At 56.0% G+C, this 230,686-nt stretch carries 219 protein-coding genes and 1 other RNA gene (2 of these 220 cut by a window edge); 113 read left to right on the forward strand and 107 right to left on the reverse strand.

The window, feature by feature from the left end:
- The 4 genes from EYC82_RS12165 to EYC82_RS12180 form a co-directional block, all read left to right on the forward strand.
- Positions 1-264 carry the 3' portion of an MmcQ/YjbR family DNA-binding protein gene (locus tag EYC82_RS12165; RefSeq protein WP_279249806.1) on the forward strand. The gene continues 141 nt to the left of window position 1, outside the view, so 264 of the gene's 405 nt are visible here — the last part of the coding sequence; its start codon lies off the left edge, out of view; it ends in the stop codon at positions 262-264.
- Positions 265-431: 167 nt separating this feature from the next.
- Positions 432-1,886, forward strand: a complete 1,455-nt coding sequence (gene pyk / locus EYC82_RS12170) for a pyruvate kinase (protein ID WP_279250695.1) — start codon at positions 432-434, stop codon at positions 1,884-1,886.
- A 2-nt stretch (positions 1,887-1,888) separates the two neighbouring features.
- Positions 1,889-2,842 (forward strand): glucokinase, encoded by a 954-nt coding sequence (glk, locus tag EYC82_RS12175; RefSeq protein WP_279249807.1) that lies wholly within the window; start codon positions 1,889-1,891, stop codon positions 2,840-2,842.
- 256 nt (positions 2,843-3,098) lie between these two features.
- A complete protein-coding gene (locus EYC82_RS12180; RefSeq protein WP_279249808.1) occupies positions 3,099-3,305 on the forward strand; it encodes a cold-shock protein in 207 nt (68 codons plus the stop codon).
- 77 nt (positions 3,306-3,382) lie between these two features.
- Here EYC82_RS12180 and EYC82_RS12185 read toward each other — a convergent pair whose 3' ends face one another.
- The 10 genes from EYC82_RS12185 to lgt form a co-directional block, all read right to left on the reverse strand.
- Positions 3,383-4,828: a tetratricopeptide repeat protein gene (locus EYC82_RS12185; protein WP_279249809.1), complete on the reverse strand. Its 1,446-nt coding sequence runs from the start codon at positions 4,826-4,828 to the stop codon at positions 3,383-3,385.
- A gap of 1 nt (position 4,829) precedes the next feature.
- The gene (locus EYC82_RS12190; protein ID WP_279249810.1) at positions 4,830-5,435 is read right to left on the reverse strand and encodes an energy transducer TonB; all 606 of its coding nucleotides are present in this window, start codon (positions 5,433-5,435) and stop codon (positions 4,830-4,832) included.
- A 5-nt stretch (positions 5,436-5,440) separates the two neighbouring features.
- On the reverse strand, positions 5,441-5,791 hold the full coding sequence (locus EYC82_RS12195) for an ExbD/TolR family protein (protein ID WP_423243920.1): 351 nt from the start codon (positions 5,789-5,791) through the stop codon (positions 5,441-5,443).
- Between the two features lie 71 nt (positions 5,792-5,862).
- Positions 5,863-6,273: an ExbD/TolR family protein gene (locus EYC82_RS12200; RefSeq protein ID WP_279249812.1), complete on the reverse strand. Its 411-nt coding sequence runs from the start codon at positions 6,271-6,273 to the stop codon at positions 5,863-5,865.
- Between the two features lie 14 nt (positions 6,274-6,287).
- Positions 6,288-6,806: a MotA/TolQ/ExbB proton channel family protein gene (locus EYC82_RS12205; protein ID WP_279249813.1), complete on the reverse strand. Its 519-nt coding sequence runs from the start codon at positions 6,804-6,806 to the stop codon at positions 6,288-6,290.
- A gap of 1 nt (position 6,807) precedes the next feature.
- Positions 6,808-8,190 (reverse strand): MotA/TolQ/ExbB proton channel family protein, encoded by a 1,383-nt coding sequence (locus EYC82_RS12210; protein ID WP_279249814.1) that lies wholly within the window; start codon positions 8,188-8,190, stop codon positions 6,808-6,810.
- Positions 8,190-8,975 (reverse strand): DUF3450 domain-containing protein, encoded by a 786-nt coding sequence (locus EYC82_RS12215; protein ID WP_279249815.1) that lies wholly within the window; start codon positions 8,973-8,975, stop codon positions 8,190-8,192. Before EYC82_RS12215 ends, EYC82_RS12210 begins: the two co-directional genes overlap by 1 nt.
- A gap of 234 nt (positions 8,976-9,209) precedes the next feature.
- The gene (locus EYC82_RS12220) at positions 9,210-9,740 is read right to left on the reverse strand and encodes a dihydrofolate reductase (protein ID WP_279249816.1); all 531 of its coding nucleotides are present in this window, start codon (positions 9,738-9,740) and stop codon (positions 9,210-9,212) included.
- Positions 9,737-10,570, reverse strand: coding sequence for a thymidylate synthase (locus EYC82_RS12225; protein WP_279249817.1), 834 nt, complete (start codon positions 10,568-10,570; stop codon positions 9,737-9,739). The genes EYC82_RS12220 and EYC82_RS12225 overlap by 4 nt, the downstream gene beginning before the upstream one ends.
- Complete coding sequence (lgt, locus tag EYC82_RS12230; RefSeq protein WP_279250696.1) at positions 10,567-11,388, reverse strand: prolipoprotein diacylglyceryl transferase; 822 nt, start codon at positions 11,386-11,388, stop codon at positions 10,567-10,569. Before lgt ends, EYC82_RS12225 begins: the two co-directional genes overlap by 4 nt.
- Before the next feature lie 235 nt (positions 11,389-11,623).
- On the opposite strand from lgt, the gene EYC82_RS12235 reads away from it, so the two are divergent.
- Positions 11,624-12,433, forward strand: a complete 810-nt coding sequence (locus EYC82_RS12235; RefSeq protein ID WP_279249818.1) for an NRDE family protein — start codon at positions 11,624-11,626, stop codon at positions 12,431-12,433.
- On the opposite strand, the gene ptsP is transcribed toward EYC82_RS12235, so the two are convergent.
- Positions 12,411-14,675, reverse strand: a complete 2,265-nt coding sequence (ptsP, locus tag EYC82_RS12240; protein ID WP_279249819.1) for a phosphoenolpyruvate--protein phosphotransferase — start codon at positions 14,673-14,675, stop codon at positions 12,411-12,413. The two genes, EYC82_RS12235 and ptsP, sit on opposite strands and share 23 nt — an antisense overlap.
- Before the next feature lie 5 nt (positions 14,676-14,680).
- Positions 14,681-15,181, reverse strand: a complete 501-nt coding sequence (locus EYC82_RS12245; protein WP_279249820.1) for an RNA pyrophosphohydrolase — start codon at positions 15,179-15,181, stop codon at positions 14,681-14,683.
- Between the two features lie 118 nt (positions 15,182-15,299).
- On the opposite strand from EYC82_RS12245, the gene EYC82_RS12250 reads away from it, so the two are divergent.
- Positions 15,300-15,953 carry a histidinol-phosphatase gene (locus EYC82_RS12250; protein WP_279249821.1) on the forward strand — a complete coding sequence of 218 codons (654 nt, stop codon included), beginning with the start codon at positions 15,300-15,302 and terminating at the stop codon, positions 15,951-15,953.
- 108 nt (positions 15,954-16,061) lie between these two features.
- Here EYC82_RS12250 and EYC82_RS12255 read toward each other — a convergent pair whose 3' ends face one another.
- From EYC82_RS12255 to EYC82_RS12280, 6 genes are all read right to left on the reverse strand, one after another.
- Positions 16,062-17,249, reverse strand: coding sequence for a class I SAM-dependent rRNA methyltransferase (locus EYC82_RS12255; protein ID WP_279249822.1), 1,188 nt, complete (start codon positions 17,247-17,249; stop codon positions 16,062-16,064).
- 27 nt (positions 17,250-17,276) lie between these two features.
- Complete coding sequence (gcvH, locus tag EYC82_RS12260) at positions 17,277-17,666, reverse strand: glycine cleavage system protein GcvH (protein WP_279249823.1); 390 nt, start codon at positions 17,664-17,666, stop codon at positions 17,277-17,279.
- 79 nt (positions 17,667-17,745) lie between these two features.
- The gene (locus EYC82_RS12265; RefSeq protein WP_279249824.1) at positions 17,746-18,963 is read right to left on the reverse strand and encodes a UbiH/UbiF/VisC/COQ6 family ubiquinone biosynthesis hydroxylase; all 1,218 of its coding nucleotides are present in this window, start codon (positions 18,961-18,963) and stop codon (positions 17,746-17,748) included.
- Entirely contained in the window at positions 18,956-20,200 is a 1,245-nt protein-coding gene (ubiH, locus tag EYC82_RS12270; protein ID WP_279249825.1) for a 2-octaprenyl-6-methoxyphenyl hydroxylase, read from the reverse strand. Before ubiH ends, EYC82_RS12265 begins: the two co-directional genes overlap by 8 nt.
- A 3-nt stretch (positions 20,201-20,203) precedes the next feature.
- Entirely contained in the window at positions 20,204-21,517 is a 1,314-nt protein-coding gene (pepP, locus tag EYC82_RS12275) for a Xaa-Pro aminopeptidase (protein ID WP_279249826.1), read from the reverse strand.
- A 52-nt stretch (positions 21,518-21,569) separates the two neighbouring features.
- Positions 21,570-22,172: a UPF0149 family protein gene (locus EYC82_RS12280; protein WP_279249827.1), complete on the reverse strand. Its 603-nt coding sequence runs from the start codon at positions 22,170-22,172 to the stop codon at positions 21,570-21,572.
- Positions 22,173-22,334: 162 nt separating this feature from the next.
- Here EYC82_RS12280 and EYC82_RS12285 point away from each other — a divergent pair, with 162 nt between their 5' ends.
- The 4 genes from EYC82_RS12285 to EYC82_RS12300 all read left to right on the forward strand — a co-directional run bounded on the left by EYC82_RS12285 (position 22,335) and on the right by EYC82_RS12300 (position 23,751).
- The gene (locus EYC82_RS12285) at positions 22,335-22,535 is read left to right on the forward strand and encodes a TIGR02449 family protein (RefSeq protein ID WP_279249828.1); all 201 of its coding nucleotides are present in this window, start codon (positions 22,335-22,337) and stop codon (positions 22,533-22,535) included.
- A 5-nt stretch (positions 22,536-22,540) separates the two neighbouring features.
- Positions 22,541-22,852 (forward strand): cell division protein ZapA, encoded by a 312-nt coding sequence (locus EYC82_RS12290; protein WP_279249829.1) that lies wholly within the window; start codon positions 22,541-22,543, stop codon positions 22,850-22,852.
- Positions 22,853-22,972: 120 nt separating this feature from the next.
- Positions 22,973-23,152, forward strand: a non-coding RNA gene (gene ssrS / locus EYC82_RS12295) — 6S RNA.
- Positions 23,153-23,163: 11 nt separating this feature from the next.
- A complete protein-coding gene (locus EYC82_RS12300; protein ID WP_279249830.1) occupies positions 23,164-23,751 on the forward strand; it encodes a 5-formyltetrahydrofolate cyclo-ligase in 588 nt (195 codons plus the stop codon).
- Positions 23,752-24,077: 326 nt separating this feature from the next.
- On the opposite strand, the gene ilvA is transcribed toward EYC82_RS12300, so the two are convergent.
- Entirely contained in the window at positions 24,078-25,604 is a 1,527-nt protein-coding gene (ilvA, locus tag EYC82_RS12305) for a threonine ammonia-lyase, biosynthetic (RefSeq protein ID WP_279249831.1), read from the reverse strand.
- A gap of 177 nt (positions 25,605-25,781) precedes the next feature.
- Here ilvA and rpiA point away from each other — a divergent pair, with 177 nt between their 5' ends.
- On the forward strand, positions 25,782-26,456 hold the full coding sequence (gene rpiA, locus EYC82_RS12310) for a ribose-5-phosphate isomerase RpiA (RefSeq protein WP_279249832.1): 675 nt from the start codon (positions 25,782-25,784) through the stop codon (positions 26,454-26,456).
- 92 nt (positions 26,457-26,548) lie between these two features.
- On the opposite strand, the gene EYC82_RS12315 is transcribed toward rpiA, so the two are convergent.
- A complete protein-coding gene (locus tag EYC82_RS12315) occupies positions 26,549-27,976 on the reverse strand; it encodes an FAD-binding oxidoreductase (protein ID WP_341475071.1) in 1,428 nt (475 codons plus the stop codon).
- A gap of 113 nt (positions 27,977-28,089) precedes the next feature.
- Between EYC82_RS12315 and serA the strand changes: the two genes are divergently transcribed.
- The 3 genes from serA to EYC82_RS12330 all read left to right on the forward strand — a co-directional run bounded on the left by serA (position 28,090) and on the right by EYC82_RS12330 (position 33,676).
- Positions 28,090-29,319 (forward strand): phosphoglycerate dehydrogenase, encoded by a 1,230-nt coding sequence (serA, locus tag EYC82_RS12320; protein ID WP_279249834.1) that lies wholly within the window; start codon positions 28,090-28,092, stop codon positions 29,317-29,319.
- Positions 29,320-29,571: 252 nt separating this feature from the next.
- On the forward strand, positions 29,572-31,950 hold the full coding sequence (locus EYC82_RS12325) for a TonB-dependent receptor (RefSeq protein ID WP_279249835.1): 2,379 nt from the start codon (positions 29,572-29,574) through the stop codon (positions 31,948-31,950).
- 100 nt (positions 31,951-32,050) lie between these two features.
- Positions 32,051-33,676, forward strand: a complete 1,626-nt coding sequence (locus EYC82_RS12330) for a tetratricopeptide repeat-containing sulfotransferase family protein (protein WP_279249836.1) — start codon at positions 32,051-32,053, stop codon at positions 33,674-33,676.
- Here EYC82_RS12330 and EYC82_RS12335 read toward each other — a convergent pair.
- From EYC82_RS12335 to tkt, 5 genes are all read right to left on the reverse strand, one after another.
- Positions 33,673-34,632, reverse strand: coding sequence for an alpha/beta hydrolase (locus EYC82_RS12335; RefSeq protein ID WP_279249837.1), 960 nt, complete (start codon positions 34,630-34,632; stop codon positions 33,673-33,675). The genes EYC82_RS12330 and EYC82_RS12335 overlap by 4 nt on opposite strands.
- Positions 34,632-35,696 (reverse strand): class II fructose-bisphosphate aldolase, encoded by a 1,065-nt coding sequence (gene fba / locus EYC82_RS12340; protein WP_279249838.1) that lies wholly within the window; start codon positions 35,694-35,696, stop codon positions 34,632-34,634. Before fba ends, EYC82_RS12335 begins: the two co-directional genes overlap by 1 nt.
- Before the next feature lie 41 nt (positions 35,697-35,737).
- Entirely contained in the window at positions 35,738-36,907 is a 1,170-nt protein-coding gene (locus tag EYC82_RS12345; RefSeq protein ID WP_279249839.1) for a phosphoglycerate kinase, read from the reverse strand.
- A 61-nt stretch (positions 36,908-36,968) separates the two neighbouring features.
- Positions 36,969-37,982: a glyceraldehyde 3-phosphate dehydrogenase NAD-binding domain-containing protein gene (locus tag EYC82_RS12350; RefSeq protein ID WP_279249840.1), complete on the reverse strand. Its 1,014-nt coding sequence runs from the start codon at positions 37,980-37,982 to the stop codon at positions 36,969-36,971.
- Positions 37,983-37,993: 11 nt separating this feature from the next.
- Entirely contained in the window at positions 37,994-39,991 is a 1,998-nt protein-coding gene (tkt, locus tag EYC82_RS12355) for a transketolase (RefSeq protein ID WP_279249841.1), read from the reverse strand.
- 225 nt (positions 39,992-40,216) lie between these two features.
- On the opposite strand from tkt, the gene EYC82_RS12360 reads away from it, so the two are divergent.
- The 6 genes from EYC82_RS12360 to EYC82_RS12385 all read left to right on the forward strand — a co-directional run bounded on the left by EYC82_RS12360 (position 40,217) and on the right by EYC82_RS12385 (position 46,977).
- Positions 40,217-41,200 carry an ArsR/SmtB family transcription factor gene (locus tag EYC82_RS12360; RefSeq protein WP_279249842.1) on the forward strand — a complete coding sequence of 328 codons (984 nt, stop codon included), beginning with the start codon at positions 40,217-40,219 and terminating at the stop codon, positions 41,198-41,200.
- Between the two features lie 26 nt (positions 41,201-41,226).
- A complete protein-coding gene (gene metK, locus EYC82_RS12365; protein WP_279249843.1) occupies positions 41,227-42,390 on the forward strand; it encodes a methionine adenosyltransferase in 1,164 nt (387 codons plus the stop codon).
- 106 nt (positions 42,391-42,496) lie between these two features.
- Positions 42,497-43,888, forward strand: a complete 1,392-nt coding sequence (gene ahcY / locus EYC82_RS12370) for an adenosylhomocysteinase (RefSeq protein ID WP_279249844.1) — start codon at positions 42,497-42,499, stop codon at positions 43,886-43,888.
- A gap of 10 nt (positions 43,889-43,898) precedes the next feature.
- Positions 43,899-44,750: a methylenetetrahydrofolate reductase [NAD(P)H] gene (gene metF / locus EYC82_RS12375; RefSeq protein WP_279249845.1), complete on the forward strand. Its 852-nt coding sequence runs from the start codon at positions 43,899-43,901 to the stop codon at positions 44,748-44,750.
- 85 nt (positions 44,751-44,835) lie between these two features.
- Positions 44,836-45,963 carry a hypothetical protein gene (locus EYC82_RS12380; protein ID WP_279249846.1) on the forward strand — a complete coding sequence of 376 codons (1,128 nt, stop codon included), beginning with the start codon at positions 44,836-44,838 and terminating at the stop codon, positions 45,961-45,963.
- Positions 45,964-46,239: 276 nt separating this feature from the next.
- Positions 46,240-46,977: a 16S rRNA (uracil(1498)-N(3))-methyltransferase gene (locus tag EYC82_RS12385; protein WP_279249847.1), complete on the forward strand. Its 738-nt coding sequence runs from the start codon at positions 46,240-46,242 to the stop codon at positions 46,975-46,977.
- 7 nt (positions 46,978-46,984) lie between these two features.
- Here EYC82_RS12385 and EYC82_RS12390 read toward each other — a convergent pair whose 3' ends face one another.
- Positions 46,985-48,235: an alpha/beta hydrolase fold domain-containing protein gene (locus EYC82_RS12390; RefSeq protein WP_279249848.1), complete on the reverse strand. Its 1,251-nt coding sequence runs from the start codon at positions 48,233-48,235 to the stop codon at positions 46,985-46,987.
- Between the two features lie 190 nt (positions 48,236-48,425).
- Between EYC82_RS12390 and gshB the strand changes: the two genes are divergently transcribed.
- From gshB to ruvX, 4 genes are read left to right on the forward strand one after another with little or no spacing between them, the layout of a single operon-like run.
- Positions 48,426-49,382 (forward strand): glutathione synthase, encoded by a 957-nt coding sequence (gshB, locus tag EYC82_RS12395; protein WP_279249849.1) that lies wholly within the window; start codon positions 48,426-48,428, stop codon positions 49,380-49,382.
- A gap of 7 nt (positions 49,383-49,389) precedes the next feature.
- Entirely contained in the window at positions 49,390-50,247 is an 858-nt protein-coding gene (locus tag EYC82_RS12400) for an energy transducer TonB (RefSeq protein ID WP_279249850.1), read from the forward strand.
- Between the two features lie 26 nt (positions 50,248-50,273).
- Entirely contained in the window at positions 50,274-50,864 is a 591-nt protein-coding gene (locus EYC82_RS12405) for a YqgE/AlgH family protein (protein ID WP_279249851.1), read from the forward strand.
- A 26-nt stretch (positions 50,865-50,890) separates the two neighbouring features.
- A complete protein-coding gene (gene ruvX, locus EYC82_RS12410) occupies positions 50,891-51,325 on the forward strand; it encodes a Holliday junction resolvase RuvX (RefSeq protein ID WP_279249852.1) in 435 nt (144 codons plus the stop codon).
- A 9-nt stretch (positions 51,326-51,334) separates the two neighbouring features.
- On the opposite strand, the gene EYC82_RS12415 is transcribed toward ruvX, so the two are convergent.
- Together EYC82_RS12415 and EYC82_RS12420 are read right to left on the reverse strand one after the other, a co-directional pair.
- Complete coding sequence (locus tag EYC82_RS12415) at positions 51,335-52,474, reverse strand: PilT/PilU family type 4a pilus ATPase (RefSeq protein WP_279249853.1); 1,140 nt, start codon at positions 52,472-52,474, stop codon at positions 51,335-51,337.
- Between the two features lie 41 nt (positions 52,475-52,515).
- Positions 52,516-53,550, reverse strand: a complete 1,035-nt coding sequence (locus EYC82_RS12420) for a type IV pilus twitching motility protein PilT (protein WP_279249854.1) — start codon at positions 53,548-53,550, stop codon at positions 52,516-52,518.
- A gap of 129 nt (positions 53,551-53,679) precedes the next feature.
- Between EYC82_RS12420 and EYC82_RS12425 the strand changes: the two genes are divergently transcribed.
- The 8 genes from EYC82_RS12425 to hemW are packed head-to-tail and all read left to right on the forward strand — an operon-like array spanning position 53,680 to position 59,787.
- Positions 53,680-54,372: a YggS family pyridoxal phosphate-dependent enzyme gene (locus tag EYC82_RS12425; RefSeq protein ID WP_279249855.1), complete on the forward strand. Its 693-nt coding sequence runs from the start codon at positions 53,680-53,682 to the stop codon at positions 54,370-54,372.
- 54 nt (positions 54,373-54,426) lie between these two features.
- Complete coding sequence (gene proC / locus EYC82_RS12430; RefSeq protein ID WP_279249856.1) at positions 54,427-55,263, forward strand: pyrroline-5-carboxylate reductase; 837 nt, start codon at positions 54,427-54,429, stop codon at positions 55,261-55,263.
- 7 nt (positions 55,264-55,270) lie between these two features.
- On the forward strand, positions 55,271-55,855 hold the full coding sequence (locus tag EYC82_RS12435) for a YggT family protein (RefSeq protein WP_279249857.1): 585 nt from the start codon (positions 55,271-55,273) through the stop codon (positions 55,853-55,855).
- An 8-nt stretch (positions 55,856-55,863) separates the two neighbouring features.
- Complete coding sequence (gene metX / locus EYC82_RS12440) at positions 55,864-57,012, forward strand: homoserine O-succinyltransferase MetX (protein ID WP_279249858.1); 1,149 nt, start codon at positions 55,864-55,866, stop codon at positions 57,010-57,012.
- A complete protein-coding gene (gene metW, locus EYC82_RS12445) occupies positions 57,012-57,602 on the forward strand; it encodes a methionine biosynthesis protein MetW (RefSeq protein WP_279249859.1) in 591 nt (196 codons plus the stop codon). Before metX ends, metW begins: the two co-directional genes overlap by 1 nt.
- 10 nt (positions 57,603-57,612) lie before the next feature.
- A complete protein-coding gene (locus tag EYC82_RS12450) occupies positions 57,613-58,050 on the forward strand; it encodes a DUF4426 domain-containing protein (RefSeq protein ID WP_279249860.1) in 438 nt (145 codons plus the stop codon).
- Positions 58,040-58,654, forward strand: a complete 615-nt coding sequence (gene rdgB, locus EYC82_RS12455) for an RdgB/HAM1 family non-canonical purine NTP pyrophosphatase (protein WP_279249861.1) — start codon at positions 58,040-58,042, stop codon at positions 58,652-58,654. The genes EYC82_RS12450 and rdgB overlap by 11 nt, the downstream gene beginning before the upstream one ends.
- Positions 58,654-59,787 (forward strand): radical SAM family heme chaperone HemW, encoded by a 1,134-nt coding sequence (hemW, locus tag EYC82_RS12460; protein ID WP_279249862.1) that lies wholly within the window; start codon positions 58,654-58,656, stop codon positions 59,785-59,787. The genes rdgB and hemW overlap by 1 nt, the downstream gene beginning before the upstream one ends.
- 21 nt (positions 59,788-59,808) lie before the next feature.
- Here the strand turns inward: hemW and trmB are convergent, their stop codons facing one another.
- The 6 genes from trmB to ftsY all read right to left on the reverse strand — a co-directional run bounded on the left by trmB (position 59,809) and on the right by ftsY (position 64,862).
- Positions 59,809-60,495, reverse strand: coding sequence for a tRNA (guanosine(46)-N7)-methyltransferase TrmB (trmB, locus tag EYC82_RS12465; protein ID WP_279249863.1), 687 nt, complete (start codon positions 60,493-60,495; stop codon positions 59,809-59,811).
- An 18-nt stretch (positions 60,496-60,513) separates the two neighbouring features.
- Positions 60,514-60,891: a DUF423 domain-containing protein gene (locus EYC82_RS12470; protein ID WP_279249864.1), complete on the reverse strand. Its 378-nt coding sequence runs from the start codon at positions 60,889-60,891 to the stop codon at positions 60,514-60,516.
- Between the two features lie 52 nt (positions 60,892-60,943).
- Positions 60,944-61,798: an RNA polymerase sigma factor RpoH gene (gene rpoH, locus EYC82_RS12475; protein WP_279250697.1), complete on the reverse strand. Its 855-nt coding sequence runs from the start codon at positions 61,796-61,798 to the stop codon at positions 60,944-60,946.
- Positions 61,799-61,927: 129 nt separating this feature from the next.
- Positions 61,928-62,908, reverse strand: a complete 981-nt coding sequence (gene ftsX, locus EYC82_RS12480; RefSeq protein ID WP_279249865.1) for a permease-like cell division protein FtsX — start codon at positions 62,906-62,908, stop codon at positions 61,928-61,930.
- The gene (gene ftsE / locus EYC82_RS12485; RefSeq protein WP_279249866.1) at positions 62,905-63,570 is read right to left on the reverse strand and encodes a cell division ATP-binding protein FtsE; all 666 of its coding nucleotides are present in this window, start codon (positions 63,568-63,570) and stop codon (positions 62,905-62,907) included. The genes ftsX and ftsE overlap by 4 nt, the downstream gene beginning before the upstream one ends.
- Positions 63,567-64,862: a signal recognition particle-docking protein FtsY gene (gene ftsY, locus EYC82_RS12490; RefSeq protein WP_423243921.1), complete on the reverse strand. Its 1,296-nt coding sequence runs from the start codon at positions 64,860-64,862 to the stop codon at positions 63,567-63,569. Before ftsY ends, ftsE begins: the two co-directional genes overlap by 4 nt.
- Positions 64,863-65,174: 312 nt before the next feature.
- On the opposite strand from ftsY, the gene rsmD reads away from it, so the two are divergent.
- The gene (gene rsmD / locus EYC82_RS12495; protein WP_279249868.1) at positions 65,175-65,771 is read left to right on the forward strand and encodes a 16S rRNA (guanine(966)-N(2))-methyltransferase RsmD; all 597 of its coding nucleotides are present in this window, start codon (positions 65,175-65,177) and stop codon (positions 65,769-65,771) included.
- 80 nt (positions 65,772-65,851) lie between these two features.
- Positions 65,852-66,340, forward strand: coding sequence for a pantetheine-phosphate adenylyltransferase (gene coaD, locus EYC82_RS12500; RefSeq protein WP_279249869.1), 489 nt, complete (start codon positions 65,852-65,854; stop codon positions 66,338-66,340).
- Positions 66,341-66,348: 8 nt separating this feature from the next.
- Here the strand turns inward: coaD and EYC82_RS12505 are convergent, their stop codons facing one another.
- The 5 genes from EYC82_RS12505 to radC form a co-directional block, all read right to left on the reverse strand.
- Positions 66,349-66,747: a hypothetical protein gene (locus EYC82_RS12505; RefSeq protein ID WP_279249870.1), complete on the reverse strand. Its 399-nt coding sequence runs from the start codon at positions 66,745-66,747 to the stop codon at positions 66,349-66,351.
- A 56-nt stretch (positions 66,748-66,803) separates the two neighbouring features.
- Complete coding sequence (gene mutM / locus EYC82_RS12510; protein WP_279249871.1) at positions 66,804-67,616, reverse strand: bifunctional DNA-formamidopyrimidine glycosylase/DNA-(apurinic or apyrimidinic site) lyase; 813 nt, start codon at positions 67,614-67,616, stop codon at positions 66,804-66,806.
- A 92-nt stretch (positions 67,617-67,708) separates the two neighbouring features.
- On the reverse strand, positions 67,709-67,864 hold the full coding sequence (gene rpmG, locus EYC82_RS12515) for a 50S ribosomal protein L33 (RefSeq protein WP_279249872.1): 156 nt from the start codon (positions 67,862-67,864) through the stop codon (positions 67,709-67,711).
- Positions 67,865-67,876: 12 nt separating this feature from the next.
- Positions 67,877-68,113 carry a 50S ribosomal protein L28 gene (gene rpmB / locus EYC82_RS12520; RefSeq protein WP_279249873.1) on the reverse strand — a complete coding sequence of 79 codons (237 nt, stop codon included), beginning with the start codon at positions 68,111-68,113 and terminating at the stop codon, positions 67,877-67,879.
- A gap of 184 nt (positions 68,114-68,297) precedes the next feature.
- Complete coding sequence (radC, locus tag EYC82_RS12525; RefSeq protein ID WP_279249874.1) at positions 68,298-68,975, reverse strand: RadC family protein; 678 nt, start codon at positions 68,973-68,975, stop codon at positions 68,298-68,300.
- A 94-nt stretch (positions 68,976-69,069) separates the two neighbouring features.
- Here radC and coaBC point away from each other — a divergent pair, with 94 nt between their 5' ends.
- From coaBC to slmA, 4 genes are all read left to right on the forward strand, one after another.
- On the forward strand, positions 69,070-70,272 hold the full coding sequence (gene coaBC / locus EYC82_RS12530; protein ID WP_279249875.1) for a bifunctional phosphopantothenoylcysteine decarboxylase/phosphopantothenate--cysteine ligase CoaBC: 1,203 nt from the start codon (positions 69,070-69,072) through the stop codon (positions 70,270-70,272).
- A 123-nt stretch (positions 70,273-70,395) separates the two neighbouring features.
- The gene (locus EYC82_RS12535; protein ID WP_279249876.1) at positions 70,396-73,032 is read left to right on the forward strand and encodes a phosphomannomutase/phosphoglucomutase; all 2,637 of its coding nucleotides are present in this window, start codon (positions 70,396-70,398) and stop codon (positions 73,030-73,032) included.
- 39 nt (positions 73,033-73,071) lie between these two features.
- Positions 73,072-73,977 (forward strand): acetylglutamate kinase, encoded by a 906-nt coding sequence (gene argB, locus EYC82_RS12540; protein WP_279249877.1) that lies wholly within the window; start codon positions 73,072-73,074, stop codon positions 73,975-73,977.
- A 100-nt stretch (positions 73,978-74,077) separates the two neighbouring features.
- Positions 74,078-74,713: a nucleoid occlusion factor SlmA gene (gene slmA, locus EYC82_RS12545; RefSeq protein WP_279249878.1), complete on the forward strand. Its 636-nt coding sequence runs from the start codon at positions 74,078-74,080 to the stop codon at positions 74,711-74,713.
- Between the two features lie 5 nt (positions 74,714-74,718).
- Here slmA and EYC82_RS12550 read toward each other — a convergent pair whose 3' ends face one another.
- Positions 74,719-75,357: a hypothetical protein gene (locus EYC82_RS12550; RefSeq protein ID WP_279249879.1), complete on the reverse strand. Its 639-nt coding sequence runs from the start codon at positions 75,355-75,357 to the stop codon at positions 74,719-74,721.
- A gap of 143 nt (positions 75,358-75,500) precedes the next feature.
- Positions 75,501-76,157 (reverse strand): orotate phosphoribosyltransferase, encoded by a 657-nt coding sequence (gene pyrE / locus EYC82_RS12555; protein WP_279249880.1) that lies wholly within the window; start codon positions 76,155-76,157, stop codon positions 75,501-75,503.
- 259 nt (positions 76,158-76,416) lie between these two features.
- Between pyrE and EYC82_RS12560 the strand changes: the two genes are divergently transcribed.
- Positions 76,417-77,181, forward strand: coding sequence for an exodeoxyribonuclease III (locus tag EYC82_RS12560; protein WP_279249881.1), 765 nt, complete (start codon positions 76,417-76,419; stop codon positions 77,179-77,181).
- A 15-nt stretch (positions 77,182-77,196) separates the two neighbouring features.
- Here EYC82_RS12560 and rph read toward each other — a convergent pair whose 3' ends face one another.
- Positions 77,197-77,916 (reverse strand): ribonuclease PH, encoded by a 720-nt coding sequence (gene rph / locus EYC82_RS12565; RefSeq protein ID WP_279249882.1) that lies wholly within the window; start codon positions 77,914-77,916, stop codon positions 77,197-77,199.
- Between the two features lie 180 nt (positions 77,917-78,096).
- Between rph and EYC82_RS12570 the strand changes: the two genes are divergently transcribed.
- From EYC82_RS12570 to EYC82_RS12590, 5 genes are all read left to right on the forward strand, one after another.
- Entirely contained in the window at positions 78,097-78,951 is an 855-nt protein-coding gene (locus tag EYC82_RS12570) for a YicC/YloC family endoribonuclease (RefSeq protein ID WP_279249883.1), read from the forward strand.
- Between the two features lie 46 nt (positions 78,952-78,997).
- Complete coding sequence (gene gmk / locus EYC82_RS12575) at positions 78,998-79,615, forward strand: guanylate kinase (protein ID WP_279249884.1); 618 nt, start codon at positions 78,998-79,000, stop codon at positions 79,613-79,615.
- Positions 79,616-79,817: 202 nt separating this feature from the next.
- Positions 79,818-80,117 (forward strand): DNA-directed RNA polymerase subunit omega, encoded by a 300-nt coding sequence (gene rpoZ, locus EYC82_RS12580; protein ID WP_279249885.1) that lies wholly within the window; start codon positions 79,818-79,820, stop codon positions 80,115-80,117.
- 50 nt (positions 80,118-80,167) lie between these two features.
- Positions 80,168-82,285 (forward strand): RelA/SpoT family protein, encoded by a 2,118-nt coding sequence (locus EYC82_RS12585; protein ID WP_279249886.1) that lies wholly within the window; start codon positions 80,168-80,170, stop codon positions 82,283-82,285.
- 79 nt (positions 82,286-82,364) lie between these two features.
- Positions 82,365-82,748 (forward strand): Rid family detoxifying hydrolase, encoded by a 384-nt coding sequence (locus tag EYC82_RS12590; RefSeq protein WP_279249887.1) that lies wholly within the window; start codon positions 82,365-82,367, stop codon positions 82,746-82,748.
- A 32-nt stretch (positions 82,749-82,780) separates the two neighbouring features.
- On the opposite strand, the gene EYC82_RS12595 is transcribed toward EYC82_RS12590, so the two are convergent.
- The gene (locus tag EYC82_RS12595) at positions 82,781-83,683 is read right to left on the reverse strand and encodes a Rossmann-fold NAD(P)-binding domain-containing protein (RefSeq protein ID WP_279249888.1); all 903 of its coding nucleotides are present in this window, start codon (positions 83,681-83,683) and stop codon (positions 82,781-82,783) included.
- A gap of 74 nt (positions 83,684-83,757) precedes the next feature.
- Here EYC82_RS12595 and EYC82_RS12600 point away from each other — a divergent pair, with 74 nt between their 5' ends.
- Both EYC82_RS12600 and recG read left to right on the forward strand, forming a co-directional pair.
- A complete protein-coding gene (locus EYC82_RS12600) occupies positions 83,758-84,669 on the forward strand; it encodes a hydrogen peroxide-inducible genes activator (RefSeq protein WP_279249889.1) in 912 nt (303 codons plus the stop codon).
- Positions 84,666-86,735 carry an ATP-dependent DNA helicase RecG gene (recG, locus tag EYC82_RS12605; RefSeq protein ID WP_279249890.1) on the forward strand — a complete coding sequence of 690 codons (2,070 nt, stop codon included), beginning with the start codon at positions 84,666-84,668 and terminating at the stop codon, positions 86,733-86,735. Before EYC82_RS12600 ends, recG begins: the two co-directional genes overlap by 4 nt.
- Before the next feature lie 43 nt (positions 86,736-86,778).
- On the opposite strand, the gene EYC82_RS12610 is transcribed toward recG, so the two are convergent.
- The 3 genes from EYC82_RS12610 to EYC82_RS12620 all read right to left on the reverse strand — a co-directional run bounded on the left by EYC82_RS12610 (position 86,779) and on the right by EYC82_RS12620 (position 90,870).
- The gene (locus tag EYC82_RS12610; protein WP_279249891.1) at positions 86,779-88,674 is read right to left on the reverse strand and encodes an ATP-binding cassette domain-containing protein; all 1,896 of its coding nucleotides are present in this window, start codon (positions 88,672-88,674) and stop codon (positions 86,779-86,781) included.
- 254 nt (positions 88,675-88,928) lie between these two features.
- A complete protein-coding gene (locus EYC82_RS12615) occupies positions 88,929-89,477 on the reverse strand; it encodes a DUF1415 domain-containing protein (RefSeq protein ID WP_279249892.1) in 549 nt (182 codons plus the stop codon).
- A 22-nt stretch (positions 89,478-89,499) separates the two neighbouring features.
- Complete coding sequence (locus tag EYC82_RS12620) at positions 89,500-90,870, reverse strand: FAD-dependent oxidoreductase (protein WP_279249893.1); 1,371 nt, start codon at positions 90,868-90,870, stop codon at positions 89,500-89,502.
- 209 nt (positions 90,871-91,079) lie between these two features.
- On the opposite strand from EYC82_RS12620, the gene EYC82_RS12625 reads away from it, so the two are divergent.
- From EYC82_RS12625 to EYC82_RS12635, 3 genes are read left to right on the forward strand one after another with little or no spacing between them, the layout of a single operon-like run.
- On the forward strand, positions 91,080-91,733 hold the full coding sequence (locus EYC82_RS12625; RefSeq protein ID WP_279249894.1) for a chorismate--pyruvate lyase family protein: 654 nt from the start codon (positions 91,080-91,082) through the stop codon (positions 91,731-91,733).
- A 33-nt stretch (positions 91,734-91,766) separates the two neighbouring features.
- Positions 91,767-92,636, forward strand: coding sequence for a 4-hydroxybenzoate octaprenyltransferase (gene ubiA, locus EYC82_RS12630; RefSeq protein ID WP_279249895.1), 870 nt, complete (start codon positions 91,767-91,769; stop codon positions 92,634-92,636).
- Positions 92,637-92,640: 4 nt separating this feature from the next.
- Positions 92,641-93,810: a GNAT family N-acetyltransferase gene (locus tag EYC82_RS12635; protein ID WP_279249896.1), complete on the forward strand. Its 1,170-nt coding sequence runs from the start codon at positions 92,641-92,643 to the stop codon at positions 93,808-93,810.
- Between the two features lie 27 nt (positions 93,811-93,837).
- On the opposite strand, the gene yaaA is transcribed toward EYC82_RS12635, so the two are convergent.
- Positions 93,838-94,620, reverse strand: a complete 783-nt coding sequence (gene yaaA, locus EYC82_RS12640) for a peroxide stress protein YaaA (RefSeq protein WP_279249897.1) — start codon at positions 94,618-94,620, stop codon at positions 93,838-93,840.
- Positions 94,621-94,720: 100 nt separating this feature from the next.
- Here yaaA and EYC82_RS12645 point away from each other — a divergent pair, with 100 nt between their 5' ends.
- The 3 genes from EYC82_RS12645 to EYC82_RS12655 are packed head-to-tail and all read left to right on the forward strand — an operon-like array spanning position 94,721 to position 97,025.
- Complete coding sequence (locus tag EYC82_RS12645) at positions 94,721-95,236, forward strand: TRAP transporter small permease subunit (RefSeq protein WP_279249898.1); 516 nt, start codon at positions 94,721-94,723, stop codon at positions 95,234-95,236.
- Entirely contained in the window at positions 95,236-96,594 is a 1,359-nt protein-coding gene (locus tag EYC82_RS12650; protein WP_423243907.1) for a TRAP transporter large permease, read from the forward strand. Before EYC82_RS12645 ends, EYC82_RS12650 begins: the two co-directional genes overlap by 1 nt.
- Positions 96,595-96,632: 38 nt before the next feature.
- Complete coding sequence (locus EYC82_RS12655) at positions 96,633-97,025, forward strand: acyl-CoA thioesterase (RefSeq protein WP_279249899.1); 393 nt, start codon at positions 96,633-96,635, stop codon at positions 97,023-97,025.
- A gap of 21 nt (positions 97,026-97,046) precedes the next feature.
- On the opposite strand, the gene EYC82_RS12660 is transcribed toward EYC82_RS12655, so the two are convergent.
- Positions 97,047-98,216 carry a TRAP transporter substrate-binding protein gene (locus EYC82_RS12660; protein WP_279249900.1) on the reverse strand — a complete coding sequence of 390 codons (1,170 nt, stop codon included), beginning with the start codon at positions 98,214-98,216 and terminating at the stop codon, positions 97,047-97,049.
- 56 nt (positions 98,217-98,272) lie between these two features.
- Complete coding sequence (gene uvrD, locus EYC82_RS12665) at positions 98,273-100,423, reverse strand: DNA helicase II (protein ID WP_279249901.1); 2,151 nt, start codon at positions 100,421-100,423, stop codon at positions 98,273-98,275.
- 211 nt (positions 100,424-100,634) lie between these two features.
- On the opposite strand from uvrD, the gene EYC82_RS12670 reads away from it, so the two are divergent.
- Both EYC82_RS12670 and EYC82_RS12675 read left to right on the forward strand, forming a co-directional pair.
- The gene (locus tag EYC82_RS12670) at positions 100,635-101,657 is read left to right on the forward strand and encodes an SPOR domain-containing protein (RefSeq protein WP_279249902.1); all 1,023 of its coding nucleotides are present in this window, start codon (positions 100,635-100,637) and stop codon (positions 101,655-101,657) included.
- 79 nt (positions 101,658-101,736) lie between these two features.
- Positions 101,737-102,102, forward strand: a complete 366-nt coding sequence (locus EYC82_RS12675) for a hypothetical protein (RefSeq protein ID WP_279249903.1) — start codon at positions 101,737-101,739, stop codon at positions 102,100-102,102.
- A 139-nt stretch (positions 102,103-102,241) separates the two neighbouring features.
- Here the strand turns inward: EYC82_RS12675 and EYC82_RS12680 are convergent, their stop codons facing one another.
- From EYC82_RS12680 to glmU, 3 genes are read right to left on the reverse strand one after another with little or no spacing between them, the layout of a single operon-like run.
- Positions 102,242-102,628 (reverse strand): DoxX family protein, encoded by a 387-nt coding sequence (locus EYC82_RS12680; RefSeq protein ID WP_279249904.1) that lies wholly within the window; start codon positions 102,626-102,628, stop codon positions 102,242-102,244.
- Positions 102,629-102,682: 54 nt separating this feature from the next.
- Positions 102,683-104,512 carry a glutamine--fructose-6-phosphate transaminase (isomerizing) gene (gene glmS, locus EYC82_RS12685; protein WP_279249905.1) on the reverse strand — a complete coding sequence of 610 codons (1,830 nt, stop codon included), beginning with the start codon at positions 104,510-104,512 and terminating at the stop codon, positions 102,683-102,685.
- Between the two features lie 3 nt (positions 104,513-104,515).
- Positions 104,516-105,886, reverse strand: coding sequence for a bifunctional UDP-N-acetylglucosamine diphosphorylase/glucosamine-1-phosphate N-acetyltransferase GlmU (gene glmU / locus EYC82_RS12690; protein WP_279249906.1), 1,371 nt, complete (start codon positions 105,884-105,886; stop codon positions 104,516-104,518).
- Positions 105,887-106,003: 117 nt separating this feature from the next.
- Between glmU and EYC82_RS12695 the strand changes: the two genes are divergently transcribed.
- Positions 106,004-106,753: a TrmB family transcriptional regulator gene (locus tag EYC82_RS12695; protein WP_279249907.1), complete on the forward strand. Its 750-nt coding sequence runs from the start codon at positions 106,004-106,006 to the stop codon at positions 106,751-106,753.
- Between the two features lie 99 nt (positions 106,754-106,852).
- Here EYC82_RS12695 and EYC82_RS12700 read toward each other — a convergent pair whose 3' ends face one another.
- The 16 genes from EYC82_RS12700 to EYC82_RS12775 form a co-directional block, all read right to left on the reverse strand.
- Positions 106,853-107,320, reverse strand: a complete 468-nt coding sequence (locus EYC82_RS12700) for a pyridoxamine 5'-phosphate oxidase family protein (protein WP_279249908.1) — start codon at positions 107,318-107,320, stop codon at positions 106,853-106,855.
- 97 nt (positions 107,321-107,417) lie between these two features.
- Positions 107,418-108,458: a phytanoyl-CoA dioxygenase family protein gene (locus EYC82_RS12705; protein WP_279249909.1), complete on the reverse strand. Its 1,041-nt coding sequence runs from the start codon at positions 108,456-108,458 to the stop codon at positions 107,418-107,420.
- 36 nt (positions 108,459-108,494) lie between these two features.
- Complete coding sequence (locus EYC82_RS12710; RefSeq protein WP_279249910.1) at positions 108,495-108,923, reverse strand: F0F1 ATP synthase subunit epsilon; 429 nt, start codon at positions 108,921-108,923, stop codon at positions 108,495-108,497.
- 25 nt (positions 108,924-108,948) lie between these two features.
- The gene (atpD, locus tag EYC82_RS12715; protein WP_279249911.1) at positions 108,949-110,346 is read right to left on the reverse strand and encodes a F0F1 ATP synthase subunit beta; all 1,398 of its coding nucleotides are present in this window, start codon (positions 110,344-110,346) and stop codon (positions 108,949-108,951) included.
- A gap of 100 nt (positions 110,347-110,446) precedes the next feature.
- Positions 110,447-111,310 carry a F0F1 ATP synthase subunit gamma gene (gene atpG / locus EYC82_RS12720; RefSeq protein WP_279249912.1) on the reverse strand — a complete coding sequence of 288 codons (864 nt, stop codon included), beginning with the start codon at positions 111,308-111,310 and terminating at the stop codon, positions 110,447-110,449.
- A gap of 15 nt (positions 111,311-111,325) precedes the next feature.
- Complete coding sequence (gene atpA / locus EYC82_RS12725; RefSeq protein WP_279249913.1) at positions 111,326-112,870, reverse strand: F0F1 ATP synthase subunit alpha; 1,545 nt, start codon at positions 112,868-112,870, stop codon at positions 111,326-111,328.
- A gap of 31 nt (positions 112,871-112,901) precedes the next feature.
- A complete protein-coding gene (locus EYC82_RS12730) occupies positions 112,902-113,438 on the reverse strand; it encodes a F0F1 ATP synthase subunit delta (RefSeq protein ID WP_279249914.1) in 537 nt (178 codons plus the stop codon).
- Positions 113,439-113,450: 12 nt separating this feature from the next.
- Positions 113,451-113,921 (reverse strand): F0F1 ATP synthase subunit B, encoded by a 471-nt coding sequence (locus tag EYC82_RS12735; protein WP_279249915.1) that lies wholly within the window; start codon positions 113,919-113,921, stop codon positions 113,451-113,453.
- Between the two features lie 66 nt (positions 113,922-113,987).
- Entirely contained in the window at positions 113,988-114,218 is a 231-nt protein-coding gene (gene atpE / locus EYC82_RS12740; RefSeq protein WP_279249916.1) for a F0F1 ATP synthase subunit C, read from the reverse strand.
- Between the two features lie 36 nt (positions 114,219-114,254).
- Entirely contained in the window at positions 114,255-115,142 is an 888-nt protein-coding gene (atpB, locus tag EYC82_RS12745) for a F0F1 ATP synthase subunit A (protein WP_279249917.1), read from the reverse strand.
- 24 nt (positions 115,143-115,166) lie between these two features.
- On the reverse strand, positions 115,167-115,556 hold the full coding sequence (locus EYC82_RS12750; RefSeq protein WP_279249918.1) for an ATP synthase subunit I: 390 nt from the start codon (positions 115,554-115,556) through the stop codon (positions 115,167-115,169).
- A 377-nt stretch (positions 115,557-115,933) separates the two neighbouring features.
- Positions 115,934-116,836 (reverse strand): ParB/RepB/Spo0J family partition protein, encoded by a 903-nt coding sequence (locus EYC82_RS12755; RefSeq protein WP_279249919.1) that lies wholly within the window; start codon positions 116,834-116,836, stop codon positions 115,934-115,936.
- Positions 116,837-116,853: 17 nt separating this feature from the next.
- On the reverse strand, positions 116,854-117,657 hold the full coding sequence (locus EYC82_RS12760) for a ParA family protein (protein ID WP_279249920.1): 804 nt from the start codon (positions 117,655-117,657) through the stop codon (positions 116,854-116,856).
- Between the two features lie 34 nt (positions 117,658-117,691).
- Positions 117,692-118,327 carry a 16S rRNA (guanine(527)-N(7))-methyltransferase RsmG gene (rsmG, locus tag EYC82_RS12765; protein WP_279249921.1) on the reverse strand — a complete coding sequence of 212 codons (636 nt, stop codon included), beginning with the start codon at positions 118,325-118,327 and terminating at the stop codon, positions 117,692-117,694.
- 1 nt (position 118,328) lies between these two features.
- Entirely contained in the window at positions 118,329-120,236 is a 1,908-nt protein-coding gene (gene mnmG / locus EYC82_RS12770; RefSeq protein ID WP_279249922.1) for a tRNA uridine-5-carboxymethylaminomethyl(34) synthesis enzyme MnmG, read from the reverse strand.
- Between the two features lie 79 nt (positions 120,237-120,315).
- Positions 120,316-121,185, reverse strand: coding sequence for an alpha/beta hydrolase (locus tag EYC82_RS12775; RefSeq protein ID WP_279249923.1), 870 nt, complete (start codon positions 121,183-121,185; stop codon positions 120,316-120,318).
- 216 nt (positions 121,186-121,401) lie between these two features.
- On the opposite strand from EYC82_RS12775, the gene EYC82_RS12780 reads away from it, so the two are divergent.
- The 4 genes from EYC82_RS12780 (at position 121,402) to EYC82_RS12795 (ending at position 124,915) form a co-directional block, all read left to right on the forward strand.
- Positions 121,402-123,393 (forward strand): sodium-translocating pyrophosphatase, encoded by a 1,992-nt coding sequence (locus tag EYC82_RS12780; RefSeq protein ID WP_279249924.1) that lies wholly within the window; start codon positions 121,402-121,404, stop codon positions 123,391-123,393.
- Between the two features lie 124 nt (positions 123,394-123,517).
- The gene (locus tag EYC82_RS12785) at positions 123,518-123,997 is read left to right on the forward strand and encodes a PaaI family thioesterase (RefSeq protein ID WP_279249925.1); all 480 of its coding nucleotides are present in this window, start codon (positions 123,518-123,520) and stop codon (positions 123,995-123,997) included.
- Positions 123,994-124,470, forward strand: a complete 477-nt coding sequence (locus tag EYC82_RS12790; RefSeq protein ID WP_279249926.1) for a PaaI family thioesterase — start codon at positions 123,994-123,996, stop codon at positions 124,468-124,470. Before EYC82_RS12785 ends, EYC82_RS12790 begins: the two co-directional genes overlap by 4 nt.
- The gene (locus tag EYC82_RS12795; protein WP_279249927.1) at positions 124,451-124,915 is read left to right on the forward strand and encodes a nuclear transport factor 2 family protein; all 465 of its coding nucleotides are present in this window, start codon (positions 124,451-124,453) and stop codon (positions 124,913-124,915) included. The genes EYC82_RS12790 and EYC82_RS12795 overlap by 20 nt, the downstream gene beginning before the upstream one ends.
- Before the next feature lie 421 nt (positions 124,916-125,336).
- Here EYC82_RS12795 and mnmE read toward each other — a convergent pair whose 3' ends face one another.
- The 5 genes from mnmE to rpmH are packed head-to-tail and all read right to left on the reverse strand — an operon-like array spanning position 125,337 to position 129,238.
- Positions 125,337-126,680, reverse strand: coding sequence for a tRNA uridine-5-carboxymethylaminomethyl(34) synthesis GTPase MnmE (gene mnmE / locus EYC82_RS12800; protein WP_279249928.1), 1,344 nt, complete (start codon positions 126,678-126,680; stop codon positions 125,337-125,339).
- Between the two features lie 41 nt (positions 126,681-126,721).
- Positions 126,722-128,440, reverse strand: coding sequence for a membrane protein insertase YidC (gene yidC, locus EYC82_RS12805; RefSeq protein ID WP_279249929.1), 1,719 nt, complete (start codon positions 128,438-128,440; stop codon positions 126,722-126,724).
- A gap of 17 nt (positions 128,441-128,457) precedes the next feature.
- The gene (gene yidD, locus EYC82_RS12810; RefSeq protein ID WP_279249930.1) at positions 128,458-128,685 is read right to left on the reverse strand and encodes a membrane protein insertion efficiency factor YidD; all 228 of its coding nucleotides are present in this window, start codon (positions 128,683-128,685) and stop codon (positions 128,458-128,460) included.
- The gene (rnpA, locus tag EYC82_RS12815) at positions 128,685-129,083 is read right to left on the reverse strand and encodes a ribonuclease P protein component (RefSeq protein ID WP_279249931.1); all 399 of its coding nucleotides are present in this window, start codon (positions 129,081-129,083) and stop codon (positions 128,685-128,687) included. The genes yidD and rnpA overlap by 1 nt, the downstream gene beginning before the upstream one ends.
- Before the next feature lie 20 nt (positions 129,084-129,103).
- Positions 129,104-129,238, reverse strand: a complete 135-nt coding sequence (rpmH, locus tag EYC82_RS12820) for a 50S ribosomal protein L34 (protein ID WP_279249932.1) — start codon at positions 129,236-129,238, stop codon at positions 129,104-129,106.
- Positions 129,239-129,770: 532 nt separating this feature from the next.
- Here rpmH and dnaA point away from each other — a divergent pair.
- The 5 genes from dnaA (at position 129,771) to EYC82_RS12845 (ending at position 136,518) form a co-directional block, all read left to right on the forward strand.
- Positions 129,771-131,255 carry a chromosomal replication initiator protein DnaA gene (gene dnaA, locus EYC82_RS12825; RefSeq protein ID WP_279249933.1) on the forward strand — a complete coding sequence of 495 codons (1,485 nt, stop codon included), beginning with the start codon at positions 129,771-129,773 and terminating at the stop codon, positions 131,253-131,255.
- An 86-nt stretch (positions 131,256-131,341) separates the two neighbouring features.
- A complete protein-coding gene (dnaN, locus tag EYC82_RS12830; protein ID WP_279249934.1) occupies positions 131,342-132,460 on the forward strand; it encodes a DNA polymerase III subunit beta in 1,119 nt (372 codons plus the stop codon).
- A gap of 71 nt (positions 132,461-132,531) precedes the next feature.
- Complete coding sequence (gene recF / locus EYC82_RS12835; RefSeq protein ID WP_279249935.1) at positions 132,532-133,638, forward strand: DNA replication/repair protein RecF; 1,107 nt, start codon at positions 132,532-132,534, stop codon at positions 133,636-133,638.
- Between the two features lie 48 nt (positions 133,639-133,686).
- The gene (gene gyrB / locus EYC82_RS12840) at positions 133,687-136,104 is read left to right on the forward strand and encodes a DNA topoisomerase (ATP-hydrolyzing) subunit B (protein WP_279249936.1); all 2,418 of its coding nucleotides are present in this window, start codon (positions 133,687-133,689) and stop codon (positions 136,102-136,104) included.
- A gap of 162 nt (positions 136,105-136,266) precedes the next feature.
- The gene (locus EYC82_RS12845) at positions 136,267-136,518 is read left to right on the forward strand and encodes a hypothetical protein (protein WP_279249937.1); all 252 of its coding nucleotides are present in this window, start codon (positions 136,267-136,269) and stop codon (positions 136,516-136,518) included.
- Between the two features lie 82 nt (positions 136,519-136,600).
- On the opposite strand, the gene EYC82_RS12850 is transcribed toward EYC82_RS12845, so the two are convergent.
- The 3 genes from EYC82_RS12850 to glyQ all read right to left on the reverse strand — a co-directional run bounded on the left by EYC82_RS12850 (position 136,601) and on the right by glyQ (position 141,263).
- A complete protein-coding gene (locus tag EYC82_RS12850; protein WP_279249938.1) occupies positions 136,601-138,127 on the reverse strand; it encodes a DNA recombination protein RmuC in 1,527 nt (508 codons plus the stop codon).
- 102 nt (positions 138,128-138,229) lie between these two features.
- Positions 138,230-140,308: a glycine--tRNA ligase subunit beta gene (gene glyS, locus EYC82_RS12855; protein ID WP_279249939.1), complete on the reverse strand. Its 2,079-nt coding sequence runs from the start codon at positions 140,306-140,308 to the stop codon at positions 138,230-138,232.
- 4 nt (positions 140,309-140,312) lie between these two features.
- Positions 140,313-141,263, reverse strand: coding sequence for a glycine--tRNA ligase subunit alpha (gene glyQ, locus EYC82_RS12860; RefSeq protein WP_279249940.1), 951 nt, complete (start codon positions 141,261-141,263; stop codon positions 140,313-140,315).
- A 172-nt stretch (positions 141,264-141,435) separates the two neighbouring features.
- Between glyQ and djlA the strand changes: the two genes are divergently transcribed.
- Positions 141,436-142,224 (forward strand): co-chaperone DjlA, encoded by a 789-nt coding sequence (gene djlA / locus EYC82_RS12865; protein ID WP_279249941.1) that lies wholly within the window; start codon positions 141,436-141,438, stop codon positions 142,222-142,224.
- A gap of 13 nt (positions 142,225-142,237) precedes the next feature.
- Here djlA and EYC82_RS12870 read toward each other — a convergent pair whose 3' ends face one another.
- From EYC82_RS12870 to def, 5 genes are all read right to left on the reverse strand, one after another.
- A complete protein-coding gene (locus EYC82_RS12870; RefSeq protein ID WP_279249942.1) occupies positions 142,238-143,686 on the reverse strand; it encodes a TrkH family potassium uptake protein in 1,449 nt (482 codons plus the stop codon).
- 1 nt (position 143,687) lies between these two features.
- Complete coding sequence (gene trkA / locus EYC82_RS12875) at positions 143,688-145,064, reverse strand: Trk system potassium transporter TrkA (protein ID WP_279249943.1); 1,377 nt, start codon at positions 145,062-145,064, stop codon at positions 143,688-143,690.
- Between the two features lie 133 nt (positions 145,065-145,197).
- Positions 145,198-146,496: a 16S rRNA (cytosine(967)-C(5))-methyltransferase RsmB gene (rsmB, locus tag EYC82_RS12880; RefSeq protein WP_279249944.1), complete on the reverse strand. Its 1,299-nt coding sequence runs from the start codon at positions 146,494-146,496 to the stop codon at positions 145,198-145,200.
- Complete coding sequence (gene fmt, locus EYC82_RS12885) at positions 146,493-147,470, reverse strand: methionyl-tRNA formyltransferase (RefSeq protein ID WP_279249945.1); 978 nt, start codon at positions 147,468-147,470, stop codon at positions 146,493-146,495. Before fmt ends, rsmB begins: the two co-directional genes overlap by 4 nt.
- 4 nt (positions 147,471-147,474) lie before the next feature.
- Positions 147,475-147,981, reverse strand: coding sequence for a peptide deformylase (gene def / locus EYC82_RS12890; RefSeq protein WP_279249946.1), 507 nt, complete (start codon positions 147,979-147,981; stop codon positions 147,475-147,477).
- A 307-nt stretch (positions 147,982-148,288) separates the two neighbouring features.
- On the opposite strand from def, the gene EYC82_RS12895 reads away from it, so the two are divergent.
- From EYC82_RS12895 to aroE, 6 genes are all read left to right on the forward strand, one after another.
- On the forward strand, positions 148,289-149,320 hold the full coding sequence (locus tag EYC82_RS12895) for a LysM peptidoglycan-binding domain-containing protein (protein ID WP_279249947.1): 1,032 nt from the start codon (positions 148,289-148,291) through the stop codon (positions 149,318-149,320).
- A 61-nt stretch (positions 149,321-149,381) separates the two neighbouring features.
- Complete coding sequence (gene dprA, locus EYC82_RS12900; RefSeq protein ID WP_279249948.1) at positions 149,382-150,275, forward strand: DNA-processing protein DprA; 894 nt, start codon at positions 149,382-149,384, stop codon at positions 150,273-150,275.
- An 85-nt stretch (positions 150,276-150,360) separates the two neighbouring features.
- Positions 150,361-150,864, forward strand: a complete 504-nt coding sequence (gene purE, locus EYC82_RS12905; RefSeq protein WP_279249949.1) for a 5-(carboxyamino)imidazole ribonucleotide mutase — start codon at positions 150,361-150,363, stop codon at positions 150,862-150,864.
- Positions 150,865-150,866: 2 nt separating this feature from the next.
- Complete coding sequence (gene tsaC / locus EYC82_RS12910; RefSeq protein WP_279249950.1) at positions 150,867-151,433, forward strand: L-threonylcarbamoyladenylate synthase type 1 TsaC; 567 nt, start codon at positions 150,867-150,869, stop codon at positions 151,431-151,433.
- Positions 151,434-151,517: 84 nt separating this feature from the next.
- A complete protein-coding gene (gene hemF, locus EYC82_RS12915) occupies positions 151,518-152,426 on the forward strand; it encodes an oxygen-dependent coproporphyrinogen oxidase (RefSeq protein WP_279249951.1) in 909 nt (302 codons plus the stop codon).
- A 4-nt stretch (positions 152,427-152,430) separates the two neighbouring features.
- Complete coding sequence (gene aroE, locus EYC82_RS12920; RefSeq protein ID WP_279249952.1) at positions 152,431-153,267, forward strand: shikimate dehydrogenase; 837 nt, start codon at positions 152,431-152,433, stop codon at positions 153,265-153,267.
- Between the two features lie 19 nt (positions 153,268-153,286).
- Here aroE and EYC82_RS12925 read toward each other — a convergent pair whose 3' ends face one another.
- A complete protein-coding gene (locus EYC82_RS12925; protein WP_279249953.1) occupies positions 153,287-153,859 on the reverse strand; it encodes a gamma carbonic anhydrase family protein in 573 nt (190 codons plus the stop codon).
- Between the two features lie 85 nt (positions 153,860-153,944).
- Between EYC82_RS12925 and EYC82_RS12930 the strand changes: the two genes are divergently transcribed.
- The gene (locus EYC82_RS12930) at positions 153,945-154,187 is read left to right on the forward strand and encodes a YheV family putative metal-binding protein (RefSeq protein WP_279249954.1); all 243 of its coding nucleotides are present in this window, start codon (positions 153,945-153,947) and stop codon (positions 154,185-154,187) included.
- Positions 154,188-154,189: 2 nt separating this feature from the next.
- Here EYC82_RS12930 and EYC82_RS12935 read toward each other — a convergent pair whose 3' ends face one another.
- The gene (locus EYC82_RS12935; protein WP_279249955.1) at positions 154,190-154,789 is read right to left on the reverse strand and encodes a hypothetical protein; all 600 of its coding nucleotides are present in this window, start codon (positions 154,787-154,789) and stop codon (positions 154,190-154,192) included.
- 390 nt (positions 154,790-155,179) lie between these two features.
- Here EYC82_RS12935 and coxB point away from each other — a divergent pair, with 390 nt between their 5' ends.
- The 4 genes from coxB to EYC82_RS12955 are packed head-to-tail and all read left to right on the forward strand — an operon-like array spanning position 155,180 to position 159,489.
- Complete coding sequence (coxB, locus tag EYC82_RS12940) at positions 155,180-156,328, forward strand: cytochrome c oxidase subunit II (protein ID WP_279249956.1); 1,149 nt, start codon at positions 155,180-155,182, stop codon at positions 156,326-156,328.
- Between the two features lie 12 nt (positions 156,329-156,340).
- Positions 156,341-157,903, forward strand: a complete 1,563-nt coding sequence (gene ctaD / locus EYC82_RS12945) for a cytochrome c oxidase subunit I (RefSeq protein WP_279249957.1) — start codon at positions 156,341-156,343, stop codon at positions 157,901-157,903.
- Positions 157,904-157,911: 8 nt separating this feature from the next.
- Positions 157,912-158,472, forward strand: coding sequence for a cytochrome c oxidase assembly protein (locus tag EYC82_RS12950; RefSeq protein ID WP_279249958.1), 561 nt, complete (start codon positions 157,912-157,914; stop codon positions 158,470-158,472).
- 42 nt (positions 158,473-158,514) lie between these two features.
- Positions 158,515-159,489, forward strand: coding sequence for a cytochrome c oxidase subunit 3 (locus tag EYC82_RS12955; protein ID WP_279249959.1), 975 nt, complete (start codon positions 158,515-158,517; stop codon positions 159,487-159,489).
- A 180-nt stretch (positions 159,490-159,669) separates the two neighbouring features.
- Here the strand turns inward: EYC82_RS12955 and EYC82_RS12960 are convergent, their stop codons facing one another.
- Positions 159,670-159,924: a DUF2909 domain-containing protein gene (locus EYC82_RS12960; protein ID WP_279249960.1), complete on the reverse strand. Its 255-nt coding sequence runs from the start codon at positions 159,922-159,924 to the stop codon at positions 159,670-159,672.
- A gap of 79 nt (positions 159,925-160,003) precedes the next feature.
- On the opposite strand from EYC82_RS12960, the gene EYC82_RS12965 reads away from it, so the two are divergent.
- The 5 genes from EYC82_RS12965 to polA all read left to right on the forward strand — a co-directional run bounded on the left by EYC82_RS12965 (position 160,004) and on the right by polA (position 165,767).
- The gene (locus EYC82_RS12965; protein ID WP_279249961.1) at positions 160,004-160,756 is read left to right on the forward strand and encodes an SURF1 family protein; all 753 of its coding nucleotides are present in this window, start codon (positions 160,004-160,006) and stop codon (positions 160,754-160,756) included.
- Between the two features lie 4 nt (positions 160,757-160,760).
- Positions 160,761-161,411 (forward strand): hypothetical protein, encoded by a 651-nt coding sequence (locus EYC82_RS12970; RefSeq protein WP_279249962.1) that lies wholly within the window; start codon positions 160,761-160,763, stop codon positions 161,409-161,411.
- Between the two features lie 6 nt (positions 161,412-161,417).
- Positions 161,418-162,317 carry a heme o synthase gene (gene cyoE, locus EYC82_RS12975; RefSeq protein ID WP_279249963.1) on the forward strand — a complete coding sequence of 300 codons (900 nt, stop codon included), beginning with the start codon at positions 161,418-161,420 and terminating at the stop codon, positions 162,315-162,317.
- A complete protein-coding gene (locus EYC82_RS12980) occupies positions 162,314-162,958 on the forward strand; it encodes an SCO family protein (RefSeq protein WP_279249964.1) in 645 nt (214 codons plus the stop codon). The genes cyoE and EYC82_RS12980 overlap by 4 nt, the downstream gene beginning before the upstream one ends.
- Before the next feature lie 85 nt (positions 162,959-163,043).
- Positions 163,044-165,767 (forward strand): DNA polymerase I, encoded by a 2,724-nt coding sequence (polA, locus tag EYC82_RS12985; protein ID WP_279249965.1) that lies wholly within the window; start codon positions 163,044-163,046, stop codon positions 165,765-165,767.
- A gap of 224 nt (positions 165,768-165,991) precedes the next feature.
- On the opposite strand, the gene EYC82_RS12990 is transcribed toward polA, so the two are convergent.
- Together EYC82_RS12990 and yihA are read right to left on the reverse strand one after the other, a co-directional pair.
- A complete protein-coding gene (locus EYC82_RS12990) occupies positions 165,992-168,445 on the reverse strand; it encodes a TonB-dependent receptor (protein WP_279249966.1) in 2,454 nt (817 codons plus the stop codon).
- Positions 168,446-168,762: 317 nt separating this feature from the next.
- On the reverse strand, positions 168,763-169,389 hold the full coding sequence (gene yihA / locus EYC82_RS12995; RefSeq protein ID WP_279249967.1) for a ribosome biogenesis GTP-binding protein YihA/YsxC: 627 nt from the start codon (positions 169,387-169,389) through the stop codon (positions 168,763-168,765).
- Positions 169,390-169,508: 119 nt separating this feature from the next.
- Here yihA and EYC82_RS13000 point away from each other — a divergent pair, with 119 nt between their 5' ends.
- From EYC82_RS13000 to EYC82_RS13020, 5 genes are all read left to right on the forward strand, one after another.
- The gene (locus EYC82_RS13000) at positions 169,509-169,805 is read left to right on the forward strand and encodes a c-type cytochrome (RefSeq protein ID WP_279249968.1); all 297 of its coding nucleotides are present in this window, start codon (positions 169,509-169,511) and stop codon (positions 169,803-169,805) included.
- A gap of 35 nt (positions 169,806-169,840) precedes the next feature.
- Positions 169,841-170,470 (forward strand): c-type cytochrome, encoded by a 630-nt coding sequence (locus EYC82_RS13005; protein ID WP_279249969.1) that lies wholly within the window; start codon positions 169,841-169,843, stop codon positions 170,468-170,470.
- 88 nt (positions 170,471-170,558) lie between these two features.
- A complete protein-coding gene (locus tag EYC82_RS13010) occupies positions 170,559-171,197 on the forward strand; it encodes a thiol:disulfide interchange protein DsbA/DsbL (RefSeq protein WP_279249970.1) in 639 nt (212 codons plus the stop codon).
- Between the two features lie 197 nt (positions 171,198-171,394).
- A complete protein-coding gene (locus tag EYC82_RS13015; RefSeq protein ID WP_279249971.1) occupies positions 171,395-172,303 on the forward strand; it encodes an SPFH domain-containing protein in 909 nt (302 codons plus the stop codon).
- A 1-nt stretch (position 172,304) separates the two neighbouring features.
- Positions 172,305-172,751, forward strand: coding sequence for an NfeD family protein (locus EYC82_RS13020; protein WP_279249972.1), 447 nt, complete (start codon positions 172,305-172,307; stop codon positions 172,749-172,751).
- A 23-nt stretch (positions 172,752-172,774) separates the two neighbouring features.
- Here the strand turns inward: EYC82_RS13020 and EYC82_RS13025 are convergent, their stop codons facing one another.
- From EYC82_RS13025 to EYC82_RS13050, 6 genes are all read right to left on the reverse strand, one after another.
- Positions 172,775-173,395 (reverse strand): NADPH-dependent FMN reductase, encoded by a 621-nt coding sequence (locus EYC82_RS13025; protein WP_279249973.1) that lies wholly within the window; start codon positions 173,393-173,395, stop codon positions 172,775-172,777.
- Positions 173,396-173,414: 19 nt separating this feature from the next.
- A complete protein-coding gene (locus EYC82_RS13030) occupies positions 173,415-174,422 on the reverse strand; it encodes a cysteine synthase A (protein ID WP_279249974.1) in 1,008 nt (335 codons plus the stop codon).
- Between the two features lie 51 nt (positions 174,423-174,473).
- Positions 174,474-175,679 carry a multidrug effflux MFS transporter gene (locus tag EYC82_RS13035; RefSeq protein ID WP_279249975.1) on the reverse strand — a complete coding sequence of 402 codons (1,206 nt, stop codon included), beginning with the start codon at positions 175,677-175,679 and terminating at the stop codon, positions 174,474-174,476.
- Between the two features lie 173 nt (positions 175,680-175,852).
- Positions 175,853-176,578 (reverse strand): 3-keto-disaccharide hydrolase, encoded by a 726-nt coding sequence (locus tag EYC82_RS13040; RefSeq protein WP_279249976.1) that lies wholly within the window; start codon positions 176,576-176,578, stop codon positions 175,853-175,855.
- A gap of 77 nt (positions 176,579-176,655) precedes the next feature.
- On the reverse strand, positions 176,656-177,435 hold the full coding sequence (locus EYC82_RS13045; protein WP_279249977.1) for an SDR family NAD(P)-dependent oxidoreductase: 780 nt from the start codon (positions 177,433-177,435) through the stop codon (positions 176,656-176,658).
- A 510-nt stretch (positions 177,436-177,945) separates the two neighbouring features.
- On the reverse strand, positions 177,946-178,422 hold the full coding sequence (locus EYC82_RS13050; RefSeq protein WP_479722998.1) for an Lrp/AsnC family transcriptional regulator: 477 nt from the start codon (positions 178,420-178,422) through the stop codon (positions 177,946-177,948).
- Positions 178,423-178,708: 286 nt separating this feature from the next.
- Between EYC82_RS13050 and leuA the strand changes: the two genes are divergently transcribed.
- The 3 genes from leuA to EYC82_RS13065 all read left to right on the forward strand — a co-directional run bounded on the left by leuA (position 178,709) and on the right by EYC82_RS13065 (position 182,124).
- A complete protein-coding gene (leuA, locus tag EYC82_RS13055; RefSeq protein ID WP_279249978.1) occupies positions 178,709-180,382 on the forward strand; it encodes a 2-isopropylmalate synthase in 1,674 nt (557 codons plus the stop codon).
- 133 nt (positions 180,383-180,515) lie between these two features.
- On the forward strand, positions 180,516-181,361 hold the full coding sequence (locus EYC82_RS13060) for a DUF6279 family lipoprotein (protein WP_279249979.1): 846 nt from the start codon (positions 180,516-180,518) through the stop codon (positions 181,359-181,361).
- A 4-nt stretch (positions 181,362-181,365) separates the two neighbouring features.
- The gene (locus EYC82_RS13065; protein ID WP_279249980.1) at positions 181,366-182,124 is read left to right on the forward strand and encodes a sterol desaturase family protein; all 759 of its coding nucleotides are present in this window, start codon (positions 181,366-181,368) and stop codon (positions 182,122-182,124) included.
- A gap of 129 nt (positions 182,125-182,253) precedes the next feature.
- Here EYC82_RS13065 and ilvD read toward each other — a convergent pair whose 3' ends face one another.
- Positions 182,254-184,098 carry a dihydroxy-acid dehydratase gene (gene ilvD / locus EYC82_RS13070; RefSeq protein ID WP_279249981.1) on the reverse strand — a complete coding sequence of 615 codons (1,845 nt, stop codon included), beginning with the start codon at positions 184,096-184,098 and terminating at the stop codon, positions 182,254-182,256.
- 452 nt (positions 184,099-184,550) lie between these two features.
- Between ilvD and EYC82_RS13075 the strand changes: the two genes are divergently transcribed.
- Positions 184,551-184,958, forward strand: a complete 408-nt coding sequence (locus tag EYC82_RS13075; protein ID WP_279249982.1) for a septal ring lytic transglycosylase RlpA family protein — start codon at positions 184,551-184,553, stop codon at positions 184,956-184,958.
- A gap of 157 nt (positions 184,959-185,115) precedes the next feature.
- Here EYC82_RS13075 and argA read toward each other — a convergent pair whose 3' ends face one another.
- Together argA and argE are read right to left on the reverse strand one after the other, a co-directional pair.
- On the reverse strand, positions 185,116-186,420 hold the full coding sequence (gene argA, locus EYC82_RS13080; protein ID WP_279249983.1) for an amino-acid N-acetyltransferase: 1,305 nt from the start codon (positions 186,418-186,420) through the stop codon (positions 185,116-185,118).
- A gap of 118 nt (positions 186,421-186,538) precedes the next feature.
- Positions 186,539-187,690 carry an acetylornithine deacetylase gene (argE, locus tag EYC82_RS13085; RefSeq protein ID WP_279249984.1) on the reverse strand — a complete coding sequence of 384 codons (1,152 nt, stop codon included), beginning with the start codon at positions 187,688-187,690 and terminating at the stop codon, positions 186,539-186,541.
- Between the two features lie 127 nt (positions 187,691-187,817).
- Here argE and tfpB point away from each other — a divergent pair, with 127 nt between their 5' ends.
- From tfpB to rfbB, 5 genes are all read left to right on the forward strand, one after another.
- A complete protein-coding gene (tfpB, locus tag EYC82_RS13090) occupies positions 187,818-189,611 on the forward strand; it encodes a type IV pilus assembly ATPase TfpB (protein ID WP_279249985.1) in 1,794 nt (597 codons plus the stop codon).
- A 28-nt stretch (positions 189,612-189,639) separates the two neighbouring features.
- Entirely contained in the window at positions 189,640-192,522 is a 2,883-nt protein-coding gene (gene glnE / locus EYC82_RS13095; RefSeq protein ID WP_279249986.1) for a bifunctional [glutamate--ammonia ligase]-adenylyl-L-tyrosine phosphorylase/[glutamate--ammonia-ligase] adenylyltransferase, read from the forward strand.
- A 27-nt stretch (positions 192,523-192,549) separates the two neighbouring features.
- Positions 192,550-193,476: a branched-chain amino acid transaminase gene (locus EYC82_RS13100; RefSeq protein ID WP_279249987.1), complete on the forward strand. Its 927-nt coding sequence runs from the start codon at positions 192,550-192,552 to the stop codon at positions 193,474-193,476.
- Between the two features lie 149 nt (positions 193,477-193,625).
- Positions 193,626-194,507: a dTDP-4-dehydrorhamnose reductase gene (gene rfbD / locus EYC82_RS13105; protein WP_279249988.1), complete on the forward strand. Its 882-nt coding sequence runs from the start codon at positions 193,626-193,628 to the stop codon at positions 194,505-194,507.
- Positions 194,500-195,558 (forward strand): dTDP-glucose 4,6-dehydratase, encoded by a 1,059-nt coding sequence (gene rfbB / locus EYC82_RS13110; RefSeq protein WP_279249989.1) that lies wholly within the window; start codon positions 194,500-194,502, stop codon positions 195,556-195,558. The genes rfbD and rfbB overlap by 8 nt, the downstream gene beginning before the upstream one ends.
- 116 nt (positions 195,559-195,674) lie before the next feature.
- On the opposite strand, the gene rfbC is transcribed toward rfbB, so the two are convergent.
- Together rfbC and rfbA are read right to left on the reverse strand one after the other, a co-directional pair.
- The gene (gene rfbC / locus EYC82_RS13115; RefSeq protein ID WP_279249990.1) at positions 195,675-196,223 is read right to left on the reverse strand and encodes a dTDP-4-dehydrorhamnose 3,5-epimerase; all 549 of its coding nucleotides are present in this window, start codon (positions 196,221-196,223) and stop codon (positions 195,675-195,677) included.
- Positions 196,220-197,119, reverse strand: coding sequence for a glucose-1-phosphate thymidylyltransferase RfbA (rfbA, locus tag EYC82_RS13120; protein ID WP_279249991.1), 900 nt, complete (start codon positions 197,117-197,119; stop codon positions 196,220-196,222). Before rfbA ends, rfbC begins: the two co-directional genes overlap by 4 nt.
- 267 nt (positions 197,120-197,386) lie before the next feature.
- On the opposite strand from rfbA, the gene EYC82_RS13125 reads away from it, so the two are divergent.
- The 3 genes from EYC82_RS13125 to EYC82_RS13135 are packed head-to-tail and all read left to right on the forward strand — an operon-like array spanning position 197,387 to position 200,461.
- A complete protein-coding gene (locus EYC82_RS13125; protein ID WP_279249992.1) occupies positions 197,387-198,685 on the forward strand; it encodes a glycosyltransferase family 4 protein in 1,299 nt (432 codons plus the stop codon).
- Positions 198,672-199,388 carry a class I SAM-dependent methyltransferase gene (locus tag EYC82_RS13130; protein WP_279249993.1) on the forward strand — a complete coding sequence of 239 codons (717 nt, stop codon included), beginning with the start codon at positions 198,672-198,674 and terminating at the stop codon, positions 199,386-199,388. Before EYC82_RS13125 ends, EYC82_RS13130 begins: the two co-directional genes overlap by 14 nt.
- A complete protein-coding gene (locus tag EYC82_RS13135) occupies positions 199,385-200,461 on the forward strand; it encodes a prenyltransferase/squalene oxidase repeat-containing protein (protein ID WP_279249994.1) in 1,077 nt (358 codons plus the stop codon). The genes EYC82_RS13130 and EYC82_RS13135 overlap by 4 nt, the downstream gene beginning before the upstream one ends.
- Positions 200,462-200,473: 12 nt before the next feature.
- Here the strand turns inward: EYC82_RS13135 and EYC82_RS13140 are convergent, their stop codons facing one another.
- The gene (locus tag EYC82_RS13140; RefSeq protein ID WP_279249995.1) at positions 200,474-201,091 is read right to left on the reverse strand and encodes a class I SAM-dependent methyltransferase; all 618 of its coding nucleotides are present in this window, start codon (positions 201,089-201,091) and stop codon (positions 200,474-200,476) included.
- A 55-nt stretch (positions 201,092-201,146) separates the two neighbouring features.
- The gene (locus EYC82_RS13145; RefSeq protein ID WP_279249996.1) at positions 201,147-202,577 is read right to left on the reverse strand and encodes a TolC family outer membrane protein; all 1,431 of its coding nucleotides are present in this window, start codon (positions 202,575-202,577) and stop codon (positions 201,147-201,149) included.
- A gap of 152 nt (positions 202,578-202,729) precedes the next feature.
- On the opposite strand from EYC82_RS13145, the gene EYC82_RS13150 reads away from it, so the two are divergent.
- From EYC82_RS13150 to EYC82_RS13165, 4 genes are all read left to right on the forward strand, one after another.
- Positions 202,730-203,236, forward strand: a complete 507-nt coding sequence (locus tag EYC82_RS13150; protein WP_279249997.1) for a DUF1249 domain-containing protein — start codon at positions 202,730-202,732, stop codon at positions 203,234-203,236.
- Positions 203,237-203,257: 21 nt separating this feature from the next.
- Entirely contained in the window at positions 203,258-204,091 is an 834-nt protein-coding gene (cpdA, locus tag EYC82_RS13155; RefSeq protein ID WP_279249998.1) for a 3',5'-cyclic-AMP phosphodiesterase, read from the forward strand.
- Between the two features lie 125 nt (positions 204,092-204,216).
- Positions 204,217-206,103: a DNA topoisomerase IV subunit B gene (gene parE / locus EYC82_RS13160; protein ID WP_279249999.1), complete on the forward strand. Its 1,887-nt coding sequence runs from the start codon at positions 204,217-204,219 to the stop codon at positions 206,101-206,103.
- Between the two features lie 292 nt (positions 206,104-206,395).
- Positions 206,396-206,869: a DUF1643 domain-containing protein gene (locus EYC82_RS13165; protein ID WP_279250000.1), complete on the forward strand. Its 474-nt coding sequence runs from the start codon at positions 206,396-206,398 to the stop codon at positions 206,867-206,869.
- Positions 206,870-206,993: 124 nt separating this feature from the next.
- On the opposite strand, the gene EYC82_RS13170 is transcribed toward EYC82_RS13165, so the two are convergent.
- Positions 206,994-207,470: an NUDIX hydrolase gene (locus EYC82_RS13170; RefSeq protein ID WP_279250001.1), complete on the reverse strand. Its 477-nt coding sequence runs from the start codon at positions 207,468-207,470 to the stop codon at positions 206,994-206,996.
- Between the two features lie 540 nt (positions 207,471-208,010).
- Between EYC82_RS13170 and EYC82_RS13175 the strand changes: the two genes are divergently transcribed.
- From EYC82_RS13175 to EYC82_RS13185, 3 genes are all read left to right on the forward strand, one after another.
- Positions 208,011-208,652, forward strand: a complete 642-nt coding sequence (locus EYC82_RS13175; protein WP_279250002.1) for an alpha-ketoglutarate-dependent dioxygenase AlkB family protein — start codon at positions 208,011-208,013, stop codon at positions 208,650-208,652.
- Positions 208,639-209,067: a cupin domain-containing protein gene (locus tag EYC82_RS13180; RefSeq protein WP_279250003.1), complete on the forward strand. Its 429-nt coding sequence runs from the start codon at positions 208,639-208,641 to the stop codon at positions 209,065-209,067. The genes EYC82_RS13175 and EYC82_RS13180 overlap by 14 nt, the downstream gene beginning before the upstream one ends.
- Positions 209,068-209,216: 149 nt before the next feature.
- Entirely contained in the window at positions 209,217-209,813 is a 597-nt protein-coding gene (locus tag EYC82_RS13185; RefSeq protein WP_279250004.1) for a YceI family protein, read from the forward strand.
- A 265-nt stretch (positions 209,814-210,078) separates the two neighbouring features.
- On the opposite strand, the gene EYC82_RS13190 is transcribed toward EYC82_RS13185, so the two are convergent.
- Entirely contained in the window at positions 210,079-212,334 is a 2,256-nt protein-coding gene (locus tag EYC82_RS13190) for a HEAT repeat domain-containing protein (RefSeq protein WP_279250005.1), read from the reverse strand.
- A 120-nt stretch (positions 212,335-212,454) separates the two neighbouring features.
- On the opposite strand from EYC82_RS13190, the gene EYC82_RS13195 reads away from it, so the two are divergent.
- Together EYC82_RS13195 and EYC82_RS13200 are read left to right on the forward strand one after the other, a co-directional pair.
- The gene (locus tag EYC82_RS13195; RefSeq protein WP_279250006.1) at positions 212,455-213,162 is read left to right on the forward strand and encodes a glutamine amidotransferase-related protein; all 708 of its coding nucleotides are present in this window, start codon (positions 212,455-212,457) and stop codon (positions 213,160-213,162) included.
- Positions 213,163-213,192: 30 nt separating this feature from the next.
- Positions 213,193-214,641, forward strand: coding sequence for a class I adenylate-forming enzyme family protein (locus tag EYC82_RS13200; RefSeq protein ID WP_279250007.1), 1,449 nt, complete (start codon positions 213,193-213,195; stop codon positions 214,639-214,641).
- A gap of 78 nt (positions 214,642-214,719) precedes the next feature.
- Here the strand turns inward: EYC82_RS13200 and EYC82_RS13205 are convergent, their stop codons facing one another.
- Both EYC82_RS13205 and EYC82_RS13210 read right to left on the reverse strand, forming a co-directional pair.
- Positions 214,720-215,160: a VOC family protein gene (locus tag EYC82_RS13205; protein ID WP_279250008.1), complete on the reverse strand. Its 441-nt coding sequence runs from the start codon at positions 215,158-215,160 to the stop codon at positions 214,720-214,722.
- Positions 215,161-215,263: 103 nt separating this feature from the next.
- Positions 215,264-216,751: an FAD-dependent oxidoreductase gene (locus EYC82_RS13210; RefSeq protein WP_279250009.1), complete on the reverse strand. Its 1,488-nt coding sequence runs from the start codon at positions 216,749-216,751 to the stop codon at positions 215,264-215,266.
- Positions 216,752-216,992: 241 nt separating this feature from the next.
- Between EYC82_RS13210 and rdgC the strand changes: the two genes are divergently transcribed.
- From rdgC to selD, 3 genes are read left to right on the forward strand one after another with little or no spacing between them, the layout of a single operon-like run.
- Entirely contained in the window at positions 216,993-217,898 is a 906-nt protein-coding gene (gene rdgC / locus EYC82_RS13215) for a recombination-associated protein RdgC (protein ID WP_279250010.1), read from the forward strand.
- A gap of 7 nt (positions 217,899-217,905) precedes the next feature.
- A complete protein-coding gene (gene mnmH, locus EYC82_RS13220; RefSeq protein ID WP_279250011.1) occupies positions 217,906-219,000 on the forward strand; it encodes a tRNA 2-selenouridine(34) synthase MnmH in 1,095 nt (364 codons plus the stop codon).
- Between the two features lies 1 nt (position 219,001).
- Positions 219,002-221,209 (forward strand): selenide, water dikinase SelD, encoded by a 2,208-nt coding sequence (selD, locus tag EYC82_RS13225; protein WP_279250012.1) that lies wholly within the window; start codon positions 219,002-219,004, stop codon positions 221,207-221,209.
- Here the strand turns inward: selD and EYC82_RS13230 are convergent.
- Positions 221,206-222,627, reverse strand: a complete 1,422-nt coding sequence (locus EYC82_RS13230; protein WP_279250013.1) for a sulfatase — start codon at positions 222,625-222,627, stop codon at positions 221,206-221,208. The two genes, selD and EYC82_RS13230, sit on opposite strands and share 4 nt — an antisense overlap.
- 90 nt (positions 222,628-222,717) lie before the next feature.
- Positions 222,718-223,143 (reverse strand): potassium channel family protein, encoded by a 426-nt coding sequence (locus EYC82_RS13235; RefSeq protein ID WP_279250014.1) that lies wholly within the window; start codon positions 223,141-223,143, stop codon positions 222,718-222,720.
- Positions 223,144-223,309: 166 nt separating this feature from the next.
- On the opposite strand from EYC82_RS13235, the gene EYC82_RS13240 reads away from it, so the two are divergent.
- A complete protein-coding gene (locus EYC82_RS13240; protein WP_279250015.1) occupies positions 223,310-224,572 on the forward strand; it encodes a mechanosensitive ion channel family protein in 1,263 nt (420 codons plus the stop codon).
- 201 nt (positions 224,573-224,773) lie between these two features.
- Here EYC82_RS13240 and EYC82_RS13245 read toward each other — a convergent pair whose 3' ends face one another.
- Together EYC82_RS13245 and EYC82_RS13250 are read right to left on the reverse strand one after the other, a co-directional pair.
- Positions 224,774-225,646, reverse strand: a complete 873-nt coding sequence (locus tag EYC82_RS13245; protein ID WP_279250016.1) for a carboxylesterase family protein — start codon at positions 225,644-225,646, stop codon at positions 224,774-224,776.
- 330 nt (positions 225,647-225,976) lie between these two features.
- Positions 225,977-227,014, reverse strand: coding sequence for a DUF3080 family protein (locus EYC82_RS13250; RefSeq protein WP_279250017.1), 1,038 nt, complete (start codon positions 227,012-227,014; stop codon positions 225,977-225,979).
- Positions 227,015-227,501: 487 nt separating this feature from the next.
- Between EYC82_RS13250 and EYC82_RS13255 the strand changes: the two genes are divergently transcribed.
- Together EYC82_RS13255 and EYC82_RS13260 are read left to right on the forward strand one after the other, a co-directional pair.
- Positions 227,502-229,244: a haloalkane dehalogenase gene (locus tag EYC82_RS13255; RefSeq protein WP_279250018.1), complete on the forward strand. Its 1,743-nt coding sequence runs from the start codon at positions 227,502-227,504 to the stop codon at positions 229,242-229,244.
- Between the two features lie 139 nt (positions 229,245-229,383).
- A protein-coding gene (locus EYC82_RS13260; RefSeq protein ID WP_279250019.1) for a DUF1330 domain-containing protein crosses the window boundary here: on the forward strand, positions 229,384-230,686 show its 5' portion. Its footprint extends 323 nt past the window's final position; 1,303 of the gene's 1,626 nt are visible here — the first part of the coding sequence; its start codon is at positions 229,384-229,386; its stop codon lies beyond the right edge, outside the window.

Genomic DNA, 230,686 nt, shown 5'->3' on the forward strand with positions numbered 1-230,686 from the left:
ATGAACCTCAAGTGCGACCCCCACGAGGCAATGATCTTACGAGATATCTTTGCATCGGTGGGCCCCGGCTATCACATGAACAAGCGACATTGGAATACAGTGATTGTCGATGGCAGCATTCCCGACGGAGAGATTCAACGCATGATTGATAGCTCCTACGGACTGGTGGTCAGCGCGTTGAAAAGTTCGCAGCGCAAAGCCCTGGAAGTACAGCACGGGAAAGCGGCCCTCTACCCGGCTCCGGTTCCGGTTCCGGTTCCGTAGCTTTGTAAGGCGCAAGGGCGCGTCCGCCTGTAAATACTTCGCCCTATCGCCTCTCTGCTGAGCCAACGCTGGCAGTTACTCCTCTAACAAGGCATTATCTTGCCTGACAGTTTCTCGCCAACCCACAGCACATGCAGAACCTGTGGCCAGCGATAACAACAACGGGGATGGAAGTGAACCCAAAGGTCATAAGACGTACAAAAATTGTCGCTACGGTTGGTCCGGCCAGCGAGTCAGAAGACCTGATCGCCCGACTGATCGGCGCCGGGGTGAATGTTTTTCGCCTGAATTTCAGTCACGGCACTACGGAGAAGCACGTAAAAGTAGCTGAACGCATCCGCAAACAGGCAAGCATTGCCGGTCAATACGTGGGCATTCTGGCGGATTTGCAAGGGCCCAAAATTCGTGTCGGCGCTTTCCGCAACGGCTCCATTGAACTGGATGTGGGTGACCGCTTCCGCCTGGACCTAGAGCTGGAGGACGACGCAGGCGACATCCGCGGCGTCGGTGTGGATTATGCAGAACTATGCGACAACGTAGTGCGCGGCGATACGCTGCTCCTTGATGACGGCCGCATCCGTCTGCGCGCAGACGATGTTGAGGCCAGCGCCGTGGAGTGCACCGTGCTGGTCGGCGGCCAACTGAGTTCCCGTAAGGGCATTAATCGGCTTGGCGGCGGGCTGGCGGCTCCGGCGCTAACAGCCAAAGACTTAACCGATATTGACAGCCTCGTAGAGGTAAACCCGGATTTTGTAGCCATCTCTTTTGTGTCCGACGCGGAGGATATTTTTCAGGCCCGCGGACGCCTCGAGCAGCTCAATTTGAAGCCGGCCATTATCGCCAAAATCGAAAGGGCGGAAGTCGTAGGTGACGAATCGATTCTCCATGCTGTTCTCACCGCTGCCGACGGCGTCATGGTAGCCAGAGGGGATCTTGGCGTCGAAGTCGGTGATGCACAGCTGATCGGCATCCAGAAGGAACTGATCACCCAGGCACGCAAGCTGGACAGGGTGGTCATTACCGCAACCCAGATGATGGAGTCGATGATTAATAGCCCTATGCCAACCCGGGCAGAGGTATTCGACGTTGCCAATGCAGTACTCGACGGTACCGATGCGGTCATGCTCTCCGCCGAGACGGCGGTAGGCAACTATCCGGTAGAAGTTGTATCCGCTATGGCCGACGCGGCGCTGGGGGCCGAGCGGCAACGAGTGGCAAAAACCTCGAAGTACCGACTCGACACGGCGTTTTCCAACGCCCAGGAAACTATCGCAATGTCGGCCATTTATGCCGCGAATCATTATGATAATGTGCGCGGTATCGCCTGCCTGACAGAATCGGGCACCACACCCCGACTGATGTCGCGCCTGAGTTCCGGCCTGCCCATTTTTGCCCTCAGCCACCTCAGCACAACACTGCAGCAACTCGCCCTTTGTCGCGGCGTGGTGCCCTTGTTTTTTGACGCCGACGCCTTCGATCCAAACAGTGTCGACAGCCGAGCCATCGAGTTCCTGCTGGATGGTGGTTTTCTGAGCAAGGGCGACTCCATCCTTTTAACCAAGGGCACTGTTCTGGGCACTGCCGGTTCTACCAACATCATGAAAATCCTGCCGGCTTACTGAGCATGGTAGCGACGGCCGACCGCATGGTTGGGGATATTGGCGGCACCAATACACGCCTCGCACTGTTCGATGCGCACGCCAAGCAACTGCGGTTTCAGCGCAACTATCGCAACCGGGACTACGGCAGCCTCGCCGACATTATCCTCGCCTGGCGGCGCGACCTCGGTGACAAACTCCCGGAGGAAGCGTGCCTTGCAGTGGCAGCGCCGCCCTTCGATGACGAGGTACGACTGCTGAATATCGACTGGCGCTTTTCGCCTCGCGAACTGGCGAAGCAATTCGGTTTTTCCCAATTTGGCTGCATAAACGACTTTGAAGGTAACGCCTATGCCCTGCCCCACCTGGGCGCTCATGAACTGGTGACCCTGCAGGCCGGTAAACCCGCGCTGCACGGACGATTGGCAACACTTGGGCCTGGCACTGGTCTGGGCGGAGCCACACTGGATACCCGGGGACCGGAACCCCTTGCCTGCGCCAGTGAACCCGGCCATATGGGTCTTGCCCCGGCCACGGCACTGGAGTTTGCACTGTTCGAAAGGCTCAGGGGTGAAAACGGCGAGATATACGCAGAACGCCTGCTATCCGGTCCCGGCCTGCTGTGCCTTTACCAGGTATTGGCCAGGGAGCGCCGCGTCGATGCAACTCTGCAAGAGCCGGAAGCGATTTCTGCAAAGGGCCTGCGCGGGGAGTGCACACTGTGTGCAGAAGCACTGGAGCTCTTCTGCGGCCTATTGGGTTCCGCCTGCGGCGATTTTGTGCTCGCCAACGGCGCCTATGGAGGCCTTTACCTGGCCGGCGGCATATTGCCGACCATGACGGATTTCCTGCGCAAAAGCACATTCTCCCGGCGGTTCGCGGCGAAAGGGAAGATGAAAAAACACCTGTCCGACGTGCCTCTGTATCTTGTCTGCGGCGATTCCATCGGTCTTGTGGGTGCCGCACACGCGCCTATCTAGCAGGATGCGTGGCGCACTCGCGTCACCGAAAACACCACAATGGACTCACCAATGGCCACAATTCCCCTAAAAATTGTTTTCTTCAATTTATGCCAAGTGCCCAATATAGTGCTACACTTATCGGTGCTGATAGGTTTCAGCGATGTTTATGCTCACGGTCGAAGTTCCATTCAGTTCCTCGGTACGTAACCCATAAATACATTTCTTAATGATAAAGGCGCCTGGACATGGCGCTGCAGCAATACAGGTAAACACTATGTCTAAGACAAACGGTACCGTTAAGTGGTTTAACGAGACGAAAGGATTCGGCTTTATCGAGCGTGAAGACGGCCCTGACGTATTTGTACATTTCAGTTCCATTGAAGCAGAAGGATTCAAAACCCTGGCCGATGGTCAAAAGGTTGAGTTCAACGTGACGGACAGCCAGAAAGGCCCTCAGGCCGAGAACGTAGTCCCGCTCTAAAGCGTAAAACAGTTTAGAGTGAACACAAAAAAGGAGCTCATCGAGCTCCTTTTTTTATTCCCGGAAATTAAGTGTACTCAATCACTTTTCTTGTTCACAACGTCCTCGGGAGACACTTCGACTTCCAGTTCCTCATCCGTATCAGGCTGGGTCAGCGCCTCGGTCATTTGCTGCAGTGCCGCATCTTCCTCTTGCAGGGCCTTCTGTCGCGAAAGCTCAGACTCCATATAGGCCATCCACTGCTTGGCATACTCTTCCGAACGCTCATCCTCAGCCGCGGCCTCAAACGCATCGCGCGCTTTGTCATACTGCTGCGAGTTGAAATAGGCCATACCCAGCACCAGTCGTGCGCTGTCCGGACGCTTCACCCCACCGCGAGACAACCCTTTGTTGATCGCTGACACCGCCTTTTTATACTCGTCATTGTCGAGATACACATTGCCAAGACGGGCGTATAGCTCACCCTTGTTGGATTTCGCCGCTGCCTTTTCCATCGCCGGTATTGCTTTCTTCAGCTCCTGCGACTGCCGCCATGACGCACCGACAAGCTCCCAGTTTTTCGATGTTCCCTCGATCGAATCATTGTTCAGGCCCTTGTCCATTACCTTGGCCGCCTTGTAAGGCACATCACCGTTAAGATACAGGTAGGCCATATTGACCTGCTCGCTGTCTTTTTCCAGCATGCTCTGTACATAGGCCGTTTCCATCGCCGCAAGCTGGTCCGCTTCCTTTTTCTGCTCACCGTACATGTGCGAGACCTGCACCCAGTACTCTTTTTTCGGATAGTAGGTCAGCAGCGCTTCCAACGTGCGCACCGTGTTCTTCACGTCATTTTTTTCGAAGTAAAGAAAGCGCGCCAGGTTATACCATTGCTCCTTCGGAATCTTGCCCTTCTCGAGCTGCATGCTGATCGCTTTTTCAACATTGATCAGCGCCTTGTTGTAGTCTTTCACTTGGTAGTAACCCTGAGCCAGCAGCACGTAGGCGTTGGCATTAGGGGTGTCGGTCATGTTGAACCACAGCTCCAGTGCATCAATACCCTTCTGCCATTCTTCCTGAACGAAGTACAACTGGGCAATGGTGAAGCGTGTGTTGATCTCCATAGCCAGCGGGATATCGGGCTGCGACACCACCTGCTCATAGGAGCGAAGAGCGCCGGCGTAGTCTTCTCTGGAGTACTGTATAAACGCATACAGGTTGTAAACATTAGCCAGTTCATAGCTATTGAGGGCTTTTTTGCCTCCTTCGGCGATCATGGCATCGAGGATGCTTTTCGCCATGGCGAGATCCTTGGCCTCAGCTGCCGCCTGCGCCTCCGAGAGTTTCTCGTACACCTTGTTGCGCAGCGCAGGTGTCCTGCGTGTTTCCCGCTCAGGTTTTTTCGCGTCTTTCTGTGCGTGGGCCGCAGAGAATACAGGCAAACCCAGATCGCGCTGCACCTGGGTGATGGCAACCTGAACAACCAGAACCAGTGCAGCCGGGATGGCAACGCGGGTCAAGAAGGTGCTCTCAAACCATGTCATATCAGTTTTCCAGCTCATAGGTAAACTTGTTCTGCACTCCCGCCACTTCGATGGGTTCACCATCCACCACGCGAGGCTTATATTTAAACTTGGTTGCAGCTTTCACCGACGCGCGGTCGAATACGCCCGATGGCTTACAATCTACCGCGACGGGATCCCGGATAGCACCCGTGGTGGTCACCGTGTACTCGACGATACAGTAACCCGTGATACCGCGTGTCTGGGCGCGACGGGGATAAATAGGCGCCACCTTCACAATCGGCAGGTACTCACCGTCACCTCCCAGATTCCCGCCAACACCGATCTCAACATTCACACCCACCGTGGGTGCGAAATTGTTCGCATCGACATCCATATCCACGTCGAGCTCAACCATTTCCATCTCGGGTGGCGGCTCTTCGGGGTCCTCTACCTTGTCAGGCTTGGGCGTACTGGTCTCCAACTCGATTTCTTCATCGGGTTGAACCAGGTCAGCAATTTTGCGGTTTTCCAGCTCGGGGTTCTCATAGTTGCTGTCGATCAGGCTGTGCATGATCCCGAACAGGCCTACCACCACCGGGATAGCAAGCAGTATCGAGATAACCATTCTCAGCGGGCTGTTCTCCATATCAACTACCCCCGCTCATCCGTGGAGGCACACAGCGGTGCATCCATCAGTGGCTTGATCAGGGACAATAACTCGCTAAGAACGGCCGTCGGTGCTTCTTTATCGGCTTGGACAACAAAGTTCGCCCTGGGCGCTTCCTTCTTGGCCGCCTCGGCAAGGCGATAGGCGCGATCGAGAGGGATTTCCTTTTTGTCATAGTGAATCTTGCCGACGGAATCTATCGCAAAAATAATAGTTCCGCGCAAGCAAGGATCCGTGGTCACCGCCTCGTACTTGGTGAGGTCAGCGCCGGGTTCTTTCACGAAAGAGGACGTCACAATAAAAAAGATGAGCATAATGAATACGACATCAAGCATCGGTGTCAGATCGATATCACCCTGATCGCCACCCTCCTGCGCGCGCCCGCCCGCCGATAATCCACGCCTGCTCACTGCTTTTTCTCCGCTGGCCAATTCACTTGATTAACGCCTGCCTCTCGGGCAGCGTCGCCCACGGCGAGGAGCGTACCAGCGCTAGCGCCAGTCTCCGTCTTAACCGTAAATGCCTGCTCCGGATCCGACGCCAGTAGTCGAGCGATGTTGGCTCGTACCGCGCGGATATCAATGCGCCGGTTCTCCATCCAGATCTGGTCGTCACCGGTAATCGTCACCACGATGCTGGTAGCGTCCGCTTCCGGGGGGTTCTGGTTGCTGTCCGGCCGATTCATCTCAATGCCGGCCTCCTTGAGAAAGGACGCCACCACAATGAAAAAGATCAGCATGATGAACACCACGTCCAGCATAGGCGTCAGATCGATCTCCGCCTCATCGGCTTCCGCTTGTCGGTTTCTCTTACGCATCTAACATGGCTCTATTAATGATCCGTTGTCAGGTTGTCCTGCAGGAATTCACTTTCCCGCTGGGCAATTCGCGTGACATACGTATTGGCAAAAACGCCGGACAACGCGGCCACCATGCCCGCCATGGTGGGGATAGTGGCCTGCTGCACACCGCCGGCCATGGATTTGGCATCGCCGCCACCTGTTACCGCCATAATATTGAACACCTCAATCATGCCCCACACCGTGCCCAGTAAGCCGAGCAGGGGACACAGTGCTACCAGCGTTTTTATCATCGGCAGATACTGGTTTATCTGCATACGGGCTTGGGAAATCAGCATGTTGCGCACCTGACGCGCCTCCCAGGATTTTCTTTCCCCGCGCCCTTCCCACTGGGTGATTACCTTGGCAACGTCATTTTTCCAACCAAACTTGAGATACCACACCCGCTCAAAGATGAGGGTCCACATCACGAACAACAGCGCGGCAATCAGCCAAAGGACCTCGCCGCCCTTGTCCATGAAAGCGAGCAGTACCTCACTAAAACCACCCATCTCAAGACCTCAGGTTGGCTTCTGTGTGTTCTGCAACCATACCGGTGGTCTGCTCGTCCAATATGTGGATGATCCGTTGCGCACGGCCATTCACAATGGTGTGGAGCAATACAGTCGGGATTGCGACCAGCAGGCCGAGTACGGTTGTGATCAAGGCGCTGGAAATACCACCCGCCATGGCCTTGGGATCGCCCGCGCCAAAAATCGTAATCGCCTGGAAGGTTAAAATCATGCCGGTCACAGTACCCAGCAGACCCATCAGGGGAGCCACCGCCGCGATGATCTTCAGTATTGTAAGACCACTCTCCAGTTTCGGCGTTTCCTTCAGCACGCCCTCGGACAACTTCAACTCGAGCGTCTCGGTATCCATGTTGGGGTTGTCCTCGTGAATCTTCAGCACACGGCCCAGTGGATTGTTCTCATTGGCCGTGTTGCTCTTGAGCTGCGCATTGACCTTGCCACCAATGGCGGTCAGCGCAACCATGCGGTACACCGCCAAAAACAGGGCAAAAATACCCACCGCGGTAATGGCGTAACCCACGTATCCGCCCTGGTGCCAGCGCTCGGTCAGTGTCGGCGTGTCGATAATCGCCGCCAGGAACGACCCGCCTGTAGGGCCGGTGGGGTCTATGCCGAACGTATGCAACCCACTGGTGGCACCGGCAAGCTCTTCCGCCCAACCGGTGTAGGGCCCGCTCGGCTGGCGCGCCAGTTCACTCAGTGTGTCGTTGTCATAGCTCAGGTAGTTGCCGTCTGTGTCGATAATATTGAAGGAACCGATGCGCACCACGTCGCGCGAGGCGCGCTCACCGCCCGGCGAGGAAACTTCCGCTGAAAAGGCCGTAACCTCTCCCGTTTCCCGGATTTCCTGCAATAGCTCAAACCAGACACGCTCGATTTCTTCAATGCTGGGCAAGTCGTCCGAGTTGCTCATCTTCCTGACCAGGTCGCGCAGGAATGCTTCACGGCCGGGATACTGTGCCGATACCAGTGACACCTCGACGTTGGAGGCGAGGTCACCGGATGCGGATGTGAGATGGCCGAACAGCTCCGTCAGTGTGCCGAGCTTCTCCCTGAGCAGCTCTTGCTTATCCGCAATCTCGAGTTCATTCGCCTCGAACGCGTTTTCCAGCTCGGTGGACAGCGCTTCCTGCCGGGCGCGCTCATTTTCCGCCCGTGTCAGTGAGGCCGCCTGATTGGCTTTGTCATTGGAGAAGCGCTGCTCGCGCTGCCGGTTTTCCTTGGCCTCTTGCGCCTGGCCCTGTTTCACAAACTTTAACAATTCGTCCAGTGACTTGGCTTCCTGCGCCAGGGCAGGCCCGGCAGACAAGGTCAGTGCACCGCACAGTGCAAGGGCCGCGCCTTTTATAAAGTTAACGCTCATCAGTTAGCCTCCGGCGCCGCTACGGGCATGTTCAACAACTCAATGGTGGCCTGCTTCTTCGCGATGCGTATGCCCTTGCGAATGGCAGAGTTATAATCGCCCGAGGGCAGGTCCACCCAGCTTCTGGCGGCATTATCCCAGGCACCGGACACAGCGCCGTCAGTGGTCTGATACACCAGGGCGATACGACCGACGCGGAGAAAGTCGACCTCACGCTCGGCGTCGCCAAGATCGATCGTGCCGCGGTAGGTATCAATACCGCGACCGTACTGCAACTCGATATTGTAGGCTTCCAGCACTGCGCGGAACTTCTCGGCGACGCTGACGTCAGCCCGGTCGAGGTTGTCACGCAAAAAACCGACTCGCTGCATTCTCTCTTCTCTCTGGAACGGAACGTCCAGTTCGACGAACTGTTGCAGTCCATCAATCATGCGGATAATCAGCGGCGTCATCTGACGGGCGATAACGGTGGAGTTATCGATGTTCTCCTCAATGGTCGCAATGCGCGCCACCTGATTTTCAATCTGGCGCTGCAAACGCTCGTTATACACCTTGAGGCCATCGACCTGTTTCATCACCGTCTTGTACTCAGTGAGGAGGTCGCGGGTTTCTTCCGCAAGCCTGTCTATCTTCACCTGAGATTTGCGCGCTGCGTTATTCTTGGACTTGCCTACCGCGAGGACGGAGTCCAGATTATTTGCGTGTACCGCCGTCACCGGGCCCCCGAGGGCACCCGCGGCAATCAGCGCAGCGATCAACACTGCTTTCAATCGATGCATAGTCATGGGAATCATGCTTCCTAAAGTAAGCCAATAGAGAAATACGAATCTAAATAAACTCGTCCAAGTTCCCGACTTTCACTGGCGGGAAGACCCTGGCGCCTATAAATACGAGGTGGCAAATTTAAACCACTTGTCCTGTGTTTTCAATCAATGCCCCGAACCAATTGTCTTTCTTTCCAGTGTGGGTAGTTTGGTTACACTCGGCGTCAATAAACCTCCGAAAGGTAACAGTGGTTCCTATCTTTTTCGTGCCTGCGGCCGCCCATACTGCACAAAACTGTAGGCCAAGCCACTGGACTGTGGCCCCGCGTCATGATACCCCCGACTGACCTCCCGCCAACCACCGAGATCAAGGTCAAGGTAAGCATCCCCTTCAATTGCCGCATGCACCTCAGTGACATACAAACGATCCGCCGCGGGCAGACTTACCCGATAAACCTCTGCGCCTCCCATCACGATCACTTCCTCCGCCCCATCGGCGCGGGCAACAGATTGTGCGCGCAGAACCGCCTCTTCAAAAGAAGGCACGACCTCGATTCCCGGGGCACTGAAGTCTGGATTGCGCGTAATCACTATATTGGTTCGGCCCGGCAGTGGACGGCCGATAGACTCGTAGGTCTTGCGGCCCATGAGCAGCGGCTTGCCCATTGTGACGCGTTTGAAATGGGCCATATCAGCCGGGATCTTCCAGGGCAGGTCGTTATCGCGGCCGATAACACCATTCTCCGCCACAGCGACGATTAGGGCGAGGGGCCGCGTCTCTGTCACACTGCGACCGGCGCTGGAATGTGAGCGTGGGGCGAGTAACCCGTAATCTGGAAATCCTCGAAACAGTAGCTGTAGATATCCTCGGGGCGGCGGCGGATGTCCAGTCGCGGCAGTGCGAGTGGTTCACGCTGCAACTGGGTGCGCACCTGCTCAAGATGGTTGCTGTAAATATGCGAATCGCCTGTACAAACGATGATTTCCCCTGGCTCCAGGTCACACTGCTGGGCCAGCATATGCGTCAACAGCGCAAGGCTGGCGCTGTTATAAGGTAATCCGAGAAAAGAATCGCTGGAGCGAATCATTAACTGAGACGAGAGACGGCCCTGCGCGACATAAAACTGGTACAGCAAATGACAGGGCGGCAGGGCCATGCGCCCGGCACGCACATTGTCCTGAGGGCTCATGCTTTCGTCGGGCAAGTACTCCACGTTCCAGGCATGAAAAAGGATGCGCCGGCTATCCGGATTGTTGCGCAGGCAATCCACCACATAGTCGATCTGGTTGAGGGTACCGCCGTCCCGGGTGGGCCAGGCTGTCCATTGGGCACCGTAAATCGGCCCAAGGTCTCCCTCCTCGGTCGCCCACTCGTTCCAAATACTCACCCCGTTTTCATTCAACCAACGGGTGTTGGTATCGCCGTTAAGAAACCAGAGCAGCTCATTCACGATACTTTTGAAATGTAGCTTCTTGGTGGTCAGCAAAGGAAACCCGTCGGACAGGTCATGGCGGAACTGACGCCCAAACACGGAGAGCGTACCGGTGCCGGTGCGGTCGCCCTTTTGAACGCCGTTTCCGAGAATGTCCTGCAGTAAATTCAGATATTGTTTCATCTTGCCGTTTTTTTACCGGGTTGTTGTTGGGCAGCGCTGGCCCGGCCGTAGGCGATGCCAATAAGGTACACGCCCAACAATATCATCGGCAGGGAGAGCATCTGGCCACGTGTCATCCAGCCGAACGCCTGAAAACCAATGTGCTGGTCCGGCTCGCGGAAAAACTCAGAGACGAACCGCACACAACCGTAACTGAGGGAAAACAAGCCCGACACGGCACAGGTCGGCCGCGGCTTGGCAGAATACCAGTAAAGGATGATGAACATGAGCAACCCCTCCAGCGCAAACTGATAAAGCTGAGAGGGGTGGCGCGCCAGTTGCAGCGGGTCCGCAGGGAACACCATGGCCCAGGGGACATCACTGGGCCGTCCCCACAATTCCTGACCAATAAAGTTACCTATACGACCGAGACCCAGTCCGACCGGCACAAAAGGCGCTATAAAGTCCATCAGACGCCAGAAGGGAATCTGGTGACGACGGCCAAAGAGGTACATGGCCAGCAAAACTCCAAGAAAGCCGCCGTGGAATGACATTCCTCCTTCCCACACGCGCAGGGCCCAGGCGGGGTTTTCCAGCAGGCGGTCACCACCATAAAAAAGGGTGTATCCAACACGGCCGCCCAGGACGATGCCAAGCGCGCAATAAAAAATAAGATCATCTACCTGATCGCGGGACACCGGCGTCCAGGGCAGCTTGCTACGACGAGCGGCGAGCCACCAGCCCACTGCAATCCCGGTGAGATAGGTCAGGCCATACCAATGTACCTTGAGCGGCCCCAGGGAAAGCGCCACCGGGTCTATTTCTGGATAGATCAGCATAAAAGCCTGTCTGTGCTGGACGTACCCGGCGGGTTTGGCCCGCCGGGTACGTCCCGGAAAGTCGAGGGCTTCATTATTATCCAGCCGACTTCGTTTCACAATTCTTTACCCGGTAAAGAACGCTCCACGTCGATCAGACACAAATGACATTGGCAATAAGCTCGGGGAATAAGCGAAGATAGCGCTTACTTTACGCGAGTGGCAGCTTGCCTTTGCACTTTCAGGCCAACAACCCATGTGTCTACTGATCTTCGCCCACCAGCTATCAGCCGATTATCCCCTGATGGTTGCGGCCAACCGCGACGAGTTTTATGCACGTCCCACCGCCCCCGCAGCGTTCTGGCCTGAATACCCGGGTCTGCTGGCAGGCCGCGACCTCGAGCAGGGGGGCACGTGGATGGGGGTGACCCGGGAGGGGCGCTTCGCCGCAGTCACCAACTATCGCGACCCGGACGTGGCCATGCCGGCCCCCCGCTCCAGAGGGGAATTACCTCTGGACTACCTCGCAGGCAACAAGACCCCGGCGTCCTATCTGGCGGAATTGGCAAAGCGCAGTAGCGAATACGCAGGCTTTAACTTGCTGGCAGGCGACAGAGACAGCCTGTGGTACTTCGCTAACAGCGGCGGACAGGCTCCCAGGGCTCTGTCGCCGGGGCTTTACGGATTGAGCAACGCACGCCTTGATACGCCATGGCCCAAGGTGGAGCGAGGCAAAGCAATGCTGCTATCGCTGCAGCAAGGGGATGGTGTATCACACGACGACCTCGCACAATTGGTCGCAGACCGGACGCGGGCAGACCCGCACAGTCTGGCCTGCCAGGGCCTCAACGACACTATGGACCGGACGCTCTCAGCACAGTTTATCGTCACCGAGGGGTACGGCACACGGTCATCCACCACCCTGTGGACAGAGAGTTCAGGGAGCATCCATTGGCGGGAGCTCAGCTTTGGTGAAGAGGGCGAACTGAGCGGGGCGCGCGCCGAAGTGATGGAGCCCTGGTCGAGGTCAGTGAAAACGCGGCTCAAGCCACCGGGTTGTGGATAAACTTCTCCATACCATGCTCCGCGAGAAAGCGATCCAGCCGCCCGCTGATATGCTTGGCACTTTCCATTTCCTTGACCTCGGCCAGCAGGCGCTCCGCTTCCTTGACCGTCACGTTACGCAGGGCGTTTTTTACCCTCGGGAGGCTAGTAGCGTTCATCGACAAGACGTCATAACCCATGCCTAATAACAGCACCGCGGCACCCGGGTCACCCGCTAACTCGCCACATATCCCGATGGGCACACCCTCCGCCCGGCTGGCGTCTGACACAAATTCCAGGGCATGTATCACCGCGGGATGCAGGCTGTGGTAAAGCCCGGCGACCTGCGGGTTATTACGATCCACCGCGAGCAGGTACTGGGTGAGGTCGTTACTGCCGACCGAGAGGAAGTCCACACGCCTAGCCATAAGCCGAGCTTGCGAAACGGCTGCCGGCACCTCAATCATGACCCCGACCGGCGGCAGCCGACCGGTCAGCCCCTCCTGCTGCAGCTCCTCGTGGCTGCGATGGATAAGCGCAAGCGCCTCGTCCACTTCAGCAGTATTACTGACCATGGGGAGCATGATCCGCAGATTCCACAGGCCCTCGTTAGCCTTGAGCATGGCACGCACCTGCGCCAGAAAGATTTCAGGGTGGTCCAGTGTCACCCGGATACCGCGCCAGCCGAGAAAAGGGTTGTCCTCCTCGATGGGGAAATAGGGTAAGGATTTGTCGCCGCCAATATCAAGCGTGCGCATGGTAACCGGCTTGGGTGCGAAGGCCTCCAACTGCTCCCGATAAATCTGGCGTTGCTCCTCTTCGCTGGGAAAGCGATCGCGCAGCAGGAAGGGCACCTCGGTGCGATAAAGGCCAACCCCCTCCGCGCCTTGCTCCAGCGAGCGGGTTACATCGGCCATTAGCCCCGTGTTGACCCACAGCGGCATCCGGTGGCCGTCGACAGTCACGCACGGTTGATCTCTGAGAGACTCGAGGTCTTTGCTCAGAGCCGCGTCCTGGTCCAGCACCTCCTGGAAGCGTTGCTTTATTTCGGGCAGTGGGTTGAGGTGCACTGTGCCGTTATAGCCGTCGATGATCAGCTCACGGTCCTGCAGCCGGGCATAGGGCAAATCGACGGCGCCCATCACCGTGGGAACGCCCATCGCCCGAGCGAGTATCGCCACGTGGGAGTTGCCCGAACCACTGACTGAGATCAAACCGGCAAGTTTCTCCCGGGGGATCTCTCCCAGGGAGGTCGCGGTCAATTCTTCCCCTACGAGGATAGCCCGGTCCGGGTATGCGCGCGGTTCCTGGTTTGCAGCCTGCAAGTAAGTAAGTACTCGCGTACCTAGATCCCTAACATCTACAGCGCGTTCTTTCAGATAACTGTGCTCCATGCGCTCAAAATGGCGAATGTGCTCGATCATCACCTGACTCAGGGCACCCTGGGCCCACTGCCCTCCCTTGATCAGCCCCACCACTTCTGCCCCTATAGTGGAATCGTCAAGAATGCTCAGGTAAACATCAAAAAGTGCGTGATCCTCCGGGCTCAATTCCGCTCCCAGGTTATCCGCTACCACCTGAATATCCTTACGCACTGCCTCGAGGGCCTCGCGGAATGCCCGCACCTGCTTGCGCCTGTCCTTCACTTCTCGCGGCGGCACGGCGTAGAGATCAGCCCCCGGGGACACCACCACCGCGGTACCGATGGCGACTCCCTGAGCGCCTGGCACGCCGGTAATCTTGGCCGGCACGGCCCCGGTAAGAACACGGGATTCCAATACCCCGGTGACCTGCGCGTGTGCGATAACGCCGGCCAGCTGCGCCGAAAGAGTGACAAGAAAGGCCTCATCACTCTCGTCAAATCGGCGACGTTCAGCTTGCTGCACTACCAGCACGCCCACGACACCACGCTGGTGAATGATGGGCACTCCGAGAAAGGCGTGGAACTGTTCTTCGCCAATCCCGGGAAGAAAACGGAAGCTGGGATGCTTTTCGGCTTCTTCCAGATTGACCGGTTCGCCGCGCGCCGCGACCAGGCCAACCAGGCCCTCACCCACGGGCAGGCTCGCCTCATCCACCAGTGCCTGATTGAGTCCCTGGGTAGCACGAAAGATCAATCGGTCGTTGTTGCCGTCCTGCAGATAAACGCTGCACACCTGCGTTTGCATAGCGTCTTGCACCCGCCGCACGATAATATCGAGAGCCTCTTCAAGGCCCCTGGCAGCATTTACCTCCTGCACAATATGACGCAATGTTTCAAGCATAGGCGTCAATCACCCTGAAACCGGTTGGTGTGTCGTGCCAGTGGAGCAGCCAGGTCTTTCATCGCCCTGCGGTAAACCTCGCGCTTAAAAGGAATAATCTGATCAAGGGGATACCAATAGCTCACCCAGCGCCAGTGATCGAACTCGGGCTTTTCGTTTTGGTCCAGTTGCACAGCGGCATCCTCCTCCAGCATACGCAGCAGGAACCACTTTTGCTTCTGCCCGATGCACACCGGCTTCTGGCCATCGCGGACAAAGCGTTTAGGCAACCGGTAGCGCAGCCAACCACGAGTAGAACCGAGAATCTCTACTGCGTCACGCGCCAGACCCACTTCTTCGTGCAACTCGCGAAAAAGTGCCTGCTTCGGCGATTCGCCCGCGCTAATGCCACCCTGGGGAAACTGCCAGGCATTGTGGCCTCCAACGCGACGGGCCCACAACAACTGGCCCCGGTCATTGGCCAGCATAATGCCCACGTTCGGTCGGAAGCCGTCTAAATCAATCACGTGAAAGGGCCACCTGTTCCTTGAACTACCGCATTGTTCCACACTTTCGTGGCCCTGAGAAATTTACTCTGCAAGCCCCTGCCGCTATGCTGGCTGACCGAGTACGGAGCGCAGTCACGTGGCACTGGCAATATTTGACCTCGACAACACCCTGATCGGCGGCGACAGCGACCATCTTTGGGCACAATACGTCTGCGATAACGGTCTTGTCCACAACACGGATTTTGCTCAGCGCGGCGATCGATTCTACGCCGATTACGAGGCGGGCAGCCTCGATATCGATGCCTACCTGCGCTTCGCGCTGAGCCCCCTGATTGACCAGCCGCCCGATGTACTCACCGCCTGGCACGCGGGCTTTATGCAGAACGTGATCCAGCCCATTATGCTGCCGGCCGCGACGAAGCTGGTGGCCCATCATCGAGATCGGGGTCACGAACTACTGATCATTACCGCGACCAACCGGTTTATCACCGCTCCCATCGCGACAGCATTGGGCATAGAGCATCTTATCGCCTGCGAGGGAGAGATAGTGGGTGGCCGGTACACAGGAGAGCCCGCTGGAATCCCCTCCTTTCAGGCGGGCAAAGTCACACGCCTGCACCAGTGGCTTGAGGGCCGCGACACCAACCTCGCAGGCGCCTACTTCTACAGCGATTCTCACAACGATCTCGCTCTGCTGGAGCTGGTTGATCATCCTGTGGCCGTAGACCCGGACGCCACTCTGCGGGCGCAGGCAGAAGCGCGCGGCTGGCCGGTGATCTCACTGCGCTGACATCGGGTGCGGCCAGTCAGCACAGCATTATCGCAACGCCAAAACACCCGCTTGATGGCGGCGGTCCCGCCGCATACCATGCCGTTTTGACAGTATCGAGGGGTTCGATCAGGCCTCTATCTTAAGCGCGAAAAGGGATTTTAGATATTCCGTCTCCGCTATCGCAGGATGCACGGGGTGGTCCGGCCCCTGGCCACCTTGCTCCACAATGCGAACGCCGCAGGCGGCTCGCACCGCGGCTTGTTGCAGCGCGAGAATCAGGTCAGAGCGCTGCAAATGCATAGAGCAAGAAGCCGAAACCAGCAGGCCGCCCGGCTTTAACAGACGCAGAGCCAGCTCATTAATGCGGCGATAGGCGTTGATGCCTTTTTTTAAATCCTTCTTGCGCTGAATAAACGCGGGGGGATCGAGAACAATCACATCAAAGCGCGCGCCCTCCTCGTGTAACGCGGCCATTTGCTCCGGCGCCGAGCCTTTGCGGGTCGTTACTCGCTCACCGACATCATTCAGGTGTGCGTTCTTCATAACGCCTTCCAGTGCGGTGGCGGAACTGTCGAGGCAACACACCGACACGGCACCGGCGTTAGCGGCCTGCACCCCCCACCCGCCGATGTAGCTGTAGACGTCCAGCACCGCTTTGCCCGATACCCAGTGCGCGAGTCGCGCACGTGACATGCGATGATCGTAAAACCAACCGGTTTTCTGTCCGGCATGGACCGGTGCCAGGAACTTCGTGCCGTTTTCCTGAAGCGACACCTCCTCGGGCACCTCGCCGTAAATCACCTCACTGCCCGTTGACAAGCCCTGCTCGCGCCGGGCGCGGCTATCGGTCCGCAGCAGAATACCCGCTGGCTGCAGCACCGAGAGCAGGGCCTCCTGCAACAGCTCGCTGTAACGCTCAAGACCCGCGTTATGCAACTGGGCAACAAGGTAATCGCCAAAGCGGTCCACAACGAGACCGGGCATACCGTCGCTGTCACCGTAGACCAGGCGATAGTATGGTTGGTCGAAAGCGGCCTCCCGGACGGCCAGCGCTGTCGCCAACCGCTGCTCGAACCATTCGGCATTCATGGCTTGTTCGACATGCGGTGAGTAAAGCCGGGCACAGATCAGCGATTGGGGCTCCATATACGCGCTTCCCTGAAGGCGCCCGTCCGAGCCACGCACGACCACGAGATCACCCGCCTCGAAATCACCGAGATTTGAGCGCTTGCTGTCAACTTCGTTGGAATAGACCCACAGATGACCCCCGCGCAAACGACGCTCGGCACCCTTGCGCAGGAATAAATCAATCATGGAGTAAGTAATGTGAGGAGGGCGGCCCTATTCCTCGGCACATTGCAGCTGGTAGTCCTCAGCGGACAGGAGAGCGTCGATTTCCGCAGCATCGGCCGGCCGCAGCTTGTAAAACCATCCGTCGTTATAGGGATCGCCGTTGACGGTTTCGGGGTCATTCTCGAGACTCGGATTAATGGCGATCACCTCGCCCGCCAGCGGCGCGTAGATATCGGAAGCGGCCTTTACCGACTCCACCACCCCGGCCTCGTCGCCGGCAGCCAGAGCCACACCGACTTCAGGCAACTCAACGAAAACAACATCGCCCAGTGCGCTCTGGGCGTGGTCAGTAATGCCTATCGTGACGGAGCCGTCCTCTTCCAAACGGGCCCATTCGTGAGTGCTGGCATATTTGAGTTCACTGGGCGTCTGGCTCATAAGGGTTCCTCTGCAAACAACGACTGGCCTGTGCGACCAAAGCGGCCTATTCTAACCGGCCTCCATCGAAAAACAATGTTCACGCCACACCCATGGCACGACGCATCAGCTCACGCTTGACGGGGCGGAGCTGGTCAACTGCGTGTAGCCCGGCGTTGCGCAACCATCGCAGTGGCAGTGCCTCCTGCTCGAACAGGCGCTTAAAGCCCTCCATAGTCGACATCATCAACAGGTTTTCGCCCTTGCGTTGGCGCTGGTAGCGCTGCAGCAGGTCAAGCTGCCCCGGGCTGATTCCACGGCGGTAGCCCATCAGCACCTCCCTTGCCAATACCGCCACATCCTGCAAACCAAGGTTGATCCCTTGACCGGCCAACGGATGAAGGGTGTGTGCGGCATCGGCCACCAGCGCGACACCCGGCTGCACATAGTCCCGCGCATGTCTCTGCCGCAGGGGGAAAGCAAAGCGCCGTGTACAGCCTGTTACCTTACCCAGTCGCATTTCAGAGGCCTGCTGCAGCGTCCGGCAAAACGCCTTGTCATCCAAAGCCATGATAGTATCCACGTGTTCGTCCTGCAGTGACCACACAATGGAACAGAAATGCTGCTCGGCAGTACTCGGCAGCGGCAGCAATGCCAGCGGCCCGGAAGGCAGGAAGCGCTGCCACGCAGTTTCCTCGTGAGATTTCTCTAACTGCACGGTACATACAATACCGTGGTGGCCGTAGTCCCACTCCCGTAAGCGAAAATTCATCATTTCCCGCACCCGGGACTGGGCACCATCAGCGGCGACGATCAACCCCGCCTGCAGTGACATGCCATCCTCCATAGACAGCACCATGCGCCCTGAGGCCTGCCGGTTACAGGCCTGCAGTCGGGCAGGACTCAGTACCGAAACGTCGCCCGCGGTTTCAATCTGCGCAACGAGAGCATCGACTATAGCGCGATTTTCCACGATGTAACCGAGTTGCTCAGCATCGACGTCTGCGCAATCAAATTCTACCTGACCTGTTCCTTCGGCATCCCAAACGGTCATGTGTCGGTAGCGGCAACTGCGATAGTCGACGATGACATCCCAAGCGCCCAAGTTGTCAAGCAACGCCTGCGAGCGGGGTGTCAGTGCGCTGACGCGGGGATCAAAGCTGTCCAGGGCCAGCCCTGTCGGGAGGGGTGTTCGAGTCAGCGGCTGCGCCTCAACCAGTGCGATAGACAAACCCTCACCGCTCAGAGCCACCGCCAACGCACTGCCGGCGATACCCGCGCCCACAATCACTACATCGTAATACCCGGGTTCAACCATTAAGTCCTCCACCCGGGCCGGCAACTCCCGCTGCGTGGCGCACAAACTCACGCTTCAGCCCGGGCAGGATATCGAGCCCCGCCAAGGCCAGGTCACGCCCCAAGCCCAACAACGGATCCTGATGCATAAACAGCCCCGGCAGGCGATCGCTCAGCTGGATCGTCTTATACTGGTCTGCCGACTGGCGTTGCTGATAGCGCTGCAACATGTCCAGATCGCCGACGGGTAAACCCGCAGCCAAACCCTCGCAAAGCACGCGACCCAACTCCGCCACGTCACGCAGGGCCAGGTTAAAGCCCTGCCCCGCAACCGGGTGCAGCGCATGAGCCGCATTCCCCATAACCACGACACCCTGGCGCACCTGTTCATTCGCCTGCAACAGCGACAAACCATAGCTATAGCGCTCACCCGCCTGCTGCAGACGGCCCAGGCGATAACCGAAGCGCGCCTGCAGTGCCTGCAGGAATTCATCCTGCGGACACGCAAGCAACTGCTGTGCCTCTGCCGGAGGCAGAGTCCACACCAGCGCGCAACGGTTGGCATCGTCCGACGGCAACAGAGGCAAAAGAGCGAGAGGTCCGTCCGGGGTGAAGCGTTCGTACGCGCAGCCGCGATGTGGTTCTGCGAATGACACATTGGCAACCAGTGCATGCTGGCCATAGGACTTCTCACTCACCGCGACACCCAACTGCTGCCGCAAACCGGAATCTGATCCATCGGCCACCAGCAGCAGGCCCGCGTCCAGCTGGGATAGAGGTCCGTCGAGGCCCAGCCTGACGCCCGCCTCTGACGCCTCGACCGCAATGACCTTGGCGGGACTGCAGACCTGCACGCGATCCCTGCGATAGAGTGCCTGCAGCAGTGATCGCCCCAACCAGGCATTCTCGACCACGTAGCCCAAAGCGGGCCAATCGTATTCCTGCGCCTGCATCACCGCACTACCGAAGCGACCCCGGCTGGACACATGAATACTCTCGATCGGACAAAGCCACGACTGCAGTGCATCCCAAACCTGCATGCGCTCATAGATTAGGCGAGAACTGTAGCTGAGAGCGGTGGAGCGCGCGTCGAAGGAGGGATGGTACTCTGTTGCATCAGACGTCTCAGGGTCGGGTAGGCGAAAACCCTCAACCAGTACGATAGAGATATCCGATGGCAACAAGGCATCGAGTTGCAGTGCAAGACTGACACCAACCATACCCCCGCCAGCAATCACAATATCAACGTTCGCAAACATAACTCAGGCCGCCATTAGCGCCTCTATCTCCTTTGTGGTTTTCGGTGCCCACGCCGTCATTACCTCACAACCCTCCTCCGTGACCAGCACATCATCCTCGATTCGAATACCAATGCCACGCCACTTTTTTGCCACGCTGAGGTCATCTACAGGAATATAGAGACCGGGCTCCACTGTCATGACCATGCCGGGTTCTAACACGCGCCATTCTTCGGCGACACGGTAGTCCCCCACATCATGCACATCCAGCCCGAGCCAGTGGCCGACACGGTGCATGTAATAAGGACGGTAAGCCTCTTCCTTGACGAGCGCTGCAACACTGCCCTTCAGCAAACCCAGCTGCACCAGCCCCTCCGTCAGTATCAAAACGCTGGCGTCGTGCGGCTGGTTCCAGTGGTTACCGGGCTTCACTTCCTCTATCGCCGCCAACTGGGCCGAGAGCACGAGGTCGTAAAGAGCGCGCTGTGCGGCGCTGAATGTGCCGTTCACAGGAAAAGTCCGGGTGACATCCGAGGCATAGTTTTCCAGTTCGCAGCCCGCATCGATCAATACCAAGTCGCCGTCACGCAGCTTGTCGCTATTATCGACATAGTGCATTACGCAGGCGTTCTGCCCTCCTCCGACAATACTTGGATAAGCCGCATAACGTGCTCCGGACATGGAAAATTCGTGTTGCAAGCCCGCCTCTAACTGATACTCGAACATACCCGGTCGACAACTTTGCATCACGCGGCAATGCGCCCGCGTCGTGATTTCTGCGGCCTTGCGCATCAGGCGCAACTCGGCGGCGCTCTTGAACAAGCGCAACTCATGCAACATGTGGTCCAGATCCGTGAACTCCCCCGGCGGTATCGCACCAGTGGACTCCATACCGCGAATCCGGTTCACCCAAGCCATGATCTGCCCGTCAAACTCCGCCCGGCGCCCCATTGAGTAGTAAACGCGATTGCGCCCTTCCAGCAACCCGGGGAGTATGTCGTCTATGTCCCCGATCGGAAATGCGTCGTCCGCGCCATGGTGTTCACACATGCCCTCGGGGCCCACGCGGCCGCCGTGCCAGAGTTCCATTTTTTTGTCACGCTCCCGGCAAAATACGAGAAACTGTCCATGACGACGCCCGGGCAACAGCACGAGTACCGACTCCGGCTCATCGATACCCGAAAGATAAAAAAAATCGCTGTCCTGGCGGAAAGGGTAAGCGGTATCCCGACTGCGCTGTTGCTCTCTGGCGGAAGGGATTATAGCGATGCTATCGGCCTCCATAAGGGCCATAAGATTTTTCCGTCGGCGGGCGAACTCCGTCTTGCTAATGCTCATGGTATAACTCTTTCAAGCGTCTGCAGCGACTGCGGTAGCGGCTGCGGGATAGTTAGTGCAGCGGAGACGTGCCGGGATGACTAGCATGATCTTGCGGCTCTGCTCCATTTTCCAGGTACACATTGATGACGGCGATACGCAGGTACTCGACGAGTTCGGCGTAATTTTCCTCAGCCTCATCATCGATTTCATCCTCAGCGGCCTCTGCCTGCGCTAGCGCGGCGATATCCCTCAACGCCTCACTACAGGGTTCAGAGAACGTCTTGCCTGATTGATCTTCACCGGCCGCGGCATAGGCAAAACCCGTTAAAAATCCTTCACACCAGGCCGCCAGTGCCAACGTTCTTTCGGAAATGTCTGTTTCCTCGGCGGGCAGCAGCGGATAAAAAGTGAACTCTTCATCCTGCAGGGCCGCACCCGAGGCACTGTAAAGTTGCATGACCCGTCCGGCGAGCTCCCCGTGCACGACCAGATCCAGCGCCTGCGCCAGTGCGTCGAGACCGTATTCCGCCATCGGCGGCGCACCGGCGCTGAGCAAACCACACAAGCAACCGTGCAACTGGGAAGGCGAAACCAGCGTGCCCTGCTCCAACAGATGATCAGCCAGTTCGTCGAAGTCAAAGACTACGACCCCTTCATTTGTCTCGTCGTACATCAGGACTGTCTCTCCAGACCGGCAGGCGGTTGTGTTACGTGGTGCCGAGCTTCGCTCAAAAAGTATGCCATGCCATTGATATGTATGGCTTTTGTGTCGTTGACCTCGGCGCGCCGGGCCACTATAGTAGGACATTGATAATAACTATCCAAGTATATTCACATGTCCGGCAACCAACTCAAAGACCTTGAAAAAAAGCTCGACGAGCTTATCGCCCTGTGCAGGGAACTCAATTTAGAAAACGGCGCGTTAAAAGCCGAAGTGGCCGGCTGGCGAGACGAGCGCAAGGACTTAATGGACAAAAACGAATTGGCGCGCACCAAGGTCGAAGCCATGATTGACCGTTTGCGCTCGATGGAGTAACCCGCGTGACGAATAAGAACAATACGGTAACTGTAAAAATTCTTGAGAAAGACTACCAGGTCGCCTGCCCGGAAGAGCAGGAAGCGCAGCTCATCATGTCTGCTCAGTATCTGGATAAACAAATGCGTGGCATCCGCGACAGCGGCAAGGTCATTGGTGTTGAACGCATCGCCGTTATGGCCGCATTGAATATAGGCTATGAATTACTCTCAGCCACTGACGGCAGCAGCGCGCAACCGGGCACCGAGTCAGTGAAGCGAATCAATCATAAACTGGACGAGGCACTACACGACTTGCGCCAGCTGGAAATTGGTTAGTTCGCCACGCCTGCACGCGAGAGTCGCAAGCGGCGCGCCAATCGAAAAAAACACATATTGTCAACTCTCATCCAGCAGCAATAATCAAATGCAGGTTCATCTTTTAGGCTATAATGCTCCGGGGCCCTGACGTATTCGCCAGACTTACAGTCCTCGAGCCGATATTATGACCCCGGGGGTTTCTCGCTTCTGTTGGTGTGCATGTCCGGCGCAGTCCGGAAAGCCTTATACAGTTCAGGAACCACCACCTTGAACCGTCGGGTTCAAGGGCAGTTCTGTCAGCGGTACGCCGGGAACCCCATCTTTTGCCTATGCCAGATATACAGCAGCGCAAAGTCGAATTACGCCGCACACTTCGCCAGCGGCGAGCGGCCCTCACTAAGCAGCAACAGCTAACCGCTGCAGCAGATCTCCAGCAGGCCGTTCGTCAACTGACCGCCTGGAACGCCGCGACTCGTATCGCTCTCTATATTGCCAGTGATGGCGAAATAGACCCCGCACTCCTCGCACAGCAAGCAAGGGAATCCGGCAAAGACGTTTTTCTACCCGTCATCGGTCCTGACAAGTCACTGGCGTTTGCGCTGTGGCAACCGCAGGACAATTTAAAGGACAACCACTACAACATCCCAGAGCCAATGCCTGACGCCAAACGATGCGAACTGGCGCAACTGGATATACTGTTTCTACCTCTGGTTGGCTGGGATGAGGGGGGGCGTCGGTTGGGAATGGGCGGTGGGTTCTATGACCGGGCACTGACGACTGATTCGGGCCCCGTTCTGGTCGGGTTGGCCCACGAATGCCAGCGACTCGAGCGAGTCCCGGTAACTGAGCAGGATGTCTCGATGGATTTTGTCGCGACCAATGCTGCCCTGCATCACTGCAAGGAAAACACAGTCTAGACATCATTCCTATTCAGGAATGATAACGCCCGCTTGCAATGCTGATGCCGGGTCTGCAACCGAATGGTTGGCAGCCAAAGGCAGCAACAGAGTCAGAACGACCCCAAGAGCGAATGCGGCTGTCAAAACCAACACTAGATCAGGTTTTCGCTTCACTGTTTTGTTCCATTTTTTTATTGAAAGAACACCGTCATTACACGATGTACCTTTCTGCCCACGCCCACTGTCACTTTTTATTTGTCGTTATTCTCGGTGCACCGAAATACTATCCTAGCGACCTCTAAAAGAAAACCCCACAAGCCAATAGCGGTGCGGCTTTTAGCCTATTAGGCGGCGCCTCCTAAATACAGTTGATAGGCCCGGTTGCCGGTTTCGTCCGAATAGGGGTAGCCGATATGATCCATCACATCTTCCAACGCGCGACGCTCAGTCTTGCCCACCTGAATACCGATAAGTATTCGACCGTAGGCCGCGCCGTGATTGCGGTAGTGGAACATTGAAATATTCCAGCGCTGACCAAGCCCGGAGAGAAAGCGCAACAAAGCCCCTGGCCGTTCCGGAAACTCAACTCGATAAACCCGCTCATCGCGAAGCCCGAGGGGGGCGTGACCGCCCACCATGTGCCGGATATGCAGCTTTGCCACCTCATTATGCGTCATGTCCTCAGCGGTATAGCCACGCTTACGCAGGCGTTCCGCGAGGGTAGCGAGGTCGTCTCCGCCCGGCGTCACAGACAGACCTACAAAGACCTGCGCCATGTCCGTATCCGCATAACGATAGTTAAATTCGGTGATATTACGTCGACCCAGTGCACTGCAGAAACGTTTGAAACTGCCGGGACATTCCGGCACCGCGACACTGATGACCGCCTCGCGGTTTTCGCCGATTTCCGTGCGCTCGGAAATATAGCGCAACCGATCAAAATTGGTGTTGGCACCGCTCACGATAGCCAACAGATCACGACCTTGCACGCCTTCCCGTTCTACATACTTTTTTAAACCTGCCAGTGCCAAAGCGCCAGCGGGCTCCGCGATGCTGCGAGTGTCCTCGAATATGTCTTTAATAGCAGCACACATTTCGTCAGTGGACGCGGTGATAACCTCGGATACCGTCTCCCGGATAATACGAAACGGCTCCTTACCCACCTGAGCCACCGCACAGCCGTCCGCAAAAAGGCCCACCTCCGGCAGTTTATCGCGGCGCCCTTTATTCATTGCGAGTTGCAAGCAGGCCGCGTCCTCTGGCTCGACGCCGATAATACGCGTATCGGGCCAGACATAACTGACGTAGGCCGCCACACCCGCCAATAGCCCGCCGCCGCCCACCGGCACAAACAGGGCATCCAGTGGTGATGGATGCTGGCGCACAATTTCCATCCCGATAGTACCCTGGCCGGCAATGACATCGCGGTCGTCAAAAGGGTGGACATAGGTTTGCCCCTCGTCACTGGCGATTTTCACGGCATGTGCGGCGGCGTCATCGTATGAATCCCCGTGCAACACGACACGAGCGCCGAGATTGCGAACCGCGTCAACCTTGATGCCCGGCGTGGTAAGAGGCATCACGATGATCGCCTTGGTATTGAGCTTGCGGGCAGCCACCGCCACACCCTGGGCATGGTTGCCCGCGGAAGCCGCTATGACGCCCCGGTCGAGCCGCTCTCGACCGAGCCGGCTCATCTTGCAGTAGGCACCACGCAGCTTGAATGAAAATATGGACTGCAAATCTTCCCGCTTCAGGCAGATGTTGTTATCCAATCGTTTGGAGAGCAGCCCCGCCTCGTGGATAGGCGTTTCTCGGGCGACCTCGTAAACCCGTGCGTCGAGAATGCTTTTGATGTATGACTGTGGCATGCCGTGATCTCATTCAGGCGCTCGGTCACTCCCTGTGAGTGCAGACGAGCGCGAGCTGTTTTCCTCATTGTAAGCGCATACGCATCGGGTTTTCCCCTTTCGCTTGCCCTATACTGTTATGCGACTTGCTGCCCTGCTCCCTGCCGGGCCCATCACCGCATCTGAGGCTATACGGATATGACGCAGGACGAACTAAAACAAGCCGTCGCGGATGCAGCACTCGCGTATATCAAACCCAAGCTTGACGCCGACACCGTGGTTGGTATCGGCACGGGTTCTACTGCGAACCTGTTTATCGATGCGCTGGCCACTATCAAGGGTCTGATCAGCGCCACTGTCGCCAGTTCCGATGCCTCGGCCCTGCGTTTGAAGCGTCATGGTATTCCTGTGCTGGATCTCAATGCCGCCGGCAAGGTGGATATTTATGTTGATGGTGCTGACGAGAGCAATCACGCCCTGCAGCTCATCAAGGGGGGCGGTGCCGCACTGACACGAGAGAAGATAGTTACTGCCGTGGCGGGTGAGTTTGTCTGCATTGCCGATGAGAGTAAATTGGTGCGCACCCTGGGCAACTTCCCACTCCCTGTCGAGGTGATCCCCATGGCTCGCAGCCACGTTGCCCGGGAGCTGGTCAAGCTGGGCGGGGATCCGGTTTATCGGGAGGGTGTTGTCACGGACAATGGCAACGTGATTATCGATGTCTACCACTTCCCGATTGCACAGCCACTCAGCGTGGAAGAAAAGATCAATAATATCACTGGCGTGGTCACAAACGGACTGTTCGCGCTGAAGCCTGCCGACGTTCTGCTGCTCGGAACGCCGGCGGGGGTAAAAACGCTGTACCCCCAATAACGCGCCATGCGGCAGCGACGCCGTTGAGCATAAACCGTGCTCTCAATTGACCTATGAGGTTAGTAAGCGCTTGCTATACCGTAGTTGGCCAATCATTTTACGCTGTCAGCGGCATCAAAAATCTTGCCGGGATTCATTATTCCGCGAGGATCAAACGCCTGTTTAACCTGTCGCATGATAGCCACCTCGTGAGCTGACCGGCTGAAGTGCAGGTAGTCTTTCTTCAGCAGGCCGATGCCGTGCTCCGCGGACACGCTGCCGCCATAGCGCTGAACAATATCAAACACCCAGCGACTGACATCGCCACAGCGACGCTGGAAGTCATCCATCGGCAGACCCTCGGGTTTGAGCACGTTCAGGTGGACGTTGCCGTCACCGATATGACCGAACCATATGATCTCGAAATCGGGGTAATTCTGACTGACCACGGCCTCCACCTCGGCGAGGAAATCTGGAATGCGCGAGACAACCGTGGATATATCATTTTTGTAGGGAGTCCAGCGTGAGATCGTTTCTGAGATATCTTCGCGTAAACGCCACAGGGATTCTGCCTGAGCCACACTCTGGCTGACCACGCCATCAAGCGCCCATCCCTGTTCAACACAGTGCTCGAAAAGCTCCAGCGCCCTGTCCATTCCCGCTCCGTGTTGGTCCTCGATCTCCAACAACGCGTAATAGTCTGTGGGCGTCTCAAAGGGACGCTGCAACCCGTTGTGCTCGATCACTTTCTGCAAGGCCGGTTCAGAAAAAAACTCGAACGCGCCCAGTGCCAGAGCGCCCTGATAAACGCCGAGCACCCGCATAATAGCGCCCATGTCGGGGACGCCCAGCACCAGGACTACGGGTTCCCTCGGGGCTGCCGCGAGCCGCATCGTCACCTCCACCACCACGCCAAGGGTTCCCTCAGCGCCAATCACCAGCTGCCGCAGGTCGTAGCCGGCATTGTTTTTAACCAGACCGCGGTTGAGATCGAGCAGTTCACCGGTTCCATCCACCAGTTTAATCCCCGCAACCCAATCACGGGTCATACCGTATCGAATCACCTTGATGCCACCCGCGTTGGTGGATACGTTGCCGCCGATCTGACTGGAGCCGCTGGAGGCGAAATCGACCGGGTAATAAAGTCCCTGTGCGGCGGCGAATTCCTGCAGTTGCTGGGTCACTACCCCCGCGCCACAGCGGACCGTGCGATCAACAGGATTGAAGTCACCGATATCGTTGAGGCGGTCCAGCGCCATCACCAGTTCACCCCTGCACGCCACGGCCCCGGCGCTCAGGCCAGTGCGGCCACCGGAGGGCACAATTGCGACACCCTCTGCCGCCGCCAATCGCACAACTGCCTGCACTTCTTCCACACTCCCGGGCAACACAACCGCCCCCGGGCTCGGTGCATAAACACGCGTCCAGTCGCGTCCATATCGCTGCAGCGACTCCTCGTCTTTAAGAAGACGCTCGGGGCCTACAATAGACTCCAAGCGAGACAAGATAGCGTTATCGATAGCGGGCAACGTTTCCTTCATCAATCCATAAGAGGCGCGAGTTTCAAGGGGTGCGTATGGTAACATACTCGCCTTTTTTCACCCCCCTTCGCCTCGCGGAGGGCACTGCAGCGGGTCGCCGGGGAGCCTTAACCATGTCGCAACAATCTCTGCAAAAAAGCAAAATCAAGTTTCTGCTGCTTGAGGGCGTTCACCCCTCTGCTGTGGAGGCGCTGCAGAGTGCCGGCTACAACAACATTGACCAGCACCCGAAAGCACTGCCCGTTGAAGAATTGAAGAGCGCAATCGCCGATGCGCATTTTGTTGGCATCCGCTCGAGAACACAGCTCTCGGAGGAGATATTTACCGCCGCAAAGAAACTGGTCGCCGTGGGCTGTTTCTGCATTGGCACCAATCAGGTGGACCTTAACGCTGCCACCCACCGCGGGATCGCCGTTTTTAATGCGCCGTTTTCAAACACCCGCAGCGTCGCCGAACTGGTGCTGGCGGAGGCGATCCTGTTGCTCCGAGGTGTTGCCAGCAAAAACGCAGCGGCCCACCGGGGCGAATGGCACAAGAGCGCCGCCAACTCTTTTGAAATCCGTGGCAAGACACTGGGCATCATTGGCTACGGCAACATTGGCATGCAGTTGGGCGTGATGGCAGAGGGACTGGGCATGCAGGTCAAGTTCCACGATCTCATTAATAAGTTGCCTCTGGGCAATGCCCAGCAGGTTGCCAGCTTGGACGAATTGCTGCAAACCGCCCACGTGGTGAGCCTGCACGTGCCCGAGCATAGCTCCACCCGAGACCTGATAGGCCCTGCGGAGCTGGCAAAAATGAGTCCCGGCAGTGTCCTGATTAACGCCTCCCGCGGCACCGTAGTGGATATCGATGCGCTGGCTGACGCACTGAAGGAAAACCGGCTGGCGGGCGCTGGTATCGATGTCTTCCCGAAAGAGCCCCGCTCTAACGACGAGGAGTTCCGCTCCCCCTTACGGCAGTTCGATAACACCTTACTCACCCCCCATATCGGCGGCAGCACGCTCGAAGCACAGGAAAATATCGGCATGGAAGTGGCCGAGAAATTGGCCCGCTACAGTGATAATGGTACGACCACCTCCTCGGTCAACCTGCCCGAGGTCAACCTGCCAGAGCATGCAGGTAGTCATCGCCTGCTGCACATCCACCGCAATGTACCCGGTGTGATGAGCGCGATTAACAGTATATTTTCTGAAAACCGCATAAACGTTTCGGCACAGTACCTGCAAACCGATGAATCCGTTGGCTACGTGGTTATCGATATCGATGCCGATTACAGTAAGCTGGCGCTCGAAAAGTTGGCCACTGTCGAGGGAACGCTGCGCACCCGCGTCCTGTTTTAAAGCCTGAACACCTTCCCGCCAAGCCACGTTTAAAATCGCATGTAGCGGTATTTTTTGGACATTTTGCGCGTTTTCGCAGCATGATTAGTGATGTTAGAGTTCAAGTCAGTTGCGCATGCAAGCTAGGCAGGCTGTCATTGCACCAAAGGGGTGCCTGATAAAAACCATATGTCGCAGAGAAGACCGATACGTCAACCCTGCCCGAGAACATACACACGGGTCTGCGCGTAGACGTAATTGGGAGAGGCGAACATGCAGAAAAGTTCAGTATTCAAGACCAGCGCACTGTCCGCCGCAGTCGCATCCACTATCGTCTGTGGAGACCTCGCTGCACAGAGCGGCACCCTCGAAGAAGTAATCGTTACGGCTACGCGCAGGCCACAGTCCATTCAGGATATTCCGATCAATATTACCTCTATCAGCAGTGAGCTGATCGAGCAGCAGCGTCTGACCGACCTGGCGGATATCGCGCGAATTGTGCCGGGAATGACCGTCATTGACCAGGGGCCTCGCAGCGGCAATACCCTTACCGTGCGGGGCCTGAGCGCGGGCTCGATTCAGGCAACAGACCAGGACAATAACGGCGGCGGTCTGGTCGCCACCTATGTCGGTGAAGTACCGCTCTACATTGATCTTAAGCTTAACGACATGCAACGGGTTGAAGTGCTCATGGGACCGCAGGGTACGCTGTACGGCGCCGGCACCCTGGGCGGGGCCGTGCGCTATATTCCGAATAAGCCCCAAACCGATGTTCTCTCCTATCAGGTGCGCGGCGATGTCTATGATCTCAGTGAGTCCAGCGATGCAGGCTACGAGGGTGGCGGTACGATCAATATTCCCCTCATTGAGGACCGACTCGCACTGCGGGGATCTATCGACTACCTCAACGACCCCGGGTTTATCGATTACAATTATCTTGTGCGCGAAGCAGGCGTCTCCTACCCGCAGGAAGTTGAAGGCATTCCCGAGTCACAGGACCGCAATGCCAATCTGAAGCGCAAAAAGGATGTGAACGACCAGGAGACCTGGTCTGGCCGCCTGGCTCTGCGCTATACCGGCGACTGGCTGGACAGCACACTAAGCTATTACTATCAGGACGAGAAAGTGGGTGGCCGGCAGGTTAACAGCAGGGATTCCTTCGGCACGGGCAAGTACGAGGCGGCCCTTCGCTTCGAGGAGCCCAATGAGCGCAAGAATGAGCTGATTGCACTGGAGCTGGTTGCAGACCTCGGATTCGCGGAGCTTACGTCGGCAACAGGCTATTCCGAGTATTCGGAGAACGGCCAGCGAGACCAGACAGATTTGCTACTCAATCAGGAGTTGTACTACGAATTTTTCCCCTCCTTCTCCGCCTTTACCCGCGACGAAGGCAACGAAGACACATTCACTCAGGAAGTGCGTCTGGTTTCCACAACCGATGGCCCCTGGAGCTGGATTATCGGCGGTTTTTATAGCGATTTTAAGTTGGACGCTCTGAGTCAGGAATTCACACCAGGGCTGGATCAGTTCTTCATTGACTGCTGCGATGGAGAGCAGCTGCGCCCCGATTCACTGGAATACAACCAGACCGTTAAACAAACCACCAAACAGATGGCTGCGTTTGGCGAACTCGGCTACCAGATCACTGACGCATGGCAGGTCACCGTTGGCGCGCGCTGGTTCAAATTCGATGACGAGGTGGCATTGCAGATAGCGTTCCCGCTGCAGGATACGGTGTTTTTCGGAGAACCCCCAGATTCGATCATTCCCTTCACAAATGAAAAAAATGATGCGGATGATGATGATGTTATTTATAAGTTCAACACATCCTATGACTTTTCCGACGATATCCTGGGTTTCTTAACAATCAGTGAGGGTTACCGACTCGGCGGCGTAAATGCGCTGGTCGCATGCCCCAACCCACCGCCGGATGACAGGCAAATCGCCTGTGCACTGCCCGATGAAGCGTTGGTAAAGTCCGATAAAAGTACCAACTATGAGATCGGAGTTCACTCCCAATTCAGCGACTCACTGCTACTGAACGGTTCGGTGTACTACATAAATTGGGACGATATACGCCTGCCAACCACCTCGACTTTCGGCGCTATTCCTATCGAAACAAATGGTGGTAAAGCAGAGAGCTACGGCATCGAACTCGCAGCGCATTACCTGATTACACCCGACCTGTGGTTCACCGGCTCCTATTCCTACAATAATGCGCAGCTCACCGACGATGCTCCTGGAATCATTGATGGCGAAGAGGGCTTTAAGGGCGACCGGTTGCCGGGCACTCCCAAGCATCAAGGCTTTCTTTCGGCAAATTATTCACTGGGTCTGAACGACGGCTCAAGCCTCGACCTCACTTGGTCAATCACGGCACAAAGCAATGTTTACACCAAAGTGGGCAAACGCAACTTCGGGGAAGAGCTGGACGGATTCAGTCTGCAATACGTTTCTGCCACCTGGCTAAAAGATGCCTGGAGCGTGGGTCTGTATGGCGAGAACATCTTTAACAAGTACGCTGAGACCGGGGTAAGGGGTGACGTGAGCGACATACGCACTGTCGGCCTATTCAACCTTCGCACCTACTACCACAACGTAGTGAGACCGCGGCAAATCGGCCTGCGATTTACCTACAGCTTCGACAAGTAAACGCTTCACATAAAAAGGATGGCGCACCGCCGCCCTTTTTTACCCCGGCGGAGAGCACCACGTGACGAGTGCCGCCGCTGCAGCATAGAATAAAGCTGTCATGAACCCCGAAAAACAACAGATCGCAACACTCCATGATGCCGCTAGGAAAGCCATGGCAGCGGGACAGCTGCGGGCTGTCCATGAGCACTGCCTTGCCATACTGCAAATAGATCCGACATTCGCCGACGCGTGGTTCCTGTGCGGAGTTGTAGCCGCGCACAACGGCTCGCTCAGCAAATCTATTGAAATTTTCGAAAAAGCGACTGCACTCGCGCCTGACAACCCGGAATACCATGCGGAACTGGGGAAGCAACTGCTAGCCGATCAGCAACCCGAGCGCGCTTTGCAGGAGGCGACAAAAACACTGCATCTGTCGCCTTCACAACTTACAACAATCAACACCCTCGGCAGTCTCTTGAGTCACGTTGGCGAGCACGAAAAAGCCCTCGGCTGTTTTCAGCGTGCAGTGCGGTCGCTGCAACGGCGCTCGAACGGAGATACGAGCCTGTCCAGCAAATGGCAGGCAGACCTTTACTTCAACTACGCTGCCTCTCTTCAATTCGCCGGCTGCTTCAAGGAGGCGGCAACAGCATACGAACAGTCCATCAGCATACTACCGTTGTTTTTCAAAGCACATTCGGCTCTGTCTACGCTACGTCAACAAACCGAGGATGATAACCATCTCAGCCGCCTTGATGGGTTGCGCGAGAAAGTTGTCAGCCCACGTGACCAATTACATATTGGGCACGCTATCGCCAAAGAACAGGAAGATCTCGGTCGTTTTGAAGAGGCGTTCGACAGCCTCGTCTGGGCCAAGCAAGCGCAAGCGCACGCGGTTAACTACAGTAGAGAAAAAAGCGACCGGCTGTTCACCGGCATCAGAGATTTATTCAGCGCAGGTGCATTTACAAGCGCCAAAAAAGGTCACGACACCAACGAGCCCATCTTTATCGTCGGCATGCCTCGAACTGGCACCACGCTGACAGAGCAAGTGCTGTCCAGTCACTCTCAAGTATTCGCTGCCGGCGAGTTACCGCTCTTTCCGTTGCAGGTCAAACGTTCCATCGCATCAACGGTCACCGATTTATTCGATCTTGAAACATTTGCCGCATCGCTTGCTACAAATAGCGCCGACCTCGGAGTACATTACATTGAGAGTACTCGTCCACGTACCGGGCATACGGCGCACTTTATCGACAAACTGCCACTCAATTTTCTTTTCCTCGGCCTGATCGGACAAGCGCTGCCAAAAGCAAAAATAATTTGCCTTCGGCGAGACCCTATGGACACTTGTCTAAGTAACTATCGACAGATTTTTGCGGCCAACTTTCTGCATTACCAGTACAACCTCAATCTACTTGATTGCGGTCAGTATTACCTACAGTTCGATCGTACTATGCGACACTGGCATCAAATGATGCCGGGTAGAATTTTCGACCTACACTACGAGTCGCTGGTAAAAAATCCGGCGCCGGTTGTGCGAGACTTACTAAACTACTGCGAATTACCCTGGGAAGAACAATGCCTGTCTTTTCACAGTAAAGAAGGAAGTGTTGCAACACCCAGCGCAGTACAGGTCAGGCAAGGTATGTACGCCACTTCAGTGGATCGCTGGCGGCGTTACGGCGATCAGTTACAGCCTCTTTACGAATTGCTCCAATCAGCCGGCATCTATCGCAGTTAGTCTTGTAACGGTATCCCTTGTTCGGTCAGCCAAGTTGCCACCTCTACGAGATAGCGATCCCGATACTCATTGGACTCCCCCGCCAGATGGTGCCCCGCACCGGGAAGATATACGACACGACTGGCAGGAAATAGCCGCGAGATCACGCCAACATTATACTGCCAGTCAACAGTGAGGTCTGACTCGCCCTGTATGACCAGGGCCGATCCGACACCGAGATCAACGGGCCGCAGCGCCGCAAGCCAGCGCCGCAAAGCCCCCAGCCAGCGCAGAGAAACTCGATGAGACTGCAGCGGATCGACTTTCACAAATTCAAGGAAATCACGATCGGCAGAATTGGGGCCAAACGTGCGCGGCACATAATCGACGAGCTTACTGAGCAGTATATGAGCGGCTTTGATTGCGAACCATTGGGCTGGGCGCACCAGAGGTGCAAGCAAAACGGTCGCGGAAAAAGGCCAATCATACTTGGCAGCATAATCTACCAGAGCGGCACCACCCGTACTTTGAGCCATGGTCCAAAGAGGCAGCGTCGGTAAATTTGCAACAACGAGTACGTCGGCGATTGCGCGACTGTAGTCACCAAAGTCGTCAATAACTGCGGGCTCGCCCGTCGATAATCCGTGTCCGGGCAAATCGACAGACAGTACGTTGCATCCCCGCAACAACGCCCACTCCGCAAGCTTGCCGAACAGGCCAGTGTGATCGAAGTAACCGTGTACAAGAAACAGATTATTAATCGCGCCGGGCTGGACCCAGGAGTGAACGGCAAGGCTATATGAGCCGGAATCAACTCGCCCAACCTTATACCCCACATGAGGCAAGCGCTCGGCAAAATCAATGCCGTAAAACTGACAAAACCTCCCCGCTAGCGCAGGGGCGCTGTCTGTACCAAACAACGGCAACTGAGCCCGTAGAGTCTGCAGCTGTCCTGGTGATAAAGTGACTAGGCTCACTAGTTAACAGTGGGCGCCAACGTCCCCGCGTCATAAGCGGATTGCATGTCTGCCAGCGAACGCACCTTGATCTTGTCCGCATTACCCGCCGTACCAAAGGATTCGTAACGTGCGATACAGATCTCCTTCATGGCCGTTATGGTCTGTGCTAAATATTTGCGCGGGTCAAACTCGGCGGGGTTCTGTGCCATGAAACGACGAATCGCTCCCGTAGAAGCCAAACGCAGATCCGTGTCGATATTCACCTTGCGCACGCCATGGCGGATTCCCTCTTGCACCTGCTCTACAGGAACACCATAGGTTTCAGGAATTTCACCACCGTACTCATTGATGATCGCAAGCCAGTCCTGTGGAACAGCGGATGAACCGTGCATAACAAGGTGCGTACCGGGAATACGGGCGTGTATCTCCTTGATGCGGTCGATGGCCAGGATATCGCCAGTGGGAGGGCGCGTAAACTTGTACGCGCCGTGGCTTGTGCCGCAGGCAATAGCCAGCGCATCTACCTCGGTGGCCTTTACAAATTCCGCCGCCTCTTCCGGGTCCGTCAACATCTGATCATGGGTGAGCTTGCCCTCCGCACCGATACCGTCTTCCTCACCCGCCTCGCCGGTCTCAAGCGAACCCAAGCAACCAAGTTCCCCCTCCACTGATACCCCGCAGGCATGCGACAACTCCACGGCCCTGCGCGTGACAGCCACGTTGTAGTCATAGTCCATGGGAGTTTTACCATCCTCGCCCAGGGAGCCGTCCATCATTACGGAACTGAAACCCAGTTGAATAGAGCGCTGGCACACACCAGCAGAAACGCCGTGGTCCTGGTGAACCACCACAGGAATATGCGGAAACTCGTTCATCGCTGCGTCCATCATCGCACGCAGAAAAGGCGCACCGGCGTATTTTCTGGCGCCCGCACTGGCCTGCATGATCACAGGTGAATTAGTCGCATCGGCCGCCTCCATAATCGCGCGGGTCTGCTCAAGATTGTTGACATTAAAAGCGGGCACGCCGTAGTTGTGTTCTGCCGCATGATCCAGCAATTGTCGCAAACTGATTAATGCCATGGGATATTCCTCTCGCTAGTAAACTATTTCAGATGCCGGGCTTAACCGCCGGCACGCTCTTCCAGTACGGCAACGGCAGGTAGCGTTTTGCCCTCAACATACTCAAGGAAAGCCCCTCCGCCGGTAGAGATATAGGAAATCTTGTCGGCAATTTCAAATTGGTCGATCGCCGCCAAGGTATCGCCACCCCCTGCCAGGGAAAACGCATCGCTGTCTGCAATCGCCAGTGACAGTGTCTTGGTGCCTTGAGCGAACTGTTCGAATTCAAACACACCGACAGGGCCATTCCATAGAATGGTGCCCGCCCCCTTAACAATATCCGCGATTTGCCGCGCAGACTCCGGTCCGATATCAAAAATTCTGTCATCATCGACCACTGCCTCTGCAGCCTTAAGGCTGGCCGGCGCGTCTTCTGCAAACACCTTCCCCGTTATCACATCCCGGGGCAGTGGAATATTTGTCTTTGCCATAAGCGAGCGTGCAGTATCGAGCAGATCGTGCTCACAAAGAGACTGCCCTACCGGGCTGCCACTGGCGGCGAGAAATGTATTGGCGATACCGCCGCCCACGACCAGTTGATCTACTTTTTCAGACAGGGCCTCGAGCACCCTTAACTTGGTAGACACTTTAGACCCGCCGACGATGGCCACCATGGGTCTTGCAGGTTTCGCAAGCGCCTGCTCCAACGCCAACAGCTCGGATTCCAATAGCGGACCGGCACAGGCCATGGGCGCGAACCGGGCCACGCCATGAGTAGACGCCTGTGCGCGGTGTGCCGTACCAAAAGCATCCATTACGAAAATATCACAAAGAGACGCGTAATCTTTTGCAAGCGCCTCATCATCCTTCTTCTCACCAGGGTTGAAGCGCACGTTCTCAAGTAGCGCCACTTCGCCGTCGCCGAGCTCCACGCCGCCGCGCCAGTCGCTGATCAGCGAGACGGGCAGATCGAGCAGCCCCGCCAGATGATCCGCGACCGGGGCCAGTGAAAATTGGCTGTCGAAATCGCCCTCCACCGGACGGCCGAGGTGAGACATTAGAATAACTTTCGCCCCTGCCTCCACCGCGTGCCTGATGGTTGGCAGCGCCGCGCGCAAACGTGCATCGCTAGTGACCGCTCCTGCCTTGATAGGCACATTGAGGTCCTCGCGTATCAACACCCGCTTGCCCCGCAGACTCTGGTCACGCATAACGTCTACTTTCAGTGACATAGGTTTTCTCTCATATTGCGGTGCTGCGCCTGCAGACCCAGCACCGCGCAGCGCATCACGCTCAGACCAGTCCGTGCCAAAACCCCGCCACATCCAACATCCGGTTGGCGTAGCCCCACTCGTTGTCAAACCAGATCAATACTTTTACCAGCCGCGCGCCGCTGACCCGGGTTTGGCTGGCATCAACGATGCCCGAACGGGGATCGTGATTGAAGTCACAGGATGCCAGAAGCTCCTCGGTATAGCCAAGCACGCCGTCAAATCCACTCAGTGACGCGTTCTTCAGAATCTGGTTTATTCCGACAATATCCGTGTCTTCCCTTGTCACCACGGTTAAATCCAGCGCAGAAACATTCAACGTAGGCACCCGCAGTGCCTGTGCCGAGAAGCGGCCCTCCATCATCGGCAGGAGGCGCGTGATTCCCTTCGCCAGCTCGGTATCCACGGGAATCACCGAATGTGATGCAGCACGGGTCTTACGCAGGTCTGTATGGTGGTATGCATCCAGCACGGGCTGGTCATTCATCGCCGAGTGAATGGTAGTGATCGTCCCCGTTTCAATACCGACAGCCTCGTCCAAAGCCTGAATTACCGGCACGATCGCATTAGTGGTACAGGACGCGTTAGACACAATACGCTGGCTCGCATGCAGCTTTTTGTGGTTGACCCCAAAAACCACGGTTTCGTCCACGTCGATCTCTGCAGGCTGAGAGAACAGGACTTTGTGCGCACCGCGATCAAGATGAAGCTGTGCCGTGGCTCGATCCGAGAAAGCGCCGCTGCATTCCAGCACCATGTCCACTCCAAGGTCTCCCCAGGGAAGAGCCTCCGTACCCTCGTGATTCAGCAATGCGATAGTGTCATCACCCACGAACAAACTGCGTTGATCGCCTTCCAGCGGCAGCGGAAACCTGCCATGGGTAGAATCATAGCGGGTGAGGTGCAGGATGGTGCCCGCATCGGCGAGTTCGTTAATGGCGACAACTTGCATATCTTCGCCGGGCGCGCGTTCGTAGAGGGCGCGCAGGATGCTGCGCCCAATTCTGCCGTAGCCGTTAATCCCCAGGCGCAACATAGAATGATGTCCTACAAAAGGTCTTCAACGACGGCAACCACGTTCTCAGGGGTAAACCCGAAGTGACGCATCAACTCGCCGCCGGGTGCAGATTCGCCAAAGGTGGTCATGCCCACAACGCGCCCGTCCAGGCCCACGTATTTGTACCAAAAATCTGCATGCAACGCCTCTACAGCAACCCTGGGCAGCACGTCACTGGGCAACACCGATTCCCGATAGGCCGCATCCTGCTGCTCAAACAGCTCTGCGCAGGGCATGGAAACAACGCGAGCCTGCTTGCCGTTCGCTGTTAACTGGTCAGAGGCATCCATCGCCAACTGAACCTCGGACCCGGTCGCTATCAGAAGAACGTCAGGGGCACCAATACAATCGCGCAGGACATAGGCGCCTTTGCTAATATCCGCCAGCTGCCGCGCATCACGCGACTGATGGGGCAGGCCCTGGCGAGAGAATACCAGGGCCGCCGGGCCGTCACGACGCTCGATAGCTGATTTCCAAGCCACAGCAGATTCCACCGCGTCACAAGGGCGCCAGGTATGCAGATTGGGAGTGGCGCGCAGGCTAGACAGCTGCTCTACCGCTTGGTGGGTAGGGCCATCTTCACCCAGGCCAATGGAGTCATGGGTGAAAACGAATATCGACTGTTGCCGCATCAATGCCGCCATGCGCACCGCATTGCGGGCGTACTCCATAAAGATCAGGAAGGTCGCGCCGTAATTAATGAAACCACCGTGCAGCGCGAGCCCGTTCATCATCGCCGCCATGCCGAACTCGCGCACCCCGTAGTAGATGTAGTTACCATCCGCATCGTCCGCGGAAATACCCTTTGAGCCGCTCCACAGGGTCAGGTTGGAACCTGCCAAGTCGGCGGAACCGCCGACCAATTCGGGCAATAGTGGTCCATAGGCATTCAGGCAGTTCTGGGAGGCCTTACGCGAGGCAAGCGTGACGCCCTCATCCTGACATTGCGCAATATACGCGTCGGCCTGTTCGGCAAAGTCCTGCGGCAACTCACCGGCCAGTCGCCGCTGTAATTCTTTCGCCAGTTCCGGGTGGGCCTTGGAGTAGCCCGCCATGACACTGTTCCATTCCGTCTCGTTGGTAGACCCGCGCTGACGCGCATCCCAGCCAGCGTAAATCTCCTCGGGCACATCAAATGGCGCATGCTCCCAGCCCAATGCCTCACGGGTGGCTGCCACCTCGTCTTCACCCAGGGCTGCACCGTGCACTGATCCGGTACCCTCCTTGTTCGGCGACCCCTTACCAATAACGGTTTTACAGCAGACCAGCACTGGTTTGTCGCCAACACCACGAGCTTTTTTGATAGCGCGGCCAATGGCCTCCGGGTCATGGCCGTCGACTGACTCAATCACGTCCCAGCCATAGGCTCGAAAGCGCGACGGTGTATCGTCGGTGAACCAGCCCTGCACCTCCCCATCAATCGAAATGCCATTGTCGTCGTAAAAGGCAATCAGGTTACCCAGACCCAGTGTGCCCGCGAGGGAGCAAACCTCGTGTGAAATACCCTCCATCAGACAGCCGTCACCAAGAAACACGTACGTATTGTGATCAATGATCTGATACCCGGGCCGATTGAACTTCGCCGCCAGCACTTTTTCTGCCAAGGCCATGCCCACGGCATTGGCCAGCCCCTGTCCAAGGGGTCCGGTGGTGGTCTCCACGCCCGGCGTGTAGCCCACTTCGGGGTGACCGGGTGTTTTGCTGTGCAACTGACGGAAGTTTTTTAATTCCTCGATGGGCAGGTCATACCCCGTCAGGTGCAAAAGGGAATAAATCAACATAGAGCCGTGCCCGTTGGACAGCACGAAACGATCGCGGTTGGCCCAGGCTGGATTGGCCGGGTTGTGCCGCATAAAGTCATTCCAGAGGACTTCGGCGATATCCGCCATCCCCATAGGTGCGCCGGGATGGCCGCTATTGGCGCGCTGGACAGCGTCCATGCTCAGGGCACGTATGGCGTTGGCGAGTCTGGCGCGATGAGACGGCATTGAATTCTCCAGGACGGATGGGGCGTGCCCCAGAAATTGGACGCCATTCTCGCGTAAGCGAGCGACAACGGCAACAAGCGGGCGGATATTTGCATACGCCAGCGGTTTCCAGAGATGTGACCGAGATCACACCTGTATATCAAAATATTTTGATATAGGTTCCGGGGCCTGCTAGACTCGCCGGCCATGTCGATTACTCATAGCGCAAATTTGGTGACAGAACCGGTGACTGAGACAGCTGATCCGTCGCAGACAGGCGCACACCTTGTCGCTCTCACCAATCTCTGTAAGGCCAGCGCCGATACGCTGAGGTTGCTCGTACTACGCGTGTTGCGCACTGATTCTTTCGGCGTTTCCGAGTTGTGCGCTATTTTTGACATTCGTCAACCGGCACTCAGTCACCACCTCAAGGTATTGGCCAACGCAGGCCTGGTCGCGGCCAGGCGTGAAGCAAACTCCATCTTCTACCGACGCAGTGAGCTGGGACAGAACACTCACCTTGAAGCGCTGCAGAATAGCCTCTTCGATACCGTTGACAAGATCGACCTGCCGCCAGATATCGAGGGTCGCCTCGCAGGGTTGCAGCGCCAGCGCGAAGAAAACTCCGCCAATTTTTTTCGAGACAATGCCCACAAGTTCCATGAACAGCAGGATCTGATTGCCAGCTATCACCAGTACGCCGACGTAGTACTTCAAGTCCTCAAGGACACGCCTCTCAAGCAACACAGTACTGCCGTGGAGGTCGGCCCGGGAGACGGGTCATTCCTGCTGGAGCTGGCCCCCCTGTTCGACCGGGTGGTAGCGCTGGACAACGCGCCGGGTATGTTGGAGAGAGCCCGAGGAAAAACAAGCGCTGCCGGACTCAACAATATCGAATTCATTCTGGACGACACGCGCAGCTCAAACCTAAAAAAGTTTCAGGCAGATTGTGTGGTGATGAATATGGTTCTGCACCACACTCCTGATCCCGGTGACGTACTGCAGGACGTGGCTTCTTGCCTGGCACCGGGAGGCGTGGTGCTGGTAACCGATTTGTGCAACCACGACCAGGGCTGGGCGCGCGAGAACTGCGGCGACCTGTGGCTGGGCCTCGACCCGCAGAACCTTGCGCAGTGGGCCGCAGAAGCAGGTCTCGAAGAGCTGGCCGGCATCTACCTGGCGCAGCGCAATGGTTTTAAAGTACAGGTGCGACTATTTGGTCGAGCCTGATTAATTTCAGCAATAAGGATAACACTATGAGCGAGTACAACATCTTCACCTCTGAATCCGTCTCCGAGGGGCATCCGGATAAAATGGCGGACGCCATCTCCGATACCGTCCTCGACTTCATTATCAAGGACGACCCCAACGCCCGGGTTGCCGTCGAGACCATGGTAAAGACCGGCATGACGATTGTTGCCGGCGAGGTAACCACCTCCACCCCGATGGATGACCTGGAAGATGCCATACGCGACACCATCAACGAAATCGGCTACAACAACTCAGACGTAGGCTTTGACGGCCACAACTGTGCGGTACTGAACGCAATAGGCAAGCAGTCCGTCGATATCTCTATAGGTGTGACGGAGGGCGAAGGTGCACACCTCGAGCAGGGCGCAGGCGACCAGGGTCTTATGTTTGGGTATGCGACCAACGAGACCGATATCTTAATGCCTGCTCCAATCCACTACTCCCATCGGCTTGTAGAAAAGCAGGCGGAGCTGCGCAAGAATGGCACTCTGCCCTGGTTGCGGCCCGACGCGAAGAGTCAGGTCACCCTGCGGTACGACAACGGCAAGCCCGCTGCCATTGACGCGGTTGTGCTGTCTACACAGCACGATCCCGATATCAGCCAGCCCGATCTGTACGAAGCCATTCTGGAACACGTGATCAAGCCTGTACTGCCTGCCGAATGGTTGCACAGTGAGACGCTGTATCACATTAATCCCACGGGCAACTTTGTCATCGGTGGACCCGTAGGCGACTGCGGCCTGACCGGTCGCAAGATCATCGTTGATACCTACGGCGGCATGGCTCGCCACGGTGGTGGCGCGTTCTCGGGGAAAGATCCCTCAAAGGTTGACCGCTCCGCGGCCTATGCCGGGCGCTACGTGGCCAAGAATATTGTTGCCGCAGGTCTCGCAGACCGCTGTGAGATTCAGGTGTCCTACGCTATCGGTGTCGCAGAGCCCACCTCTATCTCCATCGATACCTTCGGTACTGGTAAGCTCGGCGACGACAAGATTGAAGAACTGGTGCGCGAGCACTTCGACCTGCGTCCCAAGGGTCTGATCGCCATGTTAGATCTGAAACGCCCGATTTATAAAAAGACTGCGGCTTACGGTCACTTTGGCCGCGACGACGCAGATTTTACCTGGGAGAAAACCGACAAAGCAGATGCCCTGAAAGCGGCACTCTAATATAACGCGGGAAGGGAAAAACCGTTACAGGTTACTCCCAACCTGACCAAAGAAACTTAAACGGGTCCAAAAGAGGGCCCTGACGTTAAAAAGGAAGGAAGCAGTTATGACGAGCGCAGAAAAAATTACCGCGAACGAAGACTACAAGGTAGCCGATATTTCATTAGCCGAATGGGGCCGCCGAGAACTGGAAATCGCTGAAAGCGAAATGCCGGCATTGATGGCTATGCGTGCCAAATACTCCGACAGCAAGCCACTGGCTGGAGCGAAAATCCTTGGCTGTATTCACATGACGATACAGACCGGTGTACTGATCGAAACACTGGTTGAGCTGGGCGCCGATGTGCGCTGGTCTTCATGTAACATTTTCTCTACTCAGGACCACGCTGCAGCGGCCGTCGCCGCTGCGGGCGTACCCGTTTTCGCCTGGAAAGGCGAGACCGAGGAGGAATACGACTGGTGTATCGAACAGACCATAATCAAAAATGGTAAGCCTTGGGATGCCAACATGATCCTGGACGATGGTGGTGACTTGACGGCTATGCTGCACGACAAGTACCCCGCAATGCTGGATATCATCCACGGGATTACCGAGGAGACAACAACCGGCGTCCATCGTCTGCAGGAGATGCTCGAGCACGGCACACTGAAAGTGCCTGCGATCAATGTAAACGACTCGATTACTAAATCCAAGAACGACAACAAATATGGCTGTCGTCACAGCCTCAACGACGCGATCAAGCGCGGCACAGACCACCTGCTGTCCGGCAAAAAAGCTCTGGTTATCGGCTACGGTGATGTTGGCAAAGGATCATCACAGTCTTTGCGCCAAGAAGGAATGATCGTGAAAATCGCCGAGATCGACCCGATCTGTGCCATGCAAGCTTGCATGGACGGCTTCGAAGTCGTCTCCGCCTATAACAATGGCATCAATGACGGCACCGCGGCATCCGTCAACCACGATCTGTTGCAGAATACAGACCTTGTGGTCACCACCACGGGTAACTATAACGTGTGTGATGAACATATGCTTCAGGCACTCAAGTCCGGCGCTGTGGTCTGCAACATCGGCCACTTCGACAACGAAATAGACACGGCTTTCATGCGTCGCACCTGGGACTGGGAAGAAGTTAAACCGCAGGTGCACAAGGTCTATCGTGACAGGGCTAACAATGACTTTCTGCTTCTTCTATCCGAGGGTCGACTGGTAAACCTGGGTAACGCGACAGGCCACCCTTCGCGCATCATGGATGGCTCCTTCGCTAATCAGGTACTGGCACAGATCTATTTGTTCGAGCGTCAGTTCGCTAACCTCGAGCCCGAGATGAAGCCCGACGCGCTTTCGGTTGAAGTACTACCAAAGACGCTGGACGAAGAAGTAGCGGCTCACATGATCGGTGGTTTCGGCGCAGTGCTCACTAAGCTGACGCCCGAGCAAGCCGACTACATCAAAGTGAGCCCGGACGGGCCGTTTAAGCCTGACAGCTACAAGTACTAAGGCGAAAACAATGTCCGACATAAAGCAGCGAATCAGCTGCGAGTTCTTCCCGCCTAAAACCGAGGCGGGTATCGCGAAACTGCTCGCAGACGTTACGCCTGTGCTGAATGCCCTGGGGCCCGAATTTTTTTCGGTGACCTACGGGGCTGGAGGCAGTACCCGAGACAGCACCATGGGTGTGGTATCGGCTATTCGGGATCTTGGAATAGATGTAGCGCCTCATCTGAGTTTTGGTGGTGACGACGAAAATGCTGTGGCTGACTTGCTGGAAGCCTATCGGGCCAAGGGTGTGAAACGCCTTGTCGCCCTTCGCGGCGATATTCCATCAGGCACTGGCGGCAAGGCGCAGTCTGTCTACGCCAACGAACTGGTAGCATTTATCCGCAAAACCACGGGAGATCATTTCAACATCGAGGTGGCCGCCTACCCCGAGATCCATCCTGAGTCGAAAAGCTACGACAGCGATATCCACTTCCTTAAAGCGAAATTTGATGCGGGTGCCAACAGCGCGATCACACAGTATTTCTATACCGTGGAAGCATACTTTTATTTTCTCGATCAATGCGCGGCGGCGGGTATAGACAAACCGATATACGCCGGCATTATGCCGATCACCAATTTCGCAAACCTGAAGCGATTCTCAACCAACTGCGGTGCCGAAATTCCTCGCTGGATCTGCCAGCGCATGGATGCCTACGGTGACGATCAGGAGAGTATCGGTAAATTCGGCCTCGAGGTGGTCACCCAGTTGTGCCAAACACTGTTAGACAGCGGCGCTCCTGGCATTCATTTCTACACTATGAACCAGGTCGAGCCGACCAGGCAGCTATTCCAACATCTCGGCCTGACTCAATCCTCTTGAAGATGCCACGCTGATAAGCGCGCTGGGATTTAAAACTCTCCGGCGCGTATACTAGCGTGCGACGAACACCGGATTCGCAGTGATCATGAAGAATTTCCTGTCCGACATTTTCAGGCGGACTCGCAGAATCGACCAGCCAAAAAAGACGCTCTATCTCCATATAGGAATGGGAAAGACCGGCACAACAGCTCTGCAGCTATTCTTTGCCGACAATCGCCATGCCCTGGAACAGCAAGGCATCCTTTATCCAAAACTGGGGGAAGTCTCCAGCGCCCATCACAAACTATCACCTCACGTACCTCGCTTTTTGGAACAGACCTGGAACTTCATGAGCGCAAGCGACTGGGCGCCCCAGGTGGCTAACACGCGTTGCCAGTGCATACTGCTGTCATCTGAACTGATTAGTCGCACAAGCCCCGAAAAAGTAGGGCCTTTTTGCGATTCGGTGCGAGCATTATTCGATCTTAAAGTAGTGATATATGTTCGCCGCCAGGATGACATCGTTATGGCGAGCTATAACCAGCACATCAAATCGGGAATGCAAAAAAGACCGCTTCTCAATATTTATCAGGACATGATTCCCAAGTTTGACTACGAAGCACTCCTATCTCCATGGGAAGAATCCGTCGGGGCCGACAGCATTATCGTGAGGCCTTACGAACACGGTCAATTTTTCGATGGGGATTTACGCAAGGATTTCCTCAAAAATGTTCTTGGCGTAGAAATAGGCGATCGCTTCAGGTTTGACAGCACCAACCCCAATCCAGGCCTTTCAAAAGTGACCGGGGAATACCTCCGTATGATTAATAACGTTGTCGAGGACGAAGTTCGAAAAAAACGTTTCCTGGATCTATTGCTAGATCTCGCCTTGCATCCGCGTAACGATCTAGAATGGGACCAGGACAAAGAGGCGTACCTGCCTGCGGATAAAAGGCTGGAAATTATCGAAAAATGCCATAAAAGCAACGCCGCTGTTGCCTGTAAGTACCTGCAGCGGGATGACGGCCACCTGTTCCATAACGCCGCGCCCGAAATGAATCAGCCATGGCACGGCAATCAGCTATCCACACAAACGGTCGCGTCACTATCTCGCTACCTTGCGGAACAAGATCCAGGGCTGATGCGCTGGCTGGCGAATCATGTTCCGCAATACTGCGACGATGAAAAGTACGCTGTCAAATCGGCGGCCCGATTTCTGGCTGCTGCATTGTAGGCGCTTCCACACAGAGTGGCGTGAGACCAATAGGCGCGCAGGAATTTCCGAAACCACGGTCATACCCCTCGTTGACGCAGACCATAACGGCGAATGTCACTTTTGGCACACCGGTATCGAATGGCGCGCAGAACTATCCAGCAGTATCTATCGAGAGACTGTGAAGTGGATTATCCTTGACCGTCAGCCAGGCCCTGTCATAAACCGCACCGTCCCGAGGTGCCTGCAACCCAGCCGGACATACCGCGTCCGTCAGTCGGAGGAAGATAACCAAACATGCGCATACCGAGAATATATACGGAGCAGTCACTTGCCAGCGATGCCCATGTGACACTGGAAAAGCGGCCGAGCCATCATCTGGCAAATGTGCTGCGGCTGGGTATCGACGATACGATCACACTTTTTAACGGCCGGGGCGCGGAATATTCCGGTGTGATAACAGCATTAGGCAAAAAAGCCGTTTCTGTCGAAACGGGCGAAAAACAGCAGAACACTTGCGAATCGCCGCTTGCCATACATCTCGGAGTCGCCATTTCCCGCGGCGAACGCATGGACTGGGTCATACAAAAGGCTACCGAACTCGGCGTTGCTGCCGTGTCACCATTACTCAGCGAGCGTGTTGAGGTGAAGCTGAGTAGTGATCGAGCGGAAAAAAAATTACGCCACTGGGAAGAGATCGCTATAAGCGCCTGTGAACAGTGCGGCCGCAATACGCTTCCTTTCCTGTCTCCACCACAGACTATAAAAGACTGGCTGGCCAATACTGAGGCGGCGCGTAAGTTCGTTCTTCACCATAAGGCAAGTCAGAGGCGGGAGGGAAAAGACGCACCATCATCTATCGCTTTACTGATAGGGCCGGAGGGGGGGCTTAGCGCTACGGAAATTGAGCAGGCAGAGAATAACGGTTACGTGGCTTTAAGCCTTGGCCCGCGCGTATTGCGCACGGAGACAGCACCCCTTGCAGCAATTGCTATTCTGCAAAGCAAATGGGGTGACATGAAGCCCCACGCATAGGGTCAGCCTATTCTGGACTCAGCCAACGCGCGTGCGACCACTCCAGAAAATCGGCTACACCATTTACCGTGTGTTCTGTGCGTACGGAATGAAAAATCTCGAACGCGTGCTGCGCGCCGGGCAACTCAGCGTAAACGACCGATTCACGGGTCGCCGCCTTTAAAGCCGAAACAAATGCGCGCGCCTCCTCCACCCAGACCAAGCTGTCGTGGGTGCCCTGTATGACAAACATAGGGGGGGCCTCGTCCGAGACATGGCTGATCGGCGAAGCGGCTTCCCAAGCCTCCCGTTTCTCTGTTGGCGTGCACTGCATCACCTTGTCTGATAGCAGGCTCTCCATGGACATTCCCGAGCGTATATTATTACGATCTAGAAAATCGTAAACACCGTAAATCGGCACGGCGGCCTGCACCGTTGTATCAATATCTTCAAACCCGGGCTGCCACTCGCGGCGATTGGGTGTCAGCGACGCCAGTGAACTGAGATGGCCTCCGGCGGAACCACCCGTAATGGCGATAAAATCAGGATTACCGCCATACTCATGAATATTCTGGCGTATCCAGGCAATCGCTTTTTTTACATCGATAATATGATCGGGGAAAACGGCCTTGGGGCTGAGGCGATAGTTGATCGCCACACAAATCCAACCCCGCTGGGCCATGTGATACATGAGCGGTTTACCTTGCTGCTCTTTTTCACCGATGATCCAGGCCCCGCCATGCACCTGCAACAACACGGGAAATCCGCCCTCTCTTTCTTCCTGCGGCTGGTAAATATCCAGTAAGTTGCGCTTGCCCGCGTCCCCGTAAGCAATGTTGTTATGTTCCTGCACGCCGGAGCGAGAAAAATGGAACGGCCGCAGCCAGTTGCTGGACGAGATAGTGTCACTCAGATGCTGTCGTCGCTCTTGCGGTATGTCCTGCCGGTAGTCCTCACCGAGGCCTTTGCCCAGTGCGGGGCGCAGTCGTCCGGCAGTATCCAGCGCTTGGCAATGCAGGTACACCATGCCCAACCAACTCGCGGCAAAAACCCACAGGCCAGTCTGCACCAGTGGATCTGACAGACCGCCAAAAAATGCAACTACCGCTGTCAACGCTACCTGCCAGATAATATGAAGGAGTGCCAATTCGCCACACAACCAGGCGCAAAGAAAGTAAACAGGCGTCAGGTAGAAAATTTTGCGTGCCTGCACGATAGCGGCAAAGGTACTGAATGCGCTAAACAGCGCCAAAAAAAGATATATGCCTGCCAGGCTCACGGTGTCCTCCTACGCGGGTGATGTTTAAGGGCGACTATTCTATGCTAATTTTTACCGTCCCGGCACCCGCCAAACACGGTAAGCGGCAAAGGCCAGCAGGCGTAGGCTGAGTAGCCGCCGCCTCGGACACTTGCGCCAAAGACGGCCATTGCGTAAGTTAGCAAGCCTTCAGGGCAGCAGAGGTTACCCGATGACAGTCAAACTGGGTGTGGTGATGGATCCCATCGCCGACATTACCTATACGAAAGACACCACCATGGCCATGCTCTGGGCCGCTCAATCGCGCGACTGGGAACTGTTCTACATGGAGCAGGGCGACCTGTATCTAGAAGACGGCGTCGCGCGGGCAAGCATGGCACCGCTAAACGTGTTTCATGATCCTGATCACTGGTTTGAACTGGGCGATAGTGCGCCGGTCGAGCTCGCAGAGCTTGACGTTATCCTGATGCGCAAGGATCCGCCCTTCGACAACGAGTATATTTACAGTACCTATGTTCTGGAAGCGGCCGAGAGAACAGGCACTCTCATTGTGAACCGATGCCAAAGTCTGCGGGACTGTAACGAGAAAGTCTTTGCTACCCAATTTCCCCAGTGCTGCCCACCGGTGCTGGTCAGTGCAAGTATGCCTCGCCTGCGGGATTTTCATGCGCGGTACCGGGATGTGATCTTCAAACCGCTTGACGGCATGGGTGGCAGCGCCATTTTCCGGGTAAAACCCGAAGACCCAAACGTCAGCGTGATACTGGAGACGCTTACCGCCTACGGTCGGCATACCATCATGGCGCAGGAATTTATTCCCGAGATCAGCGAGGGTGATAAACGCATTCTGATGATCAATGGGAAGCCCGTACCTTACTGTCTGGCGCGGGTCCCACTTGCCGGCGAAACACGCGGCAACCTGGCGGCGGGCGGGTCTGGCCGCGCTCAACCCCTCTCCGAGCGGGATGCCTGGATTGCTGCGCAGGTGGGTCCTGAACTGCAAGACAGGGGACTGTTATTCGTCGGACTCGACATCATTGGTGACTATCTCACCGAAATTAACGTCACCAGCCCCACCTGTATTAGGGAAATTGACGCCGCTTACGATCTGGACATTGGCGGCCAACTGATGGATTGTATTGTGGAGAAATTAGAAGCAAGGGGCTAACAGGTAGGTGTATTACCTGGATACCGCAGATACCGGGGGTACCCGGTTCAAAAATGCCGTCGTCGTCGCATTGCTGCTGCACGCAGCCATAGTCATGGGCGTCACCTTCAAACCCAATAACGTTCGCGAGTATGCGCCCCAGATCGAAGTTACCCTCACCTCCATGCCCGCGCAGGCCACCCCTGATGATGCAAAACTTATCGCGCAATCGAATCAGGACGGCCAGGGCCAAGAGGCGCATCGGGAGCAATTCACCAGCCCCGGAGAAAGCGCGGGCAACATACAGGTTCAAGCACTAGAGCGGGTTGCACGGGAGGCTCAGGAAGCACGGCAAAACCCCATTTCCACAGCTAACCTATCGCGACGTAAAATTGACAGTACAGAGGCAAAGCCGCGCCGTTCTCGCAGCGAGACGAGTAGTGGCAGTCAGGAACTGGATCGACTTGCACAGGAGATTGCCAGCCTTGAAGCGGAACTCTCCGAAAAAAATCCGTCCCATAAAGACAACTCAAGGGTCAGGCGACTGTCTGCCGCATCTGCCAAACAATCTGTCGATGCCGCCTACCTACTCGACTGGCGTCGTCGACTGGAAGCCGTAGGTAACCAATACTACCCAACCGCCTCCGTTCGCTATGGTATCTACGGCGACCTTCGCATGTTAGTCGTGATACGCGCCGACGGTAGCCTTGAAGAAATCCGTGTATTGTCTTCATCTGGCTACGCGGTGCTTGATGAGGCTGCAATCAAACTCGTACGCATGGCATCACCTTTTGCACCCTTTCCGCCCGAGTTAAAAGCCACCACGGATAAACTCGAGATCGTCCGTACATGGCATTTTCAAGAAAATCAGCTAAGCTCTCCCTAGTGCCTTTTAATTTCGAGACGACAGCAATGGCTGCAGCACTTTCGGTCAGCACCTCAAAAAGCGGCGACTGCCTGCGGGATCACTTCCTGCTTGCAATGCCGTGCCTGTCTGAGGGTATTTTTTCACAAAGCATCACCTACATCTGCGAGCATGGTGAAGCCGGTGCAATGGGTATTGTTATCAATCGACCCCTTGATCTATCCGTCGATGAAATTTTCGAGCACTTACAGATTACCACCCTGAGGGACTACTCTACCGAGCCGGTGATGGCGGGCGGCCCGGTACAGATGGATCATGGGTTTGTATTACACCGTTACTGCGAAGATGCTTGGGAGGCCAGCCTTAACGTCACCAATGAAGTCACGCTGACCACGTCACGCGATATCCTGCGCGCGATTGCCAACGACGAGGGCCCATCGGAACACCTCATTGCACTGGGCTACGCGGGATGGGCCGCGGGCCAACTGGAGCAGGAGTTGGCGGAAAACAGCTGGCTCACCTTGCCGGGTAACAGCGACATCATTTTTTCAACACCAGTAGACCATCGCATGGAGGCCGCCGCGGCCCTGTTGGGCGTCGATATGAACCTGATTTCCGGCCAGGCCGGCCACGCCTGATCATCTCTCCGCTTTCGTGCAACCCAGTGAATAATCCAAATCGCAACGTCATCAGCTTTGATTTTGGTTTGCGTAATATCGGTGTCGCGGTCGGTAACCGCCGGCTCGGCACAACCCAGCCACTGGCAGTGCTAAAAGCCCGCGATGGCCAGCCGGACTGGCGGGCACTAACAAGTCTTGTGTCGGAGTGGCAGCCCGAGCGCCTGGTGGTGGGTGAGCCCCTGCATATGGATGGCAGCGACAGCGAGCTTAGCCAGCTAGCGAACAAGTTTGCGCGGCGCCTGCATGGCAGGTTGGGTCTGCCGGTAGACATGATCGATGAGCGCCTGAGTAGTGCCGAGGCCAAGTCGATCAGTCGCGAACAGGGACATCGGGGCGACTACAGCGCCAACCCGGTAGACAGTTTAGCGGCCGAGTTGATTCTCAAGTCGTGGCTGGAGCGCGCGAGGGGAGAGGCGTAAGCCCATCGACTAACGACCGAGAAAGCGGCCTTCGTCTTCCTGCTCTTCGAAGGAAATATCGAGCGTATCTCCGGTACCGAAATCTCCGCGGTCCAGCATCTTGATTTTCAATCTTACATCGTTGGCCGAATCAGCATAGTACAACGCGTCCTCTTTGGTAATCAATTTGTCCTTGTATGCTTTGACCAGAGACTGATCGAGGGTTTGCATACCGTGCTCCGTAGATTTGGCCATCAGGTCCTTGATGAGATGCACCTCTCCCTTGCGGATATAATCACTGATCAACGGGGTATTTAACAGAATCTCTATCACGGGCACACGGCCTTTACCGTCCTTGTGTGGTAGCAATTGTTGCGCAATCATTGCCTTGAGGTTCAAAGATAGATCCATCCAGACCTGGTCATGCATATCCGCAGGAAAAAAGCTCTGTATCCTGTCGAGCGCCTGGTTCGCATTGTTTGCGTGCAAGGTACAAAGACACAGGTGGCCAGTTTCAGCAAAGGTCAATGCCTGCTGCATGGTCTCCGCCGTTCGCACCTCACCGATCAGTATCACATCCGGCGCCTGACGCAGCGTATTCTTCAGAGCCACCTGATAGGACTCCGTATCCATCCCCACCTCGCGTTGCGTAATAAGGCAGCCCGCGTGCTCATGAATGAATTCGATAGGATCCTCGATGGTAATAATATGGCCTCGGCTATTATGGTTACGGTGTCCCACCATTGATGCCAGAGATGTCGATTTACCAGTACCCGTCGCACCCACGAAAATGATCAGGCCGCGCTGGGTCATGGATAGCTCTTTAATAATTGGTGGCAGACCTAAACCATCAATTGTCGGAATCTCGTCTTGTATACGGCGCACAACCAAGCCGCTCTGCCCTCGCTGCACAAAAGCGCTGGCCCTGAAACGACCGCAGTTCTGGGTCGTTATGGCATAGTTGGCCTCGCGATGCCGAACAAAGTCTTCCTCTTGCTCAGGCAGCATGGAGGACAGAATTACCTCACGCGCTTCCTCCTCGCTGAGCGCAGTACCACTAATAGGAAATATCTGTCCATCGACTTTGATGCTCGGCGGCGCGTCTGCTGTAATAAAACCATCCGAAGCACCTTCCTTCACGATCCTTTCGAGTAATTCCTCAATCTTCATGTCGTCCTTCCTCTGCGGCAACCCTGCGTCTTTTGCGGACTCTAAAAATTCTCCGGATTTCTGGCTTTTTCTCGGGCCACTTCGCGCGTAATCAAGCGTTTGGCGACCATGTCCTCGAGGCACTGATCCATAGTCTGCATACCCATGGCCTGTCCGGTCTGTATAGCCGAGTACATCTGAGCTACCTTGTCTTCCCGTATCAGGTTACGAATAGCAGACGTTCCGCGCATAATCTCATGCGCGGCGATACGGCCACCGGTACTGCGCTTTAGAAGCGTCTGGGAAACAACCGCCTGCAGCGATTCAGACAACATGGAACGTACCATATCTTTTTCTGAGGCGGGGAACACGTCGATCACTCGGTCGATCGTCTTCGCCGCAGAAGTCGTATGCAGCGTACCGAAAACAAGATGGCCAGTTTCAGCGGCCGTCAGAGCCAGACGAATAGTTTCGAGGTCACGCAGTTCGCCCACCAGAATGATGTCCGGATCTTCTCGCAGTGCCGAGCGCAGCGCTTCAGAAAAGCCCAGGGTATCGCGGTGAACCTCACGTTGGTTGACCAGACATTTTTTACTCTCGTGTACGAATTCGATAGGGTCCTCAATGGTCAGGATGTGTTCATATTTATTGTCGTTGATATAGTCGACCATCGCTGCCAGCGTCGTCGACTTACCGGATCCGGTGGGGCCAGTGACTAGAACCAGGCCCCGGGGCATCATCGATATATCGCGGAAAACCTGACCCATACCCAGATCTTCCATAGTGAGAACCTTACTGGGAATGGTACGAAATACGCCCGCAGCTCCGCGATTCTGATTAAATGCGTTCACTCTAAAACGGGCAAGCCCCGGCACCTCGAAGGAGAAGTCAGTTTCAAGGAACTCTTCGTAGTCCTTGCGCTGCTTGTCATTCATAATGTCGTAGATCAGTTCATGAACCTGCTTGTGCTCCATGGGCGGCAGGTTGATGCGACGAATATCACCATCCACACGAATCATTGGTGGGAGGCCTCCGGACAGGTGCAAATCGGAAGCGCCCTGCTTTGCAGTAAAGGCCAATAGTTCCGTTATATCCATTCCTTCCGCACTCCCCATTTGACGCCAGGATGGCGCAACCCAACCGCCAACTAACCCACGTATTTTGCCGGCTCGCGGTGCTTTGTTATTGTCGTGTACCGAAGCTGGGAATCAGCTAAGATTCGCCCCATGGACAAACAACAGCTCTCCCACAATATCGCGCAACTACTCTCAAGAGTAAGGCGCAGCGCAGAAAAAAGCCAGTTCAGCAATAGTGATATTCTTGTGGTTGCGGTGAGCAAAACGAGACCTGCCTCACACATACGATGGGCACATGAAAGCGGGCTTTCTCACTTCGGCGAAAACTACTTGCAGGAAGCGCTGTCAAAGATCGACGAGCTAAAGGATCTGCCTTTGTGCTGGCATTTCATCGGACCCATCCAGTCCAATAAAACAATCTCCATAGCGGCGCACTTCGACTGGGTGCACAGTGTCGATCGCGACAAGATTGCCCGGCGACTCAGTGATCAACGGTCGCCACATAAATCGCCGTTACAAGTCTGCCTGCAGGTCAACGTATCCGGCGAGCACAGCAAGTCTGGAGTGACACTGGCAGCGCTTCCTGATCTGGCCAAGACAGTGCTGGCGCTGCCCGGCCTCACTCTGAGAGGCCTGATGGCGATTCCCGCAGCCGGGTCAGACGAAAAGCAGCAGCGTCAGGATTTTGCGGCGATGCGCGCCGCACTGTCCGAGCTACAGGCACTGGCACCCGGTCTGGATACCCTCTCAATGGGCATGTCCGCTGATCTGGAGGCCGCTATTGCCGAAGGGGCCACGCTGGTAAGGGTGGGCACCGCCCTTTTCGGGCCGCGTAATAGATGATTTTGGGCCGTCGCGGCGTGTATACTGGCAAATTGTTTTGAATCTCGCGCGCTTATGAACAACAGTCGTTTGCAGCAGTACCACATCGCATTTGTCGGCGGCGGCAACATGGCTGCCAGTATTATTGGCGGCCTGCTGGAGAGCGGCCAAACGGCCAGCTGCATCAGTGCTGCCGACCCCATGCCGGATAGCCTGGCGCGCCTGCGCGATATCGGCCCGATCGAGGTATACAAGGACAACGCGGAGGCTGTGACGCATGCGGATGTCATCATCATGGCAGTCAAGCCCCAGGTTATGGCAGAAGCGACAGAAAGCATTGCCGATGCGGTCAAAAAAAACAGTGCACTGGTTATTTCCATCGCCGCAGGAATCACGGTCGAACAAATACAGTCTCGACTCGACCCTGGTGCCGCTATCGTCAGATGCATGCCAAACACCCCCGCCCTGCTGCGATCCGGGGCCAGCGGCCTGTTCGCCAATGCGCAGTGCTCTGAGCAACAACGCGACTTTGCACAAACTATATTGTCGGCAGTGGGGATCACCTGCTGGGTTGATACCGAGAACGAACTGGACGCCATCACCGCTCTCTCTGGCAGCGGGCCCGCTTATTTTTTCCTGTTCATGGAAGCTATGATCACCGCGGGCAAAGAGCAGGGTCTTGAGAAGGAAGTGGCTACACGCCTCGCTGTGCAAACTGCTCTTGGCGCCGCGCGCATGGCGCTCGAAAGCGACGTCGATCTTGCGGAGTTGCGCCGCCGAGTGACCAGCCCCGGCGGCACGACCGAACGCGCCATCCAGAGTTTCGAACGAGACGAATTGCAACATACAGTCGCCAGAGCCATGCAGGCCGCCGCGGAGCGCGCCGTGGAGATGGCGCGGGAAATGGGCTAGACAACATATGACTGCGCTAACTGATATCTTTGTTTACCTCGTCTACGTGTTTTTCGGGCTGTACCTGATGGTCATGCTGTTGCGTTTTTTACTGCAACTGACTCGCGCTGATTTCTACAACCCAATCAGCCAGACACTGGTTAAATTGACCAATCCACTTGTTATACCGCTGCGCCGCATCGTGCCTGGCTATGGCGGAATTGACCTGGCTTCACTGCTATTGGCGCTAATCCTGCAAATGCTGATGATCGCCCTGCTGGTTGCACTGCAGACGGGCGCACTGCTGCCAGTGCTGCCCCTGATAATGGCCAGCCTGATCGGCCTGGCGGCCTATCTGGTAAAAATATACTTCTTCGCTATATTAGCCATGATCATACTGAGCTGGATCGCACAGGGAGGCAACAATCCAGCACTGCGGCTGCTGTTCCAGTTGACTGAGCCGGTGATGGCGCCTTTTCGTAAGGTGCTACCCCCCATGGGTGGGTTGGATCTGTCGCCCATTTTCGTCTTTATCCTGATCAATATCATACAGATTGCTCTAGGGCATTTGGCAGGCTCTCTCGGTGTTGCCGGCCTTGTCCCCTGGTTATAGTGGCCGGTATGGAATCTGCCAAGCTGAACCAGTCTATCGGTATCGTCACGCCGCAGGTTGCGCGCTTTGATGAGCCCCTGGCACTGACCTGTGGCCGCGAGCTCCCCGCCTATGAACTCATTTACGAAACCTACGGCGCGCTCAACAAGGCTCACAGCAATGCGGTGCTGGTCTGCCATGCCCTGAGCGGAAACCACCACGCGGCCGGCTTTCACAGTACTGAGGATCGCAAGCCGGGTTGGTGGGATGAGTGCATAGGCCCCGGTAAACCCATAGACACCAATCGCTTTTTCGTGGTCAGCCTGAACAACCTTGGCGGCTGCCACGGTTCCACCGGACCCAGCTCAACCAATCCGGAAACCGGCAAACCATGGGGGTCCAACTTCCCCCCAATGCGCGCACGCGACTGGGTGCACAGCCAGGCCCGACTGGCTCAGCGCCTGGAGATCGATTGCTGGGCAGCTGTTATCGGAGGCAGTCTGGGCGGCATGCAGGCCATGCGCTGGTCCCTTGAATTTCCGGATCGCATCAAGCACTGCATCGTCATTGCTGCGGCGCTTAAATTGAGCGCTCAGAACCTCGCATTTAATGAAGTAGCCCGCCAGGCTATCGAGTCTGACCCCGAATTTTTCTCCGGCAGCTATCAGGATCATGCAAAAGTTCCGAGTAGGGGCCTCGCCCTGGCGCGGATGATCGGTCATATTACCTACTTGTCAGACGACGCCATGGCCAACAAGTTTGGCCGTGACCTGCGCTCGGGTAGTCTCATCCCGGGCGAGGAAACGACGCCCGAGTTTCAGGTACAGAGCTACCTGCGCCATCAAGGCAGCCGCTTTTCCGGCTCCTTCGACGCCAACACCTATATCCTCATGACACGGGCGCTGGATTATTTCGACCTTGCGCTGGAACATGGCAACGATCCAGTGGCAGCCTTCCGGCAGGCCAAGTGTAGCTTTCTTGTTATGTCGTTCTCCACCGACTGGCGGTTTTCGCCAGAGCGTTCTCGAGAAATCGTCAATGCATTGGTCGAGGCTGGCAGACCCGTGAGCTATACCGAAATCGACGCAAATGAGGGTCACGACGCTTTCCTGCTCCCGATTCCTCGCTACATGGATATCTTCAGTGCCTATATGCGGCGAGTGGGGGAACAGGACTGATGCGCACAGACCTCACTCATATACAGCGGTGGATCGCCTCCGGCTCGAGGGTGCTCGACCTGGGCTGCGGCGATGGCGAGTTTCTCAAAAACCTGAGAGCCCAGCGACAGGTGCGTGGCACCGGTCTAGAAATTGACCAATCGTATATTACTGCCGCCATCGCCAAAGGTATCGATGTCGTGGAGCAGGATATGGATGGGGGTCTGCACAACTTCCCCGACCAGAGTTACGACACCGTGGTGTTGGCACTGGCTCTGCAAGCTGTCAGGCACCCCGACCAGGTTCTCGCAGAAATGTTGCGGATCGGACGCGAGGGCATTGTGACCTTCCCAAACTTTGGCCACTGGCGGTCCCGCCTTATGCTCGGATTAAATGGCCGCATGCCAGTATCGAGCTTTATGCCCCACACCTGGTACAACACGCCTAACATTCACTACTGTACCGTGAAAGATTTCGAAGCCCTTTGCCAACAAAAAGGCATTCGCATACTGGAGCGTGACGTTGTCGGTAACACCAATCGAACCCCGATGCTCTCTAATCGGTGGCCCAATTTGTTCGCGACCACCGCAATTTATCGAATTACGCTGTGAGGAGCACATGATGTCGATTATTCGCACTGCATTAATCAGCCTGCTGGTACTGTCAGCCCCGGCGCTCGGTCAGCAATCAGAAAAGTTTGGCGACTTCGAGCTCCACTACAGCGTAGTCAACACCACATTCCTCAGTCCGGAGATCGCTAAGCTTTATGGCATTACGCGCGGAAAGCAGCGTGCGATTCTCAACCTGGCTCTGCGCAAGCCCAGCGCGGGAACTCTTGGCACCGGGCAGGCCATGCAACTGCGTGCCGAGGTTCGCGACCTGATGCAGACACAGCAGGCACTGGAGTTCAAAGAGATACGTGAGGGCGATGCGATTTACTATATCGCGGAATTTCGCTTCATTAACGAGGAATGGCGCTTCTTCGATCTGAATTTCCGACCCGCGGGCACAGACAAGACCTACAGCTTTGACTTCAAATGGCAACTCTATGTCGAGTGACGGTGCACGCGCTTCGGCAGACACTGTTGTTCTGGCCAGCGGTAATGCGGGCAAGCTCCGTGAGTTTGAAGACATCCTCAAGCCCCTCGGTCTCGCCCTGCAGCCACAGGCGAAGTTTGATGTTCCCGATGTTGAGGAAAATGGTCTGAGCTTCGTCGAGAATGCATTGATCAAAGCGCGGGCAGCAAGTCAGCACAGCGGACTACCAACGATTGCGGATGATTCCGGGCTTGAGGTAGACATCCTCAAGGGTGCCCCGGGCATTCACTCCGCACGCTTTTCAGGTAAGGGTGACGAGGCCAACAACGCCCTGCTGCTGGAGCGACTTGACGGCGTTCCAGACTCAAAGCGCAGCGCCCGGTTCCAGTGTGTCGTAGTCTATCTGCGACATGAACTGGATCCAACGCCCTTGATTTGTCAGGGTACCTGGGAAGGTTTTATCCGGCTGAGGCCTTCCGGTGCTAACGGTTTTGGTTATGACCCGTTATTCCAGGTGCCGACACATAACTGCAGTTCAGCCGAGCTGACCAGGGAAGTAAAAAATCGTATCAGCCACCGGGCGCAAGCCAGTGCGCTCCTCTCTGAAGCACTCCGCAGGTCCTGATGCCGGTGCCACCGCTGGGCCTTTACATCCACCTGCCCTGGTGCGAGCGCAAATGCCCCTACTGTGACTTCAATTCTCACGAACTCTCGGAACGACCCGAGAGGGCGTATGTCGATACTCTGTTGCGGGATCTGGACAATGACCTTTCCCTCGCCAAAGACCGGATCGTAGATACGGTGTTCATTGGTGGAGGAACACCCAGCCTGTTTCAGGTGTCGGCTATCGATACCCTGTTGCGCGGCATTAAAAACAGCGTAACCCTCTCCGTCGATGCAGAGATAACCCTGGAGGCAAACCCTGGTAGCGCAGAGGCCGACAAATTTATCGGCCTGAAAGAAGCGGGAATCAACCGGCTGTCCATAGGAGTACAGAGCTTTGCAGACGCGCAGTTAAACGCTCTCGGCCGGGTTCACGACCGGGAGCAAGCGCTCCGGGCCATTGCGCTCGCGAGGCAGGCCGGCTTCGATAATTTCAACCTTGATCTCATGCACGGTCTGCCGGGACAATCTCTGCAGGGCGCGACCGAGGACTTGAAACAGGCGATTAGCACGGGTGCGCCCCACATTTCCTGGTACCAATTGACTATCGAACCCAACACGATTTTCTACAAGCAGACACCGCGGTTGCCGACCGAAGACTCGCTGGCGAGCATTCAGCAGGCAGGGGAACAGCGGCTGAACAGAGAAAACTATGCGCAGTATGAAGTCTCGGCTTACAGCAAAGAAGGCTTCCAGTGTCGCCATAACCGCAACTACTGGACCTTCGGTGATTATCTCGGTATCGGCGCTGGTGCTCACGGCAAAGTCACATCATCTGACGGACGCATCGTGCGCCGCGCGAAGCGCCGCCAGCCTGCAGACTATATGGCCGCAATCGACGCTGCGTTTGTCTCAAGCACCCGCGTGTTAAATAACAGTGAAGTCATTGGGGAGTTCATGTTGAATGCACTGCGCCTGAACGAGGGTTTTTCTCTGTCACTGTTCGCGGACCGGACCGGACTGGACTGCGCCACGGTGGAGCCTCGTATTGCCTCGTTATGTGAGCGTGGTTTGCTCTTGCAGCAAGGTGCTCACGTGGCGACGACAGAGCTGGGACGACGCTTCCTTGATACTGTTGTGGCAGAGTTTTTCTAGATTCGCAGCACGTCGCAGGCATCACGTGCGGATAAACAGCAAATCCCAGACGCCATGGCCGAGACGTTCTCCGCGTTTTTCGAACTTGGTTAAGGGTCGGTCGTCGGGCCGCGGCGAGAAGCAGCCCGCACCAAATGAATTGGTAAGGGACGTCTCGGCGCCTAGTACGTTCATCATTTGCTCTGCGTAGTTCTCCCAGTCCGTGGCGATGTGCAGAGTCCCACCTTTTTTAAGCTTTTTCACCAACAGGCTGACAAATGGCGCCTGCACCAGGCGACGCTTTTGATGCCGTTTTTTGTGCCAGGGATCGGGGAAAAATATTTGCACGGTGTCGAGAGACGCATCCGCAATACAGTCGCGCAGAATTTCTACCGCATCGTGGCAATAGACCCGGACATTGTCCGCACCGGTATTTTCCAGACCGTGAAATAGCTTACCGATACCAGGCCGGTGTACCTCTATGCCAATAAAATTGGTCTCTGGCCGCGCCTCTGCCATTTCCACCAGGGAGTGGCCCATACCAAAGCCGATCTCAAGTACCCTGTGCCCGGGCCGACCGAAGGCCGCGTCAATATCCAACGAGCCCTCATCGTACTCCAAACCCCACCGTGGCCAGTTGTCCTCCAGAGCACGCTTTTGCACAGGCGTCATACGCCCCACTCGCAGCACGTAACTGCGAATGCCTCGCTTTTTTACAGGGTCTTGCAACGTATCTACACCGGCCGGTCAGACCAGCAACTTCCAGCCGGTTGCCGCCAGACAGGCCCAGCCAGCGATGAATGCCAATCCTCCTACGGGGGTAATGGCTCCCAGCCAGCGGACACCGGTGACACTCAACAGATAGAGGCTACCTGAAAAAATCAGTATGCCGATAACAAACAGCCAACCACTGCTTTTCAGCATCACAGTCTGGGGCTGGCTGAGTGCAATTACACCCACTGCCAGCAAGGCCAGGCTGTGATTGAAGTGGTACTGGGCAGCCGTCTCGAAAACACCCAAGGCATACTCATCGAGCCTGCTTTTCAGCGCATGGGCGCCGAATGCACCCAGCATCACCGCAAGCATGCCACTCAGTGAACCCAGGGTAATGAATAATTTCGCCATTGTTGAAGTGTAACCGAGAGGCGGCCAGGCCGCCTACTAGAGGATGATATTTTCAGGCAGAAAAACTGACCCGAATTTGCTTCATTGCCGCCTGTTCAAGCTGCCGAATGCGTTCGGCGGATACGCCGTACTGATCGGCGAGGTCGTGGAGCGTCGATTTTTTCTCCGACAACCAGCGCTGGGCCAGAATATCCCGGCTGCGCTCATCAAGCTCGCCCAGCGCACTATGCAGTAGGGCTTCATTGCTGTCCTGCCAATCACTGGATTCAAGAATATCGGAGGGGTCAGAGCTCTGATCTTCCAGAAAATACTGCGGTGCCTGCCAGGCACTGTCGTCTTCTCCATCTACTGGCTGATCGTATCCGAGATCCCTGCTACTCAAACGGCCCTCCATGCGCTGCACTTCACGGACATCAACGCCGAGGTCGTCTGCGATGGATTGGGCTTCATCTGCACTGAGCCAGGAGAGCGACTTCTTGGCGCTGCGCAAATTGAAAAACAATTTACGCTGGGCTTTGGTCGTAGCAACTTTGACGATCCGCCAGTTACGCAGGATGAACTCGTGCATCTCTGCCTTGATCCAGTGAACCGCAAAGGAAACAAGACGCACGCCCTTCTCAGGGTTATAGCGTTTCACCGCCTTCATCAGGCCGACGTTACCTTCCTGTATGAGGTCTGCCTCAGCGAGGCCATAACCTGAGTAGCTGCGCGCAATATGCACAACGAACCGCAGATGCGACATAACCAGCTCCCTTGCTGCCTGCAGCTCGCCATTGTAAAACAGGCCTTCGGCGAGCTCGCGCTCGCGCGCCACGGACAGGATCGGAATACTGCTAACGGCCTGAACATAGGCAGGCAGATTAGCACCGGGCACCATCTGGTCGATAGGTTGTAGGCTGTTGGTCATCATGCCCCCTCTCTTGGACGTCTCTCATTTTAGCACTCAATCTCTTAGAGTGCTAACGGGCGGAAAGTTCCCTGCGCAAAGATTAATCAGAACGCCTTTTTATATGCTTTTGGGTTATAAAGCGGTTGGCTAGCGCGGTTCTATGCGGGCGATATGGCGCGATACTGCTACCCAAGCCCCCGCCAAACCGAGGCATCCACCAATGATCACCAGGTTAAGAATGCCCATCACGCCAAGGCCAGCAAGCCTGAAGCCGCTCTCGTAGAGCAACACAAGTGCGCCAATTGGCCCCTCAAGAAACCATAGGCCACAGGATACCAGCAGGCCAGCCAGCAAACCGCCGCCCACGCCGTACCAGAGACCGGTATACAGGAACGGACGCCGCACAAAGCCATTACTGCCCCCTACCAACTTCACGACGACAATTTCGTCGCGGCGGCTCTCGATCGCAAGGCGAATGGTGTTGCCGAGGATAAGCAGTACGCCGATGATCAGCATACCGCCAATCGCGATCACCAGCCGTCGACTCAGCTCCATCACACTGGCCAGCCGTTGCAACCAGACCATGTCCAACACCGCCTCTGCCACTCCCTCATGCTGTTGCAGCTGCGCATGAAGATCCGTCATTTGGTCGTCACCGGATGCAACTGGCGTTACCAGTATCAGGTGCGGCAGGGGGTTTTCCTCCAGGCTGGACAGGACGTCGGCAAACCCGGAGAGACTGCGGAACTCATCCAACGCCTCATCTCGCGCAATCAACCGCGTCTCTCTGACCTGCTCCCAGCTCGCCAGCTCGACCTGCAATTGCCGCGCCTCCTCCTCATTTATCTGCATCTCCAGAAATACAGAAATACTGGCGGGGCTCTCCCAACTGGCCCTTAACTGGTTGACATTATCCAGCGCGATATTCAGACCCACGGGCAATGCCAGTGCAATGCCAATCACCAACCAGGTGAGCAGGCTCGCGCCGGGCTGGCCCAGCACGCGCGACAAGCTATCCGCCGCCGACAATCGATGGTGTTGTAACCACGCATTGTATTGATCACGCAGGCGGGCCTGGCTGTGACTCGCTCCCCCTCGACGGGAAGGACTTTCGCGGCGTTCGCTCACAGCGCACCCCCAGTGACGAGGCCACCATCACGCAGGGTGAGGAGACGGTGTTGCATGCGGGAAATCAGAACCAGATCATGGCTGGCAATCAAGACCGTGACACCGACCTGATTGAATTGCTCAAACAGGTTCATGATCTCCGCGGAGAGCTCCGGGTCGAGGTTGCCCGTGGGCTCGTCGGCCAGAAGGATTTTTGGTTTGCCCACCACCGCTCGCGCAATCCCAACGCGCTGCTGCTCACCACCAGACAGGGTAACGGGCATAGCCTGCTCGCGCTTGAGCAACCCGACCTTATCGAGGGCGGCTCTCACCCGCCGCCCAACTTCGCGGTAGTCATAGCCTGCTATGACCAGCGGCAGTGCCACATTATCGAAAACTGACCGATCGTGTAGCAGCCGATGATTCTGAAATACGACGCCGATATTCCGCCGGTGTCTTGGTATGCCGCGGCGGCGCACCTCTCTCAGGTTTTGATCGTCAACCACTACCTGGCCCCGGGTGGGGCGGTCCATCAACATAATGAGCCGCAGCAGCGTACTTTTGCCCGCACCGGAGTGGCCGGTGAGAAAGACCAATTCGTCCCGGGTTATTTCAAAGCTGACCTCCCGAAGCGCGTCGTGGCCCTCCCCAAAGCGCTTACTGACCCGGTCGAAGGTGATCATTCCAGCGGTTTATCTACAGCAAATAGAGCATCGATAAAGGCCTCAGCCTCGAAGGGTCGTAAATCGTCCACGGCCTCACCGACGCCGATATAGCGAATGGGAAGACTCAGCTTCTTCGCGATAGCAAAGATAATACCTCCCTTGGCGGTGCCATCCAGTTTGGTCAGGGTGATACCAGACACACCAACCCACTGCTGAAAATTTTCTGCCTGAGCCAAGGCGTTCTGCCCGGTGCCGGCATCCAGAACAAGCATCACCTCATGGGGCGCACCGGCGTCGAGCTTGCCCATTACGCGAACGACCTTCTCGAGCTCTTCCATAAGGTTGTCCTTATTGTGAAGCCGACCCGCCGTATCCGCAATCAGCACATCGATATTACGCGCTCTGGCCGCCTCCAGCGCATCGAATATCACCGAGGCGCTATCTGCACCGGTGTGCTGGGCAACAACCGGCACGCCATTACGCTCACCCCAGACCTCAAGCTGCTCTACAGCCGCCGCGCGGAAGGTATCACCCGCCGCCAACATCACTGACTTGCCATCGGTCATATAGTGTTTGGCCAGCTTGCCAATCGTAGTGGTCTTGCCAACACCATTCACTCCAACCATGAGAATCACAAAGGGAGTGTGTCCGGAAGCCTCAAGCGGGCTCTCACAAGGCCGCAGCAGATCAAGCAACTCCTCGCGCAGCGCCGCGCGCAGTGACTCGGGTTGTGTGAGCTCCTTGCGCGACACCCGGTTTGTCAGCCGCTCGATTATATCCAGCGTTGCATCGACACCCACGTCCGCCATCAACAAGGCCGACTCCAGCTCCTCGAAGAGGTCATCGTCGATTTCCTTACGCCCGAGGAACAGTGTCCCTGCACCCTGCAGGAGGTTGTCGCTGGTCTTTCCCAGGCCCTGACGCAGCCGAGCGAAAAGGCTCCTTTTCGATGCTGCGGCGTCTGGTTCCGGTTCCGGCTCTGGCTCGGGTTCTGGTTCTGGCTCTGGCTCTGGCTCTGGCTCTGGCTCTGGCTCTGGCTCGGGTTCGGGTTCTGGCTCGGGTTCGGGTTCGGGTTCGGGTTCGGGTTCTGGCTCGGGTTCGGGCTCTGGTTCTGGCTCTGGTTCTGGCTCTGGTTCTGGTTCGGGTTCTGGTTCTGGTTCTGGTTCTGGTTCTGGTTCTGGTTCTGGTTCTGGTTCGGGTTCTGGTTCTGGTTCTGGTTCTGGTTCTGGTTCTGGTTCTGGTTCTGGCGCCGATTCTGGCTCTGGCTCCGGTTCCGATACAACACCGGACGGCTGGGCGGGCTTGCCCACGCCCTTAGCGAAGCGCTTACCCATCCAGCCTGTCAGGCAGACGACCACAGCCACGGTGAAAAAAACCGCACCCAGGACTATGCCGGTCAGCAGTGGATCCGCCTTGGCCAGGGCTAGCAGATTTTCAGTGGAAACGGCCATGACGTCACTCCTCACAATCAATCAATCTCAATCGCCCGGGCACTATTGCGGGTTGAGCCAACAGGGCATTCGGTTCGTGCTTACAACAAGCCGTCAGGGTCGTGGTAAAATGGACGCCCTCACGAGCGCCGGGAAGGTGCCTATCTTACCACCCTTGGATATCGCGAACACATGTCACACGCCGGCAAGCAAGCGGGAAAACAGCAGGTCCGCATTATTGGGGGGCAATGGCGGGGGCGCAAGCTCTCCTTCAAGCCCGCCGCAGGCCTGCGTCCGACCGGTGACCGCATCAGGGAAACACTGTTCAACTGGCTGGCGGCGGATATTCAGGGAGCAAAGTGCGCAGACCTGTTTGCCGGCACCGGAGCCCTGGGGCTGGAAGCACTGTCACGCGGAGCGGCGCACTGCGATTTTGTTGACAGCTCGCCGGCCGCGTTGCACCAGATAAGCGAGCATCTGGATGCTTTGGGCGCAACTGAACGCGGCCACTGCATCGCGAGCACCGCCGGGGACGCCGTCGAGCAGGCCGCTGCGCCCTATGACATCGTGTTTCTTGACGCACCCTTTCAGTCCGGCCTTGTGGAACCCGCCATCAATGCGCTCTCTCAATACAACACTGTGCGAGAAGGAACACTCGTCTATATCGAAACGCATGTAAAAGAAGGCACACTGGTAACACCTGAGGACTGGCACCTGCACCGGGACAAGCACGCCGGGGCCGTGGCCTACCGTTTGTATCGGGTGTCGCCGCTCAGCACTGCCCGATAACAGGGCCCGAGCCAACGCATTGTCGCTGCAGCCCAAATTGTTTACCATCTTTCATCCTGCACGCACCGATGGCCGCCACAATGAGAACCAATTGCGTTATCTACCCTGGCACATTTGATCCTATTACCAACGGGCATGTGGACCTGACAGAGCGGGCCGCAAAACTGTTTGACCGGGTTGTGGTTGCGATTGCTTACAGTGAGACCAAAACTCCGCTATTCAACCTGGAAGAGCGTGTCGAGCTATGTGAGACAGCTCTTGCACATCTGGACAACGTAGAAGTTACCGGCTTCAGCAATCTGCTGGTAGATTTCGCCCGAAGCCAAGACGCCCGATGCGTGTTGCGAGGGCTGCGCGCGGTGGCAGATTTCGAATACGAGTTTCAGCTAGCCAATATGAACAGGGCCCTGTATCCAGAGTTTGAGAGTGTCTTCCTGACTCCAGCTGAGCACCTGTCCTATATCTCATCGTCGCTGGTAAGAGAGATTGCCTCCCTGAGTGGTGACATAGGTCCCTTCGTGCCGCCCAACGTGGCCGCAGCACTGCAGGAGCGTTTCACCAGCCGCTAGTGCACGCCTCAGGAGTCAGTCTGCGCAGCGGATTCCAAATCGGCTTTTTCGGCGGCACGCCTTTCTTCGCGACGCTTGATCGCCTCGCTGTCGTTGTTGGTATAGCCGGGCTGTCGACAACCAAGGCAGCGCATAAACGTGGTTTCCGCCGGCCCGGCAACAAGGGTATCGGCCGCTTCGCCAGCATGCCCTGCCAGCAGCGTGAATGGCAAGCTGACCAGAAACACCGCTGCTCCGCCCACGGTAAGCACCAAGCCTATAGGCCTCGCCACAAGCAGGTCACCCACCATTGCCCATTCACTCGGGCTTTCGTCCACAGCCTGCTGCGCCCACAATATCTGCGGCATCGCCAGACAACTGATTAGCAGGGCGGCCGTAGCCCGACGTGTAGCTGATTTTATTTTCATCACTATTGCCCCCGGTGGTTCCCAATCCCCTTTCTTATCCCCCTAGTTTAGCCTGTTCAGCGCTGGCAGGTCACGCAGTAGACGCTGGAGCGCTGACCCAGCCGAGTCTCGCGGAGCGTGTGGCCACACTGTTTACAGGCCTCTCCTTTTCGGCCGTAAACGAACAGCTTTTGGGCGAAGTATCCCGGCTTACCATCACCGCCCACAAAATCTCTTAGGGTAGTTCCGCCGCTGCTTATGGCGGTAGTGAGTACTTGCTTTATCTGGCTCGCCAGGTCGTCGTAGCGAGCACGGGATATGCGCCCGGATGCGCGATCCGGTCGGATTCCAGCGAGAAAAAGCGCCTCGTTAGCGTAAATATTACCAACACCAACAACGACTTTCGCGTCCATTATAAAGTTCTTTATAGGTCCTTTACGGCCTCGGGAGCAGCCATAAAGATACTTTCCGTCAAAATTCGCAGACAGTGGTTCGGGGCCCAGCTTACCCAGCAACGGGTGTAATTCTCCCCTCTCCAGCCAGAGACAGCAGCCAAAGCGACGCGGATCGTGATAGCGCAGGCACAAACCATTTTGCAACAGGATATCTATGTGGTCATGGCGGCGCGGCGGCTCGCCTTGAGGCACCAACCGGAGCGAGCCTGACATGCCAAGATGGACCAGCAGAGTGCCTGCACTGGTCCGGAACAACAGATATTTGGCCCGCCGCTCAACGCTCTGGAACACCTGTCCAACAAGCAGCGCTGGAAGCTGATCCGGCACCGGCCAGCGCAGGCGATGATCGCGCACCTCCACGGCGGTCACCCGCTGACCTTCACAGTGGGGCGACACCCCTCGGCGGGTCGTTTCAACTTCTGGCAATTCAGGCATAGTGGCGATGCACCCGTTTTTCCCCGATGCAGACACAAAAAACCCCGGTGGTTGCCGGGGTTTCTGTGTTTACACGCTGCGGCATGGCCGGGCTACTTGATTTTGCCTTCCTTGTAGACCACGTGCTTGCGAACAACCGGGTCATACTTCTTGATTTCGAGCTTGTCCGGCATAGTACGCTTGTTCTTATCCGTCGTATAAAAGTGGCCGGTACCCGCCGTTGAATTCAATCTGATCTTCTCTCTCACCAGTTTTCTCCTTTATACCTTCTCACCACGGGCACGCATGTCTGACAACACTTGCTCAATGCCCTTTTTGTCGATGATGCGCATGCCCTTACTCGATACACGCAGGCTGACAAAGCGCTTCTCTGAGGGTAACCAGAAGCGATGTTGGTGCAGGTTCGGCAAAAAGCGCCGACGTGTGCGGTTTTTCGCGTGTGATACGTTATTTCCTGCTACCGGACGCTTGCCGGTAACCTGACAGACTCTAGCCATGATTCTCACTCTCCCCTAAACACGCGGGAATTTCCGAAATAAACGGCGGGATTCAGGAACTTTGAAGGCCCCCGACCGCACAGAGCGCGCTTTTATACCAGAACACCCTGACCTAATCAACTTTAGCGCCAAAAAGCTGTTTTTACACCCATGGCCAGGGGCCAGAACCCGCTTGCCGAACGACTTAGAGCAATCCCTGCTCCGCAAAGGAGTAGGCCGGGCCGCTGCCCACGATAATATGGTCCAGCACCCGAATATCCAACAGCGCCAACGCGCCGACCAACCGCTCCGTGATGCGGCGATCGGCGGCACTGGGCTCTGCTACACCAGAGGGGTGGTTGTGGGCAAATATGACTGCTGCCGACCCGTACTGAAGCGCCCGGACCGCCACTTCCCGCGGGTACACCGCCGCACCGTCGAGCGTGCCGAAAAACAGGTCCTCACAGCGCAACACCCGATGCTGGCTGTCCATAAACAGACAGGTAAATACCTCTCGCGGGCGCGTGCCCAGATGATAACTCAGGAATCGCCGCGTGTGTCCGGGGCTGCTCAGCACATCACCATTGGCCCGCATCTCCTGCAGCGCTTGCCTCCGGGCCAGCTCCGTGGACGCCGCCAATTTTGCGTAGCGCGCTGGCCCCATCCCCGGGTGAGCCAGCAGGTCGGGCTGCCCGGCCCGCGCCAGCCCGACCAAACCACTGAAACACACCAATAGCTCCCGCGCTAGCATCAGCGAACCGCTGTCGCCAAAGCCGAGGTGCAGTAGCAGAGCCAACAGTTCCTCATCTGACAATGCCGCCGCGCCTCTTTCCAAAAGCCTGCTGCGCGGGCTCTCTGCCGGCATATCTCTCGATAGCTTCAATTGGCTCCTCCATGAGCAACTGCGCTCCAGTGTCAAATGGCACGGCACAATGGTATCTTTCCACCTCCGCTATTTTCCCAGCTTGGGTAGGCAAATGGCACATCTTTTCAATCGCAATATCCTCCTCGGTGTGAGCGGCGGCATCGCGGCTTACAAGGCGGCCGAACTGATCCGCCAGTTACAGGAGCACGGCGCCAATGTGCGCGTGGTCATGACACCAGGTGCGCAGGCATTCATTACACCACTGACCCTGCAAGCCCTCTCAGGTCACCCGGTACATACCGAGCTGCTGGACGAGGAGGCCGAGAAGGGCATGGGGCACATCGAACTGGCCCGGTGGGCGGATCTACTGCTAATAGCCCCCGCGACCGCGAACGTAATCGCACGACTGAGCGGCGGCCGCGCAGAAGATCTCTTGTCTACGGTTGCACTGGCCTGTCCGGCGCCGTTAATGTTGGCGCCTGCGATGAACCAGCAAATGTGGAAGAACGCCGGCACCGCAGTAAATATCGAGACACTCGCGCAGCGAGGCGCTCACATAGTAGGACCGGAAACCGGAGAACAGGCCTGCGGCGATATCGGACCGGGGCGCATGGAAACGCCGGCCATGATCGCCGCCGCGGCCGCCAGTGTTTTTGACACCGGGCTACTGGCAGGCAAACGCGTTGTTATCACCGCCGGGCCCACTCGAGAGGCACTGGATCCGGTGCGGTATCTGTCCAACCACAGCTCCGGAAAAATGGGCTACGCGCTCGCTCAGGCCGCGGTGGATGCCGGCGCAGTTACCACCCTGGTGAGCGGGCCCGTGAATCTCAAGGCGCCCGAGCAAGCGGGACTGGTGAACGTAGAAAGCGCTCAGCAGATGCTGAAAGCCTGCCTCGACCTCACGCCGGATTGCGACATTTTTATTGCCTGCGCGGCGGTAGCAGATTACCGGCCGGCCGTTATAGAACAACAGAAAATCAAGAAAGGGGCAGAGGAGTTACAACTCACCTTTTTACGCAACCCTGATATTGTCGCCACGATCAGCGGCTTACAACCACGGCCTTTCACAGTGGGCTTTGCCGCGGAAACAACCGGTGTGATCGACTACGCAAAAGACAAAATGCAACGCAAGGGTCTCGATATGATCGTGGCTAACGATGTCTCCGACCAAGCTATAGGCTTCAACAGTGACAACAATGCCGCCACGGCAATTTGGTCGGGAGGGGAGAAAGCGCTCCCCTGTGCAAGCAAGGCCAATATCGCCGCACAAATCATCGGACTGATTGCAGGCCAGATATCCGAGCCAGGCTAAACACCCCACATCACAGCAATACCAACGCGCTCTTGTGGCCTGGTAAAAACGGGACTATGTCCGTTTGAGCAAACTGCACGATGTACTATTATGCCTCGACAGACGTGAAACCTGACTCGATTAATGCTGCAGTTTAAAAAATCCAAAAAGAAAAAAGCAGCGCCGGTCAATGCCGAAGAAGCTACGGGCACCGGCACCCCCATGGGCATTTCTGCCAAGGGGAACGCACTCATCACTGCCGCTGCTGCAGCGTTACTGGTTGTTTTACTCCCGACAGTGCTGGGTTTCGGCTACCTGCTACTGCTACGGGACCCCGGCCTGCAAGAAATGCAGATTACGCAGTTGTCCTCGGCCTACGCGCAGCAGCAAGCGGCCAGTATTCAGAGGACGATATCCCAGCTGAAAGACCGCGTCGAAAGCGCCTCGCGGTCGCCACTGGCCCTGTCTGCCATCGCCAGCGAGTCAGAGAGCGACATCGCTCTGGTGGAAAGAGCCATTCTGGACTACTTCCCGGAGGTCATCAGTTTGCGTGTCATCCCTATCGGTGACATGGGCACTGCAGGTTTTGCCGGGGGCAACAGCGGTTTGCGCAACCATATAGAGTTAGACCTTGTCAGGCGCGCCAGTGAAGGCGAGAACACACAGCCGGAATCATACAAGTTTGAGGATCAGTGGCTCACCTCCATAGGCGCTCGTGTGCTACACCCTCGTATCCAGCAACGTTCTGCGGTCATCATCATCACCATTGAGAACCAGCGGCTGGAGAAAGAAATGAGAACGCCCACGGGCGCCTCGGGAAAATTCACCCTGATACAGAGTTTTTTGCCCGCAAAGGGCTCACAACGCACCCAGGTGATCGCTGCCAATGGCAGTGGTGCCGAAAGCGAGTACACCCGCTACGCAGACGTGCCCGACACCAACTGGCGTGTCGGCTTCAGCCCCTCCTCCGCGATGCTGGAGGGCCTTGCTCTCAGTCCATCGCCTTTGTATTCCGTGATGGGTCTCATCGTAATGGCGATTGTCCTCGCGCTGGGTTTTTTATTGTGGTTTTTCCCGCGAAAGCTGAAATCAGAAATCAACCGGGTAATTTCAGCGTCTGACCAGAAATCCACGCTCAGCCTGTCTATTCCAGAACTCGTCTCCATTGCCAAGCAGTTGCGTCGGGCAACACTGAGCACGCTGCGTCATAGCAGCAGTAATAACTGGACGATACCGGAAGCAGAGGTTGAAACCATTGGCTCTCATCCCCCGGAACGCGCTCTGCCCGAAACCCGCCCCAAGGTAAGCTCCGCAGGCACTGAGGCAGATCTGGATCTGGATCTCGATCTCGATCTCGATCTCGATCTGGCCGATGACAACATCGTCTCGGGGGATCCACAGCGACAAGCTGGCATTCCCCGCCACGTGTTTCGGGCTTACGATATTCGCGGCAACGCCGACACCGAGTTGACCGATGAGCTGGTCAGAAAAATCGGCCTGGCCATTGGTACCATCGCCGGCGAAAGAGGCGAACAGACTCTCATAGTGGGCTGTGACGGCAGGGTTTCCACGCCACGTATTAAATCGGTTCTGTTGCACGCCTTGATGGCGACAGGGCGCGACGTAGTGGACATCGGGCTGGTACCCACTCCGCTGCTGTACTTTGCCACCCGTCGGCTGAATCATCACTCCGGAGTGATGATTACCGGTAGCCACAACCCGGCAGACCAGAACGGGCTAAAAATCGTTATGAACCGGGAGACCATCGCCGCCGGCGGTATCGCAGAGATTCGGGATAGGGTTATAGAAGGTAGTTTCAGCACCGGAAAGGGCATGCTCACGGGCGAAGAAGTCATCCCCGCCTATGTGGATGAGGTCCTGCATGATATTGCCATCTCTATTCCTTTGAGGATTGTGGTCGACGCGGGGAATGGCGCAACCAGCGATATAGCACCGGCCCTGTTGGAGGAGCTTGGCTGCGAGGTGATTCCTCTCAACTGTGTCGTCGACGGATCATTTCCTGGCCATCCGCCAGACACCAGCAACGAGGACAACCTCGCACAACTGACCGAAAAGGTTGTCGAGGCCCGCGCAGATTTCGGTGTAGCTTTTGATGGCGACGGCGATCGGCTGGCCGTCGTTACGGGCAGTGGGCGGATCATACGCTCCGACGTCCTGCTGATGCTTTACGCGCAAGACGTGGTATCACGAAATCCAGGAGCCGATGTGGTATTTGACGTCAAGTGCAGCCGGCTGTTGTCCTCGCTCATCACGCAGCACGGTGGCAGGCCCGTGCTGTGGAAAACCGGCCATGCCTTTATGAAGGAGAAAATGCGCGAGACTAATGCGCTGTTGGGCGGCGAGTTCTCTGGCCACATGTTTTTTGGTGAGCGCTGGTACGGTTTTGACGACGGCATTTATGCTGCCTGCCGCCTGGCGGAAGTCCTGAGCACACACGGTGAAAGCCTGGACGAAAGTATCGGGAAATTCCCGGAGACTGTGAATACCCCGGAAATCATCATCCCCGTAGACGATAACTATAAATTCACACTAGTAGACAAAATTATAAACAATGCTGACTTTTCGGCAGGTAAAGTCAACATTATGGACGGCATTCGGGTAGATTTCAGTAATGGCTGGGGGCTGATTCGGGCATCCAACACAGGGCCCGCCCTCACCGCCCGATTTGAAGCAGATACCCAGGAAAATCTGGACATTATCAAGGAAGAGTTCAGGGCACAGATCGCCCTGGCCGACCCGACAATCAAGCTTAACTTTTGAGCCCCCGCACTGCGGGGAGTTACAACAACAGGCCACGCTATGTCCCTCAGTCGCGAAGATGCACTCAACGTTGCCCAGGTCCTGACCGAGGCCCTGCCTTATATTCAACGCTTCACCGGCAAAACCATCGTTGTAAAGTTCGGTGGCAATGCGATGGTTGATCCAGCACTGCATGAACATTTCGCGCGGGACGTGGTGTTGATGAAATTGGTGGGGATGAATCCTGTGGTGGTGCATGGCGGCGGACCGCAGATTGGTGCGCTGCTTGAAAAGCTTAATATCCAGAGCGAGTTCGTAGAGGGCATGCGTGTTACGGACGCCCAGACCATGGATGTGGTGGAAATGGTTCTCGGGGGCAGCGTGAACAAGGAGATCGTGTCCTCTATCAACCGCAACGGCGGCAAGGCCATTGGGGTGTCTGGAAAGGATGGCCAGATGATCCGGGCCAAGAAAATGACTGTTTCCCGCCCGGGACCGGAGCACGGCGCCCCCGAAATTGTCGATATAGGCCACGTGGGAGAGGTTGACCAGATCGACACCGAGGTGCTGCAAGTCATTCTTGACAGTAACTTTATTCCGGTCATCGCTCCCATTGGCGTGGGAGAGGATGGGAGCACTTACAACATCAATGCGGACCTCGTCGCCGGAACCCTGGCGCAGGTGCTGCAAGCCGAAAAGCTGATGTTGTTAACCAACATCGCCGGACTACTGGATAAACAGGGCGAGATTCTAACGGGCCTGACAACGGAGCAAGTAGACGCGCTGATTGCAGATGGCACCATCAGCGGCGGTATGCTGCCCAAAATTCGTTGCGCACTGGCGGCGGTAAAATCCGGCGTCAACACTGCACACATCATCGATGGGCGAGTACCTCACGCGGTCCTGTTGGAAACCTTCACGGATGAAGGTATGGGAACCTTAATTAGTAATAAGCAGCAAACCTAGAAAAAAACTTGAAGAAATAGTCCTCCATTTTGTCCGCGCTTATTGCAGGGGCGACACGTTATCGCTAGCATTGCATGACATACCTTCGCTGTGGATCGCCATGTCCCCCAGAAAATCTCAAAGGCGCCAGCAGATACTTGAAGCTCTGGCACACATGCTGGAGGCAAGCCCCGGCAGCCGCATAACCACGGCAGGCCTGGCCAGACAGGTCGGCGTTTCCGAAGCAGCGCTCTACAGGCATTTTCCCAGTAAGACAAAAATGTTCGAGGGCCTTATCGAGTTCATTGAAGAGACCTTGTTCAGCCGCATCAACCTCATTCTCACCGAAGAGCCAACAGCGGCACTGCGCTGCGAGAAAATGATCATGCTGCTCCTGGTATTCACCGAGCGCAATCCAGGACTGACCCGAATCCTCACCGGAGATGCCCTCGCGGGGGAGACAGACCGCCTGCATGCGCGAGTAGCGCAACTGTTCGAGCGTTTCGAAACGCAACTAAAACAGGTGATCAGGGAGGCAGAACTGCGGGAAGGCTTGAGGCCAAGCATTTCCCTGCCCGCGGCCTCAAACCTGCTAATGTCAGCGGCCGAAGGTCGAATTTCGCAGTATGTCCGCAGCGGCTTCCAGCGCCGTCCTACCACCGACTGGGCCAGCCAATGGCAACTTTTGATGGGGGGGTTCTTTCGCGAGGCTGTTACACAGCCCGCGCACGGACAGGCATCCGGACTGGCCGGTTAGGGCACTCAACGGGGTGAAGAAGCCCTTTCCGCGCTGAGGTTACGGCGCAGTTCGACCACATCCAGCAACATTCTAAAGCGCTTGATGTCGGCATCATACTCCCCCGAGATCTCCCTGATTTCCTGCTGCCGCTTCGCAATGTCCTTGTCCACGTTGACGATCTCCCCCCGCAGATCTTCGATCTTTCGCAGCCACTCCACCTCTACCTCATGCCCTGCGCGCTCTTTATCTGCAGCCTGGGTCTGGTAATTTTCGACTTGCTGTTTTAATGACCGCCTGTTGCCGCGCAGTATACTCAAGCGGATCTCGAGATTACCCAGCCCTCGACGCTGCGCGTCTTTGATATCCTCGATACTGCTATAGCGCAGCATCAGCGATTCATCCCAATCCCGCAGCCGCTGTTGCTCCGCAACAGCTTCCCGACGCAATTTTTCAGTCATCTCCTGGGATTCCAACTCTTCCTCGGTCAGTTCCCGCGGCACCACGTTGACAACCATACCCTTGCTATTGAGGACCTCGTAGCCAAGGGAAATTCGGTCTGCAGGCACCTGAAAATCGACCACGACCTTGCCTTGGGCATCGCTGTAACGGTAAAGCTTCTGGCTGAAGGCAGCACCGGCCAAGAACAGCTGGCCGCATGCCAAGACCCATACCAGTGCTCGACGCAGGGAGTGTAAACGGAGTGTCATCGCGACAATATAAAACGAGTATTGAGACTGAACAAGCGAGTGCTTAGCCTAATAATGCCATCGACAGCCGGGCCACATTAGCAGCAAGCGGCGTGCGCTCAGCTATCCACTATCGCCCCGAACTGCTCGCGATAGTGCTGCATGGCGCCGAGCAATTCCGTGGATTCCGCCCCGGCGCTGCCGAGGTAATCGATAATGTGCTCCAGAGCAATAATACTAATAACGGGAATCTCGTGGGCCTGACGCAATTCCTGCACCGCCGATACTTGGTCCACGCCTCGCTCCTGCCGATCCAGCCCGATAACGACTCCCGCCAGGGTTGCGCCCGCGTCCTCGATCATGGCGAGCACCTCGCGAACAGCAGTGCCAGCCGTTATTACATCGTCAATAACCAGTGCACGTCCTACCAAAGAGGCCCCTACCAGACTGCCGCCCTCCCCGTGGGCTTTCACTTCCTTGCGATTGTAGGCAAACGGCACATTGATACCGTGCTGATCAGCGAGCGCGATCGCAGTAGCTGTTCCTAAAGGAATACCTTTATAGGCGGGGCCCAGCAGCAAATCAAACTCCACACCTGAATCCACGATACACTGCGCATAGCAACGCCCCAGGGTTGCCATCGCGCGCCCCGTAGAAAACTTTCCCGCATTGAAAAAATAAGGACTGGTGCGGCCTGATTTGAGCTCAAATTGGCCAAATTGCAACACGTTACAGGCTCGGGCCAACTCGATAAATTCGGTCTGGTAGCCTTTCATAAGGGTCTTCCAATTCTGGTAAAGGGGTTTTGTATTCTTGCTAGCACGTTATAGAATAGGGTATTCCAGACCGGTTTTAAGCTTAATCGTTGGATCCTATCCGCTCGGCCCTGACTCTGTCCGTCCCGGCTCCATGAAGGACCCAACGGGCTGGCTTTTAAGCGATACCTAGAAGCTCAAATAATCCCGTCCGGGTCGTGCTGTTTCAAGCACCCCCCTGTCGGCGCATGATACACGCTCTCACCGTAAGGGGCCAAAGATGAGGATCATCAGTTTCAGCGCAGACGGCATCAGAAATGCTGCCGAAAACGGTTTCTACGACTGGCTGAAAGAGCAAGACGCTGACTTTGTCTGCGTCCAGGATTTGCAGTGCTCTGAATACGACCTGCAGGAAGCGGTATTTCACCCCGAGGAATATAACGCCTACTTCCTCGACGACGTCGATGGCAAGGCGAATGGCGTTGCGATCTACTGCCGCCAGCTCCCAAAAGCCATTATGACCGGCCTCGGATTCGCCGACTTTGACATGGAAGGCCGCTATATTCAGGCGGACTATGAAAATCTCAGTGTGGCTTGCCTGCTAGCGCCCAGTGCTGAGACCGGCAACGCCGAGCAGCAAGACCGCAAAAATGAGTTCTACGGCCTGCTCGGCTCGCACCTCCAGAAAATCCGTAACAAACGCAGGGAATTCATCATCTGTGGTAACTGGCATCTCGCCCATTGCCCCGCGGACATGCAGAACTCTCAGGAGAGCGCCACACAGTCCGGTTTTCTGGCAGAGGAACGCCAGTGGATTAATGAGGTGCTTGCCGCTGGCTACGTGGATGCTTTCAGGGAGGTGAGCTCTGACCACGACGAATTTAGCTGGCGGCCCGATGGTAACCGCGACAGTAATGGTTGGCGCACAGATTACCAGCTCGTTTCACAGGGGCTAAAGTACGCGGTGGATTATGGCGCCATCTATAAAAAACGGGTTTTTTCCAACCACGGGCCGGTCATCATGGACTACGATATCGAAACATGAGTGAAGCACTGCAACTTATTCGGCCAGCGCCGCCTTTTGTATATCAATCAACTGCTTGATTCCGCGCTCCGCGAGATCCAGCATACGGTTTAGTTCTTCCCTGGTGTAAGGCGCTCTTTCCGCCGTGCCCTGCACTTCAACGAACCCACCAGACTCCCCCATTATCACGTTCATATCAGTGTCCGCAGCAGAGTCCTCCGGGTAATCCAGATCGAGTACCGCCTCACCCTGATATATTCCAACTGACACAGAGGCCAGCAGCTGCGAGAGAGGGTTGTCAGAAATCAATTTCTTATCGCGCATGTAGCTCACCGCATCCGCTACAGCAACACAAGCCCCAGTGATCGCCGCAGTGCGGGTGCCGCCGTCGGCCTGAATCACGTCACAGTCAACCGTTATCGTGTTCTCTCCCAGGCGAGACAGATCAAGTGCCGCCCTCAGTGAACGACCGATCAGCCGCTGGATTTCCACCGTACGCCCGCCTTGTTTACCGCGGCTCGCTTCACGTCCCATGCGACTTCCCGTAGACCGCGGCAACATCCCGTATTCGGCAGTGACCCAGCCTCTGCCCTCCCCGCGCATAAAGCCGGGCACGCCTTTCTCCACTGAGGCCGTGCAGATCACCTGGGTATCGCCAAAGCACACAAGCACAGACCCTTCGGCATGGCGGGTGAACTGGCGGGTAATTGTCACTTTGCGCAGTTGATCAACACTGCGGCCACTGGGTCGTTGCATATAAAGCTCCATGAAAATAATTCGCCGCCGTAGTATACGCGAGGCGAACGCTGGTTTCATTTCTAAAGGCGACAGGGCCGTACTGCGAACCTCGCACTCGCCTGTAAGGGTCTATAACAAACTGCTACACTCGGTTACTTGTCGCGCAATCCAGAGCCACTACGCAAAATGATCCAGAGCATGACCGCCTTCGCACGAGAGAGTGCCCCTCTGAACGAGGGCGTCCTCACAGTGGAATTGCGCACCGTCAATCACCGCTACCTCGACTGCACGTTCAAATTGCCCGACGCCCTGCGAGTGATGGAACCACAGCTGCGCGACGAGGCAGGTAAAGCACTCGCCAGGGGTAAGCTCGAATGTCTGGTGCGCCTGCAGGCGCACCAGAACAACACCACAGCGTATCGAATCGATGACCAGCGCCTTGCGGACCTGCTGCAAGCCGTTGACGCGCTGCAGACACAATTGCGGGAACCGGCCCCCGTCAACGCCCTGCAGGTCCTGCAGTTCCCCGGCGTTTACACGCAGGCTGAAGAAACGAACGAGGCCCTGCAGCAGGCCGCGTCAACCCTGTTTAGCGAGGCTCTCAAGAATTTGCAGGAAACGCGCGGGCGCGAGGGGCAAACACTGGCCGGGCTAGTACTCGACCGATTGTCTCAGGTTGAATTCGAGGTCGAAGCCACACGCAAGGTGCTGCCCGAGCTGAGGGAACAACAGAAACAACGCCTACAGACGCGTATTGAAGCCCTCGATGTGGACGCGGACCCGGGGCGTATCGAGCAGGAAATGGTATACCTCGCCCAACGCGCGGATGTGGACGAAGAGCTGGACCGGCTGGATGCGCATATCAGCGAAGTGCGTAGAGCGCTGAAGAAGGGCGGCCCCTGCGGGCGAAGACTGGATTTTCTGATGCAGGAACTTAACCGTGAGGCCAACACGCTGTCGTCAAAGTCGCAGTCATCCAAGACCACACAAAATGCGGTAGAGCTAAAAGTACTGATCGAGCAAATGCGTGAGCAAATCCAGAACATCGAATAATAATCGTGTTATCTATCCTAGACTCTGCGAGGCCACACACACTGACATGACAAGCATCGGTACACTGTTCACTGTGTCTGCGCCCTCGGGCGCAGGCAAAACCAGCCTGGTCAACGCGCTGATAGAGCAGTGCGAAGGCCTACTGGTATCGGTTTCCCACACAACAAGGCCCCGCCGACCGGCAGAGGTCGATGGCGTAAATTACAACTTCGTCAGCGAGCCGGGCTTCCGGGCGATCCTTGAACGCGGCGAGTTCCTGGAGCACGCCAGGGTCTTCGACAATCTCTACGGCACTTCTGCAGTCTGGGTAGAGGAGCAGCTAAGCCACGGACACGACGTTATTCTGGAGATTGACTGGCAGGGCGCGCAGCAGGTCAAGCGGCTTATGCCCCAGGCCAAAGCCATCTTTATCCTTCCTCCGTCCCGGGACACGCTACTGGAACGGCTGCGGGGTCGAGGGCAGGATGACGCCGGCATCATACAGAAACGCATGGATGTCGCCGTTGAGGAGATGTCTCATTACGTGGAAAGCGATTTCATGGTGGTCAACGCCAATTTCGACAGGGCTTTGGCAGAACTGACCGCCATCGTGAACAGCCAGCGGCTGGCAACCCCCCGGCAGCAGGCCCTGCTGGCAGACATGCTGAGGGGTTTGCTCAGCTAGCGCCCTTTTTGGTGCTACCCGCATTGCCACTGGACGCACCCCGGGTCAATCGCGGTATAATCAGCGGTTCCCCTTGAAAATTATGCCGGTCACTGTTGAGATGAGTTACGTGGCTGTCAAGTTTAGATAAACCGTGTCCGCGGCATTCTTTGATGAATTCCGCTGTATTTTCAGGGCACACGCACAGAGGAAGTATCGAGCAATGGCACGTGTAACTGTAGAAGATTGCCTTGAAAACGTCGAAAACCGATTCGAGCTGGTAATGGTGGCCAGCAAGCGGGCTCGACAAATGGCCACAGGCGGCAAGGATCCCCTGGTTCAGGAAGAATCAGACAAACCCACTGTTATCGCCCTGCGCGAGATCGCGGAAGGTTTGATCACCAATGAGATTCTCAGCCGGGAATCGGAAATGGAAGCCGAGGAAGAGCTGGCCGAAGTGATGGAAGGTATCGATGTTGAAGAGCCTGCAATAACCACCACGGAGAGCCCTGAAACTCCTTGAGGCCGCCGGGCCCACCCCGGTGGGCATCGCTGGCCGGGTCATAGACCACTATGGAAACCATTGATGCCCTCAACACCACTCTCCGTACTTATCTCGATTCCGAGCAGACAGCGTCCGTAAACCGCGCTTACTACTTCGCGGAGCAAGCTCACTACGGACAGCGCCGGCGCAGTGGTGAACCCTACGTCACCCACCCCCTCGCCGTGGCCGGCATACTCGCCGAAATGCACATGGACCACCAGAGCCTTGTGGCGGCGATGCTGCACGATGTTATTGAAGATACAGGCATAGAAAAAACCGCCATCGGTGAGCAGTTCGGCTCCACTGTGGCGGACCTGGTCGACGGCGTCAGCAAGCTTACCCAGATTGAATTCCAGTCTCTGGAAGAGAAGCAGGCGGAGAACTTCCAGAAAATGGCACTGGCCATGGCGCGGGATATTCGCGTGATTCTGGTCAAGCTGGCAGACAGGCTCCACAACATGCGCACCCTGGGCGTGCTGGATTCCAAAAAGGCACGGCGCATTGCCCGAGAGACGTTGGATATCTATTCCCCCATCGCCATGCGCCTGGGAATAAACAGTGTACGGCTGGAGTTTGAAGACCTTGGTTTTCGCGTTCTTTATCCGATGCGCGCAAAACGCATCGAAATTGCCATGGCGCAGGCTCGAGGAAACAGGACGGAGCTGGTTTACAAGGTCCGCGACCAGATCAAAGCCACACTGCAGCAGGAAGGCCACCAGGTAGAGGTGCTCGGACGTGAGAAGCACTTGTACAGTATTTACAAGAAAATGCGCTCAAAGCGGAAGTCCTTCTCCGACATCATGGATATCTATGCCTTTCGGATCATTGTTGACTCCGTCGATACCTGCTACCGCGTACTGGGCTGTATTCACAGCCTGTATAAACCCGTACCGGGCGAGTTCAAGGACTATATCGCCATACCCAAGGCCAATGGCTATCAATCGCTGCACACTGTGCTGATGGGCATGCACGGTGTGCCCGTCGAGGTGCAAATCCGCACGCAGGAAATGGAGGATATGGCAAACAATGGCATCGCTGCCCACTGGCTTTACAAAAGCGACGGCCAGTCCGCCAATGGCAGCCACACCCGCGCCCGTGAGTGGGTACAGGGACTGCTGGAAATGCAGCAGCGAGCCGGCAACTCCCTTGAGTTTATCGAAAGCGTCAAGATTGACCTCTTTCCCGATGAGATTTACGTGTTTACACCCAAGGGCCGAATACTCGAACTTCCCCGACGCGCCACCGCAGTAGACTTTGCCTACGCCGTTCATACCGATGTGGGTAATCATTGCGTGGCCTGCCGTATTAACCGACGCTTGGCGCCGCTATCAGAGCCACTGCAGAGCGGCCAGACGATTGAAATAATGACATCCGAGGGCGCTCGACCCAATCCGTCCTGGCTGGACTATGCCGTTACGGCAAAGGCGCGCTCAAACATTCACCACTTCCTCAAAAATCAGACCCGGAATGATTCAATGGCATTGGGCCGCAGCTTGCTGGAAAAGGGTCTGGCTGGCTTTCACAGCAATCTGGACAGTCTTCCGGAGGCGAAACTCGCCGATTTTCTCGAGCACAATGGCTATAACGACCTCAATAACCTGCTGCTGGACATTGCACGTGGCAATCGCCTGCCGACCTTCACCGCCCAACAACTGCTGCACGAAACGTTCGACGATCAGGCAAAGCCTGATGGTGAGGGCGCGCAACCGGTCGATATTCGCGGCACAGAGGGCTTCGTGGTGAGTTATGCCCGCTGCTGCCACCCGATCCCTGGCGACGCCATAGAGGGCTACCTGAGCCTTGAGAAGGGCGTGGTGGTGCACCGGGAGCAGTGCAACAACCTCAACGATATGCGCGATCACAGTGAGCGACAGGTCGCCTTGCGCTGGGACAAGGAGGTAGAGGGTGAGTACCTGGCCGAACTGCGTATCGAGGTGGAAAACCGGCGGGGGATGATTGCGGTCATCGCTACCCGCATTAACAGTATGGGCGTCAATATTGAGAAGATTGCCTCCGACGTGAAGGACTACCAGTTTACTTACGTCAATCTCGAAATGCTGGTGACCGACAGAGTGCACCTGGCTCGGATTATGAAGCGGCTGCGCACTATTACCCACGTGCACAGGGTTACGCGAGTCAAAAACTGAAGACAAACAGTGCGGCTGGGCAGGCTCCACGGGGTTGTCCAGTCACTCGTCAGCAACACGTCGAACACGGAGGTACGCGGTGAGTAACCGAGCCATCATTGCAACGCCGGACGCGCCGGAAGCGATCGGTCCCTATTCACAGGCGGTCAAAGTAGGTAACACCGTGTGGCTATCCGGTCAGATTCCGCTGATACCCGGCACGTCTGAGTTGGTCAGTGATAATATCAAAGACCAGGCCACACAGGCCTTCAACAACCTTGCTGCGATAGCCGTGGCAGCCGGAGGCAGCCTGGACAAGGCGGTCAAAATCAATATATCGCTGGTAGACCTCTCCCACTTCGCCAGCGTGAACGAGATCATGGCGAACTTTATTTCGCCGCCTTTTCCGGCCCGCGCCTGCGTGCAGGTAGCCGCACTGCCCAAGGGAGCGCAGATCGAAATCGAGGCTATTCTCGTCCTGTAGCCCAACGCCCCTGCGTGATGCGCTGAACTAGATCAGGCACTTTCCGGCACATTGCCGGGGTGATCGTGGAGCGCAAGCAACGCGCTATACCCCGCTTTGTAGTCCGGGTATATTAATTGGTAGCCACTGTCGCGCAGTTTTCGGTTCAGGCACCGCTTGTGCCCCGCACGATTGTGTCGCGTGGGGTCACTGGCGGCATCGGGCAGCGCGCTTTCCAGCTCAGCCACTCCCATTTGTGCTGCCAGCCAGGACTCGACTGCGTAGCGAGGGGAGGGCTGGTTATCCACACCAATATAAACAGGCTCCAGGTCAGCACCGATCTCTGACTGCTGCAACAGGTACGCAAGAAATCCGGCACAATCTTCCCGATGAATGCGGTTGGTGTAGCTCACCGGCCGAGGGGGGCACAATTCACCGCGGCGCACCCGTGACAACAGCCTGCCGCCCGGAATACCGTAGATGCCGGCAAACCGCACCACCGACGCACGATGCCCTGAATCCAGCAATTGCCGCTCCGACTCGATGATTGCCTGGGCCCATGGGTCGTCACGAGACAATGCGCTGTCCTCGTCAACCCAGCCTCCCTCCGATTCGGCAAATACTCGCGTACTGCTGGCCATCAGAATACACCGCGGGCGATGCTCACCCAGCCCGCAGAGAAGGTTTGTCATGGCCTGCTGGAACCCTTTGACGTAACCCGCTGTAGACCGGTCAGGGGGATTAAATGTGGCAAGCACAAAGTCCGGCGCCAGAGTCGCGGCAAAATCCAGACTTCCCGGCAGGGTATAGTCCCCAGACCGGGCATTGATCTGCAATGGCAACTTGGCAACATTGCGCCGCAGCCCGGTGACTTCCCAGTCGCGTTCCGCCAACAGGGACCCTGCACGAATGCCAAGGTCGCCGCAGCCTACAATTAGAACAGAACTGCTCTTCATATTATTGTCTCTCACTGGTTACACTAAGGGCCTTTGAACAAGGCTCCTCGCAGCCAAGGGCACGGCTTACGCCTATGACATTAACAGAATTACGCTACCTTGTGGCACTGGCAGAGACAGGACATTTTCGCAAGGCCGCAGAGCAATGCAGTGTCAGCCAGCCTACCTTGAGTATCGCTATCAAAAAGCTGGAGTCAGAACTGGGGATCAGCCTGTTTGAACGGGCTCGCCATAAGGTTGCCACTACCCCTACGGGAGACGGGATTGTAGACCAGGCGCGGTCGGTCCTCAACGCAGTGCAGGGTCTTTACGATCTGGCTGAACTGGGCAAGGACCCGTCGGGCAGCGTGCTCTCCGTAGGCGCAATTTACACGGTGGGGCCTTATCTATTTCCCCAGATGGTCAGCGCTATGCAGGAATCGGCGCCCCAGATGCCTTTGTACATAGAAGAAAGTTACACACACATCCTCCGCGGTAAACTAAGCGGGGGAGACCTGGATGCGATCTTCGTCGCACTACCTTTCGAAGACGTTGATGTCGTAACACGCGCGCTCTTCGATGAACCCTTTGTCGTTGTGGCACCTCGGGGACATCTCCTCGCGGGCGAGCGCGCTATCGCACCATGTGCACTGGCAGATCATCGCGTATTGCTTATGGGTGAGGGTCACTGTTTTCGAGACCAAGTACTGGAGGCCTGTCCGGGCCTGGCGGACGCGGTAAGAGAGCAGGCCGCCAAGGGGGAAGCGCCGGTCGAGGGTAGCTCATTGGAAACGCTAAAGCACATGGTGGCCAGTGGCCTGGGCATTACAGTCTTGCCGAAGTCAGCGGCTCTGGACTCGGGCTATGACAAGAATAACGTGGTTGTGATCCCTTTCCTGGACCCACCGCCCTCACGCCGTATCGCGCTCGCCTGGCGGGCCAGCTTTCCGCGCCCGGAGGCAATTGACCTTTTGATCAACGCCCTGCGAGCCCGGCCGCTATCTTGACACAGCACATCGCCAATCAATCCGTTGAGATACTGCACGGCGTCGGGCCGGCACTCGCCGGCAAGCTTGCCGACTACGGTGTCCGAAGCCTTCAGGATCTGCTTTTCCACTTGCCACTGCGCTATCAGGATCGAACCCGCATTACACCTATCGCCACCGCCCGAGAGGGTGATGATATTGTTGTTGAGGGTGATGTGATGGCCGCGGACGTGGTGTTTGGCAGACGTCGCAGTCTTGTTGTGCGCTTACAGGACGGCAGCGGCACGCTGACCTTGAGATTTTTTCATTTCTCGGCCGCACAGAAAAACAATCTCTCCTGCGGGACGCGACTGCGTTGCTTCGGTCAAGCACGCAGAGGCAGCAGCGGCATCGAGATGTATCATCCCGAATACCGGCAAGTTCTGGACGAAGATTCACCCGTGGATACTTCGCTGACACCGATCTACCCGACCACCTCGGGCATTGGGCAGAGCCAGTGGCGCAAGCTGTGTGCTCAGGCCGTGGCGAGGCTTGAAGGGGAGGAAGTCCACGAACTACTGCCCCCCAACGAGCGCTACCCCTACGAGCTGACGCGGGCCCTGCACTACCTGCATGCACCTCCACCGGACGCGCCGCTGGAACAACTGCGCGAGGGGCGCCACCCTGCACAACTGCGCCTGGCACTGGAGGAACTGGTCGCTCACAACCTGTCCCTCTGCAGACTGCGTGAAAATCAGCAAAGGGAAGGCGCGCCGGCATTGCCTTCCCAACCCCAACAGCTGGACGCGTTTTTTGCCGCGCTGCCCTTCAACCCAACCGGCGCTCAACGGCGGGTACTGTCAGAGATCGCAGCAGATCTTGCCAAGCCATTACCCATGATGCGGCTGGTGCAGGGTGATGTGGGCTCGGGAAAGACTCTCGTGGCCGCAGGGGCTGCATTACAAGCGATCTGCAACGGCTACCAGGTTGCCCTGATGGCACCTACCGAAATCCTTGCGGAACAGCACCGCCATAATTTCCAGCAATGGTTCGAGCCTTTGGGTATCACGATGGAGTGGCTCAGTGGTCGCTCCAAGGGCAAACGACGAGCGCGCGCTCTCGCGCGCATGGTATCCGGAGAAGCGAGCCTGGTGATCGGTACCCATGCCCTGTTTCAGGATGACGTCGAATTTTCGCGTCTTGGATTGGTTGTCGTCGACGAACAGCACCGTTTCGGTGTGCACCAGCGCCTTGCACTGACACGAAAATCCTCCCCCGAGGAGGGGCAGCCCCATCAACTCATCATGACGGCTACGCCGATACCCCGAACACTGTCGATGGTCGCCTACGCAGATCTTGATGTCTCCATTATCGACGAACTGCCTCCGGGAAGATCGCCGGTAGGTACCGCGCTGATCGACAGCAGCCGGCGCGCAGAGGTGGTTAACCGGGTGGCGGCAGCCTGTGCGGAAGGTCGTCAGGCCTACTGGGTATGCACACTTATCGAGGAAAGCGACACACTGCAAGCACAAGCGGCTGAAGCGACAGCGACAGAATTGCAGCAGGCGCTGCCGGCTCTGAGGATCGGCCTCGTTCACGGGCGGCTCAAGCCTGCAGAAAAGGAGCTGGTCATGTCCGCATTCAAGAGTGGAGAGGTATCGCTGCTGGTGGCCACAACTGTTATCGAAGTGGGCGTCGATGTTGCCAACGCCAGCCTGATGGTTATCGAAAACCCGGAACGCCTGGGCCTCGCACAGTTGCACCAGCTGCGCGGCAGAGTAGGGCGGGGCGAGCAGGCGAGTCACTGCGTATTGCTGTATCAGTCGCCCCTCTCGGCGAACGGTCGTCAGCGTTTGTCGGTACTGCGTGAGAGCACAGACGGTTTTTACATCGCGGAGAAAGACCTGCAGCAGAGAGGGCCAGGAGAGGTGCTAGGCACGAGACAGACTGGCCTCATGGAGTTCCGGATAGCCGAGCTGCCTGCCCACAATCATCTGTTGGACGATGTTCAGTCTATCTCGGACACTATCCGCCAAACCCGCCCCGAGCTGGCGGAGCCACTGATCACACGCTGGACAGGCAGTCGACAGCACTTCGCCAAAGTATGAGCAGGGCCTGACCGGCCTTTAGACGCGCCGTTGTTTTCCCCGCTCAGGTAGTGCCTGCGCGATCCGACAAGCTTTCCCAGCGGGCGTACGCCATTTCGAGTTCAGCCACAATATCGGCCAGTGCCTGCAACCGGGCCTCGCTAATATCATGGCCCTGCTGGTAAAACGCAGGCGCGGCAATCTCTGCCTCCAGCTCTGATTGGCGTGCCTCCATGGCCTCAATGCCCTTTGGCAAATCGTCCAGCTCGCGTTTTTCCTTGAAGGTCAATTTTTTGCTGTCCTGCGGTTGTTCGCGGAGGCTTTTTTTGCCGGCCGGCGGCGGTTGCGCTATCGTTTTCTCGCCGCTGTGTTCGAGGCTTTGCAGTCGGCCCCCATGCTCTACCCAGTGACTATAACCGCCCACCCATTCCTCAACACCGCCGACACCGTCAAGCACCAGGATGCTGGTCACCACATTATCCATGAATTGTCGATCGTGACTGACAAGCAATACGGTACCCTCGAAACTCAACAGAATTTCCTCCAGCAACTCCAGCGTTTCGACGTCCAGGTCATTGGTCGGCTCATCCAGCACCAATAGATTCGCGGGCTTACTGAAAAGTTTAGCTAGGATGGCGCGGCTTTGTTCGCCGCCGGAGAGTGCCTTTACCGGAGTGCGCACCCGTTCCGGTGAAAAGAGAAAATCCCCGAGATAACTAATGGCATGCCGGCGCTTGCCATCGAGCTCAATAAAATCCTGGCCACCACAGACATTGTCGATCAGATTTTTTTCCGGATCGAGGTGTGCTCGCAGCTGATCGAAATAGGCTACCTCCAGACGTGTTCCCAATGTTACCTGGCCCGCTGTCGGGGTAAGCTCACCGACCAGGATTTTTATCAGGGTAGATTTGCCCGACCCGTTGGCGCCAACGATACCAATACGATCACCCTGACTGACCAGCGTCGAGAACGGTTTCAGGACTGTCTTGCCCTCGTAGGCCTGTGAAACATTTTCCAGCTCCGCGACCCGCTTACCGGATCGGTCCGCAGACTCCATGTTGAAACTGGCATTACCTGTTCGCTCACGTCGGGATGCACGCTCTACCCGCATGGCTTTCAAGGCGCGAACGCGGCCTTCATTGCGGGTTCGTCTGGCCTTGATCCCCTGTCGAATCCACTTTTCTTCTTCTGCCAAGCGCTTATCAAACAGTGCGTTTTCCCGCTCCTCGGCGGCTAATTGCTGATCGCGAAAGCGCAGAAAATCCTGGTATGTGCCCTCCCAGGCGCTCAGATGTCCACGGTCAAGTTCGGCGATGGTTCGCGCCAGGCTTTGCAGAAACGAACGATCGTGGGTAATAAATATGATCGCGCCCGCATAGGCCTGCAATTGGTTCTCCAGCCATTCGATCGCGGGAATATCAAGGTGGTTGGTGGGTTCGTCCAGCAATAAGATATCCGGCTCGCTGACCAGCGCGGCACCCAGAGCCACGCGCCGGCGCCAGCCACCAGACAAGGTGGACATACTGGCATTCGCCGGCAGCTGCAATTGAGAGATTACGGTTTCAACTTTCTGCGCCAACCGCCAGCCGTCCTTCGCCTCCAACTCGGTCTGCACGGAGGCCATGGTGTCCATATCTCCCTCAAGGATGCTGTGATGATAGCGCTTCAGCAACTCACCCACATCCGCCAAACCTCCGGCGACAACGTCGTAAACGTCCTGCTCATCAGCACCCGGCAGTGACTGGTCCAGGTAGCTGATGCGGGTCCCGTCGCGCACCCAGCGTTTACCGCTCTCCAGAACGATATCGCCCTTGATCACTTTCATTAAGGTGCTCTTACCCGCACCATTACGCCCCAGCAGCCCGATACGGTCGCCCGGGTTTAAGTTGAACTCCACCTTGTCCAGAAGAACATGAGTGCCGTACTGGAGGCAGGCTTGATCGAGGGAAAGCAGGGGCATGGATAACAGGCCGGTGACAACGGGCTCAGAATTGTACGTGAGAACGCACAATTACTCGAACAGATCGTCTCCTGGTTGCCAGGACAAGTTTCGTCGCACGATGCGCGTGTAATTCCTCTACTGCCCACGGCCTGTCTTGCGCCACGCAGATAAGTGCGCGTGTGCAGAGCAATTTGTGACCGACGATAAGCGCATGGTTCTGCAGAAGAGGCGTTTCAGGCCGTATGACACTCCCGTTCACGGGAAAGAGCACTCTATTCAGAAAAAAGGGCTTGCCAGCGACGTGCCAGCTCGCGGTTCCCGATTTTTTCGAGCGCTTCAATGTTGCGAGCAGGAATACGCTCCGGTTGGGGATAGTCCGCCACGGCCGCGCTGACCATATCCTCCCGCAGCAGATGTATCAGGGGGTAGGGTGAGCGGTTGCTGTAATGGCTGGCGGAGGCGGAGTCCTCACCCGCGAATACGTAGTCAGGATGAAAGCTCGCCAATTGCACAATACCTGCAAGGCCGGCCTCGTTTACCGTGTCCTCCGACACATGCAGAAACGACAGATAATCCGAAAATTTTTGAAGTGCGAACGGAAACACCAGCAGCGTGGTTGCGACCTCCGTCTGTGCGGTGGAATACAGCATGTCCAGCTCGGTGAGGAACGCCTCGTGAAGCGCCTTTCGACCGGTTTGCTCGCAGATAACAATGCGCAGGGTCTCGCCGCCCAGCAGCGGTCGAGCGAAGGGACAAAGATTCAGGCCTACAACGAATTGATCCAGCCAAAGCCGAACCTGTTGCTCAACTTTAGCGCTCAACACTGCAGGCCTGGGGCCACATTCAGCCCATGATAGATGGTAGTTCTTTCTGCAGGGCCATCTTCTCCTTAATTGCCCCACCTGTTAGCGCAAAGCCCAAAAGTTTGCCGTCACTGTCACGGAATTGGGCATTGACGCTGTTGCCATCTGCCTCGATGTTCCACTCGCCTGTTGTGTCTGGCGTTACGGGGGCGACAACAACCGGGCATGCCGGTGTTTTGATTGTCACCGGCATAGCAGGATAAACCACCTCCGTCGGCTCTCCTGCCAGCGTCTTGCCGAGGGCCTTGGCCGCTGCCATCAGGGGCGCGACGTAGACCAACACATGGCCATCCACCTCCGCACAATCACCCATGGCATACACATTGGTCGCACTGGTTTGCAGCAAGCGGTTGGTCACAATGCCGCGCTGGGTCGCGATGCCGCTCGCCTCTGCCAGGTCCGTGCGCGGACGCACGCCAACCGCAGAGACGACGATATCCGCGTCAATCGTATCGCCATTGTTTAATGTCACTGTGACGCCATCTGCCGACTTGTTCACCTCGGTGACAAGGGGGCCAAAATGAAATTTCGCACCCTTCTCTTCCAGCGCGGCTTGCACGGCCTTGCCGGCAGTCTCTGGCAACAGTGTTGGCAGGCAGTACCCGAGAGGGTCGACGGCCTCCACCTCGAAGCCACCGTTGAGAAGGTCATTGGTGTATTCGCAGCCAATGAGGCCACCCCCGATAATGCAGATTTTCTTCACATCGTTCTTGGCCACAGCGGTGCGGAAATCCGCGTAGTCCATGAGGTCGTTGACGGAGTAGACGAGTTCCAGACCGTCGCCCTGGATCGGCGGACGGATTACCTGAGCGCCAACCGCAAGCACCAGTTTGCTGTAATGCACCGCCGTGTCGGCATCACCGGTCTTGATCATCTGGTTGGCCGTGTCGATTTCATTGACCTTGGTCATGGTCCAGACACTGGCTTTCAGCTGGGTGCCCATTGCGCCGGCATCTGACTGAGCGAGGTCGTCCGCGGACTGATCCCGCGTGTATCCGGTTGACAGCATCGGCTTTGAATAAGCGCGGCCATCATCAGAGGTAATCAGGATCAGGGGCGTTTCCGTATCGTGCTTCCGAAATTCCTTGGCAACACCATAACCCGCCAAACCGGTACCCAGAATCACCACCGGGGCGTGTTCCTTATCTACCGCAGGCTCCTGATGATGGGGTGCAGACTCCTCTACCTCGTCCTCCAGCAGTTCAAAATCCTCTTTGCCCACGCCACAATCAGGGCACAACCAGTCTTCGGGGACATCCTCCCACTTGGTGCCCGGTGCAATTCCATCATCGGGCCAGCCCAGTTTTTCATCATAGACCAGGCCACAAACAATACATTCCCACTTTTTCATAACCATCTCACTCTGCTGATTTTCATAGCTCCCCTGCCGACTTGCAACGCTGCGGCCGGAGGCCAAAATTCGAGACGAAACACTATAGTTCTGTACAATAATTGTGCAAGGATTTTCTTGCTTCAGGCGCTCTAATTCGAGCCTGTCCCGTCTTGCAAGCCCCGTTCGGATAGCGCATCCTCGCTTCTCCAAACATGGAAGGTAGACCTGTGTCTTCGAACAATCTGGCCTCGGGGGGGCCTGCACAATCCCGCCAGAGGATTACAACAGAGCCACGCTGGCAGCCGGTTCTCCGCGCTACCCATGCCCAGCTGCCCCCCGAATCGCGCCGCTGGCTCACCGATAACGGCTCACTGACGGGTCATCTAGTCGCGTCAGGACGCGGCCAATTCGCTGTGAAGCGGCTTTATCAGGGCTGGGAGAGGCCCCTGCCCAGTGAAAGCACCCTATTGGGCATTTCACCGCGACAATTATCGCTAGTGCGGGAGGTCACGCTGATGCTGGGCCGGGACCCGGTGGTATTCGCACGGAGCATCTTTCCTATCTCCAGTCTGGTCGGCAGCCTGGCCCACCTGAGGCGGTTACAGAGCAAATCGCTGGGTGCCATATTGTTTCGCCACCCAGGCATGCAGCGGGATCCCTTCGAAATCGCGCGAATGCCAGGTAACAGCCACTACCTGCCAGACCACCTGCGCCAGGCAGAGTCGGCCTGGGGTCGCCGCTGTCGCTTCGGAATCGAGGGAAAATCGCTTATGGTCAGCGAGGTTTTCCTCGAGTCTTTCACGCCGTGGCCGGGAGCCCTGCCGGTTCATCGCTCCCAGCGAGGTAAGGTCAACGCTGCATTTCCATCAACAACGCAGTAAGCTGGGCAGACTGCACCACCAGATCTGGATTAAATGGCAAGCACTTCAAAGGCCGATGCGCTTCTTAAACTGATCCGCTTCGACAAACCGATCGGCACCCTGCTTCTCCTGTGGCCCACTCTGTGGGCACTCTGGCTGGCGGCGAGCGGGGTGCCTGACGCGCGACTCCTCGCGATCTTTGTTGCGGGCACCTTCCTGACCCGCTCCGCAGGTTGCATCGTCAATGATCTGGCCGACCGCCATCTCGACGGAGGCGTCTCACGCACCCGGGACCGCCCTCTGGTAATCGGAACTGTCAGTCCCGCTGAGGCCCGCACCCTGTTTGCGGCCCTGATGCTGCTGGCGTTCATTTTGGTCCTGTTCACCAACGCGCTGACCATCGGACTGTCTGTTATCGCTTTGCTGCTGGCATCGGCTTACCCCTTCATGAAGCGTTACACCCACCTCCCCCAGATTGTGCTGGGTGCCGCATTTTCCTGGGGCATACCCATGGCCTTCGCCGCCCAACAAAACGTGCTGCCTGCCAGCTTGTGGCTGATCTACGCGGCGAACCTCCTGTGGACTGTGGGCTATGACACGGCTTACGCCATGGTAGACAGAGACGATGACCTTACCATCGGGATAAAATCTACCGCCATCCTGTTTGGGCGCTTCGACCGCCTCGCTATCGGGGTATCGCAATTTGGCTGCCTGATTTTGCTCGGCTTGGCCGGCAAGGCATTCGGCCTGGGAAGCTACTATTATCTTTCTCTTGGCATGGCGGCCACACTCTTTATCTACCAGCAGATTCTGATTCGAAAGCGGGAACCGCAAGTCTGCTTTCTCGCGTTCAAAAACAATCATTGGGTGGGACTGATTATTTTCGCGGGTGTGGCCCTTAACTACGCGCTTACAGGAACCTGATCTAATGTCCTCGACTCATGATAAAGCACTGACCGGCGAGTTCGTCAGCAGCCTCGCACAGATTGCTGCCGAGGACTGGAACAGAATCGCCGGCACAGACTACCCCTTTCTGCGCCACGATTTCCTCTACGGTCTCGAGCTGGCCGCCTGCACCACTGCTGAAACTGGTTGGCAGCCTTGTCATCTGCTGCTGCGACGCGACGAAGAGCTCCTTGCACTTATGCCGTTGTATCTGAAATCTCACTCCTACGGTGAGTATGTATTTGACTGGTCCTGGGCGGATGCATGGCGCCAGCGCGGCCTCGCCTACTACCCAAAATTGTTGAGTGCAATTCCCTTCACTCCCGCTACCGGCCCACGCCTTTGCGCCGCACAGGACGCCGATGCTGAACTGTGCTGGTCAGCCGCCCTGGACGCGGTGCAGCAGCTAGCGAAAGAGCGTGAGATCTCGTCATGGCATTTGTTGTTCCCCGAGGAGGCGGTCAGTCAGAGACTGCTGGACGCGGGGCTGCACCGGCGAACAGCCACACAGTTTCACTGGTTTAATGAAGGCTTTAACACTTTCGATGATTTCCTTGGCACCTTTAACAGCCGCAAACGAAAATCCCTGAAGCGGGAGCGCCGGCGGGTGGAGGAACAAGGGCTCAAGCTCGTTACCCTGGAGGGCAGTGAGATTCGTGAAGAGCACTGGGACCGGTTTTACCACTTCTACCAGACCACGTATGCAAAACGCAGCGGGCACGGAGGTTACCTCAGTCGGGAATTTTTCCTCAACACGGCGGCGGGTATGGGATCACAGGTTGTGATGGTAATCGCTTATCTGGATGACCAGGCTGTCGCCGGGGCACTGTACTTTCGCTCGAGCAAGACCCTCTTCGGTCGCTACTGGGGTTGTGTGCATGAATTTGACGCTCTGCATTTCGAAGCGTGCTATTACCAGGGCATCGAGTATTGTATCGCCAATGGTCTATCGCGCTTTGATCCCGGCGCGCAGGGCGAGCACAAGATACAGCGGGGATTCAGGCCCATCACCACCTGTTCGAACCATTGGATCGCTGACCCAGAACTTTCTGCTGCCGTGGGTGATTTCACTCGCCGCGAGGCAGGCCATAACACACAATACAAGCAGTCTGCGGAAGGTTTTCTGCCATTCAAACAGCAGGGTGGAGCCTGAAGCACTCTGGTTTACTGCACGCGGACCTCAGGAAATGGGCGGCTCGTCCCGGGTGAATACCCAATTGCGGGCGGTCGATTCGGCTTTATTGAAGCGATAGCCGTCCCGCTTGAATTTCTTGAGGCCCTCCGCCTCATTCAATTCTTTGTCGATGATGAAGCGTGCCATCTGGCCACGGGCTTTCTTGGCAAAAAAGCTGATCACCTTGTATTTACCTCCGCGCAAATCCTTGAATACCGGCGTGATAATATCTGCATCCAGATCACCCGCCTGTACAGAGCGAAAATACTCATTGGAAGCGAGGTTCACCAGCATCTTGCTGCCCGACTTTTTTAGCCCTTTCTGCAGTGTCCGGGTAATTTCCCCGCCCCAGAATTCATACAAATTTTTCCCCCCGCGGTTTGCAAAAGTGAGCCCCATCTCCAGCCGGTAGGGCTGCATCAGGTCGAGAGGTCGCAACACACCGTACAAACCGGAAAGAATGGCGAGGTGATGCTGTGCAAAGTCGAGCTGCTCTTTGTCCAGCGTGCCTGCTTCCAGCCCAAGATACACATCACCCTTGAATGCCAGCAGGGCTTGCTTCGCATTCTGCAGCGTAAACGGCGTTGTAAAGTTCATAAACCGCTGGTAATTAAGATCGGCTATCTTTTCACTGACGCCCATTAGCCCTTGAATCTCAGTGGGAGCAAGGCCACGCGCATCCTCGACCAGTTGCTCCGCAAACTTTATAAGCTGCGGCTGCGTTTTCTTGCGCGTGCCTGCGGGGGTGTCGAAGTCCAGCGTCTTGGCCGGGGAGATGACGGTTAGCATTTCTATAGTTCCTGACTGTGCTCTCGGGGAGAACGTGTTTTCAACAAAGGTAATGGCCTATACTACTCTACCTGTCGAATAATCAAAAAGATCCAGCGCTATGACTTTTGTGCACGCCGTAGTGCATATTGTAGACCGATTCACAGACCGTTGCGGTCGCGTGCTTGCGTGGCTATCGCTGGCAATGGCACTGACGGTCGGATTGATTGTGGTGCTGCGTTATGGGTTCAGTATTGGATCCATTCCCCTGCAAGAGTCTGTTATTTATCTCCATGCCAGTCTGTTTCTGCTGGGCGCGAGCTACGCACTGAAGAACGGCGCTCATGTCCGTGTTGATATTTTCTACCGCCGATTCAGCCGTCGAGGCCAGGCGTGGATTGACAGCCTCGGAGGCATTATTTTCCTGCTGCCGCTCTGCACATTCATCTTTCTGAGCAGCTGGGACTATGTTTTTGAATCCTGGTCGATGTTCGAGTCCTCGCCAGAGCCCGGAGGGATTCCCGCGGTCTACCTCTTGAAATCGCTGATCCCCCTTGCTGCGGCCAATCTGGCCCTGCAGGGGGTCGCCGAAATTCTGCGCAACGCACTGGTTCTCGCAGGGAGTAGCGCGCGCTGATGGAATTCATTTCCCTTTACCTGTTTCTCGCAGTCTGTCTCCTGCTGATGCTGGGGTTCCCAGTCGCTTTCACCCTGGCGGGAACGGCCTTAGCCTTCGCCACTGTGGGCACACTCACAGGTGTTTTCGACACCCGCTTTCTGGCCGCATTGCCTGGTCGCATTTTTGGCACCATGAACAACACGACCCTGATCGCCGTGCCCTTGTTCATTCTCATGGGCACGATTCTCGAGCGTTCGCGGGTCGCAGAAGAGTTGTTACACAGCATGAGCCGGTTATTTCGCGGGGTTCGCGGCGGGCTGGGTATTTCTGTGGTTGTCGTCGGTATGTTTCTTGCCGCCAGCACCGGTATTGTCGGAGCGACCGTTGTCACAATGGGGCTGTTGTCCCTGCCGAGCATGCTAAAGGCGGGTTACAAGCCCTCGGTTGCAACGGGCACTATCTGCGCGACGGGCACGCTGGGACAGATTATCCCACCCTCCATTGCCCTGGTATTGCTGGGGGACGTCCTTTCCAACGCCTACCAGCAAGCCCAATTGAATATGAATATATTTAATCCCAAGACGGTGTCCGTGGGCGACCTGTTTGTTGGCGCGTTAATTCCCGGGCTGTTGCTGGTTGGGCTATACATCCTCTACTTACTGCTGCAGGCGCGGTTCGACCCGGACGCCACACCAGCCAATGACCTGGAGCCCATTTCCCTTGAGGAGGTCGCTCGAGGGCTACTGCCACCCCTGTTACTCATAATGGTTGTTCTTGGTTCGATTCTCGCCGGGGCCGCTACTCCAACCGAGGCTTCGGGTATCGGCGCCATAGGCGCACTAATGCTGGCTATGGCCAAGGGACAGATGGATCTCCCGAGGCTTACAGGTGCGCTGCAGAATACTCTGGAGGTCACCTGCATGGTGTTCATGATTCTAATCGGCGCCGCAGTTTTCTCGCTGGTTTTCAGGGGCTTTGGCGGGGAAGAGCTGATTCATCAGTTCTTCGAGCAACTCCCGGGGGGCGCGGTGAGTGCGACCTTGGTGGTCATGCTGGTCATTTTCCTGCTTGGTTTTATTCTGGATTTCATTGAAATTACGTTCGTTGTGGTCCCCATTGTGGGCCCGATACTGCTTGCCATGGGTCTGGACCCCGTCTGGCTGGGCATCATGATTGCCCTCAACCTTCAGACCTCATTCCTCACGCCACCCTTCGGTTTTGCGCTATTCTACTTGCGCGGAGTTGCACCGGAATCTGTGCCAACCGGCGCTATCTACCGGGGCGTAGTTCCCTTTATACTTCTCCAGCTCCTATTGATAGGCGCACTCTGGTACTGGCCAGCTATGGCGACATGGCTACCTTCCGTACTCAAATAAAAAGACAGCCGGCGATTGGCCGGTAGCAGGCGATCCAGATGAACGATATTGACACGACACCCGGGCCCGGGGGCACACTCGCGCTGCAAACAGTTGCCATGCCGAAGGATACGAATGCCAGTGGCGATATTTTCGGCGGCTGGCTCCTGTCACAGATGGACATCGCAGGGCTGATTACCGCGATGAAGGTAGCCGATGGCCGCGCCTCCACCGTCGCAATCAACGGTATGGCCTTCCTGACACCAGTGCATGTAGGTGCTGTTGTGTCGTGCTACTGTGAAGTGCTTGAAGTCGGCCGCAGCTCAATCCGTATTCTGGTAGAGGTCTGGATCAATTCACAGCACAGTGGTGATCCCCTGAAGGTTACCGAGGGCGAGTTTGTGTTTGTCGCTATCGATCAGAACGGGCGAACACGCGCCATTCAGCAGTAACCGCGTGCGGGCCGATAGACGCTAATAGTCCTGGTCGCCAAGCACTCGATCGCGGGTGTTAATATACGCTTGTTCCGAAATATGATGGTAGTTGCGTACGCCGTTGTAGAAGTCGCTATACGAGTCATACACCTTCGCCGCCATAGGATCCGTGGCGACCAATTTGTCCATTACCTGTTGGGTGCCCTGCCAGAGCGCCAATAGCACATCATCAGGAAGCCTGCGCAGTTGCACGCCGTGCTCCTCGATCAGGCTTTTCAAAGCATTGTTATTGCGCGCGGTGTATTCATCCAGCATGTCCTGGTTTACGGCCCGAGCTGCGTACTTGACGATTGCCTGCAAATCCTGCGGCAGGGCACTCAGGGACTTTTGATTCACGATGAACTCCAGCATTGCCCCGGGTTCATGCCAGCCAGGGTAGTAGTAGTACTTGGCAACCTCCTGAAAACCGAATGCCAGATCGTTGTAAGGCCCAACCCACTCAAGAGCATCAATAACCCCGGTTTGCATTGACGTGTACAGCTCGCCGCCTGCAATTCGCACAGCGGTGCCTCCTGCAGCGGCGAACACCTCGCCGGCCATCCCGGGAATTCGCATGTTCAGACCCTTAAGGTCATCGATAGATTCAATTTCGCGGTTGTACCACCCCGCCATCTGCACGCCTGTACTGCCGCCCGCGAAAGGCACGAGGTTATAGGGCGCATAGGTCTCTCGCCACAGCTCGATGCCGCCGCCATAGTGCAGCCAACCGTTCATCTCCTGAGCGGTCATGCCAAAAGGTACCGCGGTAAAAAACACAGAGGCGGGGACTTTACCTTTCCAGTAATAGGCGGCGCCATGCCCGGCATCGACTACACCGAGAGAAACGGCATCAAAGACTTCCAGCGCAGGCACAATTTCTCCGGCGCCATAAACACGTATCTTCAGGCGCCCACCGCTCATCTCGTTAACATAGCGAGCAAAGTTCTCAGGCGCAGAGCCCAAGCCCGGGAAATGTTTGGGCCAGGTAGTGATGAGCTTCCACTCAAATTGCCGGCCGTTTGTCGCCCCAGCGGAATCCGCGGTAAGTTCTGCGTCGCGAACACTGATCGATCTATCCCGCGCCCAGAGACCAAGCGTCATTACCAGCGCGGCAACCAGGATCAGGATGATCAGAGGTGTGTAGCGCTTTTCAGTGGATGCGGTGCTCATGGTAGGTTGTCCTGATCAGGGCTCGCAAAAACAGCGGTGCGAAAAAGCGTTATTTATTATAGCAATTGCAGGTTGGCATATTGCAGCACCAGCCATTTGCCTCCCTCGGTATCGAAATTCACTTCTACTCTGGCACTGCCACCGCGCCCTTCAAAGTTTAACACGACCCCCTCTCCAAACACTTGGTGGTACACGCGCTGACCCAGCGATAAATCGGTCTCAGGCACCTGAATCGCGCTCATACTGCTAGCGGGCACGGCCACCGTCCCCTGAATACGAACCTCCTGTAATAACTCGGGGGGGATTTCACGCACAAACCGGGACGGCGTGTTAAAAGAATCGCTACCGTGTAATCGTCGACACTCAGCATAAGTCATTACCAGCTTCTCCATAGCGCGGGTAATCCCTACGTAACACAGCCGGCGCTCCTCTTCCAATCGCCCCGGTTCTTCCAGTGACATTTGATGCGGAAACAGATTCTCCTCCATGCCCGCCAAAAAAACGAGGGGAAACTCCAGGCCCTTCGCAGAGTGCAACGTCATGAGCTGCACGCTGTCTTCATGCTCCCCTGCCTGCGCTTCTCCCGCATCCAGCGCTGCGCGATCAAGAAACTGTTGCAATGGCGTCAACGCCTCGTCTTCGGGACTAAACTGTCTGGCAGCGCTTATCAGTTCTTGCAGGTTTTCTACCCGCGCCTGGCCTTTTTCGCCTTTTTCCTTCCCGTGATAATCGATCAGACTGGAGGCATCTATCGCCAGTTCAACCGCCTCTTCCAGAGTGAGTGCCTCAATCCCAGAATCCATTTCGTCGATTAGCGTTGTAAATCCTTCCAGCGCGCCCAGCGCCCTGGCCGGCAGCGGCTTTTCATCCAGCACTGCTCGAATTGCTTGCCACAGAGGAATGCCCCGGGTACGCGCGCAATCGCGCACTACGTCAAGCGTTTTGCTGCCGATGCCACGGGGCGGCGTATTGATCACGCGTTCTAACGCCGCATCATCGCCGCGATTAAGAAGTAACCGCAGGTAGGCCAGCGCGTTACGAATTTCCAGGCGCTCATAAAAACGCTGGCCACCGTATATCCGATAGGGAATATCGGCCTGAATAAGTGCTTCTTCTAACACTCTGGATTGCGCATTAGAGCGATAGAGAATTGCCGCCGAGGCACGTGTGTTGCCCTCGTTCAGCCACTGCGCCGCCTGCTCCACAATGTACCGCGCCTCGTCGTGTTCATTGTAAGCCGCATAGAGGCTGACCGGATCACCTGACTCTCCGGCGGTCCACAGTTCCTTACCCAGCCGCCCGAAATTGTGGGCGATTACACCGTTGGCGGCTTGCAGAATCGTTTGGGTCGAGCGGTAATTCTGCTCCAGTCGAATGGTCCGCGTGCCCTCGAAGTCTTCATTGAAGCACTGGATATTTTCAATTTTTGCACCGCGCCAGCCATAGATAGACTGATCGTCGTCGCCCACTGCCGCAACAGGTATGTCTTTTCCGGCCAACACCCGCAACCACGCATATTGAATAGTGTTTGTATCCTGAAATTCATCGACAAGAATTTGTTTAAACCGCTGTTGGTAATGACGCAGTATTTCAGGATTTTTTAGCCAAAGCTCGTGCGCACGCAACAGTAGTTCGGCAAAATCTACGAGCCCTGCCCGGTCACAGGCTTCCTCATAATTACGATAAACCTCCTTCATTGTTCGAGCAAAAAGATCACCCGGCGGAGTATCCACATGGGTGCTCCGCAGGCCCTCATCCTTGGCGCTATTGATGTACCACATGGCTTGCTTAGGAGGCCATCGAGAATCATCAAGCTCCATCTCACGGCACACCCGCTTGACCAGGCGCAGTTGATCGTCACTATCCAGTATCTGGAAATTCTGCGGGAGTCCTGCATCGCGCCAGTGCGCCTTAAGCAAACGATGCGCCAGCCCGTGAAAGGTGCCGACCCACATACCCTGAGCCGGAATTTGCAGCATATCCTCTATGCGGTTACGCATTTCCCGGGCTGCCTTATTGGTAAATGTCACCGCCAGGATCGACCAGGGTGAATAATTCTCTGCCCGAATCAGCCACGCTATCCGGTGCACCAACACCCGGGTCTTGCCGCTGCCCGCGCCAGCCAGTACCAACAGGTTCGGGTCTTCCGCGGTAACAGCGTCTCGCTGGGCCTCGTTGAGAGGCGATAGAATATCGGATACATCCATTGCGTTATTCTAACGAAAATCGGCCCTGTGAACGTACTCTTTATCACGCGCTATGATCGCTTTCTTATCGGTCGGGCATACTCCTGTTTGACGCTCACGCACCAGACAGACTTGCCGTAATAATACCTCCTCAGCGACTTCACCAACGCAATTCCCCGGGGCGTCTGCTATGCTCGTCGAAAGCCGTCGAAACATGCAGGTAGCTTGAGCCATGGACAACAATAACAATGATCGCTCAGGGGCTCCTCACGCATTGTCATCCCATCAGCGCCGCCTTTCTGATGGTAATGACCGCCTCGAGCCCAGGATGGGCGAATTTGACGATGACCTTGAAAACTACGAAGAGCCCGACCGTGATACTGACTTCTCATCTGGCTATGGCACGGAGGAAATCGCCGAGGAAGAAGAGAACAGCCCTGTGTACCACGACAGTGAATCGGAGCACGACCCATCTCAGCTCGCGTCCAGCACCGACACCGGGCACACAGATATCGACGAGCCGCTCGAGTCGGACAGCAACGATGAAGACGAGGACTGGTACGAGGAAGAGTACCTTGAGCAAGGGCAAACTGATACAGGCTGGCCGCTGCGGCTGGTCATTGTGGCTGCAATCGCTCTGGTGATATTGGGCATCGGTGCCTACGGGGTCCTGCAGGAAAGAGCCGACGCACAGCAAGAATTGCGAGCGCTCCGCGCTACGCTCGCTACCAGCGTCAGCCCAGACGACATCCGCGATAACCGGGAGGCTCTGCGAGAGCTGCAGCGCTCCAATGCCGAACTTGCTACACTTGCCGAGGGCCTGGCGCAGGAAAATCGCATGCTGCAGAGTGCGATCGCCGAGCTGGAGACCAGCCTCGCCGCAGCGCCACAGATTCAAGCTACAACATCTGCTAAACCTGAAGCCATCGCTGCTGCGGGGGCCAGTAACACCACCTCCGCGGCTCGGCAATCACCCGCCAAAAAGACGCCGCCAAAACCCGCGCCTACCGCGTCCAGCAAAGGCGACTGGTTCGTCAACTTCGGCTCTTACACCTCAAAAAGCACAGCGGAAACATGGGCAGCACGGCTGAAACCGGTCACGGGCACGACCGTAGTCGTGGCAGGGGTGAAGGACGGCAAAACCTATTATCGGGTTCGAGTTATCGGCCTTGCCGACCGCGATGAAGGAAACAAGGTGGCGCGCGGGCTCGAGAAAGCACTGGAAGTCTCCCGCCTCTGGGTAGGGCAGGATTGAATCGGCCATTCGACTTGGCAGGGAGTCAATCTCCTGCTACTGTTTTCTATCAAGTATCGTTATTCTGTGAGGATATTCTATGAACCTGATCAAGCCATCTCTTTTTTGTCTGGCACTTGTAAGCAGTGCAGCTTTTGCTGAAGACTGCGCCATACCCGAAGTCCCCACCCTGCCGGATGGCGCGACTGCCGGTGAGCCGGAAATGCTGGCGGGGCAGACAGCCGTGAGGGCCTATCAGGCCGCCAACACCTCCTATCGCGTGTGCCTAGATGAAAAAATGGAACCCGCTGAGCAAGCCGCTCTGGGTGACGAATCTGACCCGGCGCTGGCAAACGCGGTCGCAACTCTGAATAACCAATACAACGCATCGGTAGCTGCGGAGGAAGAGATCGCCGTTAAGTTCAATACTGAGCTGAGAGCCTATAAGGCCGCCAACCCCGGGTAACCCGTTTGGGGGGGAGCTCTGCAAAGGGCGCCCCTCCGCACAGCAAACTTGTCTCGCTGTGAATGTTGAGCTGTGCTGACTGCACCGTGACGGAGATAGTGTCGTTGCGCTCGATGTTTTCTCTCAGCTGCCCATACACTCAGTGGGCGTTTGTCTTCTCCATATCGACTGCCGCCAGTAATAACAAACCGGCAAATATCCCCAAATTTTTAACGAAATTCTGCGTTTCGTGTTTGGCATCAACACCCTCATAAACGTTCCAAAAGTCGTGTAAATTGAGGTTTATCAATAAGATCATCACGGCAAAGCCAAGCGCGCAGACCACTACCTGTTTGTTCAATAAAAGACAGACGCTCCCGCCAATTTGAACAATACCTGCAATCGCCAATAGAGCGGGTACCATAACCATATTGTGCGCTTCCATGAGTTCTACATGCATATCCCATGATACAAACTTAGCGATCCCAGGCAGGAGGAAGTACAGTGCTAATAACACGCGGCCGGCAGTGATTAGTGCATATCTCATTGATAAGTCCTAGTTAAGCGTCGCATCTGTTATTTTTAAGTAGCAACGGTAATCCTATTCTACGGTTACTGACTTCGCAAGATTACGCGGCTTGTCGACATCGGTGCCCTTCTGCACGGCCACATGATATGACAATAGCTGCAAAGCCACTGTATAAACAATGGGTTTGATCACTTCCGGACAATGAGGCATTGGCAGCACTTTGACTCGATCTTCGTTATCAAAACCCGCCGCGCGATCAGCAAATACAAACAGCTCTCCGCCGCGCGAACGCACTTCCTCCAGATTGGATTTCAGTTTTTCCAGTAACTCGTCATTTGGCGCCACCGCCACTACCGGCATGTCGTTGTCTACGAGCGCCAGGGGGCCATGCTTTAGCTCACCCGCCGGATACGCCTCAGCATGGATATAGGAAATTTCTTTCAGCTTCAGCGCGCCCTCCATGGCGATCGGATACTGTATTCCTCGCCCCAAAAACAGCGCGTGACGCTTGGGGATAAACGCCTCTGACAATTCCTGTATAGCGGAGTTCAGCGCCAGTGTTTCCTGCACATAGCGGGACACGTTACGCAATGCCGCAATAATTTCCTGCTGCCGCTTCTCATCCATGCCACGACGTCTGCCTAGCACCAGCGTAAGCATAAGCAGTGCTGCTAGCTGCGTGGTAAACGCCTTGGTGGAGGCTACACCGATCTCAGCGCCTGCCCGGGTGAGAAACACCAGATCACACTCCCGCACCAGTGAACTGTTGTCGACGTTAGACACTACGAGGCTGCCCACAAACTCTCCTGCACTCGCATTGCGCAAGGCGGCCAGTGTGTCCGCGGTCTCCCCCGACTGGGAGATGGCAACCAGCAGAGTGCCCTCGTGCTGAACGCGTTTGCGGTAACGAAATTCAGATGCAACCTCTACCTCGCAACTAATACCTGCTAATTCTTCCAGCCAGTACCGCGCCACCATGCCTGCATGAAAGCTGGTACCACAGGCAACAATTTGTACTGTTTTTACCCGATCAAAGAGCGCAGTAGCACCCATGCCAAAACCATCTTCTACCTGACTTACATCCAGTGCGCCGGCCAGAGTAGCGTCCAACGCGTCAGGCTGTTCAAAGATCTCCTTTATCATATAGTGATCGAAATCACCCATATCGGGGACGTCCATCGCCTCTGTAATGCAGGTCGTCTCGCGCTCCACCGATTGGCCTGCAGCGTCAAACACCCTCACGGAAGCTGATGTTATCTCTACCAGGTCGTCCTCTTCGAGGTAGATAAACCGGTCTGTCACCTGGCGCAAAGCCATCTGGTCTGACGCGAGAAAGTTTTCTCCGATACCCACGCCGACCACCAACGGGCTGCCGCTGCGCGCACCGATCACAGTATCCGGGTGCTGTGAGTCCACGGCTGCCAGCGCATAGGCGCCCTCCAACCGTGCGACGGTTTGTTGCATGGCATGCAGTAGATTATTTCCCTCTGCCAGATAGCGATGCAGGAGGTGCACTACCACTTCAGTATCAGTGACCGAAGCCATCTGATATCCGGCCTCGACCAGCTCGTTTCTCAGCGCCGCGTGATTCTCGATAATCCCGTTGTGAACAACCGCGACTCTCTGTTCTGATATATGCGGATGCGCATTGACGCCTGACGGCTCGCCGTGGGTTGCCCACCGAGTGTGCGCGATACCTGTCGGGCCGTGATGAGGGTCTTTTGCCTGAGCGGCTTCCAGCGCTTGCACTTTGCCTTTCCGCTTGTGCGACGTCAGCTGACCATCATCGCTTATGAGTGCCATCCCGGCAGAATCGTAGCCGCGATACTCCAGCCGTCGCAATCCCTCTAACAATATTTCAGACACTTCACGCCGCGCTGCGGCTGCAACGATGCCACACATAAATCAGTCCCTGTTTTCTTTTTTTGAGGGCCGTTTCCAACCCTGGATGTTGCGCTGCCGCGCACGGCTGACCGCGAGCTCTTCGCTACCCACCTTGCTGGTGATGGTAGAACCCGCTCCGACAAAGCCCTGTTTTTCTATCGTAAGCGGCGCCACCAGAGTGCTGTTGGAGCCCACGAACACCCCATCGCCCATTTCTGTCCGATGTTTGTTCACGCCATCGTAATTGCAGGTAATCGTTCCCGCGCCTACGTTAACGTCGGAACCCATATCGCAGTCGCCTATATAACTCAGGTGATTGATTTTGCTTCCCTGCCCGATACGCGCTTTCTTGGTTTCGACAAAGTTGCCTATTTTTGCGCCTTCCTGCAGTGCTGTTCCCGGTCGCAATCTCGCGAAAGGACCGACGCTGCAGTCACTGCCAATGTCGACTTCCTGTAGATGGCTCATCGGGTGAATGACACTGCCCCGTCCGATACGGGCGTCGCGTAACACACAATTTGCACCTATTTGTACGTTGTCCTCCAAGTGGACGCAGCCCTCGAAGACCGCGTTAACATCGATGCTGACATCATCGCCGCAGGTGAGCTCACCGCGAATGTCCACACGGTTTGCATCGGCAATACTGACGCCATCGCGCATCAGCTCATGTGCTTGGCGACGCTGATACTCCCGTTCCACCTGATTGAGCTGTACCCGATCATTAACACCAAGTATTTCAATTTCAGATGCCGCCTCGCACGTCGACACTGTCTTCCCGGCCTCAACCGCCAGTGACAGGATATCGGGCAGGTAGTACTCAGCCTGTTGGTTGCTGTTGCTAACCCTGGGCAGGTATTCCGCAAGGTCGGCATAGGGCGCCGCCAGCAGGCCCGTATTGACCTCGTCAATCTCGCGCTGCTTCGCACTGGCGTCCTTGTCTTCCACAACACCGACCAGAACATTATCTTCATTACGCAGGATTCGACCGTACCCGGATGGATTGCCCAATCGCGCCGTCAGCAGCGCCGGGGCCTCCTGCGCCAAAATCGACAGACGCTGCAGGGTTGAAAGCTCCGCCAGAGGCACATCGCCGTAAAGCACCAGCACGACACTCTGGGGAGAGACATGCGGCAGCGCCTGCGCCACCGCGTGGCCGGTGCCCAGTTGCTCGGACTGCTCCACCCAGTTGATGTCAAATTCTGACATCGCTGACCGCACCGCCTCCGTGCCATGGCCGACTACCACGTGTATCGCAGCGGGGGCCAGCTGCTCCGCGGTATCAACGACATGCGCAAGCAGAGGTTTGCCGCCCAGCGGATGCAATACCTTTGGCAGCGTGGACTTCATGCGGGAACCCTGCCCCGCTGCGAGGATTACAACTTCCAGATTCATCGAATACTTCCCGTCTACCGGATGCCCACTATTTTTTGTATTTTTTGACAATATCGCTTGATTAAGTTCATATTAGGCAATGGCTAGCTTTAATCAACGCAATTTGTCACAAATATTATGACAACGCGCAAAACACAAGCGCTTGGCTCTCTCGGGCTCGACACGCGGCAGATCAAGGTCTACCAGTCCTTGCACAAGCTGGGGCCCGCCTCTATCCGCGACGTTGCCGCGGAGGCGGGCATCAATCGTGGCAGCACCTACGAAACATTGAAGCAGCTAGTCACCATGGGGCTCGTCAACTACCTGCCCAAAGGCAAGCGGCGGGTATTCCAGGCGGAAGATCCGGAGCAGCTGTTAAGCCTTGGGGAAAGCAAGCAGCAGGCGCTCGCACAGGCAATGGAGGAGTTGCGCAAAGACATTATCCCCGCGCTGAAACAAGCGCGTCCAGAATTCAGCCCGGGCAACGTGCGTTTCTATGAAGGCGATGACGGCGTGGAATTAGTGCTCAGGGATATCCTGAAAAGTACCGCGAAGCAGGGCAATAATGCGTATTCCGTTATTTCGACAAAGACCCTGCGGCAACACTTGTACCGGCCCTTTCCTAATTTCACTCGACAGCGCGTCCAACAGGGCATCGGGGTTCGCGTAATCGCCGTAGGTGAAGGGGGTGATGATGCCGAGCTAGCCGAGCGTAAATGGCTGCCCGCCGGTGCGGGAACAGATGCCTCCTACATCGCCATTTACCCACCCAAGGTCGCCATGATCACTCTGGCCGACCAAGATTATCCGGTGATCGTGATTATCGATTCTGCCGCCATCGCGTCTACGCAACAGCTGTTGTTCGACACGCTGTGGCGCTTTCTATAACGCGAGAGGCCGAATTGAGACGGCGCTGCGCTCCCCCTTTGCCATTCTTTCGCGTTGCAAAGAAGTAAAACAGCCTCGCTTGGGCAAAACACTACGGTGTCAGCTATCCGAGTGGAACTTATCGGAGAAGTCGTCGAACTGGCCGCCGTACATGGCAGGGCTGGATACCTGCTCTGGCGTAAGGTAGATCATGGCGCGCTCAGCATCCGGTGAATCCATACCGTCTGGCGGATCGATGCCGCCCGAGACCTTACGAAAATGGGCGGTGAAGAGTGCACGGTCCGGGTCGTCTTCCAGCCGCACACTGCCGCGGACTTCCACATAGTGCATAGGGTCCTGAGCGGAGACGACACACAAGGTCGCCTGGGGTCTGTCGACCAGGTTGCGGTATTTCATGCGCCCCTTCAGTGTACTGATCTCGAACTCGCTACCATTCCACAGAAAGCTGATCGGGTTGGTGGAGATTCTCTGATCCTTATGCCGTAATGTACTTAAGCACCCGATCACTGTGGTCGCAAGAACCGCTTCGTGCTCGGGTTTAATCTGGCCTTTAAGGGTATTCACCATCCGTTATTTCCCACGAATACTTCGGTTAGACGAAGATACTATGCGAAAAGCGTTCCCGGCAAGAGGGTGCCCCGGTCCGCGAGGGTTGTGCACGAAATTAACTCGCTGAGCCCGAGCGATAGTAGGCGCTGGTATAGGTACAACCGTTCCAGTGATACCTTTTGCGCTGAGCCGGCTTATAGTAGTGGTAAAGCGGCCGGACGCCCTTTGCGCAATAGTGACTGACCAGGCTCCGCCGGGTACCGTTATCATCGTTAATTGGCGCGCCGCCATGCGCGAGGGCCGGGTGCCAAAACAGCACATCGCCCTTTTTCGGGAAAAAGGACGACAGTCGCTGCGACCTATCGCGCGCTTCTTCATGCATCCACGCCAACCAGTTATGCAATTGTGCCTCTCCGTCCCGGTCTGGATCATAATGCTTGAAGTAGCGGCTGAACAGGAAGTCTGGCCAATGGTGGCTCTCAGGGAAGTACACGAGCTCACCCGTACCCGGTTGAATATCCTCTAGCGCGATCCAAACGCCGATAAATTTCATGGGGGCATTCATCCGAACAAACGCGGTATCCTGATGCACGGCCTGTTCAGAGCCGGTTTCAAAGCTCAAGCTCTGAGTTAATACCGGCTCGCTTTCCAAAAACAATGAGAGGTGTTCAGTGATTGACGGGTGAAATAGCAGATACCGTGCGGATTCAGAATAAAAGTAATCATCTACAATCCTGCTGCTGGCATTGCCAGAGAAAACCTCTGCGCTAAAAGGCGCCGGCGACTGCAGCGTGCTCGAAGTGACGCACAGAGGGGAGGGCGAGCGGACCTTAAGGCTCTCAAGCTCGTCGAGATAATCGTCGATAAGCCTGTGATCAACTGCATTATCTAATTTTAAAAAGCCCTGTTCCCGCCAACTGTTAAGGCTGTCGACCCTGTCCGCAGTCACCTCACCACGGTTAAGCCTGCGACGGAGTTGCTCTTCATAATCGACTCTGTCAGTCCAGAGTCCACCAAAACGGGAGGAATAGCGCGACCGGTGCAGGCGCTGTTTACAGTAATCAACGTTGAAAGTCGCAAGACCGAATGCTGTGCGGTAGAGCAGGGGGTTGGCATCAAAAAGGCGTTTTAGCGCCGCGACCGTGGGCAATATCACCTGCTCGAGTCTTCGCTGGAAAACACCGGTGCTGGGCTAACCGCGACCAGCCCGGTTTTTTAGTTTGCGCAGCGTGGCGAGCTGGGCCGCTGCTTCCGCCAGCTGAGCGGAAGCGCGTCCATAGTCGAAGTCACCTGTCTGGTTAGCCAGCGCATGCTCAGCCTCCTTGCGCGCCTCTTCGGCAGAGGCTTCATCCACATCGTCTGCTCGCAGAGCTGTATCCGCAAGAATAGAGACCACGCCAGGCTGAACCTCGAGGAACCCGCCAGACACGTAAAACACCTGCTCGTCGCCACTCTGAGTGATGATACGAACGGGGCCGGGTACAAGGGACGTCAGCAACGGCGCATGGCCGTAGCTGACACCCAGTTCACCCATCTCGCCGGTCGCCACGAGCACCTCTACCAGACCGGAGAAAATTTCTTCCTCCGCGCTGACGATATCGCAGTGAATTGTCATTGCCATTTTGTGGCTCCGCTAACTAACTAGCTTACAGGTTCTTCGCTTTTTCGACCGCTTCTTCGATGCCGCCAACCATATAGAAGGCCTGCTCGGGCAAGTGATCGTACTCGCCGGCAAGAATACCCTTAAAACCAGAAATCGTATCTTTCAATGACACATATTTGCCCGGCGAACCGGTGAATACTTCTGCCACGTGAAAAGGCTGGGACAGGAACCGTTCGATCTTCCGAGCACGATCCACCGTCTGTTTGTCATCCTCGGATAATTCGTCCATGCCGAGAATAGCAATGATGTCCTTGAGCTCTTTGTAGCGCTGCAATACGGATTGCACGCCACGTGCCGTATCGTAGTGATCATTGCCGATCAGCAAAGGATCAAGCTGCCGCGAGGTAGAATCCAACGGATCCACCGCGGGGTAGATGCCCTTGGCCGCAATATCACGAGACAGCACAACCGTTGCATCAAGGTGTGCGAAGGTTGTTGCCGGTGACGGGTCGGTCAAATCATCCGCAGGCACATACACCGCCTGAATCGAAGTGATAGACCCTAACTTGGTAGAGGTAATTCGCTCCTGCAATACACCCATTTCTTCTGCCAGCGTCGGCTGATAGCCAACCGCAGAAGGCATACGACCCAGCAGTGCCGATACTTCAGTTCCCGCTAATGTATAACGGTAAATATTATCGATGAACAGCAGGACGTCGCGACCGTCGTCGCGGAATTTCTCCGCCATGGTCAGGCCGGTAAGGGCGACACGAAGACGGTTGCCTGGCGGCTCGTTCATCTGGCCGTATACCATCGCTACTTTGGAATTAGAAAAGTTCTCAACGTCCACGACCTTGGATTCCTGCATCTCGTAGTAGAAATCGTTACCTTCGCGGGTGCGCTCACCTACGCCCGCGAATACTGAAAGGCCCGAGTGCTCGGTTGCAATGTTGTTAATTAATTCCATCATGTTCACGGTTTTGCCCACACCAGCGCCACCGAAGAGGCCAATCTTGCCGCCCTTGGCGAAAGGACACACAAGGTCGATTACCTTGATGCCGGTTTCCAGCAGTTCTTCTGCTGCCGCCAACTCCTCATAGCTGGGTGCTTCGCGGTGAATAGGCGCGCGCTCTTTTTCGCCGATAGGACCGCATTCATCGATTGGGTTGCCCAAAACATCCATGATGCGGCCCAGTGTTTCAATGCCCACAGGCACAGCGATAGGGGCACCCGTGTTTTCCACCGCAAGACCGCGGCTAAGGCCCTCAGAAGACCCCAGAGCAATAGACCGAACAACACCGTCACCCAGCTGCTGCTGAACTTCCAGAGTTGTGTCTTTTTCGGTGATCTTCAGTGCATCGTATACCTGCGGGACGCTATCACGGGGAAACTCCACATCGATGACCGCGCCGATGATTTGTACGACTCGTCCGCTACTCATGTCCGGATCCTCTGTTTCTTAACTCTGTTATGGGCTCAGGGTTCAACCTGTTCCCGCATATTGTGTTTATCACGGACAAACATCTGCCCCAACTGCCTTGTCAACTAATCGCCGCGGCGCCACTCACAATCTCCGACAACTCTTGCGTGATAGCTGACTGTCTCGCCTTGTTGTACACCAGCTGCAAATCATCGATCAGCTCGCCCGCGTTCTCTGTAGCATTCTTCATTGCCAGCATTCGGGCCGCCTGTTCACACGCGCCGTTCTCAACCACAGACTGGTAAACCTGAGACTCGATATAACGCGTCAACAGGCCTTCCAATAATTCTTTCGCGTCGGGCTCGTAGATGTAGTCCCAATGGTGCTTCATTTCATCTGACTGTTGCGCCTCCAGAGGAAGCAGCTGTTCCACATTGGGGTTTTGAGTCATGGTATTGACGAACTCGTTACTTACCAGGAATAGCCTGTCTATGCCGCCTTCTTCGTAGGCATCAAGCATTGTCTTGACGCCACCAATCAGGTCTCCGACGCTGGGCTCTTCTCCCAGGTCACGAACAGCCGCTGTGACGTTTCCGCCATAGCTGCCAAAAAACGCAGCACCCTTGGCCCCAACCAGGCACAAATCGATCTCAATATTCTTGTCATCCCACCCCTTCATCGCCCTAACCGTCGCCTTAAACAGGTTGATGTTAAGACCACCGCAGAGACCGCGATCCGTAGAGACGACGATAAAGCCAACGCGCCTCACTTCCCGCTCCTGCATGTAGATGTGACGGTACTCGGGAGCAGAGTTCGCCAAATGGCCGATCACAGAGCGCATGCGACGGGCGTAAGGCTTACCTAGTCGCATGCGATCCTGGGCCTTACGCATCTTGCTGGCCGCGACCATTTCCATCGCACTGGTAATCTTTTGAGTACTCTGGATACTCGAGATCTTTGTGCGAATTTCTTTTCCAGCTGCCATCCGTTATCTCCGGGATTACCAGGTCTGGGTCGACTTGAACGTTTCGATAGCAGACTTGAAGGTCGCTTCGATCTCATCATTGTAGTCGCCACTCTCGACAACACTGTTCATCAGGTCGCCGTGTTCCGCGTGCATGTATGACAGCAGGGCCGCCTCAAAATCACCTATCTTATTGACTTCGACATCACTCAGATGGCCTTCGTTTGCCGCGTAAAGTACCAAGCCCATCTCCGCGATGGACTGGGGCGAGTACTGCTTTTGCTTCATTAATTCCGTTACACGCTCACCGTGATCCAGCTGCGCCTTTGTGGCATCGTCCAGATCAGACGCGAACTGTGAAAAGGCGGCCAGTTCACGGTACTGGGCAAGCGCGGTGCGAACACCGCCTGACAGCTTTTTCATAATCTTGGTCTGTGCCGCGCCACCCACACGCGATACAGAAATACCGGCGTCCATCGCCGGACGAACGCCCGCGTTGAACATACCGGACTCAAGAAAGATCTGGCCATCGGTGATAGAAATCACGTTAGTCGGCACAAAGGCGGAAACGTCACCCGCCTGAGTCTCAATAATTGGCAGCGCGGTAAGAGAACCCGTCTTTCCCTTCACCTCGCCGTTAGTAGCTTGCTCCACGTAGTTGGCATTCACTCGTGCCGCGCGCTCCAGCAGGCGCGAGTGGAGATAAAATACATCTCCCGGATAGGCTTCACGCCCCGGCGGACGGCGCAGAAGAAGTGAAATCTGACGATATGCCCATGCCTGCTTGGTGAGGTCATCATAAATAATCAATGCATCTTCACCACGGTCGCGGTAGTACTCTCCCATGGTGCAACCGGCAAACGGCGCCAAATACTGCATCGCAGCCGGGTCAGATGCATTCGCGGCCACGATGATAGTGTGGTCCATCGCGCCGTGCTCTTCGAGCTTGCGCACAACCGCGGCAACAGACGATGCCTTTTGACCAACCGCCACGTAGATACACTTGATGCCTGTGTTTTTCTGGTTAATGATCGCATCGATTGCAATCGCGGTCTTACCAATCTGGCGGTCACCAATAATAAGCTCTCGCTGACCGCGGCCGATGGGCACCATGGCATCAATCGCCTTGAGACCGATCTGGACAGGCTCATCTACCGACTGGCGAGCGATTACGCCGGGCGCTACCTTTTCAAGTGCATCGGTAACGGCCGCATTAACCGGCCCCTTGCCGTCGATCGGGGTACCCAGTGCGTCTACCACGCGACCCTGGAGCTCAGGCCCCACAGGCACTTCGAGGATCCGGCTGGTGCATCGACAGCTTTGGCCTTCTGCTATCCCCTTATAGTCGCCAAGGATGACCGCACCGACAGAGTCCCGCTCCAGGTTGAGTGCCATACCATAGACACCACCCTCAAATTCAATCATCTCGCCGTACATCACCTCGGCCAGACCGTGGATTCTGATAATGCCGTCTGTCACGGAGACCACGGTGCCCTCGTTGCGAGCTTCACTGCTAACATCGAGCTGGTCGATGCGCGACTTGATGATCTCGCTAATTTCAGATGGATTCAGTTGCTGCATGCTCTGTTCCTCAATCCTGTTTCCTGTTCCGTTAGGAATTCATTGCTTCGGCCAGCTTATTCAGCCTGCCGCGCACGGAGCCGTCGATAACTGTATCGCCGGCCCTGATTAATACCCCGCCCAGCAAATCACTGTCCGTGGATGAACTCACTTTTACCTGGCGTGCCAGTTTCTGACCCAGCGCGCTGGCTAATTGTGTGACCGTTTCCTCCGGCAGTTCAAATGCTGAAATCACTTCAACATCTACCGACTTTTCCTGATTCGCCTTATACAACTCGAACTGCTTATGTATCTCTGGCACCAGGGTCAGCCGTTTATTGGCCGCAAGGATACTGATAAAGTTTTTTAACTCGGCACCAATATTTTCGCCGCAGACATCGCTCAACGTGCTCGCTTGCTGCTCGTTGGTCAGTTCTGGGTTAACTAAAACCTGCGCCATGCTTTCGTGCTCGACAACTGCTGACAACGTGGTCAACTGTGCAGCCCATTCAGCAAGAACAGACTTCTCGAGGGCGTACTCGAAAGCGGCCTTGGCATAGGGGCGAGCCAGTGTGCTTAGTTCAGCCATAATGACCTCGAATTAAAGCTCGGAAGCCAGTTTGTCGACCAGCTCCTTGTGAGCATTCTCGTCGATTGCTGCGCCCAGCACTTTCTCTGCGCCCGCCAGAGACAATGCAGCGACCTGGCCACGCAGGTGCTCTTTTGCGCGGTTGGCCTCCTGCTCAATCTCTGCCTGTGCCGCAGCTTTAACACGGTCCGCTTCGGTCACCGCTGCCTCTTTGGCCTCATCGACCAATTGCCCAGCGCGCTTGTTGGCGGAATCAATGATTCCTGCAGCCTCTTCCTTGGCTTCCTTCAGGCGCTCTACGGCTTTTTCCTGGGCCAACTCAAGATCATGGCTGGCGCGGTCTGCCGCCGCCAGGCCGTCAGCGATCTTTGCTTCCCGCTCTGCCATGGCAGCCAGAATCGGTGGCCACACATACTTCATGCAAAACACAACGAAGCCGATAAAGGCGAGCATCTGCCCAATTAAAGTAAGATTTAAGTTCACGCCTTATTCCTCACAGATTTCTTAGGACTGCGACAACTGGCAGCCCTGGTTCCGCCAGTTGTCGGCTTAGCCACCGACAACGAAGATCAGGTACATCGCTATACCAACACCAATAATGGGTATCGCATCGACCAGGCCGGCACCAAGAAAAAAGGTAACCTGAAGCTTGGGAGCCAGTTCAGGCTGTCGTGCAGACCCTTCAATGAGCTTTCCTCCCAGCAGGCCCACCCCGATAGCGGCACCAAGACCGCCAAGACCCATCATGATAGCGGCAGCTACGTAAATTAATTCAGGCATGTTTCTCTCCTAGTTTGTATAGACAGTAAAAATGAATTAGTGGTCTTCATGCGCCATGCTGAGATACACGATCGTCAGCACCATAAAAATAAAGGCCTGCAGGGTGATTACCAGAATATGGAAAATCGCCCAGCCAACCTGCAACAGTCCCGCGGGGAGCATCCAGGCAACACCGGCACCGAACAACGCTGCAATCAAGATGAAAATCATCTCACCTGCATACATGTTTCCGAATAGTCGCAGTCCGAGAGAGAAGGGCTTGGCGAGCAGGCCAACCACTTCCATAAACAGATTCACGGGAATAAAAACGGGGTGGTTGAAGGGGTTAAGTGTCAGCTCCTTCACAAAGCCGAACCCTTTCACCTTTATCGAATAATAAAGCATGAGGAAAAACACACCAACCGCCATGCCCATCGTGATATTCGGATCAGTCGACGGTACGATCTTATGGTAGTCAGCAACCCCCAGCAACATGAGCACATGAGGAATAAGATCAACAGGAATCAGATCCATCAGGTTCATCAAAAAAACCCAGACAAATATCGTCAGAGCGAGGGGGGCAACCAGCTTGTTCTGACCGTGAAAGGTATCCTTGACCGTGTTATCAACAAACTCGACCACCATCTCTGCCGCGTTAACGAGACCGCTGGGCACACCCGACTCCGCCTTTTTGGCAACAGAGCGAAACAGCCAGCAAAAAACAATGCCAAGGCCGATAGACCAGATCATGGAATCGACGTGTATCGCATTGAAGCCCATTGCAGACGCTTCTATTCCGCCATGGGCTGTTGTCCAAAGACCACCTTCAGCAACAACGCTACCGTCGTAACGCTCGAATCCCTCGGGGAGTTTGCCGTAGGTAAGGTTTGTCAGGTGGTGGACGATGTATTCGGAAACTGTTTGCGCTTCGCCTTCGGCTGCCATCTAGTCAAACTCTATGCGGTTTCATCAAATCGCCGTCTGTTGTCTTAACAACATCCAGCTTCCAGTAACTTGCACTGCCAGCATTCCGAGATATCCCCCGAACACTGCCGCTCCGTCGATCGGTCTCACCATTGCAAACACTAAGGCAAAACCGGCAACACTGAGCAAAAACTTTCCTATCTCTCCAGCGTATCCCGATCTGGCAACCGCGGCAGCGGTCTTGGCACCTCGCCACCTGAACGCGAGCAACCCAAAATACGCTTGGGGAATGACGGCAATCAAGCCGCCGCCCAATACCGAGTATGCGACTACCTTGTTGACTCCGATCAGTAACAAACACACCGGAACCAGCAACACCAACTGAGCGAGCGTAATCCGGTGCACCGCAGGACGCGCTATTTCAGCACCACCCATCTGCGCCTCGCACTCCACCTGACAGCGCTAACTGACAGGTCTCTTCCTCGACTCGGGCGCGCATTATAGGGCGATTGCTGAGACGGTTCAACAGCATTGTGAGCGCCGCTGGGGTCGTCGGTGAGCGCGACCACAGGTTGTGCGGAAACGTCTTCTTGCCGGCTGTTTTTCTGGTGGGCGCGTGGCGGGCTTTCACCTACCGTATATGGTGATTTTTTGAACTGCCTACACCACATACTGTGGTTTTTCGAAAAACCACAGCGCCTGTCTGAGGGGCGCGAGCGCGGGCGCCCTGCAGGCCAGGTGTTTGGTACGGGTAATCAATGGCCTCGCACTGATCCAGCCGATGCGGCTATACCATTGCCGCCAGCGCCACACTACTTGATATGCCCGAGAATCCCGTCGAGTTCATCGAGGCTACTGTAGGAGATAACCACCTTTCCGCGCCCCTTGCTGCCATGGCTGATGGCAACAGGCGCCCCCAGGCGTTGGGAAATATCATCCTGCAAATGCCGTATGTTGGGGTCGAGTTTTTTCGGGGCTGACGGGTTCTTCTGGCTCTCCACCAGCTGACGCACCAGTGCCTCGGTTTGTCTTACAGTCAGACCCTTACCCACCACCGTGCGCGCTGCGCTTGTTTGGTCGGGGCCTTCCAGCCCCAGCAAAGCGCGGGCGTGGCCCATCTCCAGGTCGCCGCGCTCCAGCATGCGGCGCACCTCTTCCTGCAGGCTCATCAAGCGCAGCAGGTTCGCCACCGTCGATCGGGATTTACCGACCGCAGTAGCAACCTCTTGTTGTGTCAGTTCAAACTCCAACTGCAACCGCTGCAGAGAGGCGGCCTCCTCGATCGGATTGAGGTCTTCACGCTGAATGTTCTCAATGAGCGCCATCGCAATGGCTTGCTGATCAGACACATCCCGGATGACTGATGGCACTGCCTGCAAGCCCGCCAATTGGGCAGCCCGCCAGCGGCGCTCTCCCGCAATAATTTCATACCGCTTATCGGAAATAGGCCGCACTACAATCGGCTGCATCACACCCTGAACCTTGATGCTGTCTGCCAGTTCCTGCAGTGAGTCCTGGTCCATATCCCTGCGTGGCTGGTATTCGCCTCGCTGAACCAGATCAACCGGCAGTAATCTCAGGGCATGGTCCCCGTTGCTCGAGTCACCACTCCCGGCGGCCGGCTCCGCCGCATTATCACTCTCAGTGCGCCCGGGCTGGCCCGCGCCGAGTAGCGCATCGAGCCCCTTTCCCAGGCCCCGCTTTCTCGCTGACATGAAGATTCTCCGTTAGTTCAGTTCACCGGGGCGCCATCCGCCCCCTGCTCACCCTGCTGCTCTCGACGCCTGATCATTTCCCCGGCCAACGCCATATAAGCCTTGGCGCCACGCGAGTATCTGTCGTAATGCATTACAGGCAAACCATGGCTTGGCGCCTCAGCCAATCGTATATTGCGGGGCACCACTGTGCGATAGACCTTGTCGCCAAAGTGCTCCCGCAACTGCGCGGAAACATCCTTCGTCAGGCTGTTGCGGGGGTCGTACATGGTTCGCAAGATACCCTCGACCTGCAGAACAGTGTTGGCGTTTTGTGCTACACCCTCGATCGTACTCAACAGAGCGGCCAGCCCCTCCAGTGCAAAGTACTCACACTGCATGGCAATGATGACCCCGTCTGACGCCACCAGGCCATTGATGGTCAACATGTTGAGCGATGGCGGACAGTCGACCAGCACGTAATCATATTGATCCGCCGCCTCTGTGAGAGCGGCCCGCAAGCGGCGCTCCTTGTTGTCGACCTTGAGAAGTTCAACTTCCGCTGCGGTGAGGTCCCCATTTGCGGGCAGCACGTCGTAACCGCTGCTGCCGGCCGGCCGCACTACCTGCGCGACGGGCGCCCGGTGCACCAACACGTCGTAGATGCTGCTCGTTAGGCTGTTTTTGTCGATGCCACTGCCTGTCGTGGCATTACCCTGTGGATCGAGATCTACCAGCAGCACCCGTTGCTTCATCGCAGCGAGCGATGCAGCAAGGTTAATACAGGTTGTAGTTTTACCCACTCCCCCTTTTTGGTTAGCGATCGCGATGACCCTGCTCAATGGTATTGCCCCTGGAAAATAGTGAGGGGTTGATTCAACCCGGTTGTAACCTTATCTCCACCAAGTGTCGCTGCTCATTCAGGTCCGGCACATTCAAGGCGTGTACCACGGCGTCAATACGCTCTGAAGCACAGGCTTGCAGCTCCAGACCTGGAGACGCACCCTTCATTGCCAGAAGGCGCCCCCCGGGCGCAACGAGGTGGCGGCAACCTCGAACCATTTCCTGCAGCGACGCAAATGCACGGGATATAACCGAGACAAATGGGCTGCCCGGCTGGAATGATTCTACTCGCGCCTGGTGAACCACTATATTATCCAAGGACAGGGCAGTTTTCACCTGAAAAAGAAACCGCGTCTTCTTACCGTTGCTGTCAAGGAGGTGCACAGGCTGCTCCGGGCGCATTATTGCCAAAGGTATACCCGGCAGGCCTGCACCCGTGCCAACATCGATACAGGGCCCGGAGTGAAGATAGGGCAGTACGGACAAGCTGTCCAGCAGGTGGCGGGTAACCATCTGCCCCTCATCACGCACGGCAGTCAGATTGAAGGTGTTATTCCACCGGGCAAGCAGCGCTTGGTAGGCTTGCAGCTGTTCCAGTTGGTCATGCTCTGGGTTGATGCCCATCTTTTCGCAGCCGCGGGTCAGACGTATAAGATTATGCTGTTCCAACTCAGGCCAGCTTCCGGTCTTCGCCTGATTTATCGTTTTGCAGCGCTCCGCGTTTTTTCAAATGTATCAGCAGCAGCGCGACCGCCGCCGGGGTTATGCCGGGCAATCGCCCCGCCCGCGCAAGGGTGTCGGGTCTGGCATCTGACAACTTCTGTTTCACTTCATTCGAGAGGCCGTCCACCTTGTCGTAATTCAAGTCCGCCGGCAAGGGCGTATTCTCATTGCGACGCAGACGATCTATATCCTCCTGCTGACGATCGATATAGCCGGCGTACTTGGCCTGGATCTCCACCTGCTCAGCCGCCTGTAAGTCCAGACTGGGGTCGCCTGTCAGGCCCGCCACATCGTGGTAACTAAGCTCTGGGCGCTTGAGGAGCTCGGCCAGCGAGTATTCTCTGCTCAAGGGTTTTTTAATTCTGGCTGCAAGTGCTGCGGCCTGCGGTGTATTGGGGTGAACAAAGCTATTTCGCATACGGGCGCTTTCCCGCTCGATTTCATCACGCTTTGCAGCAAAGCGCGCCCAGCGCGCATCGTCAACCAGACCAAGGCTCCGGCCCTGTTCGGTGAGCCGCAGATCAGCGTTGTCCTCGCGCAGCGTAAGACGATATTCCGCGCGGGACGTAAACATCCGATAGGGCTCAAGCGTGCCACGGGTAATAAGATCGTCTACCAGCACTCCGATATACGCCTCGTCGCGGCGTGGACACCACGGCGCATCACCCCGCAGTGCCAGCGCGGCATTGATGCCCGCCAGCAAACCCTGCGCTGCCGCCTCCTCGTAACCCGTGGTGCCATTGATCTGCCCTGCGAAGTACAAACCCGGCATGGCCCGGGTCTCCAGCGCAGCGGTCAGGTCACGTGGGTCGAAAAAATCGTATTCAATCGCGTATCCGGGACGGGTAATGTGGGCATTCTCAAATCCGCGGATGGATCGAACCATCGCCTGCTGGACATCGAAGGGCAAGCTGGTGGAAATGCCATTTGGGTAAAGCTCGGGAGTGCTTAACCCCTCGGGCTCGATAAAGACCTGATGCGACTCCTTGTCTGCAAATCGATGGATCTTGTCCTCGATGCTGGGGCAATAGCGAGGCCCTACCCCTTCTATGACGCCCGAATACAGCGGCGAGCGATCGAGTCCTTCGCGGATAATCTCATGCGTCTCTATGTTGGTATGTGTTACCCAGCAACAGCGCTGCTCCGGGTGCATCGATACATCGCCCATGTATGACATCACTGGCGAGGGACTGTCGCCCCACTGCTCTTCAAGCCCGGAAAACGCTACGCTCCGCGCATCGATGCGCGGAGGTGTACCGGTTTTTAATCGCTCAACCCTGAAAGGGAGTTCCCTCAAACGCTGGGCAAGTGCGATGGATGGGGGGTCTCCCGCCCGGCCGCCGCCGCTGTTCTCCAAGCCAATGTGTATTTTTCCACCCAGGAAGGTGCCCGTGGTGAGCACCACGCGTGGCGCCCTGAAAACGACGCCCATCTGGGTAATTGCGCCGGCTACCGCCCCGTTTTCGATCAACAGGTCGTCCACTGGCTGCTGGAAGATCGATAGACCTGGCTGTGTCTCCAGGATTTCCCGTATCGCGTTTTTGTACAATATACGGTCAGCCTGCACCCGTGTAGCGCGCACCGCGGGGCCCTTACGGCTGTTCAATATCCGAAACTGGATTCCCGCGCGATCCGTGGCCAAAGCCATAGCGCCACCCAGGGCATCCACTTCCTTCACCAGCTGGCTCTTGCCGATGCCGCCTATGGCGGGATTACAGGACATCTGGCCCAGGGTATCGATACTGTGCGTCAGCAGCAGGGTGCGGCAACCCATGCGCGCCGCCGCCAGGCACGCCTCTGCTCCGGCGTGGCCGCCGCCAATGACGATCACATCAAATTTTTCCTGATACTCCACGGTATACGCCTCTAACCTGGGCCTGTCACATTCTGTCGGGGGCGGCGATTATACGTCCCTCGGCACACTTGATCAAAAATCAATCGATGTCGGTCTTGACGCCTGTGGGTGCCGGCTCAAGGTGTTGTTCCAGCCAGACGACCATATCGGCAAGAACCCGATCTTTTTCAGGCTCGTTGAATATCTCGTGGTACAGACCCGGATACAGCACGAGCGTCTTGTCATCGGAGCTCACCCGTTCATGGAGGAGCTGCGATCCCTTCGGCGCTACCATAGCATCTTCACTGCCATGCATTATGAGCAACGGAATATGTATCTTCCCGGCGCTCGCGCGCAGGGACCGCATACTGCCAAAAAACTCATGCAGCAGCCGGGCACTCAGAGCACCATGGTAAACAAGCGGGTCCTCGACGTATTTCGTCACTTCATCCGGGTCCCGGCTTACACCCCCCGCATCAAGCCGGGTCAGACCCAAGCGCGGAATCACTCTGGACAGCAACCGGACGAGCCACATCTCAATAGCACCGGGCTGCTGGGACGTAATGACCGCGGCGCCGGAGAGCATAGCTCCACTAAAGCGATCCTGCGTCGCACGCAGGTAGCAACAGCTGATCAGGCCGCCCATACTGTGCCCCAGGAGGAAGACGGGTACCTGGGGGAATCGCTCCACCATCACCTCGTGAAACAAAGCCAAATCATCCTCGTAGTCTGTAAAAGCCTCTACGTAACCCGGTCTACCTCCGGAATACCCGTGGCCATTGAGATCGAGAGCCCCGACCACATAATCACGCGCCACGAAGTAGCTGGCGAGGTACTGGTAGCGGGCGCTGTGCTCTCCCAGACCATGCACAACAAGTATCATTGCGCGGGGCGACGTCTCTGGCGCCCAGCTTTGGTAATAAATCGACCGCCCGCCAGCCCCGGCGAATCTGTCTTCATTATGGTTCATCTCATCTCCTTGGCGCCCCGGCGGGTCGCCAGCTTCACCGCAAAATTCAGCCCCGTCGGCTCGCGACTCGCCTGCCGTGCGGTGGTATTCCTGCTGCTCTAACCCGGTAACCCAAACTAGCCATTATTTCTTTCACTTGTCACTGTTATCACAAGTTAGGTAGCATGCTGAACAGTTCGGTTCAAAAAACAACCAATAAACGCCCGGAGCAAGCCTATGTCTCAGTATTTTGCACTCCCGCCCATTCTCGGTTTAGCGGGACTGGTCATTGCATTTATCATTTACCACATCATGACTCGTCACGATGCCGGTGACGGCACCATCAAGAAAATTGGTGATCAGATTCACCTCGGTGCCATGGTCTTCATGAAACGAGAATATAAAATGCTGGCCATGTTCGCCGCCGTATTGCTCATCGGTCTTTACATCGCCCTCGGTGCCAATACCGCTATCGCTTTCCTGGCCGGGGCCCTGTCGTCCGCTACAGCAGGCTATCTTGGCATGTTCGCCGCTACCAAAGCCAACGTGCGCACCGCGGTGGCCGCGCAGAACCACGGGCAAGGCATGGCGTTGACCGTGTCCTTCTATGGGGGCTCTGTCATGGGCTTGTGTGTTGCTTCCCTCGGTCTTATTGGTCTAGGCAGCATCTATTGGCTGTTCGGTGGTGACCCAGAGACGGCTCATGCTATCCACGGTTTCGGCATGGGTGGCTCTGTTGTCGCACTGTTCTCTCGTGTCGGTGGCGGTATCTTTACAAAAAGCGCGGATGTAGGCGCCGATCTGGTCGGCAAGATCGAAGCGGGCATCCCGGAAGACGATCCCCGAAACCCGGGCGTTATCGCGGATAACGTGGGAGACAATGTGGGCGATATCGCCGGCATGGGTTCGGATATCTTCGAATCCTATGTCGGCTCCATGATTGCCTGCATCGCTATTGCATCAACAATGGCCATCAGCTCAGAGGAAATGGGCGCTATGATGTTCTTGCCGCTGAGCCTGGCCAGCATCGGTCTGCTCGCTTCACTGGTCGGTATCTGGGTAGTGCGCGTGCGCTCGAGCGCCGCGCCTGAAGCCGCTCTGCGCACAGGCACCATGCTGGCACCTGTGGTATTCGTTATCATCGCCTGGTTCCTTATCAGCGCGATGGGTCTGGACGCCCACATTTGGTGGTCTGTGTTATGTGGCGCCGTCGGCGGTGTCCTGATCGGGTTGATTACCGAGTACTACACCGGCGGAGGCCCTGTCCAGAAAATCGCTAAATCCGGCGAGACCGGTGCCGCAACCGTGATGATCACAGGTTTGGCTGTCGGTATGCAGTCGGTGGTACTGCCAGTCCTGTTTCTCGCGACGATTATCTATATTTCTACTGAGCTGTCCGGCCTCTACGGCGTCGGCATCGCCGCGGTCGGTATGTTAGCCACCGTTGGCATAACCATGGCAATCGATGCCTACGGTCCCGTCGCTGACAACGCCGGCGGTATCGCCGAAATGGCAGGCATGGGCGAAGATATCCGCAAAATCACCGATGGTCTGGATGAGGTGGGCAACACGACCGCGGCTATCGGAAAAGGGTTTGCTATCGGCGCTGCGGCGTTGGCAGCGCTGGCGATTATTGCAGCCTTCGTCGAGACAATCCAAGCTAACAACCCAGACTTCTCTCTGGAACTATCAGAACCGGTTGTGCTGGTGGGAATGTTCATCGGTGGAACCATTCCGTTTCTGATAGCCGCTATTACCATGACAGCAGTGGGAGAAGCGGCATTCGATATGATCAATGAGATCCGACGGCAGTTTCGGGAGATCCCCGGACTGCTGGAAGGCAAGGCCGAGCCTGACACCGCCAAGTGCGTTGACATCGCTACCACAGCGGCCCTGCGTCGCATGATCCTGCCTGGCGCTATCGCTGTTGCTGCTCCGATTATTGTCGGCTTTGGCCTCGGCGCAGCATCCCTCGGCGGCATGCTCGGTGGTGCGCTTCTAGGCTGCGTCCTGATGGCGCTCATGATGGCCAACGCGGGCGGTGCATGGGATAACGCCAAGAAGTTCGTTGAGAAAGGGAACCTCGGTGGTAAGGGCTCCGATACCCATGCGGCCGTTGTTGTGGGCGACACCGTAGGTGATCCGTTCAAGGACACCTCTGGCCCCGCAATGAACATCCTTATCAACGTGATGGCAATTGTCAGTCTGGTTATCGCGCCGTTATTGTAAGGCCTCTCTGGCGGCTCCGGCGCGCCGGGGCCTATTCATACCAAGGTGCCATTTCCCCACCCGGGAATGGCACTTTTCATTTCTTTAGTACATATTAAATGCTCGACCATGGTCTGAGGCTTGCGTGAATTCTCTCACCTTCGAAGAAAAGCTCCGCTTCATCACAAAGATGGGGGATTTTATTCCCCATACGAGCGGTCTAGGTATGGAGCTGCACTCGATAGAGGGAAGTGAACTGACACTGCGACTGCCCTATCAGCAGCAGTTGGTTGGCGACGCCGAGACCGGTGTACTGCACAGTGGCGCCCTGACTGTATTACTCGATCAAACCCTGGGCCTTTCAGCGGTATGCAGCAACGACATCGCCCCCTCTGTGACGCCAACACTGGACCTGCGTATCGACCACTTTGGCATAGCACCGCCCGGGTCAGATATTTTTGCCACCGGCAAGGTGTTGCGGGCTACACGCAAGATACTATTTGTTGATGGCTACGCGTGGTGTGAGTCACCGGATAAACCGATTGCAAGAGCAACCGGTACGTGGGTCAGGGTGATGGATATTGATCTGGAATGGATAAAGTCTATTGGGCGAGACAGTGCATGAGCCTGGCTGAGCTTATTGGCAGAGATCCAGACGCGACCACCCTTAAACGCTGGCTGGAAAAAATTCCTTATGCTGTTTACCTCGGAGTAGAGGCAGAGTTACACGACAATAGCATTTTATTTCGGCTACCTCCTGACGATAAGTTGATCGGTAACGCTTCGCTGCCCGCCATTCATGGAGGTGTGGTAGGAGCGTTCATGGAGTTGGCTGGCGCTATTCATCTGGTTGCACACATGGAGAAACCCGTGCTGCCGAAAGTAATCAACTTTTCACTGGACTATCTGCGCGCATCCCGTCTACAGGACACCTGGGCACGTTGCGAGGTCATACGTCAGGGGCGACAAATAGCCAATGTCACAGTGACTGCCTGGCAAGAAAGCGCGACAAACCCGAACGCCACTGCGAGGGCACATTTCTTGATCGCAGAGCCCGAAATTACAAAGGAGAAGACTCATGTCCCGCTGGAAACGTAAAGAAATAGAAGATGCATTTGATAAATACCAATCAGCCGCGTTGAAAGGTGCGCAAACCAAAGACTGGACAGATTGGGCTAATTGCTTTACCCCGGATGCGACTTATTTCGAGCATCATTTCGGCCGTTTCTGGGGACGGGAAAATATCCTCAACTGGATCACGAAAACCATGAACGAATGGCCGGCTAGTAGTATGACCGCATTCCCCATCACCTGGTATTCGATCGATGTCGACAAGGGTTGGGTTATTTGCGAGGTAATGAATCGAATGGAGGATCTGGGCGATGGAAAGATTTATGAAGAACCCAATATCACTATTCTACATTACGCCGGGAAGGGACTCTTTCGTTATGAGGAGGACGCCTATAACCCTCACAACATGGGCGTCACAATAGGGGCGTGGTTGGAGGTCAAAAAATTAACGGACAGCAATAATAAAAAGTGAGTCTTATAAAATAAATAAATAGGTAATGTATATATTGATATATATATAGGATTATTATTACTACTATTATTAGGGCGCCAACCCTTTGTGGAAAACAAGACTTTTCCTATTAAATTCAGCGCGTTGCTGCCCTGATAACCGCTCGGATAAACCCTGTAACTGATGCGTGTAAGCGGTGGTAAAGCCGTGCGTTCAGTGGTGATAGTTTTTAGCTTCCTCCTTAATCATTTATACCCTGTCGATAAAACATTCGGTTATCCCGACTTCGTCCCCAATTACTCTATGTTTTACTCACAAGTAAATTGTATTACACAATGAGTAGACTCTAACGGTGGAAAAACCAATAGCACCTTGTTATTAATCGGGTGACGCTTTAAACCCTGTGTACAACTGTGAAATAAGCTATTTGACAAGCAGTGGATTACTTACCGATACAGAAGGAAGAAAATATTTCTCCGAGCAAGTGGTCATTACTCACGGCACCCGTTATATAGCCAAGGCTTGTTTGACACATTCGTAAATCTTCTGCCAGTAACTCTGCCGCGCCTATGTCTTGCAGCTGAGTCTGCCCGTTTATAAGATGCTGTTTCGCTTCCTCAAGGTTTAACAAGTGCCGGCGACGAGCACTATAGTGGCCGTCACCGGCGTCACTTAATCCAACGCACCCTTTCAAGTGTTGACGAAGTAACTCCACGCCTTCTCCTGTTTTTGCAGACAGGTGGATAGTCATAGCCCCGGGTGTGCTGACCACGCCGGCAGGGTGATCGGTTAAATCGCATTTATTCAAAACAACCGTTACAGGAATATCCCGTTTCACGGTATCCAGGTGCTGATCATCATCATGCCCAGGGCTCGTTGCATCAATCACCAGCAAGACATGATCGGAAGATTCGATCTCGTTCCACGCGCGACGAATACCTTCTTGTTCAACCTCGTCGCTACTGTCGCGGAGTCCAGCTGTGTCTACTATATGTAATGGCATACCGTCCAGATGAATCAGCTCCTTCAATACATCCCGGGTCGTTCCCTCGACAGGGGTGACTATCGCGGTGTCGTGCCCGCACAGAGCGTTCAGTAGACTGGATTTACCTGCGTTGGGTTTGCCCGCAATCACGAGCTTCATACCCTCCTGTATAACACTGCCATGCCGCGCTCTTGCCTCCACGTCTTCGAAGCTGTCTACGATGGACTGTAGCTTGCTCGCAACCTGCTCATTTTTAATGAAATCGATTTCCTCCTCGGGGAAATCGATGGCAGCTTCTACCAGAATACGCAGCCGGGTAACCTTCTGTACCAGTGTCTCAATTTCCTTCGAAAAATCTCCCTGTAGGGAGCGCGTCGCGTTCAATGCAGCGCGCTCTGTTTTACTGCCTATGAGATCGGCTATGGCTTCCGCCTGAGTAAGGTCAATTTTGTCATTCAGATAAGCGCGTTGTGAGAATTCACCAGGGTTGGCTTGTCTTGCGCCGAGACGCAGGCACTCGCGCAAGAGTAGGTCGAGGATAATGGGACCACCGTGAGCTTGCAGCTCGATTATATCCTCGCCAGTGAATGAGTTGGGCCCAGGGAAAAACAGCGCAATGCCTGAGTCCAGTATTTGCTGTTGGCTGTCATGGAATGAACAATAGTGGGCATGGCGTGGCGACAGGCGTGTTCCGGTGATTGCTGAGCCCACGTGAGCAGCAGCAGGGCCAGACAACCGCACTATACCAATTCCGCCAGCGCCAGGCGCTGTAGCTACTGCAACGATTGTGTCTTCATCCACAGCGGACCCTCTCTGTTGGAGAGTTGTTTATAACAGTTGCGTCAGGACTTCGCGGCTGCTTTTTCAATCTGCCGTGTGATGAAATATTGTTGAGCAATCGACAACAGGTTGTTTACCAGCCAGTAGAGCACCAAACCAGCCGGGAACCACAGGAAAAAGAAGGTAAACATAACCGGCATCCACTGCATGATTTTAGCCTGCATGGGGTCGGGAGGGGGCGGGTTAAGCTTTTGCATGAAAAACATACTTGCCCCCATCAATAACGGCAGCACGAAATAGGGGTCCATCACAGACAGGTCGTGAATCCACAGGATAAATGGGGCGTGACGTAGCTCCACGCTTTCCATAAGCATCCAGTAAAGACCGATAAACACGGGCATTTGCACAACGATAGGCAGGCAACCACCCATCGGATTGATTTTCTCTTTTTTGTAAAGATCCATCATTGCCTGGGACTGTTTAGCCTTGTCATCGGCGTGTTGTTCCCTGATGGCAACCAGTTTGGGTTGTACCGCTCTCATTCTTGCCATTGATCGGTAAGATGTAGCAGAGAGCTTGAAAAAAGCGGCTTTAATGAGCACAGTCAGCAGGATGATAGCAACGCCCCAATTGACGACGACGGCTTGTATCTGGGTGAGTAGCCAGAACAATGGCTGGGCTATCCACCACAGCCAGCCATAATCCACACTCAGATCCAGGTAAGGCGATATCTCCTTAAGGCGATACTGGTCTTTTGGGCCGGCATAAAACCGCGCGTTGGTTTCTCCACTTTTTCCGGGATCCAGCGAGAACGGTGGGCTGGTAAAGCCCGCAATATTGGATCCTCCAGAGGTCACTCGCGCACTGTAGTTGTGAGATTGGTCCGCAGATGGAACCCACGCGCTGAGGAAATAATGCTGGATAATAGCGATCCACCCGCCTGTAATTTTCTCTTTGAAAGGATCTTCCTGAATATCGTCAAAGGAGAACTTGGTGAAGCGCTCTTCGGGTCGAGTTAGCGCGACACCGAGGAACGGTTGCATGCCCATCATGTTATCCGACGCGGAGGGAACAGGGGCATTGCCGCGCTTGATTTGGCCAAACAGGTTGGCCTGCCAACGCTCGCTGCTATTGTTTTCAACGAGATACTGCACGTCCATGAGGTACTCACCGCGCTGCAATATGTATCGTTTGGTGACCTTGACGTCTGAATTACTTTGCCACTCGAGGTCTACCAAGAGGGTATATTCACCCTCCTCAAGGCTGTATTTAGACGCTGCTGCTGTGTATTTTGCGCGGCCGTTGCTGTCGATACCATCCGGGCCTATCAAGCCACTCTGGGCTATGTAGACAAGCGCTTTATTGTCTTCGAGGAGCACAAACGGCTGTTCCGGGTCGTCGAGTTCAGCGAGGTATTTGCGCAGCGAAAGCTCAACGATGTCGCCGCCCTCAAGGTCAATCGCGAACTGCAAAACATCAGTATGTACCTCGATAAAACGGCCATTGTCTTTAGCGGCTTCCTCGACGAGGGTGATGGTGTCGTCTTTGTCCACGGGGACACTGGGGATATCGTCTTGGTCGGCTTCGCTGACTGCGGTTATCGCGGTAGGTGAATCCTCCAATTCAGGCAGAGCTATTGCGTCGCTCCCGTTTGAGATTAACCGAGTTGTCTCCTCTGCAAGAGAAGCATTTTTCTCTTCTTTAAATGCGACCCATTCGGTGAGTAGCATGAAAGACAGTACGGCGATGGCGCCAATGAGCAGTGTACGTTGCAAATCCATAATCGAATATCAGGAGCCTAGTGGGAGTGCGTGCAGGGCGGCACGGGGTCTGCGCCGCCTTCGTGCCATGGGTGGCATCGACCAATTCTTCGCAAGGATAAATAACTGCCTTTTAACACGCCGTGAACAGCGATTGCTTCCTGTGCGTAGCTGGAACAGCTGGGGTAAAACCGGCAGTGGTTGCCCAAAAAGGGGCTCAAGCAGGCCTTGTAACAAGTGATGAAAAAAATCAGCAGGCGACGCATCAGGATTTCCGGTGGCTAGTATCACGATTAGTCGCAGAATGTTGAACCAGCTTCTGCCATTGCTGCTGCAATATAGAGGATAGTTCAGCATTATCCAAATTAGCGATTCCAGGACGTGCCAGTAGTACTACATCAAAAGTGGGGGCTGTCACCGGTAGAACGCGAAAAGATTCTCGTGCCAATCGCTTGATCCGGTTTCGTTCAACCGCCAGGCGAACATGTTTTTTGGCGATGACAAGGCCGAGGCGATGCTGAGAGCGATCGTTTGAGCGACCGAGCAGCAGCATGTTGCGGTGGGAGGCCTTCGCATCGGGCTTATCGAAAACGCGGCTGTAGTCTCCGGCATTGAGTAACCGTTTGAATTTGCCGAAGGTGGCGCCCGCTTCGTGACTACCCAAGCTGCTGCCTGATGCCCGTATCAGGCTGAGAGACGCTTGCGCCCTTTTGCGCGGCGTCGGTTAAGGACCTGGCGGCCCGCTTTGGTGGACATGCGCGAACGAAATCCATGTGTGCGTTTGCGCTTTAGTACGCTGGGTTGAAAAGTTCTTTTCATAACGTCAATTTCCGACTGCTGGTGGAGCGAGTGAAATCCGAGCGTCGCAGTCGTTGCTGTGTGGCTGCGCTCTGGGACCCCCGCCTCAAAAAAGGCTCGCCATTCTATGTAAATGCGCTCACTAATTCAATCGGGACAGGACTATTTTTGTGGGTTTTCAGCTTCGCGACAACGCGGCAGCCGTGAGTCCCCGGCCGCTCGTCTCTGTCGCATCACAGGGCGAAAATAAAACCTCAATAGAAGCAGGTATTTAGGCCATCAGCACACACTTTCCCCCAAAGATATATACAGGTTATGCACAGGAGGGGTTGTTCAGGGCCGGCGCCTCGGAAGGCGATCAAAAAGCAACCATATTTGCCTTAAACATATGATAAATATAGAGTAAATAATTTACGTGCATTTGCTTTTAGGTGTGGATAACTGGCGAAAACGGGAGTATTATTTTCCTGACGTCAGGCAGTTCATTCGCCGGCGTATAAAAACTATTGATAATTATTATCAGTTCCTATTTTCATTCAAAACGCAGGTCCCCATGACCCGCTTTAAGGGGCTTCCTTTGCCTGAAACTATATGGCCAAACATTGTCGACCGTCTTCGTGACGAACTGCCGTCACAACAGTTCAATACCTGGATCCGGCCGCTGCAGGCCTCGCGGGATGAGCGCACACTGACTTTATTCGCTCCCAACCGATTTATAAAGGACTTCGTAGCCGAGAAATTTTCTCAACGAATACAAGCACTTGTCGATGAGCTTCACCCTGATTCGTCGCTGGGCTTGGCCTTGGCAATAGGTGAGTCGGCCAGGAGCACAAATAACGAGACCACCAGCGCGGCACCGGTCGCTGCGGTCCGAGCGGTAAATGAGGTAGCGCGAGAGCCTGTCCTCTCGGGGCAGGCGTTCAGTGCTGCGGGTGCAGCGGATTCAGCTGGTGCGCCCCCGGTGTCCAGGAGACGAAGCAGCAGCCGTAACGTGGATGTAGAAGACTCGCTGCACCACCAGCAACACCTGTTCCAAAACTATACCTTCGATAGCTTCGTTGAGGGTAAGTCCAACCAGCTGGCGCTCGCCGCGTCACAGCAGGTTGCGGAGAACCCCGGAAACTCCTACAACCCCCTGTTTTTGTATGGTGGAGTGGGCCTCGGTAAAACACACCTCATGCACGCTGTTGGGAATGCGCTCAAGGCGCGTAACCCCGAAGCGAAGGTGGTCTATCTTCATTCGGAGCGTTTTGTGCAGGATATGGTAAAAGCCCTGCAGTTGAACGCGATCTCGGATTTCAAGCGCTATTATCGCTCAGTGGATGCCCTGCTGATTGATGATATTCAGTTCTTTGCGAAGAAAGATCGATCCCAGGAAGAGTTTTTCCATACCTTCAATGCACTGCTTGAAGGCGGACAACAGATGATTCTGACATGCGATCGTTATCCCAAGGAAATAGATGGCCTGGAAGAGCGATTGAAATCGAGGTTTGGCTGGGGTTTAACCGTTGCGGTCGAGCCGCCGGAACTTGAAACTCGCGTTGCCATTCTTATGAAAAAGGCCACTGAAGCGCGCATTGATCTCCCTCCGGATGCTGCATTTTTTATTGCTCAACGCATTCGCTCCAACGTGCGGGAGCTGGAGGGGGCGCTGAAACGAGTTATTGCCAGCGCTCGGTTTGTCGGCAAGCCGGTCGATATCGAACTGATAAAAGAGAGCCTTAAAGACCTGCTGGCGCTGCAGGATCGCCAGGTCAGTATGGATAATATTCAGCGCACGGCGGCTGAGTACTACAAGATCAAGGTATCAGATATGATGTCTCGCAGGCGCAGCCGGTCGGTTGCTCGCCCACGACAGGTAGCCATGGCGTTGTCGAAGGAATTGACTAACCACAGCCTCCCTGAGATCGGTGACAGTTTTGGTGGCAGGGATCACACGACGGTGCTGCATGCCTGCCGTAAGATCAAGGAATTGCGCGAGACGAATTCTGATATTCGGGAAGACTACAAGAATCTGCTTAGAACACTCACAACCTGAGCAGACCATAAAATCTGGCTTTCTAGCGCGCGGGCCAATGCTGCCGCCGCCGGACAAAGTACATTGAGGAAAGGACGTCACTTATTATGAAGTTCAGTATTTCGCGGGACAATCTGGTCAAATCTTTGAACCTCGTGGCGGGGGTGGTAGAGCGACGGCAAACCTTGCCAATATTAGCTAACGTATTGTTAGTATTAGAAAAAAATACGCTCTCTCTGACCGGCACGGACCTTGAGGTGCAGCTTGTAGGGCGGGTTCAGCTTGCCGAAAGCGGCGATCAAGGTGAGGTGACTGTGCCTGCGCGCAAGCTGCTGGATATTTGTAAATCGCTGCCTGAGGGGAGCGATATCAGTTTCAGCGTCAAGGACGGCAAGGCAACAATCAAGTCCGGACGCAGCCGGTTTACGTTGTCCACCTTGCCAGCAGCGGAATATCCCAATGTCGAGGACAGTATCTCGACTCACCAGATGACTCTGAAACAAGGTCAACTGAAGCGGCTGATTGACCGTACCAGTTTCGCCATGGCCCAGCAGGATGTTCGCTACTACCTCAATGGCATGTTGTTGGAGCTGGGCAAAAAGAAAGACCTTCGGGTCGTGGCTACCGATGGCCACCGCTTGGCGATGTGTACATTACGCGGAAAGGTCGCAGTGAAAGGCGAGGGTGAAAGTCAGGTTATTCTGCCAAGGAAGGGAGTACTGGAGCTTGCCCGCCTGTTGATGGACGAAGACGAGGATATAACCATCAATATCGGCAGCAACCATCTGCGTGCTAACGCCGGAGATTTTAGCTTTACATCCAAGTTGGTGGATGGAAAATTCCCGGATTATCAAAGGGTTATGCCTGCCTCCCCGGATAAAATCGTTACCGGCTCGCGTCAGGAGTTGCGGCAGGCGTTCACCCGCACGGCGATCCTTTCGAACGAAAAGTATCGAGGTGTTCGCCTGAAGGTGACAAAAAATACGCTGGATATCGTGGCCAATAACCCTGAGCAGGAGGAGGCCGAGGAGACGCTATCCGTCGACTACAGTGGCGATTCACTAGAAATTGGTTTTAACGTCAGCTACTTACTGGATGTTTTGGGTGTGCTGAGCGGTGAGAAAGTCAAACTTTCACTGGCGGACCCGAACAGCAGCGCCTTGCTCGAGGAGTCTGACGATGATGATGACGATTCATGCTATGTCGTTATGCCAATGCGTCTCTAAGGCTAAAGGCGGCGCGCATATCATTACGCTCTCTATCGGTGATAACCCAAGTGATTCAGTAGCCGGCTGACGTGGCTTTAGCAGCATTGCAGATAAATCGCGTGAGGAACTTGCGGAAGGTGGAACTGCAGGGTTTTGAGGGCGTAAACGTGTTGTACGGCCTCAATGGCAGCGGAAAAACCAGTGTTCTCGAGGCAATACACCTGTTAGGGATGGCCCGCTCCTTTCGGGGCAATAGCGTCAAATCCCTAATTACACACGGAGAGAATGACTGCACGGTTTTCGGGTCGAGCGAGCGTTCATCTGAAACGCAAGCGCTCGCCCTGGGCGTCCAGCGCACCCGCGTAGGAGAGGCCCGTATCAAGGTAGGTGGCGAGCCGGTGAGGACCGTAGCCGCACTAGCCGAGCATCTGCCTTTGCAAGTGATTACCGCAGAGAGCTTTGATCTCCTGACTGGCGCGCCGGGCGCTAGACGTCGTTATCTCGACTGGGGGGTGTTCCACGTGGAACAGCGGTTTTTTGGCCAGTGGAAACGCTTCCAGAGATGCATAAAACAGCGCAACAACCTGCTCCGCCGTGGTAAAGTATCAGGCGGAGAGCTTGAGGCCTGGACGCGGGATTTGGCCCAAACCGGCACGGCGATTAACGAATACAGAGAAGCCTACTTTGAGGCGCTGCAGCCTGTTTTTAGTGAGATAATTGCGCAGCTATCACCTTCGCTGGCGGGGCTGGAGCTACGCTATCAGCGCGGGTGGGACAAGCAGTTGGGCTATGCCGAGGCTCTGGCGCAGGGGCTCGTTGCCGATGAGGAGCACGGCTATACTCACACTGGTCCTCAGCGAGCTGATATAAGAGTAATGTCGGGGGCGTATGCGGCCGCGGACATACTGTCCCGGGGTCAGCAGAAGCTGGCGGTATGTGCTTTAAAGCTGTCACAGGGCCAGATTCTGGCACAAAAAGGGCACGTAAGCAGTACGTATCTGATCGATGATCTACCGTCAGAGCTCGATCAGGTGCACAGTAAGCGGGTTTGTGACCTGCTTGCCACAATGGAGGCGCAGGTATTTATTACTTGTATCGATCCGCGAGAGATTCGGTCAGTGTGGCCTGAGAGCCATGATCTGGCGATGTTCCACGTGGAACAGGGCTCGGTTGAGCCTCGTTCAGACGCGCAATAATGAAAATAACGCCCGGTTGCCGGGGCACAGTATCAAGGGTGAGCCATCATGAGTGAAACGGACAACAACTACGATTCTACCAGTATCAAGGTGCTCAAGGGCCTTGATGCCGTGCGTAAACGCCCGGGCATGTATATCGGCGATACGGATGACGGGTCGGGTCTGCACCATATGGTGTTTGAGCTGGTAGACAACTCGATCGACGAGGCGCTGGCAGGGCACTGCAAAACCATTAATATCGTGATTCATCCCGACGAGTCGGTCTCTGTAGCCGACGATGGGCGGGGTATCCCGACAGAAATGCACGAAGAGGGCGTTTCAGCCGCAGAAGTTATCATGACGGTACTACACGCGGGCGGCAAGTTTGACGATAACACCTATAAAGTGTCCGGAGGACTTCACGGTGTGGGGGTTTCTGTAGTGAACGCCCTCTCGGAGGAGCTGGTACTGACCATTCGTCGGGATGGCAAGATGTATGAGCAGGTGTATCGACACGGCGTGCCCAAGGCGCCACTGGCGGCGATTGGCTCTACCGACACGACAGGCACAGAGGTTCGTTTCTCGCCGTCCGCCGAGACATTTACCAATATAGAGTTTCATTTTGAACAGCTGGCCAAGCGTCTGCGAGAGCTAGCCTTCCTTAACTCGGGTGTGTGTATTGTCCTGAAGGACGAGCGCAGTGGCAAAGAGGAAACCTACCAGTACGACGGCGGCCTCGGGGCTTTTGTTGATTACCTGAATCAGAACAAATCTACGATCAACAACACGTTCCACTTTCAGGTTGATACCGAGGATGGTATCGGTGTTGAGGTTGCGCTGCAGTGGAATGACGGGTTTCAGGAGGGCGTCTTCTGCTATACCAATAACATCCCCCAGCGAGATGGTGGAACCCACCTTGGCGGCTTTCGCGCCGCCCTGACCAGGAGCCTCAATGGTTATATTGAAAAAGAGGGCCTGGGAAAGAAGGCCAAGATCAACACCACGGGAGATGACGCCCGGGAGGGCTTGATGGCGATTGTCTCGGTGAAGGTGCCTGACCCCAAGTTTTCATCACAGACCAAGGACAAGCTGGTGTCTTCAGAGGTGAAGAGTGCTGTTGAACAGGCGATGGGGGCCAAGTTCAGTGAGTATCTCATAGAGAATCCCGCCGAGGCCAAGGCTGTTGTCGGCAAGATGTTGGATGCGGCTCGTGCTCGCGAGGCTGCCCGCAAGGCCAGAGAAATGACACGGCGCAAAGGTGCGCTCGATATAGCAGGACTGCCGGGTAAACTGGCCGACTGCCAAGAGAAAGACCCCGCGCTTTCTGAACTTTACCTGGTAGAGGGAGACTCTGCCGGTGGGTCCGCAAAACAGGGCCGGAATCGAAAGTATCAGGCTATTTTGCCTCTGAAGGGCAAGATTCTGAACGTAGAGAAGGCCCGCTTTGACAAGATGCTGGGCTCGGCAGAAGTAGGCAACATAGTGACTGCATTGGGCTGCGGTATTGGTAAAACAGAGTTTGAGCCCGACAAGTTGCGTTATCACAGCATCATTATCATGACCGACGCGGATGTTGATGGGTCCCATATTAGAACCCTCTTGCTGACGTTTTTCTTTCGCCAGATGCGTGAGTTGGTCGAGCGAGGACATATATTCATTGCCCAACCTCCCCTGTATAAGATCTCCAAGGGCAAACAACACCAGTACCTGAAGGACGATGAGGCATTGGACCAATACCTGACGCAATCTGCGCTGGAAAATGCATCGATCTTTGTCAATCCAGACGCACCCGCCATTGCAGGAACGGGCCTGGAAGATCTCGTTCGCCAGTACCGCGAGGTGGTCGCGACCACCGAAAGACTGAACCGCTTGTACTCCGAGGCGGTGTTGTGGCAAATGGTTTACGGGGACGCCCTAACCCCGGAACAGATGGGGGACGAAACCGCCGTTGCTCGATTCTGTGAGCAACTAAGTGAGCGCTTACAAACCGTTGCACCCAAAGGCACCAGCTACTCCACGGCTGTGCGAAAGGATCAGGAGCGTCAGCTCTTCTTTCCGGTGGTTAAGCTCCTGTCCCACGGAGTGGAGACAGAAACCGAATATCACCACGAGTTTTTCTCCTCAAGTGAATACCGTAGCCTCGTCGCACTGGGCGAAACGCTAAATAACCTGATTGAGGAAGAAGGTTTTTTCCGCCGCGGGGAAAAAGTCCTCCACACGCAAAGCTTTGTCGAGGGCCTGGACTGGCTCATGGGAGAGGCCCGCCGGGGGTACAATATTCAGCGTTACAAGGGATTGGGTGAAATGAACCCGGAGCAACTGTGGGAGACGACGATGGATCCCGAGGTGCGCCGCATGTTGAAAGTCACCATTGAGGACGCGATCGCCGCAGACCTGATGTTCACAACGCTCATGGGCGATCAGGTGGAGCCGCGCCGAGAGTTCATCGAGGACAATGCGTTGTCGGTGGCAAACCTTGATATCTAGTGTCGGCCCTGTCGTTGGTTCTCACGCTATTTAGAAATTTCTCGCGAGAGTGGGTCCAAGGTTTTTGTGATGCTAGGTAGAGATTCAAGACGTTAACCTCTGGAGGCTCGGGCGCCTGCCTGAAGATTGAAAAACATCGGTGTATAAAACGAGGAACAATGCATGCTCCCTGTGTCATTAGACAAGCTTAAAACAGTGTTTAGTGGCGCTGACAGCGGCACGAGCGCGATACGCGCGATTGTCCGCTACTATGATGTTAGCGAAAAGAATTCTGACATCAATACATTCATCGTCAATAAAACAGTGCGACATTTCCGTGAAAATAACAAACCGGACGGCACGTATAGACTTGGCCACGGGCTAGAGTTGGTCCTCGGCAAAGACAGTCAAATCTGGGAAGCGGCACCCTTTTAACAGTGACGTAGCCACGTAACCGCGGGCGTAACGCGCCTCGGTCTCAAGCCGCAACAATCAGCAGCACTCGCCTTAATGGCGGTCACTCCGTACCATCGTCTTCGTTTGACTCTGGTTCGTCCGGGGGGATGAAGTCGATTTCCAGGTTAGCTCTTTCTGTAAAATAGTCGGGTAGCTCTGCCTTGATAGCGGGCGCCAGGTTTTTGAATTCGCCGACCTGCTTCACCAGGTTGCCCCGGCCACTGACCAGTTGGCCCTCTGCCTTGACATAGGATTCAACCGCGCGATCCAGCCCGCTTTTAACGCCCTCGAAACTTCCCAGGAAGGCGTTCAGCTTCTTGAAGACTCGCTCCGCTTTCTCTGCAAGCGCTGCGGTGTGTTTATTCTGGTCCTCATAGCGCCATAGCTGGCGGACAATGTTAAGGCTTGTCAGCAGGGTCGTCGGCGTAGCAACCAGCACGTTGTTTTCGATCGCCGTCTGGAATAGCAACTCGTCCGCTTTGAGCGCCTCGACGAACGCGGACTCGATGGGCACAAACATAAATACGATTTCGGGTGAGTTGAGACCGGGTAACTTGTAATAGTCTTTGTTGGATAATTCTGCGATACGCTGGCTCATGGCTTTCACATGCTCTTCAAGAGCGAGTTTGCGCTCTGTATCGTCCTCGCTATTGACGAAGCGGGTATAGGCCGCCAGGGAGACTTTTGAATCGATAATGAGGTGCTTGTTCTGCGGCAGGTATACCACAGCGTCCGGGCGCAGCTTGCCGTCTTCTGTCGTAATAGAGACCTCTCGCTTGTAGTCTGTCCCCAGCTGTAGCCCGGATCGGTCCAGAACATTTTCCAGCACCAGCTCTCCCCAGTTTCCCTGCAGTTTTTTTTGTCCGCGCAGCGCGGTGGAAAGCTCGTGCGCCTCAGTCGTGATTTTCTGATTGAGCTCTTTCAGGTTCTCCAGCTCTTTTTTCAGCTCGCCCCGCTGTGTGGTCTCTCGATGGTGAATGTCCTGCACCTCCTTCTTGAATCCGTCGATGGATTGCTGAAAAGGCGTCATGATGGACGTGAGGGAAGCCTTGTTTGTCTCTTGCATTGCACGAGTCTTGGCGTCCAGAATTTCGTTGGCCAGTAGTTTGAAGTGCTTCGCCAGTTTTTCTTCCTGCGCGTTCAATTGGGCCAGCTGGTTCTCATAGTTTTTTTCGCGCTCGTCCAGTGATGTTCTTAGCTCGGCAAATTCTGTACTCAGGCTCCGGTTCTCCCGCTGCAATTGATCACGGCTTTCTTCCATAGCGCCCAGCCGCTGCTGCAATTCCGCGATTCGCTTATTGCTCTCCTCCGCCTTAGTCTTGAACGCCGTGGCATTTTCTGTCGCCTCTGACAGCGCTTTGCCCTGGGCGTGAAAACGAGAGGTGCTCTCGCGTTCTTGTGAGGATCCGTCCTGCAGCTGCCTGCGAACTTCCGCCAGCTCACTGTCCAGGCCGACTCGCTCCTCTCGGGCTGATGCCCGGGCGCGGCCGCTCTGGGCAGCTTTCCAGATGGCGATCAGCATGGCGATAAAAAAGCAGGCGGCCATCGCACCGACGATGGTTAACAGGTGTTCTTCGGTTAAGATCATGGCGTCTTGTCCCTCCTGCCGGCAGTGTAAATCAATACCGCCGATATATCCGCAGGGACACGTCAGGCCTGTCGTGTTTTCAGGCAGCCAGGGATATCGACGCTACTTTGAGGTCGCCAGGAGTGAAATATCAGCGACTTCAAGAAACAGCTGCCGCAGCTGCATCAATAAGTTGAGGCGGTTATTGCGTTTCGCCTCGTCGTCGGTGTTAACCATCACCTCGTCAAAAAAAGCATCAACTGGATCACGAAGACTGGCCAGGCTGCTCAGCGCCTCGGTGTATTTACCGTCGAGCAAGTCCTGATGGCAGCTGGCTTGCAGTGGCTTTAGTTGCTCGGCCAGCACTATTTCCTGTGGCTCTTGGAGTAAGTTGGCGCTCACTTCACCGAAGGAGTGATCACTGTCGAGCTTGGCCAGTATGTTGGCGACCCGCTTGTTGGCAGCAGCGAGCGCCTGCGCTTGTGGCAGTCGTGAGAAGGCAGCGACAGCCAGCACGCGCCGGTGAATATCCAGAGGCCGAGACGGCTTCCGGGCGCTGACCGCCTTGAAGACCTCGGCGGGAATGTTGTCGTCCTCGTACCAGGCGCGAAAGCGCTCAATCATATAGTCGAGCACGGCTTCGGTCGTGTCAGGACTTAGCAGCCCCGCGGGGTATTGCCCGGCCGCTATTTCCAGGCAGTGCCGCAGATCCAGGTCGAGCCCCTTCTCCACGATAATTCTCAGTACCGCCAGGGATGCTCGACGCAGAGCAAAAGGGTCTTTTGAGCCGCTGGGTGGTTGCCCAATACCAAAAATTCCTACGAGGGTATCGAGTCGGTCGGCCAGGCCCAGGCAGGCGGCGGTGGCGGATTCGGGAAGTTTGTCTCCCGCATAGCGTGGCCAGTATTGCTGGGCAATGGCGGAGGCGACTTCTGCATCCTCGCCGTCGTGCAAGGCGTAGTAGGCGCCGGCGGTGCCTTGCATATCGGAAAACTCCAATACCATATCGGTCACCAGATCTGCCTTGCATAGCCGAGCTGCGCGCCTTGCCCTGTCTGGTGAGGCGCGCATGGTTTCGGCCAATTCTCCCGAGAGGGCTGTAATGCGCTCGGTCTTGTTCAGCAACGTCCCAAGCTTTTGCTGGAAGACAACGTTGCTGAGAGCGTCTACCCTGTTTGCCAGAGGTGTTTTCTTGTCGGTTTCAAAAAAGAAAGCGGCATCTGCGAGGCGTGGACGAATCACCCTTTCGTTACCTGCGACCACCTGAGCGGGATCTTTGCTTTCAATATTAGAGACAGTAATGAAGTGTGGTCGCAGCTGACCTTTTTTATCGACTACATGGAAATACTTCTGGTGCTCTTTCATCGACGAAACCAGCGCTTCGGGCGGCACTTCCAGGAAGCGCTCTTCAAATGCACCGGCCAATGCGACAGGCCATTCTACTAACCCGGTCACCTCATCCAGCAAGTCGTCGTCAATGACAGCCTTTGCAGCCAGGCTTCTCGCTGTCTCCTCAACCTGCGCGCGAATAATTTCCTGTCGGCGCTCGAAGCAGGCCACGACGCGGGCATCCCACAGCGCGGTCTCATAGTCCTCTGGACGTTTTAGCTCAATCTGGCCACTGCTGTGAAAACGGTGTCCCCGGGTGGTGTTGCCTATGGGCAACCCCAGAATAGTACCGTCTACAGGTGTGTGGCCCAGCAGGGCAACGACCCAATGAACCGGCCGCACAAATTCCTCCCGCCCGGCTCCCCAGCGCATACGCTTTGGAATCGGAAGCGTGTGCAGGCTGCTTTGGATTATATCGGCGAGTACATCGGTAGCGCGAGCGCCGCTTTCTGTTCTTACGATTCCCAGTCGCGCGCCCTTGGCTGTATCGATAACGGACAACGCGTCCGGTGTTACTCCCTGCTTGCGGGCAAAGCCTGCTGCCGCTGGCGTGAAATCGCCCTTGTCATCCCGTGCTTTGTCGGCGGGCGGCCCCAAAGCTTCCACGCGCTTATCCGGCGCCTGCTGCTGTAGTGTTGAAATCACTACCGCCAAGCGGCGCGGGGTGGCGAACCAGCGGACGTCACCGTGGGTCAGCTCTGTCTGCTGAAGACCGGCTACAATGTTATCCCGAAAGGCCAGCCCTAACGACTTCAGTGCGCTAGGCGGAAGCTCTTCTGTGCCTATTTCTATCAGCAGACTCTCGGTGCCCATGTCCTTACTTTGCCTCCGCCTGGATTTTCTGTTGCACCTGATCTCTCAATGCGCTGTCCGCCAGAGGAAACCCCAATGCGGCGCGTGTGTCAAAGTAGGACTCGGCGACCGCACGGGCCAGTGTGCGCACCCGGAGAATAAAGCGCTGTCGTTCGGTCACCGAGATAGCGTGGCGTGCGTCCAGTAGGTTGAACGTATGCGACGCCGTCATGACTTGCTCGTAGGCGGGTAAAGACAGCCCCTTTTCAACCAACCGCATGGCCTCGCTCTCGCAAAAATCAAAGTGCGAGAACAGCTGCTCTGTGTTCGCTTCTTCAAAATTATAGTGCGACATTTCCACCTCGTTCTGGTGGAAGACGTCGCCGTAGGTGACCTTGCCCGCAGGGCCTTCGGACCACAGCAAGTCGTAAATGCTGTCGACGCCCTGCAGGTACATCGCAATGCGCTCGATGCCGTAGGTAATTTCGCCGGTTACCGGAAAGCACTCGAGGCCGCCCGCCTGCTGGAAGTATGTAAACTGCGTCACTTCCATGCCATTCAACCAGACCTCCCAGCCCAGCCCCCACGCGCCGAGAGTGGGCGACTCCCAATTGTCTTCTACGAATCTTACGTCGTGGACCAGGGTGTCGATGCCAAGCGCTTCGAGTGACTGCAGGTACAGTGCCTGAAAGTCCTCCGGTGAGGGTTTCATCACCACCTGGAATTGATAATAGTGTTGCAGCCTGTTGGGGTTATCGCCGTAGCGACCATCGGTGGGCCTGCGACAGGGCTGCACATAGGCCGCGTTCCAGTTCTCCGGCCCTACAGCCCGCAGGAAAGTCGCCGGGTGGAATGTGCCTGCACCGACAGGCATGTCCAGCGGTTGCAGTACCACACAGCCCTGGTCAGCCCAGAATTGTTGAAGCCTCAATATTATCGATTGGAATGTCAGGGTCGTGCTATCGCTCTGTGCCACTGCTCTGTCCGCCAGCTCACCGCAAAAAGTGGGCTATTATACCGTTAACCGCATCGGCATAATACGCGCATTCCACGAAACTGAGCGTTAACGGGCGTGTTGTTCTCGTCCCTCCCGTAAGCGGAATATCCTGTTCACGTGGGGACACGTGACGAAAAGAGGTTTTTGGCCGATGAACGTAATGGTGTTTGGCAAGCTGATAGGCGGGGTGCTTGGATGGTCCAGTGCAGGCCTGCCCGGCCTGGTTATCGGCGTTGTTATAGGGCATGCATTTGATCGAGGCCTTGCCCGGGCGATGCAGTTTGGTAGTCCCGAGGGCATTGAACAGGTCAAGAAAAGCTTTTTTGAAACGACCTTTCTGTTACTCGGCTATCTTGCCAAGGCGGATGGCAGAGTATCGCGTTCAGAGATCGATCACACTGAACAGATCTTTGTTCAAATGAGACTGGGCCCCGAGCAGCGGGAGCGCGCCATCAAGTTGTTTCAGCAGGGCGCCGGGGCGGATTTTGAACTACAGCAAGCCATCGACGTGTTCGTCGCGACCTGTGGTCCCCAGAAACAGTTGCAACAGACGCTGCTGTTATTCCTTATCTCTCTGGCAAACGCAGATGAGGTGATGGACCCCTCGGAACATGCAGCGCTGGTTTCGATCGCTGGGAAGATGGGTTTCAGCGCGACGCATTTGGAGCAGCTGCTTAGAATGGCTCGTGCCCAGGAGCAGTTCGACCAGCAGGGCGCTGCCTCTGCCGCATCCAGTTTGCAGGATGCCTACGCTGCCATCGGGGTGGATTCTTCCGTGAGTGATAAAGAGCTCAAGCGTGAATATCGTCGTCGCATGAGCGAGAACCACCCAGACAAGTTGATTGCCAAGGGCGTCCCTGAGGACATGATTAAACTGGCGACGACTCGTTCACAGGAAATACAGGCCGCATACGAGACGATCAAAAAATCCAGGCGGTGAGAGGCGGTGGTTTTTAGATGCGCCAGAATGCAGGGGTAAAAAGCACAAGCAGGGTAAAAATCTCCAGCCGGCCCAATAACATGGCGAAACAGAGGATGGCCTTGGTTGGTTCACTAAGGCTCCCGAAGCCGTTGCTGACGCCCGCAAAGCCTATGCCGAGATTATTGAGGGTTGCCGCAACAGCGGAGAACGCCGTCGTGAAGTCTAGCCCGGTCAATACCAGCAGTATCAGTAGCACGATATAAGCGGACGTATAAATCGCAAAGAAACTCCATACTGCGCTCACGACGGTCGCCTCCACCCGTCGACCACCGACCTTTAGCGGGATGACCGCCTGAGGGTGCACCAGTTGTTTTAGTTCACGCATGCCCTGTTTGAAAATAAGCATCACGCGCATGGCTTTGATACCGCCGGTGGTGGAGCCAACGCAGCCTCCCATGCAGGAGAAGAAGATCGCCATGATAGGCAGCGCGATAGGCCAAGCATTTAAATTTTCAGTAGAGTAGCCGGTGGTAGTGATAATCGACAAAACCTGAAATGTGCCGTGCAGTATGCTGTCTCTGTGGCCGTGTATATCCCATGCGATGAGACAGTAAATCGTTAGAATGACGCAAACGAGAACGGCGGTGAGATAAAACCGGGTTTCGGAGTCTCGTCGATAGACCATTGGCGAGCGGCGGCTGAAGGCGAGAAAGTGAAGACCGAAGTTGATACTCGACACGATCATAAAAACGATCGCCACGATAAGCACCGCGTCACTGTTGAAAAAACCCAGACTGTCATCGTGGGTCGAGAACCCTGCGAGTGACACTGTTGAAAAAGAGTGGGCGACCGCGTCAAAGCCCGACATGCCTACAGCGTAGTAGGCGACCGCGCACGCCACCGTCAGCAGCAGGTAAACAATAAACAACGCTTTGGCAGTTTCCGTAATACGCGGGGTCAGTTTACTGTTCTTGGAGGGTCCGGGTGTTTCGGCTTTATACAATTGCATGCCACCTACCCCCAGCATAGGTAAGATCGCGACGGCCACCACAATGATTCCGATGCCGCCTAGCCACTGTAGCAATTGACGGTAAAACAGGATGGATCGGGGCAATTCATCGAGGCCCTCAATGACGGTGGCGCCCGTTGCGGTAAGCCCTGAGATTGATTCAAACACCGCATCCATGGTCGAAATTTGTAATGCTTCAGACAGTGCGAACGGCAGCGCGCCAAACAGGCCAAGCACCGTCCAGAACAACGAGGTGATCAAAAACCCATCTCGAATTCTAAGGTCGTGGCGAGCGTTGCGCACCGGCAGCCACAGAAACAATCCGGAGAAAAAAGTAATCAGGATTGCGTAGATAAACCCACTGGCATTCCTCTGGCTCTCGAATAAAGCGAATACCAGAGGCACCAACTGAATCGAGCTGAACAGCATCAGCAGGATGCCAAGGATTCTGAACGTGACGGAGAAATGCATCCTATGAAAAAAACCCGAGACCGACAGCAAACAGGTTCTCTACCGCTTTGATTTGCTTGCGGTCAAGTAGGAACAGGATCACGTGATCATCCGTCTCCACCACAATATGTCGATGTGCGATTAACACGTCTTCTCCACGCACGACAGCGCCAATGGTGACGCCCTGGGGCAGTTTGATGTCGTCCAACCGTCGTCCCACGACCTGGGAGGAGCGCTGGTCTCCCAGGGCGGTCACTTCGATGGCCTCTGCGGCTCCCCTGCGCAGTGAGTGCACGTTGCTGATGTCGCCTTTTCTTACATGGGTAAGCAGGCTTCCGATGGTAATCTGTTGTGGTGAGATAGCGATATCGATTTCATCACCGACTAACTCCGCGTAAGCGGCGTTGGCAATCAGCGTGATGACTTTTTTGGCGCCCAACCGCTTCGCCAGCATGGACATCATGATGTTGGCCTCGTCGCTGTTGGTCAGCGCGCAGAAAACATCGGTGGCCTCTATATTTTCCGATGAAAGTAATTGCGGCTCGGAACCGCTGCCATGCAACACGATGCAGTGCTTGAGTCGCTCAGACAGGCTGCGGCACTGGCTGTAGGATTTCTCGATCAGCTTCACCTGGTAATCGTTCTCCAGAGATTGTGCCAGTGTCGCTCCGATGTTGCCGCCGCCAGCGATCATGACCCGCTTGTAAGGCTTGTCGACACTGCGCAGCTCTGACATGACTGCCCGGATATTGTCGCGGGCAGCAATGAAGAACACCTCGTCGTCCACTTCTACAACGGTATCACCCTCAGGGATTATGGCGCGGTCCTGTCGATAGATCGCCGCGACACGAGTATCCACGTTGGGCATGTGCCGTCGGATTTCCTGCAGCTCGTGTCCGACAATAGGGCCTCCGTGGTAAGCCCGCACGGCAACCAACTGCACCCGTCCTTTGGCAAAATCCATTACCTGCAGCGCGCCCGGGGTAGCAATAAGGCGGACTATGCTGCGTGTGACCAGTTGTTCGGGGCCAATAATGACATCGACCGGAATATGATCCCGGTTGAATAGTTGTTTCTGGTGAGCCAGGTAAAACGGTGAGCGGACCCGGGAAATTTTGGTTGGTGTTTTGAACAGGGTGTAAGCCACCTGACAGGCCATCATGTTGATCTCGTCGCTATTGGTCACGGCAACGAGCATGTCTGCGTCCTCGGCTCCCGCCTCGCGCAGGGTGTCCGGATGAGAAGCGCCACCTGTCACAGTGCCGATATCGAGCCGCTCCTGTAACGCGCGGAGTTTGTCGGTGTCGGTATCGACAACGGTGATGTCGTTTTGCTCGTTGGCGAGGTGCTCGGCGAGGGTGCCGCCGACCTGGCCAGCGCCGAGAATAATGATCTTCATGGCCCGGTGAGCCTTGCAGTGATTACGGGTCCCGAAGAGTGCGCGACTAGGTCAGAGGCCCTCCCGGTTATGCAATCACATTAAAGAAGTCGCCCCGTGAATGTAAGAGCCGGTGTGGCGAAATTGTGCACAACTATGAGACTGTTTTTTGCAGCAACGCGTAGTACAGGCCGTCACTGCCACCGCTACTGGGGAGCAGTTGTTTGCCGTAGCTCGACGCCTCGCCCCAGGGGGTATCGAGGTCTTGATGCACCGCATCCGGTGTTTGGTCGAGGAAGCGGCCGATGACCGTACTGTTTTCTTCTTTGAAGATGGAGCAGGTTGCATACAACAGGGTGCCGCCCGGTTTCAGTAGTGGCCAGACACCCAGGAGCAGGCGGGTTTGCAGCTCGCTAAACGTTGCGATATCGGTCGTTTTGCGCAGCTGTTTTACGTCTGGATGCCGCCGGATTACGCCACTGGCTGAACAAGGGGCATCTACCAATATGCGATCGAAGCTGGCCGCGGATAGCTGTTCCGGTGGCGCGGTCCCGTCGGCGCAAACGAGTGATGCAACAAGCCCCAGTCGCGCCAGATTGTCCGAGACCTTGTCCAGCCTGTTCCTCTCTACATCCATCGCAACCAGTTCCGCAAGCTCCGCTTGCAGTTCCAGTATGTGACAGGTCTTTCCCCCGGGCGCTGCGCAGACATCCAGCACGCGCTCTCCCGGTCCGGGCGAAAGCAGGATTGCGGCCAGTTGTGCCGCTTCGTCCTGTACGCTCACCATGCCGTCTTGAAACCCCGGCAACTGGCTTACATCCATCGCGTGCGACAGGTAAATAGCCTGCGGGCCGAGTAGGCCCTCACTGCTGCCTATGCCCTGCTTGGCGAGTGTTTTGAGGTACTGCTCGCGGCTGACTCGGGCGGTGTTCACGCGGAGCGTCATGGGGGGGTGTTCGTTGTTGGCAAGCAGTATATCGCCGGCGGCGGCGGGCCACTGCGTCTGGATTTTGTCATAAAGCCAACGGGGGTGACAGCTGCTGGCTGCATCATCCAGCGCTTCTAGCAGTGGCTCACGTTCCCGCAGGAACCGCCGCAGTACAGCATTGGACAGATTTTTGGCCCAGTGCTTTTTGAGCGCCCGCGTGGCCTCTACGGTAGCCGCGACGGCGGCGTGGTCGGGTACACGTGTGAAGTCCAGTTGATACAAGCCACAGAGTAACAGGGCCTGGATATCGCGATCTTTGTCTTTCAGGGGTTTGTCTATCAGCTGTGCGAGGATTGCTGTGAGACGCGGTTCGTGGCGCAGTGTCCCGTAGCATAGCTGGCGCAACAGTCCCAGATCTCGCGTTTTGACCTTGCTTTCCTGCCGCGCGAGGGCACGGTCGAGGGATTGCCCGCTGAACACGTCTGCGATGGTCAGTGCTGCTGCGGCGCGGGTATCGACGCTCATTCTTGTGCCGCCGCGGCCGTGGGCGCAAAGCGTTTGCCCACAGAAAAGCGATCGTGGTGAGCGCGCAGCAGCTCTGCCGCGGGCAATTGTCTGCCGCCTTCCAGTTGCAATATTTGCAGAACCAGGTCGCCCTTTGCGCAACGCACGGTGATGCCTTCCTGGTCGGCCTTAACGATGGTGCCAGGAGCGCTATCGCAGAGCTCTGCGGCTGCGGGCCTCGCGCCCCAGATTCGGACGCGCTTGCCATCGAGTACGGCGTAACAGACCGGGGCAGGGTTGAAGGCGCGAATCTGCCGGTCCAGGGTGGTGGCGTCGCGGCACCAGTTGATCTCGGCTTCCTGTTTGTGCAATTTGTGCGCGTAGTTTGCCTGCGTATCGTCCTGGGGCTGCGCAGATGCGCGACAGGATTCCAGGTTATCCAGTACGCTCAGAAGCAGCTCGGGACCCAGTAGTGCGAGTTGATCGTGCAGATCGGTTGCGCTAGCGCGCGGGTCAACCGGGCAGGCTGCGGTGGCAAGCGTGTCGCCGGTATCGAGTCCTGCGTCCATTTGCATGATAGTGATTCCACTGGCTTCGTCACCCGCCTCGATCGCGCGCTGGATGGGTGCGGCTCCCCGCCAGCGGGGCAGGAGTGAGGCATGGACATTGAGGCAACCAAACCGGGGGATAGTCAGTACGTCGCGAGGCAGGATTAACCCGTAGGCCACCACCACGAGCACATCCGCGTCGTGTGCCGCCAGTTCGGTCTGTACCTCTTTATCTTTGAGGGTGTCGGGCTGATAGACCGGGATACCCGCCTCTTCGGCGACCTGCTTGACGGGGCTCGTCTGGAGCTGGCGGCCCCGCCCCGCGCGGCGGTCCGGCTGGGTGTAGATTGACAGTAGTTGGTGCTTACTATCGACAATAGCCTCAGCATGAAGGGCCGCGAAGCGGGGCGTGCCGGCAAAAATGACTCTGAGGCTGGCATCTGTCATGGCGTCAGTCGCGGCATCGCTGGTCTTTTTCCAGCTTCTTGCGTATCCGTTGCCGCTTCAGGGGAGACAGATAATCGACAAAAAGTTTGCCGTTGAGGTGATCTATCTCGTGCTGCAGGCAGATGGCCTCCAGCCCGGACAGCGTCTGGTTGAATGCGTCGCCATTGCGATCCAGGGCCGCAACCGTTACTTCTTGGGGACGGGTTACGGGCTCAAAAAAACCCGGCACAGACAGACAGCCTTCATCATAGTCTTCCAGCGTTTCACTGCGTGCGGTGATGTCCGGGTTAATGAATACCAGTGGGCGGTCGTTTTCTTCGGAGACGTCCATGACCAGAATGCGCTGGTGCACGTTGACCTGGGTCGCGGCGAGGCCGATGCCCGGTGCGTTGTACATGGTTTCAAACATGTCTTCGATGAGCTTCCGTGTTATCTCGGTGACCGTATCTACAGGCGCCGCACGGGTGCGTAAGCGAGGGTCAGGGAACTCCAGTATTTCCAGTAATGCCATGATATTCAGTGCCTGCGCAGCGGCTAGTGTTGGCCAGAATTGGCTGCGTGATTTGGTAACATTTGGCTTGCCAGCGTCATGTTGCAACAGCAAACTGTGAGCATTATACAGCGTGCGATTACGGGGTGCCTAGCGTTAGGACGCCGCTGCGCCTCGGCCGAAGGGCAAGGGTATGGCGGTGTTTTCGCCGCCAGAGCAGGTCGCACGGTGACAATCAGTCGGCCGGAGGCACACGAATTCAGCAGCGGTGGTGTGGGAGAACGTGAGCCAGGCGTTGGATGCCCGCCTGAATGAAAAGGGTGCAATAATGAAAATAAAGTCAATTTCTCTTGGTCTATTTCTGGCTTCACTGCTGTTTGCAGGATGGGCGCAGGCGGCAGTGCAACTCAATGAGGATGTACCGGAAACGTACATCGTTGAGAAGGGCGATACACTTTGGGGGATTTCAGGGATGTACCTGCAGGAGCCCTGGCGCTGGCCGGAGCTCTGGGATGTTAATCCGCAGATCGATAACCCCCACCTGATATTTCCCGGCGACGAACTCTACCTTGTCTGGATTGACGGCCAGCCGCGGCTTCGTTTGCGGCGAGGCAGGGAAAAGGTATTAAGTCCGAACATGCGGGTCAGCGACCTCGACCTGGCTATTCCCTCTATTCCACTGGACCAGATAGGCCCCTGGCTGCAGAACAACCGTGTCATGGAAGCCGGGGAGCTGAACCAGTCCGCGTACATTGTTGCCCAGGACCAGCGCGCCCTGATTGGCGGGCCCGGAGACACCATTTACGGCCGCGGCCCGTTTCCCGATGGCGAGCGGACCTATGGCATTTATCGCATTGGCCAGCGTTTTATAGATCCTAATACCGGGGAGCACCTGGGATACGAGGTTATGGATATCGGGACGGGAAGACTCACGAGCAGCAACCGTGATGAGGTCACCCAACTGGAAATTACCCGTGTTGCGGAGGAAGTCAGAATTGGTGATCGACTCCTGCCCCAGGAAGAACGCGTGCTGGACTCGACCTTCCACCCCCAGGCGCCGCAGGCGGCAATTGTCGGCGGCGCGATCATAGCCGTTGTCGGCGGCCTGACGCAGGTGGGTGACATGAGTATCGTTGTCATTAATCAGGGCAAGCGGGACGGCCTTCAGATTGGCAACGTGGTCGCGGTATACCAGACGGGCCGCACCGTATTCGATAAGGTCTCCGAGTCGAATGTGCGTCTGCCAGATACCCGGGCAGGTCTGGCGATGGTGTTCGAATCTTATGAAAAGGTCAGCTACGCCATTATCCTGAGAGCGACCCGCCCGCTCGAGATATTCGATTTGATCAAGAATCCCTGAACAGGGCCGGTAGCGCTAGCTGCCGTGATACCGCCGCCGCACATAACGTCAAGGACGATGTATGAATGTTGGCAAAGCACACCTCGATGCCCGCGCGGGCGGTGTCTCGACCGTCGCAATCGATGACGAACACTATCCGCCGCTGCTGCGCGAAATCCACGATCCGCCGGCGCTGTTATACGTGCTGGGTGAGCCCGCCCTGCTACTCACTCCGCAGCTGGCAGTAGTGGGCAGCCGCGGTGCAACGTCCGCGGGGCTTCGGCTGGCGCGCGACCTGAGTGGCCAGCTATCAGCAGCCGGTTTGCTGGTTGGCTCCGGGCTGGCTCTGGGGATTGACACCGCGGCGCACGAGGGTGCGTTGCAGGTGGGCGGCCGGACGGTCGCCGTCATGGCCACGGGCATCGAGCAGGTTTACCCGCATCGGAACCGCGCACTCGCCCGCCGTATCGAGGCGACGGGTTGTCTCGTATCCGAGTTTCCGCCGGGCACGCCGCCGCGTCGTCACCATTTTCCGAAGCGCAACCGGATCATCAGCGGGATGGCCCTGGGTGTCGTGGTGATCGAGGCGGCCCTACCAAGCGGCTCCCTGATCACTGCGGGCGCGGCGCTTGAGCAGGGGCGAGAGGTCTTTGCCCTGCCGTGGTCACCCCTGCATGAAGGGGGGCTCGGGTGCCTGCAGTTACTGCGCGATGGCGCTAAAATGGTGCGCGCGGTGGATGATATTCTCGAAGAGTTTGGCGTCTGCGATGTTCCGCGAGGTGTGAGTTTTCAAACAGCTCGCGAGAAGGGGCGCGAGGAATCCTGGCTGCTGCCCCTGCTTGGCTACGAAGCGATTACTCTGGATGAACTGGTGACGGGTACAGCGCGCCCAGCGGCGCACTTGCTGGCAGAATTGTCCAATCTGGAGTTGGCGGGTCGGGTACAACGCCTTTCTTCAGGTTATATCCGCTGTTGAACTTGCCAATTCCGCCACAATTAGTAAGAATCGCCGGTCTTTCAGGCTCTTGTAGCCGTTGTTTTAACGTAATAGGAGAAAATGCATGAGCGAGCCGTTTGTCGCAATTGTGATGGGTTCCGATTCCGACCTGCCGGTAATGGAGGCCAGCTTTGATGTGCTGCGTAAATTTGGTGTGCACTTCGAAGTAAGAATCACCTCTGCCCACCGCACACCGGAAGAAACCAAAGCGTTTATCAAAGAGGCCGAGGAGCGCGGCTGCGCCGTTTTTATTGCTGCGGCCGGCATGGCAGCACACCTCGCGGGCGCTGTCTCTGCTACCACCGTAAAGCCGGTGATTGGTGTTCCGATGAATGCATCACTGGATGGCCTAGATGCGCTGTTGTCCACCGTGCAAATGCCCGCGGGCATCCCCGTGGCAACGGTTGCGATTGGTAAGGCGGGTGCAAAAAATGCGGCCTATCTCGCAACTCAGATCCTGTCCGTGGCCAATCCCCAACTGGCGCAGCAGTTGCGTGACGAGCGAGAGGCAAATGCCCGGGATATTGCCGATAAAAACGCAGCACTGCAGGAAAAACTGAAGGCCTAAGGTTGTCTTTTTCACCGAGCTTTCTCGCCCTAAAGCAGGCCACCGATGCGCTGTGCAGGGAAGACGTGATCGCCTGCCCCACAGAAGCCGTGTGGGGCTTGAGTTGTGATCCCGACAGTCGAGCCGCCGTCACGCGCCTCCTGCAAATCAAGCAGCGGTCAGAGTCCAAGGGGCTCATTCTGGTGGCGGCGCACATCGAGCAATTGGGTACATTGCTGTCGGGTCTGGACCCTGAACAGCTTGATGCCCTGCGTGCCACGTGGCCTGGCCCTGCTACCTGGCTATTGCCCCACCATGACCGTGTGCCCCCGTGGGTCTGTGGTGCGCACGATACGGTTGCGGTGCGGGTCAGCGACCACCCCGTCGTCTCATCGCTTTGCATTGCCTGGGGCGGGCCGCTAGTTTCCACGTCGGCCAATCCGGGCGGTGCACTCCCTGCCCGTGAGGCGTTTCAGGTGCGACGTTATTTCGGAGGCAGTGTGTCCTGTTTTGTGCCGGGCAGGGTCGGTTCATCGGCGCGGCCCACTGCGATCCGGCACCTCGTAAGCGGGGACATTGTCCGCTCCTGATCCGCACCATTCCCAGGGAGCGGTTTCCCTGTGGCTTCAGGGGCGTATAATGCGCGTCGAATAATTTCCTCAAGGAAATGGAAGATGCAGATTGAACAGGTAAAGGCCTATCTGCTGGGTTTACAAGACAGTATTTGCGTTGCCTTGTCAGAGGAAGATGGTGCGGCGAGCTTCTCGACTGAAGCGTGGCAGCGTCCTGAAGGTGGTGGCGGTCGGAGCCGGGTGCTCTGCGGTGGCGCCGTGCTGGAAAAAGCGGGGGTTAATTTTTCCCATGTGACCGGCCAAAACCTGCCTCCCTCCGCCTCCGCGGCGCGGCCTGAATTGGCGGGTCGCAGTTTTGAAGCGTTAGGGGTTTCTCTCGTTATTCACCCCGAGAATCCCTACATTCCTACTTCTCACGCCAACGTTCGATTTTTTGTCGCGAACAAGCCCGGCGAAGAACCGGTATGGTGGTTTGGAGGCGGCTATGACCTCACACCCTACTATGCCAGTAAGGGCGATTGTATTGCTTGGCACAGCGTGGCTGCGGAGGCCTGTGCGCCATTTGGCGAAGATACATACAGTCGATTCAAGACCTGGTGTGACAGGTATTTTTACCTGAAACACAGGGATGAGGCTCGGGGAATCGGCGGCCTGTTTTTTGACGACTTGAACGAATGGGATTTCGATACCTGTTTTGCGTTCACCCGCTCCGTGGGCGATTCTTATCTTCGCGCCTACCGCCCTATCGTGCAGCGCAATAAGAATAAACCCTACGGTGAGCGGGAACGCCAGTTCCAGCTGTATCGCCGGGGTCGTTATGTCGAATTTAACCTGGTGTTTGATCGCGGCACACTGTTTGGCTTGCAGTCTGGCGGTCGTACTGAGGCAATCCTCATGTCGATGCCTCCACTGGTGCGCTGGGAGTATGATTACCAGCCCGAGCCCGGCTCTCCCGAAGCGGAATTGACCGAGTATTACCTGCAGCATAAAGACTGGCTTGCAGAGGCCTGATGGCATGATTGAAAAACCCAGATACGCTGTTTTCGGCAACCCGATTAAGCAGAGCAAATCGCCGGAAATCCATGCGCTGTTCGCGGAGCAGTGCGATCGCGAGCTGCTTTATCGCGCGGTGCGGGTGGATCGAGGTGCCTTTGCCGCCGCCGTTGCGCAGTTTTTTGATGGGGGAGGCGCCGGCCTCAATGTCACCGTGCCGTTCAAGCAAGAGGCGTTCGATCTCGCAGATCATCTGAGTGAGAGAGCTGCCAAGGCAGGTGCCGCCAACACGCTGACGCGGCGTGAAGATGGCACGGTTGCCGGCGATAATACCGATGGTATCGGCTTGGTGCGAGATCTGGTCGCCAATCTCGGGTGGATGATACAGGGCCAGCGGGTGCTGTTACTGGGTGCTGGTGGTGCCGCCCGCGGCGTCCTTGGCCCCCTGTTGCGAGAGAGGCCGCAGGAACTGCTGGTGGTAAACAGAACCGCGCAACGCGCCGAGCAATTGGTGCGGGAGTTTCGGGACCAGGGGCAGGTCTCCGGTGGTGCCTACGCGCTGGCGAATGACCGTCAATTTGACCTGGTAATTAACGCGACCAGCGCCGGGCTCGATGGCACGGTGCCGGACCTCCCGGGTGAATTATTGACCGAGCGCGGTTGCTGCTATGACATGGTTTACGGTGCCGAGCCCACGCCCTTTATGCGCTGGGCGGCCCACCATGCGGCCTGGGCGGTATCTGATGGGTTGGGCATGCTGGTAGAGCAGGCGGCAGAATCTTTCTATATCTGGCACGGTGCGCGCCCGGATACTGGGCCGGTTGTGCAGCAGTTGCGCGGGGCCATGAACGCCCTGTGAGAGCACATTGCCGTCTGCCTCAGGCCGTCTCCGGCAGGGCCTCCAGCTCTTCTATGTGCTGGTCCTTCAAAGACAGATAGTTATTGGCGCTGTAGGTGAAGTAGGCACGCTCTTTTTCTGACAGGGCTCTGATTTCGCGCGCCGGGGTGCCGGCATAAAGGTAGCCGCTGCGCAGTGTTTTACCCGGTGTTACCAGCGCGCAGGCACCGATGACGACCTCATTTTCCACGGTGACTCCGTCCATAACGGTTGCGCCCATACCCACAAGAACCCGATCACCAAGCGTGCACCCGTGCAACGTCGCGTTGTGCCCGATAGTGACATCGCAGCCAATATGCAGCGGCCAGCCACCGGGGTTATAGGGTCCATCGTGGGTAATGTGCAGTACGCTGCCGTCCTGAACATTGGTTCTGGCCCCGATAAAAATACGGTGCATGTCTCCGCGAATGGCGACTTGAGGCCAGACAGAGACGTCATCCTCCAGAGTGACGTCTCCGATGACCACTGCGCTGGGGTCGATGAGTACTCTCTGACCGGTGGTGGGGGAAATACCGGCAAAACTTCGCAGGCTGGTGGGACGATAGTGGCGCATTCGGGCTCCTCCTCGAGTGATGGGCTGTTACAATAGCGGGGATAACATCGCCTTTCCAGACAGCCGCAGCTGTTGGAGTATTTACATGCCAGACAAGCCGAACAGACGCCGTTTCATCGCGGGGGCCGTGTGCCCACGCTGCGCACTGAAAGATAAAATCGTCGTGGATCTCGACACGGACCAGCGGCTTTGTGTGAGCTGTGGTTTTTCTGAAGACCGCCCGGACGGCGGCGTGGCGGAGCTGCCTACCCGCGTCAGCCGGGCGATGGCGCGCCGGGTAGATACCCCTGCGGAGCCTGTGACCCTGCTCGATGGTGAGGATTCCTGACGTCAGGCAGACAGGCGCAGCCGGATACTGTGCTTTGGCCCCATGATCTGCTCGGAGGAGATCAGGGCCGTATCGGGCCGGGAGGAGCCGGGGAGCGCGCGGATTTGGTCCCACACATACTCCTTACCGAGCAGCTGCCCCGCCGCAAACTGCACCAATTGCTCCAGGCTGGTCGCAAAGGCGTCGCCGAGTAAATGGTGCACGATGATATTGGCCTCTGTCATGTCCAGCGGCACTAGTGGACGCTGTAGTTGGCGAATATGGTGATCATTGACCTCTTCCAGCAGCCTGTGGGCCAAAAACGCCTCATCGAGCAGCGCCTCCAGCCCCCCGTCCTGTGGCAGTGCGTTGGGAGGCTGCAGAAAATAGTCCTCAGCCATGTGCAGAAAGGGCGCGGCGTAGTCGTAAAAGCCAAATTCTTTGCTGAGTGCGGTTACCAGATGCAGGCACCCGGGCACGCTCTCCACGTAGTTCGTGACAAACTCCATCAGCGCAAGAACGGGCTCATTTTCAGGTAAAACGAGTTTGTCCCGCAGCAGCGGCACTTCCTGTGCGAGTTTTTGGCGTAGCTGCCCTGATTCCTCTTCCTGCAATAGCGCCACACGAATTGTTTCTTTTATGCCGAGGGTGACCAAAACTCGCTACCTGTATCGAGGGGTAATGCTGTGAGACTCTTTTCAGGCTAGACCATTTCGGGCATTTTGCTAGCAGCCCGACCCACGAAGTACCAGTGCAAACGGGCTAAAACCTGAGCGAAATCAGGCGTGAATATTGAATATCCGACAAAGCCTTTAACTCTGTAGGATTCGCGCCAGAGTTCCGCTATAATCCGCGCGGTTTTTGACGTCAGGCCGCATCTTGGAATGAGGCTCGTCCGCAGCAGGCCTGTTTATTCGCCCCGAGTGGCCTGCGCCCAATCGATTGCGAGAGCGCCATGGTGGAGGAAAGGGGTTTGTCTGGGAATACAGTTTTTCTGAATGGAGACACGGGAAATGGGTTTTAAAGCGAAGCGGCTTTTACAGCTCGCGGTTGCGCCTATGCTGTTGCTGATGAGCGTCATCGCCTTTGCAGCCGACGGTGGGTTGAGCAGTATCAATATGTCACCCGGAGTTACCGAGGTCGGGCGGCAAATCTACGACCTGCACATGATTATTCTTGGAATTTGCGTCGTGATCGGCGTCCTGGTATTCGGTGTGATGTTTTATTCAATCATCTACCACCGAAAGTCCCGGGGCGTTACACCGGCAACTTTCCACGAGAGTACCAAAGTCGAGATAGCCTGGACTATCGTGCCCTTCATCATTTTGATCGCGATGGCGGTGCCTGCCACCACGACCTTGCTCGACATTTACGACAATGACGAAGCCCAGCTGAATGTCATCGTCAAGGGATATCAGTGGAAGTGGAAGTATGAGTACATCAACGAAGAAGGCGATAACGTGGCTTTCTTCAGTAATCTGCGCACTCCGCAGGCGGAAATTTACAACACCGAGGCGAAGGGTGAAAACTACCTCTTGGAGGTGGATGAGCCGCTTGTTCTGCCTGCGAACACCAAGATTCGCTTCCTTGTAACGGCGAACGACGTCATTCACTCGTGGTGGGTGCCGCAGCTTGCGGTTAAAAGGGATGCTATTCCCGGCTTTATCAACGAAATATCAACCCGCACTGCGGACGAGGGAGTCTATCGTGGACAGTGCGCGGAGCTCTGCGGCAAGGACCATGGCTTCATGCCCATTGTGGTGAACGTGGTCAGCAAAGAGGAATACGCAGAGTGGTTTGCGAACAAGCAGGCGGAAGCAAGGGAGGTCAATGACCTAATGGCTCAAACTTTTGTCATGGATGACCTGATGACCCGCGGAAAGTCGGTGTATGAGCGCAATTGCCTTGCGTGCCACGGAGCCAATGGTGAGGGCGGTGTCGGCACGGCAATCGCAGGCAGCACTGTTGCTACAGGGGGTGTTAGTGGACACCTGGACATCGGTATCAATGGCGTTCCCGGTACCGCGATGCAGGCGTTCGGCGGTCAGCTAAATGATGTCGATATGGCGGCGGTGATCACTTATCAGCGCAACGCCTTTGGCAATAACATGGGCGATCTCATTCAGCCCATTGACGTATACAACCACAAGAAAGGCCAATAGGAGGGTTTAACGATGGGAGAACATCATCACGGTCCTGCCAAGGGCCTCGGAAGGTGGCTGTTTACCACCAATCATAAAGACATCGGAACCATGTATCTGTGGTTCTCGTTCGCGATGTTCATTCTGGGCGGCTTTTTCGCCATGGTTATCCGGGCAGAACTATTCCAGCCCGGGATGCAGTTGATAGACCCCGCTTTTTTCAACCAGATGACGACGCTCCATGGGCTCATAATGGTGTTCGGTGCGATCATGCCCTCCTTCGTGGGCTTGGCTAACTGGCTGATCCCAATGATGATCGGCGCACCGGATATGGCGTTGCCGCGGATGAACAACTGGAGCTTCTGGATTCTTCCTCCGACTTTCCTGTTGTTGGCGTCGACTCTCTTTATGGAAGGCGGTGCGCCGGCCTTTGGCTGGACTTTCTACGCGCCTCTTTCGACGACCTATGCGCCGCCGTCGGTTACCTTCTTCATCTTTTCTGTCCACGTTTTGGGGCTGTCTTCCATCATGGGCTCGATCAATATCATTGCTACCGTGATGAACATGCGCGCGCCCGGCATGACGTACATGAAAATGCCGCTGTTTGTCTGGACCTGGCTGATCACTGCGTTTTTGCTGGTTGCTGTTATGCCGGTATTGGCCGGAGCCGTTACCATGATGCTCATGGATATTCACTTCGGCACCAGTTTCTTCTCGGCAGCCGGCGGCGGCGACCCCGTGCTGTTCCAGCACGTATTCTGGTTCTTTGGCCACCCCGAGGTCTATATCATTATCCTGCCGGCATTCGGCGTGGTGTCCCAGATTATTCCTGCGTTTTCTCGCAAGCCGCTGTTTGGCTATGACTCGATGGTCTACGCTACGGCATCGATTGCTTTTCTATCCTTTATTGTATGGGCGCACCACATGTATACAGTCGGTATGCCCGTCGCGGGTGAGCTGTTCTTTATGTATGCCACCATGTTGATTGCGGTGCCCACCGGGGTGAAGGTGTTCAACTGGATTTCCACCATGTGGCGCGGCGCCATGACGTTTGAGACCCCGATGCTATTCAGTATTGGCTTCTTGGTGCTGTTTACGCTGGGCGGTTTTACCGGGTTGATGTTGTCTATCGCGCCGGCAGACTTTCAGTACCATGACTCCTATTTTGTTGTGGCTCATTTCCATTACGTGATGGTGGCAGGTGCGGTCTTCAGCATGACGGCGGCTATTTATTTCTGGCTGCCCAAGTGGTGTGGACGCATGTACAACGAGACGATGGGCAAGACCCATTTCTGGATCTCGTTTATTGGATTTAACCTGACGTTTTTCCCACAACACTTCGTCGGGCTTGCGGGCATGCCCCGCCGAATCCCGGACTACGCATTGCAGTTTGCGGACTTCAACATGATGTCCTCGATCGGTGCGTTTATCTACGGTGCATCGCAGATTTTGTTTTTGTACAACGTGATTGCGACAATTGTAGCGGGTGAGCCGACCTCGGAAGAGAAGGTCTGGGATGGGGCTGAGGGATTGGAATGGACGTTGCCGACACCGGCGCCCTACCACACCTTTGAAACGCCGCCTTCGGTGAAGTAAGACGTACTATGGTTAAACTGAGCGATAATCCAAGCATTGATACCGCGGCCAAGTTGGTGGGCCTGGCGGTTGTAATGTTCGCGTTTGTGTTTGTTGTAATGGTGCCTTTATACGATGTGCTCTGCGATACCCTCGGCATCAACGGTAAGACAGGGACTGAAGCGTATACGTCAGTGCCCGCGGCAGTGGATGAAAGCAGAGTCGTGACGGTGCAGTTTATTGCCACCAACAACGAGGGTATGCCATGGGGGTTCTCGCCTTCGACGAGCATCATGAAGGTCAACCCTGGCGCCGTTAACGACACGGTATTTCTCGCCAGGAATCCGCTGCCATTCGCGATGGTGGCGCAAGCAATCCCCAGCGTATCCCCAGCGCGGGCCGCGGCTTACTTTCACAAGACAGAGTGCTTCTGCTTTAACCGGCAGCCACTGGATGGGGGTGACTCTGCAGAGCTGCCTTTGCAATTTATTGTTGACCAGGACCTGCCGCGGGATATTGGAACAATCACCCTGTCCTATACGATTTTTGATGTGACAGAGAGGGCGGCTGGCGATCTGGCTAGTCGTTAACGCGCAGGGCCAGTCGCCCGCGTTCGAGAAACGGAGAAAAAAATGACGAGTCAGGCTTCCACAGAGTACGAAAAGTATTACGTACCCGAGAAGAGCCGGTTGGCAATTTGTGCGACGGCCGGACTTATTCTGAGCATTTTTGGTGCCGCCAGTATCATGAATGATATGACATTTGGTGACCCTGAGGAGAGCACCTACTCCTGGTCTATCTTTCTGGTTGGACTATTCTTTTTTATGGCGACGTTGTTTTCGTGGTTCAAGATAGCTATCGATGAAAACATCGCGGGCCTGAACAGCGCCCAACTGAAGAAATCCTACGTGCTTGGGATGTTCTGGTTTATTTTTTCCGAGGTCATGTTCTTTTTCGTCTTTTTTGGCACGTTATATTATGTTCGCTCGCTTGTTGGCCCCTGGCTAGCGGGAGATGGTGAGGGTGGCAGGATGAACTACCTGCTGTGGGAGGGTTTTGAGTATGCCTGGCCCATGATGCAAACCCCTCAGGAGGCCGTAGGCGGCGCTGCGGTGCAACCCATCGCCAATAATGGCGACTTTACCAGTGCGCATACCAGTATGGCGTTTGCCGATGCGCACGCCTGGTACGCGTGGCTGCCCATGTGGAACACGGCCGTGCTGCTGACGTCCAGCCTCACCTGCCACTTCGCTCATACAAATATCCTCAAAGGCGACAGGTCTAAATTTAATCGCTGGCTCGGCATCACCGTAGCATTGGGCATGTTCTTCCTTTACTTGCAGTTCATGGAATACTACGAAGCGTATGAACTCTTTGGCCTGACGCTTAACTCCGGCATTTATGGTTCGACATTTTTTATGTTGACCGGGTTCCATGGTTTCCATGTATTTATGGGGATGACAATGCTTCTGATACAGCTGCTGCGGTCGGTTATTGGAAAGCAATTCACTGCAGAGGACCATTTTGGCTTCGAGGCCTCCAGCTGGTATTGGCATTTTGTGGACGTGGTCTGGGTCTTTCTGTTCCTGTTCGTTTATATTCTATAAAGGCGCGCGTCGTAAGGCGTGATGCCCCGCATAGAGCGGCGAGTCGACGTGTTTGTACTGCTTTGTACAGGCTACGTGATTCGCCGTTTTTGTCTCGGGAAATAAAGCCGGCCCCTGCGAATTATGGCTCAGGGAAGAGGAAATGCGCTCCTCTTTGCTCCGCAGGAGCACAGGTTCGTATCAGTCTTGTTCCAGCGACTCTTGACCCGCAGGTACAGGACCGCCATCCCAGGGGTTGCGGTGTCCGATTTGGCCGCTGGCGACACCGTAGATGATCAGGCCGAGCAGGCAGATAGCCAGAGAAATGCGTACGGCCAGCGAATGGAAGGTACGACGCTTTGTTTTTTCGCCCTGATCGATCATCAGGTAGTAAAATCCACTACCGAGACTGGCAATCAGAGCTATCATGAATACAACTATCGCGAATTTAAGCAATGAACTTCTCCTGCAAAAGTAGCAGACAGTATAAACCAGTTGGGTCGGCCGGCACCTGCTCTGTGGTGAGGAGTGCCCTATGAGTATTGGCTTCCGGTTTGAACCGGAGTGGCGTCTTACGCTGTTTGCTCTGGTGATGGTTCCCCTGCTGGCGGGGTTGGGCTTTTGGCAGTTGTCGCGCGCTGATGAAAAAGCAGGTTTGCGCGATGCCTTTGACGCACAGCAGGCGCTGGCGCCAGCACGCCTGGCGGATCTGGCGAATGCACCGAGAGAAGATCTGGCCTATCTGCCCGTGCGGCTCACGGGCCACTTCCGAGGGAAAGAGTACTTCCTTCTCGATAATAAAATGCAGCACGGTCGCTACGGCAACGAGGTTGTAGGGGTGTTTGAGCTGGAAGACGGCATGTTGGCCCTGGTAAACCGTGGCTGGATCGCGGCAGATCCAGCGCGCCGCAGTTTGCCCGACGTTCCAGACGTCTCTGGTCAAGTGACGATTCGCGGCCTGGTCTACCTCGCCCCGGGTAAACCTTATCTGTTAGCCGAACAAAAATTTTCCCAGGGTTGGCCGCGACGAGTACAGGCATTAGAGATGGATAAATTATCCCTGTTGCTTGCAGATGGACAGGCAAGCATGCTTTTCCCCTATCCGGTGCGTATCGATGCGGGCCAGCCAGGTGCTCTGTCGGTGGAGTGGAAGATTGTGAACGCCGGCCCTGCAAAACATGTCGGATACGCTGTGCAGTGGTTTGCGATGTCGTTTGTACTTGCACTGTTGTACTTTCTTCGTAGCAGCAACCTGCGGCAGTGGTGGAGTCAGAGAGGGGGTGCATAAGCCGGTGGAACAGACCAATCAGGGACGCATGATTCTGCTGTTGATAGCGGGTATTCCCTTGACGATGATACTCGCCGCGACCTGGCTGTGGTTTTTCGTCGCCCGGGGCGAGCTCGATATTGTCGGCGCGCTGGGCACGGCCAATCGTGGAGAGCTCATACAACCGCCGCGTCAGCTGCAGGATGCTCGTATTCGTGAGCTGTCCGGCCAGAAATTTGCCTTTTCAGATCTCGAGCCGCGCTGGTCTATGGTGGTTCCGGGAACAGACGGGCGATGCGATTCAGACTGTGAAAAAAGCCTGTACGAAACGCGACAGATACGCGTCGCGATAGGGAGAAATGTGAATCGTCTGCGCAGGATTTATATCAGTGACACCGATAGCGAAAATACGCAGTTCGCTGTAACGGCCCTGAGCGATGGACGCGCTGCGCCGAACAGTTTCACTGACTACCTGAAGATTGAGCACGATAGCCTTAAAGTGCTTTTGCTGTCCAAAGAAGAGCAGCGTGTGTTGTTTCCGGAACAGCAGGGAGACCCGACTACCTGGTACCTTGTCGACCCGGCGGGTTGGGTTATGATGGCGTACGACAACCAGGTGCCCTATAAAGACGTTATTGCGGACCTAAAATTTCTGCTCAAGAACTCCGGTGGTTAAGGGAGCATGACGGAGCTACAACACACAGAAACAGCTGGTTGGCGGGACTATAAGGAGCTGACGAAGCCCAATGTCGTTCTGCTGATGATCCTTACCTCTGCGATCGGTATGTTCATGGCGGTACCCGGTATGGTGCCGGTGCACGTGCTGATACTGGGAAATCTCGGTATTGCTCTATGTGCGGGCGCGGCGGCAGCGGTCAATCATCTCATTGACCAGCGTGTCGACCAGAAAATGGCCCGCACCCATAATCGTCCAATGGCTCGCGGCCGTGTCAGCAATCTGCAGGCGTCCCTGTTTGCTCTCGTACTGGGTACGCTGGGAATGACGATCCTCATTCTCTGGATCAACCCACTAACCGCCTGGCTTACTCTGGCATCGTTGGTGGGTTATGCCTTCGTTTATACATTATTCCTCAAGCGGGCAACGCCCCAGAACATTGTAATTGGCGGCCTTGCTGGAGCGGCTCCACCCCTTTTGGGGTGGACAGCAGTAACTGACGATATTCACGGACATGCGCTATTGCTGGTGCTGATTATTTTCGCGTGGACGCCACCACATTTCTGGGCGCTGGCTATTCACCGCAGGGAAGAGTATGCGGCGGTTGAGATACCAATGTTGCCGGTGACCCACGGTGTGGCGTTCACCAAGCTACATATTCTTCTGTATACGATCCTTATGTTCCTGATTACATTGTTGCCCTACGCGACGCGCATGAGCGGCCCGCTATACTTACTGGGCGCGGTGGTGCTGGGGCTTGGGTTTCTTTACTGGGCGATAGCGCTGATGCGCGGCAAGAACCCTAACGCACCGATGCAGACATTCAAGTACTCCATTATCTATTTGATGGCTCTATTTGTGATCATGCTGATTGATCACTACTTGTTTCCGGTGGCGACATTATGAGCCAGCGCAGCAATATACGACGGACGGTTCTTGTCCTGCTCGGCGTGATGGTGTTGTTCGTTGGTGGTTTTGTTTTGCGCGTTACACTGCCTCAGGAAATGTCTACTACTGAGCTGAAAGCGAACGGGCTTTATCTGCATGAGAAGCCGAGAAGCCTCGGACAGTTTCAGCTGGTGAATCAGAAGGGCGAGGCATTCGTCCCAGGCAGCTTGCAAGGGCGTTGGAGCCTGCTGTTTTTCGGCTTCACCTATTGTCCGGATGTCTGCCCTACTACGATGGCTTTTCTCGACAACTTTGTTGCGGGTCTCGACGAGGGCGAGCGGCTGGATACGCAGGTTGTGATGGTGTCAGTAGATCCCGCGCGGGACACAGTGGAGCAGCTGGCGCAATACGTGCCTTTCTTCAATCCAACATTTATAGGGGTGACGGGTGAATTTCTCGATATTCACCGCTTTGCGACAGCGTTGAATACGCCATTCAGGAAGGTGGCAGGGAGCGGAGATGATTACCAGGTCGATCATAGCGCCAACGTTGTGCTGATAAACCCCAGGGGGGATTACCACGGCTTTTTCAAGGCACCCCTGGACCGTGAAAAAATGATGAAGACCTATCGTGCCGCGAGGGATGGCTGGAAGCACTAGCCCTTGTGTACTATGCAGGGCCACTAACGCCTGCTTGCTAAGACGGCCTCATGCCATCAGGCCCCGAATAAAGGTAAGTTGCACTATGGATTCTGCCGCTACACCCCTCGTCCTGGTTGATGGCTCCTCCTATGTCTACCGGGCCTTTCATGCATTGCCAATGCTCACCACATCCTCGGGTCAGAATACGGGAGCGGTGAGAGGCGTGACCAGTATGTTGCGCCGTCTGCTGGCAGACTACCCTGGCAGCCCGGTGGCCGTAGTATTTGATGCTAAAGGCAAAACCTTCAGAGATGATATCTACCCGGAATACAAAGCGAACCGCCCACCCATGCCGGACGAGTTGCGTGAGCAGATTGAACCCATCCATGAAATCGTCAAAGCGATGGGTTTGCCCTACATTTGCGAGCCGGGCGTAGAAGCAGACGACGTGATAGGAACCTTGTCTTGTGAGGCCAGCAGAAAAGGGCTTGCCGTCGTAATCTCTACTGGCGATAAGGATATGGCCCAGTTGGTGGACTCTCATACTACCCTGGTCAACACCATGACCCAGACCATCATGGATGAAGCTGGCGTGCAGGAAAAGTTCGGTATACCGCCGTCGCTGATCATCGACTTTTTAGCCCTGATGGGCGACAAGGTGGACAATATCCCCGGAGTGCCCGGGGTGGGTGAAAAAACTGCGCTGGGGTTATTGCAGGGTTTGGGTAGTCTTGATGATATATACAACAATCTCGACAAGGTGGCGGCTCTTTCATTTCGTGGTGCCAAGACGATGGGCGCCAAGCTTGAAAAAGAGAGAGACAACGCTGACCTGTCCTACCGGTTGGCCACGATAAAAACCGATGTCCCCCTCGAGCTCACACTGGAACAGCTGAAAAATCAAACGCCCAACCGCGAAGACCTGGTTAAGTGGTTTACCAAACTGGAATTTCGCTCTTGGCTGGATGAGCTGCTTGACGATACTGAAACACCCGCGATAACTTTCGAGGAGCCCCCTGCTGTCGATTACGATATCGTTACAGACCAGTCTGCGTTCGATGCCTGGCTGAAGGCGCTAAAGGAATCAGAGCTCTTTGCCTTCGATACGGAAACCACCAGTCTCAATTATATGGATGCGCGAATCGTCGGGGTATCCTTTGCAATAGAACCAGGCCGGGCGGCCTATGTCCCGCTGGCGCACGATTATCTCGATGCTCCGCCGCAGTTGTCGCGAGACGATGTGCTTGCTGCCTTGAAACCACTGCTTGAGGACAGCAGCGCGGCCAAGGTTGGACAGAATCTTAAATACGATGCCAGTGTGCTCGCTAACCACGGCATTACCCTGCGCGGCATCCGTTTCGACACGATGCTCGAATCCTATGTGCTTGATTCAACCGCCACCCGACATGATATGAATAGTCTTGCCCTGAAGTATCTGGGGCAGAGAACGATTCATTTCGAGGATGTTGCAGGTAAAGGGGCCAAGCAGCTTTCTTTTAATGAGGTCCGGCTTGAGGAGGCGGGCCCCTATGCCGCGGAGGACGCCGATATTACCTTGCGACTGCATGACCACCTTTGGCACAAGCTAGAGGAGCAGGGCGATTTGAAGAATGTACTGGTAGATCTTGAGGTGCCGTTAGTCCCGGTGCTGTCGCGCATTGAGCGGGAGGGCGCGCTGGTATCGCGCGATCTCTTGCAAAAACAGAGCCTCGAACTGGGAGAGCGTTTAAAGGAACTTGAGTCTCAGGCGTATGACCTCGCGGGGCAGGCGTTTAATCTGGGCTCGCCTAAACAGTTGGGCGAGATTCTCTTTCAAAAACTGGAGCTGCCAGTAATCAAGAAAACACCAAAAGGTGCGCCCTCGACCGCCGAAGAGGTGCTCGCTGAGCTGGCGCTGGACTACCCGCTGCCAAAGCTGTTACTGGAATATCGCAGCCTCAGTAAACTAAAATCTACTTACACTGACAAACTCCCCCAGATGCTTAATAGCGTCACCGGTCGAGTCCATACCTCCTACCATCAGGCGGTAACGGCGACAGGTCGTCTGTCTTCTTCTGATCCTAACCTGCAGAATATTCCGATTCGGACAGGCGAGGGCCGCCGCATTCGACAGGCCTTCATCGCGCCGCCCGGGCACAAGATTCTTGCGGCGGATTATTCACAAATTGAACTGCGGATCATGGCACACCTGTCCGCCGACACCGGCTTGCTGAATGCGTTTAAAGAAGGACAGGACGTTCACGCGGCGACGGCTTCAGAAGTGTTTGAAGTGTCGCTAGCAGCAGTGTCCGTAGACCAGCGCCGCAAAGCCAAGGCGATCAACTTTGGCCTGATTTACGGTATGTCAGCTTTTGGTCTCGCCAAGCAGTTACATCTCGGGCGAAGCGAGGCGCAGGAATATATCGACCGCTATTTCGCGCGTTACCCTGGCGTGGCGGACTATATGGACCGCACCCGTGCTCTGGCCAAAGAGCAGGGGTATGTGCAAACACTCTTTGGTCGACGGTTGTATCTGCCGGAAATCAATGCGCGCAATAAAATGCGTGTTCAGGCTGCCGAGAGGACTGCGATTAACGCGCCCATGCAGGGCACCGCTGCAGATATCATCAAGAGGGCCATGCTCTCTGTCGACGACTGGTTGCAGCAGGGCGATGTGCATGCCCGCATGATCATGCAGGTACACGATGAGCTTGTGTTTGAGGTTGCCGAAGACGAGGTTGAATCTGTCAGCGATCGTATCTGCGCACTGATGTCAGGCGCCGCGGAGCTGGCGGTACCCCTGCTGGTGGAAGCGGGTGTGGGCGACAACTGGGATGAGGCACATTGATCCGGTTGCCCCGAAATAGCAATCGGCGATAGATTAAATGGAACGTTGTGTGTAACGCTCCATGTCGTGTGTTTCTCCTTCGCAGCGCCAACAACGGCTGCTTGAGGCAGCGATAGTCGCTATCCGGATTGAGCCAGAACTAAAGTAGCAGGGCCGAGTCGGCGGGTGTTGCTGGAGCTATGCGCTCCGGATATTTCCGGAACGCATAGTGAAGTACAAAGAGACTAAAAATCTTTGCGGATCGTTAAACCCCAGGTGAGAGGCTCTGTGTAGTAAGCGATGTAACGGCCGGTTTGCGCAGGGGCATCGGCGATGGTGCTTGTATACATTTCATCGGTCAGGTTACGGCCCCACAGAGTCAGCACGGTGTCCCAAGGCTCATAGCGGACGCCCACGCGAGCGTTAACCAAAGCGTAGGCGTCGTCGAATTTTTCCGGGTCGTTGTTGACGTCGGTCATGCGCTTGTCGGTCCAGATGTACTCCGCGTACACAAAGCCTTCCAGTGCATCGCTCAGACGGAAGTTCTGGTTACCAGTGACGACCACAACATTTTCGGGATTGCCAGATAAGTCTCCGCCGCTTCGATCACAGGCTCCGGAAGGACCGTTAGGGTTCGGGTTGCCTGGATCAGGCTGACCCGTCTGCCAGGGCTGCCCGGTCCAGCAGGGGCCATCCTCAAAATTCTCATACTCGCCGTGGTTATAGGCGTATGCCAGTGTCAACGTGGTGGAGTCGGTAGCGGCCCAGTTCAGATCGATTTCACCGCCGTAGGTCTCTGCGGTGCCCGCATTGCTTAGAACAAATCCACCGCCCTGGAAGGAAACAGTCTGCAGGTTATCGGTATCTGTCTTATGCAATGCTACGTTTACCCTTAGAGCCTGCTCGGGGAATTCTGCTTTCATACCCACTTCGTACGACTTTGCCTCTTCGGCATCGAAGATGGGGTTGAAGGCCGGGTCGATGCGGTCTGTGTTAATACCACCGGATTTGTAACCCGTACCGTAGGACCCGTACAGCATGATTGCATCGGTCGCGAACCAGCTTAGCTTGACGGTCCCGGTGACCTTATTGTCATCAAAGTCTTCTTTGAGGTCGGGTGTCGGAGTCAGGGGCGGGAACGCAGTGAAACCCAAATTCCCTGTCGGATCCCCTGGTATGGGGAAATCCTGAGTGAAGACATTCTCCATTTCCTTGTCTTCGTAGGTCCAGCGCAGGCCAGCCGTTAGTACTAATGCATCTGTCAGGTTGTAATCGGCCTGACCGAACACCGCGTAGCTTTCATGGGTCTGGTCGTTGAGGTCGCGGGAGCCTGTGTCGGCGATAAAAAATGAGCTTGGAAAGGTAGGCCCGAGAGCGATGATAGTGGTGTCTTTACCTACTGTTGTGGTGCGGTCGTTTTTCAGTTTCTGGTGGTAGTAATACAAACCAGCGACATAGTTGAGCTTATCTGTATCACCGGTAATGCGAAACTCCTGTGTGAACTGCTCCTGGTCCGAATCATTGATTCGATAGGCGCCGTCGAGGTTAGTAAATAGGATGTCAGCGTCGTCGAAGGAGGAATGCTCCCGGTAGGCGGTAATGCTCGTGACGAGAAAGGGGTCTGTTTCCCAATCGACTTGTACCGAGACACCTTTATCGTCATTTTTGGATTTGGGCTCGCGGCCCGCGGTGACAACCTGGTCATCATCCCAGTCATTGCCGTTAAGTACTACGCCGCCTGCGTCGGCAATGTACTGATCGGTAGGCCCATTTGCTGGCGGCGGATTCCAATTCGGATTTGCGGGGAGCGTTCCGCCATCCTGTGGGAAGAAGTTATTCTTCCATGTGCCGGTGCCGCAGCAGACTTCATTGACTTTTGACTGGTCTATGATCGTGCGCACGGTCAGGTCGTCTGTCGGAGTATAGAGCGCTTGTAGACGCACCCCCCAGCGATCCCTGTCATTGAACGCGTCGTTCTTTTTCACGCCATCTTGCCCTATCCAGTCGACATAGCCGTCACGGTTCATGTAAAAACCGGTACCGCGAACAGCCAGCACATCATCTATGATGGTTAGCGACTTGGCGCCGCTCACACCGTAGAGATCGTAATCGCCGGCCGTTGCCTCGAGGAAACCGGTACCTTCAAAGTCAGGTGCCACCGAGTTTATCTGCACTGCGCCTGCGGGAGTATTGCGACCGAACAGCGTACCCTGGGGGCCTCGCAGCACTTCCACTGACGCCACATCCAGCAAGTTATTGATCATGGATCCCTGTCGAGCGCGGTAGACACCATCGACATAAAGCCCCACTGACGATTCCAGGCCGAAGTTCTGTGAGCTGGTGAATACGCCGCGGATAGAGAAGGTCGATGTCGTAGATGTCTGGCTTTGGCTAACGATCAGGCTGGGGGCATTGACCTGCAGGTCAAACATATCTTTCACGCCGGCTCTTTCGAGCATCTCCCCGGTGAAGGCCGAAACGGCTATGGGCACATCCTGGAGACTTTGCTCCCGTTTTTGGGCGGTAACAATCACCTCTTCAAGCATGCCTTGCGTTAAGGCCGGGCTGGCGGCCAGTGATCCAATCAGCAAGCCGGCGGCTAGCTTGCTGTATGAGAGTGCATGACGATTCATATTTTTATCCCCAAGTTCGGTGGAGGCGAGATAGCCTTCCTTCCATGGTGTCTTTGCGGCCTTCATAATACTCACAATAGCCCGTAAAGGTATACCCCTCGGGATTCAGGGATTTGGGGCGCAGGCGGGTTTGCCGCTGGCTTTTGCAGGTCTGACGATGGGGCCAGAACAGGAAAAATGGAAAACGGTGGAGATCTAAATGAACTTTCTGCTCCAAAGAGCATCTGATCAGGGGTAGTGAGAGCTATGTCCCTGAGTGATTCAGCCTCTGAATCGCTGTTAGCTCGTCTCTTTCCCTAAGAGACCTTGTAGGCCCCGTCTGCTCCTTCACGGAGTGGGCGGGGCATTTTTTACCCGCCACGACGCCCTTGCGCCGCGCCCTCTTAACCCGTTAGCCACTTATCCAGTGTCGCCGTCAGCTCCTCATGGCCTGTATGCTTCAGGGCGGAGAACAGTTGCACGCTGGCGCGTTCGCCCAAGGGTTCAAGTGCGGAACGCACTTTCAGCAGGGTAGCGCTCGCCGCGCCCCGTTTCAGCTTGTCCGCCTTGGTCAGCAGGATATGCACGGGCATGTTTGCCGATTGCGTCCAGTCCAGCATTTGCTGGTCGAAAGGCTGCAGCGGGTGGCGAATGTCCATCAGTACGATCAATCCTCGCAGGCACTCGCGCTTCTGCAGATAATTCTCGAGTTGCCGCGTCCACTCCTGTTTGACTTTCAGGGGCACCTTGGCAAACCCATATCCAGGCAAGTCCACCAGTCGCTGGCTCTCAGACAGCGTAAAAAAATTGATCAGCTGTGTACGTCCAGGTGTTTTGGAGGTCTTTGCGAGCTTGTTATTTGTCGTCAAGCTATTGATTGCGCTCGATTTTCCAGCATTAGACCGGCCCGCAAAGGCCACTTCCCAGCCCTCGTCCGGCGGGCACTGGTTGAGCTTGGCCGCGCTGGTGAGAAACTGGGCCCCACGGTAATTTGGCGTCTTTGGCGGGTGGTCCCGTCCGGATTCGGTCATTGGGGTGATTGCCTTTTTTGGTGTGATTATCTCGTATATAATGCCACAGCTTTTTTCGTCTGTTATCAAACGCTTGTAAGGTAGTTTGGTTTAGTCGCCCACAACGTAGAGGTTTTCCCATGAAGAAGCTTTTCGCAGCAGTTTTGATGTGTTCGGCCCTCGGGGCCCAGGCCGCTGACGCGCCCGCCAAGTACCAGTCGTCCTGCTTCGCCTGTCACTACAGTGGTGCCGCCGGCGCGCCCAAAACCCATGACACTGCAGCATGGGCGCCCCGCATGGCCAAGGGCATGCCCACGCTAGTTCAGTCGGTCAAGGATGGCCTCAACGGGATGCCGCCAACAGGTCTGTGTGCTGATTGCACCGATGAAGAATACCAGGCGTTGATCGTGTTTATGGCGTCACCGGCATCACAGTAAAAACAGTTAACACTCACGCATTACCGGAATTTGACATGAAAAAACAAGCGATCCTGCTCTGCCTGACACTGGGCCTTGTATCGTCCGGCCTCGCAGCGGAGAGACCTGCTGGCGATGCGGCGGCAGGTAAGAACGAGGCGGCCACCTGCGTCGCATGCCATGGTGAGGATGGTAATGGTCCTGCGCCCTTTCCCAAGCTCGCGGGCCAGGGCGAGAAATATCTTTACAAGCAGTTGCAGGACATTCGCGATGGTGCGCGTATGGTGCCTACGATGATCGGGCAGGTGGACGACAAGAGCGACCAGGAGTTGGCGGATATCGCAGCGTATTTTTCCAGTCAGGAAACAAGCGGCGGCCAAACCGATCCGGCCCTGCTTGAGCTGGGTGCAAAGATTTATCGCAGCGGCGTGGCAGAACGCAACGTGGCGGCCTGTATTGCCTGTCACTCTCCCTCCGGGCAGGGTAACGCCCCGGGCGGCTTCCCTTCACTGGCAGGACAACATGCTCAGTATGTCGCAGACCAGCTGCGCGCATACCGCACGGGATACGACGACCCGTCGGGACGCACCAACGATGGCGATGCCAAGATCATGCGCAGCGTGGCGTTTGCCCTGAGTGATAGGGAGATTGAAGCGGTGTCGAGCTACGTATCAGGGCTGCACTAGGGCAGAAAAGAGTGTTTGCTGTATTTTTTGAGAACGATGGGTCTGTCCTGTTGTCCTACTCACTGGTGAATGGATTGTCGAGGGAATCATGATCAAACAAATTTTATTGACGCTGTCTTTACTCACAATCGGCCTCGCGAATGCTATAGCCGACAGTGCTGAAGCATATGTTTCAGGTACCCATTACGATGTGATCAATCCACCGATCCGGGTGGTAGAGCCCGGTAAAATCGAACTCGCAGAGTTTTTCTGGTACGGCTGCGGGCACTGTTACACCTTCGAGGCAGTGATTGGTCAATGGAAAAAAACCATGCCGGATGATGTCAGCTTCCGCGGTATCCCTGCCGTATGGCGAGGTGTCATGGAGCTGCATGCCAAAGCGTACTACACAGCCCAGGTGCTCGGTGTTCTCGATACCATGAACCCCGTTATTTTTCGGGCAATGAACGAAGAACGCAAACCACTTGGCACTGATGCCGACATAGAAGCCCTGTTTGTGGCTAACGGTGTTTCCCGGGAAGACTTTAACAAGGCGTACAATTCGTTTGGTGTTAACAGCCAGGTGAGTCAGGGCGTCGCCGCTGCCAAGGGCGCACGGGTGACAGGCACTCCATCGCTAATGGTTAACGGTAAGTATCTGATCAGCGCTGGGAAGGCTGGTGATCAGGCGGACATGCTGAAAGTGGCGGAATACCTCATCGAGCAGGAACGTCTATCGGCCAATTGATGGCGTGACCTTCGCCGTCGCAAAGAGCGGTGTTCGCTGTCCTGCACCCCTCAAAAACAAGGGCAGTAGTGGACGCCTGGATTTTCCGAAGCCCTCCCCCGATGCATAGCTCTGCGCCACTTGGCGCGAGAGGTATCTGTACTTTTGATGTCGTGCTGGCCTAATATCGGGGCGGATCATAGATAAGGGAGTTTGGTATGGAATCACTGTTGATATGGGCGGGCCTGGGCGTTGTCCTGATTGTCATCCTGAGCAAGATTGTCAGGATTGTTCCGCAGAACGAAGCATTTGTGGTCGAGCGTTTGGGTAAATACTCGGCGACGCTGGAAGCGGGTTTTCATATTCTGATTCCTTTCCTTGACCGTGTGGCATACAAGCATTCGCTGAAGGAGTTTGCCGTTGATGTGCCTCAACAGCAGGCCATTACCCGCGACAACGTCGCGCTCGGTGTCGACGGTGTGCTGTACATGCGGATAATGGACCCGAGGGCGGCCAGCTACGGCGTCGACAATCTTGGGTTTGCGATCACGCAGCTGGCCCAGACGACCATGCGTGCGGAGATTGGCAAGATCACGCTGGACCAGACGTTTGAGTCTCGCGAGTCGATTAATGCGCAAGTGACCAACGCTATTGACGAAGCATCCAATAGCTGGGGCACGAAAGTATTGCGCTATGAAGTGAAAGATATCGCGCCCCCTAGCAGTATTTTGGAAGAGATGGAAAAGCAGATGGCCGCAGAGCGTGAGCGTCGTGTTGCGGTCACGACATCAGAGGGCTATCGCGAGGCGCAGATCAATGAAGCGAACGGAGACAAGCAAGCTACCATTTTGCGCGCTCAGGGCTCGGCGGAGTCGGTGTTAATCGAAGCGCGTGCGCGGGCCGAGGCGATTAAAGCCATCTCTCAGGCGATTACTCAGGAAGGGGGCACTACTGCGGTTGCTCAGCAACTATCCGAGCAATACATTGCCGCTTTCGAAAAACTGGCGCGCAACGGCACTGTGGCTTTGATTCCTTCTGATGGCTCCGACGTATCGTCCGTGGTAGGCAAGGCGTTCACTGCATTCGAGACGCTCAAAGGACAGGTCGACCAAGCGGAGCAAATCTGACATGGCAGCGGCCACACCTTTCTTCTTTTATCTGATAGCGGCGATCATTCTGATTGTTCTTGAGCTGCTTGTTTTTCAGCTCAGTGTATTCTGGTTATTATTCCTTGGGGCGGGCGCCCTGGCCGCTGCAGCTGTCGCGTTTGTCTACCAGGATGCCGGCTGGATACTGACAACCGCGGTGTTCGTCCTGAGTACTGCAGTGATCGCCTTAATGGCTTATCGGCCACTTAAGCGCTGGCAAAGTAGACCGGGTAAGATGCCGGGTAACGACGCCATTGGTCAGCAGGTGGTAGTGCTTAGTGACATCGGTCCCAGAGCTGCGGGTACAGTCCAGTGGTCAGGCACCGATTGGCGTGCTGAACTCGACGCGTCGACTGATATTGTTCTCGCGAAAGGCAGTACAGCAACCATCATCGGGCTGGAGGGTATTACTCTCACAGTGGCATAGCCGAACCCACTTTCAGTCGTGTGTCACATGCCGCTGGTGTAAGTCTCCAGAGAGGTTTTTCCGCTGGCGCGGATCTGCCGAAATGCTATTGCGTACTCCTTCAGCATCGCCAGGCAATAGGTGAGGCGATCTTCGAAATACGTCTGCGCACTGGCATTGTTTTTTGTCGGGTCGTCGTTGAACAGTGTATCTACGTAGCGAATAATCAGGTGTTCCGGCAGATAGCAGATACGGCTATTCTTGTAACTGCTCATGCGCAGCTCTGCTACCGGGAACGAGCCGCCGTCGGCGGTTGAAACCGTGACAATCAGGGCTGGTTTGTGTGCCAGCTCGCCGCCGGCCGTCCACATCAGGAAAAAATTCTTCAGCCCAGCCGGTGCCATACCATGCCACTCCGGCGAGACAATCACGAAGCCATCGCAGGACAACAGCTCTTCACTCAGTGGCCTGAGGATTTCTTGCCAGCGGGTATCGTTGCCGTCCCACACGCCCTCATCCCAGAGGGGCAATGGGTTGCCACCCAGGTCATACAGCCAAGTTTCGTCACAGTGGCCCTGTTGCAACAACGCCTTCTCGATGCAGCGCGCTATCTTGCCGCTCTCTGACGGTTCGCGGTGGCTGCCACAGATTATACCGATCTTCATGGGTCTTCCTTTGCTGGGGTTAGATTGCAAGCCATTCTGGAATGGGCAGGCCTTTGTTTTCAAGAAAAACCGGGTTGAACAGTTTACTCTGGTAGCGGTTGCCGTAGTCGCAGAGGATAGTGACGATGGTATGCCCCGGCCCCAGATGCTCTGCCAGTCTTACAGCGCCTGCGATATTAATACCCGATGTGCCACCGAGACAGAGTCCCTCGTGTCTTAACAGGTCAAACGCGTAGGGCAGTGCCTCAGTGTCGTCAATGGTATAAGCCTGATCGACTTTAGCCTGTGCCACGTTGTCTGTGACATGGTTGACGCCAATTCCCTCTATGATGGAGGTGCCTTCGCTGGCCTCCGGTGTGCCCTTATTGAAGTAGGCTTCCATCGAGGCGCCGCAGGGGTCTACCAGCCCGATGGTAATACTCTCGTTTCGTTCTTTTAGCGCGACTGAAATACCCGCCAGTGACCCTCCGGTACCCACGGAGCAGACAAAGCCGTCTATCTTACCATCGGTCTGATCCCAGATTTCCGCCCCCGTCGTCCGGTAGTGAGCATCCATATTGGCGAGGTTGTCGAACTGTCTCGCCCAGATGGCGCCATGTTCCTCGCGCTGGGCGAGTTTATTTGTCAGTCGCTCAGCCTGGTGAATGTAATGGTTTTTGTCACTGTAGGACGTTGCTGGCACGAGGTGCAGATCAGCACCCAGCAATTCAAGGGTATCTATTTTTTCTTTGCTCTGCGTAAGAGGCATAACGATCGAGCAGGTGTATCCCAGGGCGTTGGCCAATAATGTCAGGCCGATGCCGGTATTGCCCGCGGTGCCTTCGACGATTCGTCCGCCCGGTTGCAGATCGCCTGCGGCTTGTGCGGCGCTGATGATCCCGAGAGCGGTACGGTCTTTGATCGAGCCTCCGGGATTCAGAAATTCGGCCTTGCCTAAAATAGTGCAGCCGGTCCTCTCTGATACCTGCTTGAGGTGAACGAGTGGCGTGTTGCCAATCAGTTGCGTTACGTCGGGCGCGTTTTGCACGGTGTTGTTTCTCCTGAATCCCGCTGAGTATGCCACAGTGACCGGGCTGGGTCAGTGTCCTGTGCGCTTGTGAAGGCGGTACAGCCAAACAGCAAGCATAAGAGCTGACAGACTAATCATAAGCATAAAATCGAGCATGGGTTGGGGGGTATCGACCAGATATTTTCCCACTAGCGCAGTTGCGCCAGCGGATAATGCCATCTGGATAAAGCCAAGCATCGCGGAGGCCGTGCCGGCGATATCCGGAAATGGTCTGAGTGCTATCGCCATGGCATTGGGTAGCACTAAACCCATCCCGGTAGCGTAGAGCATCATCGGAAGAACGAGCACCGGGAGGCTGTCAGGATAAAAGCAGGTGCCGGCCCACATAATGCAGACGGCCACAGCAATCAGCACCGCGCCCAGCAGTACAGTGAGTTCTGAATCGTAGTGCCGGGCCAGTCTCGCACTTAGCGCGCTCCCGACCATGTAACCGATAACAGAAGTCAGGAAGATAAAGCCGAAATATTCGACGGGTATGCCCATCATCTGTATGTAGACAAAGCTGGATGACGACAGATAGGTGAGGAGCCCCGCGTAAATCATGCCGCTGGCGAAGGTTGCAACAAGGAATAGGCGGCTGCGAAACAACAGCCGAAAGTTGCGGGCGATCGCCATTGGGTGGAGGCTTTGACGCACCGGCAGTGATTCGGCTAAAAATACGTGTATAAGACCTACCGTGATGATGCCGTAGACTGCCAGCAAGATAAAAATACTGGGCCATGGAAGCCACAGCAACATTAGGCCCCCGATAGTGGGCGCTACTGCCGGCGCAAGCGCCATAAGCAGGGCGATCACGGAGAGCGCGCGCGCCGCTCGGGTAGGCCCGAAAACATCCCGTGCTATCGCGCGTGCGAGGGTAGGCCCGACGCAGGCACCGATGCCCTGCAGAAAACGGAACAACATAAGTGCCTCAACGGTGTTGGCAGAGGCACAGCCGATGCAGGCAAAAACAAAAAGAACTGTGCCGATGATTAATATCGGCTTGCGTCCGTATCGGTCCGCGAGGGGGCCGCACACCAGGTGAAATACTGCAAAGCCCGAAAGATAGGTAGTGAGGGTTAGGTGCATGCGCTGAATATCCGTATCCAGCTCTTCCATGATGATAGGCATTGCCGGCAGATAAACATCGACGCTGAGTGGCCCCAGTGCGACCAGTGCAGCGAGCAAAGGCAGTAGCCAGCGTGAATCGGGCAGCAAGTGTCGTGAAGAAGTCATCGGGCGGCGATGCTAGCGGAAGCGCTGCTTCAACGCAAAGCGGGTCGGCATCGACATCGATTATTTTTTCTGCAGAGTCACTATGACCGACTGTGTCTTCCACCTGGTGTGCTGCATCGGGTGTTCAAATAGCCCGTTTGCAGACGCGCAAGCGTATTTTCGAACTGGGACTTTTAGCGTGGCGTTGGCCCCCCATCGCGTTTCAGGACCCGGATATTCCTGAACCAGACCTTATCCCAGTGATCCTGTAAGCCGATATGACCGCTAAACAGGCTGCCATAGTCTGGACGGTCAGCGAATTTGCTCTTTTCATAGAGCGTATGCCAATCTGCACTGCCCTGCTCAAACTGCGCAGTGATGTGATCGTTAAGCCAGAATTGAACCTCGGGACCGCGAGCGATAATGTGCGCGCGGTTCCAGTGACCAACAGGTCGGCTGGTGTCGTGATCCGGTGCAAGCATATCGTAGTAGGCACCCGCCCTGTGCGTTGGGTCACTGGCATCGTAGTGACCTGCGTTGTCGAGTACCTGCATTTCATAGCCGGAATGTTGCATGTTGCGGCCGGATTCGTCGCCGCGAATAAAGATTCCGCTGTTGCCGGCGTCGCTGATGCGCCATTCCACTTTCAGTTCAAAATCACCAAACTGCTCACGCGTGATAATGTCGCCACCAAAGCCGAGGCGGGTCAGACAGCCGTTCTCAATGCCCCAGCCGTCGTTAACCTCTTCCTCCTGATAAGAGCGCCACTGGCCCAGGGACTGTCCGTCGAACAGAAGGTGCCAGCCAGCCGCTTTTTCGTCCGCGGTCAGGGCGTTGATGCATTCGTGGCTGCCGACGATTTCATCGTTGCCGCAGCCGACCAAACACAGGACGAAAATCAGGCAGGATAGTCTCTTCACGCGATCACCGGGCTGGATCTGGCCGATGGCGCAGAGCATCGTTTTCCAGGCGTAGCCGCAGGTCCACGTTGGACTTTCTATTTCTCGAAGGTCATTACCGTTTTCCACCAGAGCTTGGGCAGTAGGGCACGCCATAGATAAAGTAGCTTGGCTCCCGGGGGGTAAATAATGTCTTTGTTTTTGCGGATGCCTTTTTCTATTGCATCGATCATTTTCTCCGGGTCCGCGAGGCGGCCGGATTTCTTGGCCTGTATGATGCTTCCCGGCGTGTCGGTTTCGATCGTCTGGTCTACCAGTGGCGTATTGACCGCGGGTGGGCATATCAGGTGGGCGCGCACGCCGGAACCGCGGATTTCGTTTTGTAGCACTTCAACATAAGCGTTCACGGCGGCCTTTGTCGCACAGTAGGCGCCCATTTTGGGCACCAGCGCAATACCGGCGATAGAGCCAAAGGCGACAATGCGGCCCTCGCCTCGCGCCATCATCGCAGGCAGGACGGCGCGTATCATGTACGTAGTGCCGAAATAGTTGATACGGAAAAGTCGCTCCATATCCTCATGTGTGTGGTCCACCAACTGATGACTCGGCATCAGTGCGGCAGCGTGCACCAGCAATTCTACCTGGCCCAGCGCAGCATTCACCTTGGCCACCTTGGCCTGCACATCCTTCAAGTCGGCGATGTCGCAGTGAAAGGCCGTAATATTGTCAGACTCTGCCGCAGTGTCTTCGAGGCCCTGCTCATTGACGTCGAAGATCGCGACCTTGGCCCCCCGCCCGGCCAGACGCCGAGCGCAAATCTGGCCCATGCCGCTGGCGCCTCCCGTTACGATAGCCACTTTGTCGGTTACATCAATCATAGCCACTCCGCATTTCTTTATTCTGTGTCGAGACGCACAGTCTGCGTTTTGCCGTGCCGCTGGGCAACCCCTGATTAGAGGCTAGAGCAGCCCAAGCTCCTTGGTTTGCTTCTTTAGACTCAATGACTTACAGCCGTCCGCGCCTGATTTCTGGCGCTATCACTGACACTAGGGATGCTAGAGGGAGGTGCCTAGTGGGTCCTTGGGCCTTCTTGTTCATTACTTTTCCATACTTCCCAAGAAGCAACAGACTGCGACATTATTGACCCTGAGCGATCCTCTACCTCTTCCCAGGGGCTTGGGTAATAACACCACGGCACTGACAAGTAGCTGCTAGCCTTAAGGGCACATAGACATGCAGTCCGCATGGGCGTTTAATGCGCGGAGGCTGGACGCTGGAGAGTAAGGGAAATGCAGAAAATAATCGGTAGGTTGCTGGTCACGTTGAGGCACGATCGGCCCTCTGCGAAAAAATTATAATTTGGTTATGCGCCGTTCTGGCTCGGCGGCTCAATCGGCTATGTGCGTCAAGGGCAGGTTGGTTTTTTGCACCACACGGCGTAGTTCAAAGCTGGAGTGAACCCCGGTGACCCCCTCGATACGCGTCAGCTTGCCTAACAGAAAGCGCTCGTAGTACTCCATGTCGGGCACCACCGCTTTGAGCAGGTAATCCGAGCTTTGTCCTGTCACGACCGCGCACTCAAGCACCTCCGGATAGCTGATGACCTCTGCCTCGAATGCCTCGAAGCGGTCTGGCGTGTGCCGGTCCATGCTAATACCTATATAAGCGGTGAGCTTTAAGCCCAGCTTGGTCTGGTTCAACAGCGTGACATGCCCCCGGATGAGCCCTGAATCCTCCAATCGTTTGACGCGTCGGGAACAGGGTGTCGGTGAGAGACCCACTTTGTCTGCCAGCTCAAGGTTGCTTATGCGGGCGTTGACCTGCATTGCCTCGAGGATTCTGCGGTCGGTACGGTCAAGCCTCATCAGGTTATCTCCCGAGTGTATAGTTGAACGGCGTGATATTAGACAATATCACTAAAAAAACTGTATATAGTAGATATAGATTGCTAATTTAAACTCAAAATACGCGATATTTGCAATTAATCACTCCATCAAGGGGCCTATACTGAGCATCCGGCCGATAAGCCACCTGTTGCCGGGTTATCCCGCTGGGTTACCCACCGACCGGGGTGCAGTGAGACCTCAAAAGGGTCTGAATCCCGGATAGGTGGTTGGCCTATTGATCAAGACAATGCCGAGGCAGAGCGCCATGAACAGCTTTAATCACCGCAAGTACCAGGCGTTTAAGCCTATTGCGAAACCCGACCGCCGCTGGCCTGATCGTGTTATCGAACAGGCTCCCCTGTGGTGCAGTGTGGATCTGCGCGATGGCAATCAGGCGTTGGTGGAGCCCATGACCGCGCGGCAGAAGTCCGAGTTGTGGGATCTCCTGGTGAAAATAGGCTTCAAAGAGATAGAGGTGGGCTTTCCGTCCGCCTCGAGTCATGACTACAATTTCGTGCGGGAACTGATCGATCACGATCGTATCCCCGATGACGTCACTGTGCAGGTGTTGACTCAGGCCCGACCGGATCTGATTGAAAAGACATTTCAGGCGCTCAAGGGGGCGCGGCGAGCGGTTGTGCATGTGTACAACTCCACCTCTACGGTGCAGCGGGAGCAGGTGTTTGGCCTTGATCGAAAGGGAATCATCGATATCGCCGTCAAGGGCGCCACCCTGATAAACGAGTGTGCGAAGCAGCACCCGGATACGGAGTGGATATTTGAGTACTCACCGGAGAGCTTCACTGGCACCGAGCTCGATTTCGCCGTAGAAATATGCGACGCGGTCAACGCAGTCTGGGAACCGACACCGGAAAAGCCTGTGATTATAAACCTGCCGGCGACGGTAGAGATGAGTACGCCCAATGTGTATGCAGATCAGATTGAGTGGTTCTGTGACAACGTCGCCAACCGAGAGAGCCTTTTGATTTCGCTGCATACCCATAATGATCGTGGTTGCGCGGTAGCCGCCGGTGAATTAGGCGTCATGGCCGGGGCCGACCGGGTAGAGGGCACGTTGTTGGGTAATGGTGAGCGCACCGGAAACATGGACATCATCACCATGGCTATGAACCTGTACAGTCAGGGCGTTAGCCCCCAGCTGAACCTCGAAAATACCGATGAAATTTTAAAGACGGCCCGGGAGTGCACGCAATTACCTGTCCACCCTCGCCATCCTTGGGTGGGCGAGTTGGTGTTCACGGCTTTCTCTGGCAGCCATCAGGATGCCATCAAGAAGTGCCTCGCCCGGCGCGATGAGAGCGAACCGTGGGAGGTGGCCTATCTGCCCATTGATCCGAAAGATATCGGGCGCTCGTATCAGGAAGTGATAAGGATTAACAGCCAATCCGGAAAAGGAGGAATTGCCTTCGTACTGCAACGGGATTTTGGTCTGGAGCTGCCCCGCTGGTTGCAGATTGATTTCAGCCGCGTCGTGCAAGCGCATGCCGAGGCTCAGGAAACGGAAGTCGGCTCGGCAGACGTGTTTGCGTTGTTCGAGAAAACCTACCTGTCTTCAAAGGGGCGATGGCAGCTAGGTAATTACCAGGTCAGTCGAGAGGACGGGGTCGACAAGTTGCAGGCACAGTTGCAGGAGGGGTCGACCTCGCACACACTCATCGGTACGGGTAACGGTGTGGTCGCTGCGTTCGTTGATGCGGTTCAGGAGTTTACCGGCAAACACATTGTTCTCGTCGAGTACAACGAGCACGCGCTGAGTCAGAGTGCCGATGCCGAGGCGATATGCTATATACAACTAAGCGTCGATGGGAATCGTTTCTGTGGCGTGGGACTCAGTCCTGATATTGTTCAGGCGTCATTAGACGGTATTCTTTGCGCGGTCAATCAGGCCGCTGGGCAGGAGCGAGAGGCTGTTGCCTGACGAATAAAGAGTCACTGGTGAGTAATATTTACCACAGCATCGCCGTACAGCTTTTGGTGTGGTTACGCAGAGCGTTAAAGATGAAGAGAGGCTGCCAACTACACAGGCTGTCGGTGCAGGGTATAGCGCGTCGATGAGAGTTCTGCGAACGTTTTGTATTTTGGTACTCGGCCTGATTCTCGCATCCTGCAGTGGCACCACGTTTGTTTATAACCGACTCGACGTCATTCTACCGTGGTACATCGACGACTATGCCGAACTCAACGGGCATCAGGATGCCTACCTCGATGAGGTGCTGACGCCTTTTTTAAACTGGCATCGACAGCAAGAGCTACCCGCTTATTTAAGTATTATCGACGACATCGAAGCGCACCTTGACGATACCCTGACGGAAGCAGATGTCGCAGAGATATTCAGTGAGTTTGAGGCAGCCTGGCTGCGTATCGAGGCCAAGGGGCTGGATTGGTTGCTGGACCTGGGTGGACAGCTCAGCGATAAGCAGATGGCGAATGTGATCGAGGCGCTTTGGGAGCAGCAGGAAGAGTTTCAGGAAGAATACCTCGAGCGCGATGATGCGGAATTTTATGAAGATAGTTACGACAACCTGCTCGACAACATGGAGGAGTTTCTTGGCAACGTCTCCGACGCCCAGCGTGAACAATTGCGGCTCGCCGCAAACGCGTTGCAGCGTTCAGATGTTGAGTGGCTGAAGGAGCGTGCCGAGTGGATACAAGAGTTGTCCGTGCTGCTCGATTCTGAACCGGGTTGGGAGCGTGCCGTGCGAGACTCCGTGCAGCAGCGGCGAGAGAAACCGGCTCTCAAATATCGGGAAATTTATACGCACAATATGAGTATAATTTTCAATGTGGTCGCTGCCGTGGTGAATAGTCGCAGCGAGCGCCAGGATAAATACCTGCGAAACCGGTTGGCAGAATTGCGCGAAGACCTGAAAGACCTGGCGGATCAAGAGGCACCTTAATCGCATGAGCGCGAACCTTATCTACATTATCCAGCCCATTGCTGCGCTTCTCATCTTTGTCATGCTGGCCCACCTGGTCTTTTTTGGCCCCGGGCGCAGGCTTTTTTCGATACGTTTGATTCAGCGTAATTATCACGGAAACAACCGGAGACAGTTGGTACATGATCTTGCTTTGACCCTGTTAAATCTGATTGTCGTTATAACGCTGACAACGCTTCTTTTTCAATGGCTATTCCAGGTGTCATTGGTAACGGTAATAGATTCTCCCTCGATAGCGGTTACGCTCGGACAGTTTGTCCTGTATTTTTTTGCTTTCGACCTCTACTACTACGTGTGGCATCGGGTTTTGCACACCCCATTCCTTTACAAGCACGTACATTCCCATCACCACGCCTCGACGCGGCCGACGCCGCTGACCAGCTATGCGGTTCATCCTGTTGAGGGTTTTGTGTCTTTCCTGTTCACGCTGTTGTTGTTCATTGTGATGGACATGTCTTTAATGGCACTGATCGCAATGAACGCCTACAGCGTCATTCACAGCGTGATCCTGCACAGTGGCCATGACTTGTTTCCAAAGTGGTGGTACCGAAACGGATTGAGCAAATACTATGTCACTCCTCTGTACCATGATCTGCATCACAGCGAGCCCGAAAGTGCTAACTTCGGCATTCACACCACGATTTGGGATCGCGTTTTCGGCACGGTTTCAACGTCGTTACAGACATCATTTAGCAGGGTGACATCGACGACGCGCACCGCGTAGTCATCACGCTCGAAAACGGGTACCTGCGGCAGCGCATAAGTAAAGTCAGGCATGAGAGACCCCAGGGTCTGGGGAATGCCTTGAGGAAGAACATACCCGGTCACCTCATTGTGATTAGGCCCGCGACGGCTAGTCGAGTAATGATAAATCCCGTACCGCCCCCTTGTCGGCGCTGGTAACCATTTTGGCATACACCTTAAGTGCAGGTGTGACGTTGCGTGGACGTGACTCAACCGGCTGCCAAGCTTTGTCACCACGGGCCTTCATTGCCGCACCGCGCCGCGTCAGTTCTTCATCGGTCAGTTTTACATTGATGCTTCGATTGGGAATATCTATCTCAATAATGTCGCCATTCTCAACCAGTCCGATAGCGCCGCCAGCGGCCGCCTCTGGAGAGGCATGGCCGATAGACAGCCCGGAGGTCCCGCCGGAGAAACGACCGTCGGTGAGTAACGCGCAAGCCTTTCCGAGTCCTTTGGACTTGATATAGCTGGTGGGATAAAGCATCTCCTGCATGCCGGGCCCGCCGCGGGGACCCTCGTAGCGCACCACAATCACATCGCCAGCCTTCACTTTATCGCTCAGTATATTTTCCACCGCCTCGTCCTGGCTTTCGCAGACATGGGCTGGCCCCGAGAAGCTGAGTATAGAATCGTCCACTCCAGCGGTTTTCACTACGCAGCCGTCTTCAGCGATATTACCCTTGAGAATGGCCAGGCCTCCTTCCAGGGAAAAAGCGTGCTCCAATGAGCGAATGCATCCGTTCTCTCGATCACTGTCCAGACTGGGCCAGCGGGTGTCCTGACTGAACGCGACCTGAGTCGGTATACCTGCGGGGCCTGCGCTGTAGAATTTACGAACCGCAGCATCGTCGGTCTGGGCAATGTCCCATTCCGCTAGTGCGTCTGCCAGCGTATCGCTGTGTACGGTCGAGCAATTACGATGTAAGAGCCCCGCCCTGTCCAGCTCACCCAATATAGCCATGATGCCGCCAGCCCGGTGGACGTCTTCCATGTGGTACTGAGGCGTGCTCGGCGCTACTTTGCATAACTGCGGAACCTTGCGCGAGAGGCGATCAATATCCTGCATGGTGAAATCCAGCTCCGCTTCCTGCGCGGCTGCCAGCAAATGAAGAATAGTGTTGGTGGAGCCGCCCATAGCGATATCGAGACTCATGGCATTTTCAAAGGCCTGAAGGTTGGCGATGTTGCGTGGCAGAACGCGCTCGTCGTTGTTTCCGTAGTAGCGTTTGCAGAGATCGACCACTACGCGCCCTGCTCGCAGGAATAATTGTTCCCGATCGGCATGGGTGGCAAGGGTCGACCCGTTGCCTGGCAGCGACAGTCCGAGTGCTTCGGTCAGGCAGTTCATAGAGTTTGCGGTAAACATGCCTGAACAGGAGCCACAGGTCGGGCAGGCGGAGCGTTCATACTCCGCCACCTCTTCATCAGAGGCGCTGTCGTCGGCGGCAATGACCATTGCGTCAATCAGGTCGAGCTTGTTCTCAGACAATTTCGTCTTGCCCGCCTCCATTGGGCCTCCCGACACAAATACAGTCGGGATGTTGAGTCGCATGGCAGCATTGAGCATGCCGGGAGTGATCTTGTCGCAGTTGGAGATGCAGACCATGGCATCGGCACAGTGCGCGTTGACCATGTATTCCACGGAGTCTGAAATAATGTCGCGAGAGGGCAGGCTGTAAAGCATGCCGTCGTGGCCCATGGCGATACCATCATCCACCGCGATAGTGTTGAACTCTTTGGCAACGCCGCCTGCTGCTTCGATCTCCCGGGCGACCAGTTGACCCAAATCCTTGAGGTGCACATGTCCGGGGACGAACTGCGTAAAGGAGTTAACGACTGCGATGATGGGCTTTTGAAAATCCTCATCTTTCATGCCGGTGGCGCGCCACAGGGCGCGGGCGCCGGCCATATTGCGGCCATGAGTAGAGGTCTTGGAGCGAAATTCTGGCATGGTATTGGCTTCCGGCGGCAGCTGCTTGACTGAAGAAAAAGCGTTCTGCTTCAGTCTAAAAAAAGAGACATGGAGAATAGCAGAATTTACTTATTTTTTCCTGCCACGAGCTGCCAGTACGTGCGCAGTCCGTAATGTAAGCCTCAACCGCTATAAGACGTGTCGCCTTTGGCAGCATCATACATAGTCCGGTTTCGAAGCCCGTTCTGCCAGGTCAGATTTTGACCCCAAAAGTGCCGGCCCAATTCCGCGAACCCTTCAAAGTACCCGTCACCGCGGCCTGACCTTACGCTGCTCTAAATAGAAGTAAAACTCGCTATGGTGTTGTACTCTGGTAATTACGCTGCGCGCCATAATGCGGAGGCCCATATGTTGCAAAACACAATGGCTAACCGTTGCGCGATGATACTTTGGTCAATCCGGTTTCGCTCAAATGCCACGAGGAAAAGAAAATGAAGCGTGTCGTACTGTGTATATTTATCCTTGTTGTTTCCGCCTGCTCGGCTCAGCCAACCCGACAGTCCGCTACTGAACCCGCTGCGCAGGTAAAGGACGTCACGAAGAGCACCCTTATGCAAACCGGTAAGGCCTCTTTTTACGCCGATAAATATCAGGGGCGTCAGACTGCCAGCGGCGACCTGCTGGACCATGCAGAACTGACGGCCGCGCATACCAAGCTACCCTTTGGTACGAAGGTCAAGGTGACCAACACCAGCAATGGTAAGAACACAATTGTTATCGTCACAGACAGGGGGCCCTTCGTCGAGGGGCGCATAATCGATTTGACAAAATCTGCGTTTGATCAAATCGGCGACAGGGACGAGGGTGTCATCACGGTCCAGATTGAAGTCATAGAGTAATGACGGTGGAGTGCGTCGGTGATCGAGGCCGAGGAATCCCGCAGAGTGATCGAGTCGCGCCGGGAGGCTGATGCGCTCTTGGTGCTGTCTTGCTCACAGAGAGAGAAAGCATTCCCGGGTTCGCGCGCTGGGCCCTGGCCAGCACGCGGCGCGGGGACTAAAGTGCCTTGAAGAACACCTTCGAGTTACGCTGCAGGTTGTAAAGCGACTGTTTCTTCCCAGGGAGAGCCTCTCGTCCGGATTCGACAAAGCCCTGCTCGATAAACCAGTGAGCGGTCTGCGTTGTCAACACAAACACACGGGCCAGCCCCAGTGCGCGCGCCTGGTGTTCCAGCTCCTGCAGCAAGCGTTGGCCGCGCTGGCCGCCCCGATAGTCGGGGTGCGAGACGATGCAGGCTATCTCGCCACAGGCGTCTGGCTTGAAGGGATAAAGTGCGGCGGCAGCGATAATGCGTCCATCGCGCACCAATACACGGAACTGACCGATTTCTCCTTCCAGCAATTCCCGGGAACGTTTTAGTAACACACCTTGCTGCTCGAGCGGTTCGATCAACTCCAGGATGCCGCCCACGTCATCGATATTGGCCTGCCGGGATTTCTCGAAATCATCGTCTGCGACAAGCGTGCCGCTGCCGTCGTGGGTGAAAAGTTCTTCCAGCAGTGCACAATCATCTGCGTGACTGATGATATGGCATCTTTCTACCCCGTTTAGACACGCCTGTCGGGCAGTATCCAGTAACTGTGTTTGCTCTGCGTCGATAGCGCTTATGGTGTTGATCTCGCCAGCCTTACATTGTGCGATGAGCGCCCCGTTTATATCGATTATGCCCGCCGCCTCACCGAACAGTACCAGCTTGTCGGCGTTGATCGCGGCCGAGCACTGCACTGCGATATCCTGCAGAGCCAGGTTAAATATTTCACCCGTGGGCGAGTATCCCAATGGCGAAAGCAGGACAATAGCACCGTCCTCGAGCTGTCGATTGATGCCCTGAGCATCTATACGGCGCACCCTGCCCGTATGATGAAAATCTACGCCGTCCACCACTCCGATGGGACGCGCAGTAACAAAATTGCCCGAGCACACGCGCATGCTGGCGCCCTGCATGGGAGAGTTGGGTAGTCCCATAGACAGTAGCGCTTCTATTTGCGCTCGCAGAGAGCCTGCTGCGTCCTTCACGCATTCCAGTGCGGCATGGTCGGTGATGCGCATGCCGTCATGAAAGCCGGTCTCTAGACCCGCGTTCGACAGGCGTTGGTCAATCTGCAGCCGTGAGCCATGAATCACTACCAGCCGCACCCCCAAGCTGTTCAGCAGGGCGATATCGTGAATGATAGTGGAGAAGTTTTCATGTTGCGCGGCGGCGCCCCCCAGCATCAGCACGAAGGTTTTGCCCCGGTGTGCATTGATGTAGGGTGCGGAGTTTCGCAGCCAGCGAATATGATCCCGCCCTTGCGTTGTCACGTGTGTTTCCAAGCCATTGATAAACGGATATTTATTGGGACAGTTGTAAGGGTACCTAAGCCTGCGCCCGGTACCTAGGGCAATATTGCACAGTCCGCGCGGGCGTGCCGCGGCCGGGTCAGAGGCAATAGTGACGGATACATTGCTCCAGAAGCGCTATGCAGGGCTGTATCTGCTCAAGTTCGAGGTATTCATCTGGTTGGTGTGCCCGGTCGATGGAGCCAGGCCCCATCACCACGGTCTCCATACCCAGTGCCTGCAGGAAGGGCGCCTCAGTGGCAAATGCAACTGACTCTGCCTCGTATCCGGTAAGGGTTTCCGCCAGTCGTACCAGCTCGCTGTCGGCGGGCTGTTCAAAGGGCTCGATGCTGTCGATCAGGGAGTTCAGCCCGATACCCAGCCCCAGCGTCTCTGCTAACCCCTCAAGCCGCCCTTCTATTTCATCGCGTACGCCGCTGTTGCTGCTGCCCGGCGTCATCCGCAGGTCAAAATGCAGCTCTGTTTTACCGCAGATTCGATTGGGGCTGTCGCCGCCGTGTATACAGCCTAAGTTCAACGTGGGAAACGCGACGCTGAAAAAATCATTGTTGTAGCGCGTGGCGAGCTGCTCACGGAACGTCATAAGATCGCTGATCACCGCATGCATACCATCCAGCGCATTGTTGCCCAGGTCAGGATTAGAGGAATGTCCGGCGCGGCCGGTCACGGTTACCGACTCCATCATGATGCCTTTGTGCATACGCACAGGCACCAGGGAGGTGGGTTCGCCGATAATGGCTGCTCGTCCTAAGGGGCGCCCCGAGGCGGCCAGTTGCCGCGCGCCGGCCATAGAGCTTTCTTCGTCGGCGGTGGCCAGCAGGATCAGCGGTTGTTTGAATGCCATATCGTTGAAGGTGCGGGCGGCGGCGAGGGCCAGCGGAAAGAAACCTTTCATATCAGTGCTGCCTAAACCATACAGTCGGTTGTCGCGCTCGGAGAGACCGAGGGGGTCGCTCTTCCAGCGGCCTTCGTCAAAAGGAACCGTATCTGTATGCCCGGAGAGCACCAGACCCCCGGGACCGCTGCCGCGTGTGGCGATGAGGTTGGCCTTGCTCCCTCCGGGGGTCACGGGTTGTATCTCGACGTTAAACGCCATGTTTTCAAGCCAACCGGCGAGCAGATCGATCACGGCGCGGTTGCCCTGGTCCCAACCGGGATCGGTGGAGCTAACAGAAGGCGTGCTGACCAGTTGCCGCAGCTGGTCGATAATCATTTTAGGAGACTTGGACATGGGGCCACCGAACATGGAAACAGAGTCAGTTTAGACAAGGGTGCAAGGAAGTCCAAGTGCGGTGCAACCCCAAAGGGTATTGCGCGCCGACCCCTGCACACTGTGTTAGCATGTTTTAGCCTAAAAAATGAGTGCAACTATACGCATGACCTCAGCCTTCATTAGACACCCCTTGGAAACGCGGCTTACTCTTGCGCTAGTCGTAGAGGAACTGCACGCGGACGGGATGCTGGCGGACGACGATTTCGCCCGCATCGCCAAGCCTCCGCGCATCACCGTACACCCCTTGGTCTTCCTGTCCGAGTTGCACTTATCCGATGCCTCTGAGCCGGGTGGTCACCTCACGATGGATAAATTGCTGGATTGGCTTGCGGCGCATATCTCGCAAGAGGTAGTGCGTATAGACCCCCTGAAAATAAATGTGACTGCGGTAGCGGATGTTATGTCCCGCGCCTTCGCCGAGCGACATGGGATTTTAGCTGTAGAGGTCAACGATAAAGAAGTCGTCATCGCCAGCGCAGAGCCTTTTATACGTTCCTGGGAGAGTAATCTGGAGCATGTGTTGCGCAAACCGATCCGTCGAGTGCTGGCCGACCCTCGGGAAATTGTTCGCCACACAGGGGACTTCTACAGCATGGCCGTTTCAGTGCGTGGTGCCCACGGTGCGGATAACACGAGCAATGCGGCGGCGCTGGGTAACCTCGAGCAGATGTTGGAAATTGGTGCCATGCACGAGCCGGACGCCAACGATCAGCATGTGGTGAAAATAGTCGATTGGCTATTGCAGTACGCGTTTGAGCAGCGTGCCAGTGATATCCATATCGAACCCCGACGTGATCTTGGGTGTGTGCGCTTCCGTATAGATGGCGTGTTGCACAACGTGTACGAGCTGCCGCCTCAGGTGTGCGCTGCAGTCAGTAGTCGCGTGAAGATTCTCGGGCGCATGGATGTTGCAGAGAAGCGCCGCCCTCAAGATGGCCGTATCAAAACCCTTACGCCGAATGGCACCGAGGTGGAACTGCGCCTCGCTACCTTGCCCACCGCCTTCGGTGAAAAACTGGTGATGCGGATTTTCGATCCGGATGTGCTGCAGCGTAGCTTCGAGCAGCTCGGCCTGACGGACGACGATTTACAGCACTGGCACGAGATGACCTCACACGGCCACGGCATTGTGTTGGTTACGGGACCGACCGGATCAGGCAAAACCACTACCCTGTATTCGACGCTCCGCGAGTTGGCCACCACCGAAGTGAACGTCTGCTCCATCGAGGATCCGATAGAGATGGTTGAAAGTGCGTTTAACCAGATGCAGGTAAATCAATCTATCGATCTGGATTTTTCTGCCGGAGTGCGCGCCTTGATGCGTCAGGATCCGGACATCATCATGATCGGAGAGATCCGCGATCTGGAAACGGCCAACATGGCGATACAGGCCGCCCTTACCGGCCATCTGGTGCTGTCTACGCTGCACACCAATGATTCACCGAGTTCCCTGTCGCGGCTGCTGGAGCTGGGCGCTCCCGCCTATCTGGTTCGCGCGACCCTGCGCGGTATTATGTCCCAGCGTTTGGTCCGTATTCTGTGTGCTGAGTGCAAGGATTTCACCGAGGTCGACCAGGACGCCTGGCAGCAATTGACGCAACCCTTCGATGTGCCGCCCCCCAAGCGCATAGCGCGCCCTGTAGGTTGTCTCAAGTGTCGAGAGACTGGCTACATGGGTCGTCAGGGAATCTACGAGGTACTGGTGAATAGCCGCGCCGTGCAGGAACAAATTACCCCGCAGCTGGAAACCGCCAGCATCCGACAAGCCGCGGTATCACAAGGAATGCGGACGCTGCGCATCAGTGGTGCCATGCGCGTTGCCAACGGCGAGACAACCATCGAGGAAGTGATGCGTGTTGCGCCTCAGATAGACCATTGAGCTGCAATTCGTGACGCGTTGAGCTGCCGTGAATCTCCCTCCCACACACCTACCCGAACCCCTTGCCAGTGAGGCGCAGCGGGCCTGGCTCACTGTGCTTGAAACCGCGGGTAAGTCACTCGCACAGGAGCTCGCTGAGGCTCTTGCGGGCAGTTCGGAGGAAGTACAATTGCCTCAGGTTCTGGCCTGCAGCCCTTTTGTCGCCGATACCCTGCGGCGTCAGCCGCACCTGTTGCTGGAGCTGATAAAGAGCGGTGACCTGCAGAAGGCCCTGCCTGTGGACCACTTTCACGCGACACTGCAACATCTGGTTAGCGCGGAGGGCGCCGATATTTCCTCTGTGTTGCGGCGCTACCGGGCGCGACACATGGTGCGCATTGTATGGCGCGATTTCATCCGGCTGGCGGACACCTCGGAAACCGTGCGCGACACCTCCCTGCTGGCGGAAGCCGCGATCTCTGCTGCTCTGCAGTACGCTCATGCCGAATCTGCCGCGAGGTTTGGCGAACCCCGAGGTCGTCACAGCGGCGGGGCGCAGCAGCTGATTGTGTTGGCCATGGGCAAGCTGGGGGCTCGCGAGTTGAATGTATCCTCAGACATCGACCTTATTTTTGCCTATCCGGAGGCGGGTCGGACCGATAGTGACGACAAGCCGCTGAGCAACGAGGAATTCTTTATCAAGGTCGGCCAGCGGCTGATTGCCTTACTGGATGAAGTAACTGCAGAGGGCTTTGTGTTTCGTGTGGACATGCGTTTGCGCCCTTACGGTGATAGCGGTGCGCTGGTGCATAATTTTTCTGCGCTGGAGGACTACTATCAGGACCAGGGCCGAGACTGGGAGCGTTATGCCCTGATCAAAGCCCGCCCGGTCAGTGGCGACCCCGGTCGAGCGGAGGAACTGATGACGCTGTTGCAGCCCTTCGTGTATCGGCGTTACGTAGATTACGGTGTCATCGAAAGCCTTCGCGGCATGAAAGAGATGATTAATGCTGAGGTGCGCCGGCGGGGCCTGCAAGACAATATTAAGTTGGGACACGGCGGTATTCGTGAGGTGGAATTCATTGCCCAGTGCGTGCAGTTGATTCGCGGCGGTCGTGACAGAGCGCTGCAACAGCGAGAGCTGTTGTCAGTGCTGCAGGAGTGCGCTGACCTCGGTAGCCTGCCTGCAAGCGTTTGCGCTGAACTGTGCGAGGCCTATCTGTTCCTGCGAGATACCGAGCATGCGATACAGGGCTATCAGGATCGACAGAGCCAGGAGCTGCCCGCGGATACTTTGCCGAGGTCGGCGATGGCGTATGTAATGGGTATGCCCGACTGGGACAGTTTCAAGACTGTGCTGGATTCGCATCGCGAGCGCGTTGCCGGACATTTCCGGGAATTGATAGCGGATCAGGCGGCACAGGACGAAGTTGGGGCGCAGAGGCCCGATGGCCTCTGGGGTGATAGCCTGGACGCGCGCGCCCTGCAGAGTCTTGGCTATCAGCGGTTGGAGGAGACTCGCCAGCGGCTACAGGACTTGCAGGAGAGTCCTCGGGTGGCCACCCTGCAAATTCAGGGACGTGAGCGGCTGGATCAATTCATGCCGCGGTTGGTGCAGGCCTGTGCCGAATCCGACTATCCGGATCTGGCCCTGCAGCGCGCATTGCCACTGGTGTCTGCGGTGTTGCGTCGTAGCGCCTACCTCGTTCTGTTGCTGGAGAACCCCCCAGCCCTGGTCGATCTTGTGGGGTTATGTGGCGCCAGCCCCTGGATTTCCGAGCAGCTCGCCGCTTACCCCGTCTTGCTCGATGAATTGCTGGACCGTGCCAGCCTCTATACAGCGCCGGACAAGGGCCTGCTGGCAGAGGAATTGCGTCAGCAATTAACGCGCCTGCCGCTTGATGACCTTGAGGCACACATGGATGGTCTGCGCTATTTCAAGGCAGCCCATGTCCTGCGCGTCGCTGCCAGCGAACTGGTGGGACGGCTGCCCCTGATGCAGGTGAGTGACAAGCTGACCTGGATAGCCGAGGTTATCCTGGAGCATGTGCTGGCCGTGGCCTGGGCTGATCTCACGCGCAGGTACGGGCAGCCCCAGCGGACCGGTTCCGGCAGTGGTTTTGCGGTGTTCGGCTACGGCAAGATGGGCGGTATCGAGTTGGGCTATGGGTCCGATCTGGATCTCGTGTTCATTTATGATGCCGCCAGCGCTGGTGCCACTGATGGCGACCGCAGTGTCGATAATGCCGTGTTCTATACGCGGCTGGGTCAGCGCATGATCCATATCTTTGAAACGCGCATGGCGATGGGCTCGCTCTACGAAGTAGACATGCGTCTGCGCCCCTCCGGTGAATCGGGCTTGCTGGCGGGCACTGTTCAGGCCTTTCGAACTTACCAGTTTCATTCGGCCTGGACTTGGGAGCACCAGGCCCTGGTGCGCGCGCGTTTCGTGGCAGGAGACCCGCAGGTGGGGGCCGAGGTGGATGCCCTGCGTCGAGAGATTCTCTGCGAACCCCGTGACCAGGAGGCCCTGGCGAGGGAAGTCGTCACAATGCGCGATAAAATGCGCAAGCATCTGGTATCGAATGACCTCCCGGAACGAGCGGAATTTCACCTGAAACAGGGAAGGGGTGGTATCGTTGACATCGAATTTATGGTGCAATATGCGGTGTTGGCGTGGTCTCATCGCGCGCCGGAGCTGGCTCGCTGGTCTGACAATGTCCGCATTCTAGAGACGCTGGGTCGTCATGGCTTGTTTGAGCCCGAGGAGTGCGACGCGCTTACGCAGGCCTATCTGGCTTACCGTTCCGCTGCCCACCAATTATCTCTGCAGCAGCACGAGGGCGCTGCCCCGGCGGGTAGCCATGAGAAGTTGCGTGCTGCGGTCCTGGCGAAGTGGCGCCAGCTATTCGCGCCCTATACAGATGAATGATTAAACGAATAAATGGAGAGTGAGAACATGAGCTTGGCCGATCGCGATGGTCTGATCTGGATGGACGGAGAAATGGTGCCCTGGCGTGAAGCCAAGGTGCACGTGCTTACCCACACATTCCACTACGGCCTCGGTGTTTTCGAGGGCGTGCGCGCCTACAATACGCCGGACCGTGGCACCTGTATTTTCCGCCTGCAGGAACATACCGACCGGTTATTTCGCTCAGCTCATATACTGGGAATGAAAATGCCTTTCGATAAGGAGACGCTTAACAAGGCGCAAAAAGATGTCGTTCGAGAGAACAATCTGGAAGAGGGCTACCTGCGCCCCATGTGCTTCCTTGGCTCGGAAGGCATGGGTCTGCGCGCCGATAATCTCAATACCCATGTGATGGTCGCCGCCTGGGAGTGGCCTTCCTATATGGATCCGGATGCTCGCGATAAGGGTATTAAGGTGCGGACCTCGTCCTATACCCGCCACCACGTTAACATCACCATGTGCAAGGCCAAGGCGAACGGCAACTACATCAACTCGATGCTGGCGCTGCGAGAAGCTGTCGAGGGTGGCGCTGAAGAGGCGCTGCTGCTGGACAACGAGGGCTACGTGGCCGAGGGTAGCGGTGAGAATGTGTTCATTGTGCGCGACAACAAAATTTACACCCCAGAGCTGACATCCTGTCTCGAGGGTATAACCCGGGACGCAATATTTGTACTGGCCGCAGAGCTGGGCTTCGAAATTCAGGAGCGGCGCATTACACGCGACGAGGTATATGTTGCGGACGAAGCCTTTTTTACAGGCACTGCCGCTGAGGTTGTCCCTATCCGTGAACTGGACGGCCGCTCCATTGGCAGCGGCAGCCGGGGCCCGATTACGACCCAGTTGCAAGCCATGTACTTCGATTCGGTGAGGGGCAAACGCAGCCAGAACGTCGATTGGCTGACTCCGGTCGTCTGACCCGGCACGTATCCGTGGGTCCTGCTCCATATGGCCACCGGAGAGGTAAGGCTATTATCGCAAAAGGACGTCGTTCAGCGTCGTCCTCTTGCCCAATCGAATAATTAATAGGCACAGGGTTTGCGCAGCGCAACGATGGAATCAGACTGTTGAAACAGAATGTGTTGGTGGTGGGCGCGGGTGGTCAACTCGGCCGGGAATTGCAGCGCACGGTGCCGCCCGGTGTCGATTGTGCGGCGGTAACTCGTGCACAACTGGATATTGCGGACGCAACAGCAGTGGATGCCTGTCTGCAATCTATAGCGCCGCAATTGGTGATTAATGCGGCGGCTTATACGGCAGTTGATAAGGCGGAGTCAGAGCGCGAGGCTGCGAACCGCGGTAATGCTGAGGGCCCCGGCGTATTGGCCGAAGCATGCGCGCGGCAAGGAATCCGGCTTAGCCACGTGTCCACTGACTTTGTATTTGATGGCAATGCCTCCACGCCGTATCGGCCGGACGCGACGACCTCCCCGCTGGGTGAGTATGGCCATAGCAAACTGGCTGGTGAAGAAGCCGTTTTACGTGCGCAGCCGGAAGCGTTGGTGGTGCGCACCGGTTGGGTGTATTCCAGCTTTGGTGGTAATTTCGTCAAGACGATGTTGCGTCTGATGGGTGAGCGCGATGAACTCGGCGTAGTCTGTGATCAGGTGGGCACGCCTACCTGGGCCAACGGTCTGGCGACTGCCCTTTGGGCTGCCGCCGCCAAGCCGGATCTCGCCGGCATATACCATTGGAGCGATGCCGGCGTGTGCAGCTGGTACGATTTTGCGGTAGCCATCTGTGAGGAAGGTGTGTGCTCGGGGTTGCTACCCGCTGCTATTAGTATCAAGCCCATACTGGCGTCGGCGTACCCCACTCCCGCCCGCCGACCCTCCTACAGTGTGCTGGACAAAACAAGCAGTTGGCGTGACTTTGAGCTGGAGGGCGTTCACTGGCGTGAGCAGTTGCGTACCATGTTGAATGACTTAAAGGAGATGGGGAATGGCTAGATCCCTTCTGGTAACAGGAGCTGCCGGGTTTATCGGCGCTAACTTCGCACACTACTGGATGCGCCAACACCCGGAGGACCGGGTGGTGGCGTTCGATGCCCTTACCTACGCAGGTAACCGCGCCAATCTCACGGGTCTGGAAGACAAGCCGAACTTCAGTTTTGTTCATGCTGATATCTGCGATTACGACAGAGTCTTGAGTACATTGCGCAAGCACGAGATCGATACGGTTGTGCACTTCGCTGCGGAAAGTCATGTGGATCGGTCCATTACGGGCCCCGACGCTTTCATCGAAACCAATGTAGTTGGCACTCACAGCTTGCTGAAAGCTGCGCGGGATGTCTGGATGGGCAGCGGCAAAGACCGGGAGCACCGGTTCCATCACGTCTCGACCGATGAAGTTTACGGTTCACTCAGCGCGGACGCGCCGGGGTTCCACGAGGAACAGAAATACGAACCAAACTCACCTTACTCTGCTAGCAAAGCGGCTTCCGACCATTTGGTGCGCGCCTATCAGCATACGTTTGGCGTGCAGGTCACGACCAGCAACTGCTCGAATAATTATGGCCCCTATCACTTTCCGGAAAAATTGATCCCCCTTTGCCTCACTAATATTCTGCGCGGGCGGCCACTCCCCGTTTATGGTGATGGCAGCAATATTCGCGATTGGTTGTACGTGGAGGATCACTGCCGGGGTATCGAGATGGTCATACTGGGCGGCCGTATTGGCGACACCTACAATATCGGCGGCAATAATGAGTGGAATAATCTGGATATTGTCCACCTGCTGTGTGATCAGATGGACGAGCGCTTCGCTGCTGATGCATCCCTTGTCGGACGCTTCCCCGATGCTCCCGATAGCAGCGCTCGAGACCTGATCACTTTTGTTGAAGACCGGGCGGGCCACGACTGGCGCTATGCCATCGACGCGACCAAGATCACCCGTGAGCTGGGCTATACCCCCCATGAGACTTTCGAAACAGGCCTCAAGCGCACCCTTGACTGGTACCTCGCCAACGAGGACTGGTGGCGGCCATTGCTGCCCTCCTGATTGCGCTTGCGTCCCACCGGATGGATGCGATACCTCGCGCTGGCGCCTGTGTTGACGCAAGTGGTTGAATAAGCGAGAGATTTGCGCTGACTTACTGGCGGGCGAGGGCCTTGAGGTCAGTCGAACTTGGGGCAATCCTTCCATGAGTAGCCTTCCCGGTCCTTCGCGGAAAGGAGGGGCTCGTCGCCTTGCGGTACAGGCCACTCAATGCCAACTGTCGGGTCATCCCATGCGAGGGTTTGTTCGCTGGCGGGATGATAGACATCGGTGCACTTGTACAGGAAGTCGGCGTATTCGGATACCACGTAAAAGCCATGTGCAAAGCCCGCTGGAACCCACAGCATTCGATGGTTTTTCGCGCTGAGAGTGGCACCATACCACTGGCCAAGGGTGGGCGAACCGCGACGCAGGTCGACGGCCACGTCGTACACCTCGCCGGCGGTCACGCGCACCAGTTTGCCTTGCGTCTTCTCCATTTGATAATGCAGGCCGCGCAGAATGCCGCGGGCAGAGCGGCTGTGGTTATCCTGCACGAAGTGCAGGTCGAAGCCGGCTTCGCTGAAGGCATCCGCATTCCAGGTTTCCAGAAAAAAGCCGCGTTCGTCGCCGAAAACACTGGGCTCCAGCAGGTATACGTCTTGCAGTGGTGTCTCAATGAAATTCATGCGAAAACGACCCCTTCGTCTCGCAGCAGGTTATTCAGGTAGACGCCGTAGCCACTTTTTTCCAGCGGCTTGGCCAATGCTTGTAGCTGGCCAGCATCGATATAGCCCATGCGATAAGCGACTTCTTCCGGGCATGCGATTTTCAGGCCTTGACGCTCCTCTACCACGCGGATGAAGTTGGCCGCATCCAGCAGCGAATTGTGGGTGCCCGTATCAAGCCAGGCTGTGCCGCGGCTCATGACCTCTACCCTGAGCCTGGCTTGTTCCAGGTAGACCTTGTTCACGTCGGTGATTTCCAACTCACCACGGTGAGAGGGTTTGACCGCTTTGGCGATCTCTATTACGTCGTTGTCGTAAAAGTAGAGTCCGGTTACGGCATAGTGCGACTTGGGATGCTCGGGTTTTTCTTCTATGTTTTGAGCTACCCCTTCCTTGTCAAACGCGACGACGCCGTAGCGCTCAGGATCCTGCACATAATAGGCGAACACCGAGGCGCCATCGTTGCGGCTGGCGGCGCTGGTCAATTTTGCGGAAAAACCGCCGCCGTAGAAGATATTGTCACCCAGTACCAGGCTGGCGGGTGAGTTGCCGATGAAATCCTCCCCCAGTATGAATGCCTGGGCCAGTCCGTCGGGACTTGGCTGCACGGTATATTGGATGTTAATGCCCCAGTTGGAGCCGTCCCCGAGCAGCTCACTAAAGGCGGCCTGATCCCGCGGGGTGGTAATGATCAGGATGTCGCGGATACCGGCCAGCATCAGGGTGGCCAGCGGGTAGTAAATCATAGGTTTGTCGTACACCGGCATAAGCTGCTTGCTGACGGTGCTGGTTAGTGGGTGCAAACGGGTGCCCGACCCGCCCGCAAGAATGAGCCCCTTGTAGGTGTTTGCTGACATTTTTTGCAGGTTTCCTGACGGTGAATCGGGTAATTATAACGGGATTGGCGCCTAACTGGCGATAGAATCGGCTTCAGGAGGCCGGAGACAACCGATGGGGGTGGATTTTTAGGCATCGGCTGATTAAAATCTAGCCCATTTTGCCGGGTGACCAAGGTGTAAAGCCGCGAAAAAGCGGGCAACCCCTCCCCGCTCGGCGCTGTATCCCGCAAATATAGACTTTCTGGATAAATAAGAGAGGACGCCCCAATCAGGCAGCTTGGCACAGTGCAGGCAGAAACTCGGCCCTCAGCGGACACGCTGGGCGGGTCCGTGCCCCGTTCAGATGCACGTCGCCCCCTGAAAATTGCATTGCTGGGTTATCGCAGCCAGCCCCATGGCGGTGGGCAGGGCATTTACATGCGCTACCTGAGCAAGGCCCTGGTAGAGGCGGGTCACAGTGTGGATGTGATTTCCGGTCCCCCATACCCCGATCTTGATCCCCGGGTGAGGTTGATTCAGCTGCCCAGTCTCGATCTGTTCGTCAATGGGTTGCGCTCGCTGCGTCCGCGTCATCTCGCCTCTATGAGCAACATCATCGAGTGGCTGAGCCAGCTGACCGGGGGATTTGCCGAGCCCTACACCTTTGGCCGGCGCGCGGTGAGATACCTGCGCCAGCACGGTCACGAGTATGACTTGGTGCACGACAACCAGAGCCTTAGCTGGGGCATGCTGGAAATTCAGAATATGGGCATACCGCTGGTCACCACGGTGCACCATCCGATTACCAGCGATCTGCGGATTGCGCTTAATGCGGCCCGCGGCTGGCGGGAGCGCTTGCTGATCAAACGCTGGCACTCCTTTCTCTTTATGCAGAAAAAGGTAATCAAGCAGCTGCGCAATATCGTCACGGTGTCCGATTGCTCGCGGCAGGATATTGCCCGGGATTTCGGCTTGCAGCCCGTCGGTATCAGTCTGGTGCACAACGGCATTTGCATTGAGGACTTTCGTCCGATGCCGGAAATCCAGCGCAACCCCCTGCGGTTGATGGCGACCTGCTCCGCGGACCAGCCTCTGAAGGGTCTGCGCTACCTGTTGCACGCCTATGCGAGACTACTCAAGACATACCCGGATCTGGAGCTGCTACTGGTCAGCAGACCGAACCCAGGGGGCAAGACCGAGAATCTGGTCAAGCGCCTTGGCATAGTCGATAAAGTGAAGTTTGTGAGTGGCATCAGCACTGAGCAAATGGTGCGCTATTACGCCGAGGCGGCGATTGCGGTGGTGCCTTCGGTGTATGAGGGCTTTGGCTTACCCGCCGGTGAGGCGATGGCCTGCGGTGTCCCCGTCGTGTCCACCGATGGCGGTGCATTGCCCGAGGTAGTGGGCGACGCGGGCGTTATTGTGCCGGTCAAGAATGTCGATGCCTTGGCAGACGCTATTGATAGTTTGTTGCAGGACGAGCCACGCCGAGCCGATTTGGGTCTTGTTGCGCGCAAGCGCATAGAAGAGAATTTTTGCTGGCAGGTGTGCGCGCGGCAGATGACCACTTACTATTGGGAGGTGCTGGGCGATGAAGACGGTTGATTTCAGTCGCCTGCCGCTGGAGAAAGACGATGTCGTGCTGGACCTTGGCTGCGGCGAAGGGCGGCATGTCATCAGCGCTTATGTGGAGGCCAATGTGCATTCCATTGGCGTCGATCTTTCGATGGATGATTTGAGGACAACCCGCGAGCGCTTTCAGTCCTTTTACGAGCCGGATAACGAGGCCAAGGCCTTCGGCCTGTCCTCCGCCAGTGCGTTGTGTTTACCTTTCGCAGACGATACTTTCGACAAGGTAATTTGCAGTGAAGTATTAGAGCATATACCCGAATACCACGGCGCGCTGCGTGAGATCGAGCGGGTTTTGAAGCCCGGCGGCTTATTTTGCGCGAGCGTGCCACGCCGCTGGCCCGAAAAAATCTGTTGGGCCCTGAGCGAGGAATATTACAACACGCCGGGTGGACATGTGCGCATTTTCCGCGGCGACACCTTGCGCCGGGAAATTGAAAGCCTGGGCCTTAAATATTATTCGCGCCACTGGGCACATGCGCTGCACGTCCCGTTTTGGTGGTTGAAGTGCCTTTTCTGGCAGAGCCAGGATACCAACTGGTTGATCAAACAGTATCATCGGCTGCTGGTATGGGACCTGATGAAGAACCCCGCTGTTACGCGCGTCTTGGAGAAGACTATGAATCCGATCATGGGTAAAAGCGTGGTTATGTACTTTCGCAAGGGAGCGGCAACATGAGCGGCCTTTACCTAACCCGGGGCTTATTCCCGGAGGAGTTCCTGCGTCCTACCGTGCAATTTATTTTGGGGTGCCAGCAAGAGAGTGGCGAGATACCCTGGTTCGAGGGCGGTTATACCGACCCCTGGGACCATGTTGAATCGGCGATGGGACTGTCTATCGGTGGCGAGCTGGACGCATCACGAAAAGCATATCAATGGTTGGCGGACCGGCAACTGGACGACGGCAGCTGGTGGGCGTCCTACCGGGGTAATGTCGTCGACAATGCGAATCGACGTGAGACCAACTTTGTGGCCTACATTGCCACGGGCGTTTGGCACCACTATTTGATCAGCAAGGATGATGATTTTCTGGAGGCGATGTGGCCCATGGTCGATAAGGCCATCGGTTTTGTACTTGCACTGCAAAGCGACTATGGCGAGATCGATTGGGCTGTTGACGCAGATGGAAGCCCGAAAGGCGATGCCCTGGTGACCGGTTGCAGTTCCATCTATAAGAGCCTTGAGTGTGCGCACAATATCGCCGTGACCCTCAACGAGTCTCGCGAGGATTGGCTGCCGGCTCGCGATAGGCTGGGAAAAGCATTGCGCAGCAAGCCCGAGCGATTTGATCGTACCTGGGAGAGCAAGTCGCGGTATTCCATGGATTGGTTCTACCCCGTGCTGACTGGCGTTTACAGCGGCGCAGATGCCCGCGCCCGGCTGGCTGCCCGTTGGGACGAGTTTGTCGAAGACAAACTGGGCTGCCGCTGCGAGAAGCAGGAACCCTGGGTGACCGTGGCGGAATCCTGTGAGCTGGTGATGTCGCTTCTTGCGGCGGGGGACCATGCACGGGCGGTAGAGGTTTACAGTTGGTTACAGCAATGGTGCACCAACGATGGTTCCTATTGGACGGGTTACCAGCTTGTGGAGGATCTGCTGTGGCCAGACGAACGGCCCACGTGGACTGCTGGCGCTATTTTACTGGCGGCAGATGCGCTCACTGAGCATACCAGTGCGAGCCGGCTTTTCTGTAGTGTGCAAATACTGGATGAGCAGGAGGAGACACGCGCGCGCAGGGCGCGGGTCGAGTAAACTTTCGCGCTGCTACAGGCGGCGTAATACGCCAAGACTATCGACTTGCCCCAGCGATTCAAACAGGCCTGATGCCTGCGCCATGCGATAAATCGCAAAAGGCGCCTGACCGCCCTCGTGGGGATCGTCGAACAGATCGTGTATCGCCAGAATACCGCTCCTTTTCAGGTGCGGCATCCAGCAGCGGTAATCAGTAAGCGCCGCATCGAGGCTGTGTCCCCCGTCGATAAATACCATGGATAGTGGCGTCTGCCAGTGTCTTGCCGCGGCATTTGAGCCTGCCACCACGGGCACGACCGTGTCATCCAGGCCAGCCCTGCTGATGTTATGGCGAAAGTCCCGGAAGGTATCCATCACTCCATCAGCGCTGTTGTAGAGGTCCGGGTCGTGGAAGAACTCGCCGAGCTGATGTTCCTCTGAGCCACGGTGATGGTCCAGTGCAAAGACCGTGCTGCCGGTGCGACGGCAAGCCAGCCCGAGGTAGATGGTAGATTTGCCACAGTAGCTGCCGATCTCCAGCACCGGCCCTTGCCCGCTGACCTCCAGAGCACGGTGATACAGCGCCGCGGCCTCGTCAGCCGACAGAAAACCCTTGATCGAGTCGATATTGTCTGGCAGGTCGGGGATCATGCCCGTGAACTCCAAATGTGCTGCACGTTCTCGGTTACAGGGTAGTCCGCCCGGTCTACTCGGTTGTAGTACCGATGACTGAGGTCGCTGCTGCAGCGGTGGGCGGCACCATGAAAGAATCCAGCCGTAGCACGTCCTGCGGACTCAGCAGGCCGGCTTGCTGTTTCAGATTCATCATATCGAGGATATAGTCATAGCGACTGTTAGCGTAGTCGCGTTCGGCACTGAACAAGGTGTTCTGGGCGTTTAACACGTCTACGACATTTCGCGTTCCCACCTCGTAACCTGCCTGTGTGGCGTCCAGCGAACTCTTGGAGGAAACAATACTCTGCTTGCGGGCCGCTATGCGCGATACGTCGCTAACGACGGTCATGTGCAAAGAGCGGGTATTGGTGACGACGTTGCGCTGCAGGTTGATGCGATTTTCCACTGCCGCGTTGTATTCCTGTGCGGCCTTGCGACGATTAGCGCTGACCGCGCCGCCACTGTATAGCGGCAAGTTAACCTGTATTTTCCACATGTGCTGGTCAGTGCTGGCTTTCGGGTCAGTGCCAAAGCCCGTATCGGGTGTGATCGTCTGGCTTCCGCTGACATCGTAGTCTGAGTACTGGTAGCTGCCCGTAACGGTGGGCGCGTGTTCGGCAGCGTTGGACTTTGCGGTTTGCCGAGCGGCTTCCTCTTGGTAGCGAGCAGCGAGCAGTTGGAAATTGCTGGCCAGAGAGAAATCGACCCAAGCCGCGCGATCCGCCGGAACCGGTGGGCGAATCTCGAAGTCGTCAACGAGAACGTTCAGGTTTCCGTGATTGGGTTGCCCGGTCAACACGGTGAGACCCTCAAGGGCGACCTGGACGTTATTTTCATCGACAAGGCGCTCTACCTGAGCGAGGTCCCGTGCAGCGCGAGCCTCGTACACATCGGTGATCGCGATCAGGCCCACTTCAAAGCGCTGCTGTGTTTGTTCCAGCTGGCGTTCAAATGCGCGCTCCTGAGCAATGGACGCCGCAAGGTTGTCCTGGGCTCGCAGCACCTGTAAATAGGCGTCTACTGTCCGTACGATCAGGTCCTGTTGGTCCGCGGCAAAAATGGCCTCTGCCTGTTTTGTAATTTGCTTACCTGATTGAAAACTGAACCAGGCCGAGAGATCGAACAATGCCTGGTTGAGAGACAGGAAGTAGCCGTCGGTATCTGTATCGAGATTGCGCTTGGTCTGGACCTGCGGCGCCCCCGGTTTGGTAAAATCCGGGCCGAAGCCTTTGGTATCGGTTTCTGAATCCTCATAGTTATAGCCAGCACTTATCTGTGGGAGCAGCGCCGAGCGACTGAGGTTTTCTGTTTCGCGGTTGGCCAGATAAGTCGCCTCTTCGGCCTTCAGCTGGGCATCGTTCTCCAGTGCCAGCTCGTAGATATCTCGCAGGGAGTTTCCGTGCACAGTGCCCGCAGATAGGTAGATTGTCAGCGTGGACAGCGCGACGACGAGAATTTTCATGAAATATTTCCCCAGATCAACTGTGGATAGAACGGTGTGGAGCAGTTTAGCAGCCTGTAGCCTCCAGTGCATACTTTGTAAAGGGGAAAGTTGGGGTGACGTTACTGCCGGTTTATGACATCGTAGTCACTTAACTATAGGTTTTCGGGTATATGGGTTTAGCCGAAAGGCCTGAAATCGGAACATTACAACGCAAAGGTGTCTGGACATTGTTCAAGCACAAGCAAAAATCATTCAAGCTCGACCTGACAGAAATGCATGCCATCTGCGATGCCAACTACTTGCGCCTGTTGCGGTTGTTTCCGGATTACCAGAATAGCAACGCACGCCACCTGTTAGTTGGTAGTGCCAAAATAGCATTGCAGGTGGTCGAGCGCTGTCGCTATACCACGATTTTCCGCATAGAGCAGAAGTACGGTGAATCGCGCTGGCTGGGCCAATTACGCCTGGAAGTGCGGGCCTACCATGATGCACGCATGCTCGAGGTGGGTATGTTCCAGTCGCATCGCAGGGTGGCTGCGCGCTACGAGTACCCCAATGCGAAGATGTTCTCACAGGACGAGAAATACCAGCAGAACTGCTTCCTCGCCGACTGGCTGGAGCACTGTCTGCATAATGGCCGTGTTGCAGATAATGTCAGCGCTGCTATGGGCAATTGATTTTCATCGCGTGCCTTTCTCATGTCCAATTCACACCACCACGTAGAATACCTTGATAGCAGGGACGATGTTGTGCAGCTGGTGCAGCTGACAGATACCCACCTGTGCGAAAGCTTCGGCGGTACGCTGCTGGGTATGGACACCGACCATTCCCTGCAAGCCGTGATAGCGCTGGTGCAGCGGGAAAGGCCCAAGATTGATCTTCTTTTGGGCACGGGGGATCTGGCTGATGGTGGTGCAGGCAGTGCCTACGATAGGCTGGGAGGCTATTTTGGCCAGCTGACGGCAGCGAATTATTGGCTGCCCGGCAACCACGATAGCCTGCCGCGCATGCGGGCGGCCGACCCCGCGCGCCTTTGCCGCGAGATACGGGTAGCCGGTTGGAGCATCCTGTTGCTGGATTCTCAGGTTGCGGGAGAGGTGGAGGGTGGTTTTGGCGCAGAGGAACTGCAGTTCCTCGAGTCCGCCCTGGCGGCTGCCGCTGACGGGTGCCTGCATAGCCTCGTGTGTATGCACCACCCGGTGGTGCCGGTAGGATGTGACTGGCTGGACCAGCAGCGCGTTGCCGATGCGGACACTTTTTTCGCCATCCTGGACCGATTCTCCGGTGTGAAGGCGGTGCTCTGGGGGCATGTTCATCAGGAGTGCGACCTGCTGCGCGGCGGGGTCCGCCTGCTCGGTGCACCGTCTACGTGTGTTCAGTTTGCTGCTAACAGTGAGGATTTCAAGGCGGACAACAGGCCCCCGGGTTACCGCTGGTTTGAGCTGCACCCGGATGGCAATCTGGTGACCGGAGTTTCCAGAGACAACGAGACGGCGTTCAAAGTCGATCTGGATTCCGGCGGTTACCTTTAGCCCGAACCGTCCCTTCGGTGTGCAATCCGTTTAATTTAACGCGGTATTTTAAGGCATCGATGCGCAACTACCTCGCGTCTCGTTGTACAATAGAATGCGTACGCAACAGCTGAAAACGGGTCGAAATGAGTCAATATACCGCCGAAGATATTGAAGTTCTCACAGGGCTGGACCCGGTTCGGAAACGCCCTGGCATGTACACCGACACCTCCCGCCCCAACCACCTCGCTCAGGAGGTGATTGATAACAGTGTCGACGAGGCGCTGGAAGGGCATGCCACCGAGATCAGTGTCACCCTCAACAAGGACGGCTCGCTTACCGTGACGGACGACGGACGCGGCATGCCTGTGGACAAACATCCGGAGCTTAAAAAACCGGGCGTCGAAGTGATTCTTAGCACACTGCATGCGGGGGGTAAGTTCTCAGACAAGAACTACCAGTTCAGTGGAGGCTTGCACGGGGTCGGCGTGTCTGTAGTGAATGCACTTTCTAGCGAACTGGAAGTGCTGATCCGCCGCGATGCCAAGGTGTATCGCATCACTTTTTCCAATGGTGAGAAAAAGACAGATCTGAAAACTGTGGATACCTGTGGCAAGCGCAACACCGGTACTACGTTGACGTTCACTCCGAACGAACAGTATTTCGATTCGGTGAAGTTTTCAGTGACTCGCCTGCGACATGTATTGCGCGCGAAGGCGGTGTTATGTCCTGGCTTGCGTGTGAAATTCAAGGACGAAAAGAAAAAGGAAACGGAAGAATGGTTCTACGAGGACGGCCTGAAGGATTACCTCGCCGATGCCACCATTGATTTTCCGGTTATTCCCGAAGAGCCCTTCGTAGGCAACTTCAGTGCGAGTCATACGGCGGTTGATTGGGCCTTGCAGTGGTTACCCGAGGGGGGAGAGGTTATTGCGGAATCTTACGTGAACCTGATACCCACCGTGCAGGGCGGAACTCACGTGAACGGTGCGCGAACTGGTCTTTTGGACGCAATGCGCGAATTCTGTGAACTACGCAATCTGCTACCTCGAGGGGTGAAGCTGGTGGCGGATGATATCTGGGATCGTTGCTGTTACGTGCTTTCGTTCAAATTGGGTGATCCGCAATTCTCCGGCCAGACCAAGGAGCGACTGACCTCACGCGAGGCGGCTGCGTTTGTGTCCGGTGTCGTCAAGGATGCCTTCAGCCTCTGGCTGAACCAACATACCGAGGAAGCAGAGCGACTGGCTGAGATGTGTATTAGCAATGCACAAGGGCGGATGCGCACTGCGAGGCAGGTGACACGAAAAAAGGTTACCGCAGGCCCGGCTCTGCCAGGCAAGCTTGCCGACTGCTCGGGAGAGGATCCCGCGCGCGGCGAATTGTTCCTGGTAGAGGGTGATTCTGCTGGCGGATCCGCCAAGCAGGCTCGCGACCGCGGTTTTCAGGCTATCCTGCCTTTACGCGGAAAAATTCTAAATACCTGGGAGGTGGATTCACAGGAAATTCTCGCTTCTCAGGAGGTGCATAATATATCCGTGGCTTTGGGGATCGATCCGGCCAGTGACGACCTTTCCGGGCTTCGCTACCATAAGGTTTGCATACTTGCAGACGCAGATTCCGATGGCCTGCATATCGCCACGTTGATATGTGCACTCTTCGTCCGCCATTTCCGACCGTTGGTTGCCGCGGGCCATGTGTATGTCGCGATGCCTCCCCTGTTCCGTATCGATGTGGGCAAGGAAGTTTTCTATGCTTTAGACGAAGCCGAGAAGCAGGGCATTCTCGACCGAATCGAGGCTGAAAAGAAGAAAGGTAAGGTCAGCGTGCAGCGCTTTAAGGGGCTGGGTGAAATGAATCCCATGCAGCTTCGAGAAACGACTATGGATCCCGATACTCGACGCCTCGTTCGGCTGGTGCTCGATGCCGGAGACGATACCAACTCAATGATGGACATGCTGCTGGCCAAAAAGCGCGCTCCCGATCGCAAGGCCTGGTTAGAGAAGAAAGGGGATCTCGCGATAGTCTCCTGAGTTGTTATGCAGGCTGCGAGGTATCCTGTCGCTCCACGCACTGGTCTTTAGCCCTCCCTCTCATCGAGTCCCTCGCTGCGAATCCCGGAAGCTATGATGTGTCTGCAAAAGTTACCGGCCTCGGCGGGGAATACTTCGCAACAGCAAAACGTTATGAAGATGAGCGCCATCCGCGCCGAACGATTTTTCTGGAGGGAATAGCGGCCGGGTGAGCGCACGATGATAGCGACGAAGAGATCACTGTCAGGCTCACCGGCTTCGCTTAAAATTCTCCAAGAGGTGTATCTGCCGCATGAAAAAAGATGCCAGGCTCTCAGCGTGCCGCCTTTATCGGTTTGCTTTATGGCGGACCTGGGATGAATCCAGACCCATTGTTATGTTTATAGGGCTCAACCCTTCCACCGCCGATGAGGAGGATGACGATCCAACCCTGGTTCGCTGTATGAACTTCGCCAGGAGCTGGGGCTATGGCGGAGTCTGTACTGCGAATCTTTTCGCTTATCGAGCTACCGAGCCGAAGGATATGCTAGCGACGAAAAAGCCCGTGGGGCGAGCCAATGACCGCTGGTTACAGCAGCTGTCTGCGGAGGCAGGTATGGTAATTGCCGCCTGGGGTAACCACGGCACATATATGGGCCGAGCGGAACGGATCAGGGGCCTGATCCCTGATTTGCACTACCTGAAAATGAACAAGTCAGGACAGCCTGCTCATCCGCTCTATCTGAAGGGCACGCTGGTACCAATCCCCATGCCTCGACAGTGCTAGTTCGTGGTCAAGCGGGACATGCCAATAACGGGCTGCACGGAATTGTAGATCGATGCGCTGCGGCTGCGGGGCCTGAGAGCTGAGTTGATCCACGCCCGGCGTATTAACTCTGCGGACGCTCTGACTAGACTTTGGGGACGTAGGCCAGGTTTTCGTGCCAGAAATCGATCACATAGTTGATGCGGGGGCGAAGTAACTCTCGGTATTCCGGCAAGTCGCTGAGATGCACCCAGCGACATTCGATAATACCCTCTTCTACCTGGGGCTTGGTGTCATCATCTTCACCGTGATAGTGCATCAGGTACCAGTGCGTTTTTTTAAGATAGCGGACATTGTCGTGACGCGTGGTATGCCATGTAGACACCAGCTTTGCCTGCATCTCCAGTTTCTTAATATTGACCCCGGTCTCTTCCTGAACCTCGCGCAGAGCAGACTCCTCTTTGGTGCTCCCATCTTCTATACGGCCCTTCGGCATGTCCCATTTACCCCGTTTGAACATCAACAGGATATGGTGACTGTCATTACAAACAAGACCTCCCGCTGATTCCACTACGGGAAGGTCGATTGAGTCTACGAGGCAGAAAGAACTGTTTTTTTTCATAGTATGACCGTGCTTCCCAATGTCACAGGTATCAGCTCTACGTTGTCTATCGATCTGCAGCCGCGCATGGTTAGGGTGCAGTCACTATTTTCTAGAATACAATAACTCGCCAACTTGGCACCGCCTTGTGTGCTTGCTACATAGCGTCAACGCAAACAGTGTTTCAAGTAAACGTATCATAGATAAAACCATGCTTCGCTTGCCATTTTTCTGACTTTGTTACGATTCATGAGCGAATCACCACGCGCGCGCAGCTATAGCTTTGTCTATTTTGATAAGATGCTGCATCCGATGATCCACTCAAGACGTAAGTTGTAGCGATGGATACAACGCCTGAGAACAGAAAATTGCGCGCTTGGAGTACGCTTTTTTGTTAATCAGCATAGGCGTAGGTACCGTTATCACTACGCTGATGGTACAGGAAAGACGTTCAGAGGAATCGCCCGATACCATGCGGGAAAACGACGCGTGAGTCCGACGAATAGGGCTGCATTACCCTGTCGCCTAACACAATCAGGTCAGCCGCTGGGATGGTATTGTATGGATGACTTATTCAGTAACGCCGACGGCCAGAAGCTGCATTTGCCAGACGCGGATTTAGTTTTTTGGCACGATGTGCTGCCCGACGATCACACAAGTGTCTTGCAGCGACTTATTGAGGAGACTCCCTGGCGCCAAGAGCACGTTACCCTTTGGGGCAAGACCTATCCACAACCGCGCCTGGTCGCCTGGTACGCTGACGCAGGACTGAGTTATTCCTACTCAGGAGTGATATTGGAGGCTACGCCTTTCACCAGCGCTCTTCTTGAAATAAAGGCTCGCGTAGAAGCATTATGTTGTGAAAACTTCAATAGCGTCTTGCTAAACTATTACCGCGACCACCGCGATAGCATGGGGTTTCACGCTGACGACGAACCTGAGCTCGGCGCCTGCCCCAGTATAGCGTCCCTATCGCTCGGGGCGGAGCGGACGTTTGTAATGAAACACCGTAGCCGCGAGGATGTTGGTGATTTGCGGGTAAGGCTTACCTCTGGAAGTCTGCTGTTAATGCGAGGGGAAACCCAGTCAAATTGGAAACATGGTATTCCCAAGACAACCAAACCTTTGGGTCCCCGGGTTAACCTGACATTCAGGCAGATAATCTCGCCTGTAAAGAGAGGAAAAAAGCATGACGCGAATTAATATCATACTACTTATCTTACTGCTTAGCGGCTCGGGTATTGTGCTGGCGATTGACGGATCGGACATGATAAAAGCGACGCCCGTATTAAAGACCCAGCGGACCTGGATTGGACAAGATATTGTTTACCCCGAAGGTCAGGCGGAGATGTCAGGAGTCGTTATCGAAATGGCGCCCGGAGGTGAAACGGGCTGGCATAAACACCCGGTTCCGTCAGTGGGCTACGTGATCGAAGGGCAGCTTGAGGTTCATTTCAAGAATGGTGATGTGAAAAAACTCAATGCTGGCGAGGCCGCGGCAGAGGCAGTCGACGTTTGGCATAACGGCGTCAATGTCGGAGAGGGGCCTGTTAAGCTAGTAGTATTTTATGTGGGCACCGCCAATAGCCAGCTCACTGAGCGGGAGGATTCAGAATGAAACGGGTCCTGCTTATCGGTGACGAACATATCTTGCCCGCTTCGGCATAGGAAAGGCGGTCAACGATGGATGCGGTAACGCTGTTGGCGGTTTACAGTACAATGTTGCGCAGGAAAATTAACTTTAGAGCTTGAATGGAGATCGGTGTAATGACATGCATGACACTTTTGCGAAGTTTTATGCTGGGCATCTGCCTGCAGTCGATCGGCGCGCTAGCGTGGGCCGATTGGGAGCTGGACAGTACAGCGTCGGTAATCAACTTCGCAACAATCAAAAACGATAGTGTAGGTGAGATAAATACTATCAAGTCACTGGAGGGTTCGATATCGGTGAGTGGCGCTGCACAGATTACGATACACCTGGCCAGCGTCGAGACTCTGATAGAAATTCGCAATGAGCGTATTCGATCTCTTTTGTTTGAGACTGCAACGTTTCCGGTGGCGCAGGTAGATGCCCAGGTCGATCCTGCATTGATGGCGGACGCCAACGGAGGAGAGGTTCACCAGCTAGATTTGCCGGTGACTCTGACACTGCATGGCGTTCAGCGAGACCTAACGGCGCCGGTGTCAGTATTGGTGGAGAATGATGGTGGCTTACTGGTTTTCACAACACACCCGGTGCTCGTCAATGCCGCCGATTTTGGTCTCGACAGCGGCATCGAAGCACTGCGAAATGTGGCAGGCCTGAAATCCATCAGTAATGTAATACCGGTGACGCTGCAGTTTAGATTTATACGGCCGCGCTAACCCGATCAAATGACGGTCCCGCTTGAGCATGCGCAGCTCAAGGCGAACGGTGTCGAGCGTCACATCGCCTGCCGGCGCGCCGGCCCACGCGTGATAAAGCTGTTCTGGGTTTTGTCGACGGCCAGGACAGCTCAGGGGCGAGCGCGGCCTTGAGCATATGCGTGTCAGAGTTGAGGGTTTACGCGGTGTGGAATTGCTCGCCGTTGCGGGCGATTTGGTGCGGCAAGAGAAACCCGACCCATTGAACATGTTGCTTATAGAATTTCTAGGGGGACTGTAGAGCGGCCCCGGACAGCTGTTTGTATAATTGCTGGTAGTTGCGGTTTCCCGGTGCAATACGGGTGAGTGCACGCGCATAAGCCAGCGCCTCTTCACGCAGCTCTTGCTCGTTGCTGTAATTAGCCAGGGCCAGCAACACGTCCACGTTTTCAGGTGTACTGCGGAGCAGGCTTTTAAGCTGCTCGAGGGCTTGCGTCGGATCGCCCAGGTCGTGCAGCGCGATAGCGTAGACAAATCGATGCCGGGTACCGCTGGTTTCGAGTTCTGCCGCCTGGCGTAAGTAATCCAACGCAAGGTCTGGCTGTCCGCTGCGCGTTTCAAGCAGGCCCAGTGAGTGCAGCACAGGTCCATTTTGCAAATCGATGGAGAGTGCCTGGCGCAAAAGAGTGCGCGCTTCGTTATCTTTATTACGACTGCGCAACAGGTCGGCCAGGTTGAGATAGGCGGGTATGAGTTGCGGGTTGAGGTACAGTGCTTCGCGGTAGGCTGCCTCCGCCTCTGCTTCGTTACCCCGGGCTACATGGAAAATGCCGAGTTGTAGCTGCACTCCGGGCATGTCAGCGTCCATAGCCAAAGTGTTCGTATATTCCGTGAAAAGTGTTTGCAGCGCGTTGACTTGCTCGGGAGAAATTTGGTCGAATGGCACGCTCGCAAGGCTGGTTGCCACCTCCATGCGCACGGTCTTTACATCGTCGTCCAACAAAGGCTGTAACAACTGGTAGCGCTGGTGTACAGGCAGGAATTCCAGTGCGCGCACTGTACTGGCGCGCAGTAGCGGATCGTCGTCATAGAGCATCTGTGTCGCGCTTTGCAATGCCTCCCGTCCGCCTGCTTCTCCCAGTGCTTCCATTGCAACCCCGCGCCAGACGGGTGCCGCATCTGGATCCGCGGCAATCTGGGCAAGCTGCGGTACTACCCGGGTATCTCCCGCGATTGCCCGGGCAAACGCCCTTGCAGGATGACGGCCTGTGTCGCTGAATGTCACGCCCCATTGCCGCAGTGCGTCGAGGGACCAGCGGGCATCCTTATCCTGATGGCACTGGTTACAGGCATTGGGAGTATCCATTACAAGGGACAGGTCTGGCCGTGGGATACGCATACTGTGATCGCGCCGGGCGTCAACTCCCATATACACTGTCTCCGGCATGTGACAATTCACACACAGAGCCCCAGTGGAGTTCTCGCTGTGGTGGTGGTGTGCGGGAGTATCGTATTGCGAAGGTAGGTGACACTGGGCGCATACGCCATTTCCTGGCGCCCGCAGTGCCTGGCTGTGGGGTTCATGGCAATTACTGCAGACGACACCTGCCTGATGCATCTTGCTTTGTATAAATGAACCATAGACGTAGACCTCGTCACGGATCTGTCCGTCCGGATGGTATAGAGGCCATTGCGGCAGCGCCGGTCGGTGAGTGTCCATTAACGGCGCGCCATAATGATAATTTCCCAGCGTGCCCCGCCGTGAGTGGCAGCGACCGCAGCTGTCTATTTGGCTGTTGCCCTTGATGGGCGAGCTGCGCTGCGCGATGCTGGCGCCATCGGGTAGGCGCCAGGTCCCGCGCTGGGATAGTGCCGTGGGGAAGCCGCCATTTTTTGCCTCATTGAGTTTTCCGCCGGCAACCAGAGACAAGTGTTTCTCGCCGGGGCCGTGGCAGGCCTCGCACCCGACGTTGATTTCCTCGTAGCGGGTATCAAAGCTGCGCGAATCAGCACGGTAGTTTTTATGTACATCTGTACTGTGACACTCTGCGCAGCGTGTGTTCCAGTTTTGGTAAGGGCCTGTCCAGTGCAGCGGGTCGGCGTAATCGATGGTCTCATCGGGATAGAGATGGTACCAGCGCTGTCCACCAGTTTCTGCAGGGCGTGAATCCCAGGCGATACTCAGCGCCTGCAGACGGCCGCGGGACAGAGGCAGAAGGTATTGTTGCAACGGATAGTGACCGAACACGTAGGCCACCTCGAAGTCCTTGAGCTTGCCGTCTTCGCTATCGGTATTGACCACGTATTTGTCGCCGTCACGGAAAAATCGCGTGGTGATGCCGTTGTAGGTAAAGGATGTATTGTTAAAATCACCCAGCACGCTATCCGTGGTGGGCAGCTGCATGGCAAGGTCGTGATCGGACCCCAGCCACAGGGCGTGTTCTGTTTCATGACAGGACTGACAGGCATCGCTGCCGACAAATGCCGCGGCAGAGCCGCTAAATAGAAACGCCGTGACGAGAAAGAGGAGTGAAAAATACAACAGGGGTGACCGCAGATTATTTAAGGGATTAAGGTTAACAGGCCTGTGGAGTGATGGACAGTTCCGGCTAGCCTTCTCTATAGTGTATCGAAAACGCGATTTCGAAGAGGTCAATACAGTTTGAAGCTGGGTATTTTAAAAGCGGATACGGTCATGCCAAAGCTGGCGGCGGATTTTGGTGAGTATCCGGATATGTTCATAGCGCTGCTGACAGCACAGGCCCCCGACCTGTACTGCAGGGTATACGATGTAGAGCGCGGTGAGTACCCGGATGAACTCGACGAGGTAGACGCTTACCTGATCACAGGGAGTAAAGCGAGCGTCTACGATAAGACACCCTGGATTCTAGGCCTGACAAGCTTTGTGCAGGAAGTGCACCGCCAGCGGAAGAAGCTGGTGGGCATCTGTTTTGGCCATCAACTGATCGCGCAGGCGTTGGGCGGGCGGGTCGAAAAATCACCCAAAGGATGGGGCGTCGGCCTGCATACCCACCGTTTTTCAAGTCTGCCCTCCTGGCATGATCAGGGCGACAGTAATCTCGATATTCTGGTGAGCCATCAGGATCAGGTGGTGCGCCCCGCAGCCGGTGCGCAGGTGCTGGCCTCCAGCGAGTTTTGTGACAACGCTGTGTCACAAGTTGGGGAGCATATTCTCACGCTGCAGGGTCACCCGGAGTTCACTAAAGATTATGCTCGCGCGTTGATGATGGAGCGCCGAAACCTTCTCGACGATGACGTATTGCAGGCCGGTCTGGCCACTTTGGCAGGAGAACAGCAGGGGCCTCGCGTGGCAGCTTGGATTGCGCGTTTTATTTGTGAGCGTAAATGAACACGCTACATTTTTTGAAAGAGCACTGATATGAGTTTGCAGTCGATTCGAAAAGCGGCGCTGGAAAATCCGGAGCACGTTGCGATAGTCCATAACGGTTTGAAGATCAACTACGGGGGTTTTGCCGCGGCAATTAGTTATGCTGCAGATTTTCTGCGGCAACAATCATTAGAGAAGGGCGATACTGTTGCTGTCCTATGTCCACTGCCTGATAGTTGGGTCACAGTGCTTGCATTGCAATCGCTTGGGGTGGATACGGTTTGTATGCTCACGCCATCCTATATTAAGCACCTCTCCCTGAACGACGTCAGGACGATCGTTGTTGCACATGGATACGCGGGCGCCAGTATATTATCTGAAGAAATCGAAGACGGCTGCTCAGTGGTGGAAATGCCTGAGGCAGACTTTTCGTCTACCGAGCACTCTTCTGATATGGTCTGGGATGAGACAGGCGGACACATCGTGTTCACGTCTGGCACAACAGGTGTTTATAAAAAACTTTATTATAAGGCCGAACTACAGCAGGCACGTCTTCAGGAGCGTGTTGAATACGGGCGTGTGCGTCCTAGTGGAAGTTGCCACTGCCACAGTTTTGGTATGTGGACATCGGTGGGTTACAAGATTCCTTTGGCGATGTGGCAGGCCGGTGCCTGTGTTTACTTCGACGAACGCGATGACTGGTTTCGCCACTTTCGCGATATACCGATGTCGGAGGCTATATTAATACCGGATATGATCCCTCAACTGTTGGACTATTTGCAGGACAAGCCGACACCGGACCCGCTGCCAGATTTCAAACTTCACGTGACGGCGGGTTTTTTATCACGTGATCTTGCTGAGGCTTTGCTTAGCAAAGTGACCAGCAGACTCATTGTGGCCTATGGGTCGACCGAAACAAATGTAGCAGTGCTGCAGTCGACAGTCAGCGATCTTGATGACATGCACTGGTTGGCTCCGACGAATTTCCACAGTGTTGAGATCGTGGATGAAAGCGGTGAGATTTGTCCGGATGGTGTGGAGGGCGAGTTAAGAGTGCGTTTGAATTCACTCGATTTGCAATGTTATGTAGATGACGAGGCAGCATCTAACAAAGCCTTTCGTCACGGTTGCTTTTATCCTGGAGACATGGGCGTATGCCGAGCAAATGGAGATATCCGTGTTTTGGGGAGAAGCGCAGATGTTGTTAGTTTCGGAGGCAAGAAGCTCGCGGTGGCGCCTATCGAGCTCGACTTGCAGCGTAGGCTGGGCGTCAGCTCAGTATGTTTATTCTCAGGCGTCAGTGACGAGGGAGAGGACGAGATTGTCGTGGTGATCGAATCGTCTGCGTGGCCTCCGAAAGTTCAGTTAGCCACACTTTCAAAGGAACTCAAAGAGTTTAGCGAGGTCAGGTTTGCGCTACTAGCAAGGTTTCCTCGAACTACTTCAGGCATCAGCAAGATAAATCGACGGGAGCTGCGCAAGATGGTGTTTGCATCTTAGCTAACGTGACGATCGACGTCCGCCGAAGTGCAGGGACCTTTTGTGCTAAGACCTGGTTAGCGAAAAAACACAACGTATTCACCAATGGCCACTGTTGTCCATGGAGTTCCATGGTTCCTGAGGCTCAAGCGGTTTTCCCGCTTGTAGAAGCTCAATGGAAATACCGTCGGGACTGCGCACAAATGCCATGTGGCCATCACGTGGAGGCCGATTTATGACAACACCCTTTTCCATGAGTCTCCGGCAGGTGTCATAGAGGTTGTCCACCTGATAGGCCAGGTGCCCAAAGTTGCGGCCTGCATCGTAGTCTTCCGAATCCCAGTTCCAGGTGATCTCCACCAGCGGGCTCATGTCTGACTCAGCGGTCCCAATATCGTCGGGGGCAGCAAGAAACACGAGAGTAAATCGCCCCCCCTCACTGTCATAACGACGCACCTCCACCAGACCCAGTTTGTCGCAATAAAAATCCAGCGTCTCTTCCAGGTCGCGTGCGCGCACCATCGTATGCAGAAATCTCACAGGAGTTCTCCTTGAGACACTCGATTAGCGAACGAATCCGGTTGTTTATTCTCCGCATCATTACCGTTGCTGCTTACCGCGATCAAAGTTGCTTTCTCCCTCTTCAATTTGCCGCCGCCTGCCTTCCTGCGAGACGGCCTGAGAACGTTGCATCGCCGACAGACATGCCGCTGGAATAACCGTCTGCACGTCGGACAATGCCACAGGCAGTGCGGCCGGCAGCGTAAAGACCCGTGATGACATCGCGTTGCGGATTTACGACTTCGCCAGTGGGCAGTGTGTCGAGGCCACCGAGGGTGAACATGGGCACGAATACGCCTCTTCCAGGAGTAACGTCCAGTGCAACCAGCGGTGGCGCAAGAGGTTGCAGCCATTCTGCGGCCTTGTGGAATTGGGTGTCATCGCCATTGGCAACATCTTCATTGTAGATAGCAATCGAGTTTTGCAGGGTGCCCTTGCGCAGTCCCAGCTCTCCCTCCAGCTCCTCCGGGGTCTCTCCAGTGCCGGCAATGCCCGCCCCCATGTAGTTCATTTTCTCGTAGTCACCGTACTGTTCTACGGTGAGAATAAAATAGAAGCGGTCGCCGGGCTCGTTCAGCACAGCTTGCCCCAGTCGAGAGTGGTAGACATCCTCGTTGATGAACCGTTGGCCTTTATCGTTAACAAGAATGCCGCTTGTGATTGTGGCGGGTGGGTAGTAAGGAATACTGATAAAGCCTTCGTGCATATTGATAGCGGCAGCGCCTACTGACATACCCATCATAATGCCGGTGCCTGTATCTCCTGGGTTGCCGATGGCGTTGTTGCCACTGAGCAGTTTAGGCGCGTACTTTGCCAGCATGTCCTCGTTCATAACAAAGCCACCGGCACAGAGGATAACGCCCTTGTGTACCCGCACGGTGTACTCTTTCTGGTCCTGGCGAATCACCAGTCCAACCACCGCATTATCGTCATCGACAACGAGACACAGTACTCGGGTTTCGTAGTTAATCGTGATCTGCTCTCTTTTCTCAACGTTCTCGGTAACGATCTTCATGAACATAGGCCCGCCGTTGTCACCCTCGACATACAGGTTATGCCCGCGTGGTGCGGGTTTGGCGTGCTCCGAGAATGGGTAGGCCTTCTCACTGCCGGTATACAGTAGTCCGTCGTCCGTCAGGCACATGATGCCCCGCTCCTTGTGAAAGCTGTCTTTGAACGGAACACCGAGATGGTCTACGAGCCAGTTAAAATGCTCCACGCTATGCTCGCAGTAGTTGCGTATTTTGGCTTCATCTGCCTGGGGGCCGGCCGACATCATCATGTAAGTGAACATAGCCTCGGTGCTGTCCTCAAAGCCGCAAGCGCGTTGCACACGAGTGCCGCCGTTACCGCCCATGTAGATTTCCGCTGATGACATGGCGGTTGACCCGCCGCCCTCGCTGGCCAGCTCAAAGATCGTCACTTTGGCGCCTTCGTCCGCTGCCTCTATGGCAGCGCAGCCGCCTGCGCCGCCGAAACCGACGACGGCGACATCGGTGTCACTGTCCCACTGGTCAATATCGCGGGCGTTGCGCGCCTGGCAGGGATTGGTTTTACTTTGCTCGGACATGGCTTTTGTGCCTTCTTCGGGAAACTCGCGGTTCCAACAACGGTAAAGGAAACAGATTAAAGCCCTTTCCCGCGGCAGTGACAACGTGCGGGAATTGGCAGCGGGCCAAAATATTGTACGGTCTGCGGGTTATTGTCCCTCATGGGTGCGCAAAAGGGCAGTGCTGGGTCTGCCGGACGTCTGGGGTTTTGGGGGCCTGCTGCGTTACAATCAGCGCCTTTTTACGTGGAGCAACCTTTTCATGTGGTTTAAGAATATTCGTGCCTACCGGCTTACCAGTCCCTTTGACCTCTCTCCGGAGGCGCTGGGTGAAAAGCTGACTGCCCGGCCATTTTTGCCCTGCGCGAAATCCCAGGCCGTGGCAATGGGCTGGGAGCCTCCGCTGGGTGAGGAATCAGGGGAATTGGTCCATGCCGCTGCCGGCCGCTTGCTGATCAAGCTGAAGCGGGAGGAAAAATTGCTGCCCTCCACGGTTGTGCGTGAGCTTTTGGAAGAAAAAGTGGCGGAAATCGAATCAGGGCAAGCCCGCAAGGTATACCGCAAGGAGCGACTCAGCCTGAAAGACGAGATCATTCAGGACTGCTTGCCTCGGGCATTTAGTCGCTCTACCCATATCCACGCATATATCGATGTGCGTGAGAACTGGATGTTTATCGACAGCGCCAGCGCCTCCCGGTCGGAAGAGTTGCTGAACCTGTTTCGCGAGTGCGTCGGCAGTTTCCCGGTTATTTTGCCACAAGTAAACCACGCGCCTGCCGCGGTAATGACTGCTTGGCTCGCCAATCGCAGTCTGCCTGACGATTTCGAGTTGGGTCAGGAGGTAGAGCTGAGAGAGCCTGGCGAGGAAGGGGGCGTAGTCCGTTGTCGCGGCGTTGATTTGTTGAGTGAAGAGGTGGAAACTCATCTCAATGCGGGCAAACAGGTTGCCCGGCTGGCGCTGGAGTGGGATGAACGAGTACAGTTGGTGTTGGCCGAGGATCTTTGCCTGCGTCGCCTCAAGTTCGCAGAGGAGTTGATGAAAGAGAACGAGGATATCCCCGAGGCGGACACCGCCGCGCGACTGGATGCAGACTTTGCATTGCTGGCGGATGCGATTACTGGAATGCAGGGGCGTGTTGTGACTTTATTCGGCGGTGAGGTGGAATAACACAACAATGAAAGGGCGCCCTGACACTGACGATTACAGAGCGCTTTTCCTCGGCAATGTTCCGATGATAGATTTGCGAGCGCCGGTAGAATTTGAGAAGGGCGCGTTTCCGGCCTCACTGAGCCTGCCATTAATGAGTGACGATGAACGAGCCCAGGTAGGGATTTGTTACAAACAGGAAGGTCAGCAGGCGGCTATCGAGTTGGGGCATCGCCTCGTGAGCGGCGACATCAGAGCGCGGCGGCTAGCCCAGTGGAGCGAGTTTGCCTGCCAGCATCCCGCAGGTTACCTGTATTGCTGGCGGGGCGGGTTGCGCTCCCAGACTGTGCAGTCCTGGCTGAAGCAAGAGGGCATCGAGTACCCGCTGGTCAAAGGTGGTTACAAGGCTATGCGGCGTTTCCTGCTGGAAGAACTGGAGCGTTCGATTGCACTGGCCGATTTCGTACTGATTAGTGGCAAGACCGGCACCGGCAAGACCCGTGTGATTGAGCGCCTTACCCGGGCCGTCGATCTTGAGGGCCTCGCCAATCATCGCGGCTCCAGTTTTGGTCAATTGCCCACACCGCAGCCCGCCCAGATCGCCTTTGAGAACAGCTTGAGCATCGTGTTGATGCAATTGCTGGCCCGGCAACAGCGAACCGTTTTTGTTGAAGACGAAGGGCGCCTTATTGGCCGTCTCTACCTGCCAGAGTCTCTGCGAAAAAAGATGGCCTGCGCACCCATGCTGCTGGTGGAACATAGCCTGGAAGACCGTATTGATGTTGTTATTGAGGATTACGTGGTTGATCTGGGCCGTCGCTATGCCAACATTTACGGGGAGCCCGGCGCGGCTCTCCATCGAGAGAAAATGCAGCAGGACCTTACCCGCATTGGCAAGCGTTTGGGCGGACAGCGACTGCAGCAAGTGAGTGAATTGATGGATGAGGCGTTCAGGCAGCAGTGGCGAAACGCTGATTTGGATGGGCACAGGTTCTGGATTGCGGTTTTACTGGAGCAATACTACGACCCGATGTACGAGTACCAGTTCTCTCGGCGTGAGGGCGAACGTTTATTTCTTGGTGACCGAGATGCGGTGGTCGCCAGGGCCAAGCAGGCTCTGTAGGGTGCAGGCTGCGATCGAGTTGCAACGGGATCTGGTGCTTGTCGGTGGCGGCCACAGTCATGTGCTGGCCCTGCGAATGCTCGCCATGCAGCCGATCGCGGGTCTGCGCGTCACCCTCGTCTCGCCTGCGTCCCACACGCCCTACTCCGGCATGCTTCCGGGCCTGATTTCTGGACACTATGATTTCGAACAGGTGCATATAGACCTGGCACGATTGTGTCAGTGGTCCGGCGCGCGTTTTGTTGCGGCGGAGGTGGTAGGCCTGGATGCGCGGCAAAAGACATTGTCTTTTCAGGCAAGGCCAGACATTGCTTACGACATTGTCAGCATTGATATTGGCTCCCAGCCTGAGCTAGATAGTGTCTCCGGAGCCCGTGCACACGCCGCGCCGGTAAAACCTATCGCCAGTTTCTGGCAGCGCTGGCAACGATTGCTGCAACAGTTTGAGCGGTGCGAGATCGACCGCGGTTATCGTATCGCGCTGGTAGGCGGCGGAGCAGGCAGTGTAGAGCTAGCACTCGCTATGTCGCGGCGTTTGCAGGACACGGGCGCCAAGCTGAGCTTATGGTGTGGAGCGCCGAAGATTTTGCAGGGCTACAACCGCGGCGCACGACGGGCCGTGATGGCCGCGTTGCAAGAGCAGGGTATCGAGATTCATCTCAGAGCGCGGGTTGTCGCCGTGCAACCTGCCCGCTTGCAGTGTGCCGATGGCGTTGAAGCCCCGTTTAATACATTGTTCTGGTGCACTGGCGCCGCTGCGGCACCCTGGATTGCAGAGTCCGGTCTGGCGACAGACGAACAGGGCTTTTTGCAGGTGCGGGATACCCTGCAGGCGAAGGACGATGAGAGTGTATTCGGCGCGGGAGATATCGCCACACAGGTCAATCACCCCCGGCCCAAGGCAGGGGTATATGCCGTGCGCATGGGACCGGTGCTGGCACATAACCTGAGGGCACAACTGCTTAATCAACCCCTGCAGGTCTTCCGACCCCAGCGCCGGTTTCTGTCTTTGCTGTCACTCGGAGACAGGCGTGCAACAGCGAATCGAGGGCCCTTCAGTGCGACCGGGGCCTGGGTATGGCGCTGGAAAGACAGTATTGACCGCGCCTTCATGGGGCGCTTCGAGCAGTTGCCCACGGTGATGGATCGAATACCCTCTGATAGTTTACCGGGTGTGTTGCAGCAGCCACACTGCGGCGGTTGTGGTGCCAAGGTCGGGGCGGATGCTCTTGGTACCGCACTGAAACGCCTGCAGCAGTCTTATCCACGGTATTGCGCGGAAGGGCGTGACGACGCTGCAGCGTTGCATGCGCCTGCCGGCGTCACGGTTGTGCAAAGCATAGATACCCTGCGACAGTTGGTGTCCGACCCCTGGATTATGGGGCGTATTGCCGCAAATCACGCACTGAGTGATCTTTACGCCTGCGGTGCTTTTCCCATCTCGGCCCTGGCGTCGGTGACGCTACCTTATGCCAATGAGCTGGTGCAGGAGCGCGACTTGTATCAACTGCTTGCTGGCGCGCTTCACGAATTTTCCCGTGTCGATTGTCAGTTGCTCGGTGGCCACAGCATGCAGGGGCATGAATTGGGGCTGGGTTTTGTGGTGAATGGCATACCACTCTCTGCTGAAAAGGGCCTTTTGCAAAAGGTCGGTTTGGCCGAGGGCGACAAGTTGATACTTACCAAGCCTATTGGCAGTGGTGTTCTGTTTGCAGCGCACATGCAATTACAGGCCGATGGGCGAGATCTGCAACACGCGATGAATACTTTGCTGCAGAGTAATGGTGAAGCAGCGAGACAGGCACTGGGGCACGGCGCAAGTGCCTGCACGGATATCACCGGATTCGGACTGGCGGGCCACCTGCTGGAGATGTTGCAGGGTGATCTGGGCGCACGACTGGCGCTTGACAGCTTGCCGATGATGCCGGGTGCCTTACCCTTGTTTCAGGCCGGCTTTCACAGCACGATGCAGGCGCCTAATCAGCGCAGCGTCGGCAGCGCTCTACAGCACTCAGTTCATGAAGGGGATGCGCGTTTGTCAGCCTTGTTTGATCCGCAGACCAGTGGCGGGCTGCTGATCTCCATCGCGGCTGAGCGCGCACCTGATTTACTAGCAGCGCTGCGCGAAGTGGACTATCGCGATGCCGAGGTAATCGGCGAGATTGTGGCGTTACCACCAGGAGAAACGAGGGTGTTGCACATTGACTAGGGGGTGGGGTCAGCGCGCTGTAGCAGTGCCGCAATGCCGCCTTCATGGGAGCCATTCAGCCCTAGCAGGTTGTTAAATTCTCTTGGATCGTCAGTGTGATTGTAGAGCTCTTCTCCGCCATCGGGGTAACGCGTCCAGCGCCAGTTTCCCACCCGGGTCGAAACCGCGTCACCCCAGCGCATGTTGGCGGGGCGCGCGTTGGCCTGTTCTGTTGTCATGCCAAGTAGGCTCTTACCTTGGAATTGCTCTGGCGTCGCGATTCCTGCGAGATCTGTGAGAGTGGGAGCGAGGTCGAGTAGGCTGATCGGCGCGTCGAAACTTCCTCCTGCATCCAGTCGTCCGGGCGCGCTTATGAGCAGAGGCACGCGGGTTGCGTGCTCCCACAAGGCCATTTTTCGCCAATGTAGTTTTTCGCCGAGGTGATAACCGTTGTCGGACCACAGGACGACAGCGGTGTTATCGGCGTAGGGGCTGGATTCCAGTGCGTCAAGAATTTGCCCGATCATTCTGTCGGTGTGGCTGCAGGCTGCCAAGTAGGCCTGCACGTGCTGCGGCCACAGGCCAGCATCGATAACCAGATCATTTTGGGTGAGTTCACCTTCGGGCGTCACCCGCATGGGCGATTTTGCCAGGGTGACGCCCATCGGCGGAATATCATCGAGGTCGCCCGGGCGTACTTCCGGCAGCACCACCTCTTCCAGCGGGTGCATATCGAAGGCCCATTGGGGCAGACGCCAGGGCACATGGGGCTGGAACAGGCCAATTGCCATAAACCAGGGGCGGTCGTGCTCTTTTTGCAGCTCTGCTACGGCAAAATCCGCCGTTTTTTGGTCTTCATGTATCTCGCCCGGTGGCATCAATCCGTAGTCGAAGAGTGTGCCGTGGTCGCCAAAGGTGACGGGTGAGTCTTTATAGGGTTTGAATACATCCCAGAAACGCGGGGTGCCTTTTTGGTAGTGAAATACTTTTCCGGTGGAAATTGTCTCGTAGCCAGCATCGGAGAACCAGAGAGGCAGGGGCTTTAGGTCTGGCGACATGGCCAGCTGCCAGTAGGCGGCGTTATCCTCGCTTTCGCTGACCCCGGTAGCGTCCGGCGTGAGACCCCACAGCGCGGACGCGCGGCTACCGATGCAGACCGGTACGCTGCAGTAGGCCTCGTTATAGGAAAAAGATTTTGCTCGAAGCCGATCAATATTAGGCGTGCGCACGCCCGGATGGCTGCCGAGGTAACCGACCCAGTCGTTGAGATCGTCTATGCACAACAGAAGAATATTGGGATGATCCGATAGTGTTTTCGTCGCGGACACCGCAGGTGCTTGCGCCGCATCGGCAGAATTTCTTTTTTCACCACAGCCCAGCGTGGCCATAGTCGCGGCGGCTGCCGCGCCGGTAAGAAATTGTCTACGGCGAATGACCATGTAAACGCAACCTTATTTAGACGCACTCTAGCGCAAAAAAGCAGCATATCACGCTTGTGTCGGCTGCGCGGATGCGGAGTAATAAAACCCTTAGCGTTCCTCCCAGTACCGGGTCATCTCGAGATACAGGAAGGAAGCGGTCCAGGTGATTAACACGAGGCCGGTGAGCGCCTCGAGTCCGGTCAGGTAGCGCAGGTCTCCATGCGGCTCGATATCGCCAAGGCCCAGCGTCGTATACGTTGTGAAGGAGTAATACACGCAGTCCAACAAGCTGCCGTCGAAGTTTCCCTGCAAATGTCCCCAGTCATCCACACGATGTTTGATGTAGTAGGCGATTGCAAAAACCCACACCTCTATCGAGTGGGCGGTCAGCGCCAGGAATACACCGAGCACAATACGCAGGCGGTGACGAATTTTAAGTGTCGGTAAAAAGCGGGTAATGCGGTGCAAACACTCATAGTGAATCGCCACTGCCAAGCCGATAACAAACATGTTGACCAAAAATACACCAACCATGGCAGTTTACTCCATCTTTGCCGAGAGGACCTACTCTACCGACTTTTTTGCCAAGGCAGAATATGCGTGTTGCAATACGGGTCGAGCCTCAATCGTGGCGGGGTTGGTCGAGTTGTGTCAAGATTCCTTTTGAAGCGACGCACATACAACACCGTTGAACAGGGCTATGACTGAAGACACTGCATTTCCAATGATTGAGGCGTTGTCGCAATATCACGAAATGACGCCGGCGCTGGTTTATATAGCGGGTTTGCTGATTGTCGCTTGGCTGGCCTATTTGTTTGCGTCGCGGGTCTTGCTGACGGTTGTTCGGGCGCTGGCCAGTCGCACCCAGCACACTTGGGACGACGCCCTTGTAAAAAACAAGGTCGGTGCGCGGCTCGCGCAGCTGGTGCCTGCCGTTGTCATTAATATGGGCGTGCAGATTATGCCAGGGATAAGCGAGTCCCTGGAGAAGCTGGCGATGAATCTGGCCAGCGCCTATATGATTGTGATTGTTACGATTACGTTGGTCGCGGCACTCAATGCGCTCAATGATATCTACGAGGCCAACCCGGAAGCCCGCAAGCGTCCGATTAAAGGCTTCGTTCAGCTTTTACAGCTGGCACTTATGATACTGGGCGCGTTGCTTTTTATCGCTTCGCTGCTCGATCAGTCCCCCGTAATACTCCTCAGCGGCTTTGGTGCTATGACAGCTGTTCTGCTGTTAATTTTCAAGGACACCTTGTTGTCTTTAGTGGCCAGCGTGCAGTTGACGGCTCAGGATCTGGTGCGGGTGGGCGACTGGATTGAGGTGCCTCAGTTCGGCGCGGATGGCGACGTGGTGGATGTGGAATTGCATACCGTCAGAGTACAGAACTGGGACAAGACCATTACCACGATTCCTACACACCGACTGATTAGTGACTCCTTCAAAAACTGGCGCGGCATGTCTGTATCGGGAGGGCGACGAATAAAGCGCGCGCTGAATCTCGACGCGTCGTCCATACATTTCCTCAGCGATGAAGAGATCACGCGTTGTAAACGATTTGCGCTGCTCACAGACTATCTGACGGACAAGGAAGGCGAGCTGGATCAGCACAACAGTAAGATACTTGCAAGCGGCCCCGCTGAGATTGACCCGGGCGTTAATCGACGCAGGCTGACCAACATCGGCACGTTCCGCGCCTACGTCTGGCAGTATCTCAGACAACATCCCCAGATACGTCAGGACATGACCTTGCTCGTCAGGCCCCTGCCCCCGGGCGCTGAGGGAGTGCCCATAGAAATTTACTGCTTTACAAGCACGACTGAGTGGGCCGCATACGAGGATATACAAGCGGATATATTCGATCATGTGCTGGCGATTGTGGAGGAGTTCGGGTTGCGTCTATTTCAGCAACCCGCAGGGACGGATTTTTCAAAAAACGCTTGTAAGCCGGTGGCATAAAGCCGCTAACCGACGCAGTGGCAGTAGCCAAAGCCCGCCTCTCGGAACGAAGTCACCGGCCTTCACTGACCGGCGGGCGTGTCCGATATTTGCGCTGCCCTGTTCGGCACATGACGGTTGTGTTTTTGCTTTTTTGTCGAGGCAAGGAGCCCGCTCTCGAGCGGTATGTTCGCCCGTGGAAAGGCAACTGTCCGCAGCAATTTATGAACACCCGGGAGGGAGAGGTGGCTGCGGACCCTGTGTGAGGCCGTCGAATACTGTCTCGTGGTGGTAATCCACTGTGCGCTGGTAAAGAGTCACCCCGGTTGTCGCCGTGTTGTTGCCCAGGCCCGGCACATGTCCGCCATTCACCACAGCCTGAAAGTCCAGTGGCAGGCCGGCGGCAGTGGCGAAGGTCTGTAAGGCCGTCGCGAAGCTGAATGGCACCGTACCGTCATTGGTTCCGTGTATGACCATCAATACCGGGTCGCTGCCGGTGGGGTCGTCAAAAGGGTTACCAACATTACATCCAAAAAGACCCCCTGCCTGGTCGATCACCATGGCTACAGGGGGTCGGGCAATGCTCTGGTCGTCCAGACAATAACCGGTGATAAGTGATGTGATGGCGCCGGCGGAGGTGCCCCATAACGTCGTCCAGTCGTCGTAAACGTCGCTGCGGGCCTGCAGGAAATCAAGTGCCGTCAGCGTATCATCTACGGACGCGACTGCAGCTCTCAGCTGGGCGGGGGCGCTCGCTCCGCCGATGGCGTTATACAGCGTCTGTACCCTGCTTGAAGGCACCGGGTTGTCACCGACCAGGCGGTAGTTTATGGATGCGACCAGCCAACCTCGCTCCGCATACTTGGGTGCATTGTTGAGGATATTGCCATTGGTTTTGCTGCCGCCAGAAAAACCGCCGCCATGAATCATAACCATCAGCGGGAGTGTGTTGTCGGCGTCAATCGGTGGTGGAATGTCAGGGACGTAGTAATCCAATTTCAGGTCCTTGAAGCTGCCGCCACCGTTTATCTCGCCTTGTCCATAGACAATGTCGCTTTGCACGGTGTAGGTATAAACGGGGGTTGAGTATGGCACGTTACGGACAACATTCTGCGCTGCGGCGTACCCAGAGCACGTGACAAGGAGTATGAGCGTTGCTATCGGCGTTGCATATGAGGGTCTGTTCCTAGGTCTTTGAGGCAGGCGCAGCGGAAGAAGAATAGAGAAGACGGTAGCCAGGGTGGGTCGCATGAAGAACCTCCGAAAAACAGAGTCGGGCAAATTGATGCGCGGACGTACGGGACCAGCGCTGTAAGGTAAAGGTAGGTAATCATGATCGTTTACGGCTGTAAAGTGCCTGGTGGATCAGTACAAAAGACAAAAACGGGTGATCAAGGGCGATTTAGCTGACTGGAATCAACCTTTTCAGCTGGAGTCCGCACCGGGGCGCAGGCCGCAGCTTTCCAGCAACGCGGCAAGATGACCGGCGTGTTCGCGCGGAGCGTCTGCCGCAGTTTCCAAGAGTTCATCGCGTTCGTGGGACCACGCTTGGTATGCGGCCGGCATAGTGTTTCGCAGGTTTAGCTCAAGTGCCAACACAGGCGGCATGATTTCGCCGCGTCGCCGGGCGACCTGTACTGACCAGGGCTGCACCTCGCCGATGAAATACTTGCGCACTACATTGTCAACGATTTTCCCCTCGGGACTGGGTGTTTTACCAATGCATATTGGTGCCTCTTCCAACCTCTGTTGGATAGCAGGTGTTGTCGCAGCAAATGCGGCGCGCTGCAGGTCCAGCGATGTAAGCAGTGCACCGCCATCGCCAAGACGAATATCACCCAGCAAACGCTCAAGCTCGTCGCTACCAGCCTGATAGTTTCCGCCCAGCCAGTCGCTGGACAGTTGCGCCAGTCGGGCCAGTGAGGTGATCATCTGGCCCCCGGTATTGGCGGGGTAGTTGCCAAGTCGGCGGGGACGGCTCCAGAAGGCGCGAAATTCAGGCCCGCCGAGGGTGGCATTCCAGATACGTGCAGGCAGCATCCGGCGCTTTTCTGACATTGCTGCTTGCAACGTAGCGATTAGCTCGGCATCAGTAGCCGGATTTAGCGAATCGATGCAGGCCGGCGCCAGCGATAGAAATTCAAGCTCCAACAAAAGCCGCTGGGAATCGCTGGCCAGTTTACCCAGGCTACTATTGAGGTTGCCGATTGTGATACTGATTTCGCAACCGCCCAACGCCAGTAAATCAAGTAGACCGATAGATTGTGATGGCTGTTCGAGTTGCAGGTCGCGGCTGCGGGGCAGCGGCGGCAAGCGGTCGATATTCATCGTGATAGGCCGATCCAGACTGCGCCCGAGGCGCGTCAGATACTTGTCCAACGGCACACTGGAGCGCTCGATGCAGCCGCTCATCAGGCTTGCAGCTAGCAGTAGAATCCAGGTACTGGTATGCGCTTTCTTCACAGCGGTGGACTCATTGTTGGTGGTTAGTAGAACGCACTGCTAATGCCTACGGGTGCGCTGCCGGTTCAGTTCATGGCTCTGCGCTCCGCAACAGGAGCCACAATGCCATAGCAGAATTTTCATGCCTGATAGACCGCGTACAGGTATGCCTGCGGCATTGACGGTTGGGCCCTGGCGGCGCCTGTTTGCCATCAGCGGCGCATCAAATCACGTTTCGCAATGCCTATTTTATATCACAGCTGTAGTGTCAGTCAGACGAAAGGGCGAACCGTTGGCGGCCTGTTTGGTACCACTGAGCAGAGTAGCTCTTCCCAAAAAGTAGTGTATAGGCCATTCTGTGTGCTGATTGTTGCCACTCGGGACATCCCTGTGTGAGAACAATTACTACTGCCTTAAGTATACTAAGGGTAAAGGCATGATTGAGCTAACGCCCGGCTGTGTTTGCGTCACCGGGAAAACTCAAAAAATTTTAGGGTGGAAGGCAGAAATGCATCGCTTCATTAAGCCAGTATTGACCTTAACGAGTGCATTGTTTTTTGTATCGCTGGCAGGCTGTAGTGACAGCTCAGACAATGGCGGATTCGCTGGTGAGGCTGGGGCGCAGCTGCTTTGCGCCCTCCCCGAAGACGACATCGAGATCAACACCACCGCAGCTAATATAGAGTTTGTGCGCACGCCGGATGCCTGTTTCGACAATCTGGACGGGTTTCCCTTCGCCCCTAACTACGTGGACGTGGAGGGCCTGCGCTACCACTATGTGGACGTGGGACCCCGCGATGGCGAGGTGATACTGATGCTGCACGGTCAGCCCACCTGGTCTTATCTTTACCGTAAGATGATACCAGTGTTGGTAGAGGCAGGTTATCGGGTGATTGCCCCGGATCATATCGGCATGGGACGATCCGATAAGCCGGTGGACCCGCGCGTACACCAGTATGAGCAGCATGTCGCGTGGATGAAGTCCTTCGTCAGCGCGTTGGAATTGTCTGACATTACCCTGTTCGTGCAGGACTGGGGCAGTCTGATTGGCCTGCGCATGGCGGGAGACAACCCCGAAAAGTTCGCACGCATCGTGGTCGCCAACGGGGATCTGGCGGTAATCCCAGAGGGCTTAAACCCTTTTACCCTGCCTGTATTCGAATTTGACGAGACGATTCAGTCGACTATCGAACATATGTCGCTGCGCCCAAATGATCGGATAACCGGTTTCCAGTACTGGGTGAATTTCGCCGCTAGCGCTCCGCACCTGTTTGCCGCGGATATGGTTGATATCTCGACGGGCAATAATTTGACCGAGGCGCAGTTTGACTCCTATAACGCCCCGTTTCCGACGCGAATCTATTGGGGCGGCATCCGCGCTTTTCCCTCCATGGTGACTGGGTTCGGGCAGCAAAACGTGCCTGCGTACGAGGCGCTGGGTCGCTTTGAGCGACCTTTCCTGTTTATAGGCGGGGAGGACGATGCCAATCTGGGTTCCGTAGCCAACCAGAACAAGTGGATCGCCCACGTCCCCGGTGCCGCCGGGCAGCCCCACACACGCTACGAGGCGGGGCACTTCATTCAGGAACAGGTGGGTGGGGAAATGGCTGCGCATGTGGTGCTGTTTATGCAGGCCAATCCGCTAAACCAGGCCAAGCCTGACCCAGAACCTGACGAAGAGGGGCCTCGAGGATTCGAGATTCTGGAGCCAAAGCCGGACGGGACTTTTCGTGCCTGGGTCGGCCCGACGATTACCGGGGAGGAATTCGCTGCACTGCAGCTACCTGATGATTGGATAAAGAATCAACCACGCGAGACGGGTGTTGATGGTCCAGATGCCAATCGCTTCCTGCGCTCACCCGATGAACGGGAAGACGGCGACTTTCTGGTAGAGGATATTTTCGGATTTCCCTGGTTGCACGCAGCGACCGTTGTTGAGCAGGCGGCGCCCCTGGACGAGAATGGGCTGTTGATTGTGACCCGCGTGCGCAAATACCACGAGATTACCTATAACTCAGGCAGTACGCTGGTGTTGCTTGTGGCTCCGTCGGGTGACGTGTACTTCCGCATCGGCCGAGATGCTGACCGCATCAGTGACCGGCCCACGATTCCCAGTCTGTGGCGATTGGTGGAGTACACCACCGAGGAGCCTGTGATTCTCGAGTTGTTTAATGGTAACGAGGTTATACGCACAGACAACGAGGATTCGTTTCAGGGGCCTGTGGTAATACCGGGGTTTACCGACCCCTGAGAATTAGTACCCAGCAATTTAAACCTTAAAGTAGTGAAAAAACGGCAGGCCTCGAGCGGAACGTTTCAGCGTGATGACCAATATGCGAAGTTGGTGTCTTGCCTATTCCTTAAAAAATAAAATACAAGTGAGGTGGTGGATGACTGTCTGGCTAAAGATCAGCGCTGTCCTGTTCCTGCTGGTGGCGGGCGCTTGCAGCAATAGCGCCAACGACGACAACGCAGACAATAGCCTCAGCGAAGCGCAGCAGGTGCTACAACAGTTTGGTGAGCTACAGGACTATTTTACCGAAGAGGCCATACAGGCTCTGCTGGATTACGAGGATAGCGGCAGGCCGGTGACGCTGTTGCAACTGATGTCGATTACAGACGATGAGATTTTCGAACGCTACGAAGAGGAGGCCGCTGCTTTGTGGGAGAGTATCGGTGCCAGCGAGCGATTCCGCAGTGAGGTGTTTGAGCAGTTGATTGGCGATCGTTCATTGGACCAAAGCCGCGCGATCGAATTTCCCAACATTATGGTGCTGGTCAGTGCTATTGATAGCCCCGCCTTCATCGATCTTATGAATACTCTGGCAGCGGCCAGCGATGACCACGTCTGGGTGCTGGGAGAAGAGGACCCGCTGCCCTTCACACCGAGTGGCAGTTATTTCGATCCAGCGCTGCAGAACCTCAACCGTGATAATGCTATTGCCGTCGTCGAGGCCGCTAACGATGGCAGCAGAGACCTCGGCTTAGACAGCGATCCCGAGGCGATTATCGACATGGTTGTCAGCGATGCGCCCGGCCCTTTCTGGATGGTGAATCTCATCGACCACTACGAGCAGGCAACTTTCCCGGATGGGCGCGATACAGACCTTAGCGGGGCGGAGGCCGATGCTATCTATGGCAACGCCATCCTGCCCACCCTGCTGCAATTCAACTCCCTGCCAGAGTTGGTGATGCCGGTAGCGATCGTGCTGACTGACGAGGAGATCAAATGGGAGGAGGCGGCAATAGTGCGCTACGCCAGCCGGGATGCCTTCCTCAATGCTTTCCCGCTCAATCCTCAGGCCGACGAGGCGCTCATCTTTAAGGAAGCGGGCGTGGAAAATACGCTGGTCTATGCCAGCGAGGTTCCGGGTACGGTACTGCCAGCGCCCCAGAGTGGGCCACTATTCAATTTTCGTTACTGCGAGGTGTTGCTGTTCGATTCTGCCGGTGGGGCGGACCTGCGTGCTGACGTTTATAACTCGATGCCCCTGAGTGACTGTCCGCAAAACCTGTGGGATGCCCTCGACGCGGAGCAAATTGCCAGCGATTTCAGTGCGCGGGCGGCGGCGTTGAACGGCATCCGTTTCTGGGTGCTGGATGCTATCGAAGCCCAACTGCCGCCCGGACTACCGGTGATCGAGAACTTCGGCGGTATCACTATGCGCCTGGCCGCCAGTGTGGATCTGGCAC

Source organism: Candidatus Marimicrobium litorale, assembly GCF_026262645.1.
Taxonomy (GTDB): domain Bacteria; phylum Pseudomonadota; class Gammaproteobacteria; order Pseudomonadales; family Halieaceae; genus Marimicrobium; species Marimicrobium litorale.

Excerpts from the sequence above, each read along its gene's own strand:
- pyk (WP_279250695.1), top strand. The coding sequence starts at position 432 with ATGGAAGTGAACCCAAAGGTCATAAGACGTACAAAAATTGTCGCTACG.
- glk (WP_279249807.1), top strand. The coding sequence starts at position 1,889 with ATGGTAGCGACGGCCGACCGCATGGTTGGGGATATTGGCGGCACCAAT.
- EYC82_RS12180 (WP_279249808.1), top strand. The coding sequence starts at position 3,099 with ATGTCTAAGACAAACGGTACCGTTAAGTGGTTTAACGAGACGAAAGGA.
- EYC82_RS12185 (WP_279249809.1), bottom strand. The coding sequence starts at position 4,828 with ATGACATGGTTTGAGAGCACCTTCTTGACCCGCGTTGCCATCCCGGCT.
- EYC82_RS12190 (WP_279249810.1), bottom strand. The coding sequence starts at position 5,435 with ATGGAGAACAGCCCGCTGAGAATGGTTATCTCGATACTGCTTGCTATC.
- EYC82_RS12195 (WP_423243920.1), bottom strand. The coding sequence starts at position 5,791 with ATGCTTGATGTCGTATTCATTATGCTCATCTTTTTTATTGTGACGTCC.
- EYC82_RS12200 (WP_279249812.1), bottom strand. The coding sequence starts at position 6,273 with ATGCGTAAGAGAAACCGACAAGCGGAAGCCGATGAGGCGGAGATCGAT.
- EYC82_RS12205 (WP_279249813.1), bottom strand. The coding sequence starts at position 6,806 with ATGGGTGGTTTTAGTGAGGTACTGCTCGCTTTCATGGACAAGGGCGGC.
- EYC82_RS12210 (WP_279249814.1), bottom strand. The coding sequence starts at position 8,190 with ATGAGCGTTAACTTTATAAAAGGCGCGGCCCTTGCACTGTGCGGTGCA.
- EYC82_RS12215 (WP_279249815.1), bottom strand. The coding sequence starts at position 8,975 with ATGACTATGCATCGATTGAAAGCAGTGTTGATCGCTGCGCTGATTGCC.
- EYC82_RS12225 (WP_279249817.1), bottom strand. The coding sequence starts at position 10,570 with ATGAAACAATATCTGAATTTACTGCAGGACATTCTCGGAAACGGCGTT.
- lgt (WP_279250696.1), bottom strand. The coding sequence starts at position 11,388 with ATGCTGATCTATCCAGAAATAGACCCGGTGGCGCTTTCCCTGGGGCCG.
- EYC82_RS12235 (WP_279249818.1), top strand. The coding sequence starts at position 11,624 with ATGTGTCTACTGATCTTCGCCCACCAGCTATCAGCCGATTATCCCCTG.
- ptsP (WP_279249819.1), bottom strand. The coding sequence starts at position 14,675 with ATGCTTGAAACATTGCGTCATATTGTGCAGGAGGTAAATGCTGCCAGG.
- EYC82_RS12255 (WP_279249822.1), bottom strand. The coding sequence starts at position 17,249 with ATGATTGATTTATTCCTGCGCAAGGGTGCCGAGCGTCGTTTGCGCGGG.
- gcvH (WP_279249823.1), bottom strand. The coding sequence starts at position 17,666 with ATGAGCCAGACGCCCAGTGAACTCAAATATGCCAGCACTCACGAATGG.
- EYC82_RS12265 (WP_279249824.1), bottom strand. The coding sequence starts at position 18,963 with ATGGTTGAACCCGGGTATTACGATGTAGTGATTGTGGGCGCGGGTATC.
- ubiH (WP_279249825.1), bottom strand. The coding sequence starts at position 20,200 with ATGTTTGCGAACGTTGATATTGTGATTGCTGGCGGGGGTATGGTTGGT.
- pepP (WP_279249826.1), bottom strand. The coding sequence starts at position 21,517 with ATGAGCATTAGCAAGACGGAGTTCGCCCGCCGACGGAAAAATCTTATG.
- EYC82_RS12280 (WP_279249827.1), bottom strand. The coding sequence starts at position 22,172 with ATGTACGACGAGACAAATGAAGGGGTCGTAGTCTTTGACTTCGACGAA.
- EYC82_RS12285 (WP_279249828.1), top strand. The coding sequence starts at position 22,335 with ATGTCCGGCAACCAACTCAAAGACCTTGAAAAAAAGCTCGACGAGCTT.
- EYC82_RS12300 (WP_279249830.1), top strand. The coding sequence starts at position 23,164 with ATGCCAGATATACAGCAGCGCAAAGTCGAATTACGCCGCACACTTCGC.
- ilvA (WP_279249831.1), bottom strand. The coding sequence starts at position 25,604 with ATGCCACAGTCATACATCAAAAGCATTCTCGACGCACGGGTTTACGAG.
- rpiA (WP_279249832.1), top strand. The coding sequence starts at position 25,782 with ATGACGCAGGACGAACTAAAACAAGCCGTCGCGGATGCAGCACTCGCG.
- EYC82_RS12315 (WP_341475071.1), bottom strand. The coding sequence starts at position 27,976 with ATGAAGGAAACGTTGCCCGCTATCGATAACGCTATCTTGTCTCGCTTG.
- serA (WP_279249834.1), top strand. The coding sequence starts at position 28,090 with ATGTCGCAACAATCTCTGCAAAAAAGCAAAATCAAGTTTCTGCTGCTT.
- EYC82_RS12325 (WP_279249835.1), top strand. The coding sequence starts at position 29,572 with ATGCAGAAAAGTTCAGTATTCAAGACCAGCGCACTGTCCGCCGCAGTC.
- EYC82_RS12330 (WP_279249836.1), top strand. The coding sequence starts at position 32,051 with ATGAACCCCGAAAAACAACAGATCGCAACACTCCATGATGCCGCTAGG.
- fba (WP_279249838.1), bottom strand. The coding sequence starts at position 35,696 with ATGGCATTAATCAGTTTGCGACAATTGCTGGATCATGCGGCAGAACAC.
- EYC82_RS12345 (WP_279249839.1), bottom strand. The coding sequence starts at position 36,907 with ATGTCACTGAAAGTAGACGTTATGCGTGACCAGAGTCTGCGGGGCAAG.
- EYC82_RS12350 (WP_279249840.1), bottom strand. The coding sequence starts at position 37,982 with ATGTTGCGCCTGGGGATTAACGGCTACGGCAGAATTGGGCGCAGCATC.
- tkt (WP_279249841.1), bottom strand. The coding sequence starts at position 39,991 with ATGCCGTCTCATCGCGCCAGACTCGCCAACGCCATACGTGCCCTGAGC.
- metK (WP_279249843.1), top strand. The coding sequence starts at position 41,227 with ATGAGCGAGTACAACATCTTCACCTCTGAATCCGTCTCCGAGGGGCAT.
- ahcY (WP_279249844.1), top strand. The coding sequence starts at position 42,497 with ATGACGAGCGCAGAAAAAATTACCGCGAACGAAGACTACAAGGTAGCC.
- metF (WP_279249845.1), top strand. The coding sequence starts at position 43,899 with ATGTCCGACATAAAGCAGCGAATCAGCTGCGAGTTCTTCCCGCCTAAA.
- EYC82_RS12380 (WP_279249846.1), top strand. The coding sequence starts at position 44,836 with ATGAAGAATTTCCTGTCCGACATTTTCAGGCGGACTCGCAGAATCGAC.
- EYC82_RS12385 (WP_279249847.1), top strand. The coding sequence starts at position 46,240 with ATGCGCATACCGAGAATATATACGGAGCAGTCACTTGCCAGCGATGCC.
- gshB (WP_279249849.1), top strand. The coding sequence starts at position 48,426 with ATGACAGTCAAACTGGGTGTGGTGATGGATCCCATCGCCGACATTACC.
- EYC82_RS12405 (WP_279249851.1), top strand. The coding sequence starts at position 50,274 with ATGGCTGCAGCACTTTCGGTCAGCACCTCAAAAAGCGGCGACTGCCTG.
- EYC82_RS12415 (WP_279249853.1), bottom strand. The coding sequence starts at position 52,474 with ATGAAGATTGAGGAATTACTCGAAAGGATCGTGAAGGAAGGTGCTTCG.
- EYC82_RS12420 (WP_279249854.1), bottom strand. The coding sequence starts at position 53,550 with ATGGATATAACGGAACTATTGGCCTTTACTGCAAAGCAGGGCGCTTCC.
- EYC82_RS12425 (WP_279249855.1), top strand. The coding sequence starts at position 53,680 with ATGGACAAACAACAGCTCTCCCACAATATCGCGCAACTACTCTCAAGA.
- proC (WP_279249856.1), top strand. The coding sequence starts at position 54,427 with ATGAACAACAGTCGTTTGCAGCAGTACCACATCGCATTTGTCGGCGGC.
- EYC82_RS12435 (WP_279249857.1), top strand. The coding sequence starts at position 55,271 with ATGACTGCGCTAACTGATATCTTTGTTTACCTCGTCTACGTGTTTTTC.
- metX (WP_279249858.1), top strand. The coding sequence starts at position 55,864 with ATGGAATCTGCCAAGCTGAACCAGTCTATCGGTATCGTCACGCCGCAG.
- metW (WP_279249859.1), top strand. The coding sequence starts at position 57,012 with ATGCGCACAGACCTCACTCATATACAGCGGTGGATCGCCTCCGGCTCG.
- EYC82_RS12450 (WP_279249860.1), top strand. The coding sequence starts at position 57,613 with ATGTCGATTATTCGCACTGCATTAATCAGCCTGCTGGTACTGTCAGCC.
- rdgB (WP_279249861.1), top strand. The coding sequence starts at position 58,040 with ATGTCGAGTGACGGTGCACGCGCTTCGGCAGACACTGTTGTTCTGGCC.
- hemW (WP_279249862.1), top strand. The coding sequence starts at position 58,654 with ATGCCGGTGCCACCGCTGGGCCTTTACATCCACCTGCCCTGGTGCGAG.
- EYC82_RS12470 (WP_279249864.1), bottom strand. The coding sequence starts at position 60,891 with ATGGCGAAATTATTCATTACCCTGGGTTCACTGAGTGGCATGCTTGCG.
- rpoH (WP_279250697.1), bottom strand. The coding sequence starts at position 61,798 with ATGACCAACAGCCTACAACCTATCGACCAGATGGTGCCCGGTGCTAAT.
- ftsE (WP_279249866.1), bottom strand. The coding sequence starts at position 63,570 with ATGATCACCTTCGACCGGGTCAGTAAGCGCTTTGGGGAGGGCCACGAC.
- rsmD (WP_279249868.1), top strand. The coding sequence starts at position 65,175 with ATGTCACACGCCGGCAAGCAAGCGGGAAAACAGCAGGTCCGCATTATT.
- coaD (WP_279249869.1), top strand. The coding sequence starts at position 65,852 with ATGAGAACCAATTGCGTTATCTACCCTGGCACATTTGATCCTATTACC.
- EYC82_RS12505 (WP_279249870.1), bottom strand. The coding sequence starts at position 66,747 with ATGAAAATAAAATCAGCTACACGTCGGGCTACGGCCGCCCTGCTAATC.
- mutM (WP_279249871.1), bottom strand. The coding sequence starts at position 67,616 with ATGCCTGAATTGCCAGAAGTTGAAACGACCCGCCGAGGGGTGTCGCCC.
- rpmB (WP_279249873.1), bottom strand. The coding sequence starts at position 68,113 with ATGGCTAGAGTCTGTCAGGTTACCGGCAAGCGTCCGGTAGCAGGAAAT.
- coaBC (WP_279249875.1), top strand. The coding sequence starts at position 69,070 with ATGGCACATCTTTTCAATCGCAATATCCTCCTCGGTGTGAGCGGCGGC.
- EYC82_RS12535 (WP_279249876.1), top strand. The coding sequence starts at position 70,396 with ATGCTGCAGTTTAAAAAATCCAAAAAGAAAAAAGCAGCGCCGGTCAAT.
- argB (WP_279249877.1), top strand. The coding sequence starts at position 73,072 with ATGTCCCTCAGTCGCGAAGATGCACTCAACGTTGCCCAGGTCCTGACC.
- slmA (WP_279249878.1), top strand. The coding sequence starts at position 74,078 with ATGTCCCCCAGAAAATCTCAAAGGCGCCAGCAGATACTTGAAGCTCTG.
- pyrE (WP_279249880.1), bottom strand. The coding sequence starts at position 76,157 with ATGAAAGGCTACCAGACCGAATTTATCGAGTTGGCCCGAGCCTGTAAC.
- EYC82_RS12560 (WP_279249881.1), top strand. The coding sequence starts at position 76,417 with ATGAGGATCATCAGTTTCAGCGCAGACGGCATCAGAAATGCTGCCGAA.
- rph (WP_279249882.1), bottom strand. The coding sequence starts at position 77,916 with ATGCAACGACCCAGTGGCCGCAGTGTTGATCAACTGCGCAAAGTGACA.
- EYC82_RS12570 (WP_279249883.1), top strand. The coding sequence starts at position 78,097 with ATGACCGCCTTCGCACGAGAGAGTGCCCCTCTGAACGAGGGCGTCCTC.
- gmk (WP_279249884.1), top strand. The coding sequence starts at position 78,998 with ATGACAAGCATCGGTACACTGTTCACTGTGTCTGCGCCCTCGGGCGCA.
- rpoZ (WP_279249885.1), top strand. The coding sequence starts at position 79,818 with ATGGCACGTGTAACTGTAGAAGATTGCCTTGAAAACGTCGAAAACCGA.
- EYC82_RS12585 (WP_279249886.1), top strand. The coding sequence starts at position 80,168 with ATGGAAACCATTGATGCCCTCAACACCACTCTCCGTACTTATCTCGAT.
- EYC82_RS12595 (WP_279249888.1), bottom strand. The coding sequence starts at position 83,683 with ATGAAGAGCAGTTCTGTTCTAATTGTAGGCTGCGGCGACCTTGGCATT.
- EYC82_RS12600 (WP_279249889.1), top strand. The coding sequence starts at position 83,758 with ATGACATTAACAGAATTACGCTACCTTGTGGCACTGGCAGAGACAGGA.
- EYC82_RS12610 (WP_279249891.1), bottom strand. The coding sequence starts at position 88,674 with ATGCCCCTGCTTTCCCTCGATCAAGCCTGCCTCCAGTACGGCACTCAT.
- EYC82_RS12620 (WP_279249893.1), bottom strand. The coding sequence starts at position 90,870 with ATGAAAAAGTGGGAATGTATTGTTTGTGGCCTGGTCTATGATGAAAAA.
- ubiA (WP_279249895.1), top strand. The coding sequence starts at position 91,767 with ATGGCAAGCACTTCAAAGGCCGATGCGCTTCTTAAACTGATCCGCTTC.
- EYC82_RS12635 (WP_279249896.1), top strand. The coding sequence starts at position 92,641 with ATGTCCTCGACTCATGATAAAGCACTGACCGGCGAGTTCGTCAGCAGC.
- yaaA (WP_279249897.1), bottom strand. The coding sequence starts at position 94,620 with ATGCTAACCGTCATCTCCCCGGCCAAGACGCTGGACTTCGACACCCCC.
- EYC82_RS12645 (WP_279249898.1), top strand. The coding sequence starts at position 94,721 with ATGACTTTTGTGCACGCCGTAGTGCATATTGTAGACCGATTCACAGAC.
- EYC82_RS12650 (WP_423243907.1), top strand. The coding sequence starts at position 95,236 with ATGGAATTCATTTCCCTTTACCTGTTTCTCGCAGTCTGTCTCCTGCTG.
- EYC82_RS12655 (WP_279249899.1), top strand. The coding sequence starts at position 96,633 with ATGAACGATATTGACACGACACCCGGGCCCGGGGGCACACTCGCGCTG.
- EYC82_RS12660 (WP_279249900.1), bottom strand. The coding sequence starts at position 98,216 with ATGAGCACCGCATCCACTGAAAAGCGCTACACACCTCTGATCATCCTG.
- uvrD (WP_279249901.1), bottom strand. The coding sequence starts at position 100,423 with ATGGATGTATCCGATATTCTATCGCCTCTCAACGAGGCCCAGCGAGAC.
- EYC82_RS12670 (WP_279249902.1), top strand. The coding sequence starts at position 100,635 with ATGGACAACAATAACAATGATCGCTCAGGGGCTCCTCACGCATTGTCA.
- EYC82_RS12675 (WP_279249903.1), top strand. The coding sequence starts at position 101,737 with ATGAACCTGATCAAGCCATCTCTTTTTTGTCTGGCACTTGTAAGCAGT.
- EYC82_RS12680 (WP_279249904.1), bottom strand. The coding sequence starts at position 102,628 with ATGAGATATGCACTAATCACTGCCGGCCGCGTGTTATTAGCACTGTAC.
- glmS (WP_279249905.1), bottom strand. The coding sequence starts at position 104,512 with ATGTGTGGCATCGTTGCAGCCGCAGCGCGGCGTGAAGTGTCTGAAATA.
- glmU (WP_279249906.1), bottom strand. The coding sequence starts at position 105,886 with ATGAATCTGGAAGTTGTAATCCTCGCAGCGGGGCAGGGTTCCCGCATG.
- EYC82_RS12695 (WP_279249907.1), top strand. The coding sequence starts at position 106,004 with ATGACAACGCGCAAAACACAAGCGCTTGGCTCTCTCGGGCTCGACACG.
- EYC82_RS12700 (WP_279249908.1), bottom strand. The coding sequence starts at position 107,320 with ATGGTGAATACCCTTAAAGGCCAGATTAAACCCGAGCACGAAGCGGTT.
- EYC82_RS12710 (WP_279249910.1), bottom strand. The coding sequence starts at position 108,923 with ATGGCAATGACAATTCACTGCGATATCGTCAGCGCGGAGGAAGAAATT.
- atpD (WP_279249911.1), bottom strand. The coding sequence starts at position 110,346 with ATGAGTAGCGGACGAGTCGTACAAATCATCGGCGCGGTCATCGATGTG.
- atpG (WP_279249912.1), bottom strand. The coding sequence starts at position 111,310 with ATGGCAGCTGGAAAAGAAATTCGCACAAAGATCTCGAGTATCCAGAGT.
- atpA (WP_279249913.1), bottom strand. The coding sequence starts at position 112,870 with ATGCAGCAACTGAATCCATCTGAAATTAGCGAGATCATCAAGTCGCGC.
- EYC82_RS12730 (WP_279249914.1), bottom strand. The coding sequence starts at position 113,438 with ATGGCTGAACTAAGCACACTGGCTCGCCCCTATGCCAAGGCCGCTTTC.
- atpE (WP_279249916.1), bottom strand. The coding sequence starts at position 114,218 with ATGCCTGAATTAATTTACGTAGCTGCCGCTATCATGATGGGTCTTGGC.
- atpB (WP_279249917.1), bottom strand. The coding sequence starts at position 115,142 with ATGGCAGCCGAAGGCGAAGCGCAAACAGTTTCCGAATACATCGTCCAC.
- EYC82_RS12750 (WP_279249918.1), bottom strand. The coding sequence starts at position 115,556 with ATGGGTGGTGCTGAAATAGCGCGTCCTGCGGTGCACCGGATTACGCTC.
- EYC82_RS12755 (WP_279249919.1), bottom strand. The coding sequence starts at position 116,836 with ATGTCAGCGAGAAAGCGGGGCCTGGGAAAGGGGCTCGATGCGCTACTC.
- EYC82_RS12775 (WP_279249923.1), bottom strand. The coding sequence starts at position 121,185 with ATGAACCATAATGAAGACAGATTCGCCGGGGCTGGCGGGCGGTCGATT.
- EYC82_RS12780 (WP_279249924.1), top strand. The coding sequence starts at position 121,402 with ATGTCTCAGTATTTTGCACTCCCGCCCATTCTCGGTTTAGCGGGACTG.
- EYC82_RS12790 (WP_279249926.1), top strand. The coding sequence starts at position 123,994 with ATGAGCCTGGCTGAGCTTATTGGCAGAGATCCAGACGCGACCACCCTT.
- EYC82_RS12795 (WP_279249927.1), top strand. The coding sequence starts at position 124,451 with ATGTCCCGCTGGAAACGTAAAGAAATAGAAGATGCATTTGATAAATAC.
- yidC (WP_279249929.1), bottom strand. The coding sequence starts at position 128,440 with ATGGATTTGCAACGTACACTGCTCATTGGCGCCATCGCCGTACTGTCT.
- yidD (WP_279249930.1), bottom strand. The coding sequence starts at position 128,685 with ATGCGTCGCCTGCTGATTTTTTTCATCACTTGTTACAAGGCCTGCTTG.
- rpmH (WP_279249932.1), bottom strand. The coding sequence starts at position 129,238 with ATGAAAAGAACTTTTCAACCCAGCGTACTAAAGCGCAAACGCACACAT.
- dnaA (WP_279249933.1), top strand. The coding sequence starts at position 129,771 with ATGACCCGCTTTAAGGGGCTTCCTTTGCCTGAAACTATATGGCCAAAC.
- dnaN (WP_279249934.1), top strand. The coding sequence starts at position 131,342 with ATGAAGTTCAGTATTTCGCGGGACAATCTGGTCAAATCTTTGAACCTC.
- gyrB (WP_279249936.1), top strand. The coding sequence starts at position 133,687 with ATGAGTGAAACGGACAACAACTACGATTCTACCAGTATCAAGGTGCTC.
- EYC82_RS12845 (WP_279249937.1), top strand. The coding sequence starts at position 136,267 with ATGCTCCCTGTGTCATTAGACAAGCTTAAAACAGTGTTTAGTGGCGCT.
- EYC82_RS12850 (WP_279249938.1), bottom strand. The coding sequence starts at position 138,127 with ATGATCTTAACCGAAGAACACCTGTTAACCATCGTCGGTGCGATGGCC.
- glyS (WP_279249939.1), bottom strand. The coding sequence starts at position 140,308 with ATGGGCACCGAGAGTCTGCTGATAGAAATAGGCACAGAAGAGCTTCCG.
- djlA (WP_279249941.1), top strand. The coding sequence starts at position 141,436 with ATGAACGTAATGGTGTTTGGCAAGCTGATAGGCGGGGTGCTTGGATGG.
- EYC82_RS12870 (WP_279249942.1), bottom strand. The coding sequence starts at position 143,686 with ATGCATTTCTCCGTCACGTTCAGAATCCTTGGCATCCTGCTGATGCTG.
- trkA (WP_279249943.1), bottom strand. The coding sequence starts at position 145,064 with ATGAAGATCATTATTCTCGGCGCTGGCCAGGTCGGCGGCACCCTCGCC.
- rsmB (WP_279249944.1), bottom strand. The coding sequence starts at position 146,496 with ATGAGCGTCGATACCCGCGCCGCAGCAGCACTGACCATCGCAGACGTG.
- fmt (WP_279249945.1), bottom strand. The coding sequence starts at position 147,470 with ATGACAGATGCCAGCCTCAGAGTCATTTTTGCCGGCACGCCCCGCTTC.
- def (WP_279249946.1), bottom strand. The coding sequence starts at position 147,981 with ATGGCATTACTGGAAATACTGGAGTTCCCTGACCCTCGCTTACGCACC.
- EYC82_RS12895 (WP_279249947.1), top strand. The coding sequence starts at position 148,289 with ATGAAAATAAAGTCAATTTCTCTTGGTCTATTTCTGGCTTCACTGCTG.
- dprA (WP_279249948.1), top strand. The coding sequence starts at position 149,382 with ATGAATGTTGGCAAAGCACACCTCGATGCCCGCGCGGGCGGTGTCTCG.
- purE (WP_279249949.1), top strand. The coding sequence starts at position 150,361 with ATGAGCGAGCCGTTTGTCGCAATTGTGATGGGTTCCGATTCCGACCTG.
- hemF (WP_279249951.1), top strand. The coding sequence starts at position 151,518 with ATGCAGATTGAACAGGTAAAGGCCTATCTGCTGGGTTTACAAGACAGT.
- aroE (WP_279249952.1), top strand. The coding sequence starts at position 152,431 with ATGATTGAAAAACCCAGATACGCTGTTTTCGGCAACCCGATTAAGCAG.
- EYC82_RS12925 (WP_279249953.1), bottom strand. The coding sequence starts at position 153,859 with ATGCGCCACTATCGTCCCACCAGCCTGCGAAGTTTTGCCGGTATTTCC.
- EYC82_RS12930 (WP_279249954.1), top strand. The coding sequence starts at position 153,945 with ATGCCAGACAAGCCGAACAGACGCCGTTTCATCGCGGGGGCCGTGTGC.
- coxB (WP_279249956.1), top strand. The coding sequence starts at position 155,180 with ATGGGTTTTAAAGCGAAGCGGCTTTTACAGCTCGCGGTTGCGCCTATG.
- ctaD (WP_279249957.1), top strand. The coding sequence starts at position 156,341 with ATGGGAGAACATCATCACGGTCCTGCCAAGGGCCTCGGAAGGTGGCTG.
- EYC82_RS12950 (WP_279249958.1), top strand. The coding sequence starts at position 157,912 with ATGGTTAAACTGAGCGATAATCCAAGCATTGATACCGCGGCCAAGTTG.
- EYC82_RS12955 (WP_279249959.1), top strand. The coding sequence starts at position 158,515 with ATGACGAGTCAGGCTTCCACAGAGTACGAAAAGTATTACGTACCCGAG.
- EYC82_RS12965 (WP_279249961.1), top strand. The coding sequence starts at position 160,004 with ATGAGTATTGGCTTCCGGTTTGAACCGGAGTGGCGTCTTACGCTGTTT.
- cyoE (WP_279249963.1), top strand. The coding sequence starts at position 161,418 with ATGACGGAGCTACAACACACAGAAACAGCTGGTTGGCGGGACTATAAG.
- EYC82_RS12980 (WP_279249964.1), top strand. The coding sequence starts at position 162,314 with ATGAGCCAGCGCAGCAATATACGACGGACGGTTCTTGTCCTGCTCGGC.
- polA (WP_279249965.1), top strand. The coding sequence starts at position 163,044 with ATGGATTCTGCCGCTACACCCCTCGTCCTGGTTGATGGCTCCTCCTAT.
- EYC82_RS12990 (WP_279249966.1), bottom strand. The coding sequence starts at position 168,445 with ATGAAGGCCGCAAAGACACCATGGAAGGAAGGCTATCTCGCCTCCACC.
- yihA (WP_279249967.1), bottom strand. The coding sequence starts at position 169,389 with ATGACCGAATCCGGACGGGACCACCCGCCAAAGACGCCAAATTACCGT.
- EYC82_RS13000 (WP_279249968.1), top strand. The coding sequence starts at position 169,509 with ATGAAGAAGCTTTTCGCAGCAGTTTTGATGTGTTCGGCCCTCGGGGCC.
- EYC82_RS13005 (WP_279249969.1), top strand. The coding sequence starts at position 169,841 with ATGAAAAAACAAGCGATCCTGCTCTGCCTGACACTGGGCCTTGTATCG.
- EYC82_RS13010 (WP_279249970.1), top strand. The coding sequence starts at position 170,559 with ATGATCAAACAAATTTTATTGACGCTGTCTTTACTCACAATCGGCCTC.
- EYC82_RS13015 (WP_279249971.1), top strand. The coding sequence starts at position 171,395 with ATGGAATCACTGTTGATATGGGCGGGCCTGGGCGTTGTCCTGATTGTC.
- EYC82_RS13020 (WP_279249972.1), top strand. The coding sequence starts at position 172,305 with ATGGCAGCGGCCACACCTTTCTTCTTTTATCTGATAGCGGCGATCATT.
- EYC82_RS13025 (WP_279249973.1), bottom strand. The coding sequence starts at position 173,395 with ATGAAGATCGGTATAATCTGTGGCAGCCACCGCGAACCGTCAGAGAGC.
- EYC82_RS13035 (WP_279249975.1), bottom strand. The coding sequence starts at position 175,679 with ATGACTTCTTCACGACACTTGCTGCCCGATTCACGCTGGCTACTGCCT.
- EYC82_RS13045 (WP_279249977.1), bottom strand. The coding sequence starts at position 177,435 with ATGATTGATGTAACCGACAAAGTGGCTATCGTAACGGGAGGCGCCAGC.
- EYC82_RS13050 (WP_479722998.1), bottom strand. The coding sequence starts at position 178,422 with ATGAGGCTTGACCGTACCGACCGCAGAATCCTCGAGGCAATGCAGGTC.
- leuA (WP_279249978.1), top strand. The coding sequence starts at position 178,709 with ATGAACAGCTTTAATCACCGCAAGTACCAGGCGTTTAAGCCTATTGCG.
- EYC82_RS13060 (WP_279249979.1), top strand. The coding sequence starts at position 180,516 with ATGAGAGTTCTGCGAACGTTTTGTATTTTGGTACTCGGCCTGATTCTC.
- EYC82_RS13065 (WP_279249980.1), top strand. The coding sequence starts at position 181,366 with ATGAGCGCGAACCTTATCTACATTATCCAGCCCATTGCTGCGCTTCTC.
- ilvD (WP_279249981.1), bottom strand. The coding sequence starts at position 184,098 with ATGCCAGAATTTCGCTCCAAGACCTCTACTCATGGCCGCAATATGGCC.
- EYC82_RS13075 (WP_279249982.1), top strand. The coding sequence starts at position 184,551 with ATGAAGCGTGTCGTACTGTGTATATTTATCCTTGTTGTTTCCGCCTGC.
- argE (WP_279249984.1), bottom strand. The coding sequence starts at position 187,690 with ATGTCCAAGTCTCCTAAAATGATTATCGACCAGCTGCGGCAACTGGTC.
- tfpB (WP_279249985.1), top strand. The coding sequence starts at position 187,818 with ATGAGTGCAACTATACGCATGACCTCAGCCTTCATTAGACACCCCTTG.
- EYC82_RS13100 (WP_279249987.1), top strand. The coding sequence starts at position 192,550 with ATGAGCTTGGCCGATCGCGATGGTCTGATCTGGATGGACGGAGAAATG.
- rfbB (WP_279249989.1), top strand. The coding sequence starts at position 194,500 with ATGGCTAGATCCCTTCTGGTAACAGGAGCTGCCGGGTTTATCGGCGCT.
- rfbC (WP_279249990.1), bottom strand. The coding sequence starts at position 196,223 with ATGAATTTCATTGAGACACCACTGCAAGACGTATACCTGCTGGAGCCC.
- rfbA (WP_279249991.1), bottom strand. The coding sequence starts at position 197,119 with ATGTCAGCAAACACCTACAAGGGGCTCATTCTTGCGGGCGGGTCGGGC.
- EYC82_RS13130 (WP_279249993.1), top strand. The coding sequence starts at position 198,672 with ATGAAGACGGTTGATTTCAGTCGCCTGCCGCTGGAGAAAGACGATGTC.
- EYC82_RS13135 (WP_279249994.1), top strand. The coding sequence starts at position 199,385 with ATGAGCGGCCTTTACCTAACCCGGGGCTTATTCCCGGAGGAGTTCCTG.
- EYC82_RS13140 (WP_279249995.1), bottom strand. The coding sequence starts at position 201,091 with ATGATCCCCGACCTGCCAGACAATATCGACTCGATCAAGGGTTTTCTG.
- EYC82_RS13145 (WP_279249996.1), bottom strand. The coding sequence starts at position 202,577 with ATGAAAATTCTCGTCGTCGCGCTGTCCACGCTGACAATCTACCTATCT.
- EYC82_RS13150 (WP_279249997.1), top strand. The coding sequence starts at position 202,730 with ATGGGTTTAGCCGAAAGGCCTGAAATCGGAACATTACAACGCAAAGGT.
- cpdA (WP_279249998.1), top strand. The coding sequence starts at position 203,258 with ATGTCCAATTCACACCACCACGTAGAATACCTTGATAGCAGGGACGAT.
- parE (WP_279249999.1), top strand. The coding sequence starts at position 204,217 with ATGAGTCAATATACCGCCGAAGATATTGAAGTTCTCACAGGGCTGGAC.
- EYC82_RS13165 (WP_279250000.1), top strand. The coding sequence starts at position 206,396 with ATGAAAAAAGATGCCAGGCTCTCAGCGTGCCGCCTTTATCGGTTTGCT.
- EYC82_RS13170 (WP_279250001.1), bottom strand. The coding sequence starts at position 207,470 with ATGAAAAAAAACAGTTCTTTCTGCCTCGTAGACTCAATCGACCTTCCC.
- EYC82_RS13175 (WP_279250002.1), top strand. The coding sequence starts at position 208,011 with ATGGATGACTTATTCAGTAACGCCGACGGCCAGAAGCTGCATTTGCCA.
- EYC82_RS13180 (WP_279250003.1), top strand. The coding sequence starts at position 208,639 with ATGACGCGAATTAATATCATACTACTTATCTTACTGCTTAGCGGCTCG.
- EYC82_RS13185 (WP_279250004.1), top strand. The coding sequence starts at position 209,217 with ATGACATGCATGACACTTTTGCGAAGTTTTATGCTGGGCATCTGCCTG.
- EYC82_RS13200 (WP_279250007.1), top strand. The coding sequence starts at position 213,193 with ATGAGTTTGCAGTCGATTCGAAAAGCGGCGCTGGAAAATCCGGAGCAC.
- EYC82_RS13210 (WP_279250009.1), bottom strand. The coding sequence starts at position 216,751 with ATGTCCGAGCAAAGTAAAACCAATCCCTGCCAGGCGCGCAACGCCCGC.
- rdgC (WP_279250010.1), top strand. The coding sequence starts at position 216,993 with ATGTGGTTTAAGAATATTCGTGCCTACCGGCTTACCAGTCCCTTTGAC.
- mnmH (WP_279250011.1), top strand. The coding sequence starts at position 217,906 with ATGAAAGGGCGCCCTGACACTGACGATTACAGAGCGCTTTTCCTCGGC.
- EYC82_RS13230 (WP_279250013.1), bottom strand. The coding sequence starts at position 222,627 with ATGGTCATTCGCCGTAGACAATTTCTTACCGGCGCGGCAGCCGCCGCG.
- EYC82_RS13235 (WP_279250014.1), bottom strand. The coding sequence starts at position 223,143 with ATGGTTGGTGTATTTTTGGTCAACATGTTTGTTATCGGCTTGGCAGTG.
- EYC82_RS13240 (WP_279250015.1), top strand. The coding sequence starts at position 223,310 with ATGACTGAAGACACTGCATTTCCAATGATTGAGGCGTTGTCGCAATAT.
- EYC82_RS13255 (WP_279250018.1), top strand. The coding sequence starts at position 227,502 with ATGCATCGCTTCATTAAGCCAGTATTGACCTTAACGAGTGCATTGTTT.